Here is a 228153-nt window from a genome sequence, read left to right on the forward strand (position 1 = left end):
CGCACAAACGGCCTCGTATCTCCACCTCGCCTCGCACGAACGACGCGGCGATCCGAACCGCGGCCTCGCACCTCACCCCCGCACGAACGGCGACGCGAAATGGCGACCCCAGCGACGAGCGACCCGGCCATGCCTCGGCCTACCTCGCCGATCCTCAGGCCACACGGCCGCAAGGCCACGCATCTACGTCACATAACCGAAAAATCCGATATGTCCGTCACGAAGTGGCGGACATATCGGATTACCGTTCGGCAGCTCCGTGACCGCCGCGAGATGCGGCCCGCGGTCAGAGGTCCAGGGTCGGGATCTCGATGCGGCGGCCCTCGCGGGCGGACTGCAAGCCGAGTTCCGCCAGCTGCACGCCTCTTGCACCGGCGGCGAAGTCCCAAGGGAACTCGGTGCCGTCGACGACGTGGTGCAGGAACCGTTCCCACTGCACCTTGAAGCCGTTGTCGAACGGCTCGTTGTCGGGCACGCGCTGCCACTGCTCGCGGAAGCGCTCCGTGGCGGGCAGGTCCGGGTTCCAGACGGGCTTCGGGGTGGAGCCGCGGTGCTGGATGTGGCACTCGCGCAGGCCCGCGACCGCGCTGCCGTGGGTGCCGTCGACCTGGAACTCGACGAGCTCGTCGCGGTACACGCGCACGGCCCAGCTCGAGTTGATCTGGGCGATGATGCCGCCCTCGAGCTCGAAGGTGCCGTAGGCCGCGTCGTCGGCGGTCGCCTCGTAGGCGGCGCCGGCCTCGTCGACCCGGGAAGGAATGTGCGTGGCGATGGCGGCCTGGACCGAGCGGACCGGGGCGAAGATGCGCTCCAGGACGTACTGCCAATGCGGGAACATGTCGACGACGATCCCGCCGCCGTCCGCCGCGCGGTAGTTCCACGACGGACGCTGCGCGGCCTGCCAGTCGCCCTCGAAGACCCAGTAGCCGAACTCGCCGCGCACGGACAGGATGCGGCCGAAGAAGCCGCCCTCGACGAGGCGGTGCAGCTTGCGCAGGCCGGGCAGGAACAGCTTGTCCTGCACGACGCCGTGCTTGACGCCGGCGGCGCGCGCGGCCCGGTACAGCTCGACCGCGGCGGCGGTGTCGTCGGCCAGGGGCTTCTCGGTGTAGATGTGCTTGCCGGCCTCGATCGCGGCGCGGATCGCCTTCTCGCGCTGCTGGGTGACCTGCGCGTCGAAGTAGATCTGCACGTCGTCGCGGGCGAGCGCGGCGTCGAGGTCGGTGGTCCAGTCGGTCAGGCCGTGCCGCTCGGCGATCTCCTGCAGCTTGGCCGGGTTGCGGCCGACCAGGATCGGCTCCGGCCAGATGCGGCTGCCGTCGCCGGCCGGCAGGCCACCCTCCTCCCGGATGGCCAGCAGCGAACGGACGAGATGCTGGCGGTACCCCATGCGGCCGGTCACGCCGTTGAGGACGATGCCGATCGGAACGCGGTTCACGAGTCTCCTTGAGGGATATAGGTCTCGAGCAGGCCGCACATGCCGTGCTTGCCCGACTCGGTGGGCTGCGGCAGGACCGACACGCCCCCGTTGGACAGGTAGGAAATGTCGGTCTTCTCCAAGGCGTCCAGCTGCCGCCCCGTCTCGAGCGCGGCGTCGAGGGCGCCGGCCTCCCAGCGCCGCCGCCACTCCCCGACGCGTGGCGCGACGAGCGAGGCGGCGAACCGGCAGAAGTCGCCGAACGCGTCCGGCCCGGCCGCGCGCAGCGCGAGGAACCCGGTGACGGCCAGGTCGCGGCGGCGGAACGCGGGCCCGAGGTCGTCGCCGCCGGGCAGCGTGGCGACCGCCCGGTAGGCGTCGTGGTCCTCCCAGTAGTTGCCGGGCAGCGTGAGCACCGCGTCGCCGGCCTCGGGCAGGCCGCTGTTCTGCATGAGCACCACGATCTGCAGCCTGCCCTCGTTGACGAGCCGGTGGATGGTGCCCGGCCGGAACCAGGCCACCGTCCCGGGACGAAGGGGCGTCTCGCGGTACCCGTCCCCGGACAACGTCTGCACGTGCCCCTCGCCGGCGACCACGACGTAGCCTTCCGAGCAGGTCAGGTGCATGTGCGGCGTACCGCCGTGCAGCCCGTCGGGTGCCGTGGTGTCGTACACGGACAGCCTCGACACGCCCACGGCGCCGGGCAGGTGGGAGCTCATGGCAACACCTCGAATTCAGGAAACCGCTTTCCTGAGGCTAGCCGGTACGCTGAGCGCGGGTCAATAAAGAGAGGAGTCCCCGATGGCGACGCTCGCCGATGTCGCCCGCCGCGCGGGCGTGTCACCGGCCACCGCTTCCCGGATCATCAGCGGGAGCACGAAGCTGGTCACCGACGAGCTGCGCGCCCGCGTGCTGCGCGCCGTCGACGAGCTGCAGTACGTGCCCAACGCGCACGCCCAGCTGCTCGCGCGGGCCCAGCGCACCGCGGTCGGCGTGATCGTGCACGACGTCTCCGACCCGTACTTCGCCGAGATCACCCGCGGTCTGCAACAGGTTGCCACTCAGCACGGCCGCCTGGTCATCATCTGCAACAGCTACCGCGACCCCGCGCGCGAGCTCGAATATGTGGAGCTGCTGCGCGCCCAGCAGGTCGCCGCGATCGTCCTCGCCGGCTCGGGCTACCACGACGCGGCGTTCACGAAGGCGCTGAAGGGCAAGCTCGCCGCGTACACCCGGACCGGCGGCCGCGTCAGCGTCATCGGCCGCCACGAGCTTCCGGGCGACGCGGTCATGCCGGCCAACGAGGAGGGCGGCTACCTCGCCGGCGTCGAGCTGTTCGGCGGCGGCCACCGCAAGGTCGGCGTGATCGCCGGCCCGCGCGTGCTGACCACGACCACGGACCGTCTGGCCGGCCTGCGCCGCGCGGCCCGCGAGTTCGGCCGCACCCTGCCCGCGCGCCGCATCGCGTACGCCGGCTTCGACCGCGACGGCGGCGCCGAGGCCACCGCCGCGCTGCTGGACTCCTCCCCCGACCTGACCGCGATCGTCGCCCTCAACGACTCGATGGCCGTCGGCGCCCTGACCACCCTGCGCGAGCGCGACATCGCCGTGCCCGGCGGGATCTCCCTGATCGGCTTCGACGACATGCCGATCGCCCGCGACGTGACCCCACCCCTGACCACCGTGCGCCTCCCGCTGACCGAGATGGGCGCCCGCGCGATGTCCCTCGCGCTGGACACCGACGGCGACGCCGCCCGCATCGAGCCGGCGCCGGCCACGCTGATCCGCCGGGCGAGCAGTCAGCCGTTGACGTCCTGACACGAGGGCAGCCCGCTGATACGAGGGCAGCCCGCTGATACGAGGGCAGCCCGCCCGGAAGGCCTCCGACCGGGGGTGCAGCCCACGCGCACCGCGCCGGCCACGCTGATCCGCCGGGCGAGCAGTCAGCCGTTGACGTCCTGACAGGAGGGCAGCCCGCTGATACGAGGGCAGCCCGCCCGGAAGGCCTCCGACCGGGGGTGCAGCCCACGCGCACCGCGCCGGCCACGCTGATCCGCCGGGCGAGCGGTCAGCCGTTGACGTCCTGATACGAGGGCAGCCCACCCGGAACGTCTTCGTCGCGCCGCACCGCGGCGGCGGTCGCGACGGCCGCCGCCAGCGCCGCCCGGAACAGCAACGAGCCGAGGCTGACCCGCCCTACACCCAACGCGGCCAATTCGCCCACCCGAGGTCCGTCCGGCGAATAGAGCACATTCACCGGTACCTCCAGTGCTTCCACAACCATCGCGATCTCCCGCGGCGCCGTCATCCCCGGCACGAACACCCCGTCGGCACCGGCATCCCGGTAGAGCCGGCACCGTCGCAGCGCCTCGTCCGGATCGCCGCGGCGCAGCCAGTGCGTGTCGGTCCGCGCGTTGACAAAGAGTTCCGGAACCTCCCGCTTGACGTCGCGGACGAGCCGCGCGTGGGCGGCAGCGTCGCCGAGCCCGTCCTCGATGTTGACCCCGGCCGCGCCCGCCGCCGCAGCGGCGACGGCGGCCTCGACGGACCCGCGCTCGAGATCGGCGGTCACGTGGACGGGCAGCGCGGCAAGCCGCGAGACCAGCCGCAAGGTCTCGTCGACGGCCGCCCCTTCACCGTCGGGCAGCCCATGACTGGCCGCAACGCCGAGGCTGGTGGTCCCGACGGCGGCGAACCCGGCCTCGGCGAGCGCCCGCGCCCCCGCCACGTCCCACACGTTCGGCAGCAGCAAGGGGTTCCCGGCCCGATGCAAGGCGGCAAAGCTCCTCATCGCAGGGCTCCTTCCACGAGCGCGAGCGCATGTGCACGACCCGGACAGGCGCGCGGTCCTGCCCCGAACGGCGCCCCGTGCAGTGAGACCAGCACGACCTCGCCGTCGGGACCGACGCGGCGGGTCGCCCGCACGGGCGGCTCGTCCTGCAACACGCTCGCGACGGCCCGGTCGCGGGCCCGCTCGATCAGCGCCGCGGTGGCATCGCACGCCTGCACGAGCAGCGCAAGGTGCGCCGCGGTGCGCTCGTCGTGCACACCCCCGAAAACAGCTACCAGCCGCTCGACGGCGTCGTCCGCTGCGGTGTCCCCCGTCTGGTACGCCGCGGCAGCAACTCGCACATCGCCGGTCACGGCTTCCAGATCCGCGTCAGCCACGCCAAGTTTCTGGGAGAGCCTTGCAACGGGATGCCCCTCGTAGGCCGCGCGCAGTTCCTCGGGATCGATGGCTGCAAGCAGTTCCTCGACGATGGCCCGCCGGCGCGCGTGCGTGTCGCCGTTGCGGAAGCGGCTGACAGCCGAACGCAGCCAGCCGATGCCGGATGCGGCGGCGGGCGCCTCGGGAACGAGATACGCGGGGTCCTCGAGAACCTCGGCGGAAACAGTTCGCATGAGGCCGACGCTAGCCCCGCGACCGTTCGGGGGTGGCCGAACCGTTGCCGCCGCGGTCGTTCGGGCCCGGCTTCCACGGCCGGCGCGCGGGCCGCGCGGCCGGCCCACGGACCGTGCAGAGGGCGCACGGACCGTGCAGAGGGCGCACGGATCGTGCGGAGGGAGCGACCGTTCGGGGGTGGACGAACTGTTCGCGGGGATGATGGAGGCATGACGACCGAAGCGGCTGACCTGGCGGGGCTGGCGGGGCTGCTCGCGGACGAGACCCGGGCCGCGATGTGTCTGGCGCTGCTCGACGGGCGGGCCTGGACCGCGGGCGAGCTGGCGGCGCATGCCGGAGTGGCGAAGTCCACGGCGACCGAGCACCTGCACCGGCTCATCGGTGGTGGGTTGCTGGCCGAGGAGCGGCAGGGGCGGCACCGGTACGTGCGGCTGGCCGATTCCGGTGTCGCGCAGCTCATCGAGGATCTGTCGGGGCACCTCGAGCCGCGGCGGAAACCTGTTCGCGGGCTGCGGCAGGCTACTGCCGATGCGGCGCTCAAAAGGGGGCGGACCTGCTACGACCATCTTGCCGGGGAGCTGGGGGTTGCGGTTGCGGATGCGATGACCGCCAAAGGGCTGTTGGACCAGCGGGGCGGGTTTGCGCTCACCGAGGCGGGGCTGGCGTGGCTGACCGATGAGGCGGGGATCGAACCAGGGGCGCTGCCGGGGGTGGGGCGGTCGCGGCGGCCGCTCGTGCGTGGGTGCCTCGACTGGACCGAGAGGCGGCCGCATCTGGCCGGGGTGGCCGGGGCGCGGCTGTGTGAGCGGTTCATGGAGCAGCGCTGGGTCGTGCGGATCGGGACCGGGCGGGCCGTCAAGGTGACGCCGGCCGGGCGTGAAGGGCTGCGGGCGCTGCTCGGCATCGACTAGGACCATCGCCGCGGGATACGGGACGGCGCTGTTGGGGATCGATTAGATTCTTGCGGCTCTGGGTAGACATGCGTCAACGCATCGGCGTGATGACCCCGGAGGCTGACGTGTTTGCTGTGATTGCGGCGATTCTGTTTGCGGTTGCGCTGTTGATCGACCTGCTCGGTGCCGACACCGGGCCGATTCTTGATGTCGGGACGCTGAGTCTGGCCGGGTTCCTGTGCATCGCGCTGCACCTGGCGGGGGCCGGCGCCTGGTCCGCCGGGCGCTGGGGGAACTACCGGCGGCGGCGCTACGCCCGCCGCTAGGAATCCCGGTAGCAATCCGCGCGGCGGTCCGCGGCACGCGCGCCGCGAGAAACCCGCGCGGCGGGCACGGCACGCCCGTCGCTAGCAACCCGCGCGGCGGCCCACGGCATGCGCGCCGCTCGAAATCCGCAGGCGGCGGGGACCGGCCCTTACGGCGCGCGCGCCGCTAGGGGTTCCTGGCACCGCGGGCGTGGCAGCGGAGGGCCGCCAGGCCCGCAGCGGTGACTGGTGGGAACAACGGTCAGATAGTGACGCGGCCCGAGTCCACCTAAAATTCGGCAATGTTCGTCGTGCTGGCCGCGCTGGCGGTGATCCTGGGGCTGTTCGTGCTCCTCGCCCGCAGGATCCGCAGGCGCGGCCTCACCGGCGGCGTGGTCAGCGTCGCCGAGGAGATCTACCGGCCCTCGGCGCAGCGCTCGCGGGTCGTCATCCAGGCCGAGGTCAGGGCCGAGGCCGGCACGCCCGACGTGTGAGCGGCAAGGGCCTTCAGGAGGTCCAGGCCGACAGGTCGGGGCCCTGCGGGACGATGCCGCCCGGGTTGATCTGCGCGTGTGTGCCGTAGTAGTGGCGCTTGATCTGGTCGAAGTCGACCGTGTCGCCGAAGCCGGGGAGGCTGTACAGGTCGCGGGCGTAGCGCCACAGGGACGGCATCTCCGAGAGTTTGTTGCGGTTGCACTTGAAGTGGTTGTGGTAGACGGCGTCGAAGCGGACCAGCGTGGTGAAGAGGCGCACGTCGGCCTCCGTGACGTGGTCGCCGAAGAGGTAGCGCTGGTGGCTCAGGCGCTGTTCGAGCTGGTCCAGGCGGGAGAACAGGCGTGAGTACGCCTCGTCGTAGGCCTCCTGGCCGACGGCGAAGCCGCAGCGGTACACCCCGTTGTTGACGTCCTCGTAGATGTCCTGCATGAGGCGGTCCATCTCGGGGCGCAGTTCGGACGGGAGCAGGTTCGGGTCCTTGGTGGCCAGGGGGGTCCACTCGGTGGAGAGATCGAGGGTGAGCTGCGGGTAGTCGTTGGTGACGACCTGGCGGGTCAGGGTGTCAACCAGGACGGGGACCGTCACCCGGCCCTGGTACTCGGGGTCGGTGAGCAGATAGGCCTCGGCGAGGAACTCGATGCCCAGGACCGGGTCGCGGCCGCCGGGGTCGAGCGAGAAGCGCCAGCCGCGCTCGTCGCGGATCGGGTCGACCGTGCCCAGGGAGATGGCGTCCTCCAGGCCGAGCAGCTTGCGGACGATGACGGCGCGGTGCGCCCACGGGCAGGCGCGGGACCAGATCAGGCGGTAGCGGCCGGACTCGAGGGGCCATCTGCCCTGCTCGTCGGGGCCCTCGCCAGGTGCGGACGTGGACTTGGCGGTGACCCGGCCGGTGAACCGGTTGGGCTGGCGGACGAACTCGCCGCGGGGCGACGTCTCCTGCTGGAACTGTGCCTGCGCCATGGTTCGACATTAGTACGACACTGGCCGTATGACCGTTCGCGTTGAGCGCCGCGATGCCGTGTGGACCGTTGTGCTGGACCGGCCCGAGACCCGCAACGCCGTCGACCGGGACACGGCCGAGGCGCTTGCCGGTGCCTTCCGGGCCTTCGACGCCGATCCGGGTGCGGCGGTGGCCGTGCTGTGGGGGGCCGGGGGGACGTTCTGCTCCGGGGCCGACCTCAAGGCCGTCGCCGGCGGGCGCGGCAACCGGGTCGAAGCCGGCGGGGACGGGCCGCTCGGGCCGACCCGGATGCGGCTGTCCAAGCCCGTGATCGCGGCGGTGTCGGGGCACGCCGTCGCCGGGGGGCTGGAGCTGGCGATCTGGTGCGACCTGCGGGTCGTGGAGGAGGACGCGATCTTCGGCGTGTACTGCAGGCGCTGGGGCGTGCCCCTCGTCGACGGCGGCACCGTGCGGCTGCCGCGGCTCATCGGCACGGGGCGGGCGCTCGACCTCATCCTCACCGGGCGCGGCGTCGACGCCGCCGAGGCGCACCGCATCGGGCTCGCCGACCGGGTCGTGCCCGTGGGGACGGCGCGGGCGGCCGCGGAGCAGCTCGCCGCCGCGATGGCCGCGCTGCCGCAGGAGTGCCTGCGCAACGACCGGATGTCGGTGTACGAGGCGCTGGGGCGCGATGTCGAGGACGGGATGCGGGTGGAGCTTGCGTTCGGGCTGCGATCCCTCGCCGGCGGCGCGCGGGAAGGGGCGGCGCGGTTCGCGGGCGGCGAAGGGCGCCACGGCGCCGGGCTAGGGTGATCGCGTGGTGGACAGGACAGACATCGAGGCCGCGGCGGCGCGCATCGGCGGCTACATCCGGCACACCCCGTCGTACGAGGTGCGGCCCGGGCTGTGGTTCAAGCTGGAGCTGCTGCAGCACAGCGGGTCGTTCAAGGCGCGTGGTGCGTTCAACCGCATCCTCACCGCGGCCGAGGCGGGGCAGCTGCCCGAGGCGGGGGTGGTGGCCGCGTCCGGCGGCAACGCGGGGCTCGGCGTCGCCTACGCGGCGGCCCGGCTCGGGGTGCGGGCCGAGGTATTCGTGCCGGTGACGGCGCCGGCGACGAAGGTGGCGAAGCTGCGCGAGTACGGCGCCGTGGTGCACCAGCACGGCCGGGAGTACGCCGAGGCGTACGCGGCGTCGGCGATCCGGGTCGCGGAGACCGGCGCGCTGTTCGTGCACGCCTATGACCAGCCGGAGATCGTCGCCGGGCAGGGCACCGTCGGCCTGGAGCTGCCGGAGGCGGACACGGTCGTCGTCGCGGTCGGCGGCGGCGGGCTCGTCGGCGGGATCGCGGCTGCGGCCGGCGACCGGGCGCGGATCGTGGCCGTCGAGCCGGTCGGCGCGCCGACGCTGCACGCGGCCCTCGCCGCCGGGCGGCCCGTCGACGTGCCCGTCGACAGCGTGGCCGCCGACGCGCTCGGCGCGCGGCGGATCGGGGCGATCGCGTTCGACCTCGTGGTGGGGCACCGGGTCGAGAGCGTGCTCGTGACCGACGAGGCGATCGTCGAGGCGCGCCGCCGGCTGTGGCACGAGCACCGCATCGCCGTCGAGCACGGCGCCGCGGCCGCGTTCGCCGGGTTCGAGCTGCTCGACGACCCGGGCCGGACCGCCGTCGTGCTGTGCGGGGCCAACACCGACCCGGCGACCCTGTACGCCGAGCCGGCGCATGCCGCCGGATGAGGTGTTCGACGCGGCGCTGAAGCGGTTCCTCGCCCAGCAGCGCGTCGACATGCGCTCCCTGGCCGCCGAGCTCGGCATCGGGCGGGCCACCCTGTACCGCCGCGCGGGCGGGCGCGACCAGGTGCTCGGGCACGTCCTGTGGTACCTCACGGACCGCAACCTCGACCGAGCGGTCCGTCACGCCGAGGGTCTACGCGGGCCGGAGCGGATCGTCGCGGTCATCGGGCACTTCCTCAATGCGGTCTGGGACCAGCCGAGCCTGCGCCACTTCCTGGCCACCGAGCCGGAGGCAGCGCTGAGAATCCTCACCTCCAAACGCGGCATCGTGCAGGAACGCGTGGTAAACCACTTGGAGGAGCTGCTCGCGCAGGAGATCGAGGCCGGCGCGTTCGCACCGCGGCTGGACGTGCGCACGCTGGCGTTTGTGCTCGTCAGGATCGGGGAGAGTTTCCTGTACGCGGATGCGATCGCCGACGGTGAGCCCGATGTCGAGCAGGCCCTGCAGGTGATCGGACGGCTGCTGGAGGGCTGAACCGATGATCGTGAAGGCCGACGTGTGCATCGTGGGCGGCGGGCCGGCCGGGCTGGTCCTGGCGCTGCTGCTGGGCCGGCGCGGCGTGGACGCCGTGGTCCTGGAGAAGCACGAGACGTTCCTGCGCGACTTCCGCGGCGACACGGTGCACCCGTCGACGCTGCAGCTCATGGACGAGCTCGGGCTCGGCGAGGAACTCGAGGCGCTGCCGCACCGGGTGGTGCGCCAGATCCAGATCACCTACGACGGCGGCACGTTCCGGCCGGTCGACTTCGCGCGGCTGCACGCGCCGCACCCCTACGTGATGATGCTGCCACAGTGGGACTTCCTGGAGCTGCTGGCGGCGCACGGGGACTTCGCGCTGTACCGCAACTTCGACGTGGTCGGGGTGAACCGCCGCGACCGCCGGGTGGTCGGGGTGACCGCGATGACGCCGCAGGGGCCGGTCGAGGTGGACGCGCCGCTCACGGTCGCCTGCGACGGGCGTCATTCGGTGGTACGCCGTGAGCTCGGCCTGCGCTCCAAGGAGTACGGCGCGCCGATCGACGTGCTGTGGTTCCGGCTGCCGCGCGAGCCCGGCGACCCGGAGGGCCTGGCCGGGCGGGTCGACGAGGGCCGGCTGTTCATCGGCATCGACCGCGGCGAGTACTGGCAGATGGGCCTGGTGGTGCCCAAGGGCGGCGACGCGCAGGTGCACGCGGCCGGGCTGCCCGCGTTCCGGGCGGCGATCGCCGAGAGCGTGCCGTACCTGGCCGGCCGGGTCGCGCAGATCCGCGGCTGGGACCAGGTGCGCACGCTGACGGTGCGCATGGACCGCCTCTACCGCTGGCACGTGCCCGGCGCGCTGCTCATCGGCGATGCCGCGCACGCGATGTCCCCGGTCGGCGGCGTCGGCATCAACCTGGCCATCCAGGATGCCGTCGCCGCCGCCCGGGTCATCGTCGCGGCGTTCGAGCGGGGCCGGCCGCCGACCGAGCGGGAGCTGGCCTCGGTGCAGCGCCGCCGCAGCCTGCCCACGGCCGGCACGCAGCTGATCCAGCGGGTGCTGCAGCGCGGCGTGCTGGCTCCGGCGCTGACCGGCCGGCCGATGCGCCCGCCGCTGCCGGTGCGGCTGCTGGACCGCTACCCGGCGCTGGGCGCGATCCCGGCGCGGCTCATCGGCGTGGGCCTGCGCCCCGAGCACGTGTCCTAGCCCTGCACCAGCCGCGACACCCCGGTGGTGAGCTCGTTGGCCCACGAGGAGTGGATGTCGCCGGTGACGAACACCGTGTCGCGCACGTTGCTGGCCCGCAGGTGGCGATGAGCAGTGCGCGCCGGGTGAAGGCAGCATCGACAGTCATGGTTGTGATGGCTACGCCGACCGGTTACCGATGAGTACCCGAACGCATCGAAGTTGGGGCGAACGGGCGGTGACCGCTGACGAAAGAACGGACATGTCGGATACGTCCGTCGACCGCCGAGGCCCCCTCTTGCCACAGGCAGTACCTTCTCTGCATGGCCACGGTGCTGCTGGTTGAGGACGATCACGTCGTGCGGGGCGCGCTGCTGCGCTCGCTGACCGATCGGGGTCACACGGTGCACGCGGTCGGCACCGCGCTGGAAGCGCTGCGGCGCTTCGCCGCAGAGACGCCCGACCTGGTCGTGCTCGACCTCGGCCTGCCCGACCTCGACGGCGCGGACGCGCTGCGCATGCTGCGCGGCATCGCGGACACGCCGATCATCATCGCCACCGCCCGCGACGACGAGGCGGAGATCGTCCGGCTGCTCAAGGCGGGCGCCGACGACTACATGATCAAGCCGTTCACCTCGGCCCACCTCGACGCCCGGATGACCTCCGTGCTGCGCCGCACGGGACGGGCGAGCCGCGAGGAGCCCACCGCCATCGAGGTGGGAGGCTTGCGGGTGGACATCGGCCAGCGCCAGGCGTATCTGCACGGCGAGCCGCTGACCCTGACCCGCAAGGAGTTCGACCTGCTGGCGTACCTCGCCGCCCGGCCCGGCCGGGTGGTCTCACGCCGTGAGCTGTTGGAGGAGGTATGGCGGCAACCCTCAGTGGGCGAGGACCAGACGATCGACGTGCATCTGTACTGGCTACGCCGGAAACTTGGCGAGAGCGCGTCGGCGCCCCGATACCTGCACACCGTGCGGGGCGTGGGCTTCAGGTTCGCAGCGCCGGACTGAGGCGAACCCTCGCCTACGTCTCCGCGGCGGTCACCACCATGGTGGCCCTCGCCTTCCTGATCCCGCTGGGCCTCGTCGTGCAGCAGCTCGCCCGGGAGCGGGCGCTCGCCGACGCCGAACGCCAGACCGCCGTGGTCGTGGCGGTCCTCACCGTGACCACCGACCCGCTGAGCATCGAGCGGGCGATCGCGAGCACGGGCGGCCCGGCGGTGACCCGCGTCGCCGTGCACAACCTCGGCGACGACGGCACCGAGATCGGCACCGGCCACGCCCGCCCCGGCGACCTCGCCCGGGCCGCCGACCAGGCCGCGCCGGTCATCGCCGAGGTGCCCGGCGGCGAGTCCTACCTGGAGCCCGTCGACCTCGGCTCCGAGCGCACCGCCGTCGTCGAGGTGTTCATCCCGACCTCGGAGCTGGAAAGCGGGGTCGCCGGCGCCTGGTGGGCGCTCGGCGCCGTCGCGCTCGGCCTCATCATCGCCTCCGTCTGGGTCGCCGACCGGCTCGCCTCGAAGATCATCGTGTCGGCGCGGCAGCTGGCCGGCGCGGCCGGCGCGCTCAGCGAGGGCTACCTCGACGTGCGCATCGACCCGCAGGGCCCCCGGGAGCTGTCGGAGGCGAGCTTCGCCCTCAACGTCATGGCCGACCGGATCATGGCGCTGCTGTCCAACGAGCGCGAGCTGGTCGCGGACCTGTCGCACCGGCTGCGCACCCCGCTGACCGCGCTGCGCCTGGACGCCGAGACCCTCGACGACTCGCAGGACGCCGACCGCATCCGCGACGCGATCGCCGCCCTCGAGGTCGAGATCGACAAGCTGATCCGGGCGATGCGCGAGCCCATCGACGCGCACTCGCCCACCCCGGACCGCGGCGAGCGGGCCGACGGCGCGGCCGCCACGACCGACGAGGAGGGCTGCGACGTCGCCGAGGTCGTCCGGGACCGGATGATGTTCTGGTCGGCGGTCGCCGGCGACCAGGAGCGCGACTGCAAGGCGGTCGGCGTGGACGCGCCCGCACCGGTCACCGTGCCCAAGAGCGAGCTGGCGGCGGCGCTGGACGCCCTGATCGGCAACGTGATCCGCTACACGCCGCAGGGCGTGCCCTTCGAGGTGACCGTCACCCGCCGCGAGGACGGCTATGTGGTACTGCGGGTCGAGGACGGCGGCCCCGGCATCCCCGACCCGGAGCGGGCGCTGCAGCGCGGCGAGAGCGACCAGGGCTCCACCGGCCTCGGCCTGGACATCGTGCGACGGGTCGCGGTCGCCGGCAACGGCACCGTCAACATCGGCACCGGCGCCCTCGGCGGCGCATCGGTGGTCATCGTCATGGCCGACGCCGACCCGGCGCCGAAGGAGGAGCCGCCCCCGAGCCGCTGGCTCGTCGGCCGCCTCTCGCGGGAGCCGAGCGAACGCCGTTCCCGCTGGTGGAAGCCGTAGACAGACCGCTGTGCATATGGCGGGCGCAAGTCTGACTTAGATGTGGCTTAACTGGGCCGTTTCGGCTGGATCGGACACCTGGCGCATCGCTATGGTCAGCGCGTTCCCACGTGGACGACCGGCACTCACCCGCCTTGCCACCTCGAAGGCCGGCGTCCCGCGCGCGGCGGGGGCGGTACCTCTGCCCTGTGCCGGCCCCCGCCGCGCGCCACCCCTCCTTCTCGGCCACCCCCGGAGGAACCGAGCGTGCACGCGCGACCCCAGAAGTCCCGGCTCACGCGCCGGCTGGTGACGACCTTCGGGGTCGTCGTCCTCGGTGCGACCGCGGCCATCGCCGGCCCGGGCGCCTTCCAGTCCCTGTTCCACGAGCGCGGGCCGATGGCGATCAGCCAGGTGCCGGCCGACAATCCCGAGCTCGGCCTGGTGTACCAGGGGCTGAAGCCGGCCAAGAAGGGCGCGCCCTGCGTCGGCGGCTACGAGCTGACCGAGCGCGACCAGTGCAGCCACGGCCCCGACGTGCCGCCGCCGGGCCTGAAGGTCCACGCCGACGTCCAGCCGGTCGCCGCCGCGACGCAGCAGTCGGTGCCCGCCACCGACACCGCCGCCGCGCCCGCCGAGCAGACGGTCCTCGCCGACGACAACGTGGCCGAGGGCGCCGACGGCGGCTTCGCCGTGGTGGCCGAGGCCGCCGACGCCGCCGCCCCGGTGACGATGGGCTCCGCCGGCGTGGCCTGCGACGGCGACGGCGTGACCGGCAAGCGCGTCCAGGTCCTCTACGTGCGCGACGCTGGCACCGCCAGCCAGTTCAGCAAGTACCTCGAGTCGTTCCGCACCTGGTCGGCCGGGGTCGACGCGATCTACAACGCGAGCGCCCAGGAGACCGGCGGCGAGCGGCACGTGCGCTTCGTGACCACCGCCGACTGCAAGGTCGACGTGCGCGAGGTCGAGCTGCCGGCCGGCGGGATGGCCACCTTCGACGCCACGATCAACGGGCTCAAGGCGCTGGGGTACAACCGCACCGACCGCAAGTACATGATCTTCGGGGACGCGAAGGTGTACTGCGGGATCGGCACCTTCGCCGGCGACACCCAGCCCGGTGAGAAGAACCGCTCCAACGGCGGACCCGGCTACGGCCGCAGCGACTCCGGCTGCTGGGCCGCGAGCGTCGCCGCGCACGAGCTCGGCCACAACCTCGGCGCCGTGAACAACAACGCGCCCAACTCCAGCAAGGCCGGTCACTGCCTCGATGAGCACGACATCATGTGCTACAACGACTCCGGCGGGCTCAAGACCTTCGTCAAGTGCGCGGACCCCAACGGCGAGAACCGCATGGACTGCAACCACGACGACTACTACAACACCAACCCGAGCCCGGGCAGCTACCTCGCGACCAACTGGAACGTGGCCAACAACCAGTTCCTGATCGCCGGCAGCGGCGGCACCACGCCCCCGCCGCCGTCCCCGACTCCGTCGTCGCCTTCGCCATCGCCTTCACGGACGACCGCGTCGCCTTCGCCCACCCCCTCGAGGACGACCTCGTCGCCTTCGCCTTCATCGAAGCCGCCGACCCCGACGCCGACGAAGACCGGCGGGGCGCTGAAGGAGTTGCGGACCAGTGCTGTCGATGCGACCTCCGTTCGCTTGTCCTGGGACCCGGCCGGGGCCGGCAGCCGCTACGCCGTCGTCCTCAACGGCCGGGTCATCGGCCGGGTCGGCGCCACCAGCGTCCGCATCGTCGGCATGCGCCCCGACACCGACTACCAGATCGGCATTTCGCTCGCGCAGAACAACGCGCTGACCCCGTGGACGAACACCGTCAAGGTGCACACCGCCGCGGCCACCAGCCCCGCCGCGGGCACCTGGATGGTCTTCGGCAACAGCCTCACGGGCGGCGTCGCCGACGTCTTCGGCGCCCGCAGCGCGGCCGGCACGCCGATCATCATGTACAACCGCCACGGCGGCGCGAACCAGCAGTGGAAGCTCGAGGCGGCCGGCAACGCGTTCGTGGTCCGCTCGAAGGCGACGAACGAGTGCCTGAGCACCGCGGGCAACAAGGACGCCGCCGGCGCGACCCTGGTGCAGACCGACTGCGCCACCGCGCTGCACTGGACCGTCCAGCAGACGCAGTACGGCGTGGCGCTCGCCTCCCCCGCGGGCCTCGTGGTGGGCGTGAGCAACAACGAGTACTTCGGCAGCCGCCTGCTGGTGCTGCAGAAGGCCAGCGGCGCGAAGTACCAGAGCTGGGTGCCGCAGAAGGCATGACGATCCCCCCGTACGACCACCGCGGCCCGGCGTCACTCACATGGCGCCGGGCCGCGGCGTGCCTGGCGGCGACGCTGATCGCGGTCGCCGTGGCCGTCTTCGGCTTCGCCGAGGACGCCGACGCCCACGACGGGGTGATCCTCACCCTGCACGGCGACGGCCACGGCTCGGTCTGGCTGACCGTGCTGTGGCAGGACGGCCACCCGGTGACCGAGCCCGTCGGCATGACCATGCTGGCGACGTCGGACGCCGGCCAGCGCGTCGGCCCCGTGCCGTTGCGGCGCAACGGCGACGCCCTGACGTACTCCGGCACCCTGGCCCCCGGCGACTGGACCGTCGTGGCCGAGATGGGCACCCCCGCGATCGGCCGCTGCGAGGGCGTCGTGCACGTCGCCGCCTCGACCGCTTCGGCCGCTGCGTCCTCGACGACCTGCGCCCCGCCGACGCCGCAGGCCGCGGCGGGTGGGACGCCGCCTTCCTCCGGCGGCGCCGTGGTCTGGCCGTGGTACGCCATCGCCGCCGTCGCCGTGATCGGCACCGCCGCCTTCGTCGCGGTGAGACGCCGGTAACACCGATCTTCACCGATATTCACTTGACCGGTACAGCGGGTCCGTCTACTGTACCGGTATAGGCATCCTATACCGGTACAGACGGAGGAGATCCCCGATGAGCACGTTCCCGTTCGCGATGATCGTGTCCCAGTCCGCGCTGTCGGAGTCGTTCGGCCCGAGCTTCAACGGCGAGCGGTTCGAGTACGCGAGCGCCCTGCCCGGCGCCCCGGTAGTCGACCACGAAGTGCCGGTGCGGCCGCCGCGGGCGTACCGCACCCGTAGCGCCCTGGCGGCGTCGCTGCGCCGCGCCGCCGAGGTCGTGGCACCGGCGCCGACGCTGGCGCGCTAGCACGTTCCCCGAGGCGCGGCGGGCCTGGACTGTGGGGCCAGGCCCGTCGCGCCGTGTTCGTTTGCCGGCGCCCGTCGCGCCGTGTGCTTTTGCCGGCGCCCGTCGCGCCGTGTGCTTTTGCCGGCGCCCGTCGCGCCGTGTGCTTTTGCCGGCGAGTTAAGGTCACGGAGGGAGGAACGACGACATGGGAGGCGTTGCCGTGGGGAGAGTGACCCTGCAGACGATCGCCGATCGCGTGGGGGTGAGCCGGATGACGGTCTCCAATGCGTTCTCCCGCCCGGACCAGCTCTCACCCACCATGCGCGACCGCATCCTGGCCGTCGCCGACGAGCTCGGCTACGTCGGCCCCGACCCCGCCGCGCGCGCCCTGGCCCGCGGCACCACCGGCGCCGTGGGCATCCTGCTCACCGAGTCGCTCAGCGGCGCCTTCGCCGACGAGGTCGCCACGACGTTCCTGGGCGCGATCGCCGACGAGCTGGCCCCCACCGGCCTGGGCCTCACGTTGCTGAGCACCGACACCGCCGGCGCCGTGGTCCCCGCGCGCGACGTGGCGATGGACGGCGCCCTGGTGTACTCGTGCGACCCCGAGTCCACCGCCGTCGACTGGCTCCTGCGCCGCAAGATGCCCCTCGTCTACATCGACCAGGTCCCCGCCGACGGCGTACCGGCGGTCAACGTCGCCGACCGCGCCGGCGCCCGCGCCGCCGCCCAGCACCTGGTCGACCTGGGCCACCGCCGCGTCGGCATCGTCACGTCGGGCGTACGCGGCCAGCACGGCATCGTCACCCCCGACGACATCGTCGACGGCTTCGTCGGCGCCCAGCGCCTGTCCGGCTGGCTGGACGCGCTCACTCCCGCTGGCATCGTCCCGCCCATCGCCCGGGAGCCCCACGGCAGCCCCGAGTCCGGTTACCAGGCCGCCCGCATGCTCCTGTCCGCCCCCGAGCCCCCCACCGCGATCCTGTGCTTCTCCGACGCGATGGCCCAGGGCGTGATCTCGGCGGCGGTGGACGCGGGCCTGAGCGTCCCCGACGGCCTGTCCGTCGTCGGCTTCGACGACAGCCCCGGGTCGGCACGGCTGCGGCCGCCGCTGACCACGGTCCGCCAGGACATCCAAGCCAAGGGGCACGCGGCCGCGGCCGCCCTGACGCAGGCCATCGAGGCGGCGCGGACCGGCGGTCCGGCGCTCGCGGAGCACCTGTGCCTCCCGACGGAGCTGATCGTCCGAGCCAGCACCGCCGCGCCGCACTGACGCCCGCCTGAGGCCGCGCATCCCGCAAGCCGTCGCCACATGGCGCGCGGCCCTTCCGCATCTCACAAGCCGGTGCCGCATCCCGCCCGGCCCTTGCGCATCCCGCAAGCCGTGGCCGCATCCCGCGCGGCGCTTGCGCATCTCGCAAGCCGTCGCCGCATCCCGCGCGGCGCTTTCACATCCCACGTGCCGCTTCCGCATCCCGCAAGCGGTCGCCGCATCCTGCGCGGCGCTTCCACATTCCGCGCGGCGCTTCCACATTCCGCAAACCGGTGCCGCATCCCGCGCCGCGCTTCCACATCCTGCAAGCCGGCGCCGCATCGCGCGCGGTCCTTCCGCATTCCGCAGGGCACGTCCATGCCGCGCAGGAGCTGGCCGCCATAACCGCAATGTCCGTCCGGAGGACGCCGCCGATCGCTTGTCGTCGGCGGTCGCGGCATGTTGTTGACTTGCGGAATACTTGCTTCGCAAGTACTGTTCTCGTAGACGTCAGGAAAGCTGCCGTCAACGCACCACTGGAGGCGTCTCATGCCCGCGATTACCGTCGAAAACGTTCTCGCGCTGCCGCGCGTTGCCACGCCCGACCCGGTCGCGGCGCGTCCCCGAGGGGTGGCTTCCGTTACCACCGCGCCCAAGGGGTTCGAAGGGGAAGGGTTCCCGGTCAGGCGCGCCTTCGCCGGCGTCGACCTGCGTGCGCTCGACCCGTTCATCCACATGGACCAGATGGGCGAGGTGGAGTACGCGCCGGGCGAGCCGAAGGGAACCCCTTGGCACCCGCACCGCGGGTTCGAGACCGTGACCTACATCATCGACGGCGAGTTCGTGCACCACGACTCGAACGGCGGCGGCGGCGTCATCACCAACGGTGACACCCAGTGGATGACCGCGGGCTCAGGGATCCTCCACATCGAGACACCGCCGGAGCACCTGGTCGTCAGCGGCGGGCTGTTCCACGGCTTCCAGCTGTGGGTGAACCTGCCGAAGGCCGACAAGTTCGCCGCGCCGCGCTACCAGGACATCCGTGGCGGGCAGGTCGCGCTGCTGGCCTCCGAGGACGGCGGTGCGCTGCTGCGCGTCATCGCCGGCGAGCTCGACGGGCACGCGGGGCCCGGCGTGACGTACACGCCGATCACCCTCGTCCACGCGACCATCTCACCCGGCGCGTCGCTGACGCTGCCGTGGCGCAAGGACTTCAACGCGCTCGCCTACACGCTGGCTGGTAAAGGTACCGTCGGCGCAAAGGGACGGCCGGTCGAGCTGGGGCAGCTGGCGGTCTTCGGTGAGGGTGACAGCATCACGGTGACCGCCGACGCCAAGCAGGACCCGCGGCACCCCACGATGGACGTGCTGTTCCTCGGCGGTCGGCCGATCCGCGAGCCCGTCGTGGCGTATGGTCCGTTCGTCATGAACACCAAGGCCGAGGTCATGCAGGCGTTCGAGGACTACCAGGCCGGGCGGCTCGGCAGCATCCCCGCGGCGCACGCGGACGTTCGGGGAGAGGCGTCCTGAGTGGACTTCGAGGTCGTTGACAACGCCGAGCACCACCGGTTCGAGATCCGGGTCGACGGCGAGCGGGCGGGGGCGGCGTACTACCGCCTCCACCCCGCCGACGCCGCCGAGCCCGCGCGGATCGTGTTCACCCACACCGAGGTAGAGCCGCAGTACGAGGGCAAGGGCGTCGGCAGCAAGCTCGCCAACGGCGCCCTGACCCTGGCCAACGCCCAAGGGCTGCAGATCGTCGCGCAGTGCCCCTTCATCGCGGCCTACCTCAAGAAGCATCCCGAACTGGCATAGGCAGGTTGATCCAGGACGGGTAGTACTCCCCGAGCCGCCCGAGGAGCCGGGCGGTCAGCGGGGTGAGCAACGCGGCGCAGTGCTCGGTCGCCTCGGCCCCGAGCGCCCGCCACGGGCCGGCGGCGAGCTGGTCGGTCGTTTCTTCGATCGTTCGGTACGCCGAATGCGCCTTCTGGCTGGGCCCGCCCTCGCCGTCGAGGTAGCCGCGCTGGTGCAGGCGCCGGTGGGCGGCGTCCCAATCCTCGTCGCTCCAGCCGCGGGCGGGCTGCGCCATGCCGCGCCCGGCGCCGTTGAGCGCGACCCGCCACACCATCGACTCGGGGCCGTCGAGGCCCTCGATGAGCAGCGCCGCGATGTGCCCGTCGCCGCGGTGCTCCCGCAGGGTCGTCGCGGCCTGCCACAGGACGTCCAGCGGCTCGTCGGGCCACGGCAGTGCCGCGTTGGCGGCGCCGAGGACGCGCCCCTGCGGCTCGGTCGCCTGCGCCGCCGTGCGCAGCAGGCCGGCGGCCTCGTCCAGGCCGGCAGGGTCCAAGCCCTCGGAGGCGAACTGCAGCACGGCGCGGGCGCCGGCCAGGCGCGCTTCGAGGGCCCGCTCGGGGGTGATGCGGGTCCAGACGTCGGGCAGGGCGCGCTGCACCATCGCCGGTGCGAAGCCGTAGAAGGCGCCGATGACGGGGCCGGCGCCGACCGCGCCGAGCGGGGCGCAGCGGCCGGCGAAGTACCCACGCCAGAATCCGCGCAGGCCCGCCTCCTCGAACGCCTGCCGCGCCTGTGGGGCGAAGTAGCTCACCGCGTGCACGGGCTCGAAGAGCGACCACATGCGCCGCTCGATCGACAGCTCTGTCGTCATGAACCTGACGATATGCCGAAGCGGGCCCCGGCAGTACCGCCGGGACCCGCTGCGTGCAGTGCAACTTCTAACAGGCGATCACGAGAGCGCGGGGTACGCGTTCGTCATGAGCTGCTGGAACTGCGAGGAGAACCACGTGCCGGCCAGCGGCGAGTTCGGCAGCGCGCCGGTCAGGTTGTTGCCGTTGAGGCTGTTGCCGGTGTACGTCGGGTCGCACATCCGGTCGAAGCCCTTGCCCTGGTCGTTGTCGATGGCCTGGCTCGCGCCGTCGGACTCGCCCGGCGGCTTGATCCAGACGTAGGCGTCGATGCCCGTCGCGGGCGTTGCCCGCGGGCGCTCACCGAGGCCGGCGCCGCTCTGGTTGCACCAGTTGCCGGCGTGGATGCGCCGGTCGATGCGGCTGTTGTTGACGAAGGTGTTGACGTCCGTCGAGGTGCTCGGGCCGGCGGGCCGGGCGGTGCCGCCCCAGCCGTTGCGCGAGGTGTCGATGAGCATGCCCAGCGTCGACGGGAAGCCCGCGGTGACGAGGGCGTTGCGGAACGCCTGCGTGAAGCTGAGCTCGTCGACGTACATGTTCCAGTCGACCCACTTGGACTGCCGGATGCTCTGGCCGCCGACCTGGGTGTTGATGGTGAAGTACGGCTCGGTCAGCGACGAGTAGTTGGCGGTGTTGCTGATGAAGCCGTCGACGCTGGCGAAGCCGGCGGTGGTGCCCTTGACGGTGTTGGTCAGCAGGGTGACGGCCGGGCCGAAGTTGGAGTCCCAGCCGAGCCACGCGTGGTGTCCGATGTCGAGGTAGTTGTAGATGTTGCCCTTGTGCAGCTTGTTCAGCGCGTACTGGATGCCCTGCACGTAGGCGCCGCTGCTGTTGGCCTCGGCGCACACCGGCATGCTGAGGTTGGTGACGAGGTTGGGCAGCGAGTCGTCCTCGACGACGTTGACGATGCGCAGGCTGTCGTACTTCGGGTCGGTCATGATCGCGGCGATCGGGTCGATGAACTCGGTCTTGTACCGCGCCAGGCCGTTCTCGGAGACCTTGAGCTCGCCGTTGGAGGCCAGCGCCGCGCAGTCGCGGTTGGGCAGGTCGTAGATGACGAACTGGATGGTGACCGGGGTGCCGCCCGTGGCCTGCGCGAGCGCGGCGTCGAGGTGCGCCTGGATGCCCTTGGCGCTGCTGGTGCCGGCGATCGCGGCAATCCGGTCGATCCACACGGCGGTGGAGGTGTTCGCGACGCGGCTGCCGCCCGGCTCCGCGGCGGCCTTGGTCGACCAGTCCGCGTTGACGTAGCCCTTGGCGCCGACGTACGGGTTGTCGACGTGGCCCGGGTTGGTGCCGCCGGTGGTGACGGTGATGGCGGTACCACTGGTGCTGGTCGAGTTGCCGGCGTTGTCGGTCGCCTTCGCCGAGACGGTGTAGCTGCCCGCCGCGACGTTGGTCCACGAGTACGTGTAGGGGGCGCTGGTGTCGGTGCCCAGCAGCGTGGTGCCGTTGTAGAAGTCGACCTTGGCCACGGTACCGTCGGAGTCCGAAGCGGTCGCGGCGAGCGCGATCGTCGCCGGGGCGGTGAACGTCGAACCCGCGGTCGGGCTCGTCAGGGCGACGCTCGGCGCGCCGTTGCCGCCGCCCGTGGTGACCGTGATCGGCACCGCGGTGCTCGCGGTGGACAGGCCCGCGTTGTCGTACGCCTTGGCGGTCAGCGAGTAGCTGCCGGCCGCGACGCCGGACCAGGCGAAGCTGTAGGGCGCGGACGTGTCGGTGCCCAGCAGCGTCGAGCCGTTGTAGAACTCGACCTTGGCGACGCTGCCGTCGGCGTCGGCGGCGTTCGCGGCGATGGTGACCGTCGCCGGTGCGGCGAAGGAGGCGCCCGCGGCCGGGGTGGTGATGCTCACCGTCGGGGCCTGGTTGGTGGTGGTGCCGCCGTTGCAGGCGGCGCCGTTGAGGGTGAACGCGCCCGGGACCGGGTTGGCGGTGGTCCAGGTGCCGTTGAACCCGAAGGAGACCTTGCCGCCGGCGGGGACGGTGCCGTTGTAGCTCTCGTTCTTGGCGTTGACGTGCAGGCCGGAGACGGTCGGTACCGCCTGCCACATCTGCTGGATGCCCTGGCCGGCGACGAAGTCCCAGCCGAGGTTCCAGCTGGTCAGCGCGTCGCCGGTGTTGGTGATCTCGACGGCGGCACCGAACCCGCCGGGCCACTGGTTGGTGACCGTGTACTTCACGCTGCAGCCGGTGGCGGCGAAGGCCGGCTGGATGACGGCTATGGCGCCGCCGGTTGCCGCGACAGCGGCGATCGAGACGATGGCGAGTTTCCGCCTCATCCTGGTGCTCCTCAACTGGACGGGAGTGCGGGCGTACTGGCCCGGTCACCGTGCGCGGTGGGGTTTCACAGCGTCAAGGAAGAGCGCTTCCACAGGCGTTCGACCTGGTGACGCGCATGAAAGTTACGGTGTGGCGTCCTTCACACAAGAGGTGTACGGAACCGTTTCGTTCCGCGGCGACGGCCGCGCTAGTTTCGAGACGGAACGGTTCCGTACACCTAGCGGCTCGGGAGGTCAGCGTGGCGACGGCAACGAAGACGGACCGCCGCGCGGCGATCTGCGACGCCGTGTTCGAGCTGCTCGGCGAGGTCGGCTACGACCGGATGACCATGGACGCCGTGGCGGCGCGGGCCCGCGCCAGCAAGGCGACCATCTACCGGGGCTGGCCGAACAAGCCGGAGCTGGTGATGGATGCGATCGAGCACCGGTACGGCGGGGCAATGGAGCCCCCGGACACCGGATCGCTGCGCGGCGACCTGTGCGCGCAGCTCAGCACGGTGTGCGCGGCGGCCAGCGGCGAGGACGGGGCGGTCTTCACCGGCCTGCTCACGGCGGCGACGCACAACGCCGAGCTGGCCGAGGTCATGTACCGGTGCGCGTACGAGACCAAGCACGAGATGTACGAGTCGATGCTCAAGCGGGCCGCGCAGCGCGGCGAGGTGCCCGACGGCACCCGCGCCGACCTGCTGCACGAGGTGCTGCACGCGATGGTCACGAGCCGTCGCATGTGGCAGACCGGGCCGCTGGACGAGGCGTTCGTCACACGCCTCGTGGACGGGGTTCTGCTGCCGATCCTGCGTCAATGCTGAGCAGGGGCTAGTTACCTCCGCGCGCCCGCGCGAGTCAGAAGAAATGTCGTACCCCGTCCGTAGTGTTCCGGACGGAAGTTCCCCTTTGCCTTGGAGGCTGGCTACATGGCGAACGACTCGGTCGTTGCACCCGACATATCGGTTAAATCATCATCTGCCGTTCCTCCAGATCCGCGGCGCTGGCTCGCCCTTGCCGTCATCGCGGTCGCGCAGCTCATGGTCGTGCTCGACGCCACGATCGTGAACATCGCGCTGCCGTCGGCGCAGGAGGCGCTGCACATCTCCACCGCCGACCGGCAGTGGATCGTCACCGCCTACACGCTCACGTTCGGCGGCCTGCTGCTGCTCGGCGGGCGCATCGCCGACTACTTCGGGCGCAAGCGCACGTTCCTCATCGGCCTGCTCGGCTTCGCCGGCGCCTCGGCGCTGGGCGGCGCGGCCGTCAACGCGGGCACCCTGTTCGCCGCCCGCGGCCTGCAGGGCCTCTTCGGCGCCCTGCTCGCACCGGCCGCCCTGTCGCTGATCACGGTGACGTTCACCGAGGCCAAGGAGCGCGCGAAGGCGTTCGGCGTCTTCGGCGGCATCTCCGGCGGTGGCGCCGCGATCGGCCTGCTGGCCGGCGGCGTGCTGACCGAGTACGCGGACTGGCGCTGGTGCCTGCTGGTCAACATCCCGATCGCCGTCCTCGCGTTCGCCGCGGCCGTCCCGGTCGTGAAGGAGAGCAAGGCGCAGGGCGACACCCGCTACGACATCCCCGGCGCGGTCCTCGCGACGGCCGGCCAGGTCGCCCTCGTCTACGGGTTCACCAAGGCCGCCACCGACGGCTGGAGCTCGGCGGTCACCCTGAGCTGGCTCGGCTCCGCGCTCGTGCTGCTCGCCGCCTTCCTGGTGTGGGAGGCGCGGACCCCGCACCCGCTGCTGCCGCTGCGCGTGCTGTTCGACCGCAACCGGGGCGGGTCCTACCTGGTCTCGATCCTGCTCGGCGCGGGCATGCTCGGCATGTTCCTGTTCATGACGTTCTACCTGCAGCAGACGCTCGGGTGGTCGGCCATGAAGAGCGGCGTGGCCTACATGCCGTTCTCGGGCGGCATCATCGCGGCCGCCGTGGTCGCGTCCCGGCTGCTGCCGCGCACCGGCCCGAAGGCGCTCATGACGGTCGGCGGCCTGCTCGCCACCGCGTCGATGGTCTGGCTGACGCGCCTGGACCTCGACTCGTCGTACGTGACCGCGATCCTGCCGTCGTTCATCGCGATGAGCTTCGGCATGGGCCTGGTCTTCGTCCCGATGAGCAACATGGCCCTGTCCGGCGTGGCCAACCACGACGCCGGCGTCGCCAGCGCCATGGTGAACACCACGCAGCAGGTCGGCGGCTCCCTGGGCACGGCCCTGCTGAACACCATCTTCACCACCGCGGTCACCGGCTACATCGCCGACCACGCGGCCGAGGCCGCCTCGGGCGGCGCGGCCGGCGGCCAGCTCCTGCAGGCCCACGCAGCGATCCACGGGTACAACGTCGCCTTCACCGCGAGCGCCATCCTGCTGGCCGTCGCCACGGCGGTGGTCATCCTGATGATCCGCAACAACTCGGCGGACCGCTCCGCGTCGCAGTCCGAGGACCACGTCCCGGTCCACATCGGCTGACGCTCGCACCGATCAACCAACCGCATCGCGGGAACCTCCGGGCGCGAACCCGGGCTGGGGCCGCCGGCGCTCGCCGGCGGCCCCAGCCGTCGCGGCACACGACCCACCGCCGGCCGCGTTCGGGGCGCGGCCGCGGACGCAACCGCCCACCAGCGGCCGCCCCTTGCCCACCCCGCTCCAGAGCCCACGCGGCCGCGAGCGGTGAACGCCACCGGGCTTGCCGACGATCGTAGGCGCATAGAGCGCGGTCAGGGGTGCTCACGAGTCTGCCCGCCTGGCCGTCTGCCGTCGGCGGGTCCGCCGTCCAGACCGTCCGTCAAGGGCAAGCACGGGCAGTCGTTCTTCGGTCTGCTGGAGGCCGGTTTCTCATCAACGTAGAGACATAACGTACACACGGGTACATTATGTCTCCACGACAACGGCGATGTCCGATTTGCCCGGCCGCTTTTCGCGTCATCGTGGAGAGAAAACGCCGCCGACAGCCTGGAGCGCACCCTCCCGGTGCTGCCGCGCTCCGGAGGTGCGTAGCTGGCCTGCAACGGGGACTGCGGGGTCAAGATGACCGCCGTCATCGCCCTGCGCCCGGCTCTAGACGACAGCCGTGGACAAGACCTGTCGCGACCGACGGCTTTCGATGGGCCAAAGGTCCGCCACGATCGTGGCCCGGCCACCGCGACCCGCCACGGCCCCGCTCATTGCGCCTGCGGCGGTGCTCGTCGCCGGCCGACGCGGTGACCGCTCCCGCGGGCGCAACGCATGGCGGGCTCAGGGGCGCAGGAGTTGGCGCACGCGGGCGGCCTCCCGGGTGAGGTGGTCGCGTTCCGGGACGCTGGTCGCCGCGTGCGAGGCCTCGGCGTACAGGTCTGCGGCGCGCTTCAGGTCGCCGGCGCGCTCGTGCAGGTAGGCCGTCACCGCGGCGTAGCGGGGCAGGTCGGGGCTCACGCCCGCCAGCGCGGCCAGGCCGGCCCGCGGACCATCTGCCTCGCCGACCGCCACCGCGCGGTTGAGACGGACCACCGGGCTGGCGGTGATGCGCAGCAGCTCGTCGTACCACTCCACGATCTGGACCCAGTCCGTCTCGGCGGCGGTGGGGGCGTCCGCGTGCAGGGCGGCGATCGCGGCCTGGGCCTGGTACTCGCCCAGCCGGTCGCGGGCCAGCGCGGCCTGCAGGATCGCCACGCCCTCGGTGATGAGGGCGGTGTCCCAGCGGGACCGGTCCTGCTCGGCCAGGGGTACCAGGCGATCGCCCGGCCCGGTGCGCGATGCGCTACGCGCGTGGTGCAGCAGCATGAGTGCCAGCAGTCCCGCCACCTCGGGGTCGTCGGTCAGGGCGGCGAGCTGGCGGGTCAGGCGGATCGCCTCGGCCGCCAGGTCGACGTTGCCGCCGTAGCCCTCGTTGAACACGAGGTACAGCACACGCAGCACCGTGCCGAGGTCGCCCGGCTGGTCGAGCGGCAGGCCGGCGATGCGACGCTTGGCCCGGCTGATGCGCTGCGCCATGGTCGCCTCCGGCACGAGGTAGGCCGTTGCGATCTGCCGCGTGGTGAGGCCGCCGACCGCGCGCAGCGTCAGCGCGACGGCCGAGCTCGGAGGCAGGGTGGGGTGCGCGCACAGGAAGTACAGGCGCAGCGTGTCGTCGAGGGCGGGCGCCGGCCCGGCGGGCGGCTCCACGCCCACGGCGAGCTCGCGGCCCCGCCTCGACGCGTCGGACCGCGCGGCATCGAGGAACTTGCGCCACGCGGCCGCGACGAGCCACCCCTTCGGGTCGCGCGGCGGGTCGTCCGGCCACGTCTCCAGCGCCCGGATCAGCGCCTCCTGCACCGCGTCCTCGGCCGAGGCGAAGTCGGCTCCGCGGCGCACGAGAACACCGATCACCGCCGGCACGAGGTCCCGCAGCAGCGACTCGTTCACTCGATGACCGCCCACGACTCGTTCACTCGGCGACCGCCCACGACTCGTTCACTCGATGACCGCCCACGACTCGTTCACTCGGCGACCGCCCACGACTCGTTCACTCGATGACCGGGCACGACTCGTTCACTCGGTGACCGCGCACGACCCGGTCAGGAGCGGCCGGACCTCCAACCACTCGCAGATCGGCGCCCCGCCCGCGCCGGGAGCGGCCGACAGCTCGGCGGCGAGCTGCACCGCACGGTCCCAGGACTCCACGTCGATGATCATCCAGCCGGCAATGAGGTCCTTCGTCTCGGCGAACGGCCCGTCGGTGACGGGCGGCCGCCCCTCCCCGTCGTACCGCACGAAGGCACCCCCGGGAGCCAACTCCTGGGTGTCGACGAACTCCCCCGTCTCCTGCAAGCGGTTTGCGAAGGCCTGCATGAACTGCATGTGCGCGTCGACCTCCTCCGGCGTCCAGCGGTCCATCGGCCCGCACTCGACGGCGGGCGGCGGGGTGCCGCGGTAGTGCTTGAGCAGTAGGTACTTCACGATGTTTCTCCTCCTTCGTCAGACGGCCCGTCGTCCGGCCGCTCGTCGCTCGGCCCGTCGTGGCCGCTCCGCACCCTGGGGACGGAGCCGACGCCGCGTTCTCGACACGCACATCGTGGCCGTGTCTCACCCTGAGACGGAGCCGACGCCGCGTTCTCGACACACACGTCGTGGCCGCGTCTCACCCTGAGACGGAGCCAACGCCGCGTTCTCGACACGCACATCGTGGCCGCGTCTCACCCTGGGACGGAGCCGGCAACGGGTTCTCGACACCCGGGCGGCGACGGGTCCGGCCATCCGGTGCGCCGCGCCCAGTCCTCCGCGGCAATCATGAGCACCTCGGTGGCGGGCTGCTTGATCCGGCCGTACTCATAGACGTCGGAAGCCGTTTGCGCCAGCCGCCGCTTGAACTCACCCCACGCCGCCCGGGCGCCGGCGTCGGCGCACAGGAAGTCGCGGAACAGCAGGTTGCGCCGCGCGGACGCGCTCCCCGCCGGTCGGACGTGCACGTTGGCGGCACGCTCGCCGGCCGGCGGGGCGAACACCAGCTTCGGCCACGACCGGCCGTCCGTGACCTCGGTGCGGTTCCACGGCTCCGGCCGCAACCGGAAACCTATTGCATCAAACGCAACGACGATTGCGTCGTCGTCGAGCCGCTCCACCTGCACCTGGACGTCGATGCAGTCCTTGGCGGGCAGGTCGGGCACCGAGGTGGAGCCCACATGATCGACGCGCCGCGCGAGCGTCCCGAGCGCCTCCCCCACACACGCGGCGACACTGCAAAACTCTTGCGGCCAGCGCGGGTCGTAGTCGCCGACCCGCAGGCCGTGGGCGAGCTCATCGGGAAACGGCACCCTCCGGACGCTACGCCAATACCGGTGCACATGATCGCCGCGTAGCCGTCCTCCACCGTTCGCCGCCGGCCGGCGCACGCATCGCCATCGTTCCCCCGCCGTCGTCGCTCCGCTCCTCTGCCACTCCGCCGCCGCCACTCCGCTGCCACTCCGCCGGCGCCGCTCCTCCGCCGCCGCTCCGCTGCCACTCCGCTGCCGCCGCTCCGCTGCCACTCCGCCGGCGCCGCTCCTCCGCCGCCGCTCCGCTGCCGCCGTTCCTCCGCCGCTCCTCGGCCACCGCCCCTCCGCCGCCGCTCCTCCGCCGCCGCTACGTCACTACGTCGCTTCGTCGCTTCGTCGCGTTCGGCGGTCATTGACCGCGGCAAGGTCGTCGACAGGCCGCCGCCCTGGGTGCCGCTTGCAGGCGAGCGGCAACAGGCCGGGCCCCGGCGGTAGCCAACCGCCGGGGCCCGGAAACGTGTTGCAGAACCGGCGCGCTCAGGCGCGAACGAACTTCACGGCGTCCGCTCGCGCGCAACCCGTTCCCGAACTCGTCAGCTGCACCGAACCCGAGGTACCGGATGGGAAGGCAAAGGTGCCAAGACTCACCCAGCCCGACATGCCGCTCGTGCCGTTCACCGTCGTGGTGGACACCGTCCCGCTGCTGGTGACGTCCAGGCGCGTGGCCGGGTCGCTGTTCGCGGCGGCGACCTTGTAGTAGAAGACCTGGTAGTTGCCGGCGCTGCGCAGGTTCGGCCGCCAGGTCGCGGTGTTGCCCGGCGTGTTGCACGCGGAATACCGGGTCGGAGAGGCGACCGTCCAGCCGGTCAGCGTCGAGTCCAGCCAGGTGCCGGTCTCGCTGTAGCCGTACGCGGCAGGGCCGTCGTTGTCGAGGTAGTAGTCCTTCTGCCAGTACTTCACGTAGTCGAACTGCACGGTCGCGGGCAGCTTCGTGTCGTCGGGGACGGTGCCGTACGCGATGCTGGTCAGCCAGATGTTCGTGTAGTCGTGGGTCCAGTCGCTGGGCAGGTACGGGGCGGTGTAGGCGAGGGCGCCGTCGACGTAGAACTTCGCGCTCGTCTCCGACCAGTCCAGGCCGTACACGTGCCAGTCACGGCTGTCGATCGTGGAGCTGTTGTACGTCGTGCCGTAAGACTTGCCGGCCGACACGCCGTTGCCCTTCCACGTCAGCACGCCGTGGTGGATGCGGTTCGGCGTGATCGAGTCGATCTCGAACGCGTCGATCTCGGTGCGCTGCGAGGCCGGGAACGTGGTCGAGCCGTCGCCGGACATGATCCAGAAGCTGCTGTGCCAGCCGGCGCCGTCGTTGAGCTTGGCGCGGGTCTCGTAGTAGCCGTAGCGCAGGGACTGCTTGGAGACCACGCCGCCGCCGGTGTAGCTCTTGCCGCCGAACGTCTCCTTGCGCAGGGCGATGTTGAGCGTGCCGCCACTCTCCGAGACGTTCTCGGGCCGCTGGGTGCTGTACGCCTTGCTGTCGGTGCGATAGTTCCACTTTGCGGTGTCCACGGTGGACGCGTTGAAGTCGTCGGAGAACACGAGCGTCCAGCCGGTGCCGGCCGGGTCGGCGTGCGCCACGGCGGCGGGCGCGACGACCAGCGCGGTGGCGACGAGGGCGGTCAGGAGACGGCGCATCAGTTCCTCCCGTAGTACAGGCGCAGGTTGGTGAGGTCGACCAGGTACAGCACGTCGACGCCGGCGGCGTTGCGCTCGACGGCGAAACGGGTGATCGGCAGGCCGGGCGCGACGGCGGCCGCGGTCCAGGCGGTGCCGGGCTTCGTGGCCACGTACATCGCGCCGGCCGTCGTGGCGTAGTACACCTTCTTGCCGGCGGCCGGGTCCCAGGTGATGTCGATCGCGGCGCTCGTCTGCGCCGCCGAGTACACGGTCTCGCGCGCCCAGGCCCCGCCGGACACCCACGCATAGCGGACGTTGAAGTTCACGTCGCTGCGGTACCGGTACGCCACCTTCGGCGAACTGCCGTCCAGCGTCAGCTTGGCGCTCTGGACCGCGGGTCCGGTGCCGTCGTCGCCCTCGTAGACCTCGCCGGCCTCGATCGGCTGGATGACGTCGGCGGTGGCGACGGACACCGGCACGGTGACGCTCGCTCCACTGTGGTCAGTGAACGCGCCCGTCGACGGGTGGTACACGAGATAGCTGAGCTGATGGCGGAACGCGGTTGCGGGGTACAACCCCCACTCCCACAGGATGTGCAGGTTCCCGGCGGCGTCGAACTGCAGGTCGTCGGGGTAGACGGCGCGGTTGGCGGACTCGGCGAAGACGGCGAGCCGGGTCCACGTCGAGGCGGCGTTGTCCCAGCGGTACAGCCGGCCGGACCGACCGGCGGCCTGGGCGCCGTCGAGGCGGGCGATGAGGTACAGGTCGCCGTTCGGCGCGGTGCTGAGCACCGGGTAGGTGACGCCGACGCCCTGGTCGGGCAGGTCGGCGGCGTGCAGGGTCGGGTTGGCGCCGACCGTGTCGGAACGGAAGTACCGCCAGGCATTGTTGTGCATGCTGGCGAACACGTGGAACCGGCCGCTGCCGTCGCGGGCCATCGACGGCTGGTTGTGCCCGACGTCGTCGGTGTACTCGGCCTGCACGGAGCCGTTCATGACCGGCAGCCGCGTCCAGTTCCCGGCGGTGTCGCGCCGGGCGATGGCGACCTTGTGCGTGCCGGTCGACGAGCCGGGCTCGTTGAAGGCGAGGTACGCGTAGTCGTTTCCGGGCGTGTACGTCTCCAGCGGCGACCACCAGGCCGCCTGGTTGGAGCTGTCGATGGGGTACGGCACGAGCGTGACCGCGGCGGGTGCGGCGTGCGCGGGCACGCCGATGAGGGTCGTCGCCATGGCGGTGGCGGCGACCAGCAGGGCTCTTCGCATGTGGCCTTCCTCGCTACTGGGCCAGGGCGCGCACCTTCGTCTCGTCGACGTCGAGGCCGAGTCCTGGCCGGTGGATGACTTCTCGGGCGCCGTCGCGAGGTGGCGGTGCGGCGGCGATGACGGACAGGGGGTTGTCGCCGATCCAGTGCTCGACGATGTCGAGGTTCGGCATGGCGGCGGCGCAGCTGAGGCTGGCCGCGAAGTGCACGGGCGAGCCGATGCTCACGTGGGGCGTGGCCTGCGCGCCGAACGCGTCGGCGAGCGCGGCGATGCGCATCGTCTCGGTGATGCCGCCGGCCCGGCACACGTCGGGTTGCAGCACGTGCAGGGCGCCGGCGCGCAGGTACTCCAGCGCCCGCAGCCTGCCCGGCAGCGAGTCCAGCGCGATCGGCACGTCGAGCCGTTCGGCGAGCTGCCGGTACCCGTCGACGTGCTCCGGCGGGATCGGCATCTCGAAGAACCCGCACCCGATCTCCTGCAGCGCCCGCCCGACGTACAGCGCCTGCCGCACGTCGTACTGCCCCGCGGCGTCGGCGAACACGCGCGGGAACACCTCGCTGACGGCACGCACCGCGGCGATGTCGTCCTGGACGGACAGCCCGATGGCCACTTTGACGGCCGTCCACCCTTCTGCACGCAGTTTGCCGGCACGCTCCCGCGCGTCGGGTGTCGCCGGAATTCCGGATGCGTACACCGGAACACGTTCCCGGAACGCCCCGCCGAGCAGCGCGTGCACCGGCTGCCCGAGGGTGCGCCCCCACGCGTCCCACAGCGCGATGTCCACGCCGGACAGCGCCTCCAGCCAGAAGCCGGCGTCGTGGCCGCGGACGCGCATCCCGGCGTACATGCGCTCCCAGGTGACGGCGATCTCGTCGAGCCGGCTCCCGACGACGAGCGGCGCCAGCAGCTCGTCGACGATGGCGGCGGTGGCACCCGCCGCGACGGGCGCCTTGCACTCGCCCCACCCGGCGACCTGGTCCTCGGTCTCGATCCGCACGAGCACGGTGTCGATCGTCGGCGAGTACAGATACCGCCGCCGGGCCTCCACCGGGAACGTGTTGCGCAGCTCCCCGCCTTCACCCGCACTCCAGGTACGGGCCCCCCAGTACACTTCGGGCGGCGCGGCCCGCAGCACAAAGGTCTCCAGCGCAGTCACTCGCATTGCAGCGCCCCCAGAATCGCCAGCATGAGCGGCCCTTGCCCCCACGGGAAAACCCCTTCCCCTCTGTGCAAGTACGTTTCTGCCCGGCCGACGGGCGTCGCCTCGGACACCACGAGCTCCCCGTCGCAGGTGTCTTCGAGGGCGGCCCGGAGCCCCCGCCGCCCGAGCGAGGTGTGCGGAACGGCGGCGGCAACGAGCGCGGAGAGACTGTGCTCGAACGGCGCCCGCGGATCGTCGACGATCGTCCGCCAGCGCCCGTCAACTTCGTACCGCTGCAACGCCTCGAGCAGTTTCACCACCCGCGGCGACCCGACAGCGCAAAGCCCGTGCAGCGCCCACCCTTGCCCACGCGCCCAGTGCACACGGTTCGCAACCCCGGTGCCGGCGTCGAACCCGTGACTGAACAGCCCACTGTCATCGCACAGCACCTCGGCCGCCGCCTCGACGGCTCCGCCGGCACGCCCCGGCGGCAACCCGGGCCCGTCGGTGTGCATGCAGTCGACCCACACCGTCTGCCCGAGGTCGGGCCGGTGCACGATCCCCGTGACCGCGTCCCGGAACCGCTGCACCGCCGCGCTGATGTCGACGCCAGGCCGCAGCCGGCGCAGCTCCGTCAGCACGTCGACGGGAATGAGATGGTCGGTCGGCCCGGCCGCGTGTTGCAGCGACGGCACCACGAGGTCCGCGACGGCGTCGATCCACTGCGGACGGCCGAGTCGCTCCCCAGCCAGGAGGAGCCCGCGCAGGGCCATACCCTCCCCAAAGCCCCAGATTCGGTACCTGTACTCGAGGCTCCGCTCGCCAACGCGTTCGAGAACGTCAAGCATCGGCGACCCCCTCGGGCAGCGCACTGTCGCGGGTTGTCACTCTCGAGTCCCGCATTCGGCACTCGGCACTCCGCCCGGCAGCGTCAACCATTGGTGAGCACCCCACCACCGGTGCGGTCGGCCCGCCCTTGCGGATCGCCGCACCACGGCTCCTGTCCCGGCGCCGGCGCTCAAGCCTTCGCGCTCCGACCAGCACGGCAACCTCAACCATCGGCCAGCACCTCCAGCAGCGCGGCCAGCCCACCGTCGCGGGTCACCGCACCGCCGACGCCGAGCGCCCCGGCGCCCGCCGCAAGGTAGTCGCGGGCGTTGCCGGCATCGATCCCGCCCGTGGCCACGAACCGCGCCTCGGGAAACGGCCCGCGCATCTCACGCAGCCACCCGGCCCCGAGCGACCCGGCCGGGAACGCCTTGAGCCAGGAGCATCCGGCGTTGAGCGCATGGTGCACCTCGGACGCTGTGGCTACGCCGGGCAGGTGCGGCAGCCCGGCATCGTGGCTGGCCCGCACCACGTCGAGGTCGAGCCCCGGCGCAACGGTGAACCGGGCCCCCGCCTCGACGGCGGCGGCGACCTGCGCAGCGCTGCGCACGGTACCGGCCCCGACCACGGCACCCACCTCCCCCGCGGCCCGCGCGAGCTCCCGCAGACACTCGAACGCCTCGCCCGTCTGGATCGGCACTTCCACGACCCCGAGCCCGCTGCCCCACACGGCCCGCGCCAGCTCGAGCGCCCGCGCGACGGGCACGCCGCGCAGGATGGCGACGAGCGGCCGCCCGGCAAGCAGTTCGTCGAATCCGTGCACTTCATTCCTCCCGGATGTCGCCCGGCTCCTCGTTTTCGCAAGCACCTTGCCCACGACCGCCGCCTTCGGCACCAGCACCGCAGCCACCCGCGGCCGCGCCGCAACCGGCTTGCGCGGCCTCCTCGCGACCGGCGCCAGATCCGCCCCCGACGCCGGACGAGGCGCAACCGCCTTGCGTAGGTGTCCCACCACCAGCGCCAGACTCGCCGCCGACGCCGGACGAGCCGCAACCGGCTTGCGCGGACTCCCCACCGCCAACGCCAGATCCGTCGGCGACGCCGGACGAGCCGCAATCCGTTTGCGCCGCATGCAACACAGGCAGGCCGAGGCGGCGACGCGGGCCCGGCCGCAGCAACGCGGCGGTTTGAAACGCGGTCGCGCCACCGTCAAGGACGATCTCCGTACCCGTGAGCAGCGCGGCCGCATCGGATACGGCGAACGAGACGGCAGCGGCAACGTCGTCGGGCTCCCCCAGCCGCTGCGTCTCGGCGAGCCGAGCCAGATCGTCCGGATCGGTGAGCCGGGTAGCGGTATCGGCGGTTCGCACCCACCCAGGTGACACGGTGACCGCGCGGATGCCGAAACGGCCGTAGTCGACCGCGAGCTGGCGGGTGAATGCGGCCAGCCCGGCCTTCGCCGCAGCGTACGCGGGCAGCCCCGGCCCGAACGCCCGCGCGTGTATCGAGCCGATGGTGACGATGACGCCGCGACCGGCGGCCATCATGCCGGGCAGCACCGCACGTGCACAGAGAAACGCGGACGTGAGGTTGGCGTCGAGAACGGCACGCCAATCGGCCAGCGACGTCTCGTGGGCGGGCGCACCGGCGGTGACCCCGGCGCAGTGGACCAGGACATGCACGCCAGCCGTTCCCACGGACCCGCCCGCCATGCCCGCGGACCCGCCCGCCATGCCCACGGACCCGCCCGCCATATCCACGGACCCGCCCGCCATGCCCGCGGACCCGCCCGCAATGCCCGCGAACCCGCCCGCCATGCCCGCGGACCGGCCCGCCGCGCCGGCGAACCTGGCGGCCGCGCTGGCGAAAGCGGCTGCCACGCCGGCCTCCGTGGTCAGGTCGCCGTCGGCGCGGTCCAGGCCGCAGACGGTGAAGCCGTCGGCGGCCAGGCGGGCGGCGACCGCGGCGCCGATGCCGCCGGCCGCGCCCGTCACCACCGCGAGGTCAGGCACGGAACACCTCGTAGTGGCGGACCAGGTCCTCGTCCAGGTCGATGCCGAGGCCGGGCGCGTCCGGCACCACGAGCTCGCCGTCGCGCAGGGTGAACGACGCCAGGTCGTCGCGCAACGGGTTCGGCAGGCGGTTGTACTCGTACACCGGCACATTCGGCGTGGCCGCCGCGAACTGCAGCGCCGCGGCGACGCCGATCGCCGAGCCGACGCCGTGCGGGGAGACGTCGACGTGGAACGCCGAGCACAGGGCGGCGATCCGGCGGGCCTCGGTGATGCCGCCGGCGCGGGCCAGGTTGGGCATGACGACGTCGACAGCTCTTTGCACGAGGAAGTCGCGGTAGCGGTACCGAATGAACTCGCTCTCCCCGGTGACGACCGGGATCCGCACGGCGGCGCGCACCTCGGCCAGGCCAGCGACGTCGTCGGTCGCCAGCGGCTCCTCAAGCCAGCGCACGCCGAGGTCCTCGAGCGCGTGGCCGAGGCGGATCGCGGTCTTCACGTCGTACGCGCAGTTCAGGTCGACCTTGAGCTCGGCCCGGCCGTCCAAGGCCTCGGCGACCGCGGCCGCGTGCGCGAGGTCGGTCTCCGGTCCGCGGCCGAGCTTGAGCTTCACGGCGCGGAAACCGTCTTGCAGGAAGGACAACGCGCGTTCCGCGGACTGCTCGGTGTGGGGCAGGAACGGCACGGGGGATGCATATACGGGAACGGTGTTGCGGATCGGGCCGCCGAGCAGCCGGTGGACCGGCAGCCCGGCGGCCTTGCCGCGCAGGTCCCACAGCGCGAGGTCGACGCCGCTGATCGCCTCCAGGTAGAAGCCGCCGGTGCGCCCGGCGCCGGCCTGCGCGCCGAACATGAGCTCCCACAGGGCCTCCGACGCGCCGGCATCGCGGCCGAGCAGCATCGGCGCGAGGAGGTGTCCGACGATCGTCGCGGTGACCCGCGGTTCCGGCAGCCCATAGGCCTCGCCGACACCCTCCAGGCCGTCCGTGGTCCGGATCCGCACGAGGGTGGTGTACTGCCCGAGGCGCGGCAGCACGCGATGGCTCGACGCGGGCGTCAGCAGCCAGTCCGGCACCGCGTCGAGGCCGCCGTACATCCGCTCGAAGGGAGCGGCGAGCGCGACGGCCTCCACGGAGGCGATCGTGAGACTCACTTGATGAGCGCGTTCATCCGGTCACGGGCGGAGGAGAGCGCGTCCTTGGGAGTCTTCTTGCCGATGAGGATCGACTGGACCTCTTCGGCGAGAACCTTTTCCATCTGGGAGAACTGGGGGTACACCCAGAATGGGCTGGCGCTGGAGTTGGCGCCGATCTGTGCGGTGAAGTCGGTGGCGAACTTGTCGTTCTTCACCGCCGAGTCGGCCAGCCCGGCGTTGGTCGTCGGCGGCAGGCCGGTCTTGGTGAACCAGTCGACGATGTAGCCCTTGTCGGTGGTGACCGTCTTGGCGAAGTTCGCCGCGGCGGACGCGCCGGCGCCGTTCATGACGGCGATGACCTGGCCCCAGGCGAGGTGGCGGGGCTTGTCGCCGGCATTCTTGACGGGGCGCGCGACCGGCTGCATCTTCGTGCCGAGGTCCTTGTCCGGCGAGGACTTCGTGACCGTGGCCTTGCCGCCGATCGCGTCCTCGTAGAAGGCGGTCTTGCCCTGCGACATGAGCGCGCGGGCGTCGACCCGGTTGACGTCGGGCGCGATGAGCTTCTGGTCGTAGAGCTTCTTGTACCAGGTGAGGGCCTCGACGCTGCCGTCGTCGCCGATGACGATCTTGTTGTCCTGCACGATCGGGGAGCCGAACTCCCACATCCACGGGATGATGTCCTTGAGCTGGTCGACCTTCGTCATGCCGGCCCACGGCACGACGCCGCCGCCGAGGCCCTTGACCGCGGTCAGCGCCGCCTCGAACTCGGCGACGGTCTTCGGCGGGCTGGTCACGCCGGCCTTTGTGAGCAGCTCGTTGTTCGCGATGAGGCCGATGCCGGCGAAGGTCCACGGCAGGCCGTACTGCACGCCGCCGGACTGGCCGAGCGCCAGCGCCGCCGGCGCGTAGTCCTGCCCGGCCGCGACCGACTTGATGTCCAGCAGCTTGCCGGTGGCGGCGAGGGTGGCCAGCCACGCGACGTCGAGCTGGATGGCGCCCTTGAGCTGTCCGCCCTGCACCTGCAGGAGCAACTGGTTGAGGTAGTCGTTGTACGGGTACGACGGCGTGCTGATCTTCACGCCCGAATTGGCGGCGGTGTACTTGTCGATGGCGTCCTGCATCGGCTGCTTGGTGACGGCCTCGTTGTACGACCAGGACGTCAGCGGGAACTCCTTGACGCCGTCGTCCTTGAGCCCCTCGGTGCCGGCGGGGGTGGGCGCGCTGGTGGACGGGGCGCAGGCGGCCAGCGCGGCGGCGCCGGCACCGATGCCGAGGGCGCTCAGGAACGAGCGGCGGGACAGGTGTGCAGACATCGCAACTCCATTTGCAAAAGCGGGGGTGTTCAGCCCGTCCCGGTGCCAGAGGTTCGCTGGCGACGAGACGACGCTGCGGTGCTCAGGCCTTCACGCGGCGGGCGGTGAGCCCGACAACGGGACGGCGCTAGGGTGTTCAGCCCCTTCAGGTGGCCGGCGGTGAGCCCGGCAACGAGACGACGCTGGAGTGTTCAGCTCCTTCACGTGGCCGGCGGTGAGCCCGACAACGAGACGACGCTGGGGGTGTCCAGCCCCTTCACGTGGCCGGTGGTGAGCCCGACAACGAGACGGCACTGGGGTGTTCAGCCCTGCACGAACCAACGGTTGGTCCGGCGACGAACTGGCACGGGTGTTCAGCCCTTCACGGCGCCGGAGGTCAGGCCGGCGACGAGATAGCGCTGCAGAACGGTGAAGCCGATGACGACGGGGAGGGAAACGACGAGCGACGCGGCCATCAGGTCCGGCCAGGCGGTCTCGAACTCGCCGAGGAACGTGTTGACCAGGCCCGGCGGCAGTGTCTGCTTGTCCGGGCCGGCCAGTGTGAGCGCGAAGATGAAGTCGTTCCAGCCGCGGATGAACGCGAACAGTCCGGTCGCGACGAGGCCGGGCAGCGAGACCGGTAGCAGGATGCGGTGGATGATGGCGCCCTGCCCGGCCCCGTCGACCTTCGCCGCCTCGATGAGCTCGTCGGGGATGGTGTCGAAGAAGCCCTTCAGCATCCACACGCACAGCGGCAACGTGAAGGTGGTGAAGGACAGGATCAGCGCGAGGTACGAGTTGAGCAGGCCGGCCTGGCTGAACACGAGGTACAGCGTGATGAGCAGCAGAGCCTGCGGGAACATCTGCGAGGCGAGCACCAGGTACATCAGCGAGCGGCGCCCGCGGTAACGGAACTTGGCGAACGAGTATCCGGTGTAGGCGGACACGATGACGGTCAGTACGGCCGTGATCGCGGAGACGATGAGGGAGTTCAGCAGGTACCGCAGCAGCTTCGGATTTTCGAAGATGGCGCCGAAGTGCGCGAAGGTGACGTGGTCGGGCACGAAGTGCGGCGGGAAGCGGAACACGTCCTGGGTGGGGGTGAGCGCGGTGACGAGCACCCAGTAGATCGGCCCGAACGCGAAGACGCCGATGGCGGCGACGGTGGTGGCGGCGGCGAGCGTCCGCGGCCGGCGCGGACGGCGGACGGGCGGCCGGCTGTCCGGGACCGTCTCGGTGCGAACCATTTCCTGCACGGTCATGCTTTCTCACCCCGTTTCGACGGCCGGACGCACTCGCTGCGAACAACTTCCCGAACGCTCATGCCCGTTCACCGCGCTCGGACGGCCGGACGCATTCGGCGCAAACCACTTCCCGCACGGTCATGTCGTGCCGACCGCGCTTCGGCGGGCGGGCGTCGGCGACGCAAACCAGTTCCTGCACGGTCATGCCTTCTCACCGCGCTCCGACAGGCGGACGTACACGACGACCAGGACGAGGATCAGGACCAGCCACAGCGCGCCGAGGGCGCTCGCGTTGCCCAGGTCGAACGCCTTGAATGCGGTGTCGTACACGGCGACGGCGAATGTCGTCGTGGAGCCGGCCGGGCCGCCGCCGGTGAGGACGTAGATCATGTCGAAGTGCTGCACGTTCCAGATCACCTCGAGCAGCACGACGATGCCGAGAATGCCGCGCAGGTGCGGCAGCGTGACGTGCCAGAACCGGGCGATCGGGCCGGCGCCGTCGAGCGCGGCGGCCTCGTGCAGCGTGGCGGGAACGGTTTGCAGCCCGGCCAGCAGCATCACCATGATCCAGGGGAAGCTGGCCCAGCTCTTCGCCACGATGATGGCGGCCATTGCGGTGCCCGGCTGGCCGAGCCAGGTGACCGGCTCGTCGACGATGTGCAGCTCGACGAGGAGGCCGTTGAGCAGGCCGTAGTTCGCGTTGAAGATCCAGAGCCAGACGAAGGACACCACGACGCCGGGGATCACCCACGGCATCAGGAACACGCCGCGCAGCACGGCCCGGCCGCGGATGCGGGTGTTGAGCGCGAGCGCCAGGGCGAAGCCGATGACGACCGGCACGAGCGTTGCACCGACGGTGAACACCACCGTGTGCTGCAGCACCGGCCAGAAGTTCTGGTGCAACACCGTTGCAAAGTTGTCGAAGCCTGCGAACGATCGGCCGGGGATGACCAGGCTCTGGTGGAACAGGCTTGTGGAGAGAGCGCCGACGAGGGGGTACAGCACGACGGCGCCGAGCAGTGCGAGCGCGGGCAGGGTCAGCAGGAAGCCGAAGGTGCGGTCCTTCATGCCGTCACCACCGGGCGGTCGTCGGCTGGGGCGCGTACCACGGAATCGGTTTGCGGACGGCGCAAACGGTTGGTCATGTCGTCACCGCCGGATGGTCGTCGTCGAGGTCGATGAACTCGGGGTCGAGGGTGGCGCGCAGCTCGACGCCCAGCTGCCACTCGACGTGGTCGCGGGCGGCCAGCTCGGCGCCGTCGGCGTCGCGGCGGCGCAAGGCGTCGAGGATCGCCGAGTGCTCGGCGATGACCTGGCCCCAGGCCGGCTCGACGCGCACGCCGACGCGGTAGTGGCGTACCCGCAGCAGGGTCAGGTCGGTGAGCTCGCGCAGCGTCGCGTAGTGCGTCGCCGTGGCGATGCCGGTGTGGAAGCGCCGGTTGAGCTCGGACAGCCCGTCGACCTCGCCGGCGTCGAACTGGAAACGCATCTGCTCGTGCAGCTCCTGCAGCCCGGCCAGCTCGGCGTCGGCGATGGTGGTCGCGGCCACGCGGGCGGCAAGACCTTCCAGGGCGCCGCGCGCGAGGTACACGCCGCGCATCTCCCGCAGCGACAGCGGGGCGACCTGCGCGCCGGCGTGGGGGTTCGGCTGCACGACGAGGCCCTGGCCGGTGAGGCGTTGCACGGCCTCGCGCAGCGGGATCTTGCTGATGCCGAGTTGGCGGGAGAGCGCGTCGATGTTGACCCGCTCGCCCGGGCGCAGCTCGCCGGTGAGGATCGCGTCGCGGAGCCGCTCGTAGACGAGCTCCGCCTTGGTCTGGAATCCCGCCAGCGCCATGGGATGAGTTCCTCTTCCTCCGGATCGGCGATCGTATACTATCGATCGTGTGCGGAGGATGATACCGCTTCTCATCGCAGAAGTCGCTCTATTGACGGCGGCTCGTCGGAGATGCCGTACGGGCTGAACGAGCCCTGATGGTAGGCAGGCCCGAGGTACCCGAGCCCGATGCTGATCGAGTCGGCGGCCTCGATGACGATCCGCGCGAGCGTCTCCTCGCGGTTCTGCAAGTCCATTGCAGAAAGTGGCCCGGAGACGGACAACGCCGCAACCACATCGCCGGACGCGTCGCGAATCGGCGCGGCGACGCAGGCCCGGCCCAGCGCCAGTTCCTCCACCTCCGAGCCGTAGCCGCGCTCGACCGTGCGCTCGATCTCGATGTCCAGGTGCTCGTGGGTGATGATCGTGCGCGGGGTGTAGGCGGTCATCGTGCCGTCGGGCAGGATGAGCCGGCGCTGGCCCGGGACCAGGCCCGACAGCAGCGACTTGCCCAGGCCCGTGGCGTGCAGCGGGTTGCGCTGGCCGGCCAGCGCGAACGAGCGCGGCGCGTGCTTGCCCTCGAAGTTGAGCAGGTAGAAGACGCTGGAGTCGCGGCGGACGGCGACGTTGACACCGAGGCCGAGCTCGGCGGCGAGGTTCTGGGCGATCTGGCGGGCCTCGCGGTGCACCGGGTGGCCATTGAGCACCGCGGCGCCGAGGCTCACGGTGTCCAGGCCGAGCCGGTAGAGTCCACTCACGGGGTCACGGTCGACGAAGCCGGCCGCCTCGAGCGTCGCCAGCAGCCGCGAGGCGGTGGACAGGCCCAGGTCGGCGAGCCGGGCGATGTCGGAGACGCGCAGCTCCGGACGCCCGGTCGTGAAGACCCTGAGGATCGTCAGAGCTCGCTCGACGCTCTGGTTGCTTCCGGTTTCCGCCGCCATCGGAGCCTCTCTGGAAGTCGCTTGCAATATCCGGCAAGATATCCCGCATGCTGCAAGCGGTCAACCGCCATGTGGAGATGCCTTGTGAAGATCGTTGATGTGCGCACCTGGGCGGTGAAGCTGCGCGGTGACGACGTCTACCTCGGCGCCGCCACTCGGGAGGCGTCGAAACAGCCGTACTACCTGCGCCCACCGTGGCGCAGCCTGTACTCGGACCGCTACGAGACCATGATCGTGCGCCTGACCTGCGACGACGGCACCGTCGGATGGGGCGAGTGCCTGGCGCCGGTCGGCCCGGAGATTCCGCAGGCGATCGTCGACCGGCTGCTCACGCCGGTGCTGCTCGGCGCCGATCCACGCCCGGTGCGGCCGTTGTGGGCGCGGCTGACCGGTCTCATGCGCGAGCGCGGCCACCTGGTCGGGCACCAGGCCGATGCCCTCGCGGCGGTGGACATCGCGCTGTGGGACCTGGCGGGCAAGGCGTCCGGCCTGCCCGTGCACGCCCTGCTGGGAGGCGCTTTCCGCGATGTGGTGCCGACATACGTTTCCGGGCTTCCAGTTCCCAATGACGAGGCCCGTGCAGCCCTAGCCTGCAAGTGGCTTGCAGATGGTGCAACTCACTTGAAGCTTCATCTCGGCCACGGCGTCGAACGGGATCTCGCCACCTACGATGCGGTGGCCGCAACCGGTGCACGGGTCGCCGTCGACGCGCACTGGGCGTACGACCTCGCCGACGCGCTGCGCCTCGGCCGCGCCCTCGACGAGCGCGGCGCGTGGTTCCTCGAGGCGCCGCTGGCCCCGGAGGACATGGAGGCGCACCGCGACCTCGCCGCCGCATTGGTCACCCCGATCGCGGTCGGCGAGGCGATGCGCAACCGCTACGAGTTCCGCCAGTGGCTGCAGGCGCGGGCGCTCGACCTCGCCCAGCCCGACGTCGGCCGCACCGGCATCACCGAGGCGATGGCGATCGCCGAGGTCGCCACGGCCCACCACGTCCCGATCGCGCCGCACCACTCGGTCGGCCTCGGCGTCGTTCTAGCAGCGGGCTTGCACGTAGCGGCCGCGATCGAGGCGATGCCGGCATTCGAGTTCCAGCCCGGCCCGTTCCCGGTCGCCAACCGCATCCTCACCGCCCCACTGCCCGGCGGCCCCGGCTCGTTCCCCGTACCGACCGCGCCGGGCCTCGGCGTCGACGTCGACATCACCGCACTTGTGGAGGACCTGTGACCCGCTCGACCGATGTGCACGGACTGATCCCCGTGCTTGCAACTCCCTTCCACGCCGACGGTTCGCTGGACCCGGACAGCCTCCGCCGACTGGTTGCCTTCTCGGTCGAGTCGGGCGTCGACGGTGTGGCGGTGTTCGGCTTCGCCAGCGAGGGCTTCTCCCTGAGCGCTGTCGAACGAGCCAAGATCCTGGATGTGGTACGCCACGAGCTTCCACCAACGACCCCAGTCGTCGCCGGCATCTCGGCGACGGGCACCGCCGACGCGATCGCCCAGTCCCTGGCTGCGGCCGAGGGCGGGGCCAGCGTCGGCATGGTGATCCCTCCGTACATGGTGAAGCCCTCCCCCGCACAGATCGTCGACTTCTACGGCACCGTCGCCGCGGAGGGCGGACTGCCGGTGATGGTGCAGGACGCGCCCGGCTCGACTGGTGTCAACCTGCCCGTATCGCTGATCGTCGAGCTCTCCAAGCTCGACGGCGTCACCTCCGTCAAGGTGGAGACGCAGCCCACCGCCCCGAAGCTCGGCGCCGTGGTCGAGGCCACCGCCGAGGACTTCCTCGTCCTCGGCGGCCAGAACGCGCTGTTCGTGCTGGAGGAGTACGCCCGCGGCGCCGCCGGCACCATGCCTGCAAGCGAGTTCCCGGATCTGCTACGCCCGGTGCTGCGTGCGCAAGCCGATTGCGAGCACGCCGCCGCGCGGGCCGCCTTCAACCGCCTGCTGCCGCTCATCCGCTTCGGCCTGCAGCCCGGCATCGCATGGTCCATCCACAAGCACGTGCTGCACCGCCGCGGCGTCATCGCCTCGACCGCCGTGCGCTCCCCTGCCGCCGAGGCCGACCCGGCCACACTCGCCGCGCTGGCCGACATCCTCGACGACCTGGGCCTGTGATGTCCGAGCAGATACACGAAGTCGCGCAGCTACCCGAAGTCGCGGCGCTACCCGAAGTCGCGCCGCTACCTGAAGTCGCGCCACTACCCGAAGCCGCGGCGCCGCGAGAGCCTGCGGCGCCGCGAGAGCCCACGGCGCCGCGAGAGCCCACGGCGCTAAAACCTGCGCCGCCGCCAGAGCCCGCGCCGCTGGTAAAACCCGCGCCGTCGCCAGAACCTACGCCGTCGCCACAACCCACGCTGTTGCCACAATCCGCACCGCCGCCACGATCCGCACCGCCGACACAACCCACGCCACCGCAACCCACGCCGGCGTCAAAGCCTGCGCCGGCGACGGCCGGCCCTCGCCCGCCGGCGCCCTCTTCTGTGCCCGCGTCGGCGTCGGTGCCGGCGGATCCACGCCCGTCGTCTGGGCCCACACCTGCGTCGGCGACGGCGCCGACCGGCCCGCTCCGGTCGCTCGCTGGCCGTGGCGTTCTGCTGCTCGGCGGTACCTCCCCTATCGGCCTGGCCATTGCGCAAGCGTTTGCCGCTGCCGGGGACCGCGTGGCGGGCGTTGCCCTGGAGGAGTCGGCCGACCCGGCGTTCGCCGCGACCGCCGCGATCGACTGTTCCACCAGCGCCGGCGCTGCGGCCGCGGTGGAGTTTGCCCTGGACCGTCTGGGCCGGCTCGATGTGCTGGTCCTGGCCGCCGCGGTCATGCCGGTGGCGCCTGCGACGGAACAGAGCGACGAGCAGTGGGCGGCCGCCCTGGACGTGACGCTGTCCGGTGCCTTCTACGCGTGCCGCTCCGCGCTCCCGCACCTGCCGGCGGGCGGCGCCATCGTCGCGATCACGTCGGTGAACAGCTTTCTCGCCGCGCCGGGCCTGCCCGGCTACGCCGCGGCGAAAGCCGGCCTCGACGGGCTCGTACGGCAGCTGGCACTCGAGTACGGCCCGCGCGGCATCCGCGTGAACGCCGTCGCGCCCGGCATGATCGGCGGCGAGCACCTGCCGAACGTGACCGAGGGGTACCCGCTCGGCCGCGTCGGCCGTCCCGAGGAGGTCGCCGCGGCGGTGGCATTCCTGGCCTCGCCCGCCGCCGGCTTCATCACCGGCGTTTGCCTACCGGTCGACGGCGGCTTGTCCATTGCGTCTCCGGCCGCGTTCCTGCGTCCGGACCTGCGCGCCCGGTGGCTGGCGTCATGAGCGCACACGCGTTTCCGCCGCCGGTCGAGTCGGCAGCGCAGGAACCGTTTCCGCATAGTGCAACTGCGTCGCGCGCTGTGGACCCCGCCTCCCCGCCGCTGGTTGTGGGTCTCGGTGAGGCGATGGTGCTGTTCCAGCCTGCCGACGGGCGGTCGCTCGCCGAGTGCGGCATCGCGTCCGTGCACGTGGCCGGGGCCGAGCTCAACCTGCTCGCGGCGGTGCGACGGGCCGGGGTGCGCGCGGCGTTCTGCAGTCGCGTCGGGGCCGATCCGTTCGGGGAACGGGTGTTGGCGGCCGCGGCGGAGCTGGGGGTGGAAACCCAGCTGGTCGTGGTGGACGAGCGTTACCCGACCGGGCTGTTCGCAAAGGACGTGCGCGAGGACGGGGTGCGGCGCGTGCACTACTACCGCGCTGGGTCCGCGGCCTCGCAGATGGGCGAGGACGATGCAGGCCGGGCGCTGTCGGGCGGGCCTTCGCTGGTTGCGGTCTCCGGGATCACCGCGGCGCTCGGGGACGGGCCTCGACGTGCGGTCGTGCGGTTGGCGGAGCTGGCGCGGGAGCGGGGTGTGGCGCTGGCAATGGATCCGAACCTGCGCCCCGGACTGCCGCCGGTTGCAAACGTGTTGCGGAAGCTGCTGCCGTTGACGCGGTTTCTGGTGCTCGGGCTCGACGAGGCGCAACCCCTGTTCGGAACCGACGCACCGGACGAGGTGTTCCGGCGCGCGGGCGAGGCCGGGGTCGGCGAGGTGGTGTTGAAGGCCGGGGCGGACGGATGCTGGTACGACACGCCGAGCGGGCCGCGGCATCTGGCGTCGGCGGCGGTGCGCGTGGTTGATCCGGTCGGGGCGGGAGACGCGTTCGCCGGGGCGTACCTTGCAGCGCGGCTGCGTGGGATCGGGCCGCGCGGTGCGGCGCGGCTCGGCACCGCGTTTGCGGCGGGGGTGGTGGCCGCGCCTGGCGACACCGATGGGTTGCCGGCGGAGCAGGAGGCCGGGCGGCTGGTGGACGCCGCCCAGCAGATGTCGTCCTGACGGCGTCGGCTGGAGCCGCTGTCGTGCTGACTGCATCGGCTCGAGCCGCTGTCATACTGACGGCATCGGCTGGAACCGCTGTCCTGCTGACGGCGTCGGCTTGAACCGCCTGTCGGATCGGCCAGTCGGCATTGTGCGGACGCCCGGGGCCCGATCGACGCCACGATCGACAGGATCACGGCTTCTCCGCCTGAGTCATGTCGACCTGACGTGCGCCTTCGTCGGCGCCGATCAACGCCTGGCGCTCGTCGGCCGGATCGACGCCTGGCACTCGTCGGCGCGGACCAACGCATGGCACTCGCCGGCGCCGATCGACGCATGGCGCTCGTCGGCACGGACCAACGCATGGCGCTGGTTGACACGGATCCGCGCGCGGCTTTCGTCGGCGCCGGCCGACGCACGACGCTTGTTGGCGCGGACCAACGCTTGTCGCGTGCGAGAACCCGGGTCAGTGGGCCGAGGCGCGGAAGGTGTTGCGGTACGCGATCGGGGAGACGCCCAAGGTCGTGGACAGGTGTTGGCGCAATGACGCGCCTGTTCCGAAACCGGCGGCCGTTGCGACGCGGTCGACCGGCAGGTCGGTCGTTTCCAGCAAGCGTCTTGCATGTTCGATGCGCTGGCGGGTCAGCCACTGCACGGGGGTCAGGCCGACCTCGTCGCGGAAGCGGCGGCTGAACGTGCGCACGCTCATGCGGGCGCGACCGGCCAGTTCGGTCAGTGACAACGGCTCGTGCAGGCGTTCCAGGGCCCACTCGCGCACCGCCGCCGTGCTCACCTCCGCCGCGGGCGGGACGGGGCGGTCGATGTACTGGGCCTGGCCGCCGTCGCGCCACGGCGGGACGATGCACAGGCGGGCGACCCGGTTGGCGACCTCGCTGCCGTGGTCGCGGCGCACCAGGTGCAGGCACAGGTCGACGCCCGCGGCGACGCCGGCCGCGGTGAGCACGTCGCCGTCGTCGACGAAGAGCACGTCGGGGCGCAGGTCGACTTCTGGGAACGCGTTGCGGAACTGCTCGGAGCGGTTCCAGTGCGTGGTCGCCGGGCGGCCGTCGAGCAGGCCCGCGGCGGCGAGTGCGAACGCCGCCGTGCACAGCGACACGATCCGCGTGCCGGGGCGCACCGTGCGCAGCGCGGCGCCGAGCCGGTCCGGCAGCCACTCCTGGCCGGAGTCGTCGGCGCAGGCCACGAACGGCGGGATGACGACCGTGCCGGCGCTCGCCAGCAGCTCGGGGCCGTGCGCGACGGCGACGGTGAAGTCCGCGTCCGTGGTCACCGGGCCGCCGTCGAGGCTGCACGTGAGCACCTCGTACAGCGGCTCGCCGCGCTCGCCCGTCGCCGTTCCGAAGATGCGCACGGGAATGCTCAGCTCGAAGGGGTACACCCCGTCGAGCGCGACAACCACCACACGATGACGACGTCCGGCCATGGCCAGATCCTTCCACATGTTGGCGATCCAGCCACTCGCCGGTGGCCGGGGCGGGCCGCAGGATCGAGCGCATGAAAGCCATTACCCAGGATGTGTTCGGCGGTCCCGAGGTGCTGCGGCTGGCCGAGACGGCGCGGCCCGAGCCCGGGTTTGCGCAGGTGCTCGTGCGGGTGCACGCGGCCGGCGTGAACCCGACCGACTTCTGGCACCGCGCGAGCGGGGGCCTGCAGGGGCGCATCGTGCCGCTCGGGTGGGACGTGTCCGGCGTCGTCGAGGCGATCGGGCCCGGCGTCACGCTGTTGGCGGCCGGCGACGAGGTGTTCGGGATGCCGCGGCAGCCGGAACCGGCCGGGACGTACGCGGAGTACGTCGCGGTGCCCGCCCGCCACCTCGTTCGCAAGCCGCTTGCAATATCGCACGTCGAGGCGGCGGCGCTGCCGCTCGTTTCGCTGACCGCGTGGCAGGCGCTTGTGGATGTGGCCGCGGTACGTCCCGGCCAGCGCGTTCTCGTGCACGCGGCCGCCGGCGGCGTCGGGCACGTGGCGGTGCAGATCGCGAAGGCGCTGGGCGCGGAGGTCATCGGGACGGCGAGCGCGGCCAAGCACGCGTTCGTGCGATCGCTGGGCGCGGACCGGGTCGTGGACTACACCGCCGAGGACTTCGCCGAGGTCGTGTCGGACGTGGACGTCGTGCTGGACACCATCGGCGGCGAGTACGGTCCGCGTTCGCTGCGGACCCTGCGTCCCGGCGGCCTGGTCGTGTCGCTCGCATCGCCGGCCGAGGCCGCGCTCTCGGCGGTCGCCGAGGCGCAGGGCCGCCGTTCGATCTTCATGGTCGTCGAGGCCGACCAGGCGGGCATGCGCGCGATCGCCGACCTGGTCGAGCGCGGCCTGTTGCGGCCGACCCTGGATACGGTGCTGCCCTTGTCGGACGCCGCGAAGGCGCACGAAATCGGTGAGCGGCGCTCCGCCACGGGCAAGATCGTGCTCACGGTCGCCCCGGAAACGCCGTCGCGCTGAGGCAGGTTCGCAACTGCGTATGTACCGGACCGGGTTCGACCGTTCCGTCGGCAACGCGGGCGGAATCTGTAGCGCGCCAGGTGCGACGCGGGCGATATCGCGGCGGGAGGGCGCCGAGCTCGCATTGATTCGGACTTATCGCCTGTCGGGGTATAAATCCGAAAAGTCGTGGCGCGGAGCGCCCGACTTTTCGGACACCACAGCCGGCAGGGACACCACAGCCGGCAGGGACACCACAGCCAGAAGAGGAAGCACAGCCAGAAGAGGAGAAGAGGACAGGACAAGGACAGCCGGAGCCGGCGGTGCGAGAGAACGCCGTGGCCGGAAAGGGGCGATGGTCAGGCGGCGGGGGCTGCTTCCGGGGAGGACGCAGCGGCGGCGGGAGCGGGGGCGTGCGTGCGGAACGACGGGGCCAGGGCCACGATGCCGGCGGCCAGCACGGCCGGTACCACGAAAGCCCACCGCAACGACCAGCCCTCCGCCACGGCGCCGATCAGGCCGGCGCCGACCACGAAGCCGATGTAGTTGAAGAGGTTCACGCGGGCGATGGCGATTCCGGTACCGGCGGGGTCCAGGCGGCCCGCGGCCGAGAAGGACTGCGGGACCACGAACGACAGGCCGAGGCCGACGATGGCGAAGCCGGCGATGCTCAGGGCCGCGGTGGGAGACGCGGCGACCAGGATCAGGCCCAGGCCGCCCACCACGCCGCCCACCGAGACGACCGCCATCGGGCTGAAGCGGCTCACCAGGTGGTCGCCGGCCGTGCGGCCGAGGAGCATCGTGGTCTGGTAGGCGGCCAGGCCCAGGGCGGCGACGCTGGTGGTGGCGTTCAGCGTCTTCTCGATGAAGACCGAGCTCCAGTTGGACACGGCCGAGTCGGCGATGAACATGAGCATCATGGCGATGCCGACCAGGATGATCGGGCGCCACGGGATCTGGGACTCCGCGGTGGCGGCCTCGGTCGCGGCCTCGGGGTCCAGGGCCTCCTCGGCACGGCGCAGCTGGCCGAAGCCGGCCAGCAGGGCGAGGACCACGCCGGTCGCCGCCACCGTGGACAGCGAAGCGGCGATCGACCAGCCGAGGTGGGCGGTGCCCGACGTCGCCAGGGCGCCCAGGATCGCGCCGGCGCTCCAGACGGCGTGGAAGGAGTTGAGGACCGGGCGGCGGTAGCGGCGCTCGACCGCCACGCCCTGCATGTTCATGGTGGCGTCGACCAGGCCCAGCATGAGGCCGACGAACGCCAGGGCGATGTAGAGGTGCCAGCGTTGCGTGGCCAGGCCGGTCAGGGTGATGGCCAGGCACACGCCGGGGCCGCCGGAGCGCAGGACCGGTGAACTGCCGACGCGGGCGCTGAGCAGGCCGGCCACGACGCTGCCGATGCCGGCGACCACGGGGACGGCCAGAAGTACCAGGGACAGCTGGGTGTCGTCGAAACCGAACTTCTTCTGCAGAGTGGCGACCTGCGTGAGCAGGCCGGCGAAGCAGAAGCCCTGCACGAAGTACGCGCCCGCTACGGCGACGCGTGCCCGGCGGTCGCGCTGGTCCACTGGCCGGCTCCCCGCTGAAGAGAAGTGAAATTCTTTCGGAAGCATCGTCGACCGTGCGGCGGAACGCAAGAGTGCGCGGCCGGGCGCGCCGGCAGTGGCGCGCCCGGGCCGGACGAACGTGCGGCGGAACGCAAGAGTGCGCGGCCGGGCGCGCCGGCAGTGGCGCGCCCGGGCGGACGAAGGTTACAACGCCACGGGGGCGTCCAGGAGCGTCGTGAGCAAGGTGCGCAGCAGGTCGATGCCGTGCTGGCTGAGCACCGACTCCGGGTGGAACTGCAGGCTCGCGAAGGTCCGGCCGCGCAGCGCGTGCACGTCGCCGTTGGCCGGGTCGCGGGACACCTCGACGGGGCCGTACGGGGTGTCGAGCTCGGGGCCGGGACTCGTGGCCGTGAACGTCGAGTAGAAGCCGACCTTCGCCGGGCGGCCGAAGAGGTCGATGTCGCGCTGCATGCCCTGGTACGGGGATGCCTTGCGGCGCAGCGGCAGGTCCAGCAGGCCGCAGAGCAGCTGGTGGCTCAGGCAGATGGCGAGCATGGGGGCGCCGGCGGCGAGCCGGGCCTCGACGATGCCGCGCATGCGGGACATCTTCGGGTCGGTGAGCCGGCGCGGGTCGCCGGGGCCGGGGCCGGGGATCACCAGGTCGTAAGCGGTGGTGTCGATGTCGGCGTCGTACCGCACCAGGGTCGTGGACAAGCCGAGCACCCGCAGCTGGTGTACGAGCATGCCGGTGAACGTGTCCTCGGCGTCCACGACCAGGGCTCGCCGGCCCGCGAGCGCAGGGTCGGCGGGCAGGCCGTCGCGCGGCTGCAGCCAGAACGGGGCCAAAGTCTCGTTGCGGGCCACGAGCGCGGCCCGGACCTCCGGGTCGGCGGCCAGGCGCACGTCGGGTGCGGGCGGCGACACCGCCGGGGTCTGGGGCGACAGGCCGAGTGCCCGCAGTACCGCTGCGGCCTTGGTGTGGGTCTCCAGAACCTCGCCGTCGGGCGTGGAGTGGCGCACCAGCGTGGCACCGACCGGCACCCGCAGCCGTCCGTTGCCGTCGATCTCGGCGGTCCGGATGAGGATCGGGGCGTCCAGCGAGTCGCGGCCGACGAGGGCCAGGACGGCGCCGTAGTAGCCGCGGCCGCGCCGCTCGTGGCGGGCGACGACGCGGCAGGCGTTCTCGATGGGGCTGCCCACGACGGTCGGGGCGAACATGGTCTCGCGCAGCACGTCGCGCACGTCGCGGGAGCCCCGGCCGGCCAGCAGGTACTCGGTGTGCACCAGGTGCGCCATCTCCTTGAGGTAGGGGCCGATGACCTGGCCGCCGACGTCGGCGACGGTCGCCATCATCTTGAGCTCCTCGTCGAGGACCATCGACAACTCGTCGATCTCCTTGCGGTCGGCCAGGAACTGCAGGACGGCGGGCTTGGACGGGGTGCCGCGCAGGGTGCCGCTGATCGGGTTCATCATGACGAGGCCGTCCTCGACGCTGACGTGCCGCTCGGGGGTCGCGCCGACGAGGGTGCGCTCGCCGGTGTGCACGACGAACGTCCAGTACGCGCCGCGCTCGCGGGTCAGCAGGCGGCGGAAGACGGTGAGCGCGGCGGTGACGGGGTCGCCCGCCAGGTCGGCGCCGAAGACCCGGTGGATGACGAAGTTGGAGCCCTCGCCGCGGCCGATCTCCTCGCGCAGCACGGTGTCCACGATGGCGGCGTACTCGTCGTCGCCGACATCGAAGCCGGCGCCGGAGAACTCCAGCGGAGCGTCGGGCAGGGCGGCGAGGACGTCGTCGACGGCGACCTCGCGGCGGGCCTCGATGCGCAGCACGGACAGCGGGGTGCCGTCGTCGACGCAGTCGAAGCCGCGCTCGCGGACCTGGCGGAACGGCACGAGCGCCAGGCACTCGTCCGGGATCTCGGCGAGCGTGTCCACCGTGGACACCGGGCCGGTGAGCACCTCGACGGCGGCGCGGCCCTCGCGGCGCAGCAGCGCGAACGGGGCCTTCGGGTCGATGAGCATCTCGGGGTTCCCTTCGGGATCGGTGGCCGCGTGCGAGGCGGCCCCGGCTCCCCGGGAAAGCAGAACGGCCGCCTCGATGGGCGGCCGCGGAAGTCATCGCGCGAGAGTGGGCCGCCTCGTCAGGCGGGCCACCACTGGGAATTGAGTCGCGCGGTCACGAGGCAGAGCGTACGGGCTCTGCCTCGTGCGCGCCAGCACTACTTGCCGATCGAGCCCATCTCGGCGTACCGGTCGCCGGCGACGTCGCGGCCGATCGAGAGCTTCTCGATCGCGGCCAGGTCTTCGGCGGTGAGGGTGACGTCCAGCGCGGCGACGTTCTGCTCGAGGTAGGTGCGCCGCTTCGTGCCCGGGATCGGCACGACGTCCTCGCCCTGCGCGAGCACCCAGGCGAGGGCCAGCTGCGCCGGGGTGGCGCCCTTGGCCTCGGCGAGCTGGCGCACGTCGGCGACCAGGTCGAGGTTGCGCTGGAAGTTCTCGCCCTGGAAGCGCGGGTTGGAGGCGCGGAAGTCGCCCGGGGAGAACTGCTCCGGGCTGGTGATCTCGCCGCTGAGGAAGCCGCGGCCGAGCGGGCTGTAGGCGACCAGGCCGATGCCGAGCTCGCGGAACAGCGGCAGGATCTCGTCGTCGGGGTCGCGGGTCCACAGCGAGTACTCGTACTGCCCCGCCGCCACCGGGTGCACCGCGTGGGCACGGCGCACCGTCGCCGGGGCCGCCTCGGAGATGCCCAGGTGGCGGACCTTGCCGGCGGCGACCGCCTCGGCCAGGGCGCCCCAGGTCTCCTCGATCGGCACGGCCGGGTCGACGCGGTGCTGGTAGTACAGGTCGATGTGCTCGACGCCGAGGCGCTGCAGCGACGCGTCCACGGCCCGCCGCACGTACTCGGGGGTGCCGTTGATCCGCCGGTTGCCGCCCTCGCGCTGGATGCCGAACTTCGTGGCCAGCACCACCTCGTCGCGGCGGCCGGCGATCGCCCGGCCGACGAGCTGCTCGTTGGTGAACGGGCCGTACATGTCGGCGGTGTCGAGCAGCGTCACGCCGAGGTCGAGCGCGCGGTGGATGGTCGTGATCGACTCGGCGTCGTCGCCGGGGCCGTAGAACTCGCTCATCCCCATGCAGCCGAGGCCGAGTGCGGACGTGGTCAGTGCACCGAGGTTTCTCGTTCGCATGCCTCCACGGTGCCCCTTCGAGCGCGCTCTAAGTCAAATAGACTGGCCGGGTGGAGGGGTACACGATCGCGGAGGTCGCCGGGCACACCGGGCTGACCGCACACACCCTGCGGTACTACGAGCGCGCCGGGCTGCTCAGCCCGCCCGAGCGCGGCAGCAACGGCCACCGCAGATACTCCGACACCGACCTGGCGATGCTGCGCATCCTCACCCGCCTCAAGGCGACCGGGATGACGATCCAGGAGATGCGGCGCTACGCCGACCTGTGCCGCGTCGGCCCGTCGACCTACGAAGAGCGCCGCGTGCTGCTCGAGGAGCACCGCCAGCAGGTGCTGGAGCGCATCGTCGCCCTGCAGGAGGACCTGCAGACGATCGAGTACAAGATCAAGGTCTACGCGGAGGGCGAGCCGCCCCCGGATCTGGCCAGGCCGTAGAGGCACAGCAGCGCGGCGAGCGCCATCGGAACGCCGTCGCGGATCAGCCCGTCCGCGCCCAGCAGCAGCCAGCACAGCGTCGGCTGCACCAGCAGTACGAACGCGGAGATCATGGCCAGCAGCAGCCGGGCCCAGGCGTGGCCGAACAGCGTGGCGAAGCTGATGAGGCCCGCAATGAACCCCGTGACCAGCGACAGCACGAACCAGGACACCACCAGCGGCACCGCGATCTCCGGCCGCAGGCGCGGCGTGCCGAACAGCGTGCCGAGCGCGACCAGACACGGGACAAACATCAGCGCGGAGTACGACAGCGCCGCCACCCGCGCCGTGAGCACCCACGGCGGCACCACGCGCCGCGGCCGGCGCCGGGTCAGGTGCGCCTCCACGGCCGGGGAGCGGAACAGCTGCCAGAGCACGACCGAGCAGAGCGCCGCGACGACGATCAGCCCGGCGACGACCGGGCCGCGGGGCAGCAGCGCGCCCTCCTTCGGCTGGACGAGGCGGGCCGAGGCGAACACCGTGGTGACCGCCAGGATCAGCCCGAGCGGCCGGGCGGTCAGCCGGCCGAAGCGCACCTCGCGCATGAGGAACAGGAAGCCGAAGGCGCGCAGGAGCGCCCACCCGGTGCGCACCGCCAGGGCGAGGCCGGCCTCGGCGGCGTAGTGCAGGTTGACGACGTCCACGGCGACGGTGGCCAGGGCGGTGAGCAGCAGCAACCGGCGCAGGCGGCGGCTGGCCGGGGTGGCCGGCGGCGGGCGCTCGAAGCGCAGCAGGTCGCCGAGCGAGCGCCCTTCGCCGTCCATGCAACGGCACGCTAGCAGTCCGCACGCGGCGTTGCGCGCCACGGAACCGGCCGGCACCGTGCAGACGGCGCTGATCCGGGCGGGAAGGGTCGCGCCGTAACGTTAACGGGCAGCACTCGTGGGGCATAGGAAGCTGTACACCGACCCGGACGAGGTGGCGCCATGACTTCCTCTGCAGCGGATCCGGCCGAGGGCGGGCCCGACTCGCCGACCGGGCTCAGCAGGCGCTCGTGGATCGACGTGCTGAAGCGCACGGTGAAGGAGTTCAACAACGACAACCTCACCGACTGGGCCGCCGCGCTGACGTACTACGGCGTGCTGTCGATCTTCCCGGGCATCCTCGTGCTGCTGTCGGTCTCCGGCCTGCTGCTCACGGGCACGACCGAGGATGCGGTACTCAAGAACGCCCAGGAGATGTTCCCGGGTTCGATCGCGGCCCCGGTCACCGGCGCCGTCGACGAGCTGAAGAAGGGCTCCCACTCGGCGGGCCTGCTGGCGATCGTCGGCCTGCTCGGCGCGCTGTGGACGGCGTCGGGGTACGTCGGGGCGTTCATGCGCGCCGCGAATGCCATCTACGACGTGCCGGAGGGGCGCCCGATCTGGAAAGTGCTGCCGATCCGCCTGGGCATCACGATCGCGGTCGGCACGCTGATCGCGGTGGCGGCGCTGAGCATCGTGTTCACGGGCCGCTTCGCCGAGCAGGCCGGCGGCTGGATCGGCCTGTCGAAGGAGGCGGTGCAGGTCTTCGACATCGTCAAGTGGCCGCTGCTGCTGCTGGTGGTGATGCTGGTCCTGGCGATCCTGTACTGGGCGTCGCCGAACGCCCAGCAGCACGGCTTCCGCTGGATCACCCCCGGCGGGGTCCTCGCGGTGTTCATCTGGATGGCCGCCTCGGGCGGCTTCGTGATCTACGTGTCGAACTTCAGCTCGTACAACAAGACGTACGGCACGCTCGGCGGCATCATCGCGTTCCTGGTCTGGCTGTGGATCTCCAACATGGCGATCCTGCTGGGCGCGGAGTTCGACGCCGAGCTCGAGCGCGGGCGCGCGATCGAGGCGGGCCAGGCCGCCGACGACGAGCCCTACGTCCCGCTGCGCGACGAGAGCCACGTCAAGAAGGACCACGACGTCGGGCTGACCTGAGCCCCCGGGCCCGCTAGCGGGTGGTGGGCGTCAGGGCGGCGCCCACCTGGTCGACCAGGCCGGACAGCTCGAACGCCACCTGGCCGACGTCACAGCCGGGCTGGACCATCGCGGCGAGGCTGGCCAGGGTGTCGCCCTCGCCGAGGGCCATGACGAACAGCAGGCTGCGGCCCATCTCCACGATGGTGCGCTGCACCGGGCCGGCCTGCGTGCACGCGGACAGGCCTTGTGCGAGGGAGACGACCCCGGCGACCATCGCGGCGAGCTGGTCGGCGCGCTCCGGCGGCAGCTCGTTCGACGCGGCGACCAGCAGCCCGTCGCCGGAGACGGCGACGGTGTGGCGTACGCCGCCGACTCGCTGGGTGAAGCCGCTCAGCAGCCAGTCCAGCCCCGTGGTCGGTGTCATGCCGAAGGTCGTCCTTCCGTTGTCGTCGACGCGGTCACCGGATGCTCGGCGGTCGCGTGCTGCTGGCCGGTCAGGAGCTCCCGGACGGCCTCCGGCTCGGCCTCCACCGTAGGGCCGTCCGGGGCCGGCACGGGGCCCGGTACCACCGGGACGAGGGTCGAGCGCGGGTGCGGCACGTCGACGGGCTCGCCGCCGGGCAGGGCCGGGCGCCACGGGGTGCGCGGCGTGGGGCGGCGGGTGGCCAGCGGGCCGGTCGCGGCGGGAACGAGCACGACGACGGCGGCGGGCAGGTGCACGAGGGCGCGCAGGCCGTGCCCCTTCGGGGGCAGCTGCAGGGTGACCGACAGCCCGTGGCGGGCGGCCAGGCGGGCGACGACCGCCAGGCCCGCGTGCGGTCCGTCGCCGGGCTCCTCCGGCGTGGTGCCGGCGAGGCGGGCGTTGAGCTCCGCCAGGCGCTCCGACGCCAGGCCGGGGCCGCGGTCGGCGACCACGACGGCCGCGCCCTCGCCGGCGCGGCGGCCCTCGACGAGGACGGGGCGGTCGGGCGGGCCGTAGCGGGCGGCGTTGTCGAACAGCTCGGCCAGCAGGTGTACCACGTCGTCGGCCGCCTGCGGTGCGACGTGCACGTCGGGGGCGATCATCGCGTACTCGACGCGGCGGTAGTCCTCGATCCGCGACTGCGCGGCGCGCAGCAGGTCCACGAGGCCGACGGGGTCGCGGCGCCCGGTGGCGCTGTAGCCGCCGGCGAGCACGAGCAGGCTCTGGTTGTCGTGGCGGATGCGGGTGGCCAGGTGGTCGAAGGCGAAGAGCTGGGCGAGGCGCTCGGGGTCGGCCTCGTCGCGCTCGGCGGCGTCGAGGTGCTGCACGAGCGCGTCGGCGAGGCGCTGGCTTTTGCGGGCCAGGCCGGCGAGGGCGGCGGGGCTGCCGGCCCCGAGCCCGGCCGGCTCGTCGCCGTCGCCGCGGGCCGTGGGGGCCATCGGCCGCAGGGGCCGGTCCGCGGTGACGGTCAGGCCCGCGGGGTCCGTGGCGGCGGGCGGTGCGGCCTTGCGGCGCCGCCGCGGGCCGGGGCCGCCGCGGCGCAGGGAGCGCGCGACGACCGCGGCCAGGGTCACCGACCCGACGGCCAGGAGCAGGACGACGGCGAGGCCGGCGACGACGATGCGGCCCTGCCGGTCCCGCGCGGACGCGGCGAGCGCGGTCTCGGCGGCGCCGGCGGCGGTGGCGAGGTCGGCGAGGGCGTCGAGGGCCGGCTGGGCGTCGCCGCCGAGGCCGGACGGGACCTGGGCGAGGCGGTCGCGCAGGGCCGGCGGCGCGGTGTCGGCGAAGCGGCGCAGGGCGTCGAGGTGGGTGGCGCGGTGCGCGGCGAGGTCCTCGCGGCGGGCGGGGGTGCCGGCGCCGCGCAGGTCGAGCAGCTGGATCTGGGCGAGCTGCTCGCGGGCGACGGCGAGCCAGCCCGACGCGCGGGCGGCGGCGAGGACGTCGCCGGGGCCGGAGCGGCCGGCCACGGACTGGCGCAGCGCCACGAGGTCGCTTTCCATCTGGGTGTACGCCATGAGGTACTCCCCCGCCGCCACTCCCTCGTCGCCGGCGGACACGCGCCCGCGCAGGGCGGCCAGGCCGTCGAGCGACGGCGGCGCCAGGCCGGCGGGGCCGGCGGCGGCGCGCAGGGCGGCGACGGCGGGGTCGGTGGCCGCGGCGGCGGCGTCCAGCCCGGCGCGGTCCTCGGCGGTGCCGGTCTGCAGGAACACGGCGGCGGCGTAGCGCTCGCGGGCGAGCGCGGTGGCGGCCCGGTCGGCGGCCACTCCGGCAGCGACGGCGGTGCGCAGCTCGCCGGCGACCGTGGCCTGGCGGGTGTAGCCCTCGGCGGCGACGCCGGCGAGGCCGAGCAGGCCCAGCAGCGGCACGAGCAGGACGAGGCTGACCTTGGCGGCGACGAATCGGGGCCCGCGGTCGGGCGCAGCGTCGTACACAGCCGCTACCCCCTGCCCTCGTCCGGTCACCTATGCGTACACCCTGAGCAATCCGTGCGGAAGGGATGACTTTTGGTGATCGTCATCGATCATGGTAAACCTGCCGGTTTTCCCCGGGTTCGCGAAGAAAAACGGTCACTTAAGCAAGAACAAAGACAAAGTTGAAGCGTCCTCGCGCCGCCCGGCTTGAGGGGCGAACGGGGGCTCACTAGATTCCCTAGCGTGCCAGAACGGCTCTTCTCTGATGACCCGGGCGACGCGCCCAAGAAGGTGAAGGGCGCGTTCTTCTCGGACTACACCGGCGAGTTCCCGATGCCGCGCGTGCTGCAGTCGCCGGCGGAGGCCTCCGGCGGTACCGCCGCGGACAACGACGCCGCCACGAGCGACAAGCCCTCCCGTCGTGCCGCCGGGCCCGCACCCGCCTGGCTGCGCACCGGACGGCCGGCACTGCACGAGCTGACCCGCAACCGCCGCCAGGCGCTCATGGCCCTCGGCGGCGGCGCCGTCGCCCTCGGCGCGCTCGGCACCGGCGCCGCGGCGATGTTCGGGCCGGTCGCGGCCGACCCCGACGACTTCGTCAAGACCGGCAGCGGCGGCGGCAACGTCTCGCCGCGCGACGCGGGCTCGTTCTCCAACCGCGACTCGAGCTACACCAGCGGGCAGGGCGACCTCAACGACCTGGGCGCCTCCGGCACCGCCGACACGCCCTCGCAGGCCGCCGTCGCCGCGATGCGGGCCACGCCGCGCTTCCCGACGCCGCTCAACCGCGACCCGGTGCTGCACCTGCTGCGCCGCGCCACCTTCGGGCCGACGACGGCCGACATCGCCGCGGTCAAGCAGATGGGCATCGACGCCTGGATCGACCAGCAGCTCGATCCGGACAAGATCGCCGACCCGCTCGCCGACGCGGCGCTCAAGGCCGTGCCGACCGCGACGATGTCGACCGCGGACATCCGCTCGTCGGTCAAGGACGGCGACAACAAGCCGATGTACGAGCTGACCCGCGCGGTGCTGGCCCGGCAGATGTGGAGCAGCCGGCAGCTGTTCGAGGTCATGGTCGACTTCTGGAACAACCACCTCAACGTGACCAGCCCGTTCGACGGCGGCTGGGACGTGCGCGGCCCCTACGACGTGGGCGTCATCCGCAAGCACGCGCTGGGCAAGTTCTCCGACATGCTCATCGCCTCCGCGCGCGACCCGGCGATGATGCGGTACCTCGACAACACCTCGTCGGACAAGCGCAACGTCAACGAGAACTACGGCCGGGAGCTGCTCGAGCTGCACACCGTCGGCATCGACGGCGGGTACAACGAGAAGGACGTGCGCAACTCGGCGTACCTCATGACCGGGCGCACCGCCACGCGCGACGGCATGTTCAAGTACGACCAGAACAAGCACTGGACGGGCGCGGTCAAGGTGCTGGGCTTCCAGCACGCGAACAAGTCCGCCAAGGACGGCCTCGCCGTCGGCGACGCCTACCTGCTGTACCTGGCCACCCACCCCTCCACGGCGCGCTACGTCGCGCGCAAGCTGTGCGTGCGGTTCGTGTGTGACACCCCGCCGCAGGGCCTCGTGGATCGGCTGGCCAAGACCTACCAGGAGAGCGGCTCGGCGATCGCGCCGGTGCTCAAGGTGCTGTTCCGGTCGCTGGAGTTCTGGATCGCCACCGGGCTCAAGACCCGCCGGCCGCTGGAGAACTTCGTGGCAACGGCGCGGGTCGTCGGCACCACGCCGGGCGCGGACACGGCGAACGCGCTCGAGGACATGTACACCTTCACGAACAAGCTCGGCCAGCCGCCGCTGGGCTGGGGGCCGCCGGACGGCTACCCCGACGTCGCCACGGCGTGGAGCTCCGCGGCCGGCATGCTCGAGACGTGGAACGCGCACCGGGCGTTCATGCAGCAGCAGTGGAAGGGCCTCAACAACCCCAAGGCCGACACGCTCGTCACGCAGCCGGCGGCGACGCTCGGCACGTACCTCGACGTGCTGTCCAACCGGCTGATCTTCCAGCCGATGCAGCAGAACGAGAAGGACGCCCTGATCAAGTTCATGGGCGCCAAGGCGGACACGCGCATCACCGACAACAACCTCGGCGGCAAGCTGCCCCTGCTGGCCCCGCTGATCCTCGACTCCGTCTACCACGCGCTGCGGTGAGGCACATGACCGAATATCCCGACGGCTCCCGTGATGCGGCCTTGCCGGACGGCGAGCGCCGCCCGGCCTCCCTCGACGAGCTGCGCCGGCACGGGCCCAACCTGTGCGAGGCCGCGCTGCGCGTGCAGGCCGACAAGGTGACGGACGAGCTGGCCGCCGACCGCGACAAGTGGAGCAAGGGCTTCACCCGCCGGCGCCTCGTGCAGGGCGCGGGCTTCGTCGGGGTCGCCGCGCTCGGCACGCAGCTGGTGACCAGCCGGGTGTCGTTCGCCGCGCCGACGGACAACAAGAACACGCTCGTCGTCATCTTCCTGCGCGGCGGGATGGACGGCCTGTCCGTCGTGGCGCCCGGCGACGACGCGAACTACAAGCAGATGCGGCCGAACATCGCGGTACCGATGGCGGCCATGAAGGCGGCCGGGCGCGGCTTCGGCCTCAATCCGGCCATGACGTCGCTCTATCCGCTGTGGGACGCCGGCAAGATGGCCGCGGTGCACGCCGTGGCCTCCCCCGACGCCAGCCGCAGCCACTTCCAGGCCCAGGACGCCCTGGAGCGCGGCGCCTCGTCGGTCGCGGTGCGCACCGGCTGGCTGGACCGGGTCCTGGCGCAGATGGGCCCGGGCACGACGTTCCGCGCGATCGCGCAGGGCTCGGCGCTGCCGCGCTCCCTCGTCGGCGGCGAGCAGGCGATCGTGCTCAACGGGATGCGCGACTTCCGCATCGACAACGACAACATGCGCAGCCAGACGATGGACGCGCTCAAGACGCTGTACACCGGCCTGGACCACCCTCTGGCCACCACCGCGGGCAGCACCCTGCAGGCGATCAGCACCGCGCAGAAGCTCGCCACGACGCAGTACCGGCCGGCCGATGGCGTGCAGTACCCGGGCGGCGGCCTCGCCAACAGCCTGCGCGACATCGCCCAGCTGCTCAAGGCCGGCGTCGGCCTGCGCGTCGCCGCGCTCGACGTCGGCGGCTGGGACATGCACACCAACCTCGGCCGCGTCGACGGCGGCGACATGCGCAACTCGCTGACCAACCTCTCCGACGCGATCGGCGCCTTCTGCACCGACATCGGCCCGGCCCTGGAGACCACGACGGTCATCACGATGAGCGAGTTCGGCCGCCGCGTGCAGGAGAACGGCAACGTCGGCGTCGACCACGGCCACGGCAACGCGATGCTGCTCTTCGGCGGCGGCCTCAACGGCGGCAAGGTGCACGGCAACTGGCCCGGCCTGTCCCCGTCGGCCCTGGACCAGGGCGACGTCGCCGGCGCCAACGACTACCGCGACATCCTGGCGGAGATGCTCAAGCAGCGCTTCGGCGTCGGCGACTCGGCCGCGATCTTCCCCAACCACACCTTCAAGACCCTGGGCGTCTTCAAGGCCTAGCCCCGTTTCACCCGATTTTTCCGTCATATGCAGCTTATTTGGTACGCCGGGAACCGGAATTCGGCCGCGTCGCGCCCCCTGTTGATCGACGTGCGGGACTAGGGTGCTGGTACGCACACTCCTTCCCGGAGGTTGCCCGTGACGCTGGAAGCGCAGGCCCAGAAGCTCGTGGCCGGACTCGTCCGGGTGGCCGTCATGGCCCCCACGGACGGTCCGGAGCCCGAACACGGCCTCCCTCCGGCCCACCGTCAGGTGATGCTGCTGCTGGGCCGCCGCGACCGCGAGTACCGCCTCTCCGACCTCGCCGGCGACCTGGGCTCCTCCGTCGCCGTGACGATGGCGCTGCTCTCGCCGCTGATCGCGCAGGGCCTGGTCGAGATGCGCCCGGCACCGTCCTACGCGGCGCGCGACATGCGCGTGGCCGCCACCGACCGCGGCCTGGCCACCACGCCCGCCCCCGGGAACTGGGCCGACAAGCTGCTGTCGGAGGTCGAGGGGCTGACGGACAGCCAGCAGGCCCGCCTGCTGCGGATGGTGACGGCGAAGATCGGCCTGCTGCAGCAGCAGCACAGCATCCCGGTGACGCGGATGTGCCTGTCGTGCCGCTTCTTCGACGGGTATCGCCATCCGGGCACGCCGACGCCGCACCACTGCTGGTTCGTGGATGCGCCCTTCGGCTACCAGGAGCTGCGCCTGCACTGCCCCGACCACATTCCCGGCGCCCCTCCCCAGCCCGCGCGGTAGTTCCGGCCGGCCATCGGTCTTCGGGTCCGACCCCGTCCCCGGCCTCAGGTCCAGGGCCGACGGGTCCGGGCCGACTGGTCCAGGGCCGACGGGTCCGGATCGGGTGGGCCCGGGTGCGGGCGGGTCCGGCTTCGCGTCCGACGGGTCCGGCTTTGGGCGCGATAAGTCCGGCGCTGGCGCGCCTGACTTATCGGACATTTCACGATATTGCGGGTCGTGCGAGTCTTGTTGCTTTTGCCGGAGGCTCGCGCACGCCGCGTGCACACTCGCGTACGGCACACGGCCGGTCACGCCCTCGATGTGCTCGCATCGGTGAACCCGGGGCCGGGCGACCGCTGCGTGCGGCGGGAAGTGCTCCTATGCTGTTCGGGTGACCAGCCGGGGTGCGCCATGAGCATGTCGATGACGACCACCGTCATGATGGACGGATCGACGGTGCTCTCCGTGCGTGGCGAGGTCGACCACAGCAACGCGGCCACGCTGCGTCAGGAGATCGTCTCCGCGGCCGCCCAGCGCCGGCCCAGGGTCCTGCGCGTGGACCTGGGCCTGGTCACGTTCCTGGACTCGGCGGCGGTCGGCGCCCTGGTCGGCGCACAGCGCGAGGCCGGGGCGGAGGGCGTGCGGGTCGTCGTGTGGCGGGCCAGCCCGTTCGTGCACCGGCAGCTGCGCATCGCGGGCGTGGACGAGATGCTCGGCGTCCCGGCCGAGAACGACGCGGACCACATCGTCTTCTGACCGCCCGGCCATGGCCACGGACAGGGCGGATGTGCGGCAGAAAGCGGCATGACGGATTTTTCGCCTGGCGGGCGAAAAATCCGGCGCGGAGCGCCGGATTTCGAACGGTGCGCAGCCGTCGGGCCAACGCAAGGATTGGCTACCGAGAGCTACCGCGCTCCGAGGGAGTTGCCGGGAAAGTTACAGCGAGCCGGCAGCGATCAGGCGCCACCCGGCGAGTCGCCGGCCGGGGTCGGGACGGCGGGCTGCGTGGGGACCTCGTGGCGCTTCGGGGCCGGGCGGACGTCGTCGTGGGGGAAGACCCAGACGCGGTACGCCCACAGGCGGAAGATCATCGCCAGGGCGACGCCGATGACCATGCCGAAGATGAAGTCGCTGATCTCCTCGGTGGTGCGGCTCACGTTCGGGGCGTGCAGGCCGAAGATGTACTGGGCGATCCACAGGGGCGCCGAGTTCACGGCCACGCCGATGCCGTTCACCACGGTATACAGGAACATCTCGTGGTGGCGGCGGCGGCCGCCGCGGGTGCGGAAGGACCACTCGCGGTTCAGGAAGTACGAGACGACGGTTGCGATGATATTGGCGATCGTCAGAGCGGTGACCGGCTTCGCGTCGAGCACCGTGAGGCGCAGCGCGTAGTTGGCGACCAGGCTCACGACGTAGCAGAAACCACCCACGATGACGAACTTCACTGTCTCGCGGTTCTTGCGCAGCAGGTCTGCCATTGGCCGGGGCAGCCGATTGAGGGTCCGGTCTGTTAGCCGCATCGGCCGGACTATACCCAGCGAACCTTGCGATATGCCGACCGCGGTGACCGGAAACGCGAATCGGAACTGTCAGCGATCGGCCGTGCACACGGACGTAGCGGGGGTCACGGCGACGGTGTCGTCCAATGCGCCGACCACCACGCAGTAGCGCGTCTTCGGGTCGACGCCGCGGATGACGTACTCCCCGGTGCCGGGCGGCACCCGCGCGATCACGACGGCGGGTGCGCCCGCCTTCGACAGGGCGACGACCATGGTCACGGGCAGTGGCAGCCAGGTGACGGTGAGCTGCGCGCCCTCGTCGCGCAGGCGTAACTGGGTGACGGTCACGGGCGGGCGGCTCACCGCCGGCGAGGCGCCCTGTGCGCTCGTGAACGGTACGGAGGGTGACGTCGCCGGTGCGGGATGGCGCCACAGCAGGAGCACAGCGAGTACCGACGCGGAAACAACAACGACCACCACGGACACCAGCGGCCACACGGACCGCGACCGGCGCGGCGGCATCGGCTCTTCGACGAAGCCTGGCTCTTCGGCCACCACGGGGTCGGCCACGAGCGCCGGGGGCGCGGTGACCGGGGCCGAGGGCATCGGGGGCTCCACGGCCGCCAGCTCCCACTCCACCGCCTTCGTGAACGGGTGCCGGGTGCCCAGGCGCGCCCGGGCGGCGGCGTGCGCCAGGGTGAACAGGCGGCGGGCCGCCTGGACCTCGCCCTGGGCGTACAGCAGCGCGGCGAGCTCGGCGGCGATGCGGATGGTGTCGAGGTCGTCGGCGCCGTACTCGCGGCGATGGATCACGTACGCGGCGTTGAGGATGCTCAGCGCGAGCCCGGTCTCGCCGCGGTCGCGCAACAGCAGGGCGAGGTTGACGCGGGCGAGGCGCACGGCCCGGCGGACGGGCTCGGCGCCGTGCTCCTCGACGCCGCTGTCCAGCACGCGGTGGTAGAGGCGCTCGGCCGCGTCCCACTCGTCGTAGTCGTGGCGGACGGCGGCCAGGACCGCGACGGCGTGGACGGTGCGCGGGTCGTCGGGGCCGTAGCGGCGCTCGGCCTGGGCGGCGACGGCGTCGGCCAGGTCATAGGCCCCGTCGAGGTCGCCGAGCTCGCGCAGGACCTCGGCCAGCAGGCGGCGGGCGGTGAGCCGGTCGTCGTCGGACAGCGGCTCGCCCAGCAGGTCCTGGACGGCGTCGCGGGCGCCGGGGAAGTCCCAGCCCACGATCCGCCGCTCGATCTCGTCCAAGCGATCGGTGACATCGACAGCACTCACAGTATCCCTCCGCCCTGGGAGCTTAGGGATACCGGTGACGCAACGCCAGCCTTCAATTACACAAAGGTATCGGCCGGGGCCTTGCGGGGATCAGCCGACCATTCGCCGGTACAGCTGCAGATAGTCGTCCACCATGCGCTCGGCGGAGAAGCGCTCGAGGGCCCGGGCCCGCACCCGGGTGCGGTCGAGCTTGAGCGCGTCGTCGAGCACGCCGGCGGCCTCGGCGACGCCCGTGGCCAGGTAGCCGGTCACGCCCTCGTCGACCACCTCGGGCATCGAGCCGAGCGGATAGGCCACGACCGGGGTACCGCACGCCATCGCCTCGACGACCGACAGGCCGAACGGCTCGGCGAAGCCGATCGGGTGCAGCAGCGCCGCGGCCGAGCCGAGGATGTCGGCGCGCTCGGCGGGGCCGACGTTGCCGGCGTAGACGATCTGGTCGCCGTCGACGCGCGGCATGACCTCCTCGGCGTGGTACCGCTCGTCGTGCACCGGCCCGCAGATGAGCAGCCGCCGGCCGGTCGCCCGGGCGATGCGGATCGCCTCCGCGGTGCCCTTGTCGGGGTGGATGCGCCCGAACGCGACCAGCGACTCCCCCGGCTCGGCGCGGAACGGGAACTGCCGCACGTCGATGCCGTGATAGATGGTGGCGGCGTAGTCCAGGCCCTGGCCGCGGTCGGCGTCGGAGATGGACACGTAGGAGGAGCGGGCCCGCTGGTACGCCGGCAGGATCGACGGCGAGCAGAAGCCGTGCACGGTGGTGAGCAGCCGGGTGCGGCAGAACCCGCTCATCGCCAGCGGCAGCCAGTCGAGGTGGTTGTGGACGAGGTCGAACTCGCCGCTGCGCTCGTAGCAGTGGGCGATGTGGATCGCCTCCCACACCCGCCCGTCGTAGGAGGAGTCCTCGTTGTACGGGCGCTCGACGACGCCGCCGAGGCGGGCGGAGGTGATGGAGTCGAGGCTGGCGAAGAGGGTTACGTCGACGCCGCGGGCGACGAGGCCCTCGGCGAGCAGGGAGACGACCTGTTCCCACGGGCCGTACGCCCGCGGCGGCGTGCGCCACGCGATCGGACCGAGCAGTGCGACCTTCATCTGTGCCCCCTACCCGCGCGCCACCGCGCGAATCCCCCCGGCCATCATGCCGCCGGGCCCGGCCGCGCGGGCCGGTTCCCGGCAACAGGTCAGCCGATGCAGCGAATCACCCCGGGGAGTGGCGCGGCGCTATGCCTTGCGCAGCAGCCGGTGCTGCCTGACCACGGGCACGGAGAGGGTCTTGTAGCCGACCTGCTCGAACAGTACCGTCATCTGCTCGCCGGCGTAGGACAGCACCATGCCCTTGCCCCACTCGCCGTGGCGGACCTCGCTGTGCACCGGGAAGGGCGCGTCGGCCGCGGCGGCGAGCCCGGCGGCGGCGCTGCCGTCCGTGCAGTTGTCGCAGTGGCCGCAGGTGCCCTCGAGGTGTTCGCCGAAGTACGCCAGGATCGTGCGCCCCCGGCACTGCTCGGTCTCGGCGAAGCCGCGCATCATGTCCAGCCGCGAGCGGGAGACCGTCTGCTGCCGCTCCGCCTGCGCCTGCGCGAGCTCCGCCGCCTTCGCCGGCGTCGGCGCCCAGCGCGGGGCCTTCACCTTGCCGCCGTGCAGCATCCGCGCGCCGCCGACCTCCTCGAGCAGGGCCAGCAGCTGCCCGAGCTTGCGCTCGCCGAGGCCGGTGCGCTCCTCGAGCTCGTCGCGGGTCATCGGCTCGCCGGCGGCGCGCAGCAGGGCGGCCAGGGAGGCGACCTCGTCGTGGTCGACGGAGACGTTGGTGAAGAACTTGCGGAGCCCCGTGTCCTCGGTGCGGTGCAGCAGCAGCACGTGCGCCGGCTTGCCGTCGCGGCCCGCGCGGCCGATCTCCTGCAGGTAGGAGTCCGGGGAGTCCGGCAGCGACACGTGGTTGACCCAGCGGATGTTGGGCTTGTCGATACCCATGCCGAACGCGGTCGTGGCCACCATGATGGGCACCTCGTCGGCGAGGAACGCCTCGTGGGCCCGCTCGCGCTCGCCGGCGCTCATCCCGCCGTGGTACGCGACCGTCTTGATCTGCAGGGCGTTGAGCCGCTCGGCGAGCTCCTCGGTGGCGCGGCGGGTCGGCGCGTACACGATGCCGGGCGGCTCCGACTCGCGCAGCCGGGCGACGAGGCGCCGCCAGCGGGTCTCCTCGTCGGGGCAGTGGACCGACTCGAGGTACAGGTTGGGCCGGTCCAGGCCGGTGACCACGACCTCGGGGTCGCGCATGCCGAGCCGCTCGATGATGTCCTCGCGCACCGGCGGCGACGCGGTCGCGGTCAGCGCCACCACCGGCGGGCGGCCCAGCTCGCGGATGAACTGCCCCAGCTGCAGGTAGTCGGGGCGGAAGTCGTGGCCCCACGCCGAGACGCAGTGCGCCTCGTCGACGGCGACGAGGCTCGGCCGCAGCGCCTTGATCTGCGCCACCCTCGCGGGGTCGGCGAACTGCTCCGGGGTCAGGAACACGAACTCGGCGTCGCCGGCCCGCAGCGCTTCGAGGGCTTCCTCGCGCTCGCTGCGCCCCTCGGCGGAGGAGAGCCGGACCGCGACGAGGGACTCGTGGTGCCGGGCGGTCAGCGAGGCGATCTGGTCCTGCTGCAACGCCAGCAGCGGCGACACGACGATCGTCGGCCCGGGCAGCAGCGGCGCCGGGACCTGGTAGATGGCGGACTTGCCGGCGCCGGTGGGCAGCACCGCGAGCGCGTCGCGCCCGGCCATCAGCGCCTCCATGGCGCGCAGCTGCTCGTCGCGCAGGCGCTCCCAGCCGAACCGTTCTTTCGCAACTTGCCGCAGTTGATCCGCCGTCATGGCCGCCATTGTCTGATAGGACCGTCGGTATGCCTATCGAGACACAAGGCGTGGTGGCGCTGGGCAAGGGCCGCCCGGTGAGCCTGGAGACCATCGTCGTACCCGAGCCCGGCCCCGGCGAGGCCCGGGTCGAGGTGCAGGCCTGCGGCGTGTGCCACACCGACCTGCACTATCGCGAGGGCGGCATCAACGACGACTTCCCGTTCCTGCTCGGCCACGAGGCGGCCGGCGTCGTCGAGTCCGTCGGGCCCGACGTCACCGACCTGGCCCCCGGCGACTTCGTGATCCTGAACTGGCGCGCGGTCTGCGGCACGTGCCGGGCGTGCCTTCGCGGCCGTCCCTGGTACTGCTTCAGCACCCACAACGCCAAGCAGAAGATGACCCTGACCGACGGCACCGAGCTCTCGCCCGCCCTGGGCATCGGCGCCTTCCTCAAGTACACGCTGGTCGCCGCCGGCCAGTGCACCAAGGTCGACCCGCGGGCTCCCGCCACGGTCGCGGGCCTGCTCGGCTGCGGCGTCATGGCCGGCATCGGCGCCGCCCTCAACACCGGCAACGTCGGCCGCGGCGACTCGGTCGCCGTCTTCGGCTGTGGCGGCGTCGGCAACGCCGCGATCGCGGGCGCGCTGCTGGCCGGCGCGACGACGATCATCGGCGTCGACATCGACGAGCGCAAGCTCGCCTGGGCGCGCGACTTCGGCGCCACGCACGTGGTCAACTCCCGCGAGACCGACCCCGTCGAGGCGATCCGCTCGCTCACCGGCGGCATCGGCGCCGACGTGGTCGTCGAGGCGGTGGGGCTGCCGCAGGTGTACGAGCAGGCGTTCTACGCCCGTGACCTGGCCGGCACGGTCGTGCTCGTGGGCGTGCCGCGCCCGGACATGCAGCTGACGCTGCCGTTCCTGGAGGTGTTCGGGCGGGGCGGGGCGCTCAAGTCCAGCTGGTACGGCGACTGCCTGCCGACCCGCGACTTCCCGACGCTCATCGACCTGTACCTGCAGGGGCGGCTGCCGCTGGACAAGTTCGTGACGGAGGAGGCGGGGCTGGGCGACGTGGAGGAGGCCTTCCACAAGATGGAGCGCGGGGAGGTCCTCCGCTCGGTGATCGTCCTGTAGCGGTGTCTGTTGTGTGAGGCGAAATGTCGGGCCTCCTTCGTCGGCCCGACATTTCGCCTATATCATCATTTTCTGGCTTTCGCCCGTTTTGGCCGAGTTGATTGGTGCATTTCGGACGCCCGTCGGCCCTCCTGAGCCTCTCCAGCCCTTTGCTGCGGCACTTTGCCCCCGCTCCGGGCCGCGCTCCATGATCACGGACGAAACACGCCGCCCCGCGCCTCGAGTACGCCGCGCCGCGCCTCGAGTACGCCGTCCCAGACCTCGAAGTTCGCCGGCCGCACCTCGAAATTTCGCCACCCCTTCCGCGACGCCGGCCCAAGGCCCACGCCACGCGCCGGGCAGACCTCCGCGTCGTGTACGCCGCTCGCTGGCAACGCCGGCGTTGAATGCCACCAAACCGGATTTATGACCCGTCAGGCGAAAAGTCCGAAAAGTCGTGGCGCGGAGCGCCCGACTTTTCGTTCAGCGCTGCGAGTCGGGGGCGTCACACACCGAGCGACTATCGGAAGGGGTTGTCGGCGATAGGTTCCCGATATATCGTCGAAGTATCAGACAGAGGTTCTACGAATGGGGGACGCGATCATGAGGTCGCGACACGGGTTCTTCGACACCGGCGGTTGGCAGCGCGGGTTCGGTAGCTTCATCCCGCCGTTTCCGCCCGGCGGCGGGCGCGGGTGGGGGCACGGCGGTCATGGGCACGGCGGGCGCGGGCGCGCTCGGGGCGGGCGGCCGAACGTCCGGCAGGCCGTCCTCGCGCTGCTGCACGAGCGGCCGATGCACGGGTACGAGATGATCCAGGAGATCGAGCAGCGCACGGGCGGCATCTGGCGGCCCAGCCCGGGGTCCGTCTACCCCACGCTGAACCTGCTCGAGGACGAGGGGCTCATCACGGCCGAGGAGAGCGGCGGGCGCAAGCGCTACGTGCTCACCGACACCGGGCGGCCCGAAGCCGAGAGCGCGGCGCAGAACGCGCCGTGGCAGGAGTACGGCGACGAGAACGTCTCGCAGGCGCAGGAGTTCCGCGACGCGGCGTTCGGGATCATGGACGCGCTGCGTCAGGTCGGGTTCAACGGCACGAGCGAGCAGCGCGCCCAGGCGCTCGAGGTGCTCACCGAGACGCGCCGGAAGCTGTACGCCATCCTCGCCGACTGACCGGCGACGGGCACGTCCGACATCACCACAGACGCGGTCCCGGGGGCGTGCGGGCTCCCGGGGCCGACCGCGCGGGAAGGAACCGCCATGCGTTGGTGGACCATCCGCCCGGCTGAGCCGGCGCCGGGCAGCACCGCGGCCGGCGTGACGCCCGAGCCGCCGCCCGCGAACGCTACGGGCGCCGGGACGGATCCTCATTCTGGCCGCCCAGCGCCGCCCAGATCTGGTTGACCGTCTCGAAGACCTCGCGCTCCGGCAGGCGGTCCAGCACGTCGAGGACCTCGTCGGGCGCGTTCATCTCCGACGCGCCGGCGACCAGGTCGTCGCGGTCGCCCGGGAGGCTGGCCTTCGGGATGTACCGGCCCAGGTTGCTGCGGGCCTCCACGTCGTCGGCGGTCATGCCGACCGGGGCGCCGCCCGCGCGCGCGCCCTCACCCTCCAGGTCGACCTGACGGACCTCGTCCAGCGCCTCCCGGCTGAGGCGGTCGTCCAGCACGGCGCCGTGCTTCGTGTTCCCTCGCTGCATGGCATCCATGGAAGCGGAGGTACCCGGGCAAAGCTCCCCCAAACGGCTCACCCTCGATTGAGATTCGGCGCCCTTGGGTACGCGGTGGGCACCCGCCCGATACACCGCACCGCCGAATCCCCCCGGCGTGCCGGACCGGGCGCTTCGCAGGAGGTGAGCACACAGTGGCACGCATCGGGCAGCTGTTCGGCGGTCGGGGCGCCACCGACCGTGACGGCGACGGCGTCGACGACCGGGCCGAGAGGCCCGCGGACCGCGTCGGCGCCGGCGTCGGCAAGAGCGACCGCGTGGGTGGCGAGGCCGCGTCCGAGACACGGACCTGGCGGCTCGGCCGCAAGCACGACAAGGACGCCGACGGTACCGCCACCAGCGCCACTGCGCCGGTCGGCGTCATCGACAGCGAGCGCGACACCGCAGGCGTCCGGCGTACCGGCGAGCGCGACACCGCCGGCATCCGGCGCACCATCGACCGCGAGCCGGTGACCGCCCCGACGGCGGCACCCGAGCGGGAGACCGAGCCCGTGCCGGTGCGCCAGGCGCCGGCCCGCGTGAGCCTGCTGGCCACGTTCGGGCTCATGCTCGGCCTGGTCGCCGCGGCCGCCGCGCTGACCGGGTTGCTCGCGCCGTGGGCGATCCCGATCGGCGCGCTCGGGCTGCTGTTCTCCTTCGGCGGGATCATCGCCGGCGTGCGCCCCAACGTCGCCGGGCGCGGCCTCGGCACGCTGGGCGTGCTGGTCAGCGGCGCCGCGGTCGTCTTCGGCATCCTCGCCATGACCGGCCAGGTCAGCTGGCTGGACAGCGACACCGACCAGGTCGCGCGGCTCAACGACTGGCTGGACGCGAAACTGCCCTGGATGAAGGACTGGTGATCCGGACCGCCGCGCGGTCAGCCGGGCGCTCACCGGCACGACGACCATCATGACGAGGTCGCCGGCGGCCGGCAGCGGGCGATTGGGCCGCCGGCTGGACGCGAAACTGCCCTGGATAAGGGGCGCGGCGCGGTCAACCGGTCGCTAACCGAAACAAGGTATAAGTCGGATAAATCCGGACGCGTCAGCGTCTGGGTTTATCCGTTTCGGGCGTGTGAGTGCGCGAGCCGGGCATCGAGTGTTGACGTATCGTGGCCGGGGCGGGACTCAGGGACAACCTTGATCGTCAAACTTCGATATGTTGAGGCGCATGCCGACGCTGCCCTTTCCCCTGCCCGAACCGCCCACCCTCTACGCGCCGCTGCCTGAGCTTGCCGAAGTGCAGCGGGACTCCGCCGTCAGCCTGGTCAGCACCGCCGACGGCGGGGTTGCCTATCTCGTGACGCGGTATCAGGACGTGCGGACCGTGCTCGTCGATCCGCGCTTCAGCCGCGCGGCCGCGGCGCGCTCGCAGGACGCCGCGGCCGACTTCGGGCTCGGGGCCCTCGCCACCGAGTCCATGGCCGGCATGGACCCGCCGGAGCACACCCGGCTGCGCAAGCTCGTCGTGCGGGCGTTCACCGCGCGGCGGGTCGAGGAGCTGCGGCCGCGGGCCGCGCAGATCGTCGGCGAGCTCATCGACGGGCTGCTCGCGCTGCCGCAGCCGGCCGACCTCGTCGAGAACTTCTCGCTGGCCCTGCCCGTGCAGGTCATCTGCGAGCTGCTCGGGGTGCCGGCCGACGACCGGCACCGCTTCCACGCGTGGTCGGACACGCTCATGGGCGGGCCGGGGTCGGACCCCGCCGTCATGGGCGCGGCGCTGCAGGCCATGGGCGAGTACTTCGGCGGGCTCATCTACGCCAAGCGGGCCGCGCCGGGCGACGACCTCATGTCGGCGCTCATCGCCGCGCGCGACGAGCAGGACAAGCTCAGCGAGGAGGAGCTGGTCCGCATGTGCGTGGGCATCCTCATCGGCGGGCACGAGACGACCGCCAACCAGATCAACATGATCCTGCTGACCCTGCGGCGGTACCCGGAGGAACGCGACCGGCTGCTCAAGGACCCGTCGCTGATCGCGGGCGCGGTCGAGGAGCTCATGCGGTTCGTGCAGCTCGGGGCGGGGGCCACCAGCCTGCCGCGGGTCACGACGGAGGAGGTCGTCCTCGGCGGCGTCACCATCCCGGCGGGCTCGGTCGTGCTGCCCGCGGTCGCGATCGCCAACCGGGACCCGCAGCTGTACGGGGATCGCCACGACGACCTCGACGTCGCCCGGCCCGACGTGTCGCACCTGAGCTTCGGCGCCGGCGTGCACCACTGCCTCGGCGCGCAGCTGGCCCGGATGGAGCTGCAGGAGGCGCTGCGCGGGCTGCTCACGCGCCTGCCGGGGCTGCAGGTCGCGGTGCCGGACGAGGAGCTGCGCTTCAAGCAGGGCATGATCGTGCGCAGCGTCGAGGCGCTGCCGGTGACCTGGTAGCGGTTGTCAATCTTGGCACCGCGGACCTGGCAGCGGAGGGCCGCCAGGCCCGCAGCGGTGTCTGGTGGGAACTACGGTCTGTGCGTGACGCGGACCCGAGTCATGCACCGGCTTGTGTTTTTCGTCCTGGCCCGGCGGGCGACCGCCGGGCTAGGTTCGCTGCATGGGCGAGACGGCTGCGTGGACGCGGGTCGACGACGGGAGGCACGCGCTCGACCTGCTCACCGCCAGCTACCGGCGGCACCGGTTCACGCGGCACAGCCACGCCACCTACGCGATCGGCGTCGTCACGTGCGGCGAGGAGGAGTTCCACTACCGCGGCGAGCTGCGCCGGGCCGGCGTCGGCAGCCTCGCGATCCTCGAGCCGGGCGAGCCGCACGACGGGCAAGCGGCGCGGCCGGACGGATGGGCGTATCGGGTGCTGTACCCGTCCGAGGGCATGCTCTTCGACGGCCGCGAGCGCGCCGGGTTCCGCGAGCCGATCGTCACCGACCCGCGCAGCGTGCACCTCGTCCGGGCCGCGCACGAGGAGCTGACCGCCGGGGTCGATCCGCTGGCGGCGCACTCCAGGCTCGTCTGGGCGTTCGAGGCCGTCATCCAGCGCCACGGGGACCTGCGCCCGTCGCCGGGCGGGCCGCGGGCCTCCGACGCCGCGGCGACGCGCAAGGTCGCCGAGATCCGCGACCGGCTCCTGGCCGACCTGCGCTGCGCCCCGAGCCTGCGCGAGCTCGCCGCCGGCGTCGAGCTGTCGCCGTTTCACATGCTGCGGGTGTTCCGGGAGGCGACCGGGTTCCCGCCGCACGCCTGGCTGGTGCTCGAGCGGGTCTGCCACGCCCGGCACCTGCTCGCCGCCGGACGCTCCCCCGCCGAGGTCGCCGGCGCCACCGGGTTCGCCGACCAGGCCCACCTGACCCGCTGGTTCAAGCGCGTGACGGGCGTCACCCCGGCCGCGTTCCGCAACAGCGTTCAAGACGCCGCGCGCCAGCCGGCGTGAAATCGCAGGCATGAGTCGTCGTGGCTGGATCCTCTTCGGCGCCATGTGCGTCGTGTGGGGCATCCCGTACCTGCTGATCAAGGTCGCCGTCCGCGAGATCGGCCCCGCCGAGCTGGTCTTCCTGCGCACCGCGCTCGGCGCCGTGCTGCTGCTGCCGATCGCCCTGGCCCGCCGCGAGCTGCGCGCGTCGCTGCGGCCGTGGCTGCCGCTGCTGGTGTACACCGTCGTCGAGATCGGCCTGCCCTGGCTGCTGCTCTCCGACGCCGAGCGGCACGTCGACAGCTCGTTCACCGGCCTGGTCATCGCCGGCGTACCGCTCGTCGCCGCCGTCATCGCCCGCCTCGCCAACCGCGACGAGCGCCTCACCGCCGCCCGGGTCGGCGGCCTCCTCGTCGGCTTCGCCGGCGTCGCCCTGCTGCTGGGCTTCCACGCCGCCGCCGGCGGCGCCGTGCCGATGCTCGAGCTCGGCGGGGTGGTCGTCTGCTACGCCACCGGGCCGCTGATCATCGAGCGCTGGCTCTCGTCGGTACCGCGGTACGGCGTCGCCGCCGCGTCGCTCATCGTCGGCGCGCTGATGTTCACCCCGGTCGCCGGCCCCAACCTGCCGGACCTCGCGCGCCACGTGACCCTGCGCCCGCTGCTGGCCGCCCTGGCCCTCGCCGTCGTGTGCACCGCCCTGGCGTTCGTGTTGTTCTTCGCGCTGATCGCGGAGGTGGGCGGGGTGCGGGCGACGGTCATCACGTTCGTGAACCCGGCCGTTGCCGTGGTGCTCGGCGCCGTCGTCCTCGGCGAGGACGTCACCCTGCTGACGGGGGTGGCGTTCGCCCTGATCCTGGCCGGCTCCGTCCTCGCTACGCGGCGCCGCGCCCCCGACCCGGAGCCGGCCCCGGAACCGGTGGCCGCCGCCTGATGGTGCTGCTCTTCCTCGACGTCGACGGGGTGCTCATTCCGCTGCGGGAGCGCCCGGGGGCCCGCAGGCCGGCGCCGTCCTCGGGCAACCCGTTGCTGTCGCGGGTCGATCCCGCCGACGGCCCGCGCCTGCTCGCCCTCGGCGCGGAGCTCGTCTGGGCGACGGGCTGGCTCTCGGAGGCGAACGCGGTCCTGTCCCCGCGGCTCGGCCTGCCGTCGCTGCCGGTGGTCACGTGGCCGGACGACGAGTCGGAGGTGCCGCGCGGGGTGCACTGGAAGACGGCGGCGATCGTGCGGTGGGCGGCGGGCCGGCCGTTCGCCTGGCTGGACGACGAGACGACCGACGCCGACCGCCACCAGGTGGCCGCGACGCATCCGGGCCCGGTGCTGGTGCATCGCGTCGATCCGCTGGTGGGCCTGACGGTCACGGACGTCGCGACGGTAGGGCGCTGGCTCAGCGCGCTGTGACGGCGCGCCGTAACGGCGCTCGTCCTGCGGGTGTGTCGCTCGCCTGTTCGGCCCTGCCGGCGTTTTGTTTCCGCGGTGACGCAGAACCGGCCGCCGGCGGCCTGAAAACGCATGATCGCGGAGAGAAAATGCCGGTTGTGTGTTGCCGGCATCGGGGACGCGATGCGGGGTCAGGCGTGGCTGGCGACGCGGAGGACGGGGTCGGTCAGGGTCGGGTCGGCGCGCAGCTCCGCCGCGGTGTGGGTGGCCGCCACGACGCCGTCGGCGAGCAGGGCGACGCGGTCGGCCACGGCCAGGGCGTGCTCCGGCTGCTGCTCGACCAGCAGCACCGTGAGGCCGCCGCGGGCGAGCTCGGCGACGACCGCGCGGACGCGGTCGGCGAGGTCGACGGCGAGGCCCTCGCAGGGCTCGTCGAGCAGGAGGAGGCGCGGCTGGGTGAGCAGGGCACGGGCGATGGCGAGCATCTGGGCCTCGCCGCCGGAGAGCTGGTCGCCGCGGTGGCGGCGTCGCTCGCCCAGGCGGGGCAGGAGCTCCAGGACCCGCGGTACCGTCCACTCGCCCTTGCGGCGGGTCAGGCGCAGGTGCTCGGCTACCGTCAGGCTCGCGAAGACGCGGCGGCCCTGCGGGACCAGGGCCACGCCGGCGCGGGCCACGCGGTGGGCGGGGCGGCCCGCGAGGTCCTCGCCGTCGAGGCGGACGCTGCCGGCCTTCGGGCGCAGCAGGCCGCAGACGGCGTGTACGAGCGTGGTCTTGCCGGCGCCGTTGCGGCCCAGCACGGCGAGGGCCGTGCCCTCCGGGACGCTCAGGTCGACGCCGTGCAGGACGGTGCCGCCGCCGTAGCCCGCGCGCAGGCCCTCCACGAGCAGCGTCACGGCTTCACCCCCGGGGAGACCGCCGCGGCGCCGGCGAAACCGAGCGAAGTCGCGGCGGCCGCCGCACCGCCCGCGGCGCCGGCGAAACCGAGCGAAGTCGCGACAGCCGCCGCAGCGGCGGCGCCGGGAACGAGCAGCGTCATGGCTTCACCCCTGCGTAGGCCGCTGCCACCTCGGGCGAGCGGCGGGTTTCGGCCACGGTGCCGGTGTGGACGTGGCGGCCCGAGTGCAGGACCGTCACGCGGTCGGCGAAGCCGTACACGAGGTCCAGGTGGTGCTCGACCAGCAGCACCGCGACGTCCCCGGGCAGGGCGGCCAGCAGCGACGCCAGGAGTTCGACCTCCGGCGGGGACAGGCCCGCGGCGGGCTCGTCGAGCAGCAACAGGCGGGGCCCGCCGGCCAGGGCCATCGCGAGCTCCAGCTGGCGGCGCTGGCCGTGCGACAGGGAGCCGGCCCTCGTGGTGGCCTGGTCGGCGAGGCCGACGGCGGCGAGGTGGTCGCGGGCGCCGGGGCGCAGGCGGCCCCACGGGCGGCGGGCGGCGACGAGGACGTTGTCCAGCGCGGACAGCGTCGGCCAGATTGCCGGGTGCTGATGGGTGCGGCCGATGCCGAGGCGGGCGCGGCGGGCCGGTGACGTGCGGGTGACGTCGCGGTCGTTGAACCGGATCCGGCCGGCGCTCGGGCGCAGGGCGCCGGCGACGAGGTTGAGCAGCGTGGTCTTGCCGGCGCCGTTGGGGCCGATCAGGGCGCGGCGCTCGCCGGGCTCGAGCTGCAGGGCCACGTCGTCGAGGGCCGCCAGGTCGCCGTAGCGGCGGCCGAGGCCGTCCAGGCGCAGGATCATCGCGCCGCCCCGATCGTCTCGTCGGCCGGCTCCCGAGGCGCGGGCACATCGGCACGCCTGGGACGGCGTCGGAACAGGGCGCCGGCGAAGGCGCGGTCGCCGAGCAGGCCGTTCGGCAGCAGGTACACGCACGCGATGAACAGGATGCCCAGCAGCAGCGGGGCGTGGCCGGCGCTGGCCAGCCAGTCGCGGGTGGCGACCACGAGGGCTGCGCCGGCGATGGCGCCGACCATCGACGTTGCGCCGCCGATGACGACGGCCAGCAGGATCAGAGCGGCGACGTCGAAGCCGCCGTCGCCCGGCGAGACGTACGACTGGGTCGTGACGAGCAGGGCGCCCGCCACACCGGCCAGGGCGCCGGCGACGACGTAGGCGGCGGTGAGGTACCCGGCCACGGGGTGGCCGCTGGCCCGCATCCGGCGCGGGTCGTCGCGGGTGGCGCGCAGCAGGGCGCCGGCCGGGGAGCGCAAGGCGAGCAGCAGCGCGGCGACCAGCACGGCGACGACGGCGAGGGTGTAGAGGTACTTCGACTGGTCGTCGCCGAGCTCGGCCATGCCGGGCAGCGGCGTGACGTCGGCGAGGGCGAGCATGCCGTCGGTGCCGTGCGTGACGGACTTCCACTGGGCGGCGACCGTCGACGTCAGCTCGCCCAGGGCGAGGGTGATCATGAGGACCACGACGCCGCGGGCGTAGACGACCAGCGGGGCGGTGATCAGGGCGAAGACGGCGCCGGCGGCGGCCGCGGTCAGCAGGTGGAGGATGCCGAGGTGTACCTCGTCGTGCACCAGGGTCGCCGTGGTGTAGGCGCCGACGAGGTACGGGGCGGTCTGGCCCAGCGTCGGCAGGCCGGCGACGCCGGTGAGCAGCGCGACGCTGACGGCGAGCAGGCCGACGATGAGGATGCGGGTCAGCATCTGGTTCGCGTAGTCGTTCAGGGTCCACGCGAACGAGGTCAGCAGCGCCAGCAGGGCGGCGGTCGCGGGGTACAGCAGCCAGCGAAGGTTCATGCCGAGCGTCCCGAGGGCAGCAGGCCGCGGGCGCGGGCGGCCAGGGCGATGGCCATCGCGCCGAACAGGGCGAACGGGGCGACGGTGGGGAAGTTCGGTGCGACGACGTTCTGGATCTCGCCGACGGCGATGGCCGCGACGAGGGCGCCGGTGATGGAGCCCATGCCGCCGAGGACCACGACGACGAGCGAGAGCATCAGCACGAGGTCGGCGGTGCGCGGGCCGGGGCCGATGATCGGGGCGCCGAGCGCGCCCGCGAGGCCCGCGAGGGCGCCCGCGCCGGCCAGGACGCTGGTGCGCACGGCGAACGGGGAGACGCCGAGCATGGCGACCATGTCGCGGTCGTCGACGGTGGCGCGCACGAGGCCGCCGGCGCGGGTCCGGGTCACCAGCAGGGCGAGCCCGGCGGCGATGAGCACCGCGATGCCGATGAAGGCCAGCCGGTACGCCGGATAGCTGTGCCCCGCGATGTGCACGGCCCTGTCCAGTGCGCCGGGCACCTTCACCCCGAGGTCGTCCTTGCCGAAGATCGCGGTGAGGCGGTCGCCGACGACGAGGGCGACGCCGAACGTGAGCAGCGCCTGCGCGAGATGGCCGCGGCCGGCCAGGGGGACCAGCAGCGCCGAGAGCACGGCGCCGCCGAGGCCCGCGGCCGCGGTGCCGACGAGCACCGCGATCGCGAGCGAGCCCCACGTGCCGTCGCTGATGCGCGCGGCGGCGTACGCGCCGAAGGCGTAGAGCGCCCCGTGCGCGAGGTTGAGCACGTCACCCACGCCGAAGGCGAGGGTGAGCCCGGCGGCGACGACGAACAGCAGCAGGCCGTAGGCCACGCCGTCGACCGCCGGGATCAGATAGTCGTCCAAGGAACTAGGCGCCGACCGTCGCGAGGTCCTGCACCAGCACGTTCGCCAGCGCGCGGCCGTCGTTGCGGACCTGACGCAGGTACCACTTCTGGATCGGCGCGTGGTTCTTGCCGAACTGCCACTGGCCGCGGGGGCTCGAGATCTGGCCGAGCTTGCCGACCTGCTCGTTGATCGACTGCGGGGTCGGGTTGGCACCGGCCGCGCCGATCGCCCGGTCGAGCACCGCAGCGGCGTCGTAGGAGGCCATCGCGTAGGTGGTCGGGGTGGCGTCCGGGTAGGCCTGGCGCCACGCGGCGACGAACTTGCGGTTCTCCTCGTTGTCGAGGTCGGGCGAGTAGTTGCAGACGGTGAAGACGTCCTTGGCGGCGTCACCCTCGGCCTGCAGCACCGAGCCCTCGGTGATGAACGCGCCGTACAGCGGCAGGTCCTTCACGTCCGACTGCTTGTACTGCTTGACGAAGTCGATCGCGGCCTTGCCGGCGTAGAAGGTGTAGACCGCCTTGGCGCCGCTGGACTTGATCTGGCTGAAGTACGGCAGGAAGTTCGTCGTGGCCGGGAAGGGCGTCCACAGCGTCTTGCCGCTGGGGTTGGCCAGCTGGCCGCCGATCTTGGCGAACTCGGTGGTGAAGCCGCCGACCTCGTCGTAGCCACCCTGGTAGTCCGGGCCGATGGCGAAGACCGGGCCGTTGACCTTGTCCTTGATGTACTGCGCGATCGAGGAGCCCGGGTCGGAGGACATGAAGCTCGTCGTCCACACGCCGGAGAGGTCCTTGAGCTCCGGCCGGCCGTTCGAGCCGATCAGCGGGATCTTCGCATCGGCCAGCAGCGGCGCGACGGCGGCGACCGAGCCGCCGCCGACGATGCCGGTCATGGCGACGACGCCCTCCTCCTTGATGAGCTTCGTGGCCGCCGGCACCGCGGTCGGCGCGCCGTCGCCCTCGTCGCCGATCTTGAGGTCGATCGGGTGCCCGCCGAGCTTGTTGTCGTGCATCTTGAGGTACAGCTGGAAGCCGTTCCTCAGGTCGGTGCCGACCGCCTGGTAGGTGCCGCTCAGGGAGCCGAGGAAGCCGATCTTGAGGGTGGACGCCGCACCGGCGCTGTCGGACTTGGGGTCGTCCTTGGCGCACCCGGCACCCATGAGCACCAGGCCGGTGGCCAGCGCAACGCTGACCAAACGTCGTTGCAGGGACACTTTGTGTTCTCCTTGAGGGGTATTTATCGGCGAGCGCCGGCGCGCTGCGCGAGGGCGTGCTCGGTCACGGCGACGAGGATCTCCTTGGCCGACGCCCGGGAACGCACGTCGGCGTCGAGCATCGGGACGCTGCGGTGCACGGCCAGCGCGTCGCGGATGTCCTCGAGGTGGTAGCGCGCCGCGCCGTCGAAGTTGTTGACGGCCACGACATAGGGCAGGCGACGGTTCTCGAAGTAGTCGATCGCCCCGAAGCAGTCGGCCAGGCGACGGGTGTCGGCGATGACGACGGCACCGATCGCGCCCCGGCACAGTTCGTCCCACATGAACCAGAAGCGCTTCTGGCCGGGGGTGCCGAAGAGGTACAGCACGAGGTCGGAGTAGAGCGTGATGCGCCCGAAGTCCATCGCCACCGTCGTGCTGCCCTTGTCCGGCACCAGCGAGGCATCGTCGTGCTCGATGCTGGCGGCGGTCATGACGGCCTCGGTCGTCACCGGCGGAATCTCCGAGATCGCGCCAACGAGCGTGGTCTTGCCCGCGCCGAAGCCGCCCGCGATGATGATCTTGACGGCGGTAGGCCGCCCGCGACGGTCCGGACCGGTCACAGCGGCCCTCGGATCGCGGGCGTCAGCGCGTCGCCGATGCGGTTGGCAAGCTCCGTCATCTCGTAGGAGACCTTGCCGACGTCGGCGCTGGGCGAGGCGAGCACCAGCATCGATGCGCCGTCGCTGAACGCCATGCAGAACATGAACCCGCCGTCGAGCTGGGTCACGTTGGAGATGACCTGTCCGGCCTCGAAGAAGCGCGCCGCGCCCGCAAGGAGCGCGACGAGACCACTGCCGGTGGCGGCGAGCTGGTCGGCCCGGTCCCGGGGCAGCGCCCGGGTGTGGGCCAGCACGAGGCCGTCGGTGGAGATCGCCAGGGCATGGCTGACGTCGGGGGTGCGGCTCGCGAAGTTATCCAGCAGCCAACCGAGATTACTCGGGTCGGTCACAGACGTGGTCCTCTCCAGATGTTGCATGTGCATCCAACGTTCCCCCGGTCCCCCGACTCCCGGCTCAGCTCTGCGGGCGTCGGTTCGCGACGCCACGTGCGTAGGCCGACATCGCCGCCGCCACCCGCGAGGGGTCGCGCTTCGGCGTGGGCGGCTGGATCTGCACGCCCGGCCGCGGCGTCGGCTCCGCAGCGCCCGGCACGAGGTGGCGGCCGGCCGCGCGGACCGGCAGGCCGGCCGTGGTCGTCGAGCTGACCTCCGGGGTGGCGGCCTGCGCCGCCGCCTGCCATCCGGCATCGGCGCCGGACTCCCAGTTCATGGGCTCGGGGGCTTCCAGGCCGGGCGGCGCCTCGGTGCGGAACCACCCGTTGACCGACTGGAAGATCGGCAGCTCCATCCCGTCGTCCTCGGCGGCCGCGAGGACCGCCGGCACCTCCGGCTCGGGCAGCGGCGGCCACATGCCGGGCCCGGGCGGCGCCGCCTGGTGCACGGGCGGCGGCGGGTAGGCCGGCGGCTGGTACCCCGCGGGCTGGCTCAGCATCGGCTGCGACCCGGTCGGCTGGGTCAGGAACCCGTTCGGCTGGCCCGCCGGCACCGTCGAGAGCTCCTGCGTCGCCCACTGCTGCGCCGGCACCTCGAACAGGCTCGGCTCCGCCGGTCGCTGCGGCGTGAACAGGTCGTTGGCCGGGCGGGCACCGTTGCCGGCGTGCTCGCCGGCGCCGACGGTGACCGGCGGCAGCTGCGGCCCGCGCTCCGACGCCATGATCGGGCGGAACACTTCCTTGGGGATGACGATCTCGGCGAGCGTGCCGGTGTGCTGGCCGGGGCGCAGCTGCACGGCGATGTTGTACCGCGCGGCGATGTGCCCGACCACGGTGAGACCCATGGCGCGCACGGCGGCGATGTCGATGGCCGGCGGGTGCGTCAGCAGCTGGTTGAGCTGGTCGCGCCGCGACGGGGACAGGCCGACGCCGGTGTCCACGATCTGCACGATGACCCGGTCGCCCAGCGCCCGGCCGGTGACCCACACCTCGGACTCCGGCGGCGAGTAGCCGGTCGCGTTGTCCAGCAGCTCGGCCAGCAGGTGCACGATCTCGTCGACCGCCTCGGCGACGACGGCGACGTCGTCGTCGACGCTGCCGAAGCGGACCCGCACGTAGTGCTCGATCTGGGAGATCGCGGCCTGCAGCACCTTGCCCAGCGGCGCGTCCTCGCGCCGCACGCGGGCGGCGCCGGAGCCGCCGAGCACCAGCAGGCTCAGGTTGATCCGGGCCATCCGGGTGGCCAGGTGGTCCAGCTGGTAGAGCTCCTGCAGCCGGTCCGGGTCGGTCTCGTCGCGCTCGACCTTGTCGACCTGGGCCAGGACCGCGTCGACCAGTCGCTGCTCGCGGCGGGACAGGTGGACGAAGATCTCTGCGACGTTGGAGCGCATGACGGCCTGCTCACCGGCGATGCGGACCGCCTCGCGGTGTACCGCGCGGAAGGCCTGCGCCACGTCGGCGACCTCGTCGGCGCCGGCGACGGCGAGCGTCGAGGACGCCCGGTCGGCGACCTCGTCGGGGTCGACGGTGCCGGGCGCGGCGGCGCGCAGCTCGGAGACGACCGCCGGCAGCTGCTCGTAGGCGACGGTGCGGGCGGCGTCCTGCAGGTACCGCAGTCGCCGGGTCAGGCGCCGGGCGACGAAACCGGTCAGGACGATGGCGACGAGCAGCACGACCGCCACGCCGGCGCTCTGCACCGCGGCGCGGGTCATCTGGTCGTCGTGCACGACCGAGACGGACTGCTCGATGCTCTCGTCGACCTGCTTCTCCACGCCGTACAGCAGGCCCTCCCAGCCCGACATGGCGTTGATCCAGGTCGCGGAGTCCAGCCCGCCGATCGGTGCGCCGACCGGGGTGCGCCCGACCTGGTCCTGCAGCCGCTGCGCGGCGACGACCTGGTCGCCCATGCCGGACTGCTCGTACCAGGTGCGCCACTCGGCCGGGGCGAGCTGGTTGAACGAGACCGAGGCCTCGATGAAGCTCGTGCGGGTCGCGATGATCTCCTGCTGCAGCGCCGGGGTGAGCTGGCCCGCGGCGAGCGCGCGCAGCACGGCGGCCTGCTGCTGCCCGACCGCCTCGGCGGCGCGGGAGAGCGCGGCCGCGGCGCGGATCTCGTCGGCCAGGTCGGTCGGCGCGCCGGAGCGGGCCACCGACTCGCGGTAGGCCAGCAGGTCCGCGATGAGGATCCGGTAGCTGAAGGCCATGGCCGACACCGACGCCCGCTTGTCGTTGCGGACCTGGTCGCGCAGGCTGTTGAGGGCCCCGAGGCCGGAGTCGATGCGGTTGAGGGTGTCCGCGTCGCCGCCGCCGGAGAGGTTGTGGCGGCGCTGCTGGTACACGTGCATGGCGTCGTCGGTCAGCAGCGCCTGCTGCTGGAACGCGTCGAGCAGGGCCGCGTCGTTCTTCAGCACGTAGTTGACGGCGGCGGCGCGCTCGCGCTGCAGGGCGTGCGCCAGGCCGCCGGCGTTGGTGGCGAGCGCGGCGAGGTCCTGCAGGGTGCGCGCCCGGTTCACCTCCTGCACGGTGGAGACGAACGCGACGCCGGCGAAGGCGACGACGGCCACGAGGGGCAGCGCGACGATGAGGCGGAGCTGGTCGACGATGCGCCGCCCGGCCCGCTGCCCGCGCCGTTCGTCGGCGCCACGGCGTGGTGGCGGCGGCAGATCACGACGAGCGAGGGCGGCGGTGTGGCGCGTAGGCCGGCGCTCGGTGCTCTGCCGAGGGTCGCGACCCTGCCGTTGGGAGGGCACGGGCAGCGAACTCTGGCTTTGGGTCACGAAAAGTCCCCGCAGGCATCCGAGATTGACAATTTGCGTCGGAAGCGGTCCGAGCCGGCACAGGCGCCGACAGCGCCCAATCCCATAGCTCTCGCATCGACGTTGTGCACAATCACAGCTCGGCCGATCCGTGTCAATACCGACGGACCCTATCCAGCGACGATCGCCTCTTTCGCACTCATCCGTTCGCCGGTACTTAGCCAACCCGTACGGACCCAAACGGCTGGACCCAAGGGATTTTCGACTGACGGGTTCCGATGTAGGCAACCGTCGTGCGCCATGAACTTTACGTTGCCGTAACAACACTGTCAGGAGTGTCGACAATACGTGCCGTTACCCATTGTCGCGCAGAAATATCTCCTCACGACAATGTTCATGCGACGGCAAATATCCCGTCGGCGAGCGCCACCTGGCCGGGGACGGTGCGGAGCCGCCCGCCGGGGCCCAGCCCGGCCAGGGCCTGGCTCGACTCGGCAAACCGCTCCCGATCAGGGCATTCGTCGGCAACCGGCGGCGAAGTACCGGCCGCCGCGACCAAGGATCGTATCCACAACAGTTGCCGTTCGTCCGGCGAGGGCGAGAGGCGAAGCTCCCTCCGCGGTCCGGCGCCGTCCGCCAGGTCGCCGGACGCCACCAGGCGTAGCTGGAGACACGGCGCACGCCGGGCGGAACGTCTCGCCCATTCCCCCGCGCCGCCACCCTTTCCCGCGCGACCGTGGAGGGGACGAACCTAGGAGGGGACATGGCTTCCGACGCCGTCACGCTGATCATGAACGACCACCGGATCATGGATCAGCTCCTCGAACGACTGCGCTCCGGCGACGAGGACCGCCAGCCGGTGCTGGACGAGTGCGCCGCCCGGCTGACTGCGCACAGCCACGCCGAGGAGCAGAAGGTGTACCCCGTACTGGCCGAGCTGGGCGCGGGCGGCCTCGAGGAGGCGCACCGCGGCGCGGACGAGCACCACGAGGCCGAGCGGCTGCTGCACGACCTGCAGCGCATCTCGCCGCGGGGGCCCGGCTTCGACGATCGCCTCGAGGTCTTCATCGCCACCGTGCGCCACCACATCGAGCACGAGGAGACCGTGGTGCTGCCCGCGCTGCGCGAGGCGCTCGGCGACGAGCGTCTCGCCGAGATGGGCGCGGCGTTCGAAGAGGTCCGCGTGGCCGAGCTCGCGGTGGCGGGGATCCGCGTGTAGGGACGCCCCAGAGGGTTCCTGCGGTTGCCGATTCGACCGGCTTCGGTACAGTCGAGCTGGTCATGGTCAGTTTCCGCGGGCTATCCGGTGAACCCGTCTGCGCGGCTCGGCTCAGCGACCTGCCGATGGGCCGAGCCCCCGTGCGGACCTCGGACCACGTCGTCATCCTGGTCAGCGCCGGGCAGGGCACGCACGCGCTGGACTTCGTCACCTACGCGTGCCGCCCCGGCACGCTGTTGTGGGGCCGCCCCGGCCAGGTGCACCAGTTCGGCGGGCAGGCCGGTTTCGACGCGACCGTGCTGACGTTCTCGCCGCGCCTGCTGCCCGACCTGCCGCTGCCGGAGCTCGTCGGCGACCCGTTCGCGCCCGCCTGCTGGCAGCCGGCGGGCGAGGACGAGGACGCCATCGTCGCCGAGATCGCGCAGATCGGCGTCGACCAGGTCCGCTACGGCGGCACCCCGTTCGGCGCGACGCTGCTCGCGCACTCGATGGCGGTGCTGCTCATGCGCATCGCCGCGCTCGCGCCCGTGCCCGGGCGCACCCCGGCCGACCTGCTCATCGGCCTGCTGCGCGCCGAGCTCGAGCGGGATGTGCGCCACCGCCGCGTCGAGGACTACGCCGAGCACCTGCGCTGCTCCGTGCGCACCCTCACCCGGGCGAGCCTCGCGGTGACCGGCCGCAGCGCCAAGCAGCTCATCGACGAGCGGGTGGCCCTGGAGGCCAAGCGCGTGCTGGCCACAAGCGAGCTGCCGGTCGCCGACGTGGGCCGGCAGCTGGGCTTCGAGGAGCCGACCAACTTCGGCCGTTTCTTCGCCCGCGAGACCGGCCAGTCCCCCGGCTCGTTCCGGGCAACGCTGCACCGCCTGCCGCCGCAGCGGGTGCCGTACCAGCGCTCGGCGCTGCCCGGCCGGCTCAGCCCGCGCACCGCGTAGGGCCGGTTGTACCTACCGGTAGGTACGCTGGCTGTGTGAACGCACGGGAACGGCTCGTCGCCAGCGCGCAGGACCTGCTCTGGGAGCGCGGGTACGGCGGCACCAGCCCGAAGGCCATCCAGGAGCGGGCCGGCGCCGGGCAGGGCAGCATGTACCACCACTTCGCCGGCAAGGCCGAGCTGGCCGTGGCCGCGCTGTCGCGCACGGCGGAGGCCGAGCGGGAGCGCGCCGAGGCCGTCCTGGGCGGGGACGGCAGCGCGCTGGAGCGGATCACGGCGTACCTGCGGCGGGAGCGGCCGGCGCTGCGCGGCTGCCCGATCGGCCGGCACGCGGCCGACCCCGACCTCGTCGCCGACCCCGCGTTGCGGGCCCCGATCGAGGAGACGTTCGCCTGGCTGCGCGGGCGCCTGGCCGCGCTCGTCGCCTCCGGGCAGCGCGACGGCGAGCTGCGCGAGGGCCCGGACCCGGACGCGATCGCCGCGGCCGTGGTGGCCATCGTGCAGGGCGGTTACGTGCTGGCGCGGGCTTCGGGGTCGCAGCGGTCCTTCGACGACGCCATCGAGGGTGCGGTACAGCTGGTCGCCGCGCTGGCTCGCTAAGTTCTGCGCCGCCCGCCGGCGTCGAGCGGGCTGCCGGAACCTGCCGTGGCACTCGCTCTGTTGCCGGGCTTTCGCCGGCCGCGTGAAATGACATATCGGAAATGTCCGATCCGACCACGCGCGTCGCGGAGGGAAACGCCGCCCGCCGCACCCCGCCTGAGGCGCGCGCCGCCCGCTCAGCCCGGCACGTCCCGCCGCGACCGCCGCCCGCCGCGACCGTCCCGAGGCACGCCCCGCCCAATCAACCAGGCACGTGCCGCGGCGCCCTATTCGCGCCGATTTATCGCCTGGCCAGGTATAAATCCGACAAGTCGTGGCGCGCCAGCGCCCGACTTGTCGGGATCAATGCGAACGCTACGGGCTGATCCGGCAGTCCGCCGGCTTGCCCGCCGGCGACGCTGCCGAAGAACCGGCCGAAGCACCGGCCGGCGAGCCGAGCTCGCGGGCCGCCTCCTCCGGGCCGACGAACGGCACGAGCGTGAAGTACGACAGGGTCGGCAACAACGCCGGGAGCTCGCCGACGCGGCCGGCGGCGACGTAGCGGTACACGGTGGCGTAGATGCCGCCGACGATGGTCTCGACCAGCTCCTCCGGCATCGGCAGGTCGGCGGCGCGCGGTGCCTCGGCGAAGAAGCGGTCGAAGCGGCGCAGCAGCTGGGCGCGTTCGGCCCGGCCGTGCGGGCCGGCGGCGTCGATCTCGACCACCGCCGTCGCGGCGAACGCGGGGAGTTCGGCGAGGACCTGCAGCATGACGCGCAAGGCCGCGCGGGCGCCGTCGCGCCAGTTGCGCTCGGCGCGGTACGCGTCCTCCATGAGCTTCAGCAGCAGGTCGGTGCCGTGGCGGTAGGTCGCGATGAGGGCGTCGTCCTTGCCGGCGAAGAGGGCGTAGAACGCCGGGCGGGTCACGCCCGCGGCGCGGCAGATGTCGCTCACCGTCGCGTTGGCGTAGCCCTTCTCGGCGACCGTGTGCACGAGGGCGTCGAAGAGCCGGTCGCGCTGGGTGGCGGCGACGACCTCGGGCGGCACCCGGCTCGGGCCGCGCTTGATCGCCCGGGACGGGTCGCGGGCCTCCCGGGCGCCGGGCAGCGGGCCCAGCGTTTCCTTCGCCATCCGACAAGTATCGATCGCGCCGCCAAGCGCGGCCCAGTCACGCGAGCCGATCGCGGCACGTCCGGACGAGCGCTACGGGCCGGTCGGTCGCCGCGGCGCGCCGATCGTGGGACGGCACCGGGCCGCGTCCCGACAAGCCCGAACGAAAACCGGCACGTCCGAACCCGCAGACCGGTCGATGGGCGGTGAGCGGACGGTCCGGTGCGCGGATCGTGGGACATAGGCCGCACCGGGTGGCGTCCGGGAGGTGGGACAGGGCACAGTATCCGCGTGTCCTCGTCGGCCCAGTTGACCAACGCCCTCCACGGCGCCCACGCGATCGCCGCGCAGGGCGACAAGCGGGGCGCGCTGGCGCTGCTCGACCAGGCGCTCGGCAACGCGGTGCGCACGCTCGGGCCCGACGATCCCGACGTGCTGGCGGCGACAGGACAGCTCGCGCGGTACCACATCGACCTCGGCGAGCTCGCCGACGCGCGCCGGGTGCTCGAGGAGGGCCTCGCCGCCGGGTACAACCGGCTCGGCAACGGGCACGCGGTCATGCTCGCCCTGTCCTACGAGCTGGCCCGCCTCGCCGACGAGCTCGGCAACGTCTTCGAAGCCAAGCGGCGGTACAACCAGCTGGCCAAGCTCGGGCCCCAGGCGCTCGGCGAGCAGCACCCGAGCGTGCGGGCCGCCCGGGAGTACCTCGGCCTGCCCGAGCCCGGCGGCGACGGCCAGGTTTCGCCTGCGCCCACGGTCACGTTCGACCCGGTGACCCCGCCACCGCGCCAACCTCAGCCGCAGGTCACCCAACCGGCACCCGAGCCCGAGCCGATCCCCGAGCCGGAGCCGGAGCCGGAGCCGGTCGACGAGCGCACGCTGGCGGAGGAGCCGGTCTCGCCGCCGCCTTCCGTGGTACCGCCGCTGCCGCCCCTGCACGGGTTCGGCACCCAGCAGCCCGTCTACCGCCCCGAGCCGCGCGAGGACGATCAGCCGACCCTGTCGCTGCAGCAGCTGCAGGAGCAGGAGCGCCAGCGCCAGTTGCTGATCCAGCAGCAACAGCAACGGCAGCAACCGCCACCGCGGCCGCAACCGCAGGAGTACCAGCCGGCGCCGTGGCAGCGCACCGCGCCCGGGGTGCTGCAGCGCGCCGACTACGAGCCGATGTCCGGCCCGTCGTGGCAGGTCGCGCCGGCGCCGTCGTCGGCGACCGCACCGCCGCTGCCGATCGACGAGGTGCCCCGCCGGCGGCGTTCGCCGATGCTCGCGATCGTCGTCATCGTCATCGTCGCCGTGCTCGGCGGCGGCGCCGCGGCCGCGATCGCGTTCTTCGCGAAGCAGGCCGGCCCGGACGGCACCACCGCCGGGCCGCCGACCGGAACGCCTGCGTCCTCGGCCGCGCCGGCGGCGTCGCACGCCACGCTCGGCGGCTCGCGGGCGCCGCACGACCTCAAGCTCAAGGACGACAAGACGAGCATCACGCTCACGTGGAAGGACCCGTCGCCCGGCACCGTGCCGTTCGTCGTGGCCGGCGGCAGCCAGGGCGCGATGCGTGAGCTGCAGGGCCTGCCGGCCGGCACCACGAAGTACACCATCAGCGGTTTGAACGCCAAGCTCGAGTACTGCTTCACCGTGGCCGCGGTCTACGGCACGCAGGACGTGCAGCTGTCGGACCTCGCCTGCACCAAGCGCAAGTAACGGCGCCAACACGCCGAGTTCCAGCGCGGACACCGCGCGCACCCGCGGGTGTCACGCAGACATCGACGGGAATATGATGGCGCCGATTTCGCCGGAGGGGGGCCCGGATGGTGAGCAGATGCGGTTGAACCTGCGCTCGCGCGCGAGCGGCGGGCTGGTGACCCTCGGCACCGTCATCGCCCTGGTGGCGGTGCTCGGGCTGACGCTGTTCGGCACCGGCGCGGCCAACCACGCGGTGGCGAGCTTCGATGTGAGCGCCTGGCTGTGGAGCACCGACAAGGGCGAGATGGCCCGCGTCAACGGCGTGACCGGCAAGGTCGACACGCGCACGAAGATCACCGATGCGCAGGGCCACACGATGCAGGTCACCCAGAGCGACCGCTTCGTGATCCTGCGGGACCTCAGCACCGGCACGATCAGCGTGCTGGACCTGTCGAGCCTGAGCCTCGGCGCGACCACGCAGTCCACGCCGGGCCTCGGCGTCACCATCGCCGTGCACGACGACACCGCGTTCATCGTCGACACCGTGCAGGGCCAGGTCCGCCAGCTCGACCCGGCCACGCTGCTGCCGGTCGGCGAGACGCTGAGCTTCCCGCCGGGCATCTCGCCCGGCACGTTCGACGACAGCGGCCGGCTGTGGCTGCTGGTGCCCTCGGAGGGCACGGTCGTGGCGATCGAGCCGGCGCCGGCCAAGAAGCCCTCGCCGGGCGGCGGGCAGGGCGGCGGGTTCACCGGCGACCCGGTGAAGGTCAGGACCGTCGACGTGGCCGACCCCAGCCACGACCTGGCGCTGTCGATCCTGGACACCGGCGTGGCCGTGCTCGACAAGACCGCCACGACGCTGACCACGCTGCGCGGCGACGAGGTCAAGAAGGTGCCGCTGCAGCTGAGCGGCGAGGGCGCGATGCCCGGCCGCACGGTCGGCGGCGACGTGCCCGTCACCGTGGTCGACGGCGGCCACGTGTACGTCGTGAACAACGACAAGGTGAGCGACTTCGCGGTGCCGGGCGACAGCCCGCAGCTGCAGCCGTGCGTGGCCTGGTCCGGGCGCTTCTACTGCGCCGACGACGCCACCGGCACCGTCTACGTGCTCGACGCGCAGGGCAAGGCGCTCGAGCCGATCCGCATCAGGACCGGCGGCCAGCCCCTGGAGATCGAGGTCCGCGAGGACCGGATGTTCATCAACGCGCCCGCCGGCCAGACCGCGACCGTCGTGGACAGCAAGAACCACGTAACCACCGTGAACAAGTACGCCAACGACGTGCTCGGCGGCGACGCGCCGCCCGCGCCGCCGCCACCGCCGCCGACCAAGCCGCCCGTCGGCCCGCCCAGTGCGCCGGCCCGGGTCACCGCGGTCGCCGGCAACACGGTCGCGCGGGTCACGTGGACCGCGGCGCCGCCCAACGGCAGCGCGATCACGAAGTACGTCGTCGAGGGCGACGGGCAGCCGCCGCACGAGGTCGGCGCGAGCCTGCGCTCCCTGGACATCACCGGGCTGACCAACGGCCAGACGTACAAGTTCACCGTCTATGCGGTCAACGCCAAGGGCAACGGGCCGAAGAAGGCGGCCAACCCGGTGGTGCCGACCCGCGACGTGCCGGACCCGCCGGCGAGCGTCGCGGCGACCGCCAACCCCGACGGCACCGTCGCGGTGACGTGGCCGGAGGCCAACGGGCAGGGCCACAAGATCACCAAGTACGTGGTGACGACGGTGTCCACCGCCGAGGCGAAGACGTTCGAGTCCGCGACGCCGGCGCTGACCGTCAAGGCCGGCGAGCTGCCCTACGGCACGCAGGTCGCGTTCAAGGTCGCCTCGATCAACGACATCGGCGCGAGCTCGGCGCAGTCGCCGCTGAGCCCGTCCGTGGTGCCGTTCAACAAGCCGGGCGCGCCGGTCACGCTGACCGTGAAGGCGTCGATGACGAAGCGCGGCACGGTCGTGGCGGCGTGGAAGGCGCCGGCCGACAACGGCTCGCCGATCACCGGCTACGAGGCCACGGTCAACGGCACCAAGACGACCATCGACACCGCGCTCACGCACGAGTTCGGCGGGTTCAAGGACGCCGAGGCGGTCACGATCCAGCTGCGGGCGGTCAACAAGGCCGGCCAGGGCGCCGCGGCCACCGGCTCCGGCACCACGCTCTCGGCGCCGAAGATGACCGTCGACGACGGGGCCGACACCGCCGCGCTCAACTCGATCACCGCGCACTTCACGTCCACCGACGGCGGCTCGCCGGGCACCTGCCGGCTCGACGTCGCCGGGGTCGGCGGCGTGCAGGGCACCTGCTCGGGCTCGCTGACGATGAACGGCCTGTGGCCCGACACGGCGTACACCTACACCGTGTCGATCACCAACGGCGCCGGGATGACGGCCAGCGGCAACGGGTCGATCAGCACCCCGGTGTACAAGGGCACGGTCATCTGCAACGACCCGACCTACTGCGGCCCGACCGCCTCCGGCGGCGGCATCTGGGTCTACAAGACCCCATCGCAGAGCGGCAGCGGGATCGGCGACGTGTTCAACGGCGAGAGCTATGTCGCGATCTGCCAGACGAATACGAGCGTGAGCATCAACGCCGTGCCGTACGGCGGCAAGAAGAGCACCCAGTGGATCAAGATCCAGTTCAAGGGCGAGAACTACATCCCGTACGCCTGGTTCAATCTGCCCAGCGGCACGGGGCCGCTGAAGCAATGCTGATGGAGCACCGTGATCGCGACTGAACAGTCCCCGGCCGGCCCACCGAGCGCCGAGGAGATCGGCGCGGCGGCCGAGCTGATCGGCCGCCTCGCGCGCAACGTCGAGTCGATCGTGCTCGGCAAGCCGCAGGTGGTGCGGCTGGCGCTGACCGCGGTGCTGGCCGAGGGGCACGTCCTGCTCGAGGACGTGCCCGGGGTCGGCAAGACGACCCTGGCCCGGGCGATGGCCGCGAGCGTGCAGGGGCAGTGGCGGCGCATCCAGTTCACGCCCGACCTGCTGCCCTCCGACGTCACCGGCGTCACGATCTTCAACCAGGCGACCCGGGGCTTCGAGTTCCACCCGGGGCCGGTATTCGCCAACATCGTCATCGCCGACGAGATCAACCGGGCCTCCCCCAAGACGCAGTCGGCGCTGCTGGAGGTCATGGAGGAGCGCTACGTCACCGTCGACGGGGTGCGCCACGGGGTACCGCGGCCGTTCCTCGTCGTCGCGACGCAGAACCCGATCGAGATGGACGGCACCTACCGGCTGCCGGAGGCGCAGCTGGACCGGTTCCTGATGAAGCTCGCCGTGGGCTACCCGAGCGAGGCCGTCGAGATCGAGGTGCTGCGCGGCGCCGTGACCCGCTCCCCCGAGGCCCTCGACCCGGTCACCGACACGCAGACCATGGCGCACCTGGTGCGCCTGGCCCGGCGGGCGCACATCGCCGATCCGCTGCTCGGCTACGCGGTGCGGCTGGCCAACGCGACCCGCTCCCACCCGCAGATCCGCATCGGGGTCAGCCCGCGCGGCGTCATCGCGCTGACCCGCGCGGCGAGCGCCTACGCGCTCACCGACGGCCGCGGGTACGTCGTGCCCGAGGACCTCAAGACCCTCGCCGAGCCGGTCTTCGCGCACCGGCTGGTGCTCTCGCCCGACGCACAGGTGCGCGGCGTGGCACCGGCCGACGTGGTGCGCCAGGTGCTCGAGGCGGTGGCCGTGCCGTCGCCCGTCGCGGCCTGAGCCGATGCGCCTCACCGCTCGCGGTGCCGGGCTGTGCGCCGCCGCCGCGGCCCTGCTCGGCGTCGGGCTCGTCTTCGGGTACCCCCACCTGGTCGTCCTCGGCACGGCGTGCGTCGCCGCGCTGGTGTTCGCCGTCGCCTACGTGTGGTGGCGCCCGCAGCTGACCGTGGCCCGCGCCGTCGAGCCGGACCGGGTCATGCGCGGCGAGTCGAGCACGGTGACGCTGCGGGTCGGCAACGCCAGCCGGATGCGCGGCGCCACGCTCGTCGCGCACGACCGCTGCGGCGCCGCCTCGATCCCGGTGCCGCTGCTGCGGCTCAAGGCCGGCGGGGAGACGACGGCGCAGTACCAGGTGCCGACCGCCCGCCGCGGCGTGGTGGCCATCGGGCCGCTGCGCGTGGTGCGCCGCGACCCGCTCGGGCTCCTGGCCCTGGCCCGGGGCTACGGCGGGACGGCGCAGGTCTGGGTGTACCCCCGCGTCCACCGGCTCTCGGCGGTCCCCACCGGCATCACGCGCTCGCTCGACGGGCGCGACGACCGGGTGCCGCACGGCACGATCACGTTCGACACGCTGCGCGAGTATGTCGTCGGCGACGAGCTGCGCCGGGTGCACTGGCGCACCTCGGCCAAGGTCGGCGAGCTCATGGTGCGCGAGCAGCTGGACACGAGCCTGCCGCGCCTGGTGGTACTGCTGGACGACCGCCGGGCCTCGTACGCGGACCCGGAGCGGTTCGAGGCGGCGTGCGAGGCGGCGGCGTCGCTGGTGATGGCGGCGTTCCGCGAGGAGCTGCCGATCGCGTTGCGCCTGTTGTCGGGCGCTCACGCCTCCGGTTCGTCGACGCGCGACTACCTCGACCTGCTGGCCGAATCGGATTTTTCGGCAATGTCCGAAACAACCATTTCGACGTTGCGTACCCAGCGCCTCGGCGACACCCTCGTCTACCTCACCGGCGACCCCGACCTGTCGCAGGTCAGCACGCTGCGCACCGCCTACCCCACGCTCGTCGCCGGCGTGTTCGGCGACGCGACCCCCGCCCTGGAGCGGGTCGTGGTCCTCGCCGTGCGCGACGGCGAGGAGTTCGCCGCCGCGTGGGACGGGGTCCAGGCATGGTGAGGCGCCTGCTCGTCCCCGGTGCGCTGCTCGGCATGCTCGTGCTGGCCGGCCTCGCCCTCGCCCCGATCTACAACGGCACCCTGCTGCCGCTGCTGACCACCGTCGCCGCCGCCGCGTCCGTGCTCGTCAGCGTCGCCGTGCGCCGGCTGCCCGGCTGGAGCGCCGCGCCCGCGTCGGTGCTCGGCCTGGCCGCGATGACGTACGTGACGGTGCGCGTCTCCGCACAGGCCGGCCAGGTCCCGGGCGCCGTGCCCGAGATCGCCCGGGAGGCGCTGCGCAACAGCATCCCGCGCCTGCTGACCGCGCTCATCCCGATCGAGCCGCAGCCGGACACCGTGCTGCTGCCGGTCATCACCACGTGGCTGGCCGGGCTGCTGGCGGCCGAGATCGGCGTGCGGTACGGCCGGGTGCTGCTGTCCTACGCGCCGCCGACGCTGCTGTTCGGCGGCGCGCTGTACCTCGTCGGCCCGGACACCACCGCGGCCCGCGCGACAACGTGGATCCCCCTCGCCTACGCCGCGTTCGCGATCGTCGGGCTCATCGCCGGCTCCCGCCCGGACTTCGCCGCGGACACGCTGACCGGCTCGCAGCGGCGCACCCTGGGCCTGCGCGTCGGCGCGGGCGCCGCGGCCGGCCTCGCCGTCGTCATCGTCCTGTCGCAGCTGCTCGGCCCGGCCGTCGCCGGCCGCGGCAACGACACCCCCGTCGACCCGCGCCACTACGTCACCCCGCCGCAGCTGGACGCCCTCGACGAGAACCCGCTCGTGCGGCTGTCCGGCTGGAACCTCAACAAGAACCAGCACCTCTTCGACGCCGCCGTCACCCCCGGCCCGGGCGCGTCCGCGCAGCCGCTGATCCGCCTGGCCGTCCTCAACGACTACGACGGCATCACCTGGCGGATCGGCTCGGTGTACCGCAACGCCGGCCGCGTCCTGGGCCGCCCCGACGGCGACGGCCCCGAGCTCACCCAGACCATCACGATCGACGAGCTCGACGGCCGCCTGCTCCCCGGCGCCGCCACCCCGCAGCGCGTCGACGGCGTCCGCGTCGCCTACGACGCCGACACCGGCACGATCGCGCTCAACGACGAGCTGCGCAAGGGAATGACGTACACGGTCGTCTCCCGCCAGCGCCCCCGCCCCGACGACCAGGCCCTCTTCGCCGCCGACGTGCCCACGCCCGAGGAGGCCGCCCGCTTCCTAGCCCTGCCGGGCAAGGTCCCCGACTCGATCGCCCAGCTCTCGGCCCACCTCGGCGAGGGCGTCTCCAACCCCTACCAGCGCGCCTTCGCCATCCAGCAGTGGCTCGAGGAGCACTACAAGCTCGTCGGCGACGCGCCGAGCGGCCACGCGTACCCCAACGTCGAGCACTTCCTCTTCGGCAGCAAGCAGACCGGCGGCCAGAAGGGCACGTCGGAGCAGTTCACGGCCGCGTTCGCGGTGCTGGCCCGCCTCGCCGGCCTCCCCACCCGCGTCGCCGTGGGCTTCCGGACCCACAAGGACGACAAGGCCGTCCGCGGCGGCGACGCGATCGCCTGGCCGGAGATCGAGTTCACCGGCTTCGGCTGGGTCGCGTTCGACCCGCTGCCGAAGGCCGACACCGTCCAGCGCGCGGTCGAGGACGACTTCCGCCCGAAGCCGCCCGCGTCGCAACCCCCGCCGCCGTCGGTGCCCCCGCCGTCCGACATCGCATCCGCGCCCCCGTCGCGCTCCGCCGCCGCCACCACCCCCGCGCCCGTCGCCGCGGCGAGCTCCGCCCCGCTGATCGCCGCCTCGGCCGCCGCGGCCGCGTTCCTGCTCGTCCTGGGTTTTTTCGCGTCGGTACCCGTAGTGCTCTCCCGCCGCCGCAAACGCCGCCTCACCGAGGGCCCGCCGGCGCAGCGGATCGACGCCGCCTGGCACGAGGTCCTTGCCGGCCTGCGCCAGGCCGGGCGCCCCGCACCGCCCCATCTGACGGCGGGCGAGGTCGCGCACTACGCCGCGACGGCCGCCGAGCCTCGCGCGCACGCCGGGACGCGCACGCTGCGCCCGGCCGCTCCCCCGCCCGACGACCTGAACGACCTGGCCGGCCTGGTCAACGCGGCGGCCTTCGCGACCCCGTCGGGCGGCCCCGGCGAACCGCAGGCGGCCCGGGCCGCGGCCCACGCGACGGCGTACCTGTCCGACCTGCGCGCCCGCCGCCCGTGGTGGCGGCGGCTGCTGTGGACGTTCGATCCTCGCCCGCTGCGCTGGAACCGCCGCGGCCGCTAGGCCGGGTTTCACCAGTCCGGCGCTCGGGCCGCGTCGCCTCGGGCCGCGTCGCCTCGGGCCGCGTCGGCTCGGGCCGCGTCGGCTCGGGCCGCGTCCGCTCGGGCGGGGCCGGGTCCGCTCGGGCCGGGTCGGGCCGGGCCGGGTTCGCTTAGGCCGGGTCCGCTTAGGCCGGGTCCGCTTAGGCCGGGTCCGCTTAGGCCGGGTCCGCTTAGGCCGGGTTTCGCTGGCCGGGCAGCGTGAACGTGCGCACGTCGGCCGGCGCGGCGCCCGTGGCGATCCACTCGGCGAGCGCGGCGCCCGTCGCCGGGGCCATCATGATGCCGGTCGTGAAGTGCCCGCCCGCGAACCAGGCGTTGTCCACGCCGGGCAGGCGGTCGATGACCGGCTGGCGCCCCTCGACATACGGCCGGAAGCAGCACCACCGGTGCGCGATCCGCGCGCCGGCCGCCGCCGGGACGAGGGTCGCCAGGGCCGCCGCCATCGGGTCGGCGACCTCCGGCCGAACGTCGCGGGTGGTGTCGCCGTCGTCGAAGGTGCCGCCGCACACGACGCCGCCCCACGGCAGCGGCGTACCGCCCCCGAACGGCCCGGCAAGGACGCTGCGCAGCCGCCACGGCCCGCGGGCGACGGCGAGCATGTGCCCCTTGATCCAGCGCTGCGGCACCAAGCGGTGCCAGGGCCGCGGCAGGAGCCCCGTCGCTACGACCAGCGCCCCCGGTGAGAAGTCGCCGGCGGTGGTGTGCACGGTGCAGACCCGCCCGCCCTGCTCGCTGACGCCGAGCAGGCCGACACCCGTGGCGACCTGCCCCGCCCGGCGCGCAAGCGCCGCGGCCAGCCGCTGCGGATTCACGGCGAGCTGACCCTCGACCAGCGCCGCCGCGGCACCGTCCGGGACCCGTACGTCCGGCTCCAGCTCACGCACCTCGTCCGCGTCCAGCCGGCGCCACACGCCCGCCGGGATCTGCTCCGCCGGCCGGATGTCGAGCCAGCGGGTGGCCCAGGCCCCGATCGCGCCGCCCCATTCGGCGTCGAGCTCGCGGTACAGGTCACGGCTGCGCCGCCCGAACGCCACGAACTCGGCAGGATCGGTGAGCACATGCATGTCGGGTGCGATGGCACCGCCGTTGCCCGAGGACGCCCCCGGCACCAGCCGCGGCGACTGCTCCAGCAGCACGATCCTTCCAAGCCCGGCGCGGCGGCACATCGCGGCGGCGGCCAGCCCGATCACGCCGCCGCCGATCACCAGCACGTCCGGGCTCCGGTCGAGGCCCTCCGGCCGCCCGGGGGCCAGCGCCGCACGCTCGCCCGTGGTCACCTGCTCGTCCCAGATCGTCACGCGCTGCACGGAATCCACGGGATCATCGTGCCTTGCCCAGCGCACCATTGGAAAACCACTCCCCGCCTGGCACCGCGATCGACGTCCGCACCCCGCTTCCCGCGACACCTGCAAGGAGGTTTCACACGGCCCCTGTACGGGCCTTCACACGCTTCGGCGGTTCGGCAAGCTCCTGCCCCACCGTCGGCAAGCCGTTCGCAGCTTGAGCAAGCCCCTGGCGCCCTCAGCAAGCGACTTGCGGCCTCGGCAAGCCACAGCCGCCCGCGGCAAGCCACAGCCGCCCGCCGCAAGCGGCTTGCCCCCGCCGCCGCCGGCAAACCATTCGCGGCCTCGGCAAGCCCCTGCCGCCGTCAGCAAGCCGCTCGCGGCTTGAGCAACCCTGGCGCCCTCGGCAAGCGACTTGTGGCTTGCGGCTTGAGCAATCCTGGCGCTCTCGGCAAGCGGCTTGCGGCTTGCGGCTTGAGCAATCCTGGCGCTCTCGGCAAGCGGCTTGCGGCTTCAGGCAGCCCCTGCAGCCGTCCGCAAGCCCTGCAGCCGTCCGCAAGCCCTGCAGCCGTCCGCAAGCCGCCCGCGGCCTCGGCAAGCCAATTGCACGGTCAGCAAGCGGCTGGCGATGCCGGCAAGCCGCTTGCGGCCTGCGCAAGCGGCTTGCGGAGGCCGGGTCAGCCCTTCGCGGCGAGCTGGCGGCCCTCCTCGAAGAACGCGCGGAGGTCCGGCAGCTCCCGCATCGGGAACGCGGCGCCGAAGGAGACGTTCCAGAAGTCGCCGGTGCGCGGTGTCCACGGCCCGACGTACGCGTACGGCTCGCCGATCGTCACGTCCCCTGCCGACACCCCGTAGTTCACCTCGTCGAGGGAGATGCCGACGTCGAAGTGCTCCGGCCACAGCACCGGCGTGGCGGTCGGGTCGAGCGCGCGCAAGGCACGGTCGCCGGTGGTGAACGCGGCGAGGAGGGTCGCGGCGCCGTCGAGCACGATCGTGTCGCCCGGCTCGGCCCCCGAGTGGTCGTGGTAGACGTCCCGCGGCACGCCGGGATCGACCCCGGCTTCGGCGGCGACGTCGGCGAAGGACCGCCCGGCCAGCGCGATGCGCCGGTCCCCGGCGTACAGCGCGTCGGCGGTGACCCGCAGGTCCGGCGCCGCCACCGTGGCGAAGCCGTCCTCGGTCACCCGCAGCCGGATGGTGCCGCTGGCGCGGTGCTGGGGGCCGGCGAGCACCAGCTCGGCCAACCCGTGCAGGGAGCGTCGGGATTCGTTGGTCACCTACCAATGCTGACACCGCCCGCCGATCCGGCCCACCTCCCCGGCCCGTCCCTGGAACCCTTCGCGGCCCCGGACATGCCCCGCTCGCGGACCCCGGCCCTTCACAGCCGGCCCGGCCGTGCACCACTCGCGAACCGGGCCGTTCGCAGCCAGCCGGGACTACCTCACCCGCCGACCCCGCCCGTTCGCAGCCGCCGAAACGTGCCCCACCCGCGGACCCGGCCCCTTCACAGCTAGCCGAAACATGCCCCACTCGCCGACCCGGCCCTTTCACAGCCGGCCGGGACGTGCTCACCCGCGGACCCGGGCCCCCGTTCCCGGCCGTCCCAGCCCCTCCCGCTACGCCTGTCCCTCCCCAACCCCACTGCGGCCGCTGGGGCGTGACCTCGCCCGCGCTACCTGATTCGGGCCGAAACGAGTGCTTAAGTTTCGATGTGGTCGCTTCCCGGGGCGCCGTCCGAGCGATAGGCAGACTGCCTAACAGTTCGCTCCTGGGGAGGCTTCCATGTCACGACGGCTCGTCCTGCTCGGCGCGGCCGGGCTCGCGGTGGCCGTTGCCGTGGCCGGCGCGACGTACGCCTCGGCCGCCTCGTCCGCATCGTCGGACGCCCGCGCGCCGCAGGTCGCTGCCGCGCCGGCCACCTTCGCGCACCCCGGCGTGCTCGTCAGCCAGGCCCAGCTGGACTTCGTCCGCGGCAAGGTCCAGGCCGGCGCGCAGCCGTGGAAGGCCGCGTACGACCAGATGATGGGCTCGAAGTACGCATCGCTGAGCCGCACGCCGAAGCCCCGCGCCACGGTCGAGTGCGGCTCGTACTCCAACCCGAACAACGGCTGCACCGACGAGCGCGAGGATGCGATCGCCGCGTACACCCTCTCGCTCGCCTGGTTCATCACCCGCGACGCCCGCTACGCCACCAAGGCCATCGCGATCATGGACGCCTGGTCGGCCACGATCAAGGAGCACACGAACAGCAACGCCCCGCTGCAGACCGGCTGGGCGGGCTCCTCCTGGCCGCGGGCCGCCGAGATCATCCGGTACACGTACGGCACCTGGCCCAACCAGTCCCGCTTCGCCACGATGCTGCGCACGGTGTACCTGCCGAAGGTCATCAACGGCAGCACCAGCAACGGCAACCGGGGTGCTGTCGATGCTGGAGGCCGCGATCGGCATCTCGGTCTTCCTGGACGACCACGCGAGCTGGGACACGGTGGTGGCGAAGTTCCGCGCCCGGGTGCCCGCCTACATCTACCTGACCGCCGACGGCTCCTACCCGAAGGGCATCGGCTCGATCGACACGCGCTCCGAGATCGTCTCCTACTGGCAGGGCCAAAGCACCTTCCCGGAGAACGGCATCGCCCAGGAGACGTGCCGCGACTTCACCCACACCGGCTACGGCATCTCGGCCATCTCCCACATCGCGGAGACGACCCGCATCCAGGGCCAGGACCTGTACCCGGAGATCGCCGACCGGCTCCGCTACGCACTGGGCTTCCACAGCCGCTACCAGCTGGGCGAGTCCGTCCCGTCGTGGCTGTGCGGCGGCAAGCTCACCCTCGGCCTGGGCCCGGTCACGGAGGTCGCGTTCAACGCGCTGCACAACCGCATGGGCATCGCGATGACGAACACGCAGCGCCTGACGGACCAGAACCGCCCCGCCGGAAGCAACAACCTGTTCGTGGCCTGGGAAACCCTCACTCACGCAAACAACCCCGCCTGATCCGCAACCCCCTTGCACGCGGCCCGGCGCCCGCCCCAACGGCGAGCCCCGGGCCGCCGCATTTCGGAAAGTGCTTCCAACTTGGAGGGAGCAGGTTCCAGCAGGCACCCCGCCGGACCCCTCGGCGTGGCAGGCTGTTGACACGAGCGCGCAGGAGGTGAGCCACGGATGAGCGCCTACGCGGCGGCCGGCAGCTCCCGGTACCTGCTCGTCGAGCGGGACCCGCCAGGCTCGGTCACGCTGCGCCTGTTCCGCCTGGAGGCGGGCGGCTACGTGCCGGACGCCGCGGCCGGACCGGGTGACGCACTCGAGGGCGGCGAGCCGTTCGAGGTCGAGGTCGAGGTCGAGGTCGAGGTCGAGGTCGAGGTCGAGGTCGAGGTCGAGGTCGACGAGATCGTGCGCCGCCCACAGCGGCGATGGCGGCCGCGGTGGCGTCCTGGCCGAGTGTCGCGCGAGCCCGCGTGAGCGGCGCCGAGGTGGGGCCGCTGTTCGATGTGCACACGCATTTCATGCCGCCGCGGCTGATGCGGCGGGTCTGGGCCTACTTCGACGAGGCGGGGCCGCTCATCGGGCGTGACTGGCCCATCCGGTACCGCGGCACCGACGACGAACGCGTCGCCCAGCTGCGCGGGTTCGGGGTCGAGCGGTTCACGGCCCTCGCGTACGCGCACCGGCCCGGCATGGCCGCCGACCTCAACGCGTGGACGCTCGCGTTCGCCGCGCGCACGCCCGGGTGCCTGCCGAGCGCGACGTTCTTCCCGGAGGACGGCGTCGAGGCGTACGTGGCACGAGCGCGAGACGATGGGGCGCGGGTGTTCAAGGTGCACCTGCAGGTCGGCGCGTACGACCCGCGCGATCCAAGGCTCGATCCGGTCTGGGCGCGGCTGGCCGACGAGCGGGTCCCCGTCGTCGTGCACGCCGGTTCCGGGCCCGTCGCCAACGGGTTCACCGGGCCGGGGCCGTTCGGCGCGGTGCTGCAACGGCATCCCGGGCTGGTCGCCGTCGTCGCGCACATGGGCGCGCCCGAGTTCGACGGGTTCTTCGAGCTGGCCGACCGGCATCCGGGTGTACACCTGGACACCACCATGGTCTTCACGGACTTCTTCGGCGGGCCTCCGCCGAGCCTGCTGCCACGCGTGCGTGAGCTCGGGCTCGCCGGGCGGGTGCTGCTCGGCAGCGACTTCCCGAACATCCCCTACCCGTACGAGCACCAGGTCGAGTCGTTGCGCCGGCTGGAACTCGGCGACCGCTGGCTGCAAGCAGTTTGCTGGGACAACGCCACGGCGCTGTTCACACCGGACGCGACAGGATGAAGGCAGCGTCGTCGCGCCGACTGGAAATCGGCGACCGCCGGCTGCAAGCAGTGTGCTGGGACAACACCACGGCGCTGTTCACACCGGACGCGACAGGATGAGGTCGGCGCGGTCGCGCGTGGCGGCGATGACCTCGGCGTTGCGTTCGTCGCTGCGGTACACCCAGTCCCGCGCCTCCGGCAGGTCGAGCCCCTTCGCCAGCTGCCGGCGCACCAGCGACTCCTGGCGTACCTCGTCGGGCGCGTCGAGGTACAGGACGAGGTCGATCAGGCCCCGCACGGACGCCCAGGGGCCGTGCTCCAGCAGCAGGTAGTTGCCCTCGACGACGATGACGCGGACGTCCGAGGAGATCGGGATGACGCCGCCGATCGACTCGTGCAGGACGCGGCTGTAGGCGGGGGCGTAGACGAGGTCCTCGCCGGCGCGCAGGCGGCGCAGCAGGTGCACGAAGCCGGCGGCGTCGAAGGTCTCCGGCGCGCCCTTGCGCTCGCTCAGGCCGAGGCGCTCGAGCTCGGTGTTGGACAGATGGAAGCCGTCCATCGGTACCGCCACACTGGACAGTCCATCGTGGAGGTTCAGGGCGTCGGAGAGCGCCGCCGACAGCGTGGACTTGCCGGCCGCCGGCGGGCCGCAGATGCCCACGACGGTGCGGCCGGTCCGGCCGCGCGCGAACGGCACGACCACGTCGAGGGCCGGCTGCAACACGTCGGGCTGCCTCATGACAGGGAGTCGCGCAGGGAGCGCATGCCGGTGAGCCAGCGGTCGGTGTCGGTGGCGCGGTGCAGGTAGTACTTGGCGACCTCGGGGTGCGGCAGGATCAGGAACCGCTCGGCGTCCAGGCCGGCCACGACGGTCTCGGCAACGTGCTCGGCGGACAGCACGGCGCCGCCGGCCGCAGTGACCTTGGCGCCGATGTGCCCGGCCTTGAGCCCCTCCTGGAGCATCGGCGTGTCGACGCCCTGCGGGCACAGCGCGCTGACCTTCACGCCCCGGCTGCCGTAGGTGATGGACAGCCACTCGGCGAAGGAGACGGCGGCGTGCTTGGTGACCGCGTACGGCGCGTCGCCGACGGCGGTCAGCAGGCCCGCGGCCGAGCAGGTGTGCAGCAGGTACCCGGACCCGCGCTCCAGCATCGCGGGCAGCACGGCACGCGCGGAGTACACGTGCGACATGACGTTGACGGCCCAGGTGCGCGCCCACACCTCGTCGGTGGCCTCGAGCGCGGCGCCGCTGGTGATGCCGGCGTTGGCGCAGAACAGGTCGATGCGGTCGTAGCGCGCGAGGGTCTCGTCGACGACCTCGGCGATCTGGTCCTCGTTCGTCACGTCGGCCTCGACGCCGACCGCCTCGCCGGGCAGGCTCGCGGCCAGCGCGGCGGCGGCGTCGCCGTCGAGGTCGGCGAGGACCAGCGCGGCGGTCTTCTCCGTGGCGAAGCGCCGGGCGAGGGCGCTGCCGATGCCGCCGGCCGCGCCAGTGATGACGACGACCTTCCCGTCCAGCCTCACGATCGTCCCCCCAGCTCGCGCAGCGTCTCCAGCAGCGCGGGCGCGCCGCCGGCGGTGAGGTCCCGGGTCGGCAGGAGCGCGATCACGGGGGTGGTGACCCCGGCGTCGGCGTAGCGGCGCACGTGCTCGCGGCACCGGGCGGGGCTGCCGTGCACGATGAGCGCGTCGACGACCTCGTCGGGGATCGCGGCGAGCGCGCCGCGGCGGTCGCCGGCCGCCCACGCGTCCCACATCGGCTTGAGCACCTCGCCGCGGCCCAGCCAGCGGTGGAACGCCGCGTAGGCGGGCACGGTCAGGTAGGCGGCGATGAGCCGGCGCCCGGTCGCGCGGGCCTCCTCGGCGTCGGCGGTGGGGCACACGAAGATGCGTGCGGCCACCTCGAAGCCCTCGGGCGCGGCCGAAAGCTCCGCCCGGGCGGTCGCCACGTCCTCGACCGACAGCCAGTTGAGGATCGCGCCGTCGGCCTCGGCCGCCGCGAGGCGCAGCATGCGGCCCCGAAGACCCGCCAGAAGCAGTTTCGGTGGTACGCCGGGAGCCCGCTCGAGCCGGAACCGCCGCACGGTGAACGAGCCGAAGTCCCCGTCGACGAGCTCGCCGGCGAGGGCCGCGCGCAGGAAGCGCAGCACGTCGCGGCTGCGCTCGTAAGGCCGCTCGAACGGCACCGCGTTCCAGTCGCCGACCACGACCGGCGAGGAGGCGCCGATGCCGAGGGCGAAGCGACCGGGTGCGGCCTCGGCGAGGGCGGCCGCCTGCATGGCGAGCAGGGCGGGGCCGCGGGTGAAAACGGGGACGATCGCGGTGCCCAGCCGCAGGGTGGGCGCCCAGGCGGAGGCGAGCGCCAGCGGGGTGAACGCGTCGGTCCCGGCGACCTCCGAGGACCACACGTCCGTGTACCCGAGATCCGGTAGCGTGGAGAGCAACGCTGCGTGGTCGGGCAACGGGATCCCGGTCAAAGGAATCGTCAGCCCCCATTGGCTGTTCATCAGCCGATCATCTCCACGAAACGGCCGATGTGGCAAGCAGAACGGCACACTCGTCCGGCAGCCCCCACGTTGCAGGCGGTAGCCCTGCGACGTAGCCTGGCGCGGGTTTCATCGAGAGAATGGAGCACAACATGCTTGGTCTGGAAAAGAAGCTCATGAAGGAATGGGAAGGCAAGAGCGCGCAGGAGCTCGCCGACGCCCCCGTGACCGCGATCGCCGGCGTCAGCGAGGGCGACGCCGAGAAGCTGCAGGCCGCCTTCGGGATCAAGACCGTGCGGGACCTGGGCACCAACAAGTACTTCCGCTGGGCGCAGGGCATCGTCACCCTCGCCGACTGACCACGCCCCACAAAGGACGGTCGCTCCCGGGTCGCGGGGGCGACCGTTTTGCATCACAACAACGAAAGACCGCCGGTCACGGGGTGTAGCGCATCCCCACGGGCGGGCCCGATCGCGCAGCAGGTGGCGGTGCCGGCGGCGACCTGGGTGCGGCCGGCGTCGTGGACGACCTGGACGGGCAGGCCGGCCTCCTCTGCGGCGGCCACGACCAGGCCCAGCGTGTCCTCGTCGGGCACCTTGAGCACCACCTTCGGCTGCCCGGCCCGCCACCAGTCGGTGAACGCCGGCGCCCGCAGGTTTGCGATCGCCGCCGCGACCGCGGCGTGCGCGGCCTGCGCGGCCATCTTGCCCTTGCCCATGCCGAGATCGGTCCGCATCACGATCACCAGCCGGGTCTCGGCGCTCACCGTCACAGCGAGATGTTCAGTCGCTGCCAGAGGATCGGTGCGAGCAGCACCGCGCCGGCGAAAATCGCGATCGTGGCGAAGATCGTGCGCAGGAAGACGGTCTCGGTCTTGTCACCGGCGGTGAGCGCGACCGAGTGCGGCAGCCCGACGCAGCGCCACATGCGCCGCCCCGTCGGTATCGGCCAGAAGATGGGCGAGCCGTGCCGGGTGATCATGTCGCCGAGCAGGTGGACCAGGCCGCCGACGCCGACGGCGACGCCGAGCAGCGGGTAGCCGCGGTCGCCGGGCAGCCGCTCGTACACCACGAACGCGGCACCGGCCGCGGCGAGCGTGACGATGACCCAGCCGGCCCGCTCGGCCCACTTCTCGAACAGCCCGCGCAGCGCGAGCGCGAAGGCGAAGAACAGCACGCCCATGACCGCCCACTTGCCGTAGGCGTTGCACAGCGCCAGGGTGCCGTAGCCGACGCCGACGTTGAACACGATGGTGTGCGTCAGCGTCCGGTGCCCGTTGCGCCGCGGCGGGTCGTGCTTCATCCGCGTGACCTTGTAGACGCCGAGGGAGAACTTCTCGATGCACTCGGCCAGGAACAGCGAGAACACGCCGAACGTGTGCGCGACCGTCGCACCGCCCTGCCCGCGCGTGACCCGGCCCGACAGGTCCAGGTCGGGCACGAGTGCGCCGCCGGCACAGATCGCGGTGCCGACGGTGAGCTGCAGCGGCGTCTGGTGGAAGTTCGCGAGCTGGTCCAGCGCCAGCGATCCTGTCAACCAGACGGCCGCCCCGGAAAGCGCGTGCGAGGAGCCCATCATGGCACGTGACTATCCCAGGTGGACGGTCATTCGTACATAGGATCTACAGTCGCATCAATGTGCCCGCAACGTCGAGTGTCGTTGCCGTCATCCGCGCCGCGGCGTCCGAGGCCAGGTAGAGGGCCGCATAGGCGGCGTCGTCGACCGTCGCGTCGCGCGGTGTCCAGGACACGACATTCGCCCGCACCCCGGCGCCCGCGACCAGCCGGGCGTAGTGCTGGGTGAGCGCGGTCACCCCGCCGCCGACCGCGTTCGTGGCCGGGTCCGCGCCGTTCGGCGCGAGCGTCACCACCGCGCCGGCGCCGGCCTCGGCCATGCCGGGCACGAACGCCTGCAACGCCTGGAACGTCGCCGTCAGTCCACTGTCGACGGTGCGCTGCCAGCCGCCGGCGCCGCCGAGCGGGCACGGCAGCACGAACAGCAGCTCCGGCGAGCCGAGCTCGTCGAGCACGCTGCTGCGCACCGCATCCATGGAGGCCGCATCGGTACCGCAGGAGACGATCCCGACCGCCTCGCTGCCGCCCCAGCGCAGCTCGTCGACGAGGTCGGCCAGCGCCGCCTCGTCCGGGCCGACCACGGCGATCCGCGCGCCCTGCCCGGCCAGCAGCCGGCACACCGCCGCCGGCACGCCCTCGGGCCCGCCGAGCACGACGGCGACCCGGCCCTTCAGCTCGAAATACGGTGATCCGAACATGCGCAGGCCCCTCCCCGGGTCCGCGGGGGCCGCCGCGACCCTTGCGGCGGCCCCCGATGGTTGTCAGCGGCTCCAGCCCTGCCGGTCCGACGCGGCCCCCCACGGTCCGCGACCCCAGCCCTGGTGCCCTGTGTGCTCGTGGCCGTGGCCCCAGCGGCCCCGGCCGAAGCGCGGGTGCCCGCCGTACGCCCGCCAGCGCGCATGCCTGGCCAGCCCGAACATCATGAAGAACAGCGGGATCGCCGGCCAGAAGAAGTGCGCTCCCGACAGCACCCACAAACCGGTCAGCACCGCGGCGACGACCGCGACGAAGCCCGCGTGGCCCCACAGGTGCCGGCGGCCGTCCCGGGCGAACTGCTCCCTGGCCTCCGGCGTCTCGTACAGCCCCCGCCGCCCGCCCTCCGGCAGGTCGGCGGTGATCGGCGGCAGCTCGTCGCGGTACCGGGCCGCGTACACCTGGCTGAGCCGCTCCTCACCCTCCTCGAGCGTGAGCCGGCCCTCGGTCATGCCGGCCCGCACCATGTTGGCGTACTGTTCGCGCTCCTCGTCCGATGCGCGTACCCGTTCGCCGGCCATGTTCTCGGCCCCCTTCCGTTGATGGACTCCAGCGTGCCGGTCGGCGGCGGGCCGCGCGTCGCACCGGGGACGGCTCGTGTGCTACCCCCGGCGGCGCAGGCGGCGGCCCCGTCTACTCCCGCGGGAGTAGACGCCGCCGAGCCGGGAAGGCGATGCCGCTGCTGGGGCCCTCCACTACGGTTTGACGTGTGAGACACGCGCCGTGGCACAGCGAGCTGCGCGCCGCGCGCCTCGAACGGCGCTTCGAGCGGATGGAGCACCGCCTCGAGCGGCGGCGGGTGGGCCGCTGGGCGGGCCCGCACCCGGTGCCGCTGGCCGTGTTCATCGCGCTGCTGCAGGTCTTCGGCACCCGCGCCGCCGCCTACGGCAGCACCGCGCACGAGCTGGACCAGACCGGCTACCTGCTGCTGATCGCGGGGCCGGCCGCCCTGCTGCTGCGCCAGAAGGCGCCCCTGCTCGCGCTCGCCGGTGCGCTGAGCGCGACGGTCGCCTACTTCGCGCATCCGTACCCCAACGGCCCGGGCTTCATCGCCGCGATCGTCGCCGTCTTCAGCGCCCTGTCGGCGGGTTTCCGCTGGCTGACCTGGATCGGCGTGGTCGCCGCCTACACGACGTTCGCGGTGCTGGTCGCGCCGCACGCCTCCGTCGCCCGGCTCGTGGCCATCGGCGTGTGGTGCATCATCATCGCGTTCTTCGGGGAGGCGGCACGGGTGCGCGGCATGCGGTACGCCCAGATGGCGCGCGACCGGGCGCACCAGGAGGCCCTCGCCCGCGCCGAGGAGGAGAAGGCCCGCAAGGAGCAGCAGCGCCGCCAGGCCAGCGACGAGCGGCTGCTCATCGCCCGGGAGCTGCACGACGTCATCGGCCACCACCTGTCGCTCATCAACGTGCAGGCCGGCGTCGGGCTGCACCTCATGGACGAGCAGCCGGAGCAGGCCCGGGTGGCGCTCACCGCGATCAAGCACGCCAGCGCCGAGGCGCTCAAGGAGACCCGCGCCGTCCTCGCCGGGCTCAACCCCGGTGAGGCGGCGCCGCGCACCCCCGCGCCGGGCCTGGCGGACCTTCCGCGCCTCGCCGGCGAGGCGCGCGGCGCCGGCCTGCCGGTAACCCTCGACACCGTCGGCGCGCCGCGGCCGCTGCCGCCGCAGGTGGACCGGGCGGCGTACCGGATCGTGCAGGAAGCCCTGACCAACGTGCGCCGCCACGCCGGCCCGGACGCCTCCGCGACGGTCGTCGTCGGCTACGCGCCCGGCGAGCTCAGCCTCGTCGTCACCGACGACGGCACCGGCCCCGCCGCAGCTGCCGAAGGCGGTGGCGGGATGTCCGGTGGTTCCCACGGAGCCGGCAACGGCATCGCCGGGATGCGCCACCGCGCCGCAACGTTCGGCGGCACCGTCGAGGCCGGCCCCCGCGAGGCGGGCGGCTTCGAGGTCCGCGCCACGATCCCCCTGCGTGAGGAAGACAAGACGTGATCAAGGTCCTGCTGGCCGACGACCAGGCGCTCGTGCGTGCGGGCTTCCGCGCCCTGCTCGACGCCCAGTCCGACATCGAGGTCGTCGCCGAGGCCGCAGACGGCGCCGAGGCGGTGCGCCGCACGGTGCAGACCCGCCCCGACGTGGTGCTCATGGACATCCGGATGCCGGTCCTGGACGGCCTGGAGGCGACCCGCCAGATCGCCGCCGACGCCCGCCTCGCCGACGTGCGCATCGTCATCCTCACCACGTTCGACCTGGACGAGTACGTCTTCGAGGCGCTGCGCGTCGGCGCCAGCGGCTTCCTGGTCAAGGACACCGAGCCGGTCGACCTGCTGCGCGGCGTGCGCGCCGTCGCCGCGGGCGACGCGCTGCTGTCGCCCGGCGTCACCCGCCGCCTCATCGAGGAGTTCGCCAGCCGCTCCCGCGCCCCGCTCGCGCCCATGTCCCTGGACACGCTCACCGACCGCGAGCGCGAGGTGATGGCCCTGGTCGGCGCCGGGCTGTCCAACGAGGACATCGCCGCGAAGCTGTACGTCAGCCCCGCCACCGCCAAGACCCACGTCAGCCGCGCCATGATCAAGCTCGGCGCCCGCGACCGGGCCCAGCTGGTCGTCTTCGCCTACGAGGCCGGCCTGGTCCGCCCCGGCTGGCTCGGCTGAGCTTGTTCTAGGGCTGGATGCCGTTGCGGGCGATGACGTCGCGGTACCACTCCGCGCTCGCCTTGCGCCGCCGGTCCCTGGTCTTCGGGTCGACGCGGATGATGCCCCAGCGCTGGGAGTACCCTTCGGCCCACTCGAAGTTGTCCAGCAGCGACCAGACGTGGTAGCCCTCCAGCCGCACCCCGGCCGCGATCGCCTTGTGCGCGGCGGCGAGGTGGTCGCGCAGGAACGCGATCCGGTCGTCGTCCTGCTCGTCGCTGGTCGAGGGCATCCCGTTCTCGGTGACCGTGATCGGGATGTCGCCGTAGTCGCGCCTGATGCGGGTCAGGACGTCGAAGAGCCCGTCCGGGTACACCTCGAGCCACGTCGCCTGCGTCGTCGGGTGCTTCACGGCCCGCCCGCCGCTGGCGGTGACGTAGATCGGGTTGTAGTACTGCACGGCGAGCAGGTCGGACGGCTCCCCGATCGTCGCGGCGTCCCCGTCGCGGATCGCCGCCCGCACCGGCGCGCCGGCCGGCTGCGCGGCGAGCCAGGCGGCCGGGTACCGCCCGCGCAGCACGGGTTCGAGGTACCGCTGGTTCTCGTCGTCGTCGACCAGCCCCGCCTGCTTGGCCGCGCCCGCCGAGGAGTCGGCCGGATACACGGGGGACAGGTTGAGCGCGGCCCCGATCCGCCCCCGCTTGCCGGAGGCGCGGAACGCCTTGACGGCCATCCCGTGCGCGAGCAGCAGGTGATGCCCCGCAACGTTGGCGACCCGCTTGTCGCGCTTGCCGGGCGCGTGGATGCCGGAGGTGTACCCCAGCTGGACGACGGTCTTGGGTTCGTTGAGCGTCAGCCAGGTCCCGACCTTGTCCCCGAGCGAGTAGAACATCTGCAGCGCGTAGTCGGCGAACCACTGCGCGCAGTCGCGCTGCTCCCACCCGCCCTTGTCCTGCAGCGCCTGCGGCGTGTCCCAGTGAAACAGCGTGGCCACGGGCGTGATCCCGCGCGCGAGCAGCCCGTCGACGAGCCGGTGGTAGAAGTCGAGCCCCTTGGCGTTGAGCGCCCCGCGCCCCTCCGGCAGCACCCGTGACCAGGAGATCGAGAACCGGTAGCTCTTGAGCCCGATGCTCTTCATGAGATCGAGGTCCTCGTACACCCGGTGGTAGTGGTCGGCGGCCACGTCGCCGTTGTCCCCGCCGCGCACCCGCCCGGACTGGTGGCTGAACGTGTCCCACACGGACGGCCCGCGCCCGTCCTCGGCCGCGGCCCCTTCCACCTGGTACGCCGACGTCGACGCGCCCCACGCGAACCCTTCGGGGAACGCGAGCCCGCCGGGCCCGAGCGTGGGCGGCGGCGCCGTGGCCGCGGCGACCCCGGGCTGCGCCCCGGGCGCGTCCTGTGGGGTGCAGCCCGCGGCGACCGCCCCGGCGGCGGCGAGGGTGAGCACGTGGCGCCGTCGCATTCCCAAGACCGTAGCCGGTGCGCGCCACCCGCCCCGGTTGCCGCATGTGCGGACGATGTTGTTCGATCGTTGGATGCGCGTACTCGTCACCGGCGCAGCGGGCAACATCGGCGCCGCGGTCTGCCGCTGCCTCGCCGCCTCCGGCATGCGGATCTCCGCCCTGGTCCTCAACGCCGAGCAGGCGGCCCGGGTCGAGCACGCCGGCCGCACGGTGATCGGCGACGCCGGCGACCCGGCGGCCGTCGCGGAGGCGATCGCCGGCGGCGTGGACGCAGTGGTGCACCTGGCGGCGTTGCGCAGCCCCGAGCTCGGCACCCCGGTCGAGGTCTTCGGCGGCAACACGCGGGCCACGTTCGTGGTGCTGGAGGAGGCCTGCCGCCGCGGCGCGCGCCGCGCCGTGATCGCGAGCAGCTACTCGATCCTCGGCCTGCGGTTCTCGCCGCACACGCTGCACCCGGCGTACTTCCCGATCGACGAGGCCCTGCCCCTGCAGGTCGAGGACCCGTACTCCCTGTCGAAGCAGGTCGACGAGGCGACCGCCGCGATGATGCACCGCCGCTACGGCACCGACATCGTGGCATTGCGCCTGCCGTACACGGTCGGCTGGCCGGAGCTCGAGGCGATGGCCCGCACCTGCCGCGCGGACCCGGCCGCGATGGCCGCCGACTCGTGGTCGTACCTGCACGCGGACGACGCCGCCGAGGCCGTCCGGCTGGCGCTGACCCGCCCGGTCGCGGGCTTCCACCCGGTGTTCCTCGCGGCGCCGCGGACCATGGACCCGAGGCCGACCGCGGAGCTCATCGCGGCCCACCACCCCGGCGCCGAGGTGCGCCGCGCCGTTGCCGGGCACGACACGCCGATCGACACGAGCCGCATCGAGCGCCTGCTGGGCTTCCACGCCACCCGGCTGCTGGACATCCCGCCGCTGTGACGGATGACGGGTCAGCGGCGGCGGATCCACCAGATGATGCCCAGCACCACGGCGAAGCTGGCCGCGGCGGTCACCACGTAGGGCACGGCCCGGCGCACGGCACCGCCGACGCCGCTCACGGCGAGCAGGTCGATGGGCTCCGCATCCGGCTCCACCGGCGCCAGGGGCCCGGCGGACGGCGCCGCCTCCTCGGCAGGCGCCGCCTCCGCAACGGGCGGAGCCTCGTCCGAAGCCGCCAGCTTCTGCGAAAGGCAGTTGGCGAACTGGCCGATCAGGCGGCCGCTGACGTCGCCGATCAGGCCGCGGCCGAACTGGGCGGCCTTGCCGGTGATGTCGAGGTCGGTGGCGACGTTCACCCGGGTGGCGGTGTTGTCGTCCTCGGCGACGAGCGTCGCCGTGACGGTCGCCTTGGCGGTGCCGCCGCCGCGGCTGTCGGCGCCGGACGCCCCGATGACCACCCGGCGGTTGTCCTCGTCGCGCTCCACGAAGCGGCCCGAGCCCTTGAACGTCATGCTGACGGGGCCGAGCTTCACCTTCACCGTGCCGGTGAACTCGTCGCCCTCGACCGAGGTCAGCGTGGCGCCGGGCATGCACGGCGCGACCCGCTCGATGTCCAGCAGCACCGCCCATGCCCGCTCGGCGGGGACGGGCACCGTGAAGGTGTTCTCCAGTTGCACGGCGTACCTCCGGTAGACGGCTCCGCTGCCGACGGTAGTCCCTGGGCGGGGCACCGCGCAGCCAGGTGTACCGCCGCCGGCTCCGGAGGGACCGGCGGCGGCACACCCGGGCTCACACGCCCAGCGCCCGGCACACGGCGCGGGCGGTGAGCACCCGCGCGAGGTCCCGGCGGTAGTCGGCCGACCCGGACAGGTCGTCGACCGGCGTGGTGCCGGCCGCGACCTGCGCGCAGGCCGCGGCGACGGCGGCCGGCGTGGCCGCGGCGCCGGCGAGGGCGTCCTCGACGGCGCGGGCGCGGTGCGGCACCGGGCCCATGTTCGTCAGCGCGACGCGGGCCGCGCCGATGCCGCCGTTGTCGCGGCGGACCGCGACGGCGACGCCGACGATCGCCCACGCCTGTGCGGTGCGGTGGAACTTCTCGTAGTGGGCCGTCCAGCCGGCCGTGGAGGGCACCCGCACCTCGACGAGGACCTCGTCGGGGGCCAGGTCGGTGGTGAACAGGTCGACGGTGAAGCCGGCCGCGCCGATCGTCCGGCTGCCCGCCGGGCCCTGTACGACATACGTCGCGTCGAGGGCCGCCGCCACGGCGGGCAGGTCGGCGGCCGGGTCGGCGTGCGCGAGCGAGCCGCCCAGGGTGCCGCGGTGGCGGACCTGGCGATCGCCCACGGTGCCGGCCGCGGCGGCCAGCAGCGGCGCGTGCTGCCGGACGAGATCGGAGGCGGCGACCTCCGCGTGCGTGGTCATCGCGCCGATGACCAGTGTGTCGCCCTCGAGGCGGATCCCGGTGAGGCCGGGCACCGCGCCGAGGTCGACGAGCAGGGTGGGTGCGGCCAGGCGCAGCCGCAGCACGGGCAGCAGCGACTGCCCGCCGGCGAGGACCTTGCCCTCGTCGGCGGAGCCGAGCGCCGCGACGGCCTCCTCCACGGTGGACGGCCGCAGGTAGTCGAACGGCACGGGAATCACGAGACACCTCCGCGCTGGACGGCCCGCCACACCCGTTCGGGCGTGCACGGCATCGGTACGTCGCTCACCCCGTAGGGCCGCAGCGCGTCGACGATCGCGTTGACCACGGCCGGGGTGGCCGCGATCGCGCCCGCCTCGCCGACGCCCTTGACGCCGAGCGGGTTGGACGTCGCCGGGGTCTCGGTGCGGTCGGTGACGATGGTCGGCAGGTCGGCGGCGCTCGGGATGGTGTACTCCACGAACGACCCGGTCAGCAGGGTGCCGCCCTCGTCGTAGACGGCCTCCTCGTGCAGGGCCTGCGCGATGCCCTGCGCGACACCGCCGTGCACCTGCCCCTCGACGATGAGCGGGTTCACGACGCGGCCGACGTCGTCGACGGCGACGTACCGCCGGATCGTGACCCGCCCGGTCTGCGTGTCGACCTCGGTCGCGCACAGGTGGGTGCCGTGCGGGAACGAGAACGTCTGCGGGTCGAAGGTGGCGTCGGCGTCCAGCGACGCCTCGACCCCGTCGGGCAGGTCGTGGGCGGCGAAGACGGCGAAGGCGCAGTCCCCGATGGTCTTCGCGGCGTCGGGTGTACCGCGGACCCGGAACGCCCCGCCGGTGAACTCGAGGTCGTCGGGGCTGCACTCGAGCATGTGGGCGGCGACCGTCCGCGCCTTGTCCCGCACCTTGCGGCAGGCCTCGACGAGCGCGACCCCGCCGACGGCGAGGGAGCGCGAGCCGTAGGTGTCCAGGCCCTTGTGCGAGGTGCGGGTGTCGCCGTGCAGGACCTCGACGTCGTCGAAGGCGACGCCGAGCTCGTCGGCGACGATCTGGCTCCACGCCGTCACGTGGCCCTGGCCGTGCGGGCTGGTGCCGGTGACGACCTCGACCTTGCCGGTCGGCAGCACCCGCACGGCCGCGCTCTCCCAGCCGCCGGCGGCGTAGCGCAGCGCGCCGAGGATCCGCGACGGCGCGAGGCCGCACATCTCGGTGTAGGTCGAGACCCCGAGCCCCAGCTGTACCGAATCACCGGCTTCGCGGCGTTTCGCCTGCTCGGCGCGCAGCTCCTGGTAGCCGAACAGCTCCAGCGCCCGGTCCGTGGCCGCGTCGTAGTCCCCGGAGTCGTACACCAGCCCGGCGACGGTCGTGTAGGGGAACTCCTCGGCCTTGATCCAGTTGCGCCGGCGCACCTCGATCGGGTCCAGCCCCAGCTCGACGGCGAGCTCGTCCATGGCCCGCTCGATCGCGTAGGTGGCCTCGGGCCGCCCGGCGCCGCGGTAGGCGTCGGTGATCGTGGTGTTGGTGAAGACGCCGGTGCACTCGAAGCGGTACGCCGGGACCTTGTAGATCGCGTTGTACATGAACGCGCCGAGGATCGGCACGCCCGGCCCGACGAGGCCCAGATAGGCGCCCATGTTGGCGATGAGCTTGACGTCGATGCCGGTCAGGGTGCCGTCGCGGCGGGCGGTGAGCGTGATGTCCTGGATCTGGTCGCGGCCGTGGTGGGCCGACAGCATCGTGTCGCCGCGGGTCTCGGTGTACTTCACCGGCTTGCCGACCCGCTGCGCGGCCAGGAACGCGATCATCTCCTCGGGCGTGACCTGCAGCTTGCCGCCGAAGCCGCCGCCGACGTCGGGCGCGATGACCCGGATCTTGTGCTCGGGCACGCCGGTGAGCAGCGCGTAGAAGACCCGCAGGATGTGCGGGATCTGGGTGGAGGACCAGATGGTGTACTCACCCGCGCCCGGGTCGACGACCACGCTGCGCGGCTCCATGAACGCCGGGATGAGCCGTTGCTGCACGTAGCGGCGGTGGATGCGCACCTCGGCCTCGGCGTCGGCGACGCTGGTGCCGGTGCCCGCGGCGGCGGAGTCGAAGACCCACGTGTAGGAGCGGTTGGTGCCCTTGTCGGGGTGGACGAGGCCCTCGTCGCGCGCGGCGGCCGCCAGGTCGAGCACGGGGTCGAGGGGCTCGTACTGCGCGTCGATCGCCTCGAGGGCGTCCACGGCGCTGGCCGGGTCGCGGGCCACGACGACGGCGACGGCCTCGCCGTGGTGGCGCACCACGTCGACCGCGAGGGGCGGGCGGACCGGGTGGACGATGTCCTCGGTCACCGGCCACGCGCACGGCAGGCTGCCCTGCACGTCGGCGACGTCGGCGCCGGTGAACGCCGCGACGACGTTGTCGGCGCGCAGGGCGCCGGAGACGTCCATGCGCGTGATCCGGGCGTGCGCGTGCGGGCTGCGCAGGATCGCCAGGTGCAGCATCCCGGGCAGCGCGAGGTTGTCGGTCCACCGGGTGCGCCCGGTGATGAGCCGCGCGTCCTCCTTGCGCCGCCGGGCCGCGCCGACCTCGGGCTCGATGGTGGCGGTCATGCCCCCACCTCCTGCGGCACCCCGGCCTGCTCGCGCAGCGTCGCGGCCGCCGCCTGCACGGCGCGGACGATGTTCTGGTACCCCGTGCAGCGGCACAGGTTGCCCGACAGCCCCTCGCGGATCTCCTCCTCGGTCGGGTCGGGGTTGTCGCGCAGCAGGTCGACGGCCGACATGATCATGCCGGGGGTGCAGTATCCGCACTGCAGGGCGTGCAGCTCGTGAAACGCCCGCTGCACGGCGTGCAGCGACCCGTCGGGGCCGGCCAGGCCCTCGATCGTGGTGACGCTGGCGCCGTCGGCCTGCACGGCGAGCACCGAGCAGCTCTTGACGCTGTGCGCCACCGCGTCCGGGCCGGCGCCCATGAGCACCGTGCACGAGCCGCAGTTGCTGGTATCGCATCCGACGACCGTGCCAACCTTGCCGAGCCGTTCGCGCAGATGCTGGACGAGAAGGGTCCGCGGATCGACGTCGTCGACGAAGCGGCTGCCGTCGACGTCGACACTCACGCGAACGCGTTGGGAAGAGGGCATGGTGCCTCCCGCGGGGACGTGCCGAACGGCCCGTCGCGCGGCGGACGCAACCCGGGCCACTGCCTGATCAGCAGACCTCAGAAAGAGTGATCAACGCAACCCTCCGATGGTCTTGAAAACTATTCGTCCCGGGCTTCCTCGAGCTCCAGGGCGCGCACCAGGGCCCGGAGGCCGGCCGCGGTGCCGGCCTCGTCGCCGCCGGTCACCCGGTCCAGGAGCAGGCCGCGCAGGGTCGCCAGGACCATCTCGGCGACCTCGCGGCGGCGGGCCTCGGCCCAGGCGGGCGGGCACAGTGACAGCAGCGCCGGCAGGTACTGCTCCGTGGCCTCCCGGCCGAACTTGGCGTAGCGGGCCGGGTCGTACATCGCCAGCCCGGTCGACTGCTCCAGCACCCGGTGGCCGAAGCGCGGGTCGACGAGCACCGGCCACAGCGCGCCGACCCGGGCGGCGAGGGTGCCGTGCGCGGCGGCCGTGGCGGCCGCGGCGAGGCCGTTGTCGATGCGCCGCTCGCGCAGCCGGTCCACGGCCTGCACGAGCAGGTCGTCGGCGCCGTCGAAGTGGTAGAGCAGCACCTTGTGGGTGGTGCCGGCGGCCCGGGCGGCGCGGCGCAGCGAGAAGTCGACGAGCCCGTGCTCGGCCAGGTCCGCCACGACCCGGTCGAGCAGCTCCTGGCGGCGCGCCTTGCCCCGCGCCGTGCCGGCCGAGCGCCGGTAGCCCTTCTCGTGTTCGGACTGCACCGGTCCAGCATTCCAGCCGGAGGGACGGCACATGCCGGCCGGCCGGGCCCGTAGCATCCTCGAATGCCCGCGACCATGCTCGCCGCCGCGGCGATCGCCGGCCTCTACTGCTGGCTGATCGCCCGGCACCTGCGCAAGACAGCCGCCGTCGACGGGCCGCAGGGGCGGCTGGCCCGCGCCGAGCGCGCCGCCGCCGACCGGCTCCTCGCCGGTGACCTGGACCGCGCCGGGTACCGCGCCGAGATGGAGACCCTGGCGGCCCTGGACGCCGTCGAGCGCCCCCTCGTCGTGCCCTTGCCCGAGGTCTAGCCCGAACCGGTAAGGAGCGTGACGCACCGAACCCTGGCCGCAATGTGAACCACGTGGTTCACTTCAAGGCATGGGCGAGCTTCGAAGCATGGGCGAGATCGAGCTGAGCGCGGGGACGATCGAGTACCGCGACACGGGCGGGGACGGGCCCGTCATGGTGCTGCTGCACGGCCTGCTGATGGACGCCACCCTCTGGGACGAGGTGGTGGCGGGGCTGGCACCGCGGTACCGGTGCGTCGTGCCGGCGCTGCCGCTCGGCGCGCACCGGCGGCCGGTGCGCCGCGACGCCGACCTGTCGCTGCCGGGCCTCGCGCGCCTCGTCGCCGAGCTCCTGCAACGGCTCGGGCTGTCGGACGTGACCCTGGTCGGCAACGACACCGGAGGGGCGATCGCCCAGCTCGTGGCGGCCGACCCGGAGCTGAGCAAGCGGGTCGGACGGCTCGTCCTGGTCTCCTGCGAGGCGTTCGACAACCTGCCGCCCGGGCTGACCGGGCGCACGATCGCGCTGCTGGGCCGGCTGCCGGCCTGGGCGTTTCGGGCGTTCATGCAGCAGATGCGGCTGAAGCCGGTGCGGCGGCTGCCGATCGCGTTCGGGTGGCTCACCCGGCGCGGCGACGCCGTCACGCGCGGCTGGGCCCGCCCCATCCTGTCCGAGCCGGGGATCGCCCGGGATGCGGTACGCGTACTGCGCGCCGTCTTCGCCGACCGCACGGTGCTGTCACGGGCCGCGGAGCGCCTTGCGGGCTTCGAGCGCCCCGCCCTCGTGGTGTGGGCGGCGCGCGACCGGGTCATGCCGCCCGAGCACGGCCGCCGGCTCGCGGCGCTGCTGCCGCAGGCGCGGCTGGTCGAGGTACCAGATAGCGAAACCCTGATTCCCCTCGACCAGCCGCACCGGCTGACGGAGGCGCTGCTGTCCTGATCAGTCGTGGTGGATGCGCCCGGCGAGGCTCGTCAGGCGGGCCCCGCCGCCGCCCCACCGCCCGGCGATGATCTCGGCGGCGATGCTGACCGCCGTCTCCTCGGGCGTGCGGGCGCCGAGGTCCAGGCCGATCGGCGAGGAGAGCCGGGCGATCTCGGCCTCGCCGACGCCGGCCTCGCGCAGGCGGGCCAGGCGGTCGTCGTGGGTGCGCCGGGATCCCATCGCGCCGACGAAGGCCAGGTCCTGGCGCAGCGCCACCTCCAGCACCGGGACGTCGAACTTCGGGTCGTGGGTGAGCACGCACACGACGGTGCGCTCGTCGACCCGGCCGGCGTCGATCTCGGCCTGCAGGTAGCGGTGCGGCCAGTCCACGACCACCTCGTCGGCGCCGGGAAAGCGCTTCGACGTCGCGAAGACCGGACGGGCGTCGCAGACCGTCACGTGGTACCCCAGGAAGCCCCCGATCCGCGCGACCGACGCCGCGAAGTCGATGGCCCCGAACACGAGCATCCGGGCCGGCGGGGCGTAGGAGGCGACGAACAGGGTCAGGCCCTCGCCGCGGCGCTCCCCGTCCAGCCCGTAGTGCAGGGTGTCGGTCCGCCCGGCGGCGAGCAACCCGCGGGCGTCGTCGGCGGCCGCGGCGTCCAGGCGCGGCGAGCCGAGCGTGCCGTCGACGTCGCCGTTGTCGCTCTTGGCGGGCCAGACCACGAGGCGGCGCCCGACGCGGTCGCCCGGACCCTCCACAACGGACACCACGGCGACGGGCTCCCGGCGCCCGATCGCCCGGGCCACCCGGTCCAGCTGCGGGAACGTCGCCTGCGAGACCGGCTCGACGAGCAGCTCGATGATGCCGCCGCAGGTGAGCCCGACGGCGAACGCGTCGTCGTCGCTGACGCCGTAGCGCTGCACGACCGGCGTGCCGGTCTCGACGACCTCGCGTGCCAGCTCATACACGGCGCCCTCGACACAGCCGCCGGAGACGCTGCCGACGGCGGTGCCGTCCGGGCCGGCCAGCATCGTGGCGCCCGGCGGGCGGGGGGAGCTGCGCCAGGTCCGCACCACCGTGGCCATCCCGACCGGCTCGCCGGAGCGCCACCAGCCCAGCAGCTCGTTCAACACCTCACGCACGGCGAACCTCCATGTTCGTCACGACCGCCGAGAGCGCCGCGATCGTATGGCCCGCCACGAGCGCGTCGACGTGCGGGAGGGCCGCGGCCAGTCCGCCGGCCGACGGGGCGAAGCCGGGCCGGCCGGCGTGCGGGCTGACCCAGACGACCCGGGCGGCGAGGCGGCGCAGGTGGGCGACGGCGGCGGCGAGGCGGTCCGGGTCGCCGGTCTCCCAGCCGTCGCTGAACACCACGACGACGGCGCGGCGGGCCACACCGCGGTGCCCGTCGCCGCGCACGAACGCCGACACCGTGTCGGCGAGGCGGGTGCCGCCGCGCCAATCCGGGATCGCCTGCCCGGCCAGGCGCAGCGCGGCCTCGGCGTCGCGGGTGCGCATCGCGGCGGTGAGCGGCGTCAGCCGGGTGCCCAGCGCGTACACGGCAGTCCACCGTGGACGGTGGCGCACGAGGGCGTGCGCGAAGCGCAGCAGGGCGTCGGCGTAGGGCGACATCGACCCCGACACGTCCACCAGCAGCACGAGGCGGCGCGGCCGCGGCCGGCGGGCCCGGCGCAGCAGCACGTCGGGGCCGCGCAGCAGCGCCCGCACGGTGCGCCGCCGGTCGACGGGGCCGCGCGCGGCGGGCGCGTAGCGGCGCCCGGCCCGCATCGGGTGTGCGCGCGCGGTCAGGGCGAGCAGCCGCTGCGCCTCCGCGCGCTCCACGGCCGACAGGGTGGCCAGGTCGCGGTGGCGCAGCACCTCCTCGGCGCTGGCCTGCACGGCAAGGGCCGGGTCGCCGTCGCCGGCGGGCGCCGACGGCGGCATGGTGGCGCGGAACAGCGAGCGCTCCGGCAGCCGGCGCACCTGCCACGGCGTGCCCTTCGGCGCCGCCTCGCGGTCCTGCCCGGCGAACGCCGCGTCGTAGCGGGCGATGTCCTCGGGCGAGCCGCACAGGGTGAGCCGGCCGACCCAGTACGCGTGCTCGGGCCCGGCCGCGTCCAGGGCGGTCCAGAACGACAGGACGCGGTCAAGCGAGTACATCGGAGTCCTTGACGAGCTCGATGTCCTCGCGCACCTTGAGCACCACGCCGAGTGTGTCGGTGCCGGGCTCGCTCAGCCCGAGCGCGCCGAGCGCCGCCGCCCAGTCGATCGCCTCGGCGACGCCGGGCGGCTTGACCAGGTCGAGGGCGCGCAGCCGCGCGGTGGCCGCGGCGACCCGGGCGGCGAGCCGCTCGCCGACGCCGGGCAGGCGGACGCGCAGGATCTCGGCCTCGCGCTCGGGCGTGGGGTGCGCGACCCAGTGGTACAGGCACCGGCGCTTGAGCGCGTCGTGCACCTCGCGGGTGCGGTTGCTCGTGACCACGACGACGGGCGGCACCTCGGCCACGATCCGCCCGAGCTCGGGCACGCTCACCGCGGCGTCGGCGAGCAGCTCCAGCAGGTACGCCTCGAACTCGTCGTCGGCCCGGTCGATCTCGTCGACGAGCAGCACGCACGGGGCCCGCTCGACCGCCTGCAGCAGGGGCCGGGCGAGCAGGAAGCGCCGGTCGTAGAGGTCGGCCTCGAGCTCGGCCGCGGACACCGACCCGTGCGCGGCGGCCTCGACGGCGCGCAGGTGCAGCACCTGGCGCGGGAAGTCCCAGTCGTAGAGCGCCTGCGCGGCGTCGAGGCCCTCATAGCACTGCAGCCGGATGAGCTCGACCCCGGCGGCCTCGGCGAGGGCGGCCGCGAACGCGGTCTTGCCGACGCCGGCGTCGCCCTCCAGGAAGATCGGCCGGTGCAGGCACAGCGCGAGGAAGCCCGCCATCGCGAGCCCCTCGTCGGCGAGGTAACCCACGGAGGCCAGGCGCGCCGCGAGAGCGGCCGGCGACGCGAAGTCCGGCACGCCCCCAACTATGCGCCACGTCACGCGGATCCGGAAAAGGTACGGACCCGAATATCCGCGTGCGTCACCCCGGCCGGTTGGCGGACCATGGCCGGGTGACGCGACTGTCCGGCGGAGTGATCCCTCCCCCTCACGAACGCGTCCGGCCGTTGAGCGGCATGTCTCCCGGCGCCGCGGTGGTGCTCGGGCCGGCCGATGCCGGCGACGACCGGGTCCGGCGGGCGCTCGACCGGCTCGCCCGGCTCGTGCAGGACGGCGGGGTCGTCGCCGCCGACTCCGGCGCCGACCTGGGCGACGACTTCCGGGCGGCGCGCCTGGAGGGCGGCGCCGGAGACCGCCGCGACGGCGTGCTCGCCGCCCTGCGCATCGCCGGAGCCGAGGCCCTCGGGCCACCCGCAGCCATCTCGGTCGCCCTGTTCGGCCCGGACGCGACCAAGCCGCTGGGCGCCGCCGCGACCGCCGCCGTCGAGGCCGCCCGCTGGCCCGCGCTGCGCCTGGCGGTCGCCGCCGCCGACCTGCTGGGCCCCGAGCAGCTGGTCACGCTGCTCGGCCTCGAGGCGCCGCCGGGCATCGACCCGTTCCCGGACGGCCTGCCCTCGGTCGTCGGCACGCACCTGGCCCGGTTCCTCACGCCGTTCCCGCGCCCGCGCCGCCTGGCGCTGCTGCTGGACCTGTGGGACCGCGTCCGCGCGCACCAGCAGGACCGCCGCCGCCGCGAGGCCCGCCGCGCGACACAGGCCCGCGGGGACCGCCGCGACGACCTGTACACGCGCCAGGAGCGCTATGACGACGACGACCTCCTGGCCGCGCTGCGCTCGAGCCTCGGACACGAGCCGACCCTCGCGGAGGCGGCGCGGTGGCAGGCGCCGCTGTGGTACCACACCCGCTGCGCCGACGCGGCACTGCACGACTGCCTGGGCGCCACCGTGCTCGCGCGCCTGGCGGTCACGGTCGCCGACGAGGGCGTGCCGGCCGCCCTGGACCGCCACCGCCACGAGATCGCCGCGGCGGCCGCGCTCGTCGACCCCGGCCAGCTCAGCCGCGCCGCCCGGCGCATACCCGGCCTGACCGGCCTCCCCGCGCGCCCGGGCGTGATCCTGCGCGACCTGGAGCGCCGCCTCGCCAACCCCCGCCAGCCCTCCGGGGACGAGGCGTTCGTGCGCATCGCGATCGCCAACGCGCGCACGTACGGGGTCCTGGCCCACGGCAAGGCCGCGACGCTGCTGTGGGGCATCGTCCAGGGCCCCGAGGACCCGGCCCGCCGCGCCGCCGCACGGTGGGCCAACGGCTCACTGGCCAAGTGGCGGGCCGCCGTCGGGCACTTCTCCCCCGAGCGGCTCCCCCGCTGGTTCCAGCCGCCCCTGCTCGAAGCCGGCGACGGCGTCAGCATCGGCCTGGCGATCGAGCGCGGCCACCCCTACCTGGAGCACATCGGCGACATGCTGTGGCTCGCCGAGCTCTGCGACGCCGTGGCCCGGCTCGACGGCCGCGAGTCCGCCTCGGTCCAGTACGACACGGTCCCCTTCATCGACCCGGAGCCGCCCGATCGTGCCGAGCCGTCGCCGCTCGAACCGTCGCTGGAGTCGATCGCCGCGGCGGCCGGCGGCGTGGCGCAGCTGGCGGGCCTGGCCGGCTTCGGCGCCGGCGACGACGGCGCGGACGCGGCGCAGCCGGCCCGCCGCGCCCGCGCCTGGCCGGACCTCGCCGCCGCGCTGGCCGCCGCCGTCGCGACCGAGAGCCTGACGGCCGCCTTCAAGGTCCCGGCCCCGATCCTGGCCGCCGACGGCACCGCCCTGCCGGGCTCCGGCGGCGAGCGCCTCGAGATCGCGCTGACGCCGCGGCAGACGGCGCTGTGGGGCGCGTACATGGGCAACTGCATCGGCGGCCCCGACTACACGGCGCAGTGCGTCGCCGGCCGGTCCGTCCTCGTCGCGGTCCGCTGCGCCGACGGGCGGCTGCTGCTCAACGGCCAGCTGCGCCCGGTGCGCCACGGCTGGATCGTCGCCGAGCTGCGGGCGCGCTTCAACCACGACCCGGAGCCGGCGCTGGACGCGCGCTTCCGCGAGTGGGTCGCGACCCTGCCGCCGCAGCGCCCGGCCGTGGACGGGGCGCCGGGGGCGGACGCGGGACCGGAGCCCGGACCGGAGCCGGGCCCGGCGCGCGAGGCTCGTGCCGGGCGGCGGCGGGTGCCCTCGCCGGCGGCCCGCATCGCCGCCGAGCACGGCCCGGCCCTCGTCGCGCGCGCCGCGCAGGCCCGGCGGGAGCTCGCCGCGACGCTCGAGCCCATCGCGGCGCTCGCCGGCCGGCTGCCGGCGGGCGGCCCGAGCGAGGAGCCGCTGACCGCCATGCGCCGCGCGTCGCGGCCGGCGCTGGCCCGGGCGGTCGCCGCGGCGCTGGAGTCCGGCGAGGCGGCCCGGCTGTGGCGGGCGACCGCCGAGCGCCCAATGGCCGGCGCGCTGCCGGACGGCGCGCCCGAGCTGGCCCCGCTGCTCGCCGACGCGCCACTGCCGGGATCGCTGCGCACGCTCGCCCGCCGCCCGGGCGTGGCCGAGGCGCGCACGGCCGACCTGGTCGCGCTGCGGGTCCGCTCGGCACTGGGCGACCTGCTGCGGGAGGGCCACCCGGCGCTGGTGTCGTCGCGGCCCCGCGGGATCACGGTGCCGATGCTGTGCGCCTGCGCCCTGGCCGTGACCTGCTGGTCCGGTCCGGGCGCGGCCGTGCTGGCGCCCCGGCGGGTCCACGTGCCCGGCTACCCGGCCTCGGCGCTGCACGACGAGGACGGCCCCTGGGCGGCGGCGTGGGCGGACGCGGTGGAGCTGGGCGCCGACCGCGAGACCTTCTGGGACCACATCGCCGAGCACGGCCTGTTGGTCCCCGAGGGCTGGCTGGCACACGGCGGCTGGCCGGCCCTGTGGCAGGCCGCCCACCGCTGATCGCCCGGCCACCGACGCCGCGGCCCGCCGGCACCACGCGCGACCTCGCACCGCTGCCGGTCGGCGTGTGCCAGGCCGCCCGGCCGCCGACGCTGCGGGCCGCCGGCAGCACGCGCGACCTCGCACCCCTGCCGGCCGGCGCGTGGCAGGCCGCCCACCGCTGACCGCCCGGCCACCGACGTTGCGAGCCGCCGGCGGCACGCGCGACCTCGCACCCCTGCCGGCCGGCGCGTGGCAGGCCGCCCACCGCTAACCGCCCGGCCACCGACGCTGCGGCCCGCCGGCACCACGCGCGACCTTGCATCCCCACCGACGCCCGTCACTGACCTCCGGTGCATCGATCGCGGACCGGCCTTGCGCGATGCCCGAAATTGCCCATCAGCGCGGATTTATCTCCTGTCAGGCGAAAAATCCGACAAGTCGTGGCACGGAGTGCCCGACTTGTCGGACACAACAGCCGCCGGGGCGGTCACTCCTCCGGCGGCACGTCCAGGTCGGTGTCGTCGGCGATGTCCTCGCACGGGACGCCCTGGACCTGGTCGGCGTGTGCGACCAGGTAGGCCCGGGCGCCCACGTCCGCCGTCGCCAGGGTCGTCACGCCGGGCCAGTGGTCGCGGCCGAGGATGACCGGGTGGCCGCGCTTGCCCTTGTACGTCGCCGTGAGCAGGGCGCCGGTGCCGGCCGGCGCGGCGGCCAGCAGGCGGGACACGGCCTCGGGGCCGATGCCCGGCGTGTCGACCAGGAGCACGGCGACGGCCTGCGCGTCGCTGTCGGCCAGGGCCGCCAGGCCGACGCGCAGGGAGGAGCCCATGCCGCTCTTCCAGGTGGGGTTGTCCAGCAGCTGGACGTCGCCGAGCTGCGCCTCGTCGCGGACGCGGGCGGCCTCGGCGCCGAGGACGACCCAGATCCGCGTGCAACCGCCGTCGCGGAGGGTGGCGACGGCGCGTTCGACCAGCAGGCGGCCGTCGTCGTGGCGCACGAGCGCCTTGGGGCCGCCATACCGGCGGCCGCCACCTGCGGCGAGAACCAGTCCGACTATCGCGCTCAGCGGGGCTCTCCTACGTCAACGAGTCAGCACCGACGCCGATCAGATTAGTACGCGCTCGGTAGGCTGCATGCTCATGGCCCTCCATGATCACTGTTCGTACTGCGGCGCCGCCTATGTGCAAGGGGCGCCCTGGCCGCGGGTGTGCGCGGCGTGCGGGGAGACTACCTGGCGCAACCCGCTGCCGGTGGCGGTGGTGTTGCTGCCCGTCGATACCGACGAGGGGCGCGGGATCGTCGTGGTGCGCCGCGACATCGAGCCGATGCGCGGTGAGCTGGCGCTGCCGGGCGGGTTCATCGAGCTGGGCGAGTCGTGGCAGGAGGCGGCGGCGCGGGAGCTGCGCGAGGAGACCACGATCCTCGCCGACGCCTCCGACGTGCGGCTGTTCGACGTGCAGAGCGTGCGCAGCGGCAACCTCATCGTGTTCGGCGTCCTGCCGCCGCGGCCGCTGGTCGAGCTGCCGCAGTCGGCGCGCACGGAGGAGTCGCTCGGGTTCGAGGTCGCCGTCGGGGCCCGGCCGCTGTGCTTCCCGACCCACACCGACGCGATGGCCGCCTACTTCGCGTCGCTGTAACGCTCGACGATCGACACGTCGAGGGGGAAGCGCACCTCGGTGTCGCCGAAGAGCAGCCGGCGGGCCTCCTCGCCGGCGGCGCGCACGGCGGCGGCGACCGCCTCGGCCTCCGGTCGCGGGCAGTGCACCATCACCTCGTCGTGCTGGAAGAACACGAGCTCCGCGCGGTAGCCCGTCAGCGCCGCGCGGAGGCGCGCGAGCAGGACCAGGGCCCATTCGGCGGCGGTGCCCTGGATGACGAAGTTGCGGGTGAACCGGCCGCGGGCGCGGCCACGGGCGCCGCCGCGCGACTCGACCTCGGCGCCGGGCTCGTCGTAGCCCTCGCGCCAGGTCACCGATGCGGGCGGGCAGGTGCGGCCGAGCCAGGTGCGCACCAGTCCCCCGCTCTCGCCGGTGCGGGCGGCCTCCTCGACGAGGTCCCAGGCGGCCGGGTAGAAGCGGCGCAGGGCGGCGAGGGCGGGCGCCGCGTTGCCGCCGGTCTGGCCGTACATGGCGCCGAGCAGCGCGATCTTGGCCTTGGCCCGGTCGCCGTCGAACGCGTCGGCGGCCAGGGCGGCATAGAGGTCGCCCTCCGCGGCGGCGCGGGCCAGGCGGCGGTCGCCGGAGACGGCGGCGAGCACGCGGGGCTCGAGCTGCCCGGCGTCGGCGGCGACGAACGTCCAGCCGGGGTCGGCCACGACGGCCCGGCGCACGATCTTGGGGATCTGCAGGGCGCCGCCGCCGCGGGTGGCCCAGCGGCCGGAGACGACGCCGCCGGGGATGTACTCGGCGCGGAAGCGGCCGCCGGCGACCCACTGGTCGAGCCAGGTCCAGCCGTGCGCGACCCAGAGGCGGTACAGCTCCTTGTACTCCAGCAGGATCGGCACGGCCGGGTGCTCGACGTGCTCGAGCTCCCATTTGCGGGTGCTGCGCAGCATGATCCCGGCGCGGGCGAAGGCGCGCAGCAGCTCGGCCGGGGAGTCGGGGTGCACGCGCTGGCCGAGGGCGTCGTTGAGGCGGGCGCCGAGCTCGGCCAGACGGGCGGGCGGTCCGCCGACCGGCGAGGGCGGGCCGAGCAGCTCGCGCAGCAGGGTGTCGTGCACGTCGGCGCGCCACGGCAGGCCGGCCAGGCCCATCTCGACGGCGACGAGCGCGCCGGCGGACTCGGCGGCCACGAGGGTGCGCATCCCGCCGGCGCGCGGTGCGAGGTCGTGCGCCGAGGGCAGCTCCGGCAGCGCCTCGATCCGCCGGCGCTGCTCGTGATAGACCGCGATGAGCTCGTCCAGCGGTACCGCCGGAGCGTCGAACGCGTCGAACAGCGAATCCTGCGACAGTCCCGGCGGCTCGGCGGCCCGCGCCGGAGGGTCCGGCGGCACCGGCCGCCCGGCCAGGCGGGCGCTCGCCGCGGCGAGCGTGCGCGGCGCGCCCCACGCGCCCTCCGCGCCGAGCAGGAGCGCTTCGGCCAGCTCGAGGTCGTGGCAGCGCTCGACCCGCACGCCGGCGCGCACGAGGCGGGGGTAGATCTCGGCCGTGGACGGCCAAAGCCAGCGGGGACGGTCGCGTGACTCGACTCGTGCGACCGCCCCCGCCAGGTCTGCGACGTGCTCCTCGCCGCCGGCGGGCGTGCCGTCGTCGGCCAGCGGCCGCAGGCGGCCGCCGGCGCCGGACGGCGTCACCGCGACGAGCATGAGGGCATTACATCGCACGACCCCGGCACTTCTGCACCGAAGCACCGGGGCCGCGCGGGTCTGTGAGCGGGATCTACTTCGACACCCCGCTGGTGAGGCCGGCCTGCACCTGCCGCTGGAACACGATGTACACGATCAAGACCGGCAGCATCGCCATGGTGAGGCCCGCGAAGAGGCCGGACCAGTCCGACTTGTACCCCTGGTTCACCGACAGGCTGATGAGGCCCTGCGCGAGCACCTGGTGCGTCTTGCCCGCGCCGGAGAGGTCCTGCATGAGCACCGTCGGCAGGTACCACTGGTTCCACTGCCCGAGCACGTTGAAGATGCCGATGCTGATCAGGCCGGGCTTGGCCATCGGCAGCATCACGCGGAAGAACAGCGTGGTGTGCGAGGCGCCGTCGACGAGCGCGGCCTCCGCCACCGTGGTCGGCAACGTTCGGAAGAACGAGTGCATGAAGAAGATCGTGAACGACAGCGACCAGGCGACGTACACGAGGATCAGCATGACCCGCGAGTTCAGGCCGATCAGCGGGAACGAGACGCCGGTGTTGTACACGCCCTTGAACAGCGGCACGATCGCGAGGTACACCGGCAGCGTCAGCCCGGACAGGAACAGGAAGTAGATCGCCCGGTTGCCCGGGAAGTCGTAGCGGGCCAGCACGTAGGCGGCCATCGAACCCAGCAGCATGGTCAGGAACACGCCGCCGCCGACGACGATCAGGGTGTTGAAGAAGAAGCCGCCGAGGCCGCCCTTGCTCCACGCGCGGGAGAAGTTCTCCCAGTGCAGCGAGTGCGGGTTGAGCGACAGCGGCTCCTTGATGATGCCCCGGTCGTCCTTGAAGGACGACATCACCACCCAGAGCAGCGGGTACACCACCATGAGTGCCCAGACGACCAGGAACAGGTGCGAGAAGCCGCCGAAGATCGTGTCGCCGAGCTTGGCCCGCTCCTTGGCGGCCTTCGGCGCGGGGCCGCGGCCGGCGCCGCCGGTGGGCGCCGCACGCCTGTCGTTCACCACCACGTCAGCCATGTCAGAACTCGATTCGCTCGCGGCGGGTGACCCGCAGCTGGATGGCGGCGATCAGCATCGTGAAGATCGCCAGCGCCACACCGAGGGCGCAGGCGTAACCGAACTGACCGCGGTTGAATGCGGTGAACTGGATCACCGACGCGAAGATCTCGGAGGCGTGGTCGGGGCCGCCCTGGCTGGGTGTCATGACGTACACCAGGGCGAACATGTCCAGCGCGGTGATGCCGAGGTAGACCCAGGCGACCGAGATGTTGTCCCGCAGCAGCGGCAGCGTGATGCGAAGGAAGGTGTGCATACGGCCGGCGCCGTCCAGCAACGCCGCCTCGTAGATGTCCTTCGGGATGCTCTGCATCGCCGCCGAGAACAGGACCATGTAGAAGCCGACGCCGCTCCACACCGCGATGACCAGCAGCCACCACAGCACGGCGGGGATGCCGAGGATCGGGGTGGGGTCGGCGACGAACGCGTTGGGGTGCTGCGGGTCGATCAGGTGGGCCTTGATGAGCAGGCCGTTGATGAGGCCCTGGTCGTCACCGCGGTAGATCTGTCCCCACATGACCGCGATGAGGACCAGCGACAGCACCTGCGGGAAGAAGAAGATGACCTTGTAGACGCTGGACCCGAAGACGCCCCGGACGCCGGCCCTGTCTCCGCGTCCGCCCACATTGAGCAGGAACGCGAAGAACAGGGCCAGCACGATCGTGAACAGCGGCACGGTGACGAGGAAGAACACGTTGTGCCAGAAGGCCTTGTGTACCAGCTCGTCCTTGAACAGGCGAACGTAGTTGTCGAAGCCCACGAAGTTCTGCTTGTCCGAGTAGCCGCCCCAGTCGGTGAACGAGTACCCCACCGCCTGGGCGAACGGCCACACCACGTAGAACGCGAAGAGCAGTACCGGAAGGGCTAGGAAGCCCGTCACGAACCGCGCCTTACCGTGCCGCATGATCAGTCACTACCTAACCGGGAAACGGGATCAGTTGGTGCGGGTCTGCTTCTTGACGTTCGGGTCCTTGGAGACCTTGTCCGCGATGGCCTGCATCTTGGTGATGAACCCGGCGGCGTCGACGCGGCCGGCCATCAGGTCCTCCGAGAGGTTCTGGCTCTCCTTGTCGTAGTCGGCGTAGAAGTCCGGGTAGCGGAACGAGATCAGCTCCGCGGGCGCGCCCTTCATGAGCGCGTTCGCGCTGGCCAGCGCCGTGTCGTCGACCTTGTCACCCGAGCCCTTGACGGACGCCAGCGACTTGGTGAGCGAGGCGAACGCCCCGGCACCCTCGGTGGACAGCATCGCGCGCAGGTACTCCTTCGCGCCAGCGGCGTTCGCGGCCTTCGCCGGAACGACCCAGTCCTCGCCGGCACCGGCGTAGACCGCGCCGGCGGCCTTCGGGCTGGCGACGTCCCAGTAGTTCGAGAGCGTCAGCTTGAAGGTCGGGGGCAGGGTCTTGGCCATCTCGTTCTTGTACCAGGTGCCGAGCTGGATGAAGGCGGCCTTGCCGTCCAGGTGCGCCTGCTGCGACGCGGTGTGGTTGAGCGCCGAGGAACCGGCCAGGATCAGCTGGTCCTTGACCATCTTCTCGATGTTCTGCAGGCCCTCGAGGATGCCCGCGGCCTTCCACGCGTCCGGCTTGAGGTTGTCGATGTCGACCACGGCCTGCTTGCCGGCCGCGTTCCACACCGTCGCCATGATGTGCCAGCGCGGGTAGTAGCCGTGCACGCCGTCGTAGACGAACGGGGCGACACCGGCGGCCTTGATCTTCGGGGCCAGGGTGAAGAAGTCGGCCCAGGTCTTCGGCGCGGTCCAGCTGTTCTTCTCGAACAGGGCGGCGTCGTACCACATGCCCCACACCGTGTAGGCGTACTTGAGCGTGTAGAACTTGCCCTGGAAGGTGCCGTCGTTGATGGTGCCCGGCAGCAGCACGTCGCGGATCTTGCCGGTGCCGTCCCAGGTCGGGGCGTCGAGCAGGTCGTCCAGCGACTGGATCGCGTTCTCGTTGATCAGCGTGCTGGTGTCCATGTTGTCGGCACCGGAGTTGTTGATCAGGTCGGACGGGGAGGTCGCCATCTTCGGCTGCTCCTGCGTCTTGATCTTCTGGGTGGCGCTCTGGTTCACCGTGACGTTGGCGTGCTTCGCCTTGAAGATCTCGACGTCCTTCTTGGCGTAGTCCGTGCCGAGACCGCCGTCGAAGACGACGACCTTGACGGTGCTGCCGTCCGCAACGCCGAACGGGTTGTCGGCCGACTTGGCGCCGCCACCCTTGTTGTCTTCGGGCTTGGAGTCGGAGCCGGCGCAGGCGGCGAGCAGACCGGCTGCCGGCGTGGCGAGCAGGCCCGCAGCCGCCGCGCGCCGCAGGACGGTACGACGAGTCAGATCATTGGACATGTGGGGGTCTCCTCGGTTCGGGTCAGGCGGTGCGCCGGACGCGTCCGGCGTACCGCGACTCGAGGGTGTGGTTGTGCTCGTCCCCGCCGGGGACGTTTGCGGACAGGTAGACGGGAGCCACCTCGCCCGCGGCCTCGATGCGTCGCACGACCTCGGCGACCACCAGCTGCGCGATGAGCGCGTTGGTGACCGAAGAGACCGGGCAGACCGCGCCGCCGCTTTCCAGCGACAGCAGTGCGTCGCCGTACGGCGCGCCGTTGTCCAGCACGACGTCGGCAATGTCGGCGAGCCGCTGGCCCGAGGGGTGCCTGGGGGACACCCGTGCGGTGTGCTCGACCGATGTGATGGCGATCAACTTGTGCCCGCGCTGCTTGATCAGCAGCGCCATCTCGACGATCCCGCCGTTGATCCCCGACTGTGAGGCCATCACGAACACGTCCTCGGGACGCGGCGCGGCGATCTCGTAGAGCCGGGCCGCGATGCTCGGATCGCGTTCCAGCTTCTCGTCCTCGAGGATCTTCGGGTCCGCGCCGCCGTAGACGACGAGGTCCCGAAGGAGGATCTTGTTCGTCGGCACGAGGCCACCGGCGCGGCCGGCGAAGTCCACCGCCACCGCCTCGGAGTGTCCCGTGCCGAACGCCTGGAGGAGACCGCCGGCGCGCAGCGCGGCGGTGATGTGGTCGGCGGCCTGGCTGATGCCGTTGACCTGGGTGAGGGCGATCCGGTCGATGACCGACTGGATCGCGGAGACGTAACCGTGAGCGGTGACGGCCATCCCGTCGCCCTTTCTCGCGCGAGCGTCCTGCAGGGTGGTCACGACGCTTCCTTTCCGGAGGCCGACCGGTGACCGGCGACCGCCTGGGCCGTGACGGAGAACGCTGCGTGTGCGCGCTCGTGGGTGCGCTGGGCGACCGCGATGTACAGCAGGTCGAGCACCACGAGCTGCGGGTGCCGGGCCGAGAGGGCGTCGGGCCGGAAGGTGGTCGCCTGCGTCGCGGTGAGCAGGACGATGTCGGCGACCTCGGCCAGCGGCGAGCGCGGGAAGCTGGTCAGCGCGATCGTCGTCGCGCCCCGGCTGCTCGCCTCGGCGATCATCTCGACCGTCTCGCGGGCCTGGCCGCTGTGCGAGACGCCGAGGGCGACGTCGCCGCCCTTGAGCAGCGCCGAGCTGGCCAGGCCGTTGTGCACGTCGGTCCAGGCCCAGGCGGCGACGCCGATGCGGTGCAGGCAGAACTGCATCTCCCCGCCGACCAGCGCGCTGCCGCCCTGGCCGTAGATGTCCACCCGGTTGGCGCGCGCGATGGCCTCGGCGGCGCGCTCGACCTCGGAGAGGTCCAGCAGCGCGGCGGTGTCGTGCATCGACTGCGTGTCGGCCGCCATGATCTGGCCGAGCACGCGCTCCAGCGGGTCGGTCGGCTGGATCTCGCGCCCGATGTCCATCGTCCAGCCGCCGGTACGGGCGGCCCGGCCGGTCTCGCCGGCGATGGCCAGGCGCATCTCGGCGTAGCCGACGAAGCCCAGCGCCCGGCAGAAGCGGGTCACGGTGGCGGGCGAGGTGCCGCTGCGCTCGGCGAGCTCGACGATCGTCGAGCGGGCCGCCGCGGCCGGGTCGGCCAGGATCAGCTCGGCGACGCGCTGCAGGGCGCCGGTGAACTCGCCCAGCCCGGCGCGGACCCGGGCCAGGACGCTCTCCCCCGCGGCCGGCGCCGCGAGGATCTCGACGGGCGCTGCGGGCAGCGGAGCCGGCGACACGGGGGAGGCGCCGACAGCGGTCTGCACCGCCGTCGTGAGCTCCTCGCGTGGCGTCATGCTCGCTCCCTTTCAGCAAAGTTCCTTAACTGTTAGTGGTAAAAGTTCTTACTGCGGGGCCCTTCTTGTCAAGGTGTTGGGTGAAGTTTTCAAACTGTTACCTTCGAAGTGGATCTTAAGGGTGGCTAAAAGCCCAGGTGGGGGTACATCTCGATCTTGATCGGGGGGCATCCGGCGACGGCACTAGAAGACCACCCGAAACCGGCCCGGCGTCAGGCCCCCGCCGAGATTTAGCCCGTTTTGTTACAAGCGGAGCGTCGGCGGGATTCCGCCGATTTTCACGAAAAAGGCCGAACCAACCCCTCTGGGATGGTTCGGCCCCGCCGATGATCGCCGTGTTGACCTGGGCGTTCTCAGCCTGAAACAGTTCCGTGCTCGTGCAGTGCGCTGGTCAGAATTTCCAAACCCTCCCGCGCCTCGGCCTCGGTGAGGTTCAGCGGCGGGCCCATGCGCAGCGTGGTGCCGTACAGCCCGCCCTTGCCGATCAGCAGCCCGTCGCGCTTGCACGACTCGAACACCGCGGTGGTGGCCGCGGCGCTGGTGAGCTCGACGCCGATCATGAGGCCCCGGCCGCGCACCTCGGCGACGATCGGGCTCGACAGCGCCCGCAGGCCGTCGAGGATGATGGCGCCGGTGCGCGCCGCGTTTTCCTGCAGGTCGTGCTCGAGGATGTAGTCGAGCACCGCGTTGCCGGCCGCGGTGGCGAGGGGGTTGCCGCCGAAGGTCGAGAACGAGATGCCCTGCACCGACTCGAGCACGCCGGCCCGCCCGACCACGCCGGCCAGGGCCATGCCGTTGCCGACGCCCTTGGCGAAGGTCAGCAGGTCGGGCGTGACGCCGTGTGCCTGGTAGCCCCAGAAGTGCGCGCCGGTGCGGCCCCAGCCGGTCTGCACCTCGTCGCTGACCAGCAGGATGCCGTGCTCGTCCAGCACCCGCTTCCACACCGCCAGCAGGCCGTCGGGGCCGTGCGTGAAGCCGCCGACGCCCTGGATCGGCTCGGCGATCAGGCAGGCCACCGGCCCTGCGGTGGTGGTGGCGAGGACCTCGCGCAGGTCCTCCTCGGCCGCCTCGAGGTACCGCTCGTCGCTCATGCCCTTGAACAGCCCGCGCAGCCGGTCGCCGGAGTGCAGGTAGCTCACGTTGAACGGGCTCAGCGCCGAGGCGGACCAGGCCCGGTTGCCGGTCACCGCGATCGTGGCCGCCGTGCGGCCGTGGTAGCTGTTGCGCACGGCCAGGATGCTGTTGCCGCCGCGGTTGTTGGTGGCCACCTGCAGGGCGGCCTCGTTGGCCTCGGTGCCGGAGTTGGTGAAGAACACCCGGGCGTCGGGGATGCCGGACAGCCGGGCGATCTTCTCGGCGAGCTCGACCTGCGCGCGGATCAGGTACAGCGTGCTGGTGTGCATGATGCCGGTACGCAGCTGGCGCTCGATCGCCTCGCGGACCTCCGGCAGGTCGTAACCGAGCGAGTTGGTCAGCACGCCGCCGAAGAAGTCCAGGTAAATCTTTCCATTACTGTCCGTGACCCGGGAACCCTTGCCGGTGACCAGCTCGATCGGCTCGTCGTAGTACACGGGCATCCAGGCGGGCATGACCCGCCGATGCCGGGAGAGTAGGTCGTCCATAAGCAACATTCTCGCGCTGGCGTTTTCAGGGCGCTTCGGTATGCTGACCCGCGATGTTGACGGCACCCAGACGTCTCCTCACGCTGCTGGTCACCGCGCTACTGTTGGTGACCACGTTCGGTGACGCCGCATGGTCGGAACCGACACCGGGCGCGAACGAGGACGGCGGGCAGAACCTCACTGTGCGTCAGGCCCTGGACAAGGCGACCGCGGAGTACAACGACGCGAAGGGGCGGCTCGACAAGTCCGTCGCCGACCAGACCGCGATCGGCGACCAGATGACCAAGACGCAGGCCCGGCTCACGGAGCTGCAGGCCAACGCGGGCGCCATCGCCAACGCCGCCTACCGCGGCCGGCGGGTCAGCCTGGTCAACGTGATCATCGGCGCGCAGAACGCCGACGACATGCTGCACAACATGGTCACGGTCGAGTACCTGGCCCAGCGCGAGAACGACCAGCTGCACGAGGTGCGCACCACCCAGCAGCAGCTGGAGCAGCAGCGCAAGGACATCGACGCGGCGGTGGCCAATCAGCAGGCGCAGCTGAAGATCATGGAGGCCAACAAGAAGGCCGCCGAGGACGCGCTGCGCAAGGCCGGCGGCGGCGCCGACGTGAGCGGCGGCGTCCCGAGCGGCGGCAAGGTGACCACCAACCCGGTCGCCCGCAACTCCGACGGTTCGTACCCGAAGGAGGGCTGCACGGGCGACGACCCGACGACCAGCGGTTGCCAGTCCCCGCGCACGACGAACATGTACAACGAGGCCCGCAAGGCCGGCTTCACGCACTACACGAGCTGCTACCGCAGCGGCGGTGGCGGCGACCATCCGCTCGGCAAGGCGTGTGACTTCTCGGCCAATGCATCGACATTCGTAAATGCTAGAGCCACCGGCTCGGACAAGACCTACGGCGACAACCTGGCCGCCTGGGCCCTGGCGAACGCGAAGAACCTCGGGATCAAGTACGTCATCTGGTACAAACGCATCTGGCAACCCAGTAGTGGCTGGAAGTCCTACGGCGGCGACGGCACACCGGCCGGCGACCACTACAACCACGTGCACATCTCGATGCAGTAGTCGCGGGCGGCCGGCGTGCAGTGGTGGCCGGCCGTCCTGCTCGCCTGCGCCGGCTCGGCGATGGCCGCCCTCGCCGTGTACGCCGTCCGCCGGTTCCGGCTCGTGCGCGCGGGCGCCGGCCCGGCGGCGCTGTACGCCACGGGACAGCCGGCCGAGGCGACCGTCCTGTGGGTGGCGTACCGGCAGGAAGCCTTCCGCGGCGACCCAGTGGTGGGTGTGACGGTCCGCCTAGCGCCCGCCGACGGCTCCGAGCCGGTCACGGCCACCCGCGACCTGTTCGTCTCGGCCCTGGCGGTGCCTTGGTTCGGCGAGCCCATGGCGGCCTGGTTCGACCGCGCGGACCCGGACGGGTTCGTGCTGGCCACCCGGGTCGACCCCGGCGCGCCGCTGAGCCTGCGGGAGCTGCACGAGCGGCTGCGGGCCCGGCCGCAGCGGCCGGCGCCCCACCCGTGCGACGTCGTGCACGTGCTCGCGCGGCTGGGGCGGCTCGACGAGGACCTGGCGGCCGGCCGGCTGACCCGCGAGGCGCACTTCGAGCAGCGCAACGATCTGTACAACGCCGCCTTCCCGTAGGCACCGCGCGACGCCGTGGGTGCAGAATCGACCGGTGCTGAGCGTGGAACAGATCACCGGCGACGACGATCGGATCGGCGACTACCGGGCGCTGACGGACGTGGAGCTGCGCACCCGCTGGGAGCCGCCCAACGGGCTGTTCATCGCCGAGGGCGAGCTCGTCCTGCGGCGGGCCCTGCGGGCCGGCTTCCGGCTGCGCTCCGTGCTCATCGACGCCAAGCGCGTCGAGCAGCTCGCCGACCTGCCCCTGGCCGGCGTGCCCGTCTACGCCGCGGACCAGGCGACGCTCGAGGAGATCACCGGCTTCCACGTCCACCGCGGCGTGCTCGCGTCGTTCCACCGCAAGCCGGAGCTGAGCGCCGACGCCATCCTCGCCTCCGCCCGGCGGATCGCGATCCTGGAGGACATCAACAACCACACCAACCTCGGCGCCCTGTTCCGCAGCGCCGCGGCGCTCGGCATGGACGCCGTGCTGCTGTCGCCGTCGTGCGCCGACCCGCTCTACCGCCGCAGCGTGCGGGTCAGCATGGGCGAGGTGTTCGCCGTACCGTATGCGCAGTTGCATCCGTGGCCGGACGGTCTGGACCGGGTGCGCGAGGCCGGCTTCACGATCCTCGCGCTCACGCCGGCGGCGGACGCGGTGCCGATCCAGCGGCTCACCGCGGCGCAACGGGCCCGCCCGGCCCTCCTGCTGGGCGCCGAAGGGCCCGGCCTGACGGCCAAGGCACTGCGGGCCAGCGACGCCGCGGTCGTCATCCCGATGCACCGGGGCGTCGACTCGCTCAACGTCGCCAACGCGGCCGCGGTCGCGTTCTGGGAGCTGAGCCGCAGCGAGTTGTAGCATCCGCGCTGATGTTCCCCACCGTCCGCGAGGTGCTCGCCCTGGAGCCGGTGCGCAACGGCGCCCCGCGGATCGTGGCGGGCGAGGGCGGCCTCGACCAGTCGGTGCGCTGGGTGCACAGCTCCGAGGTGCCCGACATCGCCACCCTGCTGCGCGGCGGGGAGCTGGTGCTCACCACCGGCATCGGGCTGCCGCCGGACGACGCCGGGCTGCGCCGCTACATCGCCGACCTCGCCGAGGTCGGCGCGTGCGGGCTCGCCGTGGAGATGGGCCGGCGCTACGCGCGTCAGCTGCCCGCCGTCATGGTGCGCACCGCCGACGAGCTCGGCTTCCCCCTCGTCGAGCTGCACCGCGGCACGCCGTTCGTGGCCATCACCGAGGCCGTGCACTCGATGATCATCGACGCGCAGCTGGCCGAGCTGCGCGCCACCGAGGAGATCCACCAGCGCTTCACCGACCTGTCCGTCGAGGGCGCCGGGCCGGCCGAGGTCGTCGCGCAGGCGGCGACCCTCGCGGGCGCACCCGTGGTGCTGGAGAACCTCTCGCGGCAGGTCCTCGCCTACGACGCCGCCGGCGGCTCGGCGCAGCTGCTGCTGGCCAGCTGGGAGGCGCACTCGCGGGCGATCCGGCCGGCCGGGCGCACCGGGCACGACGCGGAGTCGGGCTGGCTGGTGACGGTCGTGGGCGCGCGGGGGCAGGACTGGGGGCGGCTGCTCATGCGCGTGCCGTCGGCCGAGGCGCGGCACGTGATCCTCATCGAGCGGGCCGCCTCCACCCTGGCGCTGGGGCGGCTGATCGACCCCGACCCCGAAGGGCCGCACCGCACGCTGCTCAACGCGCTGCTCAACCACACCATCCCGGTCGAGGAGGTGGCGCTGCGGGCGCGGGCTCTGGGTGTACCACTGGATCGCCGGCACCTCGTCGGGCTCGTGATCCGCCCGGCGCTGGCGACCGAGGCCGAGCGGGCGCTGTCGGAGCTCTCGGTCAAGGGGCTCGTCGGCACCCTCGACGCGGCCAGCGCCGGCGTCCTGCTGGCCCTGCGCGACCGGGCGGACGAGCCGGAGGTGCTGCGCCAGTTCGCCGAGCGCCTGCAGCGCGCGCACGCCGCCGCCGTGGTGGCGGCCGGCGAGGGCGTCGGGTCGCCGCGCGAGGCGCGCCGCTCGCTGGTCGAGGCCGCGCAGGTGGCCGAGGCGGTACGCCACCCCGTCACCGGCGTCGTCCGGCTGACCGACGTGGGGCTGGCCGGCCTGCTGCACATGCTGCGCGACGAGCCCCGGCTGCAGACGTTCGTCGAGCGGGAGCTCGGGCCGCTGCTGGCCTACGACGCCCGGCACCCGCGCGAGCAGCTGCTGGACGTGCTGCGGGCGTACCTCGAGTGCGGCCGCAACAAGTCGGCGGCGGCCGAGCACAGCCACCTGTCGCGGCCGGCCTTCTACGAGCGGCTGGCGAAGATCCGCAAGATCCTCGGCGCGGACCTCGACGCCGTGCCGGTGTGCCTGTCGCTGCACGTCGCCCTGCTGGCTTTGGACGCCCTGCGCAGCTGACGGGTCCGCGATATGTCGGGCGCTCCGCGCCACGACATATCGGATTTATACCCCGACGGGCGAAAAGTCGTGCATCGCGCAGTCTTCGGCCTTACGGGCAGTTTGGGTGGTTTGCCGCGACCGGGCCCGCCGCCGATCGGACGTGCGGGCCCGGTGCGTGCGTCAGCCGTTGTCGCGCTCGGGCTGCGGTGCGATGTCGTACGCCGACGCGGGCAGGCCGGCCGAGCCGCCGAGCTCGCGGGTGGGCTGGTCGCCGGAGACCTGCGCGGCGGCCGCGGCGGCCTCCGCGTTGGCCGCGGCGGCCGCCTCCTCGGCCGCCCGCCGGGCCTCGATGACCTCCTGGGACTCGGCCTCCTCCAGCGAGCTCTGGTCGACGTGGCGGCTGCGCTCGTCGTTGGTCATCTGGCTGATGCCGCCGAGCGCGCCGCCGATGCCCTCGAGGGCCTTGGTCAGCTCGACCGGCAGGATCCACAGCTTGTTGGACTGGCCGGCGGCGATCTGCGGCAGCGACTGCAGGTACTGGTACGCCATGACCTTCGAGTCCGGGTTGGCCAGGTGGATGGAGTCCACGACCGTGCGGATGGCCTTCGCCTGGCCCTCGGCGGTCAGGATGCGCGACTGCCGGTCGCCCTCGGCCCGCAGCACCGCCGCCTGCTTCTCGCCCTCGGCGGTCAGGATCTGCGACTGCTTGAGGCCCTCGGCGTGCAGGATCGCGGCGCGGCGGTCCCGCTCGGCGCGCATCTGCTTCTCCATCGAGTCGCGGATGCTCGGCGGCGGCTCGATCGCCTTGATCTCCACGCGGGTGACCTTGATGCCCCACCGGCCGGTGGTCTCGTCGAGCACGCCGGACAGGTGCCGGTTGATCTCGTCGCGACTGGTGAGCGCCTTCTCCAGGTCGAGCGAGCCGATCACGTTACGCAGCGTGGTGACGGTCAGCTGCTCGATCGCCTGCAGGTAGGAGAAGATCTCGTACGTCGCGCGGACCGAGTCCACGACCTTGAAGTACAGCACCGTGTCGATCGACACGACCAGGTTGTCGGAGGTGATCACCGGCTGGGGCGGGAAGTTCACGACCGCCTCGCGCTTGTCCACCTTGTTGCGGACCGAGTCGATGAACGGCACCAGGATGTTCAGGCCGGGCGTGAGCGTCCGGCTGTACTTCCCGAGCCGCTCCACCACGTACTCGACCTGCTGCGGTACCACCTTCACCGACTTGACCACCGTGACGATGGCGATCAGGGCGGCCGCGATCACCAGTACGGCCAGGAGCGCTGTTGGATCCACTTGCCTCAGTCCTTCCACACCATTGCGGTAGCACCCTTGATCTCGATCACGCGGACCCGTTCGCCCTTCTCGAAGCTCTGGGTCGCGTCGTACGGGCGGGCCCGCCAGAGCTCCCCTTCGATCTTGACCATGCCGCTGTCGTTGCCGACGTCCTCGAGGACGAGCGCCATCGAGCCCTCGATGGCCTCGACACCCATCTGGGTGTCGCGTTCGTCGCGTTGCATGTAGCGGCGCAGCGTGGGCCGCACCGCCACGAACGACAGCGCACTCACCACGGCGAAGACGGCGGCCTGGATCGGCTCGTTGGCCCCCAGGGCGGCGGCCCCCGCGGCGGCGAACGCGCCGATCGCGAACATCAGCAGCACGAAGGTGGTCGTGAAGACCTCCGCCGCGATGAGAGCGGCGCCGACGATCAACCAGACGATCAGCCAGACATCCACGCTTCGATCGTGTCACGCCGATGCACGTCGTGCCGCTTCCAGGCGCCGCTGTCGCCGGATCGTCGCAGGATCTTCGTGTACTTCCCGCCGCCCTCCCCCGCGGTGCAGAGTTGGGCCGGTCAGCATGCCGCGAACGAAGGAAGGCGATCCCCCGTGCCCCTCCTGCCCGAAACCGTCTCCCGCATCGACGATCTGGTGGCCGCCGCACACGCCGACGCGCGGGTGCCGACGCTGGTGGCGGGCGTGGTCCGCGACGGCGCACCCGTCCACGTGGCCGCGGCGGGCCCCTACGAGCCCGGGCAGCAGTTCCGGATCGGGTCGATCACCAAGACCATGACCGGCGCCCTCGTGCTCGGCCTGCGCGACGAGGGCCGGCTGGCGCTGGACGACCCGCTGTACCGCCACCTGCCCGGCACCCCCGTCGGCGACGTGACCCTGCGCCAGCTGCTCGGCCACGCCGGCGGCATGCAGCGCGAGCCGGACGGCGACTGGTGGGAGCGCAACCGCGGCACCGACGTCGAGACCTTCCTGTCGGCGCTGACCGCCGGCAAGGTCGCCTACCCTCCCCTGCACGGCTTCCACTACTCCAACCTCGCCTACGGCCTCCTGGGCGCCGTCGTCGCCCGCCTCGGCGGCGAGGACTGGCGCGAGATGACGACCAAGCGGCTGCTGCGCCCGCTGTCGCTGGAGCGCACCACGTACCTGCCGGAGGAGCCCTTCGCCCGCGGCTACGTGGTGCACCCGTGGCTCGACGAGATGCGTGAGGAGCCCCGCCTGGACGCCGGCGCGATGGCCCCCGCCGGCCAGCTCTGGTCGACGGTCGAGGACCTGTCGCGCTGGGCCGCGTTCCTGGCCGACCCCGACCCGGCGGTGCTGGCCCCCGCCACCGTCGACGAGATGTGCGCGCCGGTGGTGCTGAGCGACCTGGAGAGCTGGCGCTCCGGCCACGGGCTGGGCCTGCAGCTGTGGCGGCGCGGCGAGCGGGTGTTCGTCGGCCACTCGGGCTCGATGCCCGGCTACCTGGCCGTCCTGGCGGTGCACCGCCCCTCCCGCACCGGGGTCGTGGCCTTCGCCAACGCCTACACGATGCACCACCCCGGAGGGCTGAGCGGCTTCGGGCTGGACCTGCTGGAGGCGGTCCTGGAGCGCGAGCCGGCCCGGCCCGCACCCTGGCGGCCCGGCACCCCGCCGCCCGCTTCGGTGGCGGCGTTGACGGGCCGGTGGTGGTGGATGGGCCGCGAGTACGAGGCGAGCTGGACCGGCGACGCCCTGGTCTTCACCCCGCTGTCGAAGGACGACACGCCGTGGCGCTTCGAGCCGGACGGCCCGGCGCCGGACCGGTGGCGGGGCCGGTCGGGCGAGAACGACGGTGAGGTCCTGCAGGTGCGGCGGTCGCCTTCGGGCGAGGTGGTGGCCCTGGATATCGCGACGTTCGTCTTCACGCGCGACCCCTGGCCGGCCCTCTGACCAGCGCTCGGGCCGTTTCGTCGGCGCCGGATTCCCGGATGGCGCGAACTCCGGACTTCCCGACAAGTCGGGCACTCCGTGCCGCGACTTGTCGGATTTATACCCCGACCGGGCTTAAGTTCGGAGTGCCCGACATGTCGGGAAACCGGCGCCGTGCGGAGTCAGAGGTCGTCGTCGGGCTCTGTTACGAAGTCGATCAGGCGTTCCATGGAGTTGATCAGCGGGGTTTCCACGTCGCGGAACGTTGAGACCGAGGACAGGATTCGGCGCCACATCGCTGACGGGTCCGGTACGCCCAAGGCGGCGCAGACGCCCTCCTTCCATGGGCGGCCCGGAGGGACAACGGGCCACGCGCGGATGCCTACCGCGGACGGCTTCACGGCCTGCCAGACGTCGACGTACGGGTGGCCGGTCACCAGGACGTACGGGGACTGGACCGAGGAGACGATGCGGCTCTCCTTCGAGCCTGGTACCAGGTGGTCCACCAGGACGCCGAGGCGGGCCACCGGGCCGGGTGAGAAGCCGGCGACGGCGGCTGCCAGCTCGTCGATGCCGTCCAGGGGCTCGACGACGACGCCCTCGATGCGCAGGTCGTCGCCCCAGATGCGCTCGACCAGGGCGGCGTCGTGGATGCCCTCGACCCAGATGCGGCTGCGGCGGGCGACCCGCACGGTGTGGCCCGATACGGCGACCGAGCCCGAGGCGGTCATTTTCCGCTGGTGTACCCGAGCAGGCGCCGGGCGCACCAACGTCACCGGGCGGCCCTCGAGGAGGAAGGCGGCCGGTTCCAGGGGGAAGTTGCGGCGCATGCCGTGGCGGTCCTCGAGCACGACGGCGCCGAACTCGAAGCCGACCACGGCTCCGCACCAGCCCGAGTCGGCATCCTCCACGACCAGGTCGATCTCGGCCTCGACCACCGGTACGGCCCGCCGGCGGCGCCAGTCGTTGTTCGCCAGGACGTCCATGGACCGCAAGCGTATCGGCTGACGGCCTCGTCGCCTGCGAGACATACCGGCACGTCAGCACGTACCCTTGCTCCCATGTCCCCCGCAGCACGCGCGGCGACCCTGCAGGCGCGCCGCTCGGCGCGTTTCGTGGCATGGGTCCGGGCGTGGCGCGCCGGCCTGGTGCCGTGCGACGACGCCGCCGCCGAGATCTCCGGCGACGAGGAGCACATGGTCTCCGACGTCCCCGGCACGTGGACCGACGTGTCGCTCGCCGACGCCCTGCCGTCGCTGTCGAAGCTGCACCCGGACGAGGTGCGGCTGGTGCTGCCCGCACCGGGAGACCCACGCGGGCTACCGGGGCCGGGGCCGTTCACGGGCGCGGCGCTGCTGGCCGGCGAGGGTGTGATCGCGGGCGGCCTCGGGTTCGTGCCCGAGGTGCGGCTGCACACCTCCGGGTCGGGCGACGAGTTCGAGACGGTGCGCTGGCAGGTGTTCGCGCTGCCGGAGGAGCGGCCGCGGGCGCACGAGCCGAGCACGGCCGAGGCGGAGGCGGAGCTGTCGGCGGAGCTGGCCACCGCCACGCGGACCCTGGCGAAGCTCGACATCGCGCAGTGGCGCCCGGAGCTGGCGGGTGCGATCGAGGCGATCCGCAAGCCCGACGGGGCGACGGACCTGCCGCCCGGGTACGACCCGCGGGCCCGCCGCCTGTATGCCCGGGCGAGCGTCCTGGACCGGGTTCTGGCCCTGGCCGAGCACGCCGCGCCGGGCGGTGCGGTCAACGGCTACGAGGTGCAGCAGCGCGACGCCGCGCTGCGCCCGCTCACCACCGCCTGCCGTCGCGCCCTGGTCGCGGCGTGCAACGCGCCGCTGCTGTAGTTCTTGGCACGACGGGCCTGGCAGCGGAGGGCCGCCAGGCCCGCAGCGGTCTCTGGTGGGAACAACGGTCTGCAAGTGACGCGGACCCGAGCCCGGAAATGGCTTCTAAACCTCGTCCATGAGGTGCGCCACCGACGGGATGATGCGCGACGGGCGGTAGGGGTAGCGCTCCACGTCCGCCGTGGTGCTGATGCCGCTGAGCACCAGGATGGTCTCCAGGCCGGCCTCCAGGCCGCACAAAACGTCGGTGTCCATGCGGTCGCCGATCATGGCGGTCGTCTCGGAGTGCGCGTCGATGCTGTTGAGCGCCGAGCGCATCATCATCGGGTTGGGCTTGCCGATGAAGTACGGCTCGATGCCCGTCGCCTTCGAGATGAGCGCCGCGACGGCGCCGCAGGCCGGCAGGGCGCCCTCGTTCGACGGGCCGGTCGCGTCCGGGTTGGTGCAGATGAACCGGGCGCCGTCGTTGATGAGGCGGATCGCGGTGGTGATGGCCTCGAAGCTGTACGTGCGGGTCTCGCCCAGCACGACGTAGTCGGGCTCGGTGTCGGTCAGGATGTACCCGACCTCGTGCATCGCCGTGGTCAGGCCCGCCTCGCCGATGACGTAGGCGGTGCCGCCGGGCCGCTGGGTGTTGAGGAACTCGGCCGTGGCCAGGGCCGAGGTCCAGATCGCGGACTCGGGCACGTCGAAGCCTATGCGGCGCAGCCGGGCCTGCAGGTCGCGCGCCGTGTAGATGGAGTTGTTGGTCAGGATCAGAAACGGCTTGCCGGACGAGCGCAGCCGGTTGACGAACTCCGGTGCGCCGGGCACGGGCTCGCCCTCGTGCACGAGGACCCCGTCCATGTCGGTGAGCCAGGACTCGATGGGCTTGCGTTCTCTCACGCGCAACATACTCCCTCAGAAACGTTTCGTGACTAGGCGCGTTTCGGTGACGCGCAGCAGTCGTCCGGACAGAAATCCCAGGTCGGAACGGTGCCGAGCGCGTGACGCACATTACTGTGAGCAAGCACGCGCTCCTCGACCAGCGCGCGGACCATGTCCGCGAAGCGCGGGTCGACGCCCGGGGTGGCGGCCCGGGCGAAGGCCATGCCGAGGCGGGCGGCGGTCGCCCGGGCCTCCTCGTCGAGGTCCCAGATCACCTCGAGGTGGTCGGAGATGAAGCCGATCGGGCTGACCACGACCTCCCGGACCCCGTCCTTGGCCAGGGTCTCCAGGTGGTCGTTGATATCGGGCTCCAGCCACGGCACCTGCGGCGGGCCGGAGCGGCTCTGCCAGGCCAGGTCCCACGGCAGCTCCGGCGCGGCCTCGGCGGCGACGAGGGCGGCGGTCTCGCGCAGCTGGGCCTCGTAGCGCCCGGCGCCGCCGGGGCCGCTGGCCGCGTTCATCGACGTGGGGATCGAGTGGGCGGTGAACACGATCCGGGCCGCCATCCGCGACGGCAGGGCCGCCAGGGCCGCGCGCACCGCGTCGGCGTGCGGCGCGATGTACCCGGGGTGGTCGTGGTAGTGGCGGATCTTGTCGATGACCGGCGCGCCCGGCACGGCGGCCCGGGCGACGGCGATGTCGTCCAGGTACTGCCGGCACGACGAGTACGACCCGAAGGGGCTGGTCACGAACGCGAGCGCGCGCTGCACGCCGTCGTCGCGCATCTTCGCGACGGTGTCGGCGAGCATCGGGTGCCAGTTGCGGTTGCCCCAGTAGATCGGCAGGTCCAGCCGGGGGCGCAGCGCCTCGATCAGCGCGCGGCACTGCGCGTTGATCGGCGAGACGCCGCCGAAGTGCCGGTAGTGCCCGGCGACCGTCTCCAGGCGCTCGCGCGGGATGCCCCGGCCGCGGGTGACGTTCTCCAGGAAGGGCAGGACGTCGTCCTGCCCTTCCGGGCCGCCGAACGAGAGCAGGAGGAACGCGTCATATGCCACGCCCTCATTCTGCTCCTGTGATCAGGTGGAGGCGCCCACGGCGTGGTACCCGCCGTCGACGTGGACGATCTCGCCGGTCGTGGCCGGGAACCAGTCCGACATGAGCGCGCAGCAGGCCTTGGCCGCGGCCGCCTGGTCGTAGAGGTCCCAGCCGAGCGGTGCGATCTTGGCCCAGGAGTCCTCGAACACGGCGAAGCCGGGAATCGACTTGGCCGCCATGGTGCGCAGCGGGCCGGCCGCGACGAGGTTCACGCGGATGCCGCGCGGGCCGAGCTCGCGCGCCAGGTAGCGCGACGTGGACTCCAGGCCCGCCTTTGCCACGCCCATCCAGTCGTACACCGGGTAGGCCCGCGTCGCGTCGAAGTCCATGCCCACGATGCCGCTGCCGGGCGTGAGCAGCGGCAGGCAGGCCACCGCCAGGGACTTGAACGAGAACGTCGAGACGTGCACGGCGGTGGCCACGTCCTCCCACGGCGCGGCGAGGAAGTCGCCGCCGAGGCAGCTGGCCGGCGCGAACGCGATCGAGTGCAGCACCCCGTCGAGGCCGTCGACGTGCTCGCGCACCTTGTCGGCAAGGCCGTCCAGGTGCTCCTGGTTGGTCACGTCGAGCTCGATGACCGGGGCCTCCTGCGGCAGGCGCTTGGCGATGCGCTCCACCAGCGACAGGCGGCCGAAGCCGGTGAGCACGACCTTGGCGCCCTGCTCCTGGGCGAGCTTCGCGGCGGCGAAGGCGATCGACTGGTCGGTGATGATCCCGGTGATGAGCAGCCGCTTGCCCTCGAGAAGTCCTGCCATGGGTCTCCCTAGTGAAGATGTTCGCGAATCAGTGGCCCATGCCCAGGCCGCCGTCGACGGGGATGACGGCGCCGGTGATGTACCCCGCGGCGTCGCTCGCCAGGAAGGTGACCACGTCGGCGACCTCCTCGGGCTTGGCCATGCGGCCCAGCGGGATGTTCTTCTTGTACTCCGCCTGGGTCTCCGCCGGCAGCACCGCCGTCATGTCGGTCTCGATGAACCCGGGCGCGACGACGTTGGCGGTGATGTTGCGGCTGCCCAGCTCGCGGGTGATCGAGCGGGCCATGCCCACCAGGCCGGCCTTGCTCGCGGCGTAGTTGACCTGGCCGGGGCTGCCGTAGAGGCCGACGACCGAGGAGATGAAGATGATCCGGCCCCAGCGGGCGCGCAGCATCTTGCCGGCGGCGCGCTTGGCGCAGCGGAACGAGCCGGTGAGGTTGGTGTCCAGCACCCCGGTGAACTGCTCCTCGCTCATGCGCAGCAGCAGCGTGTCCTGGGTGATGCCGGCGTTGGCGACGAGCACCTCGACCGGGCCGAGCGCGTTCTCGACCTCGGTGAAGGCGGCGTCGACGGCGGCGCTGTCGGTGATGTCACACTGCACGCCGAAGAGGCCCTCCGGAGCGCCGGAGCCACGGTGCGTGACCGCCACGCGGTCGCCCTGCTTGGCGAACGCCTGCGCGATCGCCAGTCCGATGCCCCGGTTACCGCCGGTGACCAGCACGGTCCTCGCCACGGGTGCCGCCTTTCGCCTTCGAGATCATTGGTGCGGGCTACTCGATCTTGCTGTTAGCAACGCAGTACGCAGACTAGGTGCTACCGAATGGTAGGACCCAATGCGCCGGGCGGCTGATGCCGGGCATGGCACCGCGCAGTACGATATTGAGGTTTGAGACGTCCGGCGTCATGACACCGGGCCCGTTTCGCTGCCGGCCGGCACGGCAGCCGCTCCCTGGAGGTGATTCGCTGTGCGAAGTAGCGATCCCTCCAGTCGTGGCCGGTAACCCAGCAGATCACCCGCCACGGCTTTCCGCGTGTCTGTTCTCTCGTTCCGGTTGAGACAACACCCGTTGGGAGCACGTCGTGAGCCGATACCTCGCGCCCATTGGCTTTTTCCTGGCCGCCATGTGGGTCGCCACGCTCTTCTTCCTGGTCGGCGCCCACTGATCCGGTGAGCGCCGACCCGGCAACGCCGCGCTACGGCAGCCGCGAGCCCCACAGCAGGCTCAGCGCGCCGGCGCACAGTGCGAGCAGGAAGCCGAAGCCCAGGTACCACTGGGTGATCTCGCGCGGCTTCGTGCGGTAGCCGATCGAGCTGCCCATGTCCGAGTACACCCGCTTCAGCTCTTCCTTGCTGGCGGCCTCGTAGAAGTACCCCTTGGTGACCTCCGCCACCTTCTGCAGCGACGGGCGGTCGACCGGCACCCGCTGCGGCGTGTTGCCGATGCGCACGACGCCCTCGTCGGTGCCGAACGCGATCGTCGAGACCGGCACGTTGGCCGCCGACGCGGCCGCGGAGGCGTCCTCCAGCGAGCGGCCCGCGGTGCGGAACCCGTCGGACAGCAGCACGATCCGGGCCGGCGGCGGGCCGGCCGCGCCGTCGGCGGGCACGGTGCGGATCGCGTCGAGGCTGGTGAAGACCGCCTCGCCGGTGGCCGTGGACTCCTGCAGCGTCAGGCCCTCGATGGCCTGCATGATCGAGCCGCGCTCCTTGGTCGGCGACACCAGCACGCTCGCGGTCTTGGCGAAGGAGACCAGGCCGACGTTGAAGCTCGCCGGCAGCTGCCGCACGAAGTCCTCGGCGGCCGACTTCGCCGCGTCGATGCGCGTCGGCGCCACGTCGGTGGCCTGCATCGACAGCGACACGTCGATCGCCAGCATGATCGTGGCCCGCTCGAGCGGCTCCTTCGTGTCGACCGACGGGCGGGTCAGGCCGAAGGCGAGCACGACCAGGCTCAGCATGAACGCGACGGCGCTGACGTGCCGGCGCAGGCCGATGCCCTTGGGCACCAGGCTGCTGAGCAGGTCCACGTTGGTGAACCGCACGGCGAACGCGCGCCGGTGCAGCTGCCGCCACACGTAGATGCCGATGACCGCGGCGACCGGCAGCAGCGCCAGCAGCCACAGCGGGTTGAGCAGACGGATCATCGAGTCGTTCCTCGAGTTCGGGCGTGTCGCTGTGCCGCGACGAACCGGACGATGTCCAGGAGCCAGTCGGAGTCGGTGCGCAGCCGCAGGTGCGCCGCGTTGGCGCCGCGCAGTGCCGAGGCTATCTCGGCGCGCTGTGCCGCCGCGGCGTGGGCGTAGCGGTGGCGCAGCTTCGGGTCGGCGGTCTGCACCTCGTGCATGCGGCCCGTCTCCGGGTCCACCAGCGCGATGACGCCGACGTCGGGCAGCTCCAGCTCGCGCGGGTCGACGACCTCGACGGCGAGCAGGTCGTGGCGCACGCCGAGCTTGCGCAGCGGGCGGGCCCACTGCTGCGGCGGCGTCATGAAGTCGGAGATCACCACCGCCATCCCGCGCCGGCGCGGCGGCCGGTTGAGCATGTCGATGAGCGCGCCGAGGTCGGCGCGGCCGGGCCGGCCCCGGGTGAGCGCGATCGAGCGCAGCAGGCCCTGCGCGTCCTTGCGGCCCGGGCGCGCCGGGAGACGGGTGAGCGCGTCCGCGGTACCGACGGCGGCCCCGATGCGGTTGCCGCCGCGGACGGTGAGGTGCGCCACGGCGGCCGCGGCGGCGATCGCCAGGTCGCGCTTGAGGTAGCGGGCCGTGCCGAAGTCCAGGCTGGCGCTGAGATCCACGGCCAGCCACGTCTCCAGCTCGCGGTCGGCGACCGTCTGGCGCACGTGCGGCAGCGTGGTGCGGGCCGTGACCGGCCAGTCCATGCGGCGCACGTCGTCGCCCGGCCGATACTCCCGCGACTCGCCCGCCTCGGTGCCCGGCCCCGGCAGCAGGCCCAGGTAGTCGCCCTGCAGCAGCCCGTCGAGCTTGCGCGTGACGAGCAGCTGCATGCGGTTGAGGACGACCTCGGCGCGCGCGTCGTCCAGCCCGGTGCCGCTGTCGATCTTCACCGCCCCGGCCAGGTGGTGATGGTGGTGGTACCCCCGGGCGGCGGCCCGGCGGGCGCGGTCGTGGCCTGCTGGCGCGGCGCGACGGTCGGCGGCGGCACGGCGGCGAGCACCCGGCGCACCACGTCGTCGGCCGGGATGTCGTCGGCGAGCGCGTCGTAGGACAGCACCAGCCGGTGGCGCAGGATGTCGGGCGCGATGTCCTGCACGTCCTGCGGCAGCGCGTAGTCCCGGCCGCGCAGCAGCGCCAGCGCCCGGCAGGCCCGCACGATGCCCAGCGAGGCGCGGGGGCTGGCACCGTACTGGATGAGGTGCGCGATGTCGCTCAGGCCGTGCTCGGCGGGTGCGCGGGTGGCGACCACCAGCCGCACCGCGTAGTCCACGAGCGCGTTGTGCACGAACACCTCGTCGGCCTTGTCCTGCAGCGCCATCAGTTCCTGCGTGGTGAGCACCGCGACCGGCTCCGGGGTCTTGACGCTGACCCGGTAGACGATCTCGCGCTCCTCGGCGTCCGTGGGGTAGCCCACCTGGATCTTCATCAGGAACCGGTCGCGCTGCGCCTCGGGCAGCGGGTAGACACCCTCCTGCTCGATCGGGTTCTGGGTGGCCATGACCAGGAACGGGCGCGGCACCTCGTAGGTCTCGCCGCCGACGGACACCTGCTGCTCGGCCATGACCTCCAGCAGCGCCGACTGCACCTTGGCGGGCGCGCGGTTGATCTCGTCGGCGAGCAGGAAGTTGACGAACACCGGCCCGAGCTCGACGTCGAACTTCTCGCTGGACTGCCGGTAGATGCGCGTGCCGACGATGTCGGCGGGCACGAGGTCCGGGGTGAACTGGATGCGTGAGAACGTGCCGCCGACGACCCGGGCCAGAGTCTCCACCGCGAGGGTCTTCGCGACGCCGGGGACGCCCTCCAGCAGCACGTGGCCGCGGCTGAGCAGGGACACGAACATCCGCTCGATCATGAGGTCCTGGCCGACGATGACCCGCTTGACCTCAAAGAGCGCCCGTTCCAGGACGGTCGCGTCCTGAGCGGGGGTCGAGACAGGGTTGCTCGGCTGGGTCACCGGTCCTCCACGCAAATCGCCGACAGTTGCAACCTAGCGTCGCACGTTGCGGCGAGCAGCCGCATCCGACGCTGCTGAGAGCCTACTGGGAGTTCGCATGCGGCGGCCTTGGACGGACATTCCGGATATGCGACCATCGATTCTGGGGGGATTTCTGTCACCCGGTCGCCTTCACGACTGGACATCACCCGTGGTTCGGCGGGTACGATTCACCCGTCGCCGGGCGGCTTCCCCCGTGGCCGCCCGGCGCTCACATCTTTTTGCACATTTTCTTGCACACTTGTGGCGTGGAAGCGTTGATCTGCTCCGCCAAGGGGTGCCGCTCTCAAGCCGTGTGGCAGCTGCTGTGGAACAACCCGAAGATCCATACGCCGGACCGCCGCAAGGTGTGGCTGGCCTGCGACGATCACCGTGAGTCGCTCTCACAGTTCCTCAGCGTGCGCGGATTCCTCCGGGACACCGTGCCGATCGATGATCGGGATACGCTCGACGAGTGAACGCTCCGGTCGCACCCGACCCGTTGCGCCCCTGGCCGGACAACGTCCAATGGCGGCCCGTCTCGCCCCGGTACTTCCTGGTCAGGCTCGCCGTCCTCGCGCTGTGGGTGCTCGTGGTGACGGTCGCGTGCGTCGTCACCGGCGTGCTGTGGTCGGCGTGGTTCCTGCTCGCCGCCGCCGCGGTCCTCGTCGCCGGCGCCGTCCGGGCCGTGTTCCTGCGCCGCTCCATCCGTTCCTGGGGCTACGCCGAGCGCGCCGAGGACCTCCTCGTTCGCCACGGGCTGCTGATCCGGCGGCTGTCCATCGTGCCGTACGCGAGGATGCAGTTCGTCGACGTCACCGCCGGCCCGATCGAGCGCGCCGCCGGCCTCGCCACCGTCACCCTGCACACGGCCGCCGCCGCCAGCGACGCCACAGTCCCCGGCCTGGAGGCCGCCGAGGCCACCCGGCTGCGCGACCGGCTCTCCGCCCTTGGCGAGATCCGCGAAGAGGGCCTGTGACCGAGCGCCTGAGCCAGCCCCTGAGCCAGCCCCGGCAGCGGCTGCACCCGCTGACGCCGCTGGTGCGCGGTGCGAAGCTCGTCGCGCTCGCCGCCGTCGCCGTGTCCTGGCGCGGCCTGTCCGACCTCGGCCTCGAGCACTGGCTGATGGCCATGGCCGCCATCCTCATCCTCGCCGTCGTCGTCTCCGCCGTCGTGTGGGCCGTGACCGGATACGAGGTCGTCGGCCGCGAGCTGCGCGTCCACGAGGGACTGCTGTCGCGCCGCGTGCGGGCCATCCCGCTCGACCGCGTCCAGGCGATCGACGTCGTGCGCCCGGCCTTGGCCCGCGTGTTCGGCCTCGCCGAGCTGCGCCTCGAGGTCATCGGGGGCGGCAAGGCGGAGGCGCCGCTGGCCTACCTCACGGTGGCCGGCGCCACGCAGCTGCGCGCCTCCCTGCTCGGCCTGGCCACCGGCGCCGCCGGCGGCGCGGAGCCCGCCGCCGAGCGCACCTGGTTCACCGTGGACAACCGCCGCCTGCTCGTGGCCCAGCTGCTCACCCCGCAGGTGCTCGCCGTGCCGGTCGGCGCCGCGTTCGTCCTCTGGCCCGCCCTCGCCCACCCCGACTGGACCCTCATCGGCGCCGCCAGCACCATCACGGCCTTCCTGGGCGTCTTCCAGGTCCCGGTGCGCCGCATCCTCGACGAGTGGGACTTCCGCATCGCCGCCGACTCCGCCGCGCTGCGCCTGCGCCAGGGCCTGCTCAACAAGCGCAGCCAGTCGGTGCCTCCGCGCCGCGTCCAGGGCGTCAAGGTCACCTGGCCGCTGCTGTGGCGCCTCCCGGGCTGGGCACGGGCGCACATCGACGTGGCCGGCTACGGGGGCGACGGCGAGGAGCAGCTGCGTGCCGGCACGCTCGTCCCGGTCGCCGGGTCCGCCGACGCCGTCTCGGTCGCCGCCGTGATGCTCGGCGCCGCCGTCGACCCGCGCCCCGCCCCGCTGCCCATCGACGCCGCCGCCCTGCCGGTGAGCGGCCCGCCCCGGCGCGCAGTGTGGCTAGCCCCGTTCGCGTGGTCCCGCATCGGCGTGGCCGTCACGCCCGACGTGGTGACGGTGCGGGAGGGAGTGCTGACGCGGGACCTCGTCGCGGTGCCGCTGGCCCGGGTCCAGAGCGTCCGCGTGACCCAGGGCCCGCTGCAGCGCCTGCTGTCCCTGGCCACCGTCACCGTCGACACCGCGGGCGGCCTGCACGCGACGGCCCGCCTGCGCGACACGGCCGACGCCTACCGCCTGGCCGACGCGCTGGCCACCCTGTCCCGCACGGCCCGCCACACGTTCTCGTCCCGCCTGGCCGCGACCCGCCTGCCACCGCCCGTGACGGACTCTTACACTCCGTAGCCATGAAGGTCCAGAATTTGGTGGCTTCCTGTACGGTGGATTCAGACCGTCCGGGCCCGCCGCGCCGCTCCTGTTTCAGCGGGTTGGCACGAACGCCGGCAGCACATTGCCGATCGGCTCGCGGATGACCTCGTCGGCGATCGCGTCGTACGGCGTCTCGGCATCGTTGATGATCACGATCCGCGCACCGTGCTTCGCCGCGACGCCGACCAGCCCGGCGGCCGGGTGGACGGTCAGCGAGGTCCCGACCGCCACGAACGTGCGGCACTCCAGCGCCGCCTCGGCGGCCGCGGTCAGCGTCGCCATGTTCATCTGCTGCCCGAAGGAGATCGTCGCCGACTTGAGGATGCCGCCACACCCACGGCAGTCCGGGTCCGCCTCACCGGCCTCGACCCGTTCGAGGGTCTCGCGCATCGGCCCGCGCGCCCCGCACTGCAGGCACTCGGTCTCGTGAATGGTCCCGTGCAGCTCGATCACCCGCGCCGCGTCGAGCCCCGCCCGCTGGTGCAGCCCGTCGATGTTCTGCGTGACCACCGCCGTGAGCAACCCGGCTCCGGCGAGCTCCGCGAGCGCCCGGTGCGCGGCGTTGGGCGTCGCCGACCACGCCGGGTGGTGCAGCCGCTCCTGCCACGACCGGCGCCGCACGTCCGGATCGGCGACGTAGTGCTCGATCGAGGACAGTTTCATCGCCTCGGGGTCGCGCGTCCACACGCCCTGCGGCCCGCGGAAGTCGGGAATCCCGGAGTCCGTGGAGATGCCCGCGCCGGTCAGCGCGACGACGGAACCTTCGGCGATCCACTCGGCGGCGTCATGCATGGCGCCCAGGGTAGGGCGGGCACGAGCGAACCGGCGGTGAATTATCGCGGTCGTTGAGCGCGGGGTCATTAGGCTTGGGGGTATGCAGCCGAGCGAGCGCCCCACGGTCGATGCGGCACCCTGGGTCGGTGCCGTCACCCGCGTCGAGCTCACGGTCACGGACGCCGACACCGCGCAGGCGCTGGGCTCGGGCGACGTGCCGGTGCTCGGCACGCCACGCGTGCTGGCCCTGGCCGAGGCGGCCACGGTCGGCGCGACCGCGAGCCGGCTGCCGCCCGGGTTCACCACGGTGGGCACGCGGGTGGAGCTCGAGCACCGCGCCGCCACGCCGATCGGCGGGCGGGTGGTCGCCGAGGCGCGGCTGGCCAAGGCCGACGGGCGGAAGCTGGTGTTCGAGGTCCTGGTCAAGGACGGCGGGCAGGTCGTTGCCGAGGGGCGCGTGGAGCGGGTGATCGTGGATCGGGCGCGGTTTCTGGCGAAGGCGTTGGAGGACAAGACGCCTGCGTCGCGCGAGGCCAGATCATGAATACTTCCCGCGGTATTGGTGTTGCGCGCGGTCTTGGCTTTTCGCGCGGTTCTGGCTTTTCGCGCGGTCTCGGCGCGGCGCGCGGTCTCGGCGCGGCGCGCGGTGTGGGCGCTGCTCCGGTCGCGGGCGTTGTGTCCGGCCTGGGCTTCGCGACCAGCCTGGGCGTTGCGCGCGGGCTTGGGGTTGCGCGCGGGCTTGGCGGTTTGTGGGGTTTTGGTGTTTTGGGTGCCGCTTGCTGTTTGTGTGGATTGGGCGTTTTGTCCGGAAATTTTGTGACTTCTAGGTGGCTTTCCGGAATGGCGGGAGGGTGATCATGACCGTGCTGCGCGAGATCGCGGCGGGCGTGCACGTGTTGCGGCATCCCGTGCTCGACGTCAACGCGACCCTCATCGTCGGCGGTGAGGCGGCGCTGGTCGTCGACACGTTGTCGACCGCGCGGCAGGCGCAGGATCTCCTCGCCGCGGTACGCCGGGTGACGCCCCTCCCCCTCGCGGTCGTCAACACCCATCATCACTTCGACCACACCTTCGGCAACATGGTGTTCGCGGCCGAGGGTGCGCCGATCTGGGGGCACGAGGAGGCCGCCGCGCTGATCGGGCCGGGGCTGCGCGACCGCGCCATGGTCGAGCACCCGGACCTCGCCGCCGACATCGCCTGCCTCACCCCGACGCCGCCGGGGCGGCTGGTGCGCACCAGCGTCGAGATCGACCTCGGCGACCGCGTCGTCGAGCTGCGTCACCTCGGGCGCGGGCACTCGATCGGCGACCTGGTGACGATCGTGCCCGACGCCGGCGTCGTCGTCGCCGGCGATCTGGTCGAGGAGAGCGGGCCGCCGCAGTTCGACGACGCGTACCCGCTCGAGTGGCCCGACACCGTTGCCGCGCTCATGAACCTGCTGAGCCCGCAGACCCTGGTCGTTCCAGGGCACGGCGCCGTGGTCGGGGTGCGGTTCGTGGCCGCGCAGCACGAGCAGCTCGCCGGCCTGGCCTGGCTGATCCGCGAAGGTGACCAGGACGGCGCGCCCGCCGAGCGGGTGGCGGCGAAGTCGCCGTTCCCGCAGGAGATGTCGCTGGACGCGGTCAAGCGCGGGTACGTCCAGCTCAACAAGCCCTGACTAGGCCGGTATCCCCGTCACGTCGCGGTCGAAGTTGCGGTGCGCGGACACCGCCGTGAGCAGCGTGTGCGGGAAGTCCGGCGTGAACTCCTCCTCCACGATGAGCGCCGGGTCGGTCGTCGCGGTCGTGAGCGGGATCTGGGCCCGCTGCAGCACGTCGAGGCCTCTGCCGAACGCGCCGACCGGCTTGCCGTGCTTGTACGCCTCGGCGGCGAAGTGCACCGCGACCCCGTCGGCGGAGAGGTCGGCCGCGGCGCTGGGCACCACGACCGCGTCATACAGCACCGAAGACGTCGTCGACATTGCCCGGGTCACCTCCATCGGTACCCCATCAGACGTCGTCACGGTCCCGTCCGTGGCTGCGAGCAGGTCCACGGACGTGCCCACCTCGGTGCAAGCGTCTCGCAGCAGCGCGATCACGCGGGCGTCCGCGCCGTCGGCGACGAGGACGGCGACGCGACGGGTGCGCGGCGAGCCGGCGCCGTCGTGCTGCTCCTGGGACAGCGCCGGCGAGCTGCGGCCGTGGTTGTCGATCGACTTGACCGGCTCCTCGACGCCGATACCGCGCGCGACCGACACGGCGAGGTCGTGGTCGATCCGGTTGAGGTGCTCCACCGCGCGGACCCGGATCGTCATCTCGCCGACCTTGCCCAGCTCGAAGCGGTACGCGGCGATGATGTGCTCCTGCTCCCAGGGCGCCATGCTGTTCCAGAACAGCGTCGCCTGCCAGTAGTGCTCTGCAAACGTCTCGCTGCGCTTGCGCTCCTTCGGGCCGTCGACGGGCTCCGGGTACGTCACGAAGCCCGGTCCGACCTGCATCGTGCCGCCGCGCGAGCTCGGGTGGTAGTTCGCCCGGCCGGTCGGCACGACGTCCTGGTGCAGGCCGTCCTGCTGCTGGTTGCGCACCGGAGTGAGCGGCCGGTTGATTGGCAGCTGCGTGAAGTTCGGGCCGCCGAGGCGGGTCAGCTGCGTGTCGAGGTACGAGAACAGCCGCGCCTGCAGCAGCGGGTCGTCGGTGAAGTCGATGCCTGGAACGATGTTGCCGACGCAGAAGGCCGCCTGCTCGGTTTCTGCAAAGAAGTTGTCGGGATTGCGGTCCAGGGTGAGCCGGCCGACAGGAGTTACCGGCACGACCTCCTCGGGGATCAGCTTGGTCGGGTCGAGGATGTCGATGTCGTCGAGCTCGAAGACCCGTTCCTGCGGGATGAGCTGCAGGCCGAGCTCCCATGAGGGGTACTCCCCTGCCTCGATCGCCTCCCACAGGTCCCGGCGGTTGTAGTCGGGGTCGCGCCCGGAGATCAGCTGCGCCTCGTCGAACACCAGCGAGTGGGTGCCGAGCGTCGGCTTCCAGTGGAACTTCACGAACGTGCCGTGGCCGTGGCCGTTGACCAGGCGGAAGGTGTGTACCCCGAAGCCCTGCATCATCCGGTAGCTGCGCGGCAGGGCGCGGTCGGACATGAGCCAGATGACGTGGTGCATGGTCTCCGGCTGCAGCGTCACGAAGTCCCAGAACGCGTCGTGGGCGGACGCCGCCTGCGGGATCTCGTTGTGCGGCTCGGGCTTGAGCGCGTGCACGAGGTCCGGGAACTTGATGCCGTCCTGGATGAAGAAGACCGGCATGTTGTTGCCGACCAGGTCGAAGTTGCCCTGCCGCGTGTAGAACTTGACCGCGAAACCGCGCACGTCGCGCGGCGTGTCGGTCGAGCCGCGCGAGCCCTGGACCGTGGAGAAGCGCACGAACACGGGCGTGCGCGTGTCCGGGTCGGTGAGGAAGTCCGCGGTCGTGTACTCGTCCAGCGGCTCGTACACCTGGAAATATCCGTGCGCACCCGCTCCACGCGCGTGCACCACCCGCTCCGGTATCCGCTCGTGGTCGAAGCGCATGAGCTTCTCGCGCAGGTGGAAGTCCTCGAGCAGGGTGGGCCCGCGGGCACCGGCTCGCAGCGAGTTGGCGGTGTCGTCGACAGGGATGCCCTGGTCGGTGGTCAGCGCCCCCTCACCGAACGGGCGCCTGCTCGTGGCGATCTGCCGGTCCTTGGACGTCATACCCTCCCGCTACCACTCCCCGGACGATTTACACCTTCCGCGCAGGTCGTTCGCGGCCCCGGGCCAAGCTCGCGCAGGAAGCGCAGGCACATTGCGGCCCCAGGCCCGGCTCGCACAGCAAGCGCACGCACATTGCGGCCCCAGAGCCAGCTCGCACCGGAAGCGCAGGCACATTGCGGCCCCGGGCCCAGCTCACACAGCCAGCGCACGCACATTGCGACCCCGGGACCCAGCTCGCGCGGCAGTGCAAACACGTTGCAGATGTCGGGCCCGAGCGGCGCAGCTTTGCAACCGCGTTGTGTGGAACGGGTCCGGCTCGCACAAGGCCGAACGGAAATCACGCCGACCCGCCGGAGCGCCAGCCGACCGCGTAACCGGGAGGGCCGGCCGACCGGGTAAGCGGGAGCGCCGGCCGACCGGGTAAGCGGGAGCGCCGGCCAACCGGGTAACCGGGTCACGTGCTGGTGGCGGACAGGCGCTCGCACAGTGTGCGGAGGGCGAAGGCCAGGTCGCGGCCGCTCATGGCGCGCTGTGGCGCCACCAGGTGCTGTACCACCACGCCGGCCAGGAGGGCCTGGTACAGGCCGCCGACCGTGCGTGCGACCTCCGGCTCGGCCGCGGGGTCGATGCCGTGGAACAGCGCGGCCAGGGCGCCCTCCGCCTCGACCTGCGCGGCACCCCACGGGGACTCCGGTGCCGCCTGGCGGCCCAGGTGGGTCACCACCTCGAACTGCATCGTCCACAGCGAGCGGTTCTCGGCGATCGACGCGATCACCCGGTCCCAGATCGCCACGAACCGTTCCTGCTGGTCCTCGAGGTCGGGGCCGCCGGTGAGAGCCCGTTGCAGTTCGTCGCCCCACTGGTCCAGGGCTCGGCGCAGTGCCGCGTCCAGCAGCGCGTCGGTCGTCCTGAAGTGGTAGTTGATCGCGGCCAGGCTCACGCCGGCCGCGGAGGCGATGTCGCGGGCGGTCGTGCCTGCATATCCCTTCTCGAGCAGGCACTGCAGCGCGCCGTCGAGGAGCTTCTCCCGGTTTCCCATGGGCTGATCGTACGTCTAAGAATTCTGTCTTGGAAATCTGTCTTGGACAAACGTCTCAGACTTCTGTACAGTCGTGGATGCCAGCAGGGAGCAGCAGGCAGAAGCAGCAAGCACCAAGCAGCAAGTCGCAACAGCAAGCAGCAAGCCGCAACAGCAAGCCGGGAAGACCCCCATCGACGCCCCAGGAGGCACCAGATGTCCGCGCTCATCGCCACCGCCGTCACCGCCGCAGCCGTTGTTGCCGCCGGGGGTGCGCCGCTTGCGTACCGGGCCACGCTGCAGCGGCGGCGGGCCGCCGTCGCCCGCATCGACAACCCGGCCGGGATCGTCGAAGGGCGCTACGTCACGATCGGCGGGGTCGAGCAGTGGTTGCAGATCCGCGGTGAGGACCGGGCCAACCCGGTGCTGCTCGTCGTGCACGGCGGGCCGGGGTCGCCGTACTCGGTGTTCACGCCCGTCATGCGCGAATGGGAGCGGCACTTCACGGTCGTGCACTGGGACCGGCGCGGCAGCGGGCGCACGCTGCGGCGCAACGGGTTCCGGCCGGAGGAGATGGACTTCGGGCGCATGGTCGAGGACGGGATCGAGGTTGCGGAGCACCTGCGGGAGTACCTCGGCAAGGACCGGATCGTGCTCATGGCCGGCTCGATGGGGACGATCGTCGGGCTGCCGATGGTGCGGCGGCGGCCGGACCTGTTCTGCGCCTACGTCGGGACCGACTTCTTCGTGAACATGGTCGAGAACGAGCGGCGCGGGCGGCTCGACACCATCGAGCGGTTGCACGCCGCCGGTAACCGCAAGGGTGTTGCAGCGCTCGAGGCTCTCGACGCCGATCCGCGCAACTGGGACGTCAAGGCGTGGGGGACCCGCATGCAGTGGTCGATGAGCACCGACCCGACGACCGGCAACGGGGCGCTGAAGAGGATGTTCGGGCTGCTGCTCACCAAGCCCGACTACTCCCTCGCCGACGTCTCGGCCTGGCTCAAGGGGTTCGGCAGGACGCGCGACACGATGTTCGAGCAGTTCATGCGGTTCGACGCGCGGGCGCTCGGCACCGCCTACGAGGTTCCGTTCTTCCTGTTCCAAGGGGCGAACGACGTGGTGACGCTGACCGCGCCGGCGGTGGAGTTCTTCGGTGAGGTGCAGGCGCCGGCGAAGGAACTCGTCCTCATCGAGAACGCCAGCCACTTCGCGGCGTTCAGCCAGCCGGGGCAGTTCCTGGACGCGCTGCGCCGGGTCCGTTGCTGATTGCCGGAACTAAGAACCCAGCGTCACGACGGTGCCGTTGCGGCGGGCCTGCTCGGCCGCCCATACCACCCGGTGGCCGGCCAGGCTCGTGGTGACGTCGGAGCGCAGCCAGGACGGGTCGCCGGTCGCGACCGCCGAGACGAAAGCGGAAACCAGGGCCGCGTCCCCGTCGGAGTGATCCGCCGACGGGGACGCGGCCACGTCCATGGTGGTGTCCTCGCCGGTGCGGAAGTCGACGAGGCGCAGGCGGGCGCCGTCGCCGTCGATGTAGCCGTGCGTGCCGAACAGGCGTGTCTTGCGCTGCTCGGCCGGCGTGAACGCCGTCATCGTGAACGAGATCGTGGCGCCGTCGGCGAGCTCCATCGACACGACCTGGTGATCGACGACGTCGTTGTCGCAGTCGTACACGCACCGGCCGTACGGGCCCGTCCGCAGCGCCTCGACGACGGCGGCGGGGTCGGCGCGGGGGGTGAGCACCGACACCGGCCACGGCGCCGGGTCCGTGACGGCGCGGCCAGCGATCTCACCGAGGTACAACTTCGGCGCGGAATAGGCACAGCCGGGCTCGAGCGAGCAGTCCAGGCAGCGGCTCGCGGCGCCGGCGGGGCGCTCTGCGGCGCGGAAGTGGGCCAGGCCGCCGAACGAGCTGACACGGCGCGCCGGCTGGCCGGCCAGGTACAGCAACCAGTCCACGTCGTGGCAGGACTTCGCCAGGAGCATCGGCGAGGACTCGGCCTCGCGGCGCCAGTTGCCCCGCACGAACGAGTGCGCCTGGTGCCACCAGCCGACGGGCTCCAGGTGCTGCACGCTGACGAGGCGGCCGATGCGGCCCTCGTCGAGGAGCTGCTTGAGCAGTGTCGTGTACGGGGTGTACCGCAGGACATGACAGACCGCCGCCATGACCCCGGCCCGCAGGACGGCCTCGGCGATGCGCGAAGCCTCGGGCTCGCTCGGCGCCATCGGCTTCTCCAGCAGCAGGTGGTAGCCGAGCCCGGCGAGCAGCACCGCCGGGCCGGCGTGCAACGCGTCCTGCGTGGCGATCACCGCGGCGTCCGCGACGCGCTCGCCGGCCTCGCCGAGGCGCGCCCAGTCGTCGAAGACGCGCCCGGGCGCGATGCCGAACTCGCCGGCGAACGCGTGCCGGCGCGCAGGGTCGGCCTCGGCCACCGCCACGACACGGGCGCGGCCGGTCTGCTGCGCCAGGCGGGCATATCGCGTACCGCGGTCGCCGGCGCCGACGACGAGCAGCCGCACGGGATCGGTCATGACGCGACCACCACTTCGGTGCCGGCCCGGCGGATCGCCTCGACGTGGTCGGGGTCGGCGCTGGAGTCGGTGACGAGCACGGACACGTCGGTGATGGCGCAGATGCCGGCCAGGCAGTTTCGCCCGACCTTGGAGCCGTCGGCGACCACCATGACCCGGTCGGCGCGGCGGATCATCGCCGCGTTGGTGTGCGCCTCGATGTCGTCGTGGGTGGTCAGGCCGCCGCGGGCGCTGATGCCGTCCACGCCGACGACGGCGATCTGCATGTTGAGCCCGGCGAGGGCCTGGTCGGCGATCGGGCCGACCAGCTCGTAGGACTGGGTGCGGGACACGCCGCCGGTCATGATGAGCTTCAGCCGCGGGCGCAGCGCCAGCTCGGCGGCGATGTTGAGCGCGTTGGTGACGACGGTGAGGTCGACCCGCTCGGCGAGCAGTCGCGCCAGGATCAGCGTGGTCGTGCCGCCGGTGAGCCCCAGCGTGAGCGGACCCTTCGGCAGCAGGGCGGCGGCGCGCTGCGCCACGACGGCCTTCTCCTCGCGATGCTGGCCGCCGCGGTACCGCACCGGAAGCTCGTAGGCCACGTCGACGGCCACCGCGCCGCCGTGGGTGCGCGAGAGCAGCCGCTGCTCCTCGAGGACCTGCAGGTCGCGGCGGATGGTGGCGGCCGAGACGTCGAACTCCTCGGCGAGGACCCCGGCGTCGACGGAGCCGTGCCGGGACACGCGCTCGAGGATCGCGGACATCCGGTCGGCCCGGCGCAGGGTGCTCTCAGCCATGCGGTTCCCGTCAACTGTTCCGGCCAGTGATCAAACGCGCAGTCATGGTAGTTCGTTTCCGCGCGAAAGGTCAAAGAACCTTGTGCACTTCTGCGCCGCCTGCCGACAATCCGTGTCATGACTGTGATCACGTTCCTCGGCGCCGGGAGCGTCGTGTTCACCCGGGAGCTGCTCGCCGACCTGCTGTCCTTCGACGAGCTGCGCGGCGTGACGCTCGCGCTGCACGACATCGACCCGGAGCGGCTCGAAACCGCCGAGGCGATCGCCCGCCGCACGGCCGAGCAGCTCGGCGCGGCGCCGAAGATCAACGCCAGCCTGCAGCGGCGGGCCGCGCTGGACGGCGCCGACTACGTCATCAACGCCGTCCAGGTCGGCATGCACGCGGCGACGGTGCGCGACTTCGCGGTGCCGGCCGCCTACGGGCTGCGCCAGACGATCGGCGACACCGTCGGCGTCGGCGGCGTCTTCCGCGCCCTGCGCACCTTCCCCGTGCTGGCCGGCATCGCGGCCGACATGCGCGAGGTGTGCCCGGGCGCGTGGCTGCTCAACTACACCAACCCGATGGCGATGAACGTCGCCTACCTGGCCGCGATCGCGCCGGAGCTCAAGGCGGTCGGCCTGTGCCACTCCGTCTTCTGGACCGTGCACGACCTGTGCAAGCTCGTCGGCGCGCCGCTGGACGAGGTGGACTACAGCGCCGCCGGCGTCAACCACCAGGCGTGGCTGCTGCGCTGGGAGCACAACGGCGAGAGCCTCTACCCGCGCCTGGACGAGCGCATCGCCGCCGACCCGCAACTGCGCCGGCGGGTGCGCGTGGACATGTACCGCCGGCTCGGCTACTACCCGACCGAGACCAGCGAGCACTCCGCCGAGTACGTGCCCTGGTACCTGCACCACGACGCCGAGGTCGAGCGGCTGCGCATCCCGGTCGGCGAGTACGTGCGCATCAGCGAGGCGAACCTCGCCGACTACGCCGCCACCCGCGCCGCGGTCCTCGCCGGTGAGCCGCTCGACCTGCACCGGGAGGCGACCGAGTACGCGCCGCAGGTCATCCACAGCATGGAGACCGGCGTCATGCGCCGCATCCACGCCAATGTGGCCAACCGGGGGCTGGTGAGCAACCTGCCGGAGGGCTTCGCGGTGGAGGTGCCGTGCGTGGTGGACCGCCTCGGGGTGCGCCCCGAGCGGGTCGGCGCGCTGCCGCCGCAGTGTGCCGCGGTCAACCGGGGGTTCGTGAGCGTGGGCGAGCTGACCGTGCGCGCCGCGCTCGACGGCGACCCGCGGCTCGTCCGGCAGGCGGCGATGCTCGACCCGAACACCGCGGCCACGCTCACCGTCGAGCGGATCTGGGCGCTGTGCGACGAGCTGACGGCGGCGCACGGCGACCTGCTGCCCGAGCCGCTGCGGGCGCCCGTGAAGATCTAGCCGGAGCAAACGCGCAAGAACGACTGTTCACTTGCGCAGTGATCCTTGTGTACCGAAAGCAAACGCGCATAACGTTCGTGCATGAACGACACCGCGCTCGAGATCGCCAGCCAGCCGGCCGTGTGGACTCGAGGGCTCGCGCTGGCCGCCGAGGCCCGCGCCGCCCTCGCCGCACCCGGGCAGCGCACGCTCGTGCTGGGCTGCGGCACCTCGTGGTTCGTGGCCCAGTGCCTGGCCGAGCTGCGGGAGGCCGCCGGCTTCGGCGAGACCGACGCCGCGTGCGCCTCGGAGTTCGTGCCGCGGCGCCGCTACGACCGGGTCGTGGCGATCACCCGCTCGGGCACGTCGACCGAGGTCCTCGAGGCGCTGCGCCGCCTGCCCGCCGGGGTGCGCCGCGTCGCGGTCACCGCCACCGCCGGCGAGGCGGTCGACGACCTCGTCGACACCCGAGTCCTGCTGGACTTCGCCGACGAGCGCAGCGTCGTGCAGACCCGCTTCCCGACCACCGTGCTGGCCATGGCGCGGGCCGCGTTCGGCGAGGACCTCGCGGGCCTGGCCGCCGACGGCGAGGCCGCCCTCGCCGCGCCGCTGCCGGCCGACCCCGCCGCGATCGACCACCTCGTGTTCCTCGGCACCGGCTGGACCGTCGGCCTGGCGCACGAGGCCGCGCTCAAGGCCCGCGAGGCCGCGCAGGCCTGGTCGGAGTCGTACCCGGCGATGGACTACCGGCACGGCCCGGTCGCCGTCGCCGGCCCGCGCAGCCTCGTCTGGTCGTTCGGCGACGTGCCCGACTCGCTCGACGACGCCGCCCGCGCCGCCGGCGCCACCCCGCACCGCGACGGCCTCGACCCGCTCGCCCAGCTGGTCCTGGCCCAGCGCTTCGCCGTCGCCCTCGCCGCGCACCGCGGCCTCGACCCCGACAACCCCCGCCTCCTCACGCGCTCGGTCATCCTCGCCGACCCCGTCGCGTAGCTGTCCCCCGAAGCCCCTCGGTAACCCCCAGTGAAGAGGTGCACCCACGATGAAGGTTCGGCTCCTGGCAACTATCAGTAGCGCCGCCCTGCTGCTCGGCGCGTGCGGCGGCGGCGGCGGTTCCAAGACCCCGGCCGGCAAGGACGCGGCCGAGGGCTACGACCCGGCCGCCCAGGTGACCATCACCTGGTGGACCGGGCAGACCACCGAGGCCGAGAAGACCGCGGAGGACCTCGCCGCGCAGTACACCAAGGCCCACCCCAACGTCACCATCAAGACCTCGACCGGCGCGTCCACCACCGACGACCTGCTCACCAAGCTCTCCGCCGGGTTCACCGGCGGCAGCTACCCCGACGTCTCCTACGCCTACGGCAGCTGGGCCGGCGAGCTGGCCACCAGCGGCAAGACCCAGGACCTCGCCAAGTGGGTGGCCGACCCGGCCTTCGGCTGGAGCGAGATCCCCGAGGCGGCCCGCGACACCGCGACCTACGAGGGCAAGGTCATCGGCGTCCCGGCGCTGGTGGACAACCTCGCCCTCATCTACAACAAGCAGCTCTTCGACGACGCGGGCGTGGCCTACCCGACCGACCAGTGGTCGTGGGACGACTTCCGGGCCGCGGCCAAGAAGCTCACCAACCCGGCGCAGAACGTCTACGGCTCCGCGTACTCGGTCTCCGGCAGCGAGGACACCACCTGGCACCTGTGGCCGATGCTGTGGCAGCGCGGCGGGAAAATCCTCGACGGCAGGAAGCCCGCGTTCAACTCCGACGCCGGGGTCGGCGCCCTCGAGCTGCTGCGGGCCATGGCGGTCGACGACAAGTCGCTGTACCTCGACCAGACCGACGAGAAGTACGGGCCGCTGTTCAACGACGGCCACGTGGCCATGATGATGTCCGGGCCGTGGGCCCTGCTGGAGATCAAGGACGCCGGGCTCGAGTACGGCGTCGCGCAGCTGCCGGGGTACAACGGCGACCACCAGACGGTCTCCGGGCCCGACCTGTGGGTGCTGTTCGACCACGGCGACGCCAACCGGGCCGGCGCCTCGCGCGACTTCATCAGGTGGCTCACGAGCAAGGAGATCGACGCCAAGTGGAACCTCGCGATCGGTAACCTCCCGCTGCGCTCCAGCGAACAGGGCACGCCCGAGTTCGCCGAGTACGTCAAGGAGTACCCCGGCGGCCAGAAGTTCTTCGACAACCTCGCCAACGCCAAGCAGGCCCGCCCCACCCTCGCCGGCTACGAGGAGATGTCGCGCAACGTCGGCGACGCGATATCCAAGGTCCTGCAGGGGGCGGCCAAGCCGAAGGAGGCGCTGGACGAGGCGGCCAAGAAGTCGGCCGGGGCGCTCGAGTGACGCTCACGTTCGCGGCGCCGGCCCGCACCGCGACGCCCGCGCGCCGGCCGCGCGGGCGCGGAGTCCGGCGGGCGCTCACCGGGTGGGCGTTCGCCGGGCCGGCGACGCTGGTCGTGGTCGGCCTGTCGCTCTTCCCGGCCGTGTGGGCGTTCTTCATCTCGCGCACGAAGTGGAACGGCATCGCCGAGCCGCAGGACATCGGCTGGGCCAACTACCAACGGCTGGCCGACGACCCGGACCTGGCCGCCGCCGCGCAGCACACGCTGCTGCTCACGGTGCTGTTCGTGCCCGGCTCGATCGCGCTGGGCCTGCTCATCGCGATCGCGCTCAACCAGCGGATCCGGTTCATCGGCTTCTACCGGACCTGCATCTTCGTGCCCTACGTCGCCTCCGCGGCGGCCACCGGCATCCTCGCCGGCTACGTGTTCAACCCGCAGTTCGGCGCGGCGAACGACGCGCTGCGCCGGCTCGGGCTGCCCACGCAGCAGTTCCTGGAGAGCCCCCGGCAGGCGCTGCTGGTCGTGTGCCTCATCGCGCTGTGGGGCGAGGTGGGGTTCACCTCGGTGGTGTACCTCGCCGCGCTGCAGGACGTGCCGAAGGAGCTCGTCGAGGCGGCCACCATGGACGGCGCCGGGCGGTGGCGGGTGCTGCGCAGCGTCACGCTGCCGCAGCTGCGCCCGGTGACGCTGTTCGCCACGGTGTGGCAGACCATCACCGCGCTGCAGCTGTTCGACCTCATCTACACCACGACCCGCGGCGGGCCGATGAACAGCACGCAGACGGTCGTCTACTACGTGTACGAGCTGGCCTTCCAGACGCGACGGCTCGGCTACGGCGCGGCCGTGGCCTACCTGCTGTTCGCGGTGACGCTGCTGCTCACCGCGTTCGCGATCTGGCGCGGCCGGCGCAGCGGCGAGGAGGCCTTCTGATGCGCCGGCGCATCCTGCCGTTCAGCCCCTGGCACCTGCTGCTCATGCCCACCGCGCTGCTGTTCGTCCTGCCGCTGGTGCACATGGTGCTCACGTCGTTCATGACCGAGCGGGAGATCAACCGCTTCCCGCCGCGGTTCATCCCGAGCGGCCTGCACCTGGAGGGGTACCGCAAGCTCTTCGCGGAGTCGCACATCCTGGAGTGGCTGGGCAACACCGTGTTCGTCTCGGCCGTGTCCGTCGTGTCGCACCTGGTGCTGTGCTCGGCGGCGGGCTACGGCTTCGCCCGGCTGCGCTTCGCCGGACGGGGCCTCGCGTTCGCGGCGGTGCTGGCCACGGTGATGATCCCGATCCAGCTGCTGATGATTCCGACGTACCTCATGTTCGCCCGCATCGGCATCGTCGACACCCTGGCGGCGGCGTTCGTGCCGTGGCTCGCGTCGGCCTTCGGCATCTTCCTGATGCGCCAGTTCTTCCTGTCGCTGCCGGCGGAGCTGGAGGAGGCGGCGCGCATCGACGGCTGCGGCACGTTGCGCACGTTCGTGAGCATCGTGCTGCCGCTGGCCCGCCCGGCCCTGGCCACACTCGCCGTGTTCACGCTGCTGTCGAGCTGGAACGACCTGCTGTGGCCGCTGGTGGCGATCAGCGACGACCACAAGTACACGCTGCAGGTCGGCCTGGCCACGTTCCAGGGCATGCGGCGCACCGAGTGGTCGCAGCTCATGGCCGGCAACGTGGTCGCGACGATGCCGCTGGTGCTGGCGTTCCTGGTGGCACAGAAGCGGTTCATCGCCACGATGAGCCTCAGCGGGCTGAAAGGATGACCGCCTCGACGTCGGCGGAGGTGGCCTGGGCGGCGGTGCCGCCGGCCGCGCGGGTGCTGAGCGAGCCCGCCGCCGCGGCCCAGGCCACCGCGGCGGGCACGTCCCGGCCGCCGAGCCGGGCGGCCAGGAAGCCGGCGTTGAAGCTGTCGCCGGCGCCGGTCGTGTCGACGACGTCCACGGCGAGGCCGGGCGCTGCGGCGGTGTTGCCGTTCCACCATGCGCGGCCGCCGCGGGCGCCGTCCTTGAGCACGACCGTGGTGCCGAGCGCCGCGAGGCCCTCCGCGGCCTCGTCCACGCCCGCGGCGCCGGTGACCGCGAGCAGCTCGGCGGCGTTGGGCAGGAAGACGTCGGTCTCCCGCAGGATCTCCGCCAGGCCCGTCCAGCGCCCGGACGGGTCCCAGTTGGTGTCCAGCGACGTGGTCAGCCCGAGGCCCCGCGCCCGGGCGAACACGCCGGCCAGCCCTTCATGCAGGGCGGGCTGCAGGAACAGCGACGCGACGTGGACGTGGCGCGCGGTGGCGAGCAGCTCGTCGGTCACATCGGCCGGGCGCAGTGCCGGGATCGTGCCGGGCAGGGTCAGGATCGCGCGGTCGCCGGGTGCGGAGAGGATGACGCTCAGGCCCGTGGGCGTACCGCCGGCGGATCCCGGGTCGAGCAGGTCCACACCGCGCTCCGCGAGGCGCTCGCGGGTGAAGGTGCCGAAGACGTCCGGGCCGACGGCGGCCAGCAGCGCGGTGCGCAGCCCCAGGCGGGCGCAGCCAGCCGCGGTGATCGCCGCGGAGCCGCCGAGCACGAGGTCGGCGGCGTCGAGCAGCTGCTCCTGCTGGCCGAAGCGGGGCCGCACGTCGCCGCGCAGCACCAGGTCGGGGTTGGCGTCGCCGACCACGAGCACGTCGTACCGCATGCGTCCTCCCGGTTTTGATTGTTCGTGTGGACAGTATCAGGCGATCGATCGTGCACGTATTGCCAGTTTTCGCGCACGAACGACCATTGACAGTCGTCTCTTCGCGCGGTTGAATCGCTGGCAACGGTCGAGCCCAGCCGGTAGCGGAACCTCTCCCGAGTCCGGCACACAGGTCGCCAGGGTGCCGAGCACCCGAGGCGGGGCAGATCCCGATACCCCTCGGAGTTCTCCCTGTGATTCCCGTCCTGCGCCGCATCGGCGTACCGGCCGCGACGGTTCTCGCCGTCATCGGCCTCGGCATCTTCACCCGCGCCGGCACCGCCGACGCCGCCACCTACACTCTTCCCCCGGCCAACGCGAAGTTCGACTACCAGATCGGCGCCGCGTACACGCCGCCCTCGGGGGTCAAGGTGGTCAGCCGCGACCGGACCGCCACCCCGGCGGCCGGCCTCTACAACATCTGCTACGTCAACGTGTTCCAGACGCAGCCCGACGAGATCGCCTGGTGGCAGGCGAACCACGACGACCTGCTGCTGAAGGACTCCTCCGGCGACTACGTGATCGACGGCGACTGGGGCGAGAACCTCATCGACGTCTCGACGGCGGCGAAGCGCACGGCGGTGGCCGCGATCGTCAACGGCTGGATCGACGGGTGCGCGAGCAAGGGCTTCAAGGCGGTGGAGCCGGACAACATCGACTCCTACGAGCGCTCGGAGGGCCTGCTCACCAAGGCCAACGCGATCGCGCTGCTGAAGCTGGTCGCGCCGCACGCGCACGACAAGGGACTGGCCATCGCGCAGAAGAACACGACCGCGCTGGGCAGCGCCGGCAAGAGCGCCGGGCTGGACTTCGCGATCGCCGAGGAGTGCGGCCGGTACTCCGAGTGCGGCGACTACACGGCGGTCTACGGCAGCAACGTGATCGTCATCGAGTACACGAAGAACGCCTTCACCAAGGCCTGCAACGGTTTCGGCGCGTCGCTGTCGGTCGTCCTGCGGGACGTGAACGTCACGGCGCCCGGGAGCGGCACGTACAAGTACGACTCCTGCTGACGGCCTGCACCGGAGGTGCCGGGTGATCCTCACCGTCACGCTGAACCCGGCCCTCGACCTGACCTACGCCGTCGACGAACTCCGCCCGCACGCGACCCATCGCGTGCGGGCGGTGCACGAGCGGCCCGGCGGCAAGGGCCTGAACGTGGCCTCCGTCCTGCACGCGCAGGGCGAGCCGGTCCTCGCCACCGGCCTGCTCGGCGGTTCGGTCGGCGCGGCGGTGCGGGCGCTCGTCGACGCGGCCGGGCTGCCCTCGGCGTTCGTGCCGATCGCCGGCGAGACCCGCCGCACGGTCACCATCGCGCACGGCGGCGACGCGACCGGCCTGTGGGAGCCGGGCCCTTTCGTCACGGCGGCGGAGTGGTCGGCGTTCCTGGCCTGCTACGGCTCGCTGCTCTCGCAGGTCTCGGTCGTGACGCTGTCCGGTTCGCTGCCGCGGGGCGTCCCCGCGGACGCGTACGCGGCGCTGATCCGCTCGGCCCGCGCGCGCGGCGTGCCCTGCGTGCTCGACGCGAGCGGCGAGGCGCTCCGGCTCGGCCTGGCGGCCGGCCCGGACCTGATCAAGCCCAACGCCGCCGAGCTGGCCGAGCTCACCGATTTCGCCTGGGCTCGTGAGCGCGATGGGCGCGCGGAGCCACGCGAAAGCGATGAAACCGGGAATTTCGCGATAAATGCGCATAAATCGCGCTCAACCGACGTGGCCGCCGAGTCGCGCGGGCCTCGTGGCCCGCTGGGCTCCCTCGTGGCCGGCACGGACGACGCGGCTCCGGGCCGGCACGGCCCGCCGCATGCGCTGGGGTCCCTCGTGGCCGACACGGACGACCCGGCGCCCGGCCCGCACGGCCCGCTGCATGCAATGAAGCCGCGTCCCGGCGGCCCGCTGGATGCGCTGAAGCCGCGTCCGGCCAGGTCGCGCCGCCTGCTCGATGCGCTGAGGTCGCTCCCAGCCGCCTCGGTCGTAGCGTCGCGCGGCGCCCAAGGCCTGCTCGCGGTGACGCCCGACGGCTGCTGGCAGGCGGCTCCACCGGCGGCGCTGCCCGGCAACCCCACGGGCGCCGGCGACGCGTGCGTCGCCGCCCTGGCCCGCGGCCTGCGCGACCGCACCCCATGGCCCGAACTGCTCGCCGACGCGGTTGCCCTCTCCGCCGCCGCGGTCGCCGCGCCGGTCGCCGGAGCGGTCGACGACGCCGAGTACCGCCGGATTCGCCCCTTGATCAACGTGGAGGAGTACGACGATGCTGACGCCAACGGGTGAGATCGTCGCCGACGCCCGGCGCCGCGGCGTCGGGGTGGGCGCGTTCAACGTGATCACCGTCGAGCACGCGGAGGCGATCGTGACCGGCGCCGAGGCGGCCGGGTGCGCGGTCGTCCTGCAGATCAGCGAAAACGCGGTCCGCTTCCACCACGGCCGGCTGGGGCCGATCGCGGCCGCGGCGCGCTCGGTCGCGCAGCTCGCGGGGGTGCCGGTGGGGCTGCACCTCGATCATGTCGAGAGTGACGAGTTGTTCGACCAGGCGGCGGGCAACGGGTTCGGCTCCGCGATGTACGACGCGTCGCGGCTGGGCTTCGCCGACAACGTCGCCGCGACCGCGGCGGCGGCGGCGCGCGGGCATGCGTGCGGGCTGTGGGTGGAGAGCGAGCTCGGGGAGGTGGGGGGGAAGGACGGGGCCCACGCGCCGGGGGTGCGGACCGATCCCGGGGAGGCGGCGGCGTACGTTGCCGCGACCGGGGTCGATGCCCTCGCGGTGGCCGTGGGGTCGTCGCATGCCATGACCGAGCGGGTGGCCCGGCTGGACCAGGTCCTGATCAGGGACCTGCGCGACGCCGTCGCGGTGCCGCTGGTGCTGCACGGGTCGTCGGGGGTGCCCGATGACGAGCTGCGGGCGGCGGTCCGGAACGGGGTGGTCAAGATCAATATTGGGACTGCTCTCAACGTGGCGTTCACCGAGGCGATTCGCGCGACCGTGTCCGCCGATGCCGCGCTCGTCGACCCGCGCAAGTACCTGCGAGTCGCCCGCCGCGACATGGCCGAAGCCGTGACCCGGGCGCTGCGAGTCGTAGCACTCGAGCAGCCGGGCGGCGGCGTCACCGGTCTCACCTACGGTACAACACCCGAAAAAATCCCCGCCCCGACCGACTCCGCAGCGTGAGCGACCGTCACCCGGTGTCGCTCATGGGGCCGACCGAGACGATGCTGACCGCCGCGGCGCCCTGTGCGTCCGATTCGGCCAGGTCGATCTCGGCGACGATGGCCCAGTCGCGGTCGCCCGCAGGGTCGTCGAAGATCTGGCGGACGTGCCAGCGGTCCGGCTTCTGGTCGATGACGAGCAGCGCCGGGCCGCGGGCGTCGGGGCCGACGCCGAGCGAGTCGTACTCCTCGAAGTACTCCTCGATCGCGTCCTGCCAGGCGTCCGCGGTGTAGCCGTGCTCGCCGTCCAGTTCGCCGAGCTCGTCGAAGCGGCGCAGGGCGGCGAGCTCCACGCGGCGGAAGAGGGCGTTGCGGACCAGGACGCGGAAGGCGCGCACGTTGCGGGTGACGGCCGGCGGGCGGTCGTCGCGGACCGTGACCGGCTCTTCGCCCGGGTTGCGCAGGCGCTCCCACTCGTCGATGAGGCTCGAGTCGACCTGGCGCACCAGCTCGCCGAGCCACTCGATGAGGTCCGTCAGCTCCTCGGTGCGGGCGTCCTCGGGTACCGTCTGGCGCACGGCCTTGTAGGCGTCGGCGAGGTACCGCAGGACCAGGCCCTCCGAGCGCGACAGCTGGTAGAAGCCCACGTACTCGACGAACGTCATCGCGCGCTCGTACATGTCGCGCACGACGGACTTCGGGGACAGGGCGTAGTCGGCGACCCAGGGGTGGCCCTGCTTGTAGAGGTTGTAGGCGTTGTCGAGCAGGTCGAGCAGGGGCTTCGGGTGGGTGACGTCCTCGAGGAGCTCGATGCGCTGCTCGTACTCGATGCCCTCGGACTTCATCGCCGCGACCGCCTCGCCGCGGGCCTTGAACTGCTGGGCCGACAGGACCTGGCGCGGGTCGTCCAATGTGGACTCGATGACGGACAGGACGTCCAGGGCGTAGGCGGGCGCCTCGCGGTCCAGCAGCTCGATCGCGGCCAGGGCGAACGGCGACAGCGGCTGGTTGAGGGCGAAGTCCATCTGCAGGTCGACGGTGAGCCGCACGCGGCGGCCCTCCTCGTCGGGCTCGGGCAGCTGCTCCACGACGCCGCCGGCGAGCAGGGCGCGGTAGATGGCGATGGCGCGGCGGATGAGGCGGCGCTGGGCGTGCGCGTCCTCGTGGTTGGCGGTCAGCAGGTGGCGCATCGCGGCGAACGCGTCGCCGGGGCGGCTGATCACGTTGAGCAGCATCGCGTGCGACACCTGGAAGCTGGACTTGAGCGGCTCCGGCTCGGCCTCGACCAGGCGGTCGAAGGTGGGGCGGCCCCAGCCGATCGAGCCCTCCGGCGGCTTCTTGCGCACGACCTTGCGGCGCTTCTTCGGGTCGTCGCCGGCCTTGGCCAGGGCGCGCTCGTTGTCGATGACGTGCTCGGGCGCCTGCACGACGACGGTGCCGACGGTGTCGAAGCCGGCGCGGCCCGCGCGGCCGGCGATCTGGTGGAACTCGCGGGCGTACAGCAGGCGGGTCTTCTGCCCGTCGTACTTCGACAGCGCCGTGAACAGCACGGTGCGGATCGGCACGTTGATGCCGACGCCGAGGGTGTCGGTGCCGCAGATGACCTTCAGCAGGCCGGCCTGGGCGAGGGTCTCCACGAGGCGGCGGTACTTCGGCAGCATCCCGGCGTGATGCACCCCGATGCCGTGTCGCACGAGGCGGGACAGGGTCTTGCCGAAGCCGGCGGTGAAGCGGAAGTTGCCGATCGTCTCGGCGATCATGTCCTTCTCGGCGCGGGTGGACACGTTGACGCTCATCAGCGCCTGCGCCCGCTCCAGCGCGGCGGCCTGCGTGAAGTGCACGATGTAGACGGGGGCCTGCCGGGTGCTCAGCAGCTCCTCGATCGTCTCGTGCAGCGGGTCCATCGAGTAGGTGAACATCAGCGGGACCGGCCGCTCGGCGTTCTTCACCACGGCCGTGGGCCGGCCGGTGCGCCGGGTCAGGTCGTCCTCGAAGCGCGTGACGTCGCCGAGCGTGGCCGACATGAGCACGAACTGGGCCTGCGGCAGCTCGATCAGCGGCACCTGCCACGCCCAGCCGCGGTCGGGGTCGGCGTAGAAGTGGAACTCGTCCATGACGACGATGCCGACGTCGGCGCGCTCGCCGTCGCGCAGGGCGATGTTGGCCAGGATCTCCGCGGTGCAGCAGATGATGGGCGCGTCGGCGTTGACGCTCGCGTCGCCGGTGAGCATGCCGACGTTCTCGGGGCCGAACATGTCGACCAGGGCGAAGAACTTCTCCGACACCAGGGCCTTGATCGGCGCCGTGTAGAACGTGGTGCGGTCGGTGGCGAGCGCGGCGAAGTGCGCGCCGGCGGCGACGAGGCTCTTGCCGGAGCCGGTCGGGGTGTTGAGGATGAGGTTCGCCCCGGAGACGATCTCGATGAGCGACTCCTCCTGGTGCGGGTACAGGGTCAGCCCCTGCTCCCCCGCCCACTCGGAGAAGGCCTCGAAGACCGCGTCGGGGTCCCCACCACGCGGAACGCGGTTCGCCAGATTCTTCAAGCCGACCCCTCCGCTTCGCTCCGGGGTCGGCTAGAGCTGCGTCCCTGGGTCGCGGCCCCTCCGCTTCGCTCCGGACCGCTCCGCTCGTACATCAAATCGAAGGCCGGCCGCCCGTCGCGCACCGCGCGCAGCTCGAACTTGGTCAACGGCCGGTGCGCCGGGCGGGGCGCGAAGCCGTCGTGCCGGTTGACGAGGCCGGGGTCGGCGTCGAGGGTCTCCAGCATCGCCTGCGCGTAGCCGGCGTCGTCGGTGGCGCAGTGCAGCAGCCCGCCGGGGCGCAGCCGCTCGCGCAGCAGCGCGACCCGCTCCGGGACGATGAGGCGCCGCTTGTGGTGGCGCGCCTTGGGCCACGGGTCGGGGAAGAACACGTGCACCGCCTCCAGGGAGGCGGCCGGGATGTCGGCGCGCAGCAGCTCGATCGCGTCGACGGCGGCGATGCGCAGGTTCGTGAGGCCGGCCTCGTCGATGAGGTGCAGCAGGTTGGCCACGCCGGGGGTGTGCACCTCGACGGCCAGGTAGCGGCGGCCGGGGTCGGCGGCGGCCATCTGCGCGGTGGCCTCGCCCATGCCGGAGCCGATCTCGAGCACGTCGACCGGGTCGCCGGGCGCGAAGGAGTACCGCGCGGCGAGGCGGTCCAGGGCGTCGAAGTGCCGTCCGCTGAGTCGCCCGCGGCGCGGGTGATAGGTCCGGACGATGCGGGGCGGCCGGTCGACGGTAACCATGAGGCCCCGAGTTTACCCGATCGGGTGCCTATCGCCTTAAGGCCTCTTGTGCCGCCTGCACCAGGTCCATCACGTCCTCACCCGCCGTCGCCGCCGACCACACCAACGCGAAGGTCAGGCGCGGGGGCGGGCCGGTCATGGGGACGAAGCGGACGTCCGGCCGGCGCACGGTGTCCACCAGCAGCTGGGGCACCGGCAGCGCGCCCCGGCCGGCGGCGACGAGGTCCAGGGCGGCGGCCGGGTCGTCGACGGCCTCCGGCGCGAGACGGGCGCCGTCGGGCACGGCGACGCCGCGGGGCAGCAGCAGCCGGCCGGCCCGGTCGAGGCTGAGCGCCGACGCCGTCGACAGCGGGTCGGCGGCCGGCAGCGCCAGGTGGGTCAGCGGCACGTGGAAGCGGGCGGCGCTGGCGAACCCGGGCGGGAACGGCGCGCTCATGAGCGCGGCGGCGGCCCGGCCGCGGGTCAGCTCGTCGGTCGCGGCCCGCCAGCCGGCCGGGACGAGCTCCAGGTCCAGGCCCGGCTTGCGCCCCGCGAGGCGGCGGGCGACCCGGGCCGCGAAACCGCCGGCGACGGGCGCATAAGCGAGGCGAATCGCCTGCGGCGCGGGCACCGCCAGCCGGGCCGCCTCCGCCGCGAACGCCGCCGCCTGCGCCAGGACGGCCTCGGCGTGCGGCAGCAGCGCGGCGCCCCCGGTGGTCGGTGTGACCTCGCGGCTGGTCCGCTCGAACAGGCGCAGGCCCAGCTCGCGCTCGAGGCGGGCGATCGCCTGGCTCACCGCCGGCTGGGACAGCCCCAGGGCCGCGGCCGCGCGGGAGAACGACCGGTGCCGCGCCACCAGCGCGAAGCACTCGATGTCCCGCAGGGCCGCCATGGCGACCAGTATCGGCCATTCGCCGCGCTTATCGATCGCGAAAAACGGCCCGGTTGCGGCCACGATCCGCTCGTGACCACTGAGTTTCCCTCCGCGACCATTCTCGGTTATCCCCGCATCGGGCCGGACCGCGAGCTCAAGCGCGCCCTCGAGGAGCACTGGGCCGGGCGGACCGGGCGGGCCGAGCTCGAGGCGACCGGCCGCCGGCTGCGGGCCGAGTCCTGGCGGCGCCTGCACGAGCTGGGCCTGCGCGAGCCGGGTGCGCTGCCGTCGAACACCTTCTCGCTGTACGACCACGTGCTCGACGCCGCCGTCATGCTCGACGCGGTCCCGGAGCGCTACCGCGGCGCCGCCGACCCGTACTTCGCGATGGCCCGCGGCGCCGACGGCCTGCCGCCGCTGCGGATGACGAAGTGGTTCGATACCAACTACCACTACATCGTCCCCGAGATCGCGCCGCGCACGGCGTTCCGCGCGGTGGCGGACAAGGTGCTCGGCGAGCTGGCCGAGGCCCGGGCCCTCGGCTACGAGACCCGGCCGGTGCTGCTCGGGCCGGTGACGTTCCTGCGCCTCGCGCAGGCCGCACCCGGCGCGCCGGGCGGCTTCGACCCGCTGGACCGCCTCGACGACGTGCTCGACGCGTACGGCGAGCTGCTGGCGGCCCTCGCCGGCGAGGCGGCGTGGGTGCAGCTGGACGAGCCGATCCTCGTCGTCGACGGCGGCTCCCCCGCGGTGCGCCACGCCTACCGCCGCCTCGCCGGGCTGCCGACGCGGCCCCGGCTGCTCGTCGCGTCCTACTTCGGCGACGCCGGTGACGCGCTGCCGGCGCTCGCCGTGGCGCCCGTGGACGGGGTCGCGGTCGACCTGACCCATGGGGTACCGCGGAATCTGGAGCTCTTCGAGGGCCGAAGCGTCGTCGGCGGGGTGGTGTCGGGGCGCGAGGTGTGGCGCACCGACCCGGACGCGGCGCGGGCGCGCCTGGCCGCCGCCGGTGCCACGTCGGTGTCGACGAGCTGCTCGCTGCTGCACGTGCCGTACACGCTGCGCGGCGAGTCGGGCCTGCCGTCGGGGCTGGCGTTCGCGGAGGAGAAGGTCGCCGAGGTCGTCGCGCTCGCCGCGCTCGGGCCGAAGGCCGGGCCGGTGCCGGTCCCGCCGCGCCCGGCCGGCGAGGTGCGGGCCGAGTCGCGCGGCCCCTACGAGGCGCGGGCCGCGGCGCAGCGCGACCTGGGGCTGCCGGCGCTGCCGACGACGACGATCGGCTCGTTCCCGCAGACCGGGGAGCTGCGCGCGGCCCGCTCGGCGGTCGCGGCCGGGCGGTTGCCGGTCGCCGAGTACGAGGCCCGGATCGAGGCCGAGATCGCGCGGGTGATCCGCGAGCAGGAGGCGCTGGGCCTGGACGTGCTCGTGCACGGCGAGCCGGAGCGCAACGACATGGTGCAGTACTTCGCCGAGCACCTCGACGGCTTCGCGGTCACCCGCAACGGATGGGTGCAGTCGTACGGCTCGCGCTGCACCCGCCCGCCGATCCTGCACGGCGACGTCTCCCGGCCCGGGCCGATCACGGTGCGCTGGGCGACCTACGCCCAGTCGCTGACCGCGCGCCCGGTCAAGGGCATGCTGACCGGCCCGGTGACGATCGTCGCGTGGTCGTTCGTGCGCGACGACATCGCGCTGCGCGACGTGACGATGCAGGTCGCCGACGCCGTCCGGGCGGAGGTGGCCGACCTGGAGGCGGCCGGGGTGCGCGTCATCCAGGTCGACGAGCCGGCGCTGCGGGAGCTGCTGCCGCTGCGCCGGGAGGAGCGCGCCGGGTACCTGGCCTGGGCCGTCGCCGCCTACCGCCGGGCCACCTCCGGGGCGGCGGACGCGACGCAGATCCACACCCACCTGTGCTACAGCGACGCAGGCGAGGTGCTCGAGGCGATCGACGCCCTCGACGCGGACGTGACGAGCATCGAGGCGGCCCGCTCCGGCTTTGCGGTGCAGGAGTTCTCCCGAGGGATCGGCCCCGGAGTGTACGACATCCACTCCCCGCGGATTCCCGGCCGGGACGAGGTGGTGGCACGGTTGCGCCGCGCCCTGGCGGCGGTGCCGGCGTCACGACTGTGGGTGAACCCGGACTGCGGCCTCAAGACGCGCACGTACGACGAGGTGCGGGCGTCGCTGGCCAATGTCGTCGGGGCGGCGGAAATCGTGCGCAAATCTCTAAAATGAGGCTATGTCGTATCCACCTCCCACGTACCACGGCGAGGGCGGGGAGCTCAGCGCGACCTACCGCCCCGCCGACACCGAACCGGAGCTCACGTATGCCAGCGGCAACACGGTGCACTACCTCGCGACGGGCGCGTCGACCAACGGGCAGTTCGGGCTGTACCGCTGGGTGATGGGCCCGAAGCCGAGCGGCCCGGACCCGCACTTCCACCGCTCGATCTCCGAGTCGTTCTACATCCTGAGCGGCTCGGTGCGCATCTACGACGGCCGCCGCTGGATCGACACCGAGCCCGGCGACTTCGTCCACGTCCCCGAGGGCGGCGTGCACGCCTTCCGCAACGAGTCCGGCGAACCGGCCGAGATGCTGCTGCACTTCGCGCCGGGCGCGCCGCGGGAGGCGTACTTCGAGGGCCTGCCGCACCTGTCGTCGCTCACCGACGACGAACGCGCCGCCTTCATGCTGGAGCACGACACCTTCTGGATCTGAGCGGGACCCGCGGCGGCCGCCGCCGATATGCGGCGGCCGCCGGGTGCACAAAACAGATGGTCAGAACCCGAACGACGACACGAGGATCGCGCGCGCCAGGGTGTGTGCGGTGATGTTGAAGCCGATCACGTTGGCCGAGGAGTCGGCGCCGGCGCCCAGGGAGTCGACGTCCAGGGCGTGCACCACGAAGAAGTAGCGGTGCGGCGCGTCCGACGGCGGCGGGGCGGCCCCGCCGAAGTCGCGGGAGCCGTAGTCGTTGCGGGCGTGGATTGCCTCGTCGGGCATCCCGTCCTTGTCGCCGGTGCCGGCGCCCGTCGGCAGCTGCGTGACCCCGGCCGGCAGGTCGTAGACGATCCAGTGCCAGAAGCCGCCGCCGGTCGGGGCGTCCGGGTCGTAGCAGGTCACCGCGAAGCTCTTGGTGCCCGCCGGGAACCCGGACCAGGCCAGGTGCGGCGAGGTGTTGCCGCGCTCGTAGACCTGCGCGTCCGGCAGCGTGCCGCCGTCGGTCAGGTCCTCACTGGTCACACTGAACGCCGGCACCGCGGGCAGGAAGTCGTACGGCGACGGCGGGCGCGGACGGTCGGTCATGCGCAGTCTCCTTGCGAAGGGTCGAGGATCTTCCTACGGCATCCTCTTACCCAACGACCGGGCCGCTCAAGTGAGTCGGTTGACGGCCAACCCGAGCAGCCACACCAGGTAGGGCTGGTGCACCGGGGCGGAGCTGCGCTGCGCCAGGCTGACCACGGTCGAGCCGCGGCGGGCCACCGCCCACTGGCCGGACGCGAACGCCTCGTCGCCGACGCCGGGCACCGGCCGGCCGCCGCGGTGCGTGCGGATCGCGAGCTCGGCCGTGACGCCGGAGGCCACGGTGACGACGAGCGTGGAGCCGTCCGCCGCCCGGAACTCCGCCATGCTCATCGGGCCGATCGCAACCCGCCCGGCGCCGCCGGCGAGGCTCGCCGGGCTGCCGAGCACCCGGCCGGCCTCCTCGGCGGTGACGAGGTCGGCCGGGCGGACCCGCGACGGGCGCACCGCCGTGGCGAGGGCCGGCGCGCCGGCGCTCATCGCATGCTGGATGAGCTGGTCGGTGTTCTCCTCGCCGTAGGTCTGCGAGCGCGACCGCGCGCTGGACTCGACCCGCAGCGTCAGCACCCTGCGCGTCCAGCGCCGCGCGGTCAGCGTCACCACGTCGCCGGGCGAGGCGCGGGCGACGAGGTCGCTCGGGCAGCCCCACGCCGTGGTGCGGTCCCGGGCGCCGTCGTCGACGGCGAGGTAGTGCAGCACCGGGATGGACGGCGAGTCCTCACCCTGGCTGCGGGACTTCCACGTCTCCACCCAGAGCACCTCGCCGGTGACCGTCACCGGGGTGAGCACGTCGACGAGGGTGCCGATCAGGGTGTACCCGCCGTAGAGCAGCGGCAGCAGGACCACGATGCGCAGCTGCGCGGTCACGTCCAGGCTCGCCGCCAGGTCGCTGCCGCGCACCAGCAGCGCGGTGACGGCGAGCCCGGCCAGGCCCTTGACGACCAGCCGCACCGCCTTCTGGCCGTAGCGCGGGAAGAAGCTCGGGTAGCTGACCCGCACGCGGTGCCAGGTGCCGCCGAAGGACGACCACACCCGCCGGCGGTTGCCCATCCCGAGGTCGATGACCGCGCTGCACACGCGGGTGGCCCCGACCGCGTCGCCGTAGGACAGGTAGCGGTCCCAGACGGCGACCGCCGCCGGCGGCAGGTCGGCGAAGCTCTCGTGCGCACGCAGATACGACTTGAGGCCCAGCCAGCGCGCGGCGGCGGCGCGCCCCTGCGGCGTGTCGCGCTCGCCGCGGGACTTGCCGGCGAAGACGCCCAGCGCCGCCCACATGATGATGGCCGCGACCACGGCGGCGCCGTAGCCGTCGGTGCTGTCGGGATCGCCGCCGCGCACCTCCCGGGCCGCCTGCAGGCCGATCGCCAGGCCCAAGGCGAGCGACGGCACCGCGGCGACGATGGTGAGCGCGGCGACGATGGTGGGCGAGAAGCGGCGCAGCGACAGGCCACGCGAGCGGGCGTCGGCGACGATGGCGGCGTTCAGGCGCCGGTTCCAGCCCTTCGCCTGCTCCGCGTCGCGGAACGTCAGCGCGGTCAGCGGCACTACGCCGCCCACCGCCAGCGTCTTGACCCGCTCGAAGATCATGCTCTCGTACGCGTTGAGCCCCGACGGCTGCTCCTGCCGGACGTGCACCGTGGTCTGCAGCGGGTCGTTGCCCGGCTGGCGGAACTCGAGGATGCGCCGGGCCGCCAGGTCGATGAGCGTCGACTCGGCGGCGTCCTCGGTCAGCTCCCACCGGCCGGTGATCAGGCTGACGACGGCCGGCGACTCGGGGCCGCCGAACTCCTGCGTCGGCGCCGACGGCGCGGCGATCGGCCGCGACCGGGTGTGCACGAGCGCGCCCCAGTAGGCCAGCAGCCACACTCCGAGGCCGGCGGCGGCGACGCCTGCCTCGACGACGAGCGCCGGGTCGATACGCATCAGAAACGCACGTTGACGTCGGCGCGCTCGCCCGCGGCGGCCTCGAAGTAGGGTCGCGCCCGGAAGCCGCCGACGCCGGCGATGATGTTCGACGGCAGCGTCTGCGTGCGCTGGTTGTAGGTCTGCACGGCGCTGTTGTAGAACTGCCGCGCGTAGGCGATCTTCTCCTCGGTGCCGGCCAGCTCCTCCTGCAGGTGCCGGAAGTTCTGGTCCGCCTTGAGGTTCGGGTAGGCCTCGGCAAGCGCGAAGAGCCGGCCCAGGGCCTGGGTGAGGAAGCCCTCGGCCTGCCCCTGCTGCGCGGGGCCGCCGCCGGCCGAGCCCGCCGCGGCGTTGCGGGCGGCGACGACCGCCTCGAGCGTGCCGCGCTCGTGCGCGGCGTAGCCCTTGACGGTCTCCACCAGGTTGGGGATCAGCGAGTGGCGGCGCTTGAGCTGCACGTCGATCTGGGCCCACGAGGCGTCGACCTGCGTGCGGGCCTTCACCAGCGCGTTGTAGGACGCGACGGCCCACCACAGCAGCACGACGACGAGCAGGACGACAATGCCGAGGACGATCAGTCCGTTCATGGCCGCATGGTGACCGCTGCGGGTTGCCCAGTTGGAAAACGAGTCGCCGATCCGACAGTCACGGCAGGCGGTACGGCTCGGCGCGCCGGGCGGCCAGCCACGACTCGACGTCGGCGGCGGAGCGCGGCAGGGCGTCGGAGAGGTTGCGGGCGCCGGTCGGGGTGACCAGCACGTCGTCCTCGATGCGCACCGCCAGGCCGTGCAGCTCGTCCGGGACGAGCTCGTCCTCCGCCTGGAAGTACAGCCCCGGCTCGACGGTCAGCACGTAGCCGGCGTCGAGGTGGCCCTCCCGGTAGCGCTCCTTGCGCGCGTGGGCGCAGTCGTGCACGTCGAGGCCGAGCATGTGGCCGAAGCCGTGCAGGGTCCAGCGGCGGTACAGGATGCTGTCCTTGTCCATCGCCTCGTCCACGCTCACCCGCAGCACGCCGAGGCCGGCGAGGCCCTCGGCGAGGACCCGCATGCAGGCCTGGTGCACGTCGTCGAAGGCGACGCCGGGCCGGATGGCGTCGATGCCGGCCTGCTGGGAGCGAAAGACGATGTCGTACACCTCGCGCTGCAGCGGCGTGAATGTCCCCGACACCGGCACGGTGCGGGTGACGTCGGCGGTGTAGAGGTTTCGGTTCTCCACGCCCATGTCCATGAGCAGCAGCTCGCCGGGGCGGGTCTGCCCGTCGTTGCGCGTCCAGTGCAGGATCGACGCGTGCGCGCCGGCGCCGACGATCGAGCCGTAGCCGACGTCGTTGCCGTCGTGGCGGGCCCGCAGCCCGAACACGCCCTCGAGGAGCCGCTCGCTGACCGGCCGGTCGGCGGGCAGGGCCCGGGCGGCGTCGGCGAAGCCGCGCACGGTCGCATCGATCGCGTCCTGCAGCTGCTCGAGCTCCCAGGCGTCCTTGACCAGCCGCAACTCCGACAGGACCCGGGCGAGCTCCTCGTCGCGCTCCGGCGCGGCGGCGCGCACCCGCTCGTCGACGGCCGGGTCGAAGCCGCGCAGCACCCGGGTGCGCCCCGGCGCGCAGTCGTCCAGCGCCGCCGCCAGCTCGTCGAGGTGTGCGGTGGCCACCTGCAGCTCGGTCGCCTTCTCCGCCAGGGTGTGCCGGCGGCCGATCCACAGCTCGCCGTGGTTACGGTCCGTGAAGAAGTCGTCGGTGTCGCGGGTCGAGCGGGGCCGCAGGAACAGGGTGGCGTCGTGGCCGCCGTCGCTGGGCCGCAGCACCAGCACCGCCTCCGGGTCGTGCTCGCCGGTCAGCCACACGTGCTCGGTGCCGGGGCGGAAGCGGTGGTAGGTGTCGTTGGAGCGGACCCGCTCCACGCCGGCCGGGATGACCAATGTCTCACCGGGGAACGCGGCGGACAGCTCCGCGCGGCGCTTGGCGTGGTCGGGCGCCTCCACGCGGGGCACCACGTCGAGGGCGGCGTCGCGCCAGCCCGAGCGCATGAACTCGCGGAACCGTTCGGGGAAGTCCGGATCGTGCGACTGGCTACCGGCCGGCGCCTGACCTGCTGCTTCCATCGTGACCCCGCTCCCATCGCCGCGAATTCGTGCTCCACCGCAGACCGTACCCCGTGCGAGGATGCAACCCATGGCGGGTCTTCTCACGTTCGTCAGCGCGCGGGGCGGCGCGGCGGCGCACCGGGATGCGATCGCCGACGCGCTCGGGCTGATGCGCCACCGCGGCCCCGACGACGAGCGGGTCGTCGCGACCGACGACGTCGTGTTCGGCGCGGAGCGGCTCGTCGTCACCGATCCGGACGGCGGGCGCCAGCCGCTGTCCTACCCGCCGTCGGGCGTCACCGCCGGGCGCTATCTGATCGTTCTGGACGGCGCCGTGCACAACGCCGCCGAGCTTCGCGCCGAGCTGGTCGAGGAGCGCCGCGCCGAGTTCGTTACGCAGAGTGAGGCCGAGGTCGTCCTCGCCGCCTACCACCACTGGGGCCCGAGCGCGGTGAGCCGGCTGCGGGGCGCATTCGCGTTCGTCATCTGGGACTCCTCGGCCCGCCGGGCGTTCGGGGCGCGGGACCCGTTCGGCGTGAAGCCGCTGTACCAGCTGCAGACGCCGGACGGGGTGTACCTGGCCAGCGAGAAGAAGGCGCTGCTGCCCTTCGTCGCCGACCCGGCCGCCGTCGACACGGCGCGGCTGCAGCACTACCTGACGATGCAGTACGTGCCGGAGCCCGCCACCATGCACCCCGACGTGCGGCGGCTCGGCGCCGGCGAGTCGTTCGTGTACACGCCGGGCGGGCCCCTGGCCAACCGGCGGTACGGGCAGCTGACGTTCCGGCCGGCGCCGGTCAGCGACGAGGACGCCGTCGTGCGGCGCATCACCGACACGCTGCGCGAGAGCGTGCACGCCCACCTGCGCGCCGACGTGCCCGTCGGGGCGTTCCTGTCCAGCGGCATCGACTCCACCGCCATCGTCGCCCTCGCCGCCGAGCGGCGGCCGGACCTGCGGACCTACACCGTCGGCTACGACGCCGTCGGCCCGCAGGCGCAGTTCTCCGAGATCGACGTCGCCGAGCAGTCCGCCCGCGCGCTCGGCGTGCCGCTGGACGCGACCGTCGTCACCGCAGCCGACTTCATGCGCGCCCTGCCGCGCATCGTGTGGCACCTCGACGACCCGGTCGCCGACCCGGCGCTGGTGCCGCTGTTCTTCCTCGCCGAGCGGGCCGCCCGCGACGTCACCGTCGTGCTCGGCGGCGACGGCGCCGACGAGCTGTTCGGCGGCTACCCGATCTACCGGGAGCCGCTGTCGCTGTCGACGGTCAGCCACCTGCCGGACTCGATGCAGCGCGGCCTGCGGGCCGTGTCGCGGGTCATACCGCAGGGCGTGAAGGGCAAGAGCTTCCTGGAGCGCGGCACCACGCCGATCGAGGAGCGCTACTACGGCAACGCCCGGATCTTCACCGACGAGGAGAAGTCCGCGCTGCTGCGCCACTACGAGCCCGACGTGCGCCACACCGACGTCACCGCGCCCGTGTTCAAGGAGGCCGGGGCGCTCGACGACGTCACCACGATGCAGTACATCGACCTGTACACGTGGCTGCGCGGCGACATCCTCGTCAAGGCCGACCGGATGACGATGGCGCACTCGCTGCAGCTGCGCACCCCGTTCCTGGACCGGGCCGTGTTCGACGTCGCCGCGACGCTGCCCAGCGAGCTCAAGGTGCCGCCGCGCTCGCAGGAGACCAAGGCGGCGCTGCGCCGTGCCCTCGTCGGGGTGGTGCCGGAGCCGATCGTGCACCGCAAGAAGCTGGGCTTCCCGGTGCCGATCCGGCCGTGGCTGCGCGGCGAGATGTACGACTGGGCGCATGGCCTGCTCGACACCTCCGGCGCCGGGGACCTGCTCGACCTCGACGTGGTCCGCGGCCTGCTGCGCGGGCACCGCAAGAAGGAGGCCGACCACTCCCGCAAGATCTGGACGGTGCTGGTCTTCTGCGTCTGGCATGCGGTGTTCGTCACGGGCACCATGACGCCGGGGTATTTCCGTGGTGATGACCATGCCGAGCGGTACTACGAGCAGGAGACGCGCCTCTAGCGTGAGCGGCGATGCTGCTCACGTTCCGCGTCCAGAACTTCCGCTCGGTCCGCGACATCCAGGAGCTGACGCTGCTGGCCACGCCGCCCGACGCCGGCCTTGCCGCGCCCCTGATACACGGCGCGACCGTCTACGTCTCGCCGCTGGCCGGCGTGTTCGGCGCCAACGCGTCGGGCAAGTCCACCGTGCTGCGGGCGCTGGGCACTCTGCGGGCCCTCGCGGCGTCCGGCAGCGACGCCCGCGACGCCGCACGCCGCTTCGAGCCGTTCCGCCTCGACCCGGCCTCCCGGCTGCTGCCGACCCGTTTCGAGGCCGAGTTCCTCGCCGACGGGGTCCGCTACGTGTGGGGCTGCGCCTACAAGCAGGGCGAGGTCGTGGCCGAGTGGTTGCACCAGTACGGGCGGGACCGGCGCGCCGTGTGGTATGAGCGGGACCGTGCCGGGGTGCGCACCCTGCCCCGCGTGCGCCTGGAGGCCCTGGCGCTCGCCGTCGCCGCCGACCCGTCCACGACCCTGCTCGCGCTCGGCGCCGACGCCGGGCACTCCTTCCTCGGCCCGGTCGCCGCGGTCCTCGCCGCCATCACGACGGTGCGGGTCGCGCCCGGCACCCGCCTCGTCAACGACCTCGAGCACCTCGCGCCGCGGTGGAGCGACGAACTGACCCTGCTGGTCTCGCGGGCGGGCCTGGGCATCGCCGGCGTCGACACCGCGGGCGAGGCCGTCCGGCTCGTGCACGACGCCCGGCTCGGCGCGCAGGCTCTCGGCGCCTACGGCGAGTCCGACGGCACCATCGCCTGGCTCGACCTGCTCGCCGCGCTGCTGCCGGCCCTGGACCGCGGCGGGCTGCTCATCGTCGACGACCTCGACGCGATCCTGCACCCGAGCCTCGCCGCCGAGGCGCTGCGGCTGCTCAGCGACCCGGAGCTCAACCCGGGCCGGGCCCAGCTGGTCTTCGCCGCCCGCGCCGTGCCGCCCACGATCGCCGACACGCAGCGGTGGTACGCCGTGAAGTCCGACGGCGCCACCCGCCTGGCCCGCGAGCCTGCCGACCAGGGTCTTGCCCCCGGTGAGCTGGCGCACGAGCTGTGGCTGGCCAAGCACACGCCGCCCCCGTGATACTTGCCGGATGACGGGTTACGGCGTGGTAATCGGCGAGGCACTGATCGACCTTCTCGAATCGACGGCGAGCGGCGAGCTCGTCTATCGACCGGCCGTCGGCGGCGCCCCGTTCAACGTCGCGGTCGGCATCGCCCGCCTCGGCGCGCCCGTGCACTTCCTCGGCTCGTTCGGCGACGACCCGTTCGGCGCGCGGCTGCTGGACTTCCTGGACAAGGCCGGCGTCGGCACCGAGGGTGTCGTCACCGTCCCCGGGGTGGCCACGACGCTGGCCGTCACCACGTTCCAGGGCCACGAGCCGACGTTCCGCTTCTACGGCGCGCCGCCGTCCTACGGGCTGTTCGACGCGCCGGACGTCGACGAGGGGCTCGTCGCCGGCGCGCGGCTGCTGTACTGCGGCTCGATGTGCCTGCTCGCCCCGCCCGTGCTCGCCGCCGCCCGCCGCGCCTGGGCGGTGCCCGGCCCGGTCCGCGTCTTCGACCCCAACGTCCGCCCGATCGTCGGCATCAACCCGGACGTCGTCGCCGAGTTCGCCGCCACCGCCGACCTCGTCAAGCTCTCCTCCGCCGACGCCACCGCGCTGTGGGGCGACTCGCCCGAGGCGGCCGCCGCGCGCCTGCTGGCGCTGGGCGCCAAGGCCGTGGTGGTGACCCTCGGCGCGCAGGGCGCCCTCGTCGCGCAGGGTTCCTCGTCGGTACTCGTACCCGCCCCCCGCATCGCACCCGTCGACGCCACCGGCGCCGGCGACGCGACCATGGCCGGGATCAGCTGGGGCATCCTCGCGCACGGCCGCCCCGCCGACCTCGGCGCCTGGGCCACCCTGGTCCGGGTCGCCGTGCACGTCGCGGGCCTGGTCTGCGAGTCGCCGGGCGGCGCCGTGTCGATGCCGACGGTCGCCGACCTGCGCGCCCGGTTCGTAGACTTGGCAGTGTGACGCCCGGACGGTTCGAGCGCTATGTGATGGCGAGCAAGGCGACGGCCGCGGCGGTCGCCCTGGTGCTGGTCGCCCTGCGCGTGCTCGACGAGTTCGGCCTCGGCGCCGGCACCCCGGTCGTGCTCGCCGTCGCCGCCAAGCTGGCGCCCATCTTCGTGCTGAGCGCCGCCTTCATCGCCTTCGGCATCGTCTTCCGCCCCCTGCACAGCCCGCCGCCGGCCGCGCTGCGCATCCGCGGCGGCGCGTTCGTCGTGCCCGGCTCCCCGATCCTCATGGGCCGCATGACGATGGGCTGGGCGCTGCTCGGCACCGTCTTCCTCGACAGCGACCCCTCGCTGTCGCCGACGACCCGCCTCGGCGTCAACGCCGGCGCCGCCCTCGTCATCGCCGGCGCCGCCTGGCCGCTGCTGCGCGGCCCGCGCCTCGCGGTCACCCCGTCGGGCCTGAACATCCGCGCCGGCGGCCGCCGGGTCCTGCGCTGGGACGACCTGGTGCGCGTCCCGATGAACCCGCTGCCGCTCACCGTCCGCGGCCCGAAGCTCGCGCTGAGCATCCGCCGCCCCGGCCGCGACGACCCCGGCTGGCTGCTCGTCCCCCTCGACCTGCTCGCCGTCGAGCCCGTCTTCCTCGGCACCGTCGTCGAGCACTACGTGGAGAACCCGGAGCGCCGCCCGGCGATCGGCACCCCGGAGGAGTACGCCCGCCTGACCGGCACCCCCGCCTAGTGCAGCGAGGGCAAGCCGTTTGCAAGCGCTGCGGGAGATGCTCGGTGTCGTGACCGTTTTGCTGTTGGTGCGCCGGGTGCCTCCGGGCCGGCTCGACCTCACCCGTGCGACGGCGCAGCAGTGGAACGACGGCCTCGCCCGCGACACCACGCTGCAGTGGTGGGAGCTGGTGGACCCCGCCGCCGACGACGAACACCCCGCCGCCGCGCTCGCCGCCGTGCGGGGCGGCGATGTCGTCGTCCGACTGGCCGGACTTGCCGCGCCGCCCGGCCGGCGCGACCGCGCCGTTCAGGTGCTGCTGGCCCTGGTGGATGCCCTTCGGGCCACCTCCGCCCGTACGCTCGAGGCGGCGCCGTCCGGCGACCACCCCGGCGCCGAGCTGCTCGCCATCCTGCGGGAGGCGGGCTTCCGCCCGGACGCGGACGGCCGGGAGGTCGTCGAGTTGTGAAGGTTGGTACGGCGGGTTGGAGCTGCGCATACTCGGCCCGCTGGAGGCAGCCGCCCCCGACGGCTCGCTCGTCGACCTCGGCACACCCAAGCAGCGCGCCGTCCTGGCCATGCTCGCCGTGCGGCCCGGCCGCGTGGTGGCCGTCCAGCGCCTGATCGACGAGCTGTGGTCCGACGAGCCGCCGGAGCGGGCCCTCGCCTCCCTGCAGGCCTACGTCTCCCGCCTGCGCCGCGCCCTGGAGCCCGGCCGCGGCTCCCGCGACCGCTCCGCCGTCCTGGTCAGCCGCGCCCCCGGCTACGTCCTGGCGCTCGACCCGGCGCGGGTCGACGCCTCCCGCTTCGCCGCCGCCGTCGAGCGCTTCCGCCCGGGCGACGACCCGGCGTTGCTCACCGCCGCCCTGTCGCTGTGGCGCGGCGACCCGCTGCCGGAGCTCGGCGACTCGCCGGTGGCGCACGCCGAGCGCTCGCGGCTGCAGGAGCTGCGCTTCACCGCGATCGAACGGCGCTCGGACGCCCTGCTGGCGATGGGCCGCCCGGCCGAGGTGGTCTACGGCAGCGAGGCCGCGCTGGCCGAGTCCCCGTATCGCGAACGCGTCTGGGCCCAGCTCATGCTGGCCCTGTACCGCAGCGGCCGCCAGGCCGACGCCCTCGCCGCCTACGCGCGGGCCCGCACGGCGCTGGTGGACGACCTCGGCATCGAGCCCGGCCCCGAGTTGCAGCGCCTGGAGTCGGACATCCTGCGCCACTGCGAGTCCCTGGCCGGGGCGGCCAGTCCCGAAACATCGGATATGCCGGAAATCCGCGCTCCATTGCGGCCTGTGATGCAAGACGCGACCAAGCCCGACGCGGAGCGGGGCGCGCTGGTCGGGCGGGACGAAGAGCTTGCCGCGATCGATCGGGTGCTCGACGGGCGCGGGGGGCGGCTGCTGCTCGTGTCCGGCGGGCCCGGGATCGGCAAGTCGGCCCTGCTGCGCGAAGTGGCCGACCGGGCCGCCGCGCGCGGGTTCGCCGTCGGGGTCGGCGGTGGGGTCGACGGGCGGCAGCCGCCGGTCTTCCTGCCGTGGGCACAGGCACTGCGCGGGGTGGCGGGCACCGCGGACGAGGCGGCCGTCGTCGCGGCGTTCGCGCCCTACGGGAACCTGCCGGCCGTGCTCGACCCGGCCCTCGCGGAGGTCCTGCCGCTGCCGGCGCCCGAGCGCCTCGCCGATGCCGAGCTCGCGCGGTCGCGGCTCTACCAGGGCATCGTCGACGGGCTGCGGCGGCTGTCGGCCACCACGCCGGTCCTGCTCGTGCTCGACGACGCGCACCACCTCGACAACCCCTCCACCACGCTGCTCACGCTGTGCAGCCGGTCGCTCGCCGGCAGCGGGATCACGCTCGCCATCGGGTACCGGCCCGGCGAGCTGGACGCCGAGGCGCCCGTCGCCGATGCGGTGACGGCGCTGGCGGCGTCGGCTCATGCGGTACACCTGCGGCTCCCTGGGCTGTCCACAGAGGACATCGCGGCGCTGGGGGCGCGCTACACCGAGCGGGCCCTGCCCGACGAGACGGTGCGCGTCCTGGCCGACCGCACCGGCGGGAACCCGTTCTTCGTCGGGGAGCTGCTGCAGGTCCTCGCGGCCGAGCACGCACTGGACGCCGATGCGGCGCGCAAGCTCGTACCGGCGCGGGTGCAGGAGGTGCTGCGACGGCGGCTGGGGCGGCTGCCGGAGCAGCTGCGGGCCGTGCTCGCCGTCGCCGCCGTGCTCGGGCGGGAGTTCGAGGTGCCGGTCCTGCACGAGATGACGCAGATCGACGAGCTCGACCTGTACGACACGCTCGACATCGCCGTCGCCGCCGGCGTGCTGGTCGCGGCCGACGACCCCGCGCGGCTGCGGTTCTCGCACGACCTGCTGCGCCAGACCGCATATCTCGAGCAGGGGCCCCTGCGCCGCGCCCGCCTGCACGCGCGGGCGGCCCGGGCGGTGCGCGACGGCGGCGGGTCGGCCACCGCCGTCGCGGCGCACCTGCGCCTCGCCCTGCCGGTCGTCGCGGCCCTCGACGTGGCGCCGGTGCTGGCCGATGCCGGCGGCGAGGCCTACGAGCGCACCGCGCACGCCGAGGCGGCGGCGCTGCTGCGCGAGGCGGTCGCGGTGTTGCTGACCGCGGCCGCCTCGCAGGAGCGCGACGTGCTCGAGCTGGACCTGCGGGTCCGGCTCGCGTTCACGATGCAGGCCACCGACGGGTACCTCGCCGAGCCGGTCGCCGAGCAGTACGCGCTCATGGAGCCGGTGCTGCGGCGGGTCAGGCCGGTGCCGCGGATCGTGCCGGCGCTGTGGGGCTACGCGTCGTTCCACACCGTCGCCGGGCACCCGGACAAGGTCGAGGCGATGGCGCCGCCGGACGGCGCGGGCGAGCCGTGGGCGCGCATCGTCGCCGACGTGCACGCCGGCTACTGGGCGCTCGGCCGCGGCGACGTGCCCGGCGCCCGGCGGCTGCTGCGCCGCGCCCTGGACGCGCTGCCGGACACCGACCTGCCGCTGTTCCCGGTCATCGGCTGGGACCCGATCGCCGGGATCCTCGGCCCGGCCGCGGCGACGGAGAGCCTCGCCGGCGACCGGGCGGCGGCGGAGGCGCACCTGGCCGAGGCCCGCCGCAGGCGCGGCGAGCTGTTCAACGAGATGTACGTCGTGCACTACACGGCGCTCGTGGCGGCCGACCGGCTGGACGCGCCCGAGGTCGAGGCGGCGTAGCGGCAGACCCTGGCCCTGGCGGAGCGGGGCGGGCACCCGGAGTACCGCGCGATGGCCCGCGTCCTGATCGGCTGGGCCGGCGGCGACCGCGACGTGCTCACGGCCGGCGAGGAGGCGCTCGGCAGCACGCTGTGGCGCTACCCGCGGCTGCTGCCGCTGCACCCGGACCTGCTGCTGCGCCAGGGCCGGCACGCGGAGGCGGCGGCGCTGGCCCGCGAGCGCCTCGCCATCCCACTCGACGGGCTGAACCGCTTCGCCGAGCCCGACCTGCGCCGGGTGCTCGGCATCGCGACCGGCGACCGCGCCGAGCTGGAGCTCGCGTTGCGCCTGGCACAGGATCTCGGCCACGTTCCGGCCGCCGAGCGAGCGGCCGCGGCCTTGCTTTCTTAACAAGACGGACGTACGGTTTTCTTGAGAGAATCGCACCCTCCGCCGCGCGCTGTCGTGCGCTGGGGAAGACTTGGGCCAGGAACAAGAAAAACTTGCAGGAACAAAGAAAACTTGACGGAAGAGGAGCACACGCCGTGGCGAGCCTCGACTCCTTCGGAGCCAAGAGCCAGCTGAGCGTCGGCGACGCCAGCTACGAGATTTACCGGATCGGCCAGGTCGAGGGCGCCGGGCGGCTGCCGTACAGCCTGAAGATCCTGCTGGAGAACCTGCTGCGCACCGAGGACGGCGCGAACATCACCGCCGAGCACATCCGCGCGCTCGGCGGGTGGGACTCCTCGGCGGAGCCCAGCGTCGAGATCCAGTTCACGCCCGCCCGGGTGCTGATGCAGGACTTCACCGGCGTGCCGTGCGTCGTCGACCTCGCCACCATGCGCGAGGCGGTCGTCGAGCTCGGGGGTGACCCGAAGCGGGTGAACCCGCTCGCCCCGGCCGAGCTCGTCATCGACCACTCCGTCATCGCCGACCTGTTCGGCCGGCCGGACGCCTTCGAGCGCAACGTCGAGCTGGAGTACGCGCGCAACAGGGAGCGCTACCAGTTCCTGCGCTGGGGCCAGACCGCGTTCAACGAGTTCAAGGTCGTCCCGCCGGGCACCGGCATCGTGCACCAGGTCAACATCGAGTACCTCGCCCGCGTGGTCATGCCGCGGGGCGGCCAGGCCTACCCGGACACGGTCGTCGGCACCGACTCGCACACCACGATGGTCAACGGCCTGGGCGTGCTGGGCTGGGGCGTCGGCGGCATCGAGGCCGAGGCCGCGATGCTCGGCCAGCCGGTGTCGATGCTGATCCCGCGGGTCGTGGGCTTCAAGCTCTCGGGCGAGCTGCCCGAGGGCACCACCGCCACCGACCTGGTGCTGGTCATCACCGAGATGCTGCGCAAGCACGGTGTGGTCGGCAAGTTCGTCGAGTTCTACGGTCCGGGCGTCGGCGCGGTGCCGCTGGCCAACCGGGCCACGATCGGCAACATGAGCCCCGAGTACGGCTCGACCTGCGCGATCTTCCCGATCGACGAGGAGACCATCAAGTACCTGCGGCTCACCGGCCGCGACGAGGCCCAGGTCGCCCTGGTCGAGGCCTACGCCAAGGAGCAGGGCCTCTGGCACGACCCGGCCGTCGAGCCGGACTACTCCGAGCGCCTCGAGCTCGACCTGGGCACCGTCGTGCCGTCCCTGGCCGGCCCGAAGCGCCCGCAGGACCGGGTGCCGCTGAGCAGCGCCAAGCCCAACTTCCGCGCCGTGCTCAAGGACTACGTCGGCGGCGACGGCGTGGAGGGCCCGGCCGACGAGGCCAGCGCCGAGTCGTTCCCGGCCAGCGACCCGCCGGCCAACGAGCTCATCACCAACGGCGACCGCCCGCACGAGCTGGTCTCGGCCGCGACCGGCGCCAACGGCCGGGTGTCCAAGCCGGTCAAGGTCGAGGACTACGAGCTCGACCACGGCGCCGTCGTCATCGCCGCGATCACCTCCTGCACCAACACGTCCAACCCGCACGTCATGATCGGCGCGGCGCTGCTGGCCCGCAACGCCGTGGAGAAGGGCCTGGCCCGCAAGCCGTGGGTGAAGACCACCCTGGCGCCGGGCTCGAAGGTCGTCACCGACTACTACGAGCGGGCCGGCCTCACCGCCTACCTCGACAAGCTCGGCTTCAACCTCGTCGGCTACGGCTGCACCACCTGCATCGGCAACTCGGGCCCGCTGCCCGAGCCGATCAGCGCCGCCGTCAACGAGCACGACCTCACCGTCGTGTCGGTGCTGTCGGGCAACCGCAACTTCGAGGGCCGGATCAACCCGGACGTGAAGATGAACTACCTGGCCTCGCCGCCGCTGGTGGTCGCGTACGCCCTGGCCGGCACGATGGACATCGACCTGACCAGCGACCCGCTGGGCACCGGGTCGGACGGGCAGCCGGTGTACCTGCGCGACATCTGGCCCAACCCGAAGGAGATCGAGGACACCATCGCCGCCGCGCTCGGCGCCGACCTGTTCTCGACCCGCTACGCCGACGTGTTCGCCGGCGACGAGCAGTGGCGCTCACTGCCGACGCCGACCGGCGACACCTTCGACTGGGCCGGGGACTCCACCTACGTGCGCAAGCCCCCGTACTTCGAGGGCATGGCCACCCACCCCGCGCCGGTCAGCGACATCGCCGGCGCCCGCGTCCTGGCCAAGCTCGGCGACTCGGTCACCACCGACCACATCTCGCCGGCCGGCTCGATCAAGGCCGACTCCCCCGCCGGGAAGTACCTCGCCGGGCACGGCGTGGACCGCAAGGACTTCAACTCCTACGGCTCCCGCCGCGGCAACCACGAGGTGATGATCCGCGGCACGTTCGCCAACATCCGGCTGCGCAACCAGCTCGCGCCGGGCACCGAGGGCGGCGTGACGGTCAACCACCTCAACGGCGAGCAGACCACCATCTACGACGCCTCCGTCGCCTACGCCGAGGCGGGCGTGCCGCTGGTGATCCTGGCCGGCAAGGAGTACGGCTCCGGCTCCTCGCGCGACTGGGCCGCGAAGGGCACCGCGCTGCTGGGCGTGCGGGCCGTCATCGCCGAGTCGTACGAGCGCATCCACCGCTCGAACCTCATCGGCATGGGCGTGCTGCCGCTGCAGTTCCCGCAGGGCCAGTCGGCCGACTCGCTGGGCCTGAGCGGCACGGAGACGTTCACCGTCACCGGCGTCGAGCAGCTCAACGAGGGCTCCACCCCGCGCACGGTCAAGGTGAGCACCGACAGCGGCGTCGAGTTCGACGCCGTGGTGCGCATCGACACCCCCGGCGAGGCGGACTACTACCGCCACGGCGGCATCCTGCAGTACGTGCTGCGCAAGATGATCGAGAGCTGACCGGCTCTCCGAGTGTGTTGCCGGCGGGCGTCCACAGTGGACGCCCGCCGGCTATTTCGGTGCCGGGATCCCGAAGCGGTAGATCTTGCGGTTCTTCTCGTCGATCAGCACGACGGTGTCGGAGCTCATCGACACGGTCGTGATGATGTTCTCCTTGTCGTAGTCCGCGGAGCCGATCACCTTGCCGTCGGCGGTGCTGACCACCGCGACCTGCCACACGGACGAGAACCCGCTCACCCGGATCGTCACCATCGCCACGCGCCCGGCCGCGCCCGCATAGGCGTTCTTGGCCGACAGGCCGGCGCCCAGCACGTACTTGTCGTTGCCGTTGGCCGGGTCGCTGACCACCGGGTTTTCGACGCTGGTGAAGGCGCCGCCGCCGAGCACGAGCTTGTTGTCCAGCACGTACCAGTTCGGCTCCTCCTTCTGCGGCTTGGTCCACTTGGCCTTGCCGTCGTCGGTGCCGACCGCGATGAGCGTGTAGCTGGACTGGTTGGCCTTGAGGCAGACGAGCTTCTCACCGCACGGGCGGAAGTCCTCGATCTTCACGCCGGCGGTCGTCTTGTACTCCCACGCGAGCGAGAAGTCCGTGAGCTTGTACGCCACGATCGAGTTGTCGGCGTCCTTCTTCTTGAAGATCGCCAGCCCGGAGTAGACCAGCCACGGCAGGTCGCCCTCGGAGGCGACGTTGCCGCTGGCCTTCAGCGAGCCGTTGGACAGGTCCACGACGCCGGCCTTGCCCTCGGACTGCATCTGCACGACCACGCCCGGGTCGACGTCGAGCGACTCCTGGAACGGGATGTCCTGCTGGAAGTCGATCTGGTAGCTGGGCACCACGGCGTCACTGCGCTTCTCGCCCGGCCACGTCAGCGAGGGGTGCACGAGCCGGTCGCCGGAGGTGATGAACCCGCCCTTGCCCTTGTGCGACCAGCGCGCCTTGCCGGTGAGCAGGTCGGTGCGCTGCACGGCGGTGTCGCCGTCGCGGATCTCGGTGATCGCGTCGGTGCCGAGGTAGAACAGGTCGAGCTTGTCGGCCCACTGCTCGGTCCACTTGATGGCGCCGTCGCCGATGCTGATGACGCTGCGCGCGTTCTTGCCGCCGTGCTGCTGGTCGCGCTCGCCGTCGACGATGAGCAGGTCGCCGACGACCCGCAGGGTCAGGTCCTCGGGCTCCATCGGCACGTTGGCCGTCCAGCGCTTGTCGCCGGTCGTGGCATACGCGTCGACGTCGACCTTGCCGGAGCTGACGACGGCGGTGAACACGGCGCCGTTGCCGGCCACCGCGGTGACCTTGCCGCCGCTGGCGAGGTTGATCGGCACGCCCACGTTGAGCCCCGAGGCCTCACCGCCGCCGTTGCCGGTGTCGCCGCCGCCGCCGGGCAGCCCGTCCTTCACCGACTGGAACTGGTCGCCGACCCAGCCGAAGAACATGTTGCCGCCCCACACGCAGCCGCCGATGATCGCCAGCACGATGACGAGCGCGATCCACGGACCGGTCCGCCGCCTGGGACGCACCACCACCGGCGGCTGCGGCTGCGTCGCGCCGTATGGAGGCGGCGGCAGGTTCGGCGGCACATTGGGCGGCGGCATCGGCATCGGCATCGGGTGGCCCGGCGGACTCACCGGACGCTGCGGCGCCAGCGGCGGCTGGCCATGCGGCGGGGTGGAGGCCGGCGCGGCCGGGAAGGCCTGCGAGGCGAGCCCGGTCGGCGAGCCGTAGGCGGCCGGCGAGGTGGGCACGCCGGGGCCGCCGGTGACCGGGAAGCCGGCCGACACCGGGAACGACGGCGCCGGCGGGAACGCGGCGGAGTGTCCAGGGGACACCGGCGTGCCGGAGACGGGCCGCGGGCGCGGCACGGGCGGGGCGTCGAACTGCTGCTGCGACGGCGTGGCGACCGCGAGCATGCCGCCGTAGGCGACGGGCAGCTCCGGCTGCTCCGGCACCACCGGCGCGACGCCGAAGCGGGCGTGCAGGCGGCTGGCCACGAGCGGGATGCGGCTCGAACCGCCGACGAGGAAGATCCCGGCGAGCTGGCGCACGTCGACACCGGCCCGTTCGAGCACCCGGCGGGTCTCGTCGACGGCCCGGTCGATGAGCGGCCCGGCGACCCGGTCGAGCTCCTCGCGGGTCAGGTGCAGCGCCTCGTCGGTGCCGGGCACGTGCACGGGCGCGGACGCGGCCCGCGAGAGCATCTCCTTCGCCGCGCGGACCTCGGTCCACAGCTCGCGGCGGTCGCGGTGCGCGGCGACGCTGTCCGGGTTGGACAGCCGCTGCCACAGCTGCGGGTTGCGCAGGTTGATGAGCTGGCCGAGGTGGCCGACGAGGGCCGCGTCGATGTCGACGCCGCCGAGGTCGTCCAGGCCGCCGAGGCCGAGCACCCGCAGCCCGTCGAACTCGCGGCGCACCACCGACACGTCCAGCGTGCCGCCGCCGAAGTCGAACACGGCCAGGGACTGCAGCGGCGCGACCTGCTGGCCGAGCACCCGCAGGCAGTAGGTGGCGGCGGCGATCGGCTCGTCGACGAGCACGACCGGGCCCAGGTTGGCGGCGCGGGCGGCCTCCAGCAGCACGCCGCGGCGCTGCCCTCCCCAGTCGGCCGGGCAGGTGAGCACCGTCGAGCCGACCGGGTTGACGCCGGCCTGCAGCGACTCCTCCGCCGCGCGGCGCAGCAGCGAGGCGAGCATCTCCACGACGGTGACCTCGACGGCGCCGAGCAGCACGGCGCCCTCGTCGACGCTGCGCTTCGGATACGGCTCGAAACGCTCCGGAGCCAGCTGGGACAGCCGCTCGGCGTCGCGGCCGACGGTGATGCGGCCCTGCTCGTCGGCGTAGATGCCGGACGGCATGACGGGCGAGCCGTCGAACAGCAGCGCACGGGGCGCCTCCTCGCCGCGGTGCACGACCGCGACGGTGTGGCAGGTGCCCAGGTCGATCGCGAGACGATGGGTCGGGGTCGGCCCCACGCGCTCACCTCCAAAGACTCCCGGATGCTACGGCAGCGGTACGACATTTCCGATCGGCGGATTGGGGTAGACAAGAACCTGACAAATCGAGGAGGCAACCGATGCGCGCAGTGGTGTTCGAGGAGTTCGGCGATCAATCGGTACTGCGGGTGCAGGACCGCCCCGACCCCGTGCCCGGCCCGGGCCAGGCATTGGTGCTGGTCGCCGCCAGCGGGGTGAATTTCGTGGACGTGTACCAGCGCTCCGGGGCGTATCAGGTGGCCCTGCCGGCGGTGCTGGGCAGCGAGGGCGCGGGCACGGTGCTGCAGCTGGGCGAGGACGTGCGCGGCCTGGCGCCGGGCGACCGGGTGGCCTGGACGAGCATCCCCGGCAGCCACGCCGAGCAGGCGCTGGTGCCGGCCGACCGGCTCGTGCCCGTGCCGGACGAGCTCACGAACGAACAGGCGGCCGCGGTGTTGCTGCAGGGTCTCACCGCGCACTACCTCACCCACGACTCCTTCGCCGTGCGCCCCGGCTCGACGGTGCTGGTCCACGCGGCGGCCGGGGGCATGGGCCGGCTGCTCACGCGGATCGTCACCCACCTCGGCGGGCGGGTCGTGGCGACCGCGTCGACGCCCGGGAAGCGGGACGTGGCCGAGGCGGCGGGGGCGGTGCGCGCCGTGCCCTACGACGAGGCCCTGGACGCGGTGCGCGACCTGACCGGGGGCGCCGGGGTCGACGCGGTCTACGACGGCGTCGGCGCGGACACCTTCGACACGAGCCTGCAGGCGCTGCGCCCGCGCGGCACACTCGTGCTGTTCGGGGCGTCAAGTGGAAAGGTGCCCCCATTTGATCCGCTGCGGCTGATGGCCGGTTCGTATTTCCTCACCCGCCCCACGCTGGTGCATTTCATCGCCACCCGGGCCGAATTGCTGGACCGCTCGGAAACGCTCTTCCAGTGGGTTGCCGACGGTGTTGTCGACCCCGCGATCACGGGCCGTTATCCGCTGGATGCGGTCGCCGACGCATATGCCGCACTGGAGCAGCGCCGAAGCACCGGAAAGCTGCTCATTGTTCCGTGACGACGGTCTCAATATGCGCACCTGGCCGAATCCGCGAGATGTAGGCGGGCTACATCTTCAATGGTCTTGAGGAGTCTCGCGGACGGGGGGTTTCCGCACATGAGTCAGGTCTCGACCGGGGGCAAGCACGAGGCGGGCGTGGTGTCCACGCCCCTGCACGCATACCCGCGGCGCTGGTTCGCCCTGGCGATCATCGCCGCGGCCCAGCTCATGGTCGTGCTCGACGCGACCGTCGTCAACGTCGCGCTGCCGCACGCCAAGGCCGACCTGGGCATCAGCGACGCCAACCAGCAGTGGGTGGTCACCGCCTACACGCTGACCTTCGGCGGCCTGCTGCTGCTCGGCGGCCGCATCGCCGACTACTGGGGCCGCAAGCGCACCTTCGTCGTGGGCATCATCGGCTTCGCCCTGGCCTCGGCGCTGGGCGGCGCCGCCTGGGACGACACGTCGCTGTTCCTGGCCCGCGGCCTGCAGGGCGTCTTCGGCGCGCTGCTCGCCCCCGCCTCCCTGGCCCTGCTCAGCGTCCTGTTCGTCGACGCGAAGGAGCGCGCGAGGGCCTTCGGCGTCTACGGCGCCATCGCCGGCGGCGGCGCGGCCCTGGGCCTGGTGCTGGGCGGCGTGCTGACCGAGTACGCGAACTGGCGCTGGTGCCTGCTGGTCAACATCCCGGTGGCGGTCATCGCCATCGCGCTGGCGCTCCCGATCGTTCCCGAGAGCCGCGCGCACGGCAACACGAAGTACGACATTCCCGGCGCCGTGCTGGCCACGCTCGGCCTGAGCCTGCTCGTGTACGGGTTCACGAAGGCCGGCGAGACCGACGCGCAGCTGCGCCTCAAGTACGGCTGGGACTCCCCGGTCACGCTGGGCTTCATCGGCGTCGCCGTGCTCCTGCTGGCCCTGTTCGTGTTCGTCGAGGCCCGCATCCGCAACCCGCTCCTGCCGCTGCGCATCCTCGCCCACCGCACGCGGGGCGGCGCCTACCTGTCCTCGACCCTGATCGGCGCCGGCTTCATCGGCGCGATCTTCTTCGTGAGCCTGTACTTCCAGCTGGTGCTCGGCTACTCCCCGCTCAAGTCCGGCGTGCATTCCCTGCCGGTGAGCGTCGGCGTGGTGGTCGCGGCCGGCATCGCCAGCGGCCTGCTCCCGCGCCTGGGCCCCAAGCCGATCATGGCCTTCGGCGGCGTGGTCGCGGCGATCGGCATGATCATGCTCACCCGCATCGGCATCGACACCTCGTACGCCACCCACGTCCTGCCCGCGATGCTCATCCTCGGCTTCGGCCTGGGCTGCACGTTCGTCCCGCTCGGCAACATCGCCCTGGTCGGCGTGGACGAGCACGACGCCGGCGCCGCGAGCGCCGTGGTGAACGCCTCGCAGCAGGTCGGCGGCTCGCTGGGCACCGCGCTGCTCAACACGGTGGCCATCACGGCGGCCACTGCGTACGGCCGCGACCACCTGCCGAAGTCCCCCGACCCGAAGGCGCTGGACCTGCTGCGCGCCGAGTCGATGGTCCACGGCTACGTGACGGCCTTCTGGTGGGGCTCGGCCCTGCTGGTGGTGGCGGCGATCGTCGTCATCGTGTTCATCAAGGCCTCGAAAAAGGACGTCCCGGCCGAGGGCGCCTCGGTCCACCTGGGCTGAGGCGTGTGGCGCTCGCCGCATTCCCCGGAGGCGGCGGTCACCGGCGGGGACGCGGTTGCCTACGCTGCACCGCGGCACAAGACCAACGCATGAAGTGCGGCCGGCGGCAAACCCTCCCCGTGCAGGCCGCAGTGCCGCGGCCCGCCCGGCCACGAGCCCGGGCGGGCCGCGGTGACGATCAGCGGACCCCGGCGTCGTGCAGCAGCTCGACGATCAGGGGCTCCGGGTCGATCGGCAGCCCCTTGCCGGTGAACCAGCGCGCCACGTTGGTCACGTCGCGGGCCAGGAAGTCCGCGCCGTTCGGGTTGATCACCACGTCGACGATCTGCGGCAGGTCGATCAGGACCAGCCGCTCGCCGTGCACCAGCAGGTTGTACGGCGACAGGTCGCCGTGTGCCAGGCCCGCCCGCGCCAGGGTGCGCAGCGCGTCGACGAGCTGCCACCACAGGTGTTCGAGCCCGGCGCGGTCCGGGCGGGTCTGCGCCAGGCGCGGCGCCGCGGTGCCGTCCGGTTCGCCGATGAACTCGAGCATGAGCTCCGTGCCGAGCAGCTGCACCGGGTACGGCACGCCGACGCCCAGCGACCACAGCCGGCCCAGCGCGGCGAACTCGGCCGCCGCCCACTGGCCGGCGATCGCCTCCCGCCCGAAGGCGGTGCGGCTGCCCATCGCCCGGGTGACGCGGGACTCGCGGACGCGGCGGCCCTCGAGGTACCCGGAGTCACGGTGGAACAGCCGGTGCTCGGCGGCCCGGTACCGCTTGGCGGCGAGCAGGGCCCGCCGGTCGGTGTCCGGCACGAACCGCTCGACGAGGTGGACGTCGGCCTCTTTGCCGGTCTTGAGCACGCCGCGCTCGACGTCGCGGGCGGCAAGCTCGGTGATCACCCAGCCGGGCACGGGGTCGGGGCCGTGCAGGACGCCGGGCGAGTCCCAGCTGGTCCAGGCGCCCTGCACCGCATCGTCGCCGACGGGATCGTCGGCGACGTCCCACGCGGTGTCGAAGTCGTGGGAGAGGCGCTTCAGGTAGGTCGGATCGTCGTCGTCGAAGCGACGGCGCCGTGAGGATGTGAAGTTCTGGTCGCGCAACGCGAGCACTCCTGAGTCAGGGAAGGAAAGAGAAACCTGGGCATGCTGAAGCGCGCCGTGACGGCAGCCATGCAAACCAGCCCCCTCTCTGACTCGAAGTTCCCGCCACCATGCGGTAGCGGATGACAAGAACGCAACCGAATTAGTAGCGCGAAGCCATGACCTCGGCGATCGCGGCGATCACGCCGTCCGCGGTGCGGGTCGGCGCGTAGCGCCGCTCGCTCCAGCGCCGCCCCCGGTGCAGCCAGACGCTGCGCACGCCGGCCGCGTCGGCGCCGCCGATGTCGGCCTCCGGGCTGTCGCCGATGAGCCAGGCGCCGCCGAGGCGCATCCGGGCGCGCTCCGCGGCGATGGCGAAGATGCGGGGGTTGGGCTTGCGGACCCCGGCCTCCTCGGAGATGACCCAGTCGGCGAGGTACCGATCGAGCCCGGTCTTTCTGAGTTTCTCCTCCTGCATCCGCGACTCGCCGTTGGTCACGACCACCGGGACCCAGCCGGAGTCCTCGGCAATAGCGAGAGCGCAGGCGGTCAGCGGGTCGAGGCGCATCCGCTCCATGATCGCGCGGCGGATCTCCTCGACGAGATCCAGCGAGCTGAACCGCAGGCCGTACCGTTCCCGCAGCGCGTCCGCAACGTCCCAGGACGAGCCCATGCCGTCGGCGTCGACGGACAGCAGCCATTCCAGGTCGTACTCCGGCGCGCCGATCCGCGCCAGGAACTCGCTCGCCCACGCACGGAACGCCCCGGCCCTGTCAAGCAGGGTGTCGTCCAGGCTGAGCAACAACAGTGGCACGCGGGCAGGATAGGTGACCGGATTGATATCGAACAGATCCTCATGTTCGATGCAAGCCATCGCGACCGGCGCAGACCCCGGACAAACCACCGCAAACCAGTTCGAAACCGCGGGAAGAAACCTGCCGGAAACGCCCCTGTATGCAAACCGTATGTACGGCTTGCATAATCTAGGCGTGCCCAGGGTAAGCCAGGACCAGCTCGACGCGCGCCGGAAGGAGATCCTCACCGGCGCCCGGACCTGTTTCGCCCGCCACGGCTACGAGGGCGCGACCGTCCGCCGGCTCGAGGAGGAGATCGGCCTGTCCCGGGGCGCGATCTTCCATCACTTCCGCGACAAGGACTCGCTCTTCCTGGCCGTCGCCGAGGACGACGCCGCGACCATGGTAGCCACCGTGGCGCAGCACGGCCTCGTGCAGGTCATGCGCGACCTGCTCAGCTCCGCCGCCGGCGCCGCTGAGCCCGACGTCACCGGCTGGCTCGGCAGCCAGCTGGAGGTCTCCCGCCGGCTGCGCACCGACCCCGAGTTCGCCACCCGCTGGGCGGCCCGCTCCGAGGCCGTCGCCGCCGCCACCCGCGAGCGCCTCCAGCGCCAGCTCGAGGCGGGCGTGCTGCGCGCCGACGTGCCGATCGGCGTGCTCGCGCAGTTCCTCGAGCTCGCCTACGACGGCCTGGTGCTGCACCTGGCCACGGGCCGGCCGCCGCAGGACCTGGAGGCCGTGCTCAACCTGGTCGAGGCGGCCGTCCGCCGCACGTGAGGGCGCTGCCGGCCACAAGGTTTGCTCAAGTGTCCGACCGGTGACATGCCGTACTCGACAGCCGTGCCCACACTGTGCGCATGAGGACATCGATCGTGGCGGGGCCGGGCGACACCTGGGGCATCCCGGGCCCGCAGTTCCTGTGGCTGTACTTCTGCATGGCCACTGTTGCGATCATCGCCGTGCTCGTCTGGCGCCGCACCTACACCCGCGGCCCGTCGCCGCGCGCCGCGCGCAACCTCACCGCCACCCAGGCCGCGCTGATCAACGGGGATCGTCGCCTCGCCGTCTACAGCTCCCTCGCCGCGCTGCGCGCCGCCGGCGCGATCGAGAGCGACAAGCGCGGCTACCTCAAGCAGGCCGCACCGGCCCCGACCGGCGCCTCCGAGCTCGACCGGGCGGTGCACGCGGTCACCCGCAACGGCATCAGCACCACGGGCGTGCTGACCCACCACAGCGTCCGCGAGGTGCTCGACCGCACCGAGGCCGAGCTGGCCCGCGACGGCTGGATCCTCGACGGCGAGGGCCGCCGGGCCCTGCGCATGGGCGCGCTGGTCGTCTGGGCGGTCGTGGCGATCGGCGTGGCACGGCTCGTGGCCGGCATCGCGGGCGACAAGCCGGTGACGTACCTCTTCCTGCTGATCATCCCGGTCGTGATCTTCGCCTTCGCGCTGCTCGCGGCGCCGCGGGTGTCCCGGGCCGGCAAGCGCACGCTGCACAAGATGCGGCTGGACGCGCGGCACCTCGCGCCGAGCCAGAAGCCCTCGTGGAACACGTACGGCCCGCAGGCCGCGGCGCTGAGCGTCGGGCTCTTCGGCGTCGGCGCGTTCTGGCTCGCCGACCCCGCCTTCGCGCAGGAGGCCGAGCTGCAGCGCAACCTCGCCACCTCCACCGGCGGCGGCTCGTACTACACCGGCTCCGACTCCTCGTCCTCGAGCAGCTGCTCGTCCTCCTCCAGCAGCTGCTCCAGCGGCTCCAGCTGCTCCAGTGGCTCCAGCTGCGGCGGCGGTTCCAGCTGCGGCGGCGGGGGTTGCGGAGGATGACCTCCCCTCGGTACGGCGTCGGCATCGGCTGGCGCCCGGAGATCGCCGGCTACGTCGCCGGCCTGCCCGGCCTGCGCTTCACCGAGGTCGTCGCCGAGTCGCTGCACACGCACGCGCCCCTGCCCGACGGGCTCGCCGAGCTCGTCGGGCGCGGGGTCAGCGTGGTACCGCACGGCGTGAAGCTCTCCCTCGGCGGCGCCGAGCCGGTCGACGACGCCCGCGCCGCGCACCTCGCCAAGTGCGCCGAGCTGCTCGGCGCCCCGCTGGTGAGCGAGCACATCGCGTTTGTGCGGGCGGGCGGGATGGAGGCCGGGCACCTCCTGCCGGTCCCGCGCACCCGCGAGGCGGTCGACGCGATCGTCGCCAACGTCCGGCGCACCCAGGCCGCGCTCGGCGGCGTCCCGCTCGCGCTCGAGCCGATCGCCGCGCTGTTCGACTGGCCCGGCCCGGAGCTCACCGAGGCCGAATTCCTCACCGAGATCCTCGATCGCACCGGGTGCGGCCTGCTGCTCGACATTGCCAACGTGTACGCCAACGCCCGCAACCGCCACGAGTCCCCCACGGCCCTGCTCGACGCCCTGCCGCTCGAGCGCATCGCGTACGTCCACGTGGCCGGCGGCATGGAGAACGGCGGCTTCTACCACGACACGCACACCGACCCGACCCCGCCGCAGGTCCTCGCCCTGGTCAAGGAGCTGTGCGCCCGCACCACCCCGCCGGCCCTGATGCTCGAGCGCGACGGCGACTACCCGCCGGCCGCCGCCCTGACCACGGAGCTGGACGCGATCGCCGCCGCGGCGGGCTGGCCGGCGATCACGTGAGCAACCTGGCCGCACAGCAGCAGGCCCTGGTGGCCGCGCTCGTCGCCGGCGCGGAGGTTCCCGCCGGTTTCGATCCCGCAGCGGTACACGTGACCATCGCCGCCCTGCGCCGCAAACGCGCGGGCGAGGTGGCCGGCCGGTGGCCGTTCCTGGCCGCCTCCTACGGCGACGCCTGGCCGTCGACGTTCGCGGCCTGGGCGGCGGGCCGCCCCCCGAACGGCTCCCTGCGCGACGGCTGGGACTTCGCCCGCGCCGCCGGCGACACGCTGCCGCCCCTGGCCAGGGAGGAACTCGCGGACCGCGAGCGCGAGTTCGCCTACGACGGCGAATCCGCCCCCGTCCTTCGCCGCCGCGGTCTGCTCTCCCGCCTGCGCCGCCGCTGAGCGTTCGTCCTCTCCCCCGCCGCGTCGTACCACACCCGGCTCCGCGATCCCGGTCGGCGGCGGCACGATCCGCGCCGTCTGAGACGGATTCCGAACAGCACCGGGCGCCGGCCGGTGGCACCTGCAGGCGGCACCAGCAGGTCAAACGGGCCCGAACGAAAGGATCCGAACGATCTTGGACCCGTTGTATCAGGAACCCCCGCTCAGCCGTCTTGTCACACGACCCACGACGGGGATGGAGAGACGAGATGCTGCAGGAAAGTCCCGGCCGCGGTACCGCGCAAGTCGTTGCCACCGCCCACCCGACCCGCGTCCCACCAGCGAGACCATGAACGACATCGACCCCGACGACGAGGCGCTCCTGGCCGAGTTACGCCGCGTGGCCGCGCTGGCCGACCCCGTGCCCCCTTGCCCTCGACGGCGCCCGGCCCTCCCCGCCAGCGCCGGCACGGACGCCCCGCCGGCGCCAGTATTTGTTGCTCGCACCCGCCGCACGGCGACGGACCGCCCGAAGCCCCTCCCCTGTCCACACAGGCCTTCCCCACCAGCCTGACCGGTCCGATTTGCGTGTTTGTTCGAAGTTTGTTGGAAGTTTGTTGAAAGGGCGCCGATCCCCGGCAGCCGCACGGCAACCCCGCACACCCTCCGTGACGCCATCGATGCGTACCGTCCACTTCGATCCCACGGGGGAACGATGAAACTCGCACTGTGCATCGGGATCAACGACTATCCCGGCACTGAGAACGACCTCGCCGGCTGCCGCAACGACGCCGACGACTGGTCCGCCGCCCTGCTGGCCCGCGGCTTCGACACGAGCCGCCTCCTCGACGGCGAGGCCACCGGCACCGCGATCCGCGAGGGCATCCGCGCCCTGCTGACCCGTGCGGCCTCAGGCGACACGGTCGTCATCACGTACTCGGGCCACGGCACATGGGTCCCCGACACCAACGGCGACGAGCCCGACCACCGCGACGAGGCCCTGTGCCCGTACGACATCGCCGAGAACGGCCCCCTGCTCGACGACGACCTGCACGACCTCTTCGCCGGTGCAGCCCAGGACGTCCGCACGATCCTGATCTCCGACTCGTGCCACAGCGGCACCCTGACCAGGCTCAACCACCCGATCGGCGACCACCCCGGCCGCGCCCGCTTCCTCGCACCGTCGACGTTCCTGCCCGCCCCCCAGCGCCTGCGCGCGGCCCTGACCCCGCGCACCCCGCGGGCTCCGCGCTCGACGGCCCTGCTCCTGTCCGGCTGCCGCGACGACGAATACTCCTACGACGCCACCTTCGACGGCCGCCCGAACGGCGCCTTCACGTACGTGGCCCTGACCGCCTTGGCGTCATTGCCCGACAACGCCACGTACCGCGACTGGCTGCACGCGATCCGCGACCGGCTGCCCAGCCAGGACTACCCGCAGACCCCCGCCCTGCAGGCCACGAGAACCCAGCAGTCCTGGCCGATCCTGACCTGACCGCACCCCTTCGGCAGGACGGCAGCCACAGCCGTTTCTCACCCCTCCACGCACACGACCTCCACTCGTAGCGCGCCCGTAGCGCACTCGTCTTGCAACCGCTGGAGCCGGTGAAGGAGCTGGTGTGCCTCCGCGATGCCCGGAAATATGCGGATATTTCCGGGCGTCGCCGTCCATCGCGGTCCTCCGCGCATCGGCTCCGCCACTGGGGCCGCGCCGCCGACTCCATCGCGCGAACGCCCCACAACCCGGACGCGCGACAAACGCGAACCCACATCGAGCTCGAGCGCGACACGCCTGCGCACCTCGGCTCGAGCCCCCTCCTGCACCCAGGCGGCCGTGCGCGACATTTTCTCACCGCCATCATGCAAAACCGCCCGAGACAAATCGGACATTGCCATAAGCCACCGACACCAGCCCGTGACGGCCAAGGCCAGATACCCACGTACAGCCCCGACTCGGCGAGCCCAAGACGGGCGAGACCGGAGACGCACGAGTAGAACGCCCGACTGGCGAGCGTGCCGCGGGCAAGGGCGCGCAGTAGCCAGGCACGGTGCCGGGCGAGCAGCCCTGCAGCAGGCGAGGGCGAACGCGCAGGCGCCAGGCGCAGTGATCGGGCCAGGCGCGATGGGCAGAGTGACGGTGCGGTGGGTGGGGCGGGCACGCGGGGCGCGGGGCGGGCACGCGATGGGCAGGTCAGGCAGCGCGCAGGCGGTGGGCGAGACGCGTCCCCGGCGGCCGTACCGGGCGCGGATGCGCCGGGTGGTTGCGCAACGGGCGCGCGGTGGGCAGGGCAAACGGCGGGCGAGGCAGGCCGGCCGTAGGCAGGGCGGGCTCGACGGACGGCGGGCGAGACGATACGCGGGGCCCGGCGCGGGGTGGCCAGGTGCGGCACGCAGCGGGCGACGCGGATGCGCGACGACCGGGCTAGCCATGCGGCGGACGAGTCGGGTGCGCGGCGGCCGGGACCGTCACGCGGCCGACGGACGGAGGGGTTGCGGTGGGCGAAGCGGATGCGCGGCGCCCGGGACGGGTGCGCCGCGGCCGGGGTCGGGCGGTGGCCAGGGCCGGTGCGCGGCGGCCCGGCCAGGCATCCGGCGGCCGGGCGGGCGTGCGGCGGCCAGTGCGCGTGTGCGCAACAGCCCGGGCGGCAGTGCGGTAGCCAGAGCGGCGCGCGGCGACCTGAGCGAGCGTGCGTTCGACGGGAGGGGCGTTGCGGTGGCGGAGCGGATGCGCGGCGCCCGGGACGGGTGCGCCGCGGCCGGGAACGGACAAGCGGCAGCCAGGGCGTGTGCACAACAGCCGGGGGCGGCCGTGCGGTGGCCAAGGCGGGTGCGCGGCGACCGGAGCGGGCGCGCGTTCGACGAGACGGGCGTTGCGATGGGCGAAGCGGATGCGCGGCGCCCGGGACGGGTGCGCGACAGCTGGGGCGGTCGCGCGGCGACCGGGGCGGGCGGGCGACGGCATGGGCGGGTGCGCGATGGACAGGGCGGTCGCGCGGCGACCGGAACGCGCGTGCAGCGGCGCGGCGCTTGCGCGGCAACCGGGGCGAGTGCGGTGGCCAGGGCGGGTGCGCGACAGCCGGGGGCGCGCGGGCCCGGGGCGGGCGCGCGGTGGTGAGGGCGTGCGCGGGGCCGGGCGAGTGCGGTGACTGGGGCGGGTGCGCGGTGGGCGAGAGCGGGCTTGGCGAGACCGGGGCGGATGCGCGGCAGCCGGGGGCGTGCGCGGGCCCGAAGCGGGCACACGGTGGCGAGGGCGTGCGCGGACCCGGGGCGGGCACGCGGCAGCCGGGGGCGTGCGCGGGCCCGGGGCGGGCACGCGGCAGCCGGGGGCGTGCGCGGGCCCGGGGCGGGCACGCCGTGGGCGAGGGCGTGCGCGGGCCCGGGGCGGGCACGCCGTGGGCGAGGGCGTGCGCGGGCCCGGGGCGGGCACGCCGTGGGCGAGGACGTGCGCGGGCCCGGGGCGGGCACGCCGTGGGCGAGGACGTGCGCGGGCCCGGGGCGCGCGCGGTGGGCGAGGGCGGGGCACGGCGCGGCGAGAGGGCGCGGGCTAGGGGGCCGGGACCGCGGGGGCCGCGGAGGCCGTGGGGTGAGGCACCGGGGAGTCGACGACGGCGAACTGGGTGCGGTACAGCTCGGCGTACAACCCCCCGGCCGTGACCAGTGAGTCGTGGGTGCCGCGCTCGACGATGCGGCCCGCGTCGACGACCAGGATCTGGTCGGCGTCGCGGATGGTGGAGAGGCGGTGGGCGATGACCAGGGCGGTGCGGCCGGTCAGGGCCTCGGACAGGGCGCGCTGGACGGCGGCCTCGGACTCGGAGTCGAGGTGGGCGGTGGCCTCGTCCAGGATGACGATCGACGGGGCCTTGAGCAGCAGGCGGGCGATGGCGATGCGCTGCTTCTCGCCGCCGGAGAAACGGTAGCCGCGCTCGCCGACGACCGTGTCGAGGCCGTCGGGGAGGGACTCGACGAGGTCGCCGACCTGGGCGCGGCGCAAGGCGGTCCACAGTTCGTCGTCGGTGGCGTCGGGGCTGGCGTAACGGAGATTCTCGGCGATGGTCTCGTGGAACAGGTGGGAGTCCTGGGTGACGACGCCGATGGTGTCGCGCAGCGACTGCAGGGTGGCGTCGCGGACGTCGACGCCGCCGACCAGGACGGTGCCCGACGTCGCGTCGTACACGCGCGGCAGCAGCATCGCGGTCGTGGACTTGCCGGCGCCGGACGGGCCGACCAGGGCGACCATCTGGCCGGGCTGGACGGTGAAGGTGACGCCGCGCAGGACCTCGTCGGTGACCGTGCGGTCCAGCGCGGCGACGTCCTCGAGGGAGGCGAGGGAGACCTCGGCGGCGCTGGGGTAGCGGAAGTGCACGTCGCGGAACTCGACCGTGGCGGCGCCGCGCGGGACCTCGCGGGCGTCGGGGCGCTCGGCGATCGACGGGGCGAGGTCGAGCACCTCGAAGACCCGCTCGAAGCTCACGAGGGCGCTCATCACGTCGACGCGCACGTTGGACAGGGCGGTCAGCGGGCCGTAGAGGCGGGTGAGCAGCAGCGCGAGGGTGACGACGGTGCCGGCGGTGATGCTGCCGTGCACGGCGAACCAGCCGCCGAGGCCGTAGGTGAGCGCCTGCGCCAGCGAGGCGACGAGCAGCATGCTGACGAAGAACACGCGGCTGTACATCGCGGTCTGGATGCCGATGTCGCGCACCCGGCCGGCCCGCTCGGCGAAGCGGGCGGCCTCGTCGTCGGGGCGGCCGAAGAGCTTCACGAGCAGGGCGCCGGCGACGCCGAACCGCTCGGTCATGGTGGCGTTCATCTTGGCGTCGAGCTGGTAGGCCTCGCGGGTGAGCGCCGCGAGCCGCCGGCCGACGCGCCGGGCGGGCAGGATGAACAGCGGCAGCATCACCAGCGACAGCAGGGTGATCTGCCACGACAGGGTGAGCATCACGGCGGCGGTGAGCACCAGCTGGATGACGTTGCTGACGACGCCCGACAGGGTCGAGGTGAACGCCCGCTGCGCGCCCTGCACGTCGTTGTTGAGCCGGCTGACCAGCGCGCCGGTCTGGGTGCGGGTGAAGAACTGCAGGGGCATGCGCTGCACGTGGTCGTACACCAGCCGGCGCAGCGACAGGATGATCCCCTCGCCGATGCGTGCCGAATACCACCGCTGGACCAGCGACAGCAGCGCGTCGACGACGGCGAGGCCGCCGATGAGCAGCGCGACGCGCACAACGGCGGCCCCGGCGGTCGGCCCGCCCGCGTTGATCTTGTTGATGACGTCACCGGCAAGGTACGGCGTGGCGACCCCGATGGCGGCGCCGAGCACGACGGTGACGAGGAAGACGACGATGTCGCGCCGATACGGACGGGCGAAGCGCATGATCCGCCGGATGGTCTCCCGGCCGAGCTTCTTGCCCGCGAGCTCGTCGGCCTTGCGCAGCGCGCGCAGCGTCTCCCAGCCCGCCATGCTGCTCATCGGCGAAGACATGCCGCACACCCCCAACGGTCGTCGAGATCCTGCCGGGCTGATTCTGCCCGGCAGGTACGACAACTTTTGGAGGGCGCCGCAGCTTCCCCGCCGCGACTAGGCCTTTCGACCTACTCCCCGAGGCCCGCGAGATCCGCGATACGGCGCAGTTGGGCGGCCCGCTCGGCGGCCTCCTGCTCGGCGAACGTGCGCCCCGCGGCCGACGCCAGCAGCGCCTTGATCTCGATCACGGCGTCGCGCGGACCTTCGAGCACCGCCGCGGCGAGATCGCGAGCGGCGTCGTCGAGCTCGTCCCGGGGTACCACCACATTCGCCAGGCCGATCTGGGCGGCCTCGGCGGCCTGCACGCGCCGGCCGGTGACGCACAGCTCGAGGGCCTTGGCGTAGCCGACCAGCTCGACGAGGCGCCGGGTCCCGCCGAGGTCGGGCACGAGGCCGAGCTTGATCTCGGCCATGCTGAACGAGACGTCCTCGGCGACGACGCGGAAGTCGCAGGCCAGGGCGAGCTGGAACCCGCCGCCGATCGCGTGGCCCTGCACGGCGGCGACGGAGATCAGCGATGGGCGTCGCAGCCAGGCGAAGGCCTCCTGGAACGTGGCGATCTGAGCGTCGCCGTCCGGCGCGGTGGCCAGCGCGCCGAGGTTCTGCACGGCGGCCTTGGTGTCGAGCCCGGCCGAGAAGGCCCGGCCCTCGCCGCGCACGATCACCACGCGCACGTCGCCCGGCAGCGTCCGCCCGAACTCGCGCAGGTCGGCCCACAGCGCGGGAGTCATCGCGTTGAGGACCTGGGGCCGGCACAACGTCACCGTCGCGACCGGCCCGTCGAGGTCGAATCGCGCCTCTCCCGATGCGGGATCGGCGCTGGCCGAGGAGAGGTTGGCGTTCACGCCTTCTTGCGGCGCCGGGCGCCGCCACGCTGACGAAGCTGAACGCCGGATTCGGTCAGCACCCGGTGCACGAATCCATAGGAACGGCCAGTGGAAGCGGCGAGTGCGCGGATACTCTCACCGTTGGTGTACCGCTTCACGAGGTCCTTCGCCAGCGTCTGCCTTTCGGCGCCGACGATCCGGCGACCCTTCTCGGTGCTGGTGGTGGCGGTGGCTGCCATGCTGATCCCTCACGTCCCAGACAGAGCGGTTGGTGCGGTCCCACCTATTAGACCGCCTCGAACGATCATGCGCTAGATATCGACAGGACGCCAACCGACACGCAGAGCATTGTCGCCTACCCGATACCGTGATGCGCCGTGATGAGCGAACCGCCCGCCGACCCACCCAACGCTGCGCAGCGTGAGCGCCGCGACGCGCTCTGTTGGCTCCTGCTCGGCCTCGGCGGGCTCGTGCTCGCCGCGCTCGCGGTGCAGCTAGACGCCCGTCTGGGCACCGCCAGCGCCCCCTTCCTCGGCAGGTACAAGATCAGGGTGGGCCCGGGCTCTGTCCTGGCGCCCGCGGTGGCCGCCGCGACGCTCTGGCTCGCCGCATCGGGCCGGTTCACCCGGCTGAGATGGCACGAAATTCAGCTATTCGGGTACACCGCCGGCCTCGCGTGGGCTATTGCTTTGGCGCTTGTCGATGGATGGTCGGGCCTTACGAAAACTCTCGGCTCGCCCGAGGAATATCTGGGCGACGTAAGGCAGGTGGGCGACTCACCACTGACATACCTCAGACATTTCACGGCCGCCGCGGCGGACCACTCGGTAGCCTCGCGCGGCCATCCGCCGGGCCCCGTGCTCTTTTTGTGGGCGCTGCAGCGAATCGGCGTGACCGACCACATTGTCCTCGGATTCCTGATCACCGCGGTATCGGTGCTGACGATTCCGTTGGTCCTCGCGGCGGTGCGCGACTCGGTCGGCGAGGAGGCGGCGCGGCGGTACCTGCCGGTGCTGGTGCTGGCCCCTTACGCCATCTGGACGGCGGTCAGCCTCGACGGCCTCGTGGCGGTGCTGGGCGCCGCGGCGATCGTCTCGGGCCTGCGCGCGAGCCGCCGCCGGGTGCGCGGCTGGGCGGCAACGGGCTGGGCGGTCCTGGCGGGCCTGCTGATCGGCCTGGCGTCGCTGTTCTCGTACTCCGCGCCCTGGCTGGGCCTGTCCCTGGTCTGCGTGTACTTCGCCCGCCGCCGCGCCTCCCTGAACGTCCTGAGCGGCATCGGGGCGCTGCTGCCGGTGCTGGGCGCGCAGCTGCTGGGCTTCGGCTGGGCCGACGGCCTCGTGGCGGCCGAGACGGACTACGCGAGCCGGGTGGCGCCGTACCGCTCGGTGCTGTGGTGGAGCGCGATCAGCGTCGTGGTGCTGCTGCTGGCGGCCGGCCCGCCGCTCTACGCCAGCGCTCGCAAGGTGCGCAACACGGCGATGTGGCCGTTCCTGGCGGGCGCGGGCGCCGCCGTGGTGTTCACGATCCTCGCCGGCCTGGCCAGGGGCGGCGTCGAGCACGCCTGGCTGCCGTTCTTCCCGTGGCTGACGGTCGCCGCGGTCGCGCCGGAACGCCCCGCCGGCGACCCGCCGCCCGCGCCGCTGCTGCTCGTCGGCCTGGGCGCGCTGGTCGCCGTGCTCGTCGAGGGCGCTCTGGTCACACCGTGGTAAGAGCCATTGCATGGCTCGGGTCCGTGCAACGCACGACCGTTCCTCCCGCGAGGAATCCCGGCCTCCGTGGTGCCAAGGGCGAACAACCTCAGGCGAGCTCGACGAGCTCCAGGAGGTCGTCGCTCCAGGCGTCCTCGACGCCGTCGGGCAGCAGGATCGCGCGGTCCGGCTTGAGGGCCTGCACCGCGCCCGGGTCGTGTGTGACGAGCACAATGGCGCCGGGGTAACGCGCGATGGCGTCGAGCACCTGCTCCCGGCTGACCGGGTCGAGGTTGTTCGTCGGCTCGTCGAGCAGCAGGACGTTGGCGCCGGAACAGACCAGGGTGGCCAGGGCCAGCCGGGTCTTCTCCCCGCCGGAGAGCACCCCGGCGGGCTTGTCGACGTCGTCGCCGGTGAACAGGAACGCGCCGAGGATCTTGCGCAGCTCGGTGTCGTTCTGCTCCGGCGCGGCCGAGCGCATGATCTCCAGGATCGTGCGGCCGACGTCGAGCTGCTCGTGCTCCTGTGCGTAGTACCCCCGCTGCAGCCCGTGTCCGGGGCTCACCTCGCCGGTGTCGGGGTCGAGCTCACCCGCGAGCATCCGCAGGAGCGTGGTCTTGCCGGCGCCGTTGAGGCCCAGGATCGCCACGCGCGAGCCGCGGTCGACGGCGACGTTGACGTCCATGAAGATCTCGAGCGAGCCGTAGGACTTCGACAGCCCGCGCGCGGTCAGCGGGGTCTTGCCGCACGCCTTCGGCTCGGGGAAGCGCACCTTGGCGACCTTGTCGGCGGTGCGCACGTCCTCGAGGCCGTCCAGCATGCGCTCGGCCCGGCGGGCCATGTTCTGCGCGGCGACGGTCTTGGTGGCCTTGGCCCGCATCTTGTCGGCCTGGGCCATCAGCGCGCCGGCCTTCTTCTCGGCGTTGGCCCGCTCCCGCCGGCGGCGCTTCTCGTCGGTCTCGCGCTGCTGCTGGTAGAGCTTCCAGCCCACGTTGTAGAAGTCGATGGTCGAACGGTTGGCGTCGAGGTACCACACCTTGTTGACGATCGCGTCGAGCAGCTCGACGTCGTGGGAGATGACGACGAGCCCGCCCTTGTGGCTGGACAGGAAGCCGCGCAGCCACGAGATGGAGTCGGCGTCGAGGTGGTTGGTCGGCTCGTCGAGCAGCAGGATGCCGCCGCCGGTGGCGCTCGCGTCGCGGAAGAGGATGCGGGCCAGCTCGATGCGGCGCCGCTGGCCGCCGGACATGGTGCCGATCGTCTGCGCCAGCACCCGGTCCGGCAGGCCGAGGTTGGCGCAGATGCGGGCGGCCTCGGCCTCGGCCGCGTAGCCGCCGAGCCCGGCGAACTGGTCCTCGAGCTGCCCATAGCGGCGGATCAGCCGCTCGTCGTCGCCGAGCTTCGCCTCGAGGGCCTTCATCTCGGCGTAGATGGTGTCCAGGCCCCGGGCCGACAGGACGCGGTCGCGCGCGGTGACCTCGAGGTCGCCGGTGCGCGGGTCCTGCGGCAGATATCCGACAGGGCCGCGCCGGTCCACCTGACCGGCGTGCGGCGTGCCCTCGCCGGCGAGCACCTTGAGGGTCGTGGTCTTGCCGGCGCCGTTGCGCCCCACGAGGCCGATGCGGTCCCCGGGCTGCACGCGCAGGTTGATGTCGCTGAGCAGGATGCGCGCGCCCGCGCGCAGCTCCAGGCCGGTAGCCGTGATCACAGGAAGAGCTCACTCTCGAGGCAGGGGGTTTCCGAAAAAGGACAGACTCCGGGGATGGCACCTCGGGTCACTCCCTCTGCGTGATCACGGCGATATTCTACCGTGCGACCCCGCTCGCCCCGCCACACGATTACGTCACAAGATCAACGGGTACCTTGGCACAGACGTAACGCCGATCGATACCAGCCCCCTGAGCTTCGAGGTGAGCGATGGAGTTCAACGACGATGCCGATCTCGACACCAACCAGGTCGACGACCTGCGCGGGTCGAGCGGTGGCGGTGGCGGCGGCGGCTTCGGGGGCCTGGGCGGCATCCCGATCCCGATCGGCGGCGGCCGCGGCGGCATCCTCATCACGATCATCATCCTTGCCGTGGTGGTCTGCGGCGGGTACTTCGGGCGCGGCCTGATCGGCGGCGGCGGCCAGAAGGCCGACAACGCCAACATCAGCAAGCAGTGCGACAAGTCGAACAAGGACCGGTTCAAGAACGCCGACTGCCGCAACGTGCTGTACATCAACTCGGTCCAGGCGTACTGGAAGACCGAGATGCCCAAGGCCTTCGGCAAGCAGTACCAGCCGGCGAAGACGAACTTCTTCAGCCGCTCGGTGAGCACCGGCTGCGGCAGCGCCGACTCCGGCGTCGGCCCCTTCTACTGCCCGGCCGACAGCGAGGTGTACATCGACCTCACCTTCTACAACGAGCTGTCGAGCCGCTTCGGCGCCTCCGGCGAGTTCGCCGCGCCGTACGTGCTCGCCCACGAGTACGGCCACCACATCCAGAACCTGCTCGGCACGAACGCACAGGCGCAGCAGGGCGCCCAGCAGGGCGCCAACTCGGCGTCGGTGCGCCTGGAGCTGCAGGCCGACTGCTACGCCGGGACGTGGGCCAACCACGCCACCGAGACCAAGGACCCGCAGGGCGACGCGCTGTTCAAGTCCATCACCGACCAGGACGTCGCCGAGGCGATCCAGGCCGCGGAGTCCATCGGCGACGACACGATCCAGAAGAAGGCCGGCGGCCGGGTCAACCCCGACGCTTTCACCCACGGCACGTCGGCGCAGCGCAAGAAGTGGTTCCTGCAGGGGTACAACACCGGCGACCCCCGCCAGTGCGACACCTTCCACACCAGCAACCTCTAGTGTTCGGGCGTGCAGCTTGTAGACCGATTGCAGGACGTGTACGGCGCGGCCGCCGACCCTGAGCGGGCCGCGCCGATGCGCGCCTACATGCGGGACCGCTTCGCGTTCCTCGGCATCCCGAGCACCCCGCGCCGCGAGCTGACCCGCGAGGTCCTGCGCGACGCTCCGGCGCTCACCGAGTCTTCGCTGTGCGACGCCGCCCTCGCCTGCTGGGCGCTGCCGGAGCGCGAGTACCACTACTTCGCCTGCGACCTGCTGCGCCGCGAGGCACGCCGCCTGACTCCCGAGGCGCTGCCCACGCTGCGCACCCTCATCACCACGAAACCGTGGTGGGACACGGTCGACACCCTGGCCGCACACACCGTCGGCCCGCTCGTCGCCGCCCACCCGTTCCTGGTGTCCACAATGGACCAGTGGGCCGCGCCCGGCACCGACCTGTGGCTGGTGCGCACGGCGATCCTGCACCAGCTGCGGTACCGCCGGAACACCGACTTCAACCGCCTCGCGGACTACTGCGACAGCTGGTCCGCCGAGCCCGACTTCTTCATCCGCAAGGCGATCGGCTGGTCCCTGCGCGAGTACGCGAAGACGGACCCGGCCGCGGTGCGCGCCTTCGTGGCCACGCACCCCGGCCTGTCCCCGCTCTCGGTCCGCGAGGCGTTGAAGAACCTCTAGCTCGGCAGTACCAGCAGGATCGCCAGCACCGCGATGACGGCGCTGGACGTCAGCGCCGTCCACAGCCGCCCGCGCGCGCTCGTGAGCAGCCGCCCCAGCAACGTCCCACCGCCGGCGAGCACCAGCTGCCAGCTGGCGGAGGCGACGAAGGCGGCGACGACCCAGAGCGCCTCTCCCCCGGCCGACAGCCCGTCGTCGGCCTGCCGGCCGAGGACGAGCGCCCCGAAGTACACGATGGTGGCCGGGTTGAGCAGCGTGAGCCCGAGCAACGTCAGGTACGCCCCGAGCGGCCTGCCCATCCGCCCGTCCGCCTTGCGCGCGGTCGCCTGCTCCCCGCGGTGCCGCAGCGCGTCCCGGGCGGTCCTGGCGGCCAGCCCGAGCAGCACGACGGCCGCCACCCACCGCAACACCCCGGACACCGGCGCGATGATCCCGGCGAGCGCGGCCCCGCCGAGCACCGCCACAACGGCATAGATCCCGTCGGCGGTCGCAACCCCGAGCGCCGCGGCGGACCCCACCCGCCAGGATGTCCGCGCGGCCAGCGTGGCGATGAGCGCCCCGATCGCTCCCACGGGCACCGCGACGCCGTACCCGGCGAGGAGCCCGCTGAGGGCCACCTCGCCGACGCCGGCGCTCACGCCTGCTGCTTGCGGCTCGCCTCCGCCACGACGCTGGACTGTCGCGCCGACCCCTCGCCGACGGCGACGGGTTCGAACAGCGATGGCATCCGCAAACGACTCATGCCGCGCATCATGCCGTCGCCCGTCCGCCCCGGCCAGCGATTTACCCGCCGCTCGGCCGGCGGTGCCGGTCCCGGTCCCGGTCCGCGCCGGGCCGGTTTGACGCGCCGCCGCGGGGATAGTGCTGCCTCGTGACCGCGCCGAGAATCGCCGGCACGACGAGCGACGAGATCCGGGAGAAGTCCAGGCTTCGCCACACCCTCCGGCGGTTCGACCTGCTCTTCTTCCTGATCTGCACGATCGTCGGGCTCGACACGATCGGCGCGGTCGCGAAGCACGGGGCCCAGGGGTTCACCTGGCTGGTCTTTCTCGCCGTGTTCTTCTTCGTGCCGTACGGCCTGCTGATGGCCGAACTCGGCGCGGCCTTCCCGGTCGAGGGCGGACCCTACGTGTGGTGCCGGCTGGCCTTCGGCCGGTTCGTGGCCGCGCTCGTCACGGTCCTGTACTGGTGCTCCAACCCGCTCTGGCTCGGCGGGACGCTGACCATCCTCGCCGTCTCCGCGTTCGGCGAGTTCTTCACGCCGCTGCACGGGATCGCGCGGCTGCTGTTCGCGCTGGCGTTCATCTGGCTCGCGGTGGCGTCAGCGATCGTGTCGGTCCGGCTCGGCCGGTGGGTGCCGAGCCTGGGAGCTTTCGTCCGGATGGCGGTCGTGGGCATCTTCACGCTGTCGGTGCTGCTGTACGCGCTGCGCAACGGCATCGGCGGCTTCGGCCCGGCGGCGTTCGCGCCGGGATATGCGGTGTTCATCGCCGTGGTGCCCGTGCTGATCTTCAACTACGTCGGCTTCGAGCTGCCCAGTTCCGCCAGCGAGGAGATGCTCGACCCGCGCCGGGACGTGCCGCGCGCCATCGCGTGGTCCGGTCTCGGCGCGGTGCTGCTCTACGGCGCCCCGATCCTGGCGATCCTGCTGGTCCTGCCCCGGGAGCAGGTGACCGGCGTCGGGGGCTTCCTCGATGCGGCCAAGCAGGTCTTCACCGTCTACGGGGGGTCCGTGTCCGCCGACGGCACCGCCACCCTGACCGGCGCCGGGAAGGTGCTCGGCGCCGTCACCGCGGCGGCGTTCATCTGGGCGCTGCTGTCCAGCGGCGCGACCTGGCTCATCGGCGCCGACCGCGCACTGGCGATCGCCGGCCTGGACGGCGCCGCGCCGCGGGCGCTCGGGCACTTCTCGCGCCGGTCCGGCACCCCGATCGGGGCAAACCTGCTCAGCGGCGCCATGGCGACGCTCGTGATGCTGCTGGCGTTCCGCCTGTCGGCCGGCAGCGCGGAGCGGTACTTCACGATCGCGCTGGGCGTCGCCATCTCCACCACGACGATGGCCTACCTCGGCATCTTCCCGGCGCTGGTCCGGCTGCGCCGCACCCGCCCCGAGGTGCCCCGCCCGTACCGTGTCCCGGCCGGCGCGGCCGGGGCCTGGGTGGTCAGCGCGCTGACCACGTTCTGGGCCGGCGTCGCCACGGTGTGGCTGCTCTGGCCGGGCCTGGGCACCGACTGGTTCGGCGCGACCGGCGACCCCGACGCGTCTCTGCCGGCCGGGGTCGGGCGCGCCGCGTTCGAGCTGACCCAGATCGTCCCCATCGTCGTGCTGCTCGCGGTCGGCGTCCTCTTCTACGCCCTGGGCACACCAACCCGCCGCCGGGCCGCGTCCGACCGGGCGCACGCGACCGGCGACGGCGGGCAATGAGCAGGGCAGCGCCACGCCCCGAGGATCTTCGTTTTCTATGCCCTGGGCGCGCCCACTCGCCAGCGGACCGCGACCCGGCGACGGCTGGTGACGACCGCGCCCCGAAAGGATCTTCGCGCACCGGCCGAATACGTCGAGCACTCGCCGCCGGCCCGATATGTCGGGCGCTCCGCGCCACGACATATCCGCATTTATAACCCGACAGGCGAAAATCCGATAAGTCGCGGCGCGGAGCGCCCGACTTATCGGACTTGAGCAGGTTACGGCGAAGGCGACAGACCCGGACGCGGCACGGCGCGCCGGATCTGTCGCCTCGAGGCGTCAGACGTTGAAGCCCAGGGCGCGCAGCTGGTCGCGCCCCTCGTCGGTGATCTTGTCCGGGCCCCACGGCGGGAGCCAGACCCAGTTGATGCGGATGTCGGACACCAGGCCGCCGCCCGGGCCGGTGCAGAGGGCCTGGCGGGCCTGGTCCTCGATGACGTCGGTCAGCGGGCAGGCCGCGGACGTCAGGGTCATGTCCAGCGTCGCGACGTTCTCCTCGTCGACGTGGATGCCGTACACGAGGCCGAGGTCGACGACGTTGATGCCCAGCTCGGGGTCGACGACGTCCTTCATCGCCTCTTCGATGTCGCCCAACACGGCGGTCATGCGGTCTCCTCAGCAACTGATGATTCTGCACCGGCGCGCGCCAGTGCGTCCTTGTAGGCCATCCAAGGCAGCAGGGCGCACTTCACGCGGGCCGGGTACTGCGCCACGCCCGCGAACGCCACCGCGTCCTCGAGCAGGTCCTCGTCCGGCTCCACCGTGCCGCGACCGCCCATGAGCTCGGCGAACGCCTCGTGGCGGCGCAGGCTGTCCTCGATCGTGGCGTCCTTGAGCAGGTCGTAGAGGACGCTCGCGGAGGCCTGGCTGATGGAGCAGCCCATGCCCTCGTACGAGATGTCGGCGACACTGCCGGCCTTGAGCGACACGCGCAGGGTGACCTCGTCGCCGCACGTCGGGTTGACGTGGTGCGCCTCGGCGTCGAAGGGCTCGCGCAGGCCGCGGCCGTGCGGGCGCTTGTAGTGGTCCAGGATGATCTCCTGGTACAGCTGGTCGAGCTTCATCAGGCGAAGACCTTCCGGACCCGCTCCACGCCCCGGATGAGGGCGTCGATCTCGTCGGTCGTCGTGTACAGGTAGAACGACGCTCTGGTGGTTGCCGGCACGCCGAAGCGCACGCAGGTCGGGCGGGCGCAGTGGTGCCCGACGCGCACCTGCACGCCCTCGTCGTCCAGGATCTGGCCGACGTCGTGCGGGTGGACGCCCTCGACGGTGAAGGAGATCGTCGCGCCGCGGTCGACGGTGGACTCGGGGCCGATGATCCGCACGCCCGGGACCGAGGTGAGCGCGTCCAGCGCGTAAGCGGTGATGGCCTTCTCGTGCGCGACGACGTTGTCCATGCCGGCGGCGCTGAGGTAGTCCACGGCGGCGCCGAGGCCGACGGCCTGGGCGATCGGCGGTGTGCCGGCCTCGAAGCGGGCGGGCGGCGGCATGAACGTCGTGCCGGTCATCGACACCGTCTCGATCATCGAGCCGCCGCCGAGGAACGGGGGCATCGCGTCGAGCAGCTCGAAGCGGCCCCACAGGGCGCCGATGCCGGTCGGGCCGAGCATCTTGTGGCCGGTGAAGGCGACGAAGTCGGCGCCGAGCGCGGTCACGTCGACGGGGACGTGCGGCACGGACTGCGAGCCGTCGAGCAGCACCAGCGCGCCGACCTCGCGGGCCCGGGCGACGAGGCGCTCGACCGGGTTGATGGTGCCGAGGATGTTGGAGTAGTGCACGAACGCGACGAGCTTCGTGCGCGGGTTGATCAGCTCGTCGATGCCGGAGAGGTCGAGGCGGCCCTCGTCGGTGATGCCGAACCAGCGCAGCGTCGCGCCGGTGCGCTGGGCGAGCAGCTGCCACGGCACGATGTTGGAGTGGTGCTCCATCTCGGTCACGACGATCTCGTCGCCGGGGCCGAGGCGCAGGCGCGGGTCGTCGGCGGCCGCGCTGAACGCGTGCGCGACGAGGTTGATCGCCTCGGTCGAGTTCTTCGTGAAGACGATCTCGGCGGCGGTGGTGGCGCCGATGAAGCCCGCGACCTTCTCGCGGGCCCCCTCGAAGGCCTCCGTGGACTCGGTGCCCAGCGTGTGTACCGACCGGGCCACGTTGGCGTTGTGCTGCTCGTAGTGCTCACGCACCGCGTCGATCACCTGGCGCGGCTTCTGCGAGGTGTTGCCCGAGTCCAGGTACACCAACGGGTTGCCGTTGATCGTGCGGTCCAGGATTGGGAAGTCCTTACGGATCGCCTCGACGTCGAGTGCGTTCATCAACAGTCCTTCTAAGCGTTCAAGGCCGGACCCGCGCCGGCGAGGTAGTGCTCGTATCCGCTGTTCTCGAGCCGCTCGGCGAGCTCCGGGCCGCCCTCCTCGACGATCCGCCCGCCGACGAACACGTGGACGTAGTCGGGCCGGATGTACCGCAGGATGCGCGTGTAGTGAGTGATCAGCAGCAGCCCGGTGTCGCCCTGCTCGCGGACCCGGTTGACGCCCTCGCTCACGATGCGCAGCGCGTCGATGTCCAGGCCCGAGTCGGTCTCGTCGAGCACCGCGATCTTCGGCTTGAGCAGCTCCAGCTGCATGATCTCGTGGCGCTTCTTCTCGCCGCCGGAGAAGCCCTCGTTGACGTTGCGCTGGGCGAAGCTCGGGTCCATCTGCAGCTTCTCCATGGCGCCGCGCAGCTCGCCGGCCCACGTGCGCAGCTTCGGCGCCTCGCCGTCGACGGCGGTCTTGGCGGTGCGCAGGAAGTTGGCCACCGAGACGCCGGGCACCTCGACCGGGTACTGCATGGCGAGGAAGAGGCCCGCGCGGGCGCGCTCGTCGACGCTCATCGCGAGGACGTCCTGGCCGTCGAGGGTCACCGAGCCGCCGGTGACCTCGTAGCGCGGGTGGCCCGCGACCGAGTAGGCGAGGGTGGACTTGCCGGAGCCGTTGGGCCCCATGATGGCGTGGGTCTCCCCCGCCCGGACGGTCAGGTCGACACCGGCGAGGATCGGCTTGAGCTCACCGTCGGGCAGCTTGACCGAGACCTGCAGGTTGCTGATCGAAAGCTCGCTCACGTGGTAACTCCGTTACTGGGATTCGGATCGATGTAGACGTCGCCGTCGCGGACCTCGACTGCGTACACGGGGACCGGCTCGGTGGCCGGCAGGCCGGTCGGCTCGCCGGTGCGCAGGTCGAAGCGCGAGCCGTGCAGCCAGCACTCCAGGGTGCAGCCCTCGATCTCGCCCTCCGAGAGCGCGACCGCGGCGTGCGAGCACTCGTCGTGGACGGCGTAGAAGTTGTCGTCGTCGGCGTGCACCAGCGCGATCTCGGTCCCTTCGACCGTCACCTGCACGGCCTCGCCCTTGGCCACGTCCGTGGCCGCACACACTCGGATCACGCGTCGGCCTCTTCCAGCCGGGCGTCGATCGCGCCGCCGAGCCGGTCGCGCAGCTCCTCGACCGGGATCTTCGCCAGCAGCTCGTGGAAGAAGCCGCGCACGACGAGCTTGCGCGCCTGCTCGTCCGGGATGCCCCGGGACATGAGGTAGAACAGCTGCTCGTCGTCGAAGCGGCCGGTGGCGCTGGCGTGCCCGGCGCCGGCGACCTCGCCGGTCTCGATCTCCAGGTTGGGCACCGAGTCGGCGCGCGCGCCGTCGGTGAGCACCAGGTTCCGGTTGACCTCGTACGTGTCGGTGCCGGTGGCCTCGGCCCGGATCAGCACGTCGCCGACCCACACCGTGTGCGCGTCTGCGCCCTGCAGCGCGCCGCGGTAGGCGACGTAGCTGCGGCAGTCCGGCACCGAGTGGTCGACGAGCAGCCGGTGCTCGAGGTGCTGGCCGGCGTCGGCGAAGTACAGCCCGTAGGCGTCGATCTCGCCGCCGCGGCCGGTGTAGTCGACGCTGGTGTACTGCCGCACGAGGTCGCCGCCGAGGGTCACCTGCACGTGGACGACCTTCGCGTCGCGGCCGAGCCGGAAGCGCACGTGCTGCGCCTGCACGGCGTCGGCGTCCCAGTCGGTGACGGTGACGAGCGTGAGCCGGGCGCCGTCGCCGACGAGCACCTCGACGTTGTCGGCGAGCGTCACGGAGCCAGCCTGCTCGAGCACGACCGTCGCCTCGGCCAGCCGGCCGACCTCGACCACGGTGTGGCCGAACGCGAGCTCGGTCGTGGTGCCGACCAGGCGTACCACTGCCGGGGCCGCAAGCACCGCGTCGTTCGCGACCGACACGACGAGCGCCTCGCTCGCCGAGCCCGCGGCGAGGGCGCTGATCCGGTCGAACGGGGTCAGCGCCGAGCCGACCCGCGGGTCGCTGCGCTCGACCGTGGCGACGGTGACGCCGGCCGGCAGGTCGCCGACCTCGACCTTCGGCGCGGTCGCGCCGGGGCCGGAGGGCGCCGTTGCCAGCCCGCGCAGGCGCTTGAGCGGCGTGAAGCGCCACTCCTCCTCGCGGCCGGTGAGCGCCGCGAAGTCCGCGACGTCGAACGAGCGGACCTGCTGGGCGCGGGTCTTCGGGGGTACCAGAGCGGGGGCGCTCATCCGACAGCGCCCTCCATCTGCAGCTCGATGAGCCGGTTGAGCTCCAACGCGTACTCCATGGGCAGTTCCTTCGCGATCGGCTCGATGAAGCCGCGCACGATCATGGCCATCGCCTCGTCCTCGGTGAGGCCGCGCGACATCAGGTAGAACAGCTGGTCGTCGCTGATCTTCGAGACGGTCGCCTCGTGCCCCATCGACACGTCGTCCTCGCGGATGTCGACGTAGGGATAGGTGTCCGAGCGGGAGATGGTGTCCACCAGCAGCGCGTCGCACTTGACCGTGGACTTCGAGTGGTGCGAGCCCTCCAGCACCTGCACGAGGCCGCGGTACGACGTGCGGCCGCCGCCGCGCGCGATCGACTTCGACACGATGGTCGAGGAGGTGTGCGGCGCGGCGTGCACCATCTTGGCGCCCGCGTCCTGGTGCTGGCCCTCGCCGGCCATGGCGACGCTGAGGACCTCACCCTTGGCGTGCTCGCCGGTCATGTAGACCGACGGGTACTTCATCGTCACCTTGGAGCCGAGGTTGCCGTCGATCCACTCCATGGTCGCGCCCTCGTGGCACACGGCGCGCTTGGTGACCAGGTTGTACACGTTGGTCGACCAGTTCTGGATGGTCGTGTACCGGCACCGGGCGTTCTTCTTGACGATGATCTCCACGACCGCCGAGTGCAGCGAGTCGGAGGAGTAGATCGGCGCGGTGCAGCCCTCGACGTAGTGCACGTAGGCGCCCTCGTCGACGATGATCAGGGTCCGCTCGAACTGGCCCATGTTCTCGGTGTTGATCCGGAAGTACGCCTGCAGCGGGATCTCCACGTGCACGCCCTTCGGCACGTAGATGAAGCTGCCGCCGGACCACACCGAGGTGTTGAGCGCGGCGAACTTGTTGTCCCCGACCGGGATCACGGTGCCGAAGTACTCCTTGAAGAGCTCCTCGTGCTCCTTGAGCGCGGTGTCGGTGTCGAGGAAGACGACGCCCTGCTCCTCGAGGTCCTCGCGGATCTTGTGGTACACGACCTCGGACTCGTACTGCGCGGCCACGCCCGCGATGAGCCGCTGCTTCTCGGCCTCGGGGATGCCCAGCTTGTCGTACGTGCTCTTGATGTCGTCGGGCAGCTCGTCCCAGCTCGCCGCCTGCTTCTCGGTGGAGCGCACGAAGTACTTGATGTTGTCGAAGTCGATGTGCGACAGGTCGGCGCCCCAGGCCGGCATGGGCTTGCGGTCGAAGAGGCGCAGGCCCTTCAGGCGCAGGTCGAGCATCCACTGCGGCTCGCTCTTCTTCGCCGAGATGTCGCGCACGACGTCCTCGTTGAGACCCCGGCGCGCCGAGGCCCCCGCGGTGTCGGAGTCGGCCCAGCCGTACTCGTACCGGCCGAGACCGGCAAGCTGATCGGCAGTCGTCATCTCACGATCCTTTGCCTATCGGGACGGGCGCCGGGCTGTACCCGGGCCGGAATATGGGTGGTGCAGACGCCGTCGCCGTTGGCGATGGTGGCGAGCCGCTGGACATGCGTGCCGACGAGGCGCGAGATCACCTGGGTCTCGGCCTCGCACAGCTGTGAGAATTCGGCGGCGACGTGGGCCACCGGGCAGTGGTGCTGACACAGCTGCCCGCCGGTGGCGATCGTCGTCGCGCCCGCAGCGTAACCCTCCGCGGTCAGCGCCCGCGCGAGGGCCTCGGCCCGGGCGAGCGGGTCGTCGCCGGCCTCGGCCATGGCCGAGCGGCAGCGCTCCTCCAGCCCCGCGACCTGCGCGGCGGCGAAGGCGGCGACCTCGGCGGGCCCGCCGTGCTCGGCGATCCACCGCAGTGCCGCGGTGGCCAGGCCGTCGTAGGTGTGCGGCAGCGCCTCACGCGCGGCCTCGGTCAGGGTGAACACGCGCGCCGGCCGGCCCCGTCCGCGCCGCCCGCGCTCGGGGCGCTCGCGGCTCTCCACGAGGCCCTCGGCCAGCATGGCGTCGAGGTGGCGGCGCACCCCGGCCGGGCTCAGCCCGAGGGCGAGCCCCAGCTCGGTCGCCGTGGCGGAGCCCTCCTGCAGCAGCAGCTCGGTCACCCGGTCACGGGTGCGCACGTCGAGCGCGGCCGACGGCGGGCACTCCTGCGCCGGAGGGCACGCCTCAGCGACGTCCGCCACGGCGGGCTCGACCCGCTCGTGCGCACGCGACACCGCGTTGGCGTTTTTCACAACACCAACGTTACGTAATTCGCCGAGCGCGAGCAAACCACCGCTCGGGTGATCCATCGCACGGAAGGTAAACCTAACCAAACCCACCCGCGCCCAGGTACCACCGTGCGTGACGGGTGATATGTAGCCTCGCGTAGTATCGCCGCCGTGGCGCGAATCGTGAGCAGGGTGAACGAGTGGCTCGAGCGGCCGGCGACGCTGCGCGGCGCCGCCTTCGCGTTGCTCGCCGCCAACATCGGCATCGTGTGCACCGGCGGGCTCGTGCGGCTCACCGGCTCGGGCCTGGGCTGCCCGACGTGGCCGCGGTGCACCGACGAGTCCTACGTGACGACGTCGGAGATGGGCTACCACGGCGTGATCGAGTTCGGCAACCGCACTCTCACGTTCGTGCTCAGCGTGTTCGCCGTCGTCGCGCTCGCGGCGGCCTGGCGGCAGCGGGCCCGGTCCCGTGCGGCGCTGCGCGGCGCGGTCTGGGTGCTCGCGGGCATCGCCGCGCAGGGCGTGCTGGGCGGGATCACGGTGCGCATGGCGCTCAACCCGTGGACGGTGGCGGCGCACTTCCTGCTGTCCATCGCGCTGATCGCGGTGGCGTTCCTGTTCTGGTACCGCACGCGCGAGCAACCCCCGCGCTGGACGGCGCCCCGCGCGATGCGCACCGCCGGCATCGTCATCACCGCGGTCTCCGCCGCCGTGCTGGTGCTCGGCACGGTCGTCACCGGCAGCGGCCCGCACTCCGGCGACACCAAGGCCAGCCGCACCGGCTTCGACCCGGAGGCGATGTCGCAGCTGCACGCCGACGCCGTGTTCGTCCTCGTCGGGCTCTCGATCGCGGTGTGGTTCGGGCTGCGCGCGCTCGGCGCGCCGCTGCGGGTCACCCGGGCCGCGGCGGTCCTCGTGCTCGTCGAACTGTCGCAGGGCGTCGTGGGCTTCGTGCAGTACTTCGCCGGCCTGCCCTGGTACGTCGTGATCCTGCACATGCTGGGCGCCTGCCTGGTCTGGACGGCGACGCTCAACCTGCTGCTGGCGATGAGCCCGCCGCGGTCTCAGGCCGGCTCGGACGAGCGCGACCACTCCCTGGCCAGCACCGCGTAGCGCACGTCGTCGGTCCACTCGCCCTTCCAGAACGCGCTCTCCACCTCGTACGCCTCGCGCCGGAAACCCAGCCGGGCCAGCAGCGCCGCGGAGCGGTCGTTGCGCGCGTCCAGCGAGGCGTACACGCGGTGCAGTCCCTCCTCCAGCAGCAGGTGGTCCACGACCCGGCGGACGGCCTCGGCGGCGTACCCCTGCCGCTGGAACGCCGTCGCGAGCGTGAACCCGAGCTCGGCCTGGCGCCCCTCGTCGTGGCGGTTGACCCCGACGTCGCCGATCAGCGCACCGTCGGCGCGCCGCTCGAGCGCGTACTGGAACCAGCCCTCCTCCCGCGGGTCCCGCTCGGCGACGGCCGCGACGAAGCGCTCCGCGGCCTCGATCGGGAAGGGGGCGTCCCAGCCCTGGTACCTCGCGACGTCCGGGTCCGAACGGTAGGCGCACACGACGGGCGCGTCATCGGCGCGGAAGCGACGCAGCAACAGGCGATCGGTCTGCAACAGCACGGGGTGACTGTACGGCGGCGGCGCCGGCGAGCAGCCCGAGCGCGGCCGACGCCATGAGGCGCACGCCGAGCACGTGGATGTGCTCCGGGTAGCCGAACCACGGAAAGGTCAGCCTGTGGTCGCCCGCGGCGTAGGTGAGCAGCGCGCCCGCGGCGCCGACGGCGATCGACACGCCCCAGAAGCGCACCGGGCGCCGGCGCACCGGCGGCGCCGCACCGTGCCACTGGCGCACCAGGTGGCGGCTCGTGCAGTACCAGATGAACAGCGGCATCAGCAGCAGCGCCGATCCGTCGCTGATCTGCCGGACCAGGTACCACTGCTCCACCGGGCCGGTGTGCGTGACGAGGTCCCACAGCAGGTGGCTGATCGCGCCGATCAGCGCCGACAAGGCAGTGACGTACCACGGGTGACGGACCCGGCCGAGCACACCGTACTCGCGCAGGGACCCCGGCAGGTGCGCGGCGACGGCGGGCGCGCCCAGGCGGGCCAGCCACGCCACGGCGACGGCGGTGGGCACGCTCCACCAGAACAGCGCGGCGATCGTGTGGCTGTAAATGCGCACGCCGGGTGCGTCGAGGGCGTAGGCGAAGTCGGGCGAGCAGGCGCCGGTGGCCAGGGCGACCCCGTCGAACCAGCGGGGGCGCCAGACCTTCAGCGGCAGGACCGCGAGCGGGTGCGTCGGCAGTGTCGAAGGCACGCCGCCGATGCTGTCAGCGAAGAGCCGCGGATCCTGCCGTATCCACCGGATCATCACCAAGCTCTCACATCTTCGGATTGCCAGGTTGTAAATTCATCTGCACTTTCTAGGGACCCGGATCATTCATGTGCAACCATTTTGCAATGGGTCACACGGAACCGATCGTCATGCAGATATACTGCCGGCTGGAGGTCACGGTCACCGATCCCGAGACGGTGGCGAAACTGGCCGGCCAGCAGCTGCGCGATGCCGACATCGACTGGTCACGCCGGGAGGAGGACCTCGAGGAGGCCGTGCACCAGCTCGAGTCCGATCTCTCCCAGGCATTGGCGTGTGTGATTGAGCACGATCGCATGGTCGAGCATCTGCCGGGGGTCGAAACGCGGGGCGGACTGGTGTTCACCGCATTCGGCAAGCCCGATGACCGCTTCCGCCCGGGTTTCACCGACTTTCTCTAGGACCGTGCCGAGCAGGAACAGGTGAGCAGGAACGGGCCGAGCAGGAACGGGCCGAGCAGGAACGGGCCGAGCAGGAACGGGTGAGCCGGCCGGCGCGGTGCTGCGCCGGCCGGCTCGCCGTCAGAACGGGTACTCGGC

The 228153-nt window shown here is 72.6% G+C and carries 212 protein-coding genes and 3 pseudogenes (1 of these 215 running past the window's edge); 100 read left to right on the plus strand and 115 right to left on the minus strand.

The annotated features are described in order from the left end of the window. Positions 1-286 precede the first annotated feature (286 nt). On the minus strand, positions 287-1438 hold the full coding sequence (locus ABD901_RS07210) for a Gfo/Idh/MocA family protein (protein WP_345122582.1): 1152 nt from the start codon (positions 1436-1438) through the stop codon (positions 287-289). Beyond that, a complete protein-coding gene (locus tag ABD901_RS07215) occupies positions 1435-2136 on the minus strand; it encodes a cupin domain-containing protein (protein ID WP_345122584.1) in 702 nt (233 codons plus the stop codon). Before ABD901_RS07215 ends, ABD901_RS07210 begins: the two co-directional genes overlap by 4 nt. Before the next feature lie 82 nt (positions 2137-2218). Between ABD901_RS07215 and ABD901_RS07220 the strand changes: the two genes are divergently transcribed. After that, the gene (locus ABD901_RS07220) at positions 2219-3235 is read left to right on the plus strand and encodes a LacI family DNA-binding transcriptional regulator (protein ID WP_345122586.1); all 1017 of its coding nucleotides are present in this window, start codon (positions 2219-2221) and stop codon (positions 3233-3235) included. 250 nt (positions 3236-3485) lie between these two features. Here the strand turns inward: ABD901_RS07220 and ABD901_RS07225 are convergent, their stop codons facing one another. Both ABD901_RS07225 and ABD901_RS07230 read right to left on the minus strand, forming a co-directional pair. Further along, positions 3486-4208, minus strand: a complete 723-nt coding sequence (locus tag ABD901_RS07225) for an isocitrate lyase/PEP mutase family protein (RefSeq protein ID WP_345122588.1) — start codon at positions 4206-4208, stop codon at positions 3486-3488. Further along, positions 4205-4819: a hypothetical protein gene (locus ABD901_RS07230; RefSeq protein ID WP_345122590.1), complete on the minus strand. Its 615-nt coding sequence runs from the start codon at positions 4817-4819 to the stop codon at positions 4205-4207. The genes ABD901_RS07225 and ABD901_RS07230 overlap by 4 nt, the downstream gene beginning before the upstream one ends. Positions 4820-5029: 210 nt before the next feature. Here ABD901_RS07230 and ABD901_RS07235 point away from each other — a divergent pair, with 210 nt between their 5' ends. The 3 genes from ABD901_RS07235 (at position 5030) to ABD901_RS07245 (ending at position 6512) form a co-directional block, all read left to right on the plus strand. Further along, entirely contained in the window at positions 5030-5731 is a 702-nt protein-coding gene (locus ABD901_RS07235) for an ArsR/SmtB family transcription factor (RefSeq protein ID WP_345122592.1), read from the plus strand. Between the two features lie 68 nt (positions 5732-5799). Next, positions 5800-6039, plus strand: a complete 240-nt coding sequence (locus tag ABD901_RS07240; protein ID WP_345122594.1) for a hypothetical protein — start codon at positions 5800-5802, stop codon at positions 6037-6039. Between the two features lie 281 nt (positions 6040-6320). Then, positions 6321-6512, plus strand: coding sequence for a hypothetical protein (locus ABD901_RS07245; protein ID WP_345122596.1), 192 nt, complete (start codon positions 6321-6323; stop codon positions 6510-6512). Between the two features lie 13 nt (positions 6513-6525). On the opposite strand, the gene ABD901_RS07250 is transcribed toward ABD901_RS07245, so the two are convergent. After that, entirely contained in the window at positions 6526-7473 is a 948-nt protein-coding gene (locus tag ABD901_RS07250) for a glutathione S-transferase family protein (protein WP_345122597.1), read from the minus strand. 28 nt (positions 7474-7501) lie between these two features. Here ABD901_RS07250 and ABD901_RS07255 point away from each other — a divergent pair, with 28 nt between their 5' ends. From ABD901_RS07255 to ABD901_RS07310, 12 genes are all read left to right on the plus strand, one after another. Further along, positions 7502-8266 carry a crotonase/enoyl-CoA hydratase family protein gene (locus ABD901_RS07255; RefSeq protein ID WP_345122599.1) on the plus strand — a complete coding sequence of 255 codons (765 nt, stop codon included), beginning with the start codon at positions 7502-7504 and terminating at the stop codon, positions 8264-8266. A 4-nt stretch (positions 8267-8270) separates the two neighbouring features. Continuing rightward, positions 8271-9188, plus strand: a complete 918-nt coding sequence (locus ABD901_RS07260; RefSeq protein WP_345122601.1) for a serine/threonine dehydratase — start codon at positions 8271-8273, stop codon at positions 9186-9188. Continuing rightward, positions 9175-9720, plus strand: a complete 546-nt coding sequence (locus tag ABD901_RS07265) for a QsdR family transcriptional regulator (RefSeq protein WP_345122603.1) — start codon at positions 9175-9177, stop codon at positions 9718-9720. Before ABD901_RS07260 ends, ABD901_RS07265 begins: the two co-directional genes overlap by 14 nt. A gap of 10 nt (positions 9721-9730) precedes the next feature. Then, complete coding sequence (locus ABD901_RS07270; protein ID WP_345123549.1) at positions 9731-10912, plus strand: FAD-dependent oxidoreductase; 1182 nt, start codon at positions 9731-9733, stop codon at positions 10910-10912. 302 nt (positions 10913-11214) lie between these two features. Continuing rightward, positions 11215-11901: a response regulator transcription factor gene (locus ABD901_RS07275; RefSeq protein WP_344620299.1), complete on the plus strand. Its 687-nt coding sequence runs from the start codon at positions 11215-11217 to the stop codon at positions 11899-11901. A 38-nt stretch (positions 11902-11939) separates the two neighbouring features. Further along, positions 11940-13334: a sensor histidine kinase gene (locus ABD901_RS07280; protein ID WP_345122605.1), complete on the plus strand. Its 1395-nt coding sequence runs from the start codon at positions 11940-11942 to the stop codon at positions 13332-13334. A gap of 246 nt (positions 13335-13580) precedes the next feature. Next, a complete protein-coding gene (locus ABD901_RS07285; RefSeq protein WP_345122607.1) occupies positions 13581-15596 on the plus strand; it encodes an RICIN domain-containing protein in 2016 nt (671 codons plus the stop codon). Continuing rightward, positions 15593-16165 (plus strand): hypothetical protein, encoded by a 573-nt coding sequence (locus tag ABD901_RS07290; protein WP_345122609.1) that lies wholly within the window; start codon positions 15593-15595, stop codon positions 16163-16165. The genes ABD901_RS07285 and ABD901_RS07290 overlap by 4 nt, the downstream gene beginning before the upstream one ends. A 97-nt stretch (positions 16166-16262) precedes the next feature. Then, a complete protein-coding gene (locus ABD901_RS07295) occupies positions 16263-16496 on the plus strand; it encodes a hypothetical protein (RefSeq protein WP_345122611.1) in 234 nt (77 codons plus the stop codon). A gap of 199 nt (positions 16497-16695) precedes the next feature. Further along, positions 16696-17748 carry a LacI family DNA-binding transcriptional regulator gene (locus ABD901_RS07300; protein ID WP_345122613.1) on the plus strand — a complete coding sequence of 351 codons (1053 nt, stop codon included), beginning with the start codon at positions 16696-16698 and terminating at the stop codon, positions 17746-17748. Positions 17749-18276: 528 nt separating this feature from the next. Continuing rightward, positions 18277-19257, plus strand: a complete 981-nt coding sequence (locus ABD901_RS07305) for a pirin family protein (RefSeq protein ID WP_345122614.1) — start codon at positions 18277-18279, stop codon at positions 19255-19257. Then, complete coding sequence (locus tag ABD901_RS07310; RefSeq protein WP_345122616.1) at positions 19258-19542, plus strand: GNAT family N-acetyltransferase; 285 nt, start codon at positions 19258-19260, stop codon at positions 19540-19542. Here ABD901_RS07310 and ABD901_RS07315 read toward each other — a convergent pair. Beyond that, on the minus strand, positions 19517-20392 hold the full coding sequence (locus ABD901_RS07315; RefSeq protein ID WP_345122618.1) for an SCO6745 family protein: 876 nt from the start codon (positions 20390-20392) through the stop codon (positions 19517-19519). The two genes, ABD901_RS07310 and ABD901_RS07315, sit on opposite strands and share 26 nt — an antisense overlap. A 78-nt stretch (positions 20393-20470) precedes the next feature. Then, a complete protein-coding gene (locus ABD901_RS07320; RefSeq protein ID WP_380136351.1) occupies positions 20471-22708 on the minus strand; it encodes a glycoside hydrolase family 6 protein in 2238 nt (745 codons plus the stop codon). A gap of 239 nt (positions 22709-22947) precedes the next feature. Between ABD901_RS07320 and ABD901_RS07330 the strand changes: the two genes are divergently transcribed. Beyond that, entirely contained in the window at positions 22948-23517 is a 570-nt protein-coding gene (locus tag ABD901_RS07330) for a TetR/AcrR family transcriptional regulator (RefSeq protein ID WP_345122620.1), read from the plus strand. A gap of 105 nt (positions 23518-23622) precedes the next feature. Next, entirely contained in the window at positions 23623-25158 is a 1536-nt protein-coding gene (locus tag ABD901_RS07335; protein ID WP_345122622.1) for an MFS transporter, read from the plus strand. A 765-nt stretch (positions 25159-25923) separates the two neighbouring features. Here ABD901_RS07335 and ABD901_RS07340 read toward each other — a convergent pair. From ABD901_RS07340 to ABD901_RS07415, 16 genes are all read right to left on the minus strand, one after another. Continuing rightward, positions 25924-27069, minus strand: a complete 1146-nt coding sequence (locus ABD901_RS07340; RefSeq protein WP_345122624.1) for an RNA polymerase sigma factor — start codon at positions 27067-27069, stop codon at positions 25924-25926. A gap of 126 nt (positions 27070-27195) precedes the next feature. Next, on the minus strand, positions 27196-27606 hold the full coding sequence (locus ABD901_RS07345) for a YciI family protein (RefSeq protein ID WP_345123553.1): 411 nt from the start codon (positions 27604-27606) through the stop codon (positions 27196-27198). A gap of 233 nt (positions 27607-27839) precedes the next feature. Beyond that, positions 27840-28457, minus strand: a complete 618-nt coding sequence (locus tag ABD901_RS07350) for a GrpB family protein (RefSeq protein WP_345122626.1) — start codon at positions 28455-28457, stop codon at positions 27840-27842. Positions 28458-28934: 477 nt separating this feature from the next. Further along, the gene (locus ABD901_RS07355) at positions 28935-30089 is read right to left on the minus strand and encodes a golvesin C-terminal-like domain-containing protein (RefSeq protein ID WP_345122628.1); all 1155 of its coding nucleotides are present in this window, start codon (positions 30087-30089) and stop codon (positions 28935-28937) included. After that, positions 30089-31333 carry a BNR-4 repeat-containing protein gene (locus tag ABD901_RS07360; RefSeq protein WP_345122630.1) on the minus strand — a complete coding sequence of 415 codons (1245 nt, stop codon included), beginning with the start codon at positions 31331-31333 and terminating at the stop codon, positions 30089-30091. Before ABD901_RS07360 ends, ABD901_RS07355 begins: the two co-directional genes overlap by 1 nt. A 13-nt stretch (positions 31334-31346) precedes the next feature. Next, the gene (locus tag ABD901_RS07365; RefSeq protein WP_345122632.1) at positions 31347-32495 is read right to left on the minus strand and encodes a mandelate racemase/muconate lactonizing enzyme family protein; all 1149 of its coding nucleotides are present in this window, start codon (positions 32493-32495) and stop codon (positions 31347-31349) included. Continuing rightward, positions 32486-33172, minus strand: coding sequence for a glycoside hydrolase family 88 protein (locus tag ABD901_RS07370; protein ID WP_345122634.1), 687 nt, complete (start codon positions 33170-33172; stop codon positions 32486-32488). The genes ABD901_RS07365 and ABD901_RS07370 overlap by 10 nt, the downstream gene beginning before the upstream one ends. A 353-nt stretch (positions 33173-33525) precedes the next feature. Next, on the minus strand, positions 33526-34125 hold the full coding sequence (locus ABD901_RS07375) for a bifunctional 4-hydroxy-2-oxoglutarate aldolase/2-dehydro-3-deoxy-phosphogluconate aldolase (protein ID WP_345122636.1): 600 nt from the start codon (positions 34123-34125) through the stop codon (positions 33526-33528). Position 34126: 1 nt separating this feature from the next. After that, positions 34127-35314 (minus strand): SDR family NAD(P)-dependent oxidoreductase, encoded by a 1188-nt coding sequence (locus ABD901_RS07380; protein ID WP_345122638.1) that lies wholly within the window; start codon positions 35312-35314, stop codon positions 34127-34129. After that, positions 35307-36467 (minus strand): mandelate racemase/muconate lactonizing enzyme family protein, encoded by a 1161-nt coding sequence (locus tag ABD901_RS07385; RefSeq protein ID WP_345122640.1) that lies wholly within the window; start codon positions 36465-36467, stop codon positions 35307-35309. The genes ABD901_RS07380 and ABD901_RS07385 overlap by 8 nt, the downstream gene beginning before the upstream one ends. Beyond that, positions 36464-37762 carry an extracellular solute-binding protein gene (locus ABD901_RS07390; protein WP_345122642.1) on the minus strand — a complete coding sequence of 433 codons (1299 nt, stop codon included), beginning with the start codon at positions 37760-37762 and terminating at the stop codon, positions 36464-36466. Before ABD901_RS07390 ends, ABD901_RS07385 begins: the two co-directional genes overlap by 4 nt. Before the next feature lie 353 nt (positions 37763-38115). Then, a complete protein-coding gene (locus ABD901_RS07395; protein ID WP_345122644.1) occupies positions 38116-39003 on the minus strand; it encodes a carbohydrate ABC transporter permease in 888 nt (295 codons plus the stop codon). Between the two features lie 58 nt (positions 39004-39061). Next, positions 39062-39190 carry a hypothetical protein gene (locus ABD901_RS07400; protein ID WP_345122646.1) on the minus strand — a complete coding sequence of 43 codons (129 nt, stop codon included), beginning with the start codon at positions 39188-39190 and terminating at the stop codon, positions 39062-39064. Further along, on the minus strand, positions 39187-40053 hold the full coding sequence (locus ABD901_RS07405) for a carbohydrate ABC transporter permease (RefSeq protein ID WP_345122648.1): 867 nt from the start codon (positions 40051-40053) through the stop codon (positions 39187-39189). The genes ABD901_RS07400 and ABD901_RS07405 overlap by 4 nt, the downstream gene beginning before the upstream one ends. A gap of 73 nt (positions 40054-40126) precedes the next feature. Continuing rightward, positions 40127-40822 (minus strand): GntR family transcriptional regulator, encoded by a 696-nt coding sequence (locus ABD901_RS07410; protein ID WP_345122650.1) that lies wholly within the window; start codon positions 40820-40822, stop codon positions 40127-40129. Positions 40823-40893: 71 nt separating this feature from the next. Next, positions 40894-41742 (minus strand): IclR family transcriptional regulator, encoded by an 849-nt coding sequence (locus ABD901_RS07415; RefSeq protein ID WP_345122652.1) that lies wholly within the window; start codon positions 41740-41742, stop codon positions 40894-40896. Between the two features lie 84 nt (positions 41743-41826). Here ABD901_RS07415 and ABD901_RS07420 point away from each other — a divergent pair, with 84 nt between their 5' ends. The 4 genes from ABD901_RS07420 to ABD901_RS07435 all read left to right on the plus strand — a co-directional run bounded on the left by ABD901_RS07420 (position 41827) and on the right by ABD901_RS07435 (position 46077). Then, complete coding sequence (locus tag ABD901_RS07420; protein WP_345122654.1) at positions 41827-42969, plus strand: mandelate racemase/muconate lactonizing enzyme family protein; 1143 nt, start codon at positions 41827-41829, stop codon at positions 42967-42969. Next, on the plus strand, positions 42966-43859 hold the full coding sequence (locus ABD901_RS07425; RefSeq protein ID WP_345122656.1) for a dihydrodipicolinate synthase family protein: 894 nt from the start codon (positions 42966-42968) through the stop codon (positions 43857-43859). The genes ABD901_RS07420 and ABD901_RS07425 overlap by 4 nt, the downstream gene beginning before the upstream one ends. A gap of 479 nt (positions 43860-44338) precedes the next feature. After that, positions 44339-45046, plus strand: a complete 708-nt coding sequence (locus ABD901_RS07430) for an SDR family NAD(P)-dependent oxidoreductase (RefSeq protein WP_345123554.1) — start codon at positions 44339-44341, stop codon at positions 45044-45046. Further along, positions 45043-46077: a sugar kinase gene (locus ABD901_RS07435; protein WP_345122658.1), complete on the plus strand. Its 1035-nt coding sequence runs from the start codon at positions 45043-45045 to the stop codon at positions 46075-46077. Before ABD901_RS07430 ends, ABD901_RS07435 begins: the two co-directional genes overlap by 4 nt. Before the next feature lie 231 nt (positions 46078-46308). Here ABD901_RS07435 and ABD901_RS07440 read toward each other — a convergent pair whose 3' ends face one another. Then, complete coding sequence (locus ABD901_RS07440) at positions 46309-46500, minus strand: hypothetical protein (RefSeq protein WP_345122659.1); 192 nt, start codon at positions 46498-46500, stop codon at positions 46309-46311. Positions 46501-46525: 25 nt separating this feature from the next. Continuing rightward, positions 46526-47503: a GlxA family transcriptional regulator gene (locus ABD901_RS07445; RefSeq protein WP_345122661.1), complete on the minus strand. Its 978-nt coding sequence runs from the start codon at positions 47501-47503 to the stop codon at positions 46526-46528. Positions 47504-47574: 71 nt separating this feature from the next. On the opposite strand from ABD901_RS07445, the gene ABD901_RS07450 reads away from it, so the two are divergent. Then, positions 47575-48522: an NADP-dependent oxidoreductase gene (locus tag ABD901_RS07450; protein WP_345122663.1), complete on the plus strand. Its 948-nt coding sequence runs from the start codon at positions 47575-47577 to the stop codon at positions 48520-48522. Between the two features lie 338 nt (positions 48523-48860). Here the strand turns inward: ABD901_RS07450 and ABD901_RS07455 are convergent, their stop codons facing one another. The 3 genes from ABD901_RS07455 to ABD901_RS07465 form a co-directional block, all read right to left on the minus strand. After that, positions 48861-50069 carry an MFS transporter gene (locus ABD901_RS07455; RefSeq protein ID WP_345122665.1) on the minus strand — a complete coding sequence of 403 codons (1209 nt, stop codon included), beginning with the start codon at positions 50067-50069 and terminating at the stop codon, positions 48861-48863. A gap of 183 nt (positions 50070-50252) precedes the next feature. Beyond that, entirely contained in the window at positions 50253-52070 is a 1818-nt protein-coding gene (locus tag ABD901_RS07460) for an anthranilate synthase family protein (protein ID WP_345122667.1), read from the minus strand. Positions 52071-52267: 197 nt separating this feature from the next. Beyond that, positions 52268-53236 (minus strand): aldo/keto reductase, encoded by a 969-nt coding sequence (locus ABD901_RS07465; RefSeq protein WP_345122669.1) that lies wholly within the window; start codon positions 53234-53236, stop codon positions 52268-52270. A 50-nt stretch (positions 53237-53286) separates the two neighbouring features. Here ABD901_RS07465 and ABD901_RS07470 point away from each other — a divergent pair, with 50 nt between their 5' ends. Continuing rightward, entirely contained in the window at positions 53287-53670 is a 384-nt protein-coding gene (locus ABD901_RS07470; protein ID WP_345122671.1) for a MerR family transcriptional regulator, read from the plus strand. Here the strand turns inward: ABD901_RS07470 and ABD901_RS07475 are convergent. Next, positions 53628-54473 (minus strand): hypothetical protein, encoded by an 846-nt coding sequence (locus ABD901_RS07475; RefSeq protein WP_345122673.1) that lies wholly within the window; start codon positions 54471-54473, stop codon positions 53628-53630. The genes ABD901_RS07470 and ABD901_RS07475 overlap by 43 nt on opposite strands. Positions 54474-54635: 162 nt before the next feature. Between ABD901_RS07475 and ABD901_RS07480 the strand changes: the two genes are divergently transcribed. Next, complete coding sequence (locus tag ABD901_RS07480; protein ID WP_345122675.1) at positions 54636-55616, plus strand: YihY/virulence factor BrkB family protein; 981 nt, start codon at positions 54636-54638, stop codon at positions 55614-55616. A 13-nt stretch (positions 55617-55629) separates the two neighbouring features. Here ABD901_RS07480 and ABD901_RS07485 read toward each other — a convergent pair whose 3' ends face one another. Continuing rightward, positions 55630-56022 (minus strand): roadblock/LC7 domain-containing protein, encoded by a 393-nt coding sequence (locus tag ABD901_RS07485; RefSeq protein WP_345122677.1) that lies wholly within the window; start codon positions 56020-56022, stop codon positions 55630-55632. Continuing rightward, positions 56019-57992, minus strand: coding sequence for a sensor histidine kinase (locus tag ABD901_RS07490; protein ID WP_345122679.1), 1974 nt, complete (start codon positions 57990-57992; stop codon positions 56019-56021). Before ABD901_RS07490 ends, ABD901_RS07485 begins: the two co-directional genes overlap by 4 nt. Before the next feature lie 222 nt (positions 57993-58214). Here ABD901_RS07490 and ABD901_RS07495 point away from each other — a divergent pair, with 222 nt between their 5' ends. The 4 genes from ABD901_RS07495 to ABD901_RS07510 all read left to right on the plus strand — a co-directional run bounded on the left by ABD901_RS07495 (position 58215) and on the right by ABD901_RS07510 (position 63016). Continuing rightward, on the plus strand, positions 58215-60146 hold the full coding sequence (locus ABD901_RS07495; RefSeq protein WP_345122681.1) for a DUF1800 domain-containing protein: 1932 nt from the start codon (positions 58215-58217) through the stop codon (positions 60144-60146). A 5-nt stretch (positions 60147-60151) separates the two neighbouring features. Beyond that, positions 60152-61537: a DUF1501 domain-containing protein gene (locus ABD901_RS07500; protein ID WP_345122683.1), complete on the plus strand. Its 1386-nt coding sequence runs from the start codon at positions 60152-60154 to the stop codon at positions 61535-61537. 138 nt (positions 61538-61675) lie between these two features. Then, on the plus strand, positions 61676-62281 hold the full coding sequence (locus tag ABD901_RS07505; RefSeq protein ID WP_345122685.1) for a MarR family winged helix-turn-helix transcriptional regulator: 606 nt from the start codon (positions 61676-61678) through the stop codon (positions 62279-62281). A 402-nt stretch (positions 62282-62683) separates the two neighbouring features. Then, on the plus strand, positions 62684-63016 hold the full coding sequence (locus ABD901_RS07510; RefSeq protein ID WP_345122686.1) for an STAS domain-containing protein: 333 nt from the start codon (positions 62684-62686) through the stop codon (positions 63014-63016). Positions 63017-63216: 200 nt separating this feature from the next. Here the strand turns inward: ABD901_RS07510 and ABD901_RS07515 are convergent, their stop codons facing one another. The 4 genes from ABD901_RS07515 to ABD901_RS07530 all read right to left on the minus strand — a co-directional run bounded on the left by ABD901_RS07515 (position 63217) and on the right by ABD901_RS07530 (position 67896). Then, positions 63217-63783 carry a GtrA family protein gene (locus tag ABD901_RS07515; RefSeq protein ID WP_345122687.1) on the minus strand — a complete coding sequence of 189 codons (567 nt, stop codon included), beginning with the start codon at positions 63781-63783 and terminating at the stop codon, positions 63217-63219. A gap of 69 nt (positions 63784-63852) precedes the next feature. Further along, on the minus strand, positions 63853-65043 hold the full coding sequence (locus ABD901_RS07520) for a tetratricopeptide repeat protein (protein WP_345122688.1): 1191 nt from the start codon (positions 65041-65043) through the stop codon (positions 63853-63855). A gap of 90 nt (positions 65044-65133) precedes the next feature. Then, entirely contained in the window at positions 65134-66135 is a 1002-nt protein-coding gene (locus ABD901_RS07525; RefSeq protein WP_345122690.1) for a glycosyltransferase family 4 protein, read from the minus strand. 129 nt (positions 66136-66264) lie between these two features. Then, positions 66265-67896: a RecQ family ATP-dependent DNA helicase gene (locus tag ABD901_RS07530; RefSeq protein ID WP_345122692.1), complete on the minus strand. Its 1632-nt coding sequence runs from the start codon at positions 67894-67896 to the stop codon at positions 66265-66267. A 29-nt stretch (positions 67897-67925) separates the two neighbouring features. Between ABD901_RS07530 and ABD901_RS07535 the strand changes: the two genes are divergently transcribed. Beyond that, on the plus strand, positions 67926-69011 hold the full coding sequence (locus tag ABD901_RS07535) for an S-(hydroxymethyl)mycothiol dehydrogenase (RefSeq protein ID WP_345122694.1): 1086 nt from the start codon (positions 67926-67928) through the stop codon (positions 69009-69011). Between the two features lie 582 nt (positions 69012-69593). Further along, positions 69594-70163, plus strand: coding sequence for a PadR family transcriptional regulator (locus ABD901_RS07540; RefSeq protein ID WP_345122695.1), 570 nt, complete (start codon positions 69594-69596; stop codon positions 70161-70163). Between the two features lie 172 nt (positions 70164-70335). On the opposite strand, the gene ABD901_RS07545 is transcribed toward ABD901_RS07540, so the two are convergent. After that, positions 70336-70689 (minus strand): DUF2795 domain-containing protein, encoded by a 354-nt coding sequence (locus tag ABD901_RS07545; RefSeq protein ID WP_345122696.1) that lies wholly within the window; start codon positions 70687-70689, stop codon positions 70336-70338. A gap of 164 nt (positions 70690-70853) precedes the next feature. On the opposite strand from ABD901_RS07545, the gene ABD901_RS07550 reads away from it, so the two are divergent. The 5 genes from ABD901_RS07550 (at position 70854) to ABD901_RS07570 (ending at position 75442) form a co-directional block, all read left to right on the plus strand. Then, complete coding sequence (locus ABD901_RS07550) at positions 70854-71558, plus strand: hypothetical protein (RefSeq protein WP_345122698.1); 705 nt, start codon at positions 70854-70856, stop codon at positions 71556-71558. 310 nt (positions 71559-71868) lie between these two features. Continuing rightward, entirely contained in the window at positions 71869-73071 is a 1203-nt protein-coding gene (locus tag ABD901_RS07555; protein ID WP_345122700.1) for a cytochrome P450, read from the plus strand. 163 nt (positions 73072-73234) lie between these two features. Further along, positions 73235-74065, plus strand: a complete 831-nt coding sequence (locus ABD901_RS07560; RefSeq protein WP_345122702.1) for an AraC family transcriptional regulator — start codon at positions 73235-73237, stop codon at positions 74063-74065. 10 nt (positions 74066-74075) lie between these two features. Beyond that, complete coding sequence (locus tag ABD901_RS07565) at positions 74076-74975, plus strand: DMT family transporter (RefSeq protein ID WP_345122704.1); 900 nt, start codon at positions 74076-74078, stop codon at positions 74973-74975. Further along, complete coding sequence (locus tag ABD901_RS07570) at positions 74975-75442, plus strand: HAD domain-containing protein (RefSeq protein ID WP_345122706.1); 468 nt, start codon at positions 74975-74977, stop codon at positions 75440-75442. Before ABD901_RS07565 ends, ABD901_RS07570 begins: the two co-directional genes overlap by 1 nt. A gap of 170 nt (positions 75443-75612) precedes the next feature. On the opposite strand, the gene ABD901_RS07575 is transcribed toward ABD901_RS07570, so the two are convergent. Genes ABD901_RS07575 through ABD901_RS07615 form a run of 9 tightly spaced genes read right to left on the minus strand, consistent with a single transcriptional unit; the run spans position 75613 to position 84026 of the window. Then, positions 75613-76314 (minus strand): ABC transporter ATP-binding protein, encoded by a 702-nt coding sequence (locus tag ABD901_RS07575; protein WP_345122707.1) that lies wholly within the window; start codon positions 76312-76314, stop codon positions 75613-75615. Next, entirely contained in the window at positions 76311-76457 is a 147-nt protein-coding gene (locus ABD901_RS07580) for a hypothetical protein (RefSeq protein WP_345122709.1), read from the minus strand. The genes ABD901_RS07575 and ABD901_RS07580 overlap by 4 nt, the downstream gene beginning before the upstream one ends. Beyond that, positions 76454-77155: an ABC transporter ATP-binding protein gene (locus tag ABD901_RS07585; protein ID WP_345122711.1), complete on the minus strand. Its 702-nt coding sequence runs from the start codon at positions 77153-77155 to the stop codon at positions 76454-76456. The genes ABD901_RS07580 and ABD901_RS07585 overlap by 4 nt, the downstream gene beginning before the upstream one ends. After that, complete coding sequence (locus tag ABD901_RS07590; protein ID WP_345122713.1) at positions 77152-78162, minus strand: branched-chain amino acid ABC transporter permease; 1011 nt, start codon at positions 78160-78162, stop codon at positions 77152-77154. Before ABD901_RS07590 ends, ABD901_RS07585 begins: the two co-directional genes overlap by 4 nt. Further along, a complete protein-coding gene (locus ABD901_RS07595) occupies positions 78159-79025 on the minus strand; it encodes a branched-chain amino acid ABC transporter permease (protein ID WP_345122715.1) in 867 nt (288 codons plus the stop codon). Before ABD901_RS07595 ends, ABD901_RS07590 begins: the two co-directional genes overlap by 4 nt. A gap of 4 nt (positions 79026-79029) precedes the next feature. After that, entirely contained in the window at positions 79030-80217 is a 1188-nt protein-coding gene (locus ABD901_RS07600; protein ID WP_345122717.1) for an ABC transporter substrate-binding protein, read from the minus strand. Positions 80218-80240: 23 nt separating this feature from the next. Next, positions 80241-80819 carry a GTP-binding protein gene (locus tag ABD901_RS07605; RefSeq protein WP_345122719.1) on the minus strand — a complete coding sequence of 193 codons (579 nt, stop codon included), beginning with the start codon at positions 80817-80819 and terminating at the stop codon, positions 80241-80243. Further along, a complete protein-coding gene (locus ABD901_RS07610) occupies positions 80816-81235 on the minus strand; it encodes a roadblock/LC7 domain-containing protein (RefSeq protein WP_380136380.1) in 420 nt (139 codons plus the stop codon). The genes ABD901_RS07605 and ABD901_RS07610 overlap by 4 nt, the downstream gene beginning before the upstream one ends. A gap of 37 nt (positions 81236-81272) precedes the next feature. Continuing rightward, on the minus strand, positions 81273-84026 hold the full coding sequence (locus ABD901_RS07615; RefSeq protein ID WP_345122723.1) for a nitrate- and nitrite sensing domain-containing protein: 2754 nt from the start codon (positions 84024-84026) through the stop codon (positions 81273-81275). Positions 84027-84768: 742 nt separating this feature from the next. Between ABD901_RS07615 and ABD901_RS07620 the strand changes: the two genes are divergently transcribed. The 3 genes from ABD901_RS07620 to ABD901_RS07630 all read left to right on the plus strand — a co-directional run bounded on the left by ABD901_RS07620 (position 84769) and on the right by ABD901_RS07630 (position 86755). After that, positions 84769-85224: a hemerythrin domain-containing protein gene (locus tag ABD901_RS07620; RefSeq protein ID WP_345122725.1), complete on the plus strand. Its 456-nt coding sequence runs from the start codon at positions 84769-84771 to the stop codon at positions 85222-85224. A 140-nt stretch (positions 85225-85364) separates the two neighbouring features. Further along, positions 85365-86156 (plus strand): helix-turn-helix domain-containing protein, encoded by a 792-nt coding sequence (locus tag ABD901_RS07625; protein WP_345122727.1) that lies wholly within the window; start codon positions 85365-85367, stop codon positions 86154-86156. Positions 86157-86191: 35 nt separating this feature from the next. Then, the gene (locus ABD901_RS07630; RefSeq protein ID WP_345122729.1) at positions 86192-86755 is read left to right on the plus strand and encodes a TetR/AcrR family transcriptional regulator; all 564 of its coding nucleotides are present in this window, start codon (positions 86192-86194) and stop codon (positions 86753-86755) included. Between the two features lie 354 nt (positions 86756-87109). Here ABD901_RS07630 and ABD901_RS07635 read toward each other — a convergent pair whose 3' ends face one another. Continuing rightward, complete coding sequence (locus ABD901_RS07635) at positions 87110-87865, minus strand: TetR/AcrR family transcriptional regulator (protein WP_345122731.1); 756 nt, start codon at positions 87863-87865, stop codon at positions 87110-87112. Between the two features lie 270 nt (positions 87866-88135). Here ABD901_RS07635 and ABD901_RS07640 point away from each other — a divergent pair, with 270 nt between their 5' ends. The 5 genes from ABD901_RS07640 (at position 88136) to ABD901_RS07660 (ending at position 96605) form a co-directional block, all read left to right on the plus strand. Continuing rightward, complete coding sequence (locus tag ABD901_RS07640; protein WP_345122733.1) at positions 88136-89542, plus strand: fibronectin type III domain-containing protein; 1407 nt, start codon at positions 88136-88138, stop codon at positions 89540-89542. 118 nt (positions 89543-89660) lie between these two features. Next, positions 89661-92240 (plus strand): fibronectin type III domain-containing protein, encoded by a 2580-nt coding sequence (locus ABD901_RS07645; RefSeq protein ID WP_345122735.1) that lies wholly within the window; start codon positions 89661-89663, stop codon positions 92238-92240. 12 nt (positions 92241-92252) lie between these two features. After that, the gene (locus tag ABD901_RS07650; protein WP_425556672.1) at positions 92253-93242 is read left to right on the plus strand and encodes an AAA family ATPase; all 990 of its coding nucleotides are present in this window, start codon (positions 92253-92255) and stop codon (positions 93240-93242) included. A gap of 4 nt (positions 93243-93246) precedes the next feature. After that, positions 93247-94356: a DUF58 domain-containing protein gene (locus tag ABD901_RS07655; RefSeq protein ID WP_345122737.1), complete on the plus strand. Its 1110-nt coding sequence runs from the start codon at positions 93247-93249 to the stop codon at positions 94354-94356. Further along, the gene (locus ABD901_RS07660) at positions 94350-96605 is read left to right on the plus strand and encodes a transglutaminase TgpA family protein (RefSeq protein WP_345122739.1); all 2256 of its coding nucleotides are present in this window, start codon (positions 94350-94352) and stop codon (positions 96603-96605) included. The genes ABD901_RS07655 and ABD901_RS07660 overlap by 7 nt, the downstream gene beginning before the upstream one ends. Positions 96606-96813: 208 nt before the next feature. Here the strand turns inward: ABD901_RS07660 and ABD901_RS07665 are convergent, their stop codons facing one another. The 3 genes from ABD901_RS07665 to ABD901_RS07675 all read right to left on the minus strand — a co-directional run bounded on the left by ABD901_RS07665 (position 96814) and on the right by ABD901_RS07675 (position 100094). Then, positions 96814-97959 carry an NAD(P)/FAD-dependent oxidoreductase gene (locus ABD901_RS07665; RefSeq protein ID WP_345122741.1) on the minus strand — a complete coding sequence of 382 codons (1146 nt, stop codon included), beginning with the start codon at positions 97957-97959 and terminating at the stop codon, positions 96814-96816. A 644-nt stretch (positions 97960-98603) separates the two neighbouring features. After that, entirely contained in the window at positions 98604-99203 is a 600-nt protein-coding gene (locus ABD901_RS07670; protein WP_345122743.1) for a hypothetical protein, read from the minus strand. Positions 99204-99680: 477 nt separating this feature from the next. Continuing rightward, positions 99681-100094 (minus strand): hypothetical protein, encoded by a 414-nt coding sequence (locus ABD901_RS07675; RefSeq protein WP_345122744.1) that lies wholly within the window; start codon positions 100092-100094, stop codon positions 99681-99683. Between ABD901_RS07675 and ABD901_RS58985 the strand changes: the two are divergent. From ABD901_RS58985 to ABD901_RS07695, 4 genes and pseudogenes are all read left to right on the plus strand, one after another. Further along, positions 100093-100197, plus strand: a pseudogene (locus ABD901_RS58985) (hypothetical protein); the annotation flags it as partial. The gene ABD901_RS07675 and the pseudogene ABD901_RS58985 sit on opposite strands and share 2 nt — an antisense overlap. Before the next feature lie 154 nt (positions 100198-100351). After that, positions 100352-100921, plus strand: a complete 570-nt coding sequence (locus ABD901_RS07685) for a hypothetical protein (RefSeq protein ID WP_345122748.1) — start codon at positions 100352-100354, stop codon at positions 100919-100921. Positions 100922-101089: 168 nt separating this feature from the next. Then, entirely contained in the window at positions 101090-101386 is a 297-nt protein-coding gene (locus ABD901_RS07690; RefSeq protein WP_345122750.1) for a PDDEXK family nuclease, read from the plus strand. Beyond that, a complete protein-coding gene (locus ABD901_RS07695) occupies positions 101383-102234 on the plus strand; it encodes an amidohydrolase family protein (RefSeq protein WP_345122752.1) in 852 nt (283 codons plus the stop codon). Before ABD901_RS07690 ends, ABD901_RS07695 begins: the two co-directional genes overlap by 4 nt. Before the next feature lie 78 nt (positions 102235-102312). On the opposite strand, the gene ABD901_RS07700 is transcribed toward ABD901_RS07695, so the two are convergent. From ABD901_RS07700 to ABD901_RS07710, 3 genes are read right to left on the minus strand one after another with little or no spacing between them, the layout of a single operon-like run. Further along, positions 102313-102954 carry a nucleoside/nucleotide kinase family protein gene (locus tag ABD901_RS07700; protein ID WP_345122754.1) on the minus strand — a complete coding sequence of 214 codons (642 nt, stop codon included), beginning with the start codon at positions 102952-102954 and terminating at the stop codon, positions 102313-102315. Then, positions 102951-103739: an SDR family oxidoreductase gene (locus tag ABD901_RS07705; RefSeq protein ID WP_345122756.1), complete on the minus strand. Its 789-nt coding sequence runs from the start codon at positions 103737-103739 to the stop codon at positions 102951-102953. The genes ABD901_RS07700 and ABD901_RS07705 overlap by 4 nt, the downstream gene beginning before the upstream one ends. Then, positions 103736-104704 (minus strand): LLM class F420-dependent oxidoreductase, encoded by a 969-nt coding sequence (locus tag ABD901_RS07710; protein ID WP_345123558.1) that lies wholly within the window; start codon positions 104702-104704, stop codon positions 103736-103738. Before ABD901_RS07710 ends, ABD901_RS07705 begins: the two co-directional genes overlap by 4 nt. Before the next feature lie 149 nt (positions 104705-104853). Between ABD901_RS07710 and ABD901_RS07715 the strand changes: the two genes are divergently transcribed. Further along, the gene (locus ABD901_RS07715) at positions 104854-105060 is read left to right on the plus strand and encodes a hypothetical protein (protein ID WP_345122758.1); all 207 of its coding nucleotides are present in this window, start codon (positions 104854-104856) and stop codon (positions 105058-105060) included. A gap of 53 nt (positions 105061-105113) precedes the next feature. Here ABD901_RS07715 and pth2 read toward each other — a convergent pair whose 3' ends face one another. From pth2 to ABD901_RS07735, 4 genes are all read right to left on the minus strand, one after another. Then, entirely contained in the window at positions 105114-105473 is a 360-nt protein-coding gene (gene pth2 / locus ABD901_RS07720) for a peptidyl-tRNA hydrolase Pth2 (RefSeq protein ID WP_345122760.1), read from the minus strand. Then, positions 105470-106279, minus strand: coding sequence for a metal-dependent hydrolase (locus ABD901_RS07725; RefSeq protein ID WP_345122762.1), 810 nt, complete (start codon positions 106277-106279; stop codon positions 105470-105472). The genes pth2 and ABD901_RS07725 overlap by 4 nt, the downstream gene beginning before the upstream one ends. Before the next feature lie 43 nt (positions 106280-106322). After that, positions 106323-106973, minus strand: a complete 651-nt coding sequence (locus tag ABD901_RS07730; RefSeq protein WP_345122764.1) for an SDR family NAD(P)-dependent oxidoreductase — start codon at positions 106971-106973, stop codon at positions 106323-106325. A 63-nt stretch (positions 106974-107036) separates the two neighbouring features. Beyond that, the gene (locus ABD901_RS07735; RefSeq protein ID WP_345122766.1) at positions 107037-107549 is read right to left on the minus strand and encodes a DUF1707 SHOCT-like domain-containing protein; all 513 of its coding nucleotides are present in this window, start codon (positions 107547-107549) and stop codon (positions 107037-107039) included. Between the two features lie 188 nt (positions 107550-107737). Here ABD901_RS07735 and ABD901_RS07740 point away from each other — a divergent pair, with 188 nt between their 5' ends. Together ABD901_RS07740 and ABD901_RS07745 are read left to right on the plus strand one after the other, a co-directional pair. After that, on the plus strand, positions 107738-109021 hold the full coding sequence (locus ABD901_RS07740) for a sensor histidine kinase (protein WP_345122768.1): 1284 nt from the start codon (positions 107738-107740) through the stop codon (positions 109019-109021). Continuing rightward, a complete protein-coding gene (locus ABD901_RS07745) occupies positions 109018-109683 on the plus strand; it encodes a response regulator transcription factor (protein WP_345122770.1) in 666 nt (221 codons plus the stop codon). The genes ABD901_RS07740 and ABD901_RS07745 overlap by 4 nt, the downstream gene beginning before the upstream one ends. Positions 109684-109690: 7 nt before the next feature. On the opposite strand, the gene ABD901_RS07750 is transcribed toward ABD901_RS07745, so the two are convergent. After that, positions 109691-111127, minus strand: a complete 1437-nt coding sequence (locus ABD901_RS07750; protein WP_345122772.1) for a GH1 family beta-glucosidase — start codon at positions 111125-111127, stop codon at positions 109691-109693. Positions 111128-111200: 73 nt separating this feature from the next. Here ABD901_RS07750 and ABD901_RS07755 point away from each other — a divergent pair, with 73 nt between their 5' ends. Then, entirely contained in the window at positions 111201-112058 is an 858-nt protein-coding gene (locus tag ABD901_RS07755) for an NAD-dependent epimerase/dehydratase family protein (protein WP_345122774.1), read from the plus strand. Positions 112059-112069: 11 nt separating this feature from the next. Here ABD901_RS07755 and ABD901_RS07760 read toward each other — a convergent pair whose 3' ends face one another. The 5 genes from ABD901_RS07760 to ABD901_RS07780 form a co-directional block, all read right to left on the minus strand. Next, a complete protein-coding gene (locus ABD901_RS07760) occupies positions 112070-112735 on the minus strand; it encodes an SRPBCC family protein (RefSeq protein WP_345122776.1) in 666 nt (221 codons plus the stop codon). Between the two features lie 112 nt (positions 112736-112847). After that, entirely contained in the window at positions 112848-113699 is an 852-nt protein-coding gene (locus tag ABD901_RS07765) for an FAD binding domain-containing protein (RefSeq protein ID WP_345122778.1), read from the minus strand. Beyond that, positions 113696-116059: a xanthine dehydrogenase family protein molybdopterin-binding subunit gene (locus ABD901_RS07770; protein ID WP_345122780.1), complete on the minus strand. Its 2364-nt coding sequence runs from the start codon at positions 116057-116059 to the stop codon at positions 113696-113698. Before ABD901_RS07770 ends, ABD901_RS07765 begins: the two co-directional genes overlap by 4 nt. Next, positions 116056-116565, minus strand: a complete 510-nt coding sequence (locus ABD901_RS07775; protein WP_345122782.1) for a (2Fe-2S)-binding protein — start codon at positions 116563-116565, stop codon at positions 116056-116058. The genes ABD901_RS07770 and ABD901_RS07775 overlap by 4 nt, the downstream gene beginning before the upstream one ends. Before the next feature lie 143 nt (positions 116566-116708). Next, complete coding sequence (locus tag ABD901_RS07780; protein WP_345122784.1) at positions 116709-117326, minus strand: TetR/AcrR family transcriptional regulator; 618 nt, start codon at positions 117324-117326, stop codon at positions 116709-116711. A gap of 63 nt (positions 117327-117389) precedes the next feature. On the opposite strand from ABD901_RS07780, the gene ABD901_RS07785 reads away from it, so the two are divergent. Next, a complete protein-coding gene (locus ABD901_RS07785) occupies positions 117390-117635 on the plus strand; it encodes a hypothetical protein (protein WP_345122786.1) in 246 nt (81 codons plus the stop codon). Between the two features lie 70 nt (positions 117636-117705). Next, positions 117706-118554, plus strand: a complete 849-nt coding sequence (locus ABD901_RS07790) for an alpha/beta fold hydrolase (protein ID WP_345122788.1) — start codon at positions 117706-117708, stop codon at positions 118552-118554. Here ABD901_RS07790 and ABD901_RS07795 read toward each other — a convergent pair whose 3' ends face one another. From ABD901_RS07795 to ABD901_RS07805, 3 genes are read right to left on the minus strand one after another with little or no spacing between them, the layout of a single operon-like run. Further along, positions 118555-119682 (minus strand): XdhC family protein, encoded by a 1128-nt coding sequence (locus ABD901_RS07795; RefSeq protein ID WP_345122790.1) that lies wholly within the window; start codon positions 119680-119682, stop codon positions 118555-118557. Further along, positions 119675-120700, minus strand: coding sequence for a vWA domain-containing protein (locus ABD901_RS07800; RefSeq protein ID WP_345122792.1), 1026 nt, complete (start codon positions 120698-120700; stop codon positions 119675-119677). Before ABD901_RS07800 ends, ABD901_RS07795 begins: the two co-directional genes overlap by 8 nt. After that, positions 120687-121544 carry an AAA family ATPase gene (locus ABD901_RS07805; RefSeq protein ID WP_345122794.1) on the minus strand — a complete coding sequence of 286 codons (858 nt, stop codon included), beginning with the start codon at positions 121542-121544 and terminating at the stop codon, positions 120687-120689. Before ABD901_RS07805 ends, ABD901_RS07800 begins: the two co-directional genes overlap by 14 nt. Positions 121545-121702: 158 nt before the next feature. On the opposite strand from ABD901_RS07805, the gene ABD901_RS07810 reads away from it, so the two are divergent. Both ABD901_RS07810 and ABD901_RS07815 read left to right on the plus strand, forming a co-directional pair. Continuing rightward, positions 121703-124477, plus strand: coding sequence for a hypothetical protein (locus ABD901_RS07810; protein WP_345122796.1), 2775 nt, complete (start codon positions 121703-121705; stop codon positions 124475-124477). Further along, a complete protein-coding gene (locus ABD901_RS07815) occupies positions 124456-124641 on the plus strand; it encodes a hypothetical protein (protein ID WP_345122798.1) in 186 nt (61 codons plus the stop codon). The genes ABD901_RS07810 and ABD901_RS07815 overlap by 22 nt, the downstream gene beginning before the upstream one ends. Positions 124642-124946: 305 nt before the next feature. Here ABD901_RS07815 and ABD901_RS07820 read toward each other — a convergent pair whose 3' ends face one another. Beyond that, positions 124947-125456 (minus strand): nucleotidyltransferase family protein, encoded by a 510-nt coding sequence (locus ABD901_RS07820; protein ID WP_345122800.1) that lies wholly within the window; start codon positions 125454-125456, stop codon positions 124947-124949. A 142-nt stretch (positions 125457-125598) separates the two neighbouring features. Here ABD901_RS07820 and ABD901_RS07825 point away from each other — a divergent pair, with 142 nt between their 5' ends. Continuing rightward, positions 125599-126096 carry an NUDIX domain-containing protein gene (locus ABD901_RS07825; protein WP_345122802.1) on the plus strand — a complete coding sequence of 166 codons (498 nt, stop codon included), beginning with the start codon at positions 125599-125601 and terminating at the stop codon, positions 126094-126096. Here the strand turns inward: ABD901_RS07825 and ABD901_RS07830 are convergent. From ABD901_RS07830 to ABD901_RS07860, 7 genes are all read right to left on the minus strand, one after another. Then, on the minus strand, positions 126078-127763 hold the full coding sequence (locus ABD901_RS07830; RefSeq protein ID WP_345122804.1) for a bifunctional 3'-5' exonuclease/DNA polymerase: 1686 nt from the start codon (positions 127761-127763) through the stop codon (positions 126078-126080). The two genes, ABD901_RS07825 and ABD901_RS07830, sit on opposite strands and share 19 nt — an antisense overlap. Positions 127764-127836: 73 nt before the next feature. After that, the gene (locus ABD901_RS07835) at positions 127837-128643 is read right to left on the minus strand and encodes a carbohydrate ABC transporter permease (RefSeq protein ID WP_345123560.1); all 807 of its coding nucleotides are present in this window, start codon (positions 128641-128643) and stop codon (positions 127837-127839) included. Between the two features lie 151 nt (positions 128644-128794). Beyond that, complete coding sequence (locus ABD901_RS07840; protein WP_345122806.1) at positions 128795-129736, minus strand: carbohydrate ABC transporter permease; 942 nt, start codon at positions 129734-129736, stop codon at positions 128795-128797. A 30-nt stretch (positions 129737-129766) separates the two neighbouring features. Continuing rightward, on the minus strand, positions 129767-131170 hold the full coding sequence (ngcE, locus tag ABD901_RS07845; RefSeq protein WP_345122808.1) for an N-acetylglucosamine/diacetylchitobiose ABC transporter substrate-binding protein: 1404 nt from the start codon (positions 131168-131170) through the stop codon (positions 129767-129769). A 22-nt stretch (positions 131171-131192) separates the two neighbouring features. Further along, positions 131193-131945 (minus strand): sugar isomerase domain-containing protein, encoded by a 753-nt coding sequence (locus tag ABD901_RS07850; protein WP_345123562.1) that lies wholly within the window; start codon positions 131943-131945, stop codon positions 131193-131195. 38 nt (positions 131946-131983) lie between these two features. Continuing rightward, a complete protein-coding gene (locus tag ABD901_RS07855) occupies positions 131984-132979 on the minus strand; it encodes a MurR/RpiR family transcriptional regulator (protein ID WP_345122810.1) in 996 nt (331 codons plus the stop codon). A gap of 353 nt (positions 132980-133332) precedes the next feature. Beyond that, positions 133333-134607 carry an aspartate aminotransferase family protein gene (locus ABD901_RS07860; protein WP_345123564.1) on the minus strand — a complete coding sequence of 425 codons (1275 nt, stop codon included), beginning with the start codon at positions 134605-134607 and terminating at the stop codon, positions 133333-133335. Between the two features lie 47 nt (positions 134608-134654). Between ABD901_RS07860 and ABD901_RS07865 the strand changes: the two genes are divergently transcribed. From ABD901_RS07865 to ABD901_RS07880, 4 genes are read left to right on the plus strand one after another with little or no spacing between them, the layout of a single operon-like run. Beyond that, the gene (locus ABD901_RS07865) at positions 134655-135674 is read left to right on the plus strand and encodes a coiled-coil domain-containing protein (RefSeq protein ID WP_345122812.1); all 1020 of its coding nucleotides are present in this window, start codon (positions 134655-134657) and stop codon (positions 135672-135674) included. A 15-nt stretch (positions 135675-135689) separates the two neighbouring features. Then, the gene (locus ABD901_RS07870) at positions 135690-136247 is read left to right on the plus strand and encodes a hypothetical protein (RefSeq protein ID WP_345122814.1); all 558 of its coding nucleotides are present in this window, start codon (positions 135690-135692) and stop codon (positions 136245-136247) included. A gap of 37 nt (positions 136248-136284) precedes the next feature. Continuing rightward, entirely contained in the window at positions 136285-137088 is an 804-nt protein-coding gene (locus ABD901_RS07875; protein ID WP_345123566.1) for a TrmH family RNA methyltransferase, read from the plus strand. Between the two features lie 11 nt (positions 137089-137099). Next, positions 137100-138632 carry a PucR family transcriptional regulator gene (locus ABD901_RS07880; protein ID WP_345122815.1) on the plus strand — a complete coding sequence of 511 codons (1533 nt, stop codon included), beginning with the start codon at positions 137100-137102 and terminating at the stop codon, positions 138630-138632. Between the two features lie 162 nt (positions 138633-138794). Here ABD901_RS07880 and ABD901_RS07885 read toward each other — a convergent pair whose 3' ends face one another. Together ABD901_RS07885 and ABD901_RS07890 are read right to left on the minus strand one after the other, a co-directional pair. Further along, positions 138795-139916, minus strand: a complete 1122-nt coding sequence (locus ABD901_RS07885) for an SPFH domain-containing protein (RefSeq protein ID WP_345122817.1) — start codon at positions 139914-139916, stop codon at positions 138795-138797. A gap of 5 nt (positions 139917-139921) precedes the next feature. Next, the gene (locus tag ABD901_RS07890; protein ID WP_345122819.1) at positions 139922-140356 is read right to left on the minus strand and encodes an NfeD family protein; all 435 of its coding nucleotides are present in this window, start codon (positions 140354-140356) and stop codon (positions 139922-139924) included. A 153-nt stretch (positions 140357-140509) separates the two neighbouring features. On the opposite strand from ABD901_RS07890, the gene ABD901_RS07895 reads away from it, so the two are divergent. Next, positions 140510-141823: a serine hydrolase domain-containing protein gene (locus ABD901_RS07895; protein WP_345122821.1), complete on the plus strand. Its 1314-nt coding sequence runs from the start codon at positions 140510-140512 to the stop codon at positions 141821-141823. 161 nt (positions 141824-141984) lie between these two features. Here the strand turns inward: ABD901_RS07895 and ABD901_RS07900 are convergent, their stop codons facing one another. Next, a complete protein-coding gene (locus tag ABD901_RS07900; RefSeq protein ID WP_345122823.1) occupies positions 141985-142788 on the minus strand; it encodes a DUF3097 domain-containing protein in 804 nt (267 codons plus the stop codon). Between the two features lie 75 nt (positions 142789-142863). Here ABD901_RS07900 and ABD901_RS07905 point away from each other — a divergent pair, with 75 nt between their 5' ends. Further along, positions 142864-143646 carry a hypothetical protein gene (locus tag ABD901_RS07905; RefSeq protein ID WP_345122825.1) on the plus strand — a complete coding sequence of 261 codons (783 nt, stop codon included), beginning with the start codon at positions 142864-142866 and terminating at the stop codon, positions 143644-143646. A 105-nt stretch (positions 143647-143751) separates the two neighbouring features. Here the strand turns inward: ABD901_RS07905 and ABD901_RS07910 are convergent, their stop codons facing one another. The 7 genes from ABD901_RS07910 to ABD901_RS07940 all read right to left on the minus strand — a co-directional run bounded on the left by ABD901_RS07910 (position 143752) and on the right by ABD901_RS07940 (position 150510). Next, positions 143752-144531, minus strand: a complete 780-nt coding sequence (locus ABD901_RS07910) for an HAD-IIA family hydrolase (protein ID WP_345122828.1) — start codon at positions 144529-144531, stop codon at positions 143752-143754. 32 nt (positions 144532-144563) lie between these two features. Beyond that, positions 144564-145568 (minus strand): ferrochelatase, encoded by a 1005-nt coding sequence (locus ABD901_RS07915; RefSeq protein ID WP_345122830.1) that lies wholly within the window; start codon positions 145566-145568, stop codon positions 144564-144566. A gap of 21 nt (positions 145569-145589) precedes the next feature. Further along, a complete protein-coding gene (gene fabI / locus ABD901_RS07920; protein ID WP_345122832.1) occupies positions 145590-146363 on the minus strand; it encodes an enoyl-ACP reductase FabI in 774 nt (257 codons plus the stop codon). 28 nt (positions 146364-146391) lie between these two features. Further along, positions 146392-147096, minus strand: coding sequence for a 3-oxoacyl-[acyl-carrier-protein] reductase (fabG, locus tag ABD901_RS07925; protein WP_345122834.1), 705 nt, complete (start codon positions 147094-147096; stop codon positions 146392-146394). 461 nt (positions 147097-147557) lie between these two features. Then, positions 147558-148508: a VWA domain-containing protein gene (locus ABD901_RS07930; RefSeq protein ID WP_345122836.1), complete on the minus strand. Its 951-nt coding sequence runs from the start codon at positions 148506-148508 to the stop codon at positions 147558-147560. Continuing rightward, entirely contained in the window at positions 148505-149368 is an 864-nt protein-coding gene (locus ABD901_RS07935) for a DUF58 domain-containing protein (protein ID WP_345123568.1), read from the minus strand. The genes ABD901_RS07930 and ABD901_RS07935 overlap by 4 nt, the downstream gene beginning before the upstream one ends. Before the next feature lie 56 nt (positions 149369-149424). Further along, the gene (locus ABD901_RS07940; protein WP_380136414.1) at positions 149425-150510 is read right to left on the minus strand and encodes an AAA family ATPase; all 1086 of its coding nucleotides are present in this window, start codon (positions 150508-150510) and stop codon (positions 149425-149427) included. A 272-nt stretch (positions 150511-150782) separates the two neighbouring features. Here ABD901_RS07940 and ABD901_RS07945 point away from each other — a divergent pair, with 272 nt between their 5' ends. From ABD901_RS07945 to ABD901_RS07955, 3 genes are read left to right on the plus strand one after another with little or no spacing between them, the layout of a single operon-like run. After that, on the plus strand, positions 150783-150992 hold the full coding sequence (locus ABD901_RS07945; protein WP_345122839.1) for an acetone carboxylase: 210 nt from the start codon (positions 150783-150785) through the stop codon (positions 150990-150992). Further along, entirely contained in the window at positions 150989-151492 is a 504-nt protein-coding gene (locus ABD901_RS07950; protein WP_345122841.1) for a PH domain-containing protein, read from the plus strand. The genes ABD901_RS07945 and ABD901_RS07950 overlap by 4 nt, the downstream gene beginning before the upstream one ends. Continuing rightward, positions 151489-152868 (plus strand): PH domain-containing protein, encoded by a 1380-nt coding sequence (locus ABD901_RS07955; RefSeq protein ID WP_345122843.1) that lies wholly within the window; start codon positions 151489-151491, stop codon positions 152866-152868. Before ABD901_RS07950 ends, ABD901_RS07955 begins: the two co-directional genes overlap by 4 nt. Positions 152869-152943: 75 nt before the next feature. Here ABD901_RS07955 and ABD901_RS07960 read toward each other — a convergent pair whose 3' ends face one another. Next, positions 152944-153684: an SIR2 family NAD-dependent protein deacylase gene (locus tag ABD901_RS07960; protein ID WP_345122845.1), complete on the minus strand. Its 741-nt coding sequence runs from the start codon at positions 153682-153684 to the stop codon at positions 152944-152946. Between the two features lie 82 nt (positions 153685-153766). On the opposite strand from ABD901_RS07960, the gene ABD901_RS07965 reads away from it, so the two are divergent. Both ABD901_RS07965 and ABD901_RS07970 read left to right on the plus strand, forming a co-directional pair. Next, entirely contained in the window at positions 153767-154210 is a 444-nt protein-coding gene (locus tag ABD901_RS07965; protein ID WP_345122847.1) for a thioesterase family protein, read from the plus strand. Between the two features lie 313 nt (positions 154211-154523). After that, a complete protein-coding gene (locus tag ABD901_RS07970; protein WP_345122849.1) occupies positions 154524-155324 on the plus strand; it encodes an MBL fold metallo-hydrolase in 801 nt (266 codons plus the stop codon). Here ABD901_RS07970 and ABD901_RS07975 read toward each other — a convergent pair whose 3' ends face one another. Both ABD901_RS07975 and ABD901_RS07980 read right to left on the minus strand, forming a co-directional pair. Next, positions 155325-157370 (minus strand): catalase, encoded by a 2046-nt coding sequence (locus tag ABD901_RS07975; protein WP_345122851.1) that lies wholly within the window; start codon positions 157368-157370, stop codon positions 155325-155327. 454 nt (positions 157371-157824) lie between these two features. Then, complete coding sequence (locus ABD901_RS07980; protein WP_345122853.1) at positions 157825-158409, minus strand: TetR/AcrR family transcriptional regulator; 585 nt, start codon at positions 158407-158409, stop codon at positions 157825-157827. A 195-nt stretch (positions 158410-158604) separates the two neighbouring features. Here ABD901_RS07980 and ABD901_RS07985 point away from each other — a divergent pair, with 195 nt between their 5' ends. Continuing rightward, positions 158605-159657, plus strand: coding sequence for an alpha/beta fold hydrolase (locus ABD901_RS07985; RefSeq protein WP_345122855.1), 1053 nt, complete (start codon positions 158605-158607; stop codon positions 159655-159657). 9 nt (positions 159658-159666) lie between these two features. Here ABD901_RS07985 and ABD901_RS07990 read toward each other — a convergent pair whose 3' ends face one another. Both ABD901_RS07990 and ABD901_RS07995 read right to left on the minus strand, forming a co-directional pair. After that, positions 159667-160923, minus strand: coding sequence for a Gfo/Idh/MocA family protein (locus ABD901_RS07990; RefSeq protein ID WP_345122857.1), 1257 nt, complete (start codon positions 160921-160923; stop codon positions 159667-159669). After that, positions 160920-161699, minus strand: a complete 780-nt coding sequence (locus ABD901_RS07995) for a DeoR/GlpR family DNA-binding transcription regulator (RefSeq protein WP_345122859.1) — start codon at positions 161697-161699, stop codon at positions 160920-160922. The genes ABD901_RS07990 and ABD901_RS07995 overlap by 4 nt, the downstream gene beginning before the upstream one ends. A 117-nt stretch (positions 161700-161816) precedes the next feature. Between ABD901_RS07995 and melA the strand changes: the two genes are divergently transcribed. The 5 genes from melA (at position 161817) to ABD901_RS08020 (ending at position 167203) form a co-directional block, all read left to right on the plus strand. Continuing rightward, positions 161817-163124, plus strand: coding sequence for an alpha-glucosidase/alpha-galactosidase (melA, locus tag ABD901_RS08000; protein ID WP_345122861.1), 1308 nt, complete (start codon positions 161817-161819; stop codon positions 163122-163124). 81 nt (positions 163125-163205) lie between these two features. Further along, on the plus strand, positions 163206-164096 hold the full coding sequence (locus ABD901_RS08005; protein ID WP_345122863.1) for an SIS domain-containing protein: 891 nt from the start codon (positions 163206-163208) through the stop codon (positions 164094-164096). A gap of 49 nt (positions 164097-164145) precedes the next feature. Continuing rightward, the gene (locus tag ABD901_RS08010; RefSeq protein WP_345122865.1) at positions 164146-165450 is read left to right on the plus strand and encodes an ABC transporter substrate-binding protein; all 1305 of its coding nucleotides are present in this window, start codon (positions 164146-164148) and stop codon (positions 165448-165450) included. Beyond that, positions 165447-166379, plus strand: coding sequence for a carbohydrate ABC transporter permease (locus ABD901_RS08015; RefSeq protein ID WP_345122867.1), 933 nt, complete (start codon positions 165447-165449; stop codon positions 166377-166379). Before ABD901_RS08010 ends, ABD901_RS08015 begins: the two co-directional genes overlap by 4 nt. After that, positions 166379-167203, plus strand: coding sequence for a carbohydrate ABC transporter permease (locus ABD901_RS08020; RefSeq protein WP_345122870.1), 825 nt, complete (start codon positions 166379-166381; stop codon positions 167201-167203). The genes ABD901_RS08015 and ABD901_RS08020 overlap by 1 nt, the downstream gene beginning before the upstream one ends. Here the strand turns inward: ABD901_RS08020 and ABD901_RS08025 are convergent. Continuing rightward, positions 167184-168107, minus strand: coding sequence for a carbohydrate kinase family protein (locus ABD901_RS08025; RefSeq protein ID WP_345122872.1), 924 nt, complete (start codon positions 168105-168107; stop codon positions 167184-167186). The genes ABD901_RS08020 and ABD901_RS08025 overlap by 20 nt on opposite strands. Positions 168108-168392: 285 nt before the next feature. Here ABD901_RS08025 and ABD901_RS08030 point away from each other — a divergent pair. The 3 genes and pseudogenes from ABD901_RS08030 to ABD901_RS08040 all read left to right on the plus strand — a co-directional run. Next, positions 168393-169159: pseudogene (locus tag ABD901_RS08030) on the plus strand (endo alpha-1,4 polygalactosaminidase); the annotation flags it as partial. Between the two features lie 22 nt (positions 169160-169181). Further along, the gene (locus ABD901_RS08035; RefSeq protein WP_345122874.1) at positions 169182-170414 is read left to right on the plus strand and encodes a 1-phosphofructokinase family hexose kinase; all 1233 of its coding nucleotides are present in this window, start codon (positions 169182-169184) and stop codon (positions 170412-170414) included. Beyond that, entirely contained in the window at positions 170395-171309 is a 915-nt protein-coding gene (locus tag ABD901_RS08040; RefSeq protein ID WP_345122876.1) for a class II fructose-bisphosphate aldolase, read from the plus strand. The genes ABD901_RS08035 and ABD901_RS08040 overlap by 20 nt, the downstream gene beginning before the upstream one ends. Before the next feature lie 7 nt (positions 171310-171316). On the opposite strand, the gene ABD901_RS08045 is transcribed toward ABD901_RS08040, so the two are convergent. From ABD901_RS08045 to ABD901_RS08055, 3 genes and pseudogenes are all read right to left on the minus strand, one after another. Then, positions 171317-173821: a DEAD/DEAH box helicase gene (locus tag ABD901_RS08045; protein WP_345123572.1), complete on the minus strand. Its 2505-nt coding sequence runs from the start codon at positions 173819-173821 to the stop codon at positions 171317-171319. 89 nt (positions 173822-173910) lie between these two features. After that, positions 173911-174552, minus strand: a pseudogene (gene trmB / locus ABD901_RS08050) (tRNA (guanosine(46)-N7)-methyltransferase TrmB); the annotation flags it as partial. Between the two features lie 28 nt (positions 174553-174580). Then, positions 174581-175423: a LysR family transcriptional regulator gene (locus ABD901_RS08055; protein WP_345122878.1), complete on the minus strand. Its 843-nt coding sequence runs from the start codon at positions 175421-175423 to the stop codon at positions 174581-174583. A gap of 72 nt (positions 175424-175495) precedes the next feature. Between ABD901_RS08055 and metE the strand changes: the two genes are divergently transcribed. Both metE and ABD901_RS08065 read left to right on the plus strand, forming a co-directional pair. Next, complete coding sequence (gene metE, locus ABD901_RS08060; RefSeq protein ID WP_345122880.1) at positions 175496-177637, plus strand: 5-methyltetrahydropteroyltriglutamate--homocysteine S-methyltransferase; 2142 nt, start codon at positions 175496-175498, stop codon at positions 177635-177637. 4 nt (positions 177638-177641) lie between these two features. Further along, entirely contained in the window at positions 177642-178121 is a 480-nt protein-coding gene (locus ABD901_RS08065) for a cupin domain-containing protein (RefSeq protein ID WP_345122882.1), read from the plus strand. Positions 178122-178181: 60 nt separating this feature from the next. Here ABD901_RS08065 and ABD901_RS08070 read toward each other — a convergent pair whose 3' ends face one another. From ABD901_RS08070 to ABD901_RS08085, 4 genes are all read right to left on the minus strand, one after another. Beyond that, on the minus strand, positions 178182-178709 hold the full coding sequence (locus tag ABD901_RS08070) for a YbhB/YbcL family Raf kinase inhibitor-like protein (RefSeq protein ID WP_345122885.1): 528 nt from the start codon (positions 178707-178709) through the stop codon (positions 178182-178184). A gap of 66 nt (positions 178710-178775) precedes the next feature. Next, positions 178776-180629, minus strand: a complete 1854-nt coding sequence (locus ABD901_RS08075; RefSeq protein ID WP_345122887.1) for a DUF2207 family protein — start codon at positions 180627-180629, stop codon at positions 178776-178778. Beyond that, entirely contained in the window at positions 180629-181195 is a 567-nt protein-coding gene (locus ABD901_RS08080; RefSeq protein WP_345122889.1) for a LemA family protein, read from the minus strand. Before ABD901_RS08080 ends, ABD901_RS08075 begins: the two co-directional genes overlap by 1 nt. A 58-nt stretch (positions 181196-181253) precedes the next feature. Beyond that, entirely contained in the window at positions 181254-182705 is a 1452-nt protein-coding gene (locus ABD901_RS08085; protein WP_345122890.1) for an aminopeptidase P family protein, read from the minus strand. Between the two features lie 70 nt (positions 182706-182775). Here ABD901_RS08085 and asnB point away from each other — a divergent pair, with 70 nt between their 5' ends. From asnB to ABD901_RS08125, 8 genes are all read left to right on the plus strand, one after another. Further along, positions 182776-184728 carry an asparagine synthase (glutamine-hydrolyzing) gene (asnB, locus tag ABD901_RS08090; RefSeq protein ID WP_345122892.1) on the plus strand — a complete coding sequence of 651 codons (1953 nt, stop codon included), beginning with the start codon at positions 182776-182778 and terminating at the stop codon, positions 184726-184728. 11 nt (positions 184729-184739) lie between these two features. Further along, the gene (locus tag ABD901_RS08095) at positions 184740-185843 is read left to right on the plus strand and encodes an AAA family ATPase (RefSeq protein ID WP_345122894.1); all 1104 of its coding nucleotides are present in this window, start codon (positions 184740-184742) and stop codon (positions 185841-185843) included. Positions 185844-185853: 10 nt separating this feature from the next. Next, positions 185854-186777: a carbohydrate kinase family protein gene (locus tag ABD901_RS08100; protein WP_345122896.1), complete on the plus strand. Its 924-nt coding sequence runs from the start codon at positions 185854-185856 to the stop codon at positions 186775-186777. Next, on the plus strand, positions 186774-187502 hold the full coding sequence (locus tag ABD901_RS08105; protein WP_345122898.1) for a hypothetical protein: 729 nt from the start codon (positions 186774-186776) through the stop codon (positions 187500-187502). Before ABD901_RS08100 ends, ABD901_RS08105 begins: the two co-directional genes overlap by 4 nt. Before the next feature lie 49 nt (positions 187503-187551). Next, positions 187552-187950, plus strand: a complete 399-nt coding sequence (locus ABD901_RS08110) for a hypothetical protein (protein WP_345122900.1) — start codon at positions 187552-187554, stop codon at positions 187948-187950. 16 nt (positions 187951-187966) lie between these two features. Next, positions 187967-190681 (plus strand): ATP-binding protein, encoded by a 2715-nt coding sequence (locus ABD901_RS08115; protein WP_345122902.1) that lies wholly within the window; start codon positions 187967-187969, stop codon positions 190679-190681. A 51-nt stretch (positions 190682-190732) separates the two neighbouring features. Further along, positions 190733-191071, plus strand: coding sequence for a hypothetical protein (locus tag ABD901_RS08120; RefSeq protein WP_345122904.1), 339 nt, complete (start codon positions 190733-190735; stop codon positions 191069-191071). A gap of 134 nt (positions 191072-191205) precedes the next feature. Continuing rightward, positions 191206-193974, plus strand: a complete 2769-nt coding sequence (locus tag ABD901_RS08125) for an aconitate hydratase (RefSeq protein ID WP_345122906.1) — start codon at positions 191206-191208, stop codon at positions 193972-193974. A gap of 51 nt (positions 193975-194025) precedes the next feature. On the opposite strand, the gene ABD901_RS08130 is transcribed toward ABD901_RS08125, so the two are convergent. Continuing rightward, positions 194026-196938, minus strand: a complete 2913-nt coding sequence (locus ABD901_RS08130) for an Hsp70 family protein (protein WP_345122908.1) — start codon at positions 196936-196938, stop codon at positions 194026-194028. A 101-nt stretch (positions 196939-197039) separates the two neighbouring features. Between ABD901_RS08130 and ABD901_RS08135 the strand changes: the two genes are divergently transcribed. Beyond that, positions 197040-197999: a quinone oxidoreductase family protein gene (locus ABD901_RS08135; protein ID WP_345122910.1), complete on the plus strand. Its 960-nt coding sequence runs from the start codon at positions 197040-197042 to the stop codon at positions 197997-197999. Positions 198000-198098: 99 nt separating this feature from the next. Further along, positions 198099-199640 (plus strand): DHA2 family efflux MFS transporter permease subunit, encoded by a 1542-nt coding sequence (locus ABD901_RS08140; RefSeq protein WP_345122912.1) that lies wholly within the window; start codon positions 198099-198101, stop codon positions 199638-199640. A gap of 178 nt (positions 199641-199818) precedes the next feature. Here ABD901_RS08140 and ABD901_RS08145 read toward each other — a convergent pair whose 3' ends face one another. Continuing rightward, positions 199819-200724 carry a serine protein kinase RIO gene (locus ABD901_RS08145; protein WP_345122914.1) on the minus strand — a complete coding sequence of 302 codons (906 nt, stop codon included), beginning with the start codon at positions 200722-200724 and terminating at the stop codon, positions 199819-199821. Between the two features lie 142 nt (positions 200725-200866). Then, positions 200867-201517 carry an HAD family hydrolase gene (locus tag ABD901_RS08150; protein WP_345122916.1) on the minus strand — a complete coding sequence of 217 codons (651 nt, stop codon included), beginning with the start codon at positions 201515-201517 and terminating at the stop codon, positions 200867-200869. Positions 201518-201692: 175 nt separating this feature from the next. On the opposite strand from ABD901_RS08150, the gene ABD901_RS08155 reads away from it, so the two are divergent. The 5 genes from ABD901_RS08155 (at position 201693) to ABD901_RS08175 (ending at position 205995) form a co-directional block, all read left to right on the plus strand. Next, complete coding sequence (locus ABD901_RS08155) at positions 201693-202274, plus strand: TetR/AcrR family transcriptional regulator (protein ID WP_345122918.1); 582 nt, start codon at positions 201693-201695, stop codon at positions 202272-202274. Between the two features lie 80 nt (positions 202275-202354). Further along, positions 202355-203317, plus strand: coding sequence for a TIGR04222 domain-containing membrane protein (locus ABD901_RS08160; RefSeq protein ID WP_345122920.1), 963 nt, complete (start codon positions 202355-202357; stop codon positions 203315-203317). Continuing rightward, positions 203314-204138: an MbnB/TglH/ChrH family RiPP precursor modification enzyme gene (locus ABD901_RS08165; RefSeq protein ID WP_345122922.1), complete on the plus strand. Its 825-nt coding sequence runs from the start codon at positions 203314-203316 to the stop codon at positions 204136-204138. Before ABD901_RS08160 ends, ABD901_RS08165 begins: the two co-directional genes overlap by 4 nt. After that, complete coding sequence (locus tag ABD901_RS08170; protein ID WP_345122924.1) at positions 204135-204521, plus strand: SCO6045 C-terminal-like domain-containing protein; 387 nt, start codon at positions 204135-204137, stop codon at positions 204519-204521. Before ABD901_RS08165 ends, ABD901_RS08170 begins: the two co-directional genes overlap by 4 nt. A 694-nt stretch (positions 204522-205215) precedes the next feature. Further along, positions 205216-205995 (plus strand): caspase family protein, encoded by a 780-nt coding sequence (locus ABD901_RS08175; protein ID WP_345122926.1) that lies wholly within the window; start codon positions 205216-205218, stop codon positions 205993-205995. A gap of 2049 nt (positions 205996-208044) precedes the next feature. On the opposite strand, the gene ABD901_RS08180 is transcribed toward ABD901_RS08175, so the two are convergent. The 3 genes from ABD901_RS08180 to ABD901_RS08190 form a co-directional block, all read right to left on the minus strand. Then, positions 208045-209979 (minus strand): ABC transporter ATP-binding protein, encoded by a 1935-nt coding sequence (locus ABD901_RS08180; RefSeq protein ID WP_345122928.1) that lies wholly within the window; start codon positions 209977-209979, stop codon positions 208045-208047. A 110-nt stretch (positions 209980-210089) separates the two neighbouring features. Next, positions 210090-210866 (minus strand): enoyl-CoA hydratase/isomerase family protein, encoded by a 777-nt coding sequence (locus ABD901_RS08185; RefSeq protein WP_345122930.1) that lies wholly within the window; start codon positions 210864-210866, stop codon positions 210090-210092. Continuing rightward, positions 210863-211087 carry a helix-turn-helix domain-containing protein gene (locus ABD901_RS08190; protein WP_033359767.1) on the minus strand — a complete coding sequence of 75 codons (225 nt, stop codon included), beginning with the start codon at positions 211085-211087 and terminating at the stop codon, positions 210863-210865. The genes ABD901_RS08185 and ABD901_RS08190 overlap by 4 nt, the downstream gene beginning before the upstream one ends. A 651-nt stretch (positions 211088-211738) precedes the next feature. Here ABD901_RS08190 and ABD901_RS08195 point away from each other — a divergent pair. Next, positions 211739-212557, plus strand: a complete 819-nt coding sequence (locus tag ABD901_RS08195; protein ID WP_345122932.1) for a hypothetical protein — start codon at positions 211739-211741, stop codon at positions 212555-212557. 88 nt (positions 212558-212645) lie between these two features. On the opposite strand, the gene ABD901_RS08200 is transcribed toward ABD901_RS08195, so the two are convergent. Next, a complete protein-coding gene (locus tag ABD901_RS08200) occupies positions 212646-214244 on the minus strand; it encodes an ABC-F family ATP-binding cassette domain-containing protein (RefSeq protein ID WP_345122934.1) in 1599 nt (532 codons plus the stop codon). Between the two features lie 209 nt (positions 214245-214453). Here ABD901_RS08200 and ypfJ point away from each other — a divergent pair, with 209 nt between their 5' ends. Then, positions 214454-215383, plus strand: coding sequence for a KPN_02809 family neutral zinc metallopeptidase (gene ypfJ / locus ABD901_RS08205; protein WP_345122936.1), 930 nt, complete (start codon positions 214454-214456; stop codon positions 215381-215383). Positions 215384-215392: 9 nt separating this feature from the next. Then, positions 215393-216058, plus strand: a complete 666-nt coding sequence (locus ABD901_RS08210) for a DNA alkylation repair protein (protein WP_345122938.1) — start codon at positions 215393-215395, stop codon at positions 216056-216058. On the opposite strand, the gene ABD901_RS08215 is transcribed toward ABD901_RS08210, so the two are convergent. Beyond that, positions 216055-216696: a LysE family transporter gene (locus tag ABD901_RS08215; protein WP_345122940.1), complete on the minus strand. Its 642-nt coding sequence runs from the start codon at positions 216694-216696 to the stop codon at positions 216055-216057. The two genes, ABD901_RS08210 and ABD901_RS08215, sit on opposite strands and share 4 nt — an antisense overlap. 233 nt (positions 216697-216929) lie before the next feature. On the opposite strand from ABD901_RS08215, the gene ABD901_RS08220 reads away from it, so the two are divergent. Further along, positions 216930-218483, plus strand: a complete 1554-nt coding sequence (locus tag ABD901_RS08220; protein WP_345122942.1) for an APC family permease — start codon at positions 216930-216932, stop codon at positions 218481-218483. A gap of 321 nt (positions 218484-218804) precedes the next feature. On the opposite strand, the gene ABD901_RS08225 is transcribed toward ABD901_RS08220, so the two are convergent. The 8 genes from ABD901_RS08225 to ABD901_RS08260 are packed head-to-tail and all read right to left on the minus strand — an operon-like array spanning position 218805 to position 225217. Then, entirely contained in the window at positions 218805-219131 is a 327-nt protein-coding gene (locus ABD901_RS08225; protein WP_345122943.1) for a metal-sulfur cluster assembly factor, read from the minus strand. After that, positions 219128-219589 (minus strand): Fe-S cluster assembly sulfur transfer protein SufU, encoded by a 462-nt coding sequence (gene sufU, locus ABD901_RS08230; protein ID WP_345122945.1) that lies wholly within the window; start codon positions 219587-219589, stop codon positions 219128-219130. Before sufU ends, ABD901_RS08225 begins: the two co-directional genes overlap by 4 nt. Next, positions 219589-220836 (minus strand): cysteine desulfurase, encoded by a 1248-nt coding sequence (locus ABD901_RS08235; RefSeq protein ID WP_345122947.1) that lies wholly within the window; start codon positions 220834-220836, stop codon positions 219589-219591. Before ABD901_RS08235 ends, sufU begins: the two co-directional genes overlap by 1 nt. A gap of 11 nt (positions 220837-220847) precedes the next feature. Beyond that, on the minus strand, positions 220848-221624 hold the full coding sequence (gene sufC / locus ABD901_RS08240) for a Fe-S cluster assembly ATPase SufC (protein WP_345122949.1): 777 nt from the start codon (positions 221622-221624) through the stop codon (positions 220848-220850). Next, positions 221621-221947: a non-heme iron oxygenase ferredoxin subunit gene (locus ABD901_RS08245; RefSeq protein ID WP_345122951.1), complete on the minus strand. Its 327-nt coding sequence runs from the start codon at positions 221945-221947 to the stop codon at positions 221621-221623. The genes sufC and ABD901_RS08245 overlap by 4 nt, the downstream gene beginning before the upstream one ends. Then, positions 221944-223086: a Fe-S cluster assembly protein SufD gene (gene sufD / locus ABD901_RS08250; protein ID WP_345122952.1), complete on the minus strand. Its 1143-nt coding sequence runs from the start codon at positions 223084-223086 to the stop codon at positions 221944-221946. The genes ABD901_RS08245 and sufD overlap by 4 nt, the downstream gene beginning before the upstream one ends. Further along, the gene (gene sufB, locus ABD901_RS08255) at positions 223083-224489 is read right to left on the minus strand and encodes a Fe-S cluster assembly protein SufB (protein ID WP_345122954.1); all 1407 of its coding nucleotides are present in this window, start codon (positions 224487-224489) and stop codon (positions 223083-223085) included. Before sufB ends, sufD begins: the two co-directional genes overlap by 4 nt. Then, complete coding sequence (locus tag ABD901_RS08260; protein WP_380139762.1) at positions 224486-225217, minus strand: helix-turn-helix transcriptional regulator; 732 nt, start codon at positions 225215-225217, stop codon at positions 224486-224488. Before ABD901_RS08260 ends, sufB begins: the two co-directional genes overlap by 4 nt. A gap of 219 nt (positions 225218-225436) precedes the next feature. Here ABD901_RS08260 and ABD901_RS08265 point away from each other — a divergent pair, with 219 nt between their 5' ends. Then, the gene (locus ABD901_RS08265) at positions 225437-226360 is read left to right on the plus strand and encodes a COX15/CtaA family protein (RefSeq protein ID WP_345122956.1); all 924 of its coding nucleotides are present in this window, start codon (positions 225437-225439) and stop codon (positions 226358-226360) included. On the opposite strand, the gene ABD901_RS08270 is transcribed toward ABD901_RS08265, so the two are convergent. Both ABD901_RS08270 and ABD901_RS08275 read right to left on the minus strand, forming a co-directional pair. Next, positions 226312-226860: a GNAT family N-acetyltransferase gene (locus ABD901_RS08270; protein ID WP_345122958.1), complete on the minus strand. Its 549-nt coding sequence runs from the start codon at positions 226858-226860 to the stop codon at positions 226312-226314. The genes ABD901_RS08265 and ABD901_RS08270 overlap by 49 nt on opposite strands. Then, entirely contained in the window at positions 226811-227557 is a 747-nt protein-coding gene (locus ABD901_RS08275) for a DUF4184 family protein (RefSeq protein WP_345122960.1), read from the minus strand. The genes ABD901_RS08270 and ABD901_RS08275 overlap by 50 nt, the downstream gene beginning before the upstream one ends. Before the next feature lie 143 nt (positions 227558-227700). Between ABD901_RS08275 and ABD901_RS08280 the strand changes: the two genes are divergently transcribed. After that, entirely contained in the window at positions 227701-228015 is a 315-nt protein-coding gene (locus ABD901_RS08280; RefSeq protein WP_345122962.1) for a hypothetical protein, read from the plus strand. Positions 228016-228135: 120 nt separating this feature from the next. On the opposite strand, the gene ABD901_RS08285 is transcribed toward ABD901_RS08280, so the two are convergent. Further along, positions 228136-228153, minus strand: the 3' end of a protein-coding gene (locus tag ABD901_RS08285) for a benzaldehyde dehydrogenase (protein ID WP_345122963.1). 1404 nt of this gene lie beyond the right edge of the window; 18 of the gene's 1422 nt are visible here — the last part of the coding sequence; its start codon lies off the right edge, out of view; its stop codon occupies positions 228136-228138.

The organism is Dactylosporangium darangshiense, assembly GCF_039537565.1.
In the GTDB taxonomy this organism is placed as follows: Bacteria; Actinomycetota; Actinomycetes; order Mycobacteriales; family Micromonosporaceae; genus Dactylosporangium; species Dactylosporangium darangshiense.

What these genes read in the sequence shown, in the direction of transcription:
- ABD901_RS07855 (WP_345122810.1), bottom strand. Translation starts at nt 132,979, where the DNA reads ATGACGCCACGCGAGGAGCTCACGACGGCGGTGCAGACCGCTGTCGGC.
- ABD901_RS08080 (WP_345122889.1), bottom strand. Translation starts at nt 181,195, where the DNA reads ATGAACGGACTGATCGTCCTCGGCATTGTCGTCCTGCTCGTCGTCGTG.
- ABD901_RS08095 (WP_345122894.1), top strand. Translation starts at nt 184,740, where the DNA reads ATGCTGCTCACGTTCCGCGTCCAGAACTTCCGCTCGGTCCGCGACATC.
- ABD901_RS07525 (WP_345122690.1), bottom strand. Translation starts at nt 66,135, where the DNA reads ATGAAGGTCGCACTGCTCGGTCCGATCGCGTGGCGCACGCCGCCGCGG.
- ABD901_RS08055 (WP_345122878.1), bottom strand. Translation starts at nt 175,423, where the DNA reads ATGGCGGCCCTGCGGGACATCGAGTGCTTCGCGCTGGTGGCGCGGCAC.
- ABD901_RS08280 (WP_345122962.1), top strand. Translation starts at nt 227,701, where the DNA reads ATGGGTCACACGGAACCGATCGTCATGCAGATATACTGCCGGCTGGAG.
- ABD901_RS07540 (WP_345122695.1), top strand. Translation starts at nt 69,594, where the DNA reads ATGAGGTCGCGACACGGGTTCTTCGACACCGGCGGTTGGCAGCGCGGG.
- ABD901_RS08085 (WP_345122890.1), bottom strand. Translation starts at nt 182,705, where the DNA reads ATGGAAGCAGCAGGTCAGGCGCCGGCCGGTAGCCAGTCGCACGATCCG.
- sufD (WP_345122952.1), bottom strand. Translation starts at nt 223,086, where the DNA reads ATGAGCGCCCCCGCTCTGGTACCCCCGAAGACCCGCGCCCAGCAGGTC.
- ABD901_RS07255 (WP_345122599.1), top strand. Translation starts at nt 7,502, where the DNA reads ATGACCGTTCGCGTTGAGCGCCGCGATGCCGTGTGGACCGTTGTGCTG.
- ABD901_RS07610 (WP_380136380.1), bottom strand. Translation starts at nt 81,235, where the DNA reads ATGCAACATCTGGAGAGGACCACGTCTGTGACCGACCCGAGTAATCTC.
- ABD901_RS07360 (WP_345122630.1), bottom strand. Translation starts at nt 31,333, where the DNA reads ATGCGAAGAGCCCTGCTGGTCGCCGCCACCGCCATGGCGACGACCCTC.
- ABD901_RS07810 (WP_345122796.1), top strand. Translation starts at nt 121,703, where the DNA reads ATGTCTCCCGGCGCCGCGGTGGTGCTCGGGCCGGCCGATGCCGGCGAC.
- ABD901_RS08020 (WP_345122870.1), top strand. Translation starts at nt 166,379, where the DNA reads ATGCGCCGGCGCATCCTGCCGTTCAGCCCCTGGCACCTGCTGCTCATG.
- ABD901_RS07570 (WP_345122706.1), top strand. Translation starts at nt 74,975, where the DNA reads ATGGTGCTGCTCTTCCTCGACGTCGACGGGGTGCTCATTCCGCTGCGG.
- ABD901_RS07545 (WP_345122696.1), bottom strand. Translation starts at nt 70,689, where the DNA reads ATGCAGCGAGGGAACACGAAGCACGGCGCCGTGCTGGACGACCGCCTC.
- ABD901_RS07225 (WP_345122588.1), bottom strand. Translation starts at nt 4,208, where the DNA reads ATGAGGAGCTTTGCCGCCTTGCATCGGGCCGGGAACCCCTTGCTGCTG.
- ABD901_RS07975 (WP_345122851.1), bottom strand. Translation starts at nt 157,370, where the DNA reads ATGACGTCCAAGGACCGGCAGATCGCCACGAGCAGGCGCCCGTTCGGT.
- ABD901_RS07700 (WP_345122754.1), bottom strand. Translation starts at nt 102,954, where the DNA reads ATGAGGCAGCCCGACGTGTTGCAGCCGGCCCTCGACGTGGTCGTGCCG.
- ABD901_RS07965 (WP_345122847.1), top strand. Translation starts at nt 153,767, where the DNA reads ATGCAGCCGAGCGAGCGCCCCACGGTCGATGCGGCACCCTGGGTCGGT.
- ABD901_RS07865 (WP_345122812.1), top strand. Translation starts at nt 134,655, where the DNA reads ATGTTGACGGCACCCAGACGTCTCCTCACGCTGCTGGTCACCGCGCTA.
- sufU (WP_345122945.1), bottom strand. Translation starts at nt 219,589, where the DNA reads ATGAAGCTCGACCAGCTGTACCAGGAGATCATCCTGGACCACTACAAG.
- ABD901_RS08075 (WP_345122887.1), bottom strand. Translation starts at nt 180,629, where the DNA reads ATGCGTATCGACCCGGCGCTCGTCGTCGAGGCAGGCGTCGCCGCCGCC.
- ABD901_RS08100 (WP_345122896.1), top strand. Translation starts at nt 185,854, where the DNA reads ATGACGGGTTACGGCGTGGTAATCGGCGAGGCACTGATCGACCTTCTC.
- ABD901_RS07730 (WP_345122764.1), bottom strand. Translation starts at nt 106,973, where the DNA reads ATGTTCGGATCACCGTATTTCGAGCTGAAGGGCCGGGTCGCCGTCGTG.
- ABD901_RS07485 (WP_345122677.1), bottom strand. Translation starts at nt 56,022, where the DNA reads ATGACACCGACCACGGGGCTGGACTGGCTGCTGAGCGGCTTCACCCAG.
- ABD901_RS07900 (WP_345122823.1), bottom strand. Translation starts at nt 142,788, where the DNA reads ATGGACGTCCTGGCGAACAACGACTGGCGCCGCCGGCGGGCCGTACCG.
- ABD901_RS07450 (WP_345122663.1), top strand. Translation starts at nt 47,575, where the DNA reads ATGAAAGCCATTACCCAGGATGTGTTCGGCGGTCCCGAGGTGCTGCGG.
- ABD901_RS07930 (WP_345122836.1), bottom strand. Translation starts at nt 148,508, where the DNA reads ATGATCCGTCTGCTCAACCCGCTGTGGCTGCTGGCGCTGCTGCCGGTC.
- ABD901_RS07395 (WP_345122644.1), bottom strand. Translation starts at nt 39,003, where the DNA reads ATGACCGTGCAGGAAATGGTTCGCACCGAGACGGTCCCGGACAGCCGG.
- ABD901_RS07335 (WP_345122622.1), top strand. Translation starts at nt 23,623, where the DNA reads ATGGCGAACGACTCGGTCGTTGCACCCGACATATCGGTTAAATCATCA.
- ABD901_RS07645 (WP_345122735.1), top strand. Translation starts at nt 89,661, where the DNA reads ATGCGGTTGAACCTGCGCTCGCGCGCGAGCGGCGGGCTGGTGACCCTC.
- ABD901_RS07215 (WP_345122584.1), bottom strand. Translation starts at nt 2,136, where the DNA reads ATGAGCTCCCACCTGCCCGGCGCCGTGGGCGTGTCGAGGCTGTCCGTG.
- ABD901_RS07445 (WP_345122661.1), bottom strand. Translation starts at nt 47,503, where the DNA reads ATGGCCGGACGTCGTCATCGTGTGGTGGTTGTCGCGCTCGACGGGGTG.
- ABD901_RS07240 (WP_345122594.1), top strand. Translation starts at nt 5,800, where the DNA reads ATGCGTCAACGCATCGGCGTGATGACCCCGGAGGCTGACGTGTTTGCT.
- ABD901_RS07265 (WP_345122603.1), top strand. Translation starts at nt 9,175, where the DNA reads ATGCCGCCGGATGAGGTGTTCGACGCGGCGCTGAAGCGGTTCCTCGCC.
- ABD901_RS07825 (WP_345122802.1), top strand. Translation starts at nt 125,599, where the DNA reads ATGGCCCTCCATGATCACTGTTCGTACTGCGGCGCCGCCTATGTGCAA.
- ABD901_RS07790 (WP_345122788.1), top strand. Translation starts at nt 117,706, where the DNA reads ATGGGCGAGCTTCGAAGCATGGGCGAGATCGAGCTGAGCGCGGGGACG.
- ABD901_RS07785 (WP_345122786.1), top strand. Translation starts at nt 117,390, where the DNA reads ATGCCCGCGACCATGCTCGCCGCCGCGGCGATCGCCGGCCTCTACTGC.
- ABD901_RS07230 (WP_345122590.1), bottom strand. Translation starts at nt 4,819, where the DNA reads ATGCGAACTGTTTCCGCCGAGGTTCTCGAGGACCCCGCGTATCTCGTT.
- ABD901_RS07770 (WP_345122780.1), bottom strand. Translation starts at nt 116,059, where the DNA reads ATGACCGCCACCATCGAGCCCGAGGTCGGCGCGGCCCGGCGGCGCAAG.
- ABD901_RS07400 (WP_345122646.1), bottom strand. Translation starts at nt 39,190, where the DNA reads ATGACCGTGCAGGAACTGGTTTGCGTCGCCGACGCCCGCCCGCCGAAG.
- ABD901_RS08065 (WP_345122882.1), top strand. Translation starts at nt 177,642, where the DNA reads ATGTCGTATCCACCTCCCACGTACCACGGCGAGGGCGGGGAGCTCAGC.
- ABD901_RS07220 (WP_345122586.1), top strand. Translation starts at nt 2,219, where the DNA reads ATGGCGACGCTCGCCGATGTCGCCCGCCGCGCGGGCGTGTCACCGGCC.
- ABD901_RS07555 (WP_345122700.1), top strand. Translation starts at nt 71,869, where the DNA reads ATGCCGACGCTGCCCTTTCCCCTGCCCGAACCGCCCACCCTCTACGCG.
- ABD901_RS08135 (WP_345122910.1), top strand. Translation starts at nt 197,040, where the DNA reads ATGCGCGCAGTGGTGTTCGAGGAGTTCGGCGATCAATCGGTACTGCGG.
- ABD901_RS07320 (WP_380136351.1), bottom strand. Translation starts at nt 22,708, where the DNA reads ATGAGGCGGAAACTCGCCATCGTCTCGATCGCCGCTGTCGCGGCAACC.
- ABD901_RS08070 (WP_345122885.1), bottom strand. Translation starts at nt 178,709, where the DNA reads ATGACCGACCGTCCGCGCCCGCCGTCGCCGTACGACTTCCTGCCCGCG.
- ABD901_RS08180 (WP_345122928.1), bottom strand. Translation starts at nt 209,979, where the DNA reads ATGTCTTCGCCGATGAGCAGCATGGCGGGCTGGGAGACGCTGCGCGCG.
- ABD901_RS08225 (WP_345122943.1), bottom strand. Translation starts at nt 219,131, where the DNA reads ATGACCGCCGTGTTGGGCGACATCGAAGAGGCGATGAAGGACGTCGTC.
- ABD901_RS08005 (WP_345122863.1), top strand. Translation starts at nt 163,206, where the DNA reads ATGAACGACACCGCGCTCGAGATCGCCAGCCAGCCGGCCGTGTGGACT.
- ABD901_RS07880 (WP_345122815.1), top strand. Translation starts at nt 137,100, where the DNA reads ATGTTCCCCACCGTCCGCGAGGTGCTCGCCCTGGAGCCGGTGCGCAAC.
- ABD901_RS08010 (WP_345122865.1), top strand. Translation starts at nt 164,146, where the DNA reads ATGAAGGTTCGGCTCCTGGCAACTATCAGTAGCGCCGCCCTGCTGCTC.
- ABD901_RS07800 (WP_345122792.1), bottom strand. Translation starts at nt 120,700, where the DNA reads ATGTACTCGCTTGACCGCGTCCTGTCGTTCTGGACCGCCCTGGACGCG.
- ABD901_RS07410 (WP_345122650.1), bottom strand. Translation starts at nt 40,822, where the DNA reads ATGGCGCTGGCGGGATTCCAGACCAAGGCGGAGCTCGTCTACGAGCGG.
- ABD901_RS08025 (WP_345122872.1), bottom strand. Translation starts at nt 168,107, where the DNA reads ATGCGGTACGACGTGCTCGTGGTCGGCGACGCCAACCCCGACCTGGTG.
- ABD901_RS07660 (WP_345122739.1), top strand. Translation starts at nt 94,350, where the DNA reads ATGGTGAGGCGCCTGCTCGTCCCCGGTGCGCTGCTCGGCATGCTCGTG.
- ABD901_RS07905 (WP_345122825.1), top strand. Translation starts at nt 142,864, where the DNA reads ATGTCCCCCGCAGCACGCGCGGCGACCCTGCAGGCGCGCCGCTCGGCG.
- ABD901_RS07415 (WP_345122652.1), bottom strand. Translation starts at nt 41,742, where the DNA reads ATGGCGGCGGAAACCGGAAGCAACCAGAGCGTCGAGCGAGCTCTGACG.
- ABD901_RS07275 (WP_344620299.1), top strand. Translation starts at nt 11,215, where the DNA reads ATGGCCACGGTGCTGCTGGTTGAGGACGATCACGTCGTGCGGGGCGCG.
- ABD901_RS07735 (WP_345122766.1), bottom strand. Translation starts at nt 107,549, where the DNA reads ATGGCCGGCGAACGGGTACGCGCATCGGACGAGGAGCGCGAACAGTAC.
- ABD901_RS07530 (WP_345122692.1), bottom strand. Translation starts at nt 67,896, where the DNA reads ATGACGGCGGATCAACTGCGGCAAGTTGCGAAAGAACGGTTCGGCTGG.
- ABD901_RS07280 (WP_345122605.1), top strand. Translation starts at nt 11,940, where the DNA reads ATGGTGGCCCTCGCCTTCCTGATCCCGCTGGGCCTCGTCGTGCAGCAG.
- ABD901_RS08165 (WP_345122922.1), top strand. Translation starts at nt 203,314, where the DNA reads ATGACCTCCCCTCGGTACGGCGTCGGCATCGGCTGGCGCCCGGAGATC.
- fabI (WP_345122832.1), bottom strand. Translation starts at nt 146,363, where the DNA reads ATGGCAGGACTTCTCGAGGGCAAGCGGCTGCTCATCACCGGGATCATC.
- ABD901_RS07535 (WP_345122694.1), top strand. Translation starts at nt 67,926, where the DNA reads ATGCCTATCGAGACACAAGGCGTGGTGGCGCTGGGCAAGGGCCGCCCG.
- ABD901_RS07960 (WP_345122845.1), bottom strand. Translation starts at nt 153,684, where the DNA reads ATGCATGACGCCGCCGAGTGGATCGCCGAAGGTTCCGTCGTCGCGCTG.
- ABD901_RS07675 (WP_345122744.1), bottom strand. Translation starts at nt 100,094, where the DNA reads ATGAACCAGGCGAGCGAGAGGGTGTACGCGGCGATCGCATCCTCGCGC.
- ABD901_RS07980 (WP_345122853.1), bottom strand. Translation starts at nt 158,409, where the DNA reads ATGGGAAACCGGGAGAAGCTCCTCGACGGCGCGCTGCAGTGCCTGCTC.
- ABD901_RS08160 (WP_345122920.1), top strand. Translation starts at nt 202,355, where the DNA reads ATGAGGACATCGATCGTGGCGGGGCCGGGCGACACCTGGGGCATCCCG.
- ABD901_RS07565 (WP_345122704.1), top strand. Translation starts at nt 74,076, where the DNA reads ATGAGTCGTCGTGGCTGGATCCTCTTCGGCGCCATGTGCGTCGTGTGG.
- ABD901_RS07435 (WP_345122658.1), top strand. Translation starts at nt 45,043, where the DNA reads ATGAGCGCACACGCGTTTCCGCCGCCGGTCGAGTCGGCAGCGCAGGAA.
- ABD901_RS07405 (WP_345122648.1), bottom strand. Translation starts at nt 40,053, where the DNA reads ATGAAGGACCGCACCTTCGGCTTCCTGCTGACCCTGCCCGCGCTCGCA.
- ABD901_RS07620 (WP_345122725.1), top strand. Translation starts at nt 84,769, where the DNA reads ATGGCTTCCGACGCCGTCACGCTGATCATGAACGACCACCGGATCATG.
- ABD901_RS07590 (WP_345122713.1), bottom strand. Translation starts at nt 78,162, where the DNA reads ATGAACCTTCGCTGGCTGCTGTACCCCGCGACCGCCGCCCTGCTGGCG.
- ABD901_RS07840 (WP_345122806.1), bottom strand. Translation starts at nt 129,736, where the DNA reads ATGCGGCACGGTAAGGCGCGGTTCGTGACGGGCTTCCTAGCCCTTCCG.
- ngcE (WP_345122808.1), bottom strand. Translation starts at nt 131,170, where the DNA reads ATGTCCAATGATCTGACTCGTCGTACCGTCCTGCGGCGCGCGGCGGCT.
- ABD901_RS07935 (WP_345123568.1), bottom strand. Translation starts at nt 149,368, where the DNA reads ATGCAGCTGCTCGTCACGCGCAAGCTCGACGGGCTGCTGCAGGGCGAC.
- ABD901_RS07690 (WP_345122750.1), top strand. Translation starts at nt 101,090, where the DNA reads ATGAGCGCCTACGCGGCGGCCGGCAGCTCCCGGTACCTGCTCGTCGAG.
- ABD901_RS07250 (WP_345122597.1), bottom strand. Translation starts at nt 7,473, where the DNA reads ATGGCGCAGGCACAGTTCCAGCAGGAGACGTCGCCCCGCGGCGAGTTC.
- ABD901_RS07475 (WP_345122673.1), bottom strand. Translation starts at nt 54,473, where the DNA reads ATGGACGGCGAAGGGCGCTCGCTCGGCGACCTGCTGCGCTTCGAGCGC.
- ABD901_RS07635 (WP_345122731.1), bottom strand. Translation starts at nt 87,865, where the DNA reads ATGGCGAAGGAAACGCTGGGCCCGCTGCCCGGCGCCCGGGAGGCCCGC.
- ABD901_RS07970 (WP_345122849.1), top strand. Translation starts at nt 154,524, where the DNA reads ATGACCGTGCTGCGCGAGATCGCGGCGGGCGTGCACGTGTTGCGGCAT.
- ABD901_RS07560 (WP_345122702.1), top strand. Translation starts at nt 73,235, where the DNA reads ATGGGCGAGACGGCTGCGTGGACGCGGGTCGACGACGGGAGGCACGCG.
- ABD901_RS07515 (WP_345122687.1), bottom strand. Translation starts at nt 63,783, where the DNA reads ATGCGGCTAACAGACCGGACCCTCAATCGGCTGCCCCGGCCAATGGCA.
- ABD901_RS08120 (WP_345122904.1), top strand. Translation starts at nt 190,733, where the DNA reads ATGGCCCGCGTCCTGATCGGCTGGGCCGGCGGCGACCGCGACGTGCTC.
- ABD901_RS07290 (WP_345122609.1), top strand. Translation starts at nt 15,593, where the DNA reads ATGACGATCCCCCCGTACGACCACCGCGGCCCGGCGTCACTCACATGG.
- ABD901_RS07985 (WP_345122855.1), top strand. Translation starts at nt 158,605, where the DNA reads ATGTCCGCGCTCATCGCCACCGCCGTCACCGCCGCAGCCGTTGTTGCC.
- ABD901_RS08140 (WP_345122912.1), top strand. Translation starts at nt 198,099, where the DNA reads ATGAGTCAGGTCTCGACCGGGGGCAAGCACGAGGCGGGCGTGGTGTCC.
- ABD901_RS07480 (WP_345122675.1), top strand. Translation starts at nt 54,636, where the DNA reads ATGACTTCCTCTGCAGCGGATCCGGCCGAGGGCGGGCCCGACTCGCCG.
- ABD901_RS08235 (WP_345122947.1), bottom strand. Translation starts at nt 220,836, where the DNA reads ATGAACGCACTCGACGTCGAGGCGATCCGTAAGGACTTCCCAATCCTG.
- asnB (WP_345122892.1), top strand. Translation starts at nt 182,776, where the DNA reads ATGGCGGGTCTTCTCACGTTCGTCAGCGCGCGGGGCGGCGCGGCGGCG.
- ABD901_RS07245 (WP_345122596.1), top strand. Translation starts at nt 6,321, where the DNA reads ATGTTCGTCGTGCTGGCCGCGCTGGCGGTGATCCTGGGGCTGTTCGTG.
- ABD901_RS07390 (WP_345122642.1), bottom strand. Translation starts at nt 37,762, where the DNA reads ATGTCTGCACACCTGTCCCGCCGCTCGTTCCTGAGCGCCCTCGGCATC.
- ABD901_RS08175 (WP_345122926.1), top strand. Translation starts at nt 205,216, where the DNA reads ATGAAACTCGCACTGTGCATCGGGATCAACGACTATCCCGGCACTGAG.
- ABD901_RS07830 (WP_345122804.1), bottom strand. Translation starts at nt 127,763, where the DNA reads ATGCTCGTCGCGGTGACGCCGTCCGGCGCCGGCGGCCGCCTGCGGCCG.
- ABD901_RS08040 (WP_345122876.1), top strand. Translation starts at nt 170,395, where the DNA reads ATGCTGACGCCAACGGGTGAGATCGTCGCCGACGCCCGGCGCCGCGGC.
- ABD901_RS07585 (WP_345122711.1), bottom strand. Translation starts at nt 77,155, where the DNA reads ATGATCCTGCGCCTGGACGGCCTCGGCCGCCGCTACGGCGACCTGGCG.
- ABD901_RS07725 (WP_345122762.1), bottom strand. Translation starts at nt 106,279, where the DNA reads ATGATGGGCTCCTCGCACGCGCTTTCCGGGGCGGCCGTCTGGTTGACA.
- ABD901_RS07235 (WP_345122592.1), top strand. Translation starts at nt 5,030, where the DNA reads ATGACGACCGAAGCGGCTGACCTGGCGGGGCTGGCGGGGCTGCTCGCG.
- melA (WP_345122861.1), top strand. Translation starts at nt 161,817, where the DNA reads ATGACTGTGATCACGTTCCTCGGCGCCGGGAGCGTCGTGTTCACCCGG.
- ABD901_RS07295 (WP_345122611.1), top strand. Translation starts at nt 16,263, where the DNA reads ATGAGCACGTTCCCGTTCGCGATGATCGTGTCCCAGTCCGCGCTGTCG.
- ABD901_RS08190 (WP_033359767.1), bottom strand. Translation starts at nt 211,087, where the DNA reads ATGGCAGCCACCGCCACCACCAGCACCGAGAAGGGTCGCCGGATCGTC.
- ABD901_RS07850 (WP_345123562.1), bottom strand. Translation starts at nt 131,945, where the DNA reads ATGGCCGTCACCGCTCACGGTTACGTCTCCGCGATCCAGTCGGTCATC.
- ABD901_RS07315 (WP_345122618.1), bottom strand. Translation starts at nt 20,392, where the DNA reads ATGACGACAGAGCTGTCGATCGAGCGGCGCATGTGGTCGCTCTTCGAG.
- ABD901_RS07655 (WP_345122737.1), top strand. Translation starts at nt 93,247, where the DNA reads ATGCGCCTCACCGCTCGCGGTGCCGGGCTGTGCGCCGCCGCCGCGGCC.
- ABD901_RS07500 (WP_345122683.1), top strand. Translation starts at nt 60,152, where the DNA reads ATGACCGAATATCCCGACGGCTCCCGTGATGCGGCCTTGCCGGACGGC.
- ABD901_RS07835 (WP_345123560.1), bottom strand. Translation starts at nt 128,643, where the DNA reads ATGGTGGTGTACCCGCTGCTCTGGGTGGTGATGTCGTCCTTCAAGGAC.
- ABD901_RS07460 (WP_345122667.1), bottom strand. Translation starts at nt 52,070, where the DNA reads ATGCTCATCGACCCGAAGGCCCCGTTCGCGCTGCTGCGCCGCGAGGGC.
- ABD901_RS07755 (WP_345122774.1), top strand. Translation starts at nt 111,201, where the DNA reads ATGCGCGTACTCGTCACCGGCGCAGCGGGCAACATCGGCGCCGCGGTC.
- ABD901_RS07510 (WP_345122686.1), top strand. Translation starts at nt 62,684, where the DNA reads ATGACGACCACCGTCATGATGGACGGATCGACGGTGCTCTCCGTGCGT.
- ypfJ (WP_345122936.1), top strand. Translation starts at nt 214,454, where the DNA reads ATGGAGTTCAACGACGATGCCGATCTCGACACCAACCAGGTCGACGAC.
- ABD901_RS07990 (WP_345122857.1), bottom strand. Translation starts at nt 160,923, where the DNA reads ATGACCGATCCCGTGCGGCTGCTCGTCGTCGGCGCCGGCGACCGCGGT.
- ABD901_RS07355 (WP_345122628.1), bottom strand. Translation starts at nt 30,089, where the DNA reads ATGCGCCGTCTCCTGACCGCCCTCGTCGCCACCGCGCTGGTCGTCGCG.
- ABD901_RS07995 (WP_345122859.1), bottom strand. Translation starts at nt 161,699, where the DNA reads ATGGCTGAGAGCACCCTGCGCCGGGCCGACCGGATGTCCGCGATCCTC.
- ABD901_RS07715 (WP_345122758.1), top strand. Translation starts at nt 104,854, where the DNA reads ATGCTTGGTCTGGAAAAGAAGCTCATGAAGGAATGGGAAGGCAAGAGC.
- ABD901_RS07685 (WP_345122748.1), top strand. Translation starts at nt 100,352, where the DNA reads ATGCTGGAGGCCGCGATCGGCATCTCGGTCTTCCTGGACGACCACGCG.
- ABD901_RS07465 (WP_345122669.1), bottom strand. Translation starts at nt 53,236, where the DNA reads ATGCGAACGAGAAACCTCGGTGCACTGACCACGTCCGCACTCGGCCTC.
- sufB (WP_345122954.1), bottom strand. Translation starts at nt 224,489, where the DNA reads ATGACGACTGCCGATCAGCTTGCCGGTCTCGGCCGGTACGAGTACGGC.
- ABD901_RS07750 (WP_345122772.1), bottom strand. Translation starts at nt 111,127, where the DNA reads ATGCGACGGCGCCACGTGCTCACCCTCGCCGCCGCCGGGGCGGTCGCC.
- ABD901_RS07365 (WP_345122632.1), bottom strand. Translation starts at nt 32,495, where the DNA reads ATGCGAGTGACTGCGCTGGAGACCTTTGTGCTGCGGGCCGCGCCGCCC.
- ABD901_RS07305 (WP_345122614.1), top strand. Translation starts at nt 18,277, where the DNA reads ATGCCCGCGATTACCGTCGAAAACGTTCTCGCGCTGCCGCGCGTTGCC.
- ABD901_RS07580 (WP_345122709.1), bottom strand. Translation starts at nt 76,457, where the DNA reads ATGACGCTGCTCGTTCCCGGCGCCGCCGCTGCGGCGGCTGTCGCGACT.